Origin of the sequence: Botrimarina mediterranea, assembly GCF_007753265.1 — a bacterium.
Lineage (GTDB): Bacteria > Planctomycetota > Planctomycetia > Pirellulales > Lacipirellulaceae > Botrimarina > Botrimarina mediterranea.
In genome coordinates this window covers 4,767,888-4,998,573 of sequence record NZ_CP036349.1, presented here as the reverse complement: position 1 = coordinate 4,998,573, position 230,686 = coordinate 4,767,888, and the positions used below count along the sequence as shown (strand labels likewise).

Sequence of the window (230,686 nt, the reverse complement as noted above, 5' to 3'; positions counted from 1 at the left end):
TCTGACGGAGGGCATATCCCCACGCAGCGAGGTAGTTATATCGGGCCCCGCCGGAGGTCTTGGGATTGGGCGTGATCACCTCAATGCCGGTCTTCACCAAGTCGTCCCAGTCCTTGATCTCCTTAGGGTTCCCCTTGCGGACAAGGAACACGATCGTCGATGTGTAGGGGGAGCTGCGGTGCGGGAGCCGCGATTGCCAGTTGATCGGCAAGCGTTGGGTCTGCTGAGCGATCTCGTCGATGTCGTAGCCGATTGCGAGCGTCACGATGTCGGCTCTCAAGCCGTCGATCACCGCTCGGGCTTGCTTGCCGGCGCCGCCGTGCGACTGCTCGATCGTGACTTCTTGGCCCGCTTCTTCTCGCCATTTCTTGGCGAAGAGCTTGTTGTATTCCTGGTAAAGCTCGCGGGTCGGGTCGTAGGAAACGTTGAGCAGCGTCACCTTGCCGGCCTTCGCGGGCTCGCCCGATGGCGTTCGTCCCGAAGCATCCGCTTGCGAGGAAGGACCACACCCGGCAATCGGCGCGAGCAGCAGGGCAAGGGCGGCGTATGGAGCAAGGCGGGTCATCGTGTCGCTTCCGTTGGAAGGAAGAAGGGGTTTCCGGCGCCGGGTATGCAGTTACCGCGCCAATCGATCACTCCCCGCGGAATTGCCGGTGTTTTCAACCCCGCCCCGTGATCCCGTCCCGTCACGCCTTAATCGACTAGCAAATAAGACGGCAATGGCTAGCATTAGCAACGGCAGCTGTGATATATGCTCCCCAGGCCCAGCCGGCATGCGTATTCAAGACTTGGTTCTGCAAGCGTGGCGAGAAACCTCTCGGCATAACGAGATCGGACCGTCGCTGCACGCCGTGGCGTCGACCCTCACCACGGTCGCGCCAGTCAGCCGCCTGGATGTTGTGCGATTGGACCGAGAGCACGGCCATGCCGCCCACGTCGCCACCGGCCCCGCAGGATCGCCGACAGGGCTAATCTCTCAGGCGCCCGATAATCTCAAACGCTTGATCGCGTGGGCAGAGAAGAACGGGGTCGGCTGGGCGGCGGGAGACCCGAACGAAATACCACGGCCTCTGTCGCCGCTTGCTGAGACGCTAGGCATGTCCCCCGGGTGGGCTGGCGGACTACTGCACGGCGACTCAATCGGACTGCTGTTGGCAAGCTCTCTCGACGGCAAGCCCTTTGGTCCGCGGCATGCGAGCCTGCTCAGCGCCGTTCAAGAGCCGATTGCGGTTTCGCTCGCAACCGATCATCGCTGGCACGAATTAGTGGCGCTGCGCGAAGCGGCTGAAGCTGACAAGCGGAGTCTCTTGCGTCGATTGGGTCGCACCGACCTCACGGACCTTGTTGTCGGCGAAGCGACGGGTCTCGCTCAGGTTATGCGTCGAGTGGACCTCGTGAGCGGGTCCGACGCCCCGGTTCTACTATTGGGCGAGACGGGCACCGGCAAGGAGGTCATCGCCCGTACGATCCATCAGCGCAGCGACCGCCACTCGGGTCCCTTTATCCGTGTCAATTGCGGCGCCATCCCTCCCGAACTCGTCGACTCGCAACTCTTCGGCCACGAGAAGGGCGCGTTTACCGGCGCTTCGGAGCAACGCAAGGGCTGGTTCGAACGTGCGGACCAAGGCACTTTGTTCCTCGACGAGATCGGCGAGCTTCCACCTGACGCGCAGGTTCGCTTCCTGCGGGTCCTGCAGGATTCGATCATAGAACGCGTCGGTGGCGGTGACCCGTTGCGTGTGGATGTACGCGTAATCGCTGCGACGCACCGCGACCTCGCCGCGATGGCCCAGTCCGGCGGGTTCCGCGAAGACTTGTGGTATCGAATCGCGGTCTTTCCAATCTTGCTGCCGCCGCTACGCGACCGCGTCGGCGACATCCCCGAGCTCGCCCATCACTTTGCCCAGCGAGCGGCGACGCGTTTCGGCCTAACTCCCGTCGCGCCGACCCAATCCGATCTCGAAGTGCTCGCTGGCTACCGCTGGCCAGGCAACATCCGTGAACTCGGCGCGGTGATCGACCGTGCGGCGATTCTTGGCGAGGGACGCACCCTGGAAATCAGCGCCGCCCTAGGCTTTTCACCACTCACTTCGGAAGCCAACGCCAGCAGCACCGCGTCTCTGCAAAGCGGGAAACCCGCCACGCTGGACGACGCCATGCGCCGCCACATCGAAGTCGCGTTGCGAAGCACCCAGGGAAAGATCGAAGGCCATGACGGCGCGGCGGCGATCCTCGACATCAACCCCCATACGCTCCGTGCCCGGATGCGCAAGCTGGGAATTCGCTGGGCCGAATTCCGCCGATAAGCACTAGGGCATAACCAATCGGTGACAGAGCGGACTGCTTGAGGAGTCTTGTTGAGCAAGCGACACTAATACGTGTACTTCAATACGCAAACCTACCGAGAACGTTTTCGACGCAGGAGCATGCTCAACGGCGTCGATTGGATCAACCGACCTGGATGAGGTCCTGTTCGAAAATTAGTCGGTTGGATCGTCACTAGCGGCTTCGCTAGGCGCCAACGTCGCAACGGTCTAAGTCGGGCAAGACCACGTCAGCGAGTTGGCGGAGCCGGCAATCCGCCCCACGTGATGCAACCTCGTGGACGGAGTGATAAGGGTTCAGGTGCCACCGTTGAGTGCGATCGCTAATAGCCAGTTTGCCAGCTGGGCATTAGCATTCGGCAAGAGGACTGATCAGCCTTTGTTACTGCACTCATCGGTTAGCACCTGGAGCTGTGGCCGCACTCCTAATTATATGGTGGACTCGAGATTCAAGCATTGCACGTATGATTCCAACACCAGCCTTTATCCCCCCAATCGGCACCCACGCTGAGCGCAGCGTCAGACTGTGTCGAGCTCCAATCAAGCCGACGGGTCGTTCGCTCGCTCGATCCAGTTTTGCAAACGCGTATCGGCGACGGCGATAGTAGCTTCGCACCGGGTTCTGATTTCCGCAACCGGCGAACTCCACAACGAAATGCTTCGCAGATCTGGTGGGCTCTTGATCAGCCCGTCACGAAGCGAGCCGGTGTTCGACGTATCCGCAGACGGTTAGAAAGTGTCCCCCATTTTTTTCCGTCGACGTAGTGCCGTATAACGCTGGTCATGAGCTTCTTCGACATCGCCGGCATCCTCGTGGCCCTCGCAGCGGCCTTCGCGTTCATCAACCACAAACTGCTCAAGCTACCGACGACGGTGGGCCTGATGCTACTGGCCATGCTGCACGCGGTTGCGTTGCTGCTGATTGATTGGCTTGTACCGGGGGCGGGCGTGCTTACCTTGGCTGAGACGCTCCTCGGATCGATCGACTTCGACCAAACTCTAATGCAGGGCATGCTCGGCTACCTGCTCTTTGCCGGGGCGTTGCACGTCAACCTCAACGACCTCAAGCAACAAACTGCGGTCATCGTCCTGCTCGCGACCGTCGGCGTCCTAGCCACGACTTTCATCGTCGGCGGGCTCACCTACGTCATCACCGGCTGGCTCGGCATCGAGGTTCGCTTCATCTACTGCCTGATCTTTGGATCGATCGTTGCGCCAACCGACCCGATCGCCGTTCTGGGGATCGTTAAGAGCCTCGGCGCACCCAAGTCGCTGGAGACCAAGATCGCGGGCGAGTCGTTATTCAACGATGGCGTGGGCGTGGTGGTTTTTATTGCGCTCTTGGGCATCGCGGGGTTGAGCGGGCATGGTGAGACGCATGAAAGCCGACAGACGAATGATGGATTTGATGGCGTCGTAGAGCAGATCCAAGAAAATTTCGGTAAACGACCCAACGTCGATGGTAATCCACCAATCGTCTTGCTTGACGAACCAGCTAGTGGGGCACAACTCGAACGCGAGCATCCGCACGATTTACAAGAAGGCAGGGAGACGACAGAGACGCAACCAATCGATGTCGCCAAGCTCTTTGCCCTCGAAGCAGGCGGTGGGATTGCGTTGGGATTTGCGTTGGGACTGCTCGCGTTCTTACTGTTGCGTTCAATTGATCACTACGCGACGGAGATTTTGCTATCGCTGGCGGTAGTGACGAGCGGGTATGCGCTGGCGATGAAGCTTCACCTCTCCGGACCGTTGGCGATGGTGGTCGCAGGGCTGATCCTGGGTAACCATGGCCGAACGCTGGCGATGTCCGAGACGACGCGCGAGCACCTGGACACGTTCTGGGAGTTGGTGGACGAATTGCTGAACGCGGTGTTGTTTGTATTGATCGGGCTGGAGGTCTTGGTGCTGTCTTTCACGGAGCAGTATTTGCTGGCCGGGGCTCTGGCGATCCCCGCTGTGCTGCTGGCGAGATTCCTGTCCGTTGGCACGGTGGTTACCGCCTTGAAGGAGGCGACCGGCCGAGAGTTCACGCCGCACGCGATCAAGGTCTTGACCTGGGGCGGCCTGCGCGGCGGGATCAGTGTTGCGCTAGCTCTGTCGCTCAAGGAAGAGATCCACGCTCAGCAATCGGAGTACGACAACGTCGGCGAACTTGTCCTGACCATGACTTACGTCGTCGTCGCTTTTTCGATCCTCGTCGGCGGACTGACCATGGGGCCGATGCTGAGCCGGCTAGGTCTCGCGGGGCAAAGCAAAGCAGAAGCCGATTAGCCACTGGAAACGCACAGATTGCGATTCAATCGCGGGGACGGAGTCAAGTGGTCGCAGCTGTTCGAACCGTGCGATCGCCGTTAACTCAAGTTCCTAGCAGGGCCTCGAGCGACGGGTTCAAGTTTCAGCGGGTGGATCAGCGTCAGCGGCTTCGCTAGGCGCTAACGTCGCAGCGGTCTAATACCTTCAAGACCACATTAGCGGGTTGGCGAAGCCGGAAATCCGCCGCAGCTGACACAACCTCAGCGGTGAGCGTCATCGCTATTGACGTTCAAGACATAGCTGCCACAAGAGCGGACCTTTGTTCGAGAAGTCGTCCCACGAAACCCGCAGTTCTTGCCTACCCGCCTCTAGCTTGAGCGCTGTGCCGTCGAAGCTTCGGAAGTTCATGACGGGTCCCTCTTGCCTGAGGACACGATCCATCGCCGGCCCCAAGGGCTCGCAGTCCGTCGCCTCCGTAAGTGCAATCCGCGTTGCTCCCATACTCGTCTCAAGCACAAGCGATCCCCCGACGGCCGCCGGCGGGACCGCCAAGTAGAACTCGGCATGGTAAACGCCTGGCGTCAGAACCTCGACGTCCCAGACAACGGCGTCATTGTGACCAGACCAGCCAGTGAAGTAGGTGCAATTCGGGAATCGATTGGATCGCACGACCCGTCCAACCCCTTCGGCGTCGCGCGCTGGAAGGTAAGCTCTTGGGTATTCGGGATGCCCGACAGTGAAGGGCTGGGCTTTCCCCAGCCGCTTCGCTGTGAATCTCTCAAGCCAAGCATCTGCGGCGCTCGAGAGATCGGTAGCAATCTCCGGCTCTCTCGCCGCCACATCTTGAGTCTGACCTGGGTCAGTGACGAGGTCGTACAACCTGCCGCGGTCGTCGAGAACGTGCCGACCTCGGCGGGTCGCCACGCGGCCGTTCCAATGCGACAGCAGCGTCCGGTCTTGGCTTGCCGGCGCGGCCTCGCCCACAAGCTCTGTCGAAAGATCGGCTCCATCGAGTTCTTCCGTGGCCGCTAGCGCAACGCCGCATAGACTGGCGAGGGTCGGCGGCAAGTCGAGGACACAGGCTGGCGAGTGGACGATAGTGCCTGGTGACAATCGTTTCGGCCAACGGACTATGAGTGGCGACCGGACCCCGCCCTCATCGGTCGATCCCTTCACGCCGCGCAGCCCGGCGTTCCATCGATGGCCGTTCGGCCCGTTGTCCGAGAAGAACACGACGATCGTGTTGTCGGAGATGCCGCGGGATTCCAGGTGTGCGAGCAACCTGCCGACGTTCCAGTCGAGGTTCTCGCACATCGCGAGCGCTGCCCGCGTGTGATCGACATCCTCGCGATTTGCATCGGTCCCCTGTTGCGTGATCGTCTGCGTGCGGTGGCGGTTCCACCACCGGTCTGGGACCTGCATTGGAGAGTGCGGCGTGTTGAACGCCACGACCGCGAAGAACGGCGCGTCGGACATCGCGTCCATGAAGCCGATCGCGTGATTGGTGAAGTCGTCCGCGCAGTAACCCTGACCCATGACCATCCTGTTGTTGTGGTCGAGCCAGAAATCGTAGTAGTGGCCCCAGTGCCCTGACGTGAAGCCGTAGAACTCATCGAAGCCACGACAGACTGGATGGTAGGGCGGCTGGGTCCCATTGTGCCACTTGCCGAACAACCCAGTGGCGTAACCGGCTGCCCTAAACGCGTCAGCGATCGTTGGGACGCCGGCGTCAAGGCGCTCGCACCCTTGCGACACGCCGGTCACGCCGACACGTAAATGGTGACGCCCCACCAGGAATTCAGCCCGCGTTGGAGCACAGACCGGCTGCACATAAAATCGCTCGAACGACACGCCCTCGTCTGCGAGTCGATCGACGATCGGCGTCTGGAGTTGCTTGTTGCCGTGGGCACTCAGGTCGCCCCAGCCGAGGTCGTCAGCGATCACCACCAGAACGTTCGGTGGGGCGTCGGCAGCGGGCGCAAGTTGAGCGAGCGCTGCGAGCGCTAAGACGGCAGCGGGGATCGGCACTATCAGCGAGTGACCCGCTGCTAACACGGCGACAAGCGAGGGCATAGCGGGCGACGAGGAAGAATCAGGTGAGCCGATCTAAGTGCACTCTGAAAAGCCAAACGAAAGGCTGGGCCGGAGATCGGCAGGGCGCCCGGCGGGTGGCACTGGTAAATGCCGTTCTAAGTGCGCCACGGGCGTTCCGCCAGTGCGACGGACGCTCTCAGCAGGTTTTCTTGGGCGACGCTGGCGACCCGCCCTTCCATAGGTCACGACAGCCGATGCGCGGTGGCGGCGTGTGATGGAGTCGACATCGCCCCCCCCGCACGCCGGAATTGAGCTCCGCATTGTTCCGCCAACGGGGTGGCCTCAGGAGGGCTACAGAATGCCTAAACCTTTTCGAGGCAATGTTTTGCGAGGCGAAGACGGCGATTCTGTCGCCCCCCGCGCGGCGTCGTGTCAAGAACCTTGCGGCAAGTACGCCCCGCCTCACCGCGCAGGGCGCCGCTGCTGGCTTGCCAGCGGTCCGAATCGGGTACGCGGCTTCCACTGCCGGACTAGCCGGACAGCGGCGCCCATAGATTGCAGTTCCAATCTGCCGAAGGTGGACTAACCGTTGAGCTTTCACCTCGTGTCCAAATGCGGGCGGTGGCGAAGACCTCTGAGGAAGAGTAGTCGATTTTCGCGCCAGCAACCGGACTGATCCGTGCATGTCGCGATGGCGGGAAGCGGCGCCTCGCCGGCAGGCGCCAACTTACTTCGAACGTAAATGCTGGACGGCGTTTTCGGGCGACGTAGGACAACGCGATCGTGTTCGCCGCAGAGGTGACACGTGTATGTCACGGGCAACCGATGCGGGTTGAGCAATAGCAGGCTAGCTGTAAGTCAAGAGCGACATGAAACTTACTTGTTGCCCCTCTATGCCTGGACGTGATTGGTGACACGACGTCACGAGGCGCGCGACACAGTCTGGTGTAGTGATCGCGTAGGAGTAAGAAAAAGCGACTCACTTTGCTTTCAAGCCCAACGCCTTCAATCTGGAGCTCAGGGTGGTTGGCTTGACCCCTAGCAGTTGCGCGGCGCCGAGGGGGCCATGCACTTTTCCGCCGGCTGCATTCAACGCTCGCCGCAGATTGGTCCGCTCGAACTCGCGGACTTGTGCGTCGGTAAGCACTTCGGATTCGTCGAGGGCTATTTCTCGGTGGGCTACTTGGACGGGTTCTTCAAAATCGATCCGAAGCGGACCCCCGCGGGACAGGATCACTGCCCGCTCGACGACGTGTTGAAGTTCCCGGACATTGCCGGGCCAGTCGTATCGCTCGAGCTGTCGCGCTACGGCCTTGGTGAGGCGTGGGGCACTGACTCCAAAGCGCTGCCCTGCTTTGTGCAGAAAATGCTCTGCAAGGATCGCGATGTCCTCGCGGCGTTCACGGAGCGGAGGCAGCTCTATCGGGAACACACTGAGGCGATAGTAGAGGTCTTCTCGGAACCGACGTTCACGAGACTCCTCGCGGAGGTCGCGATTCGTCGCAGCGATAACGCGTACATCGACCTTCCGCGTTCGCTCCTCGCCGATTCGTTCGATCTCTCCTTCTTGAAGCACGCGAAGCAGCTTGCTCTGAAGGTCTAGCGGCACCTCGCCGACCTCGTCGAGGAATAGCGTGCCGCCGTGGGCGAGTTCGAAGCGTCCGGTCCGGTCGCGTAGCGCGCCGGTGAACGCGCCTTGGACGTGCCCGAAGAACTCGCTTTCGAAGAGTTCACGCGGGATCGCGGCGCAGTTCACCTTGATGAGCGGCCGATCGGCTCGGTCGCTGCGACGATGCAGCTCGCGGGCGACGAGCTCTTTGCCGACGCCGCTCTCGCCGAGGATGAGAACGCTCGAGTCGGTTGGGGCTACCAGGTCGATCTGATGCGAGACGTTCCGCAACGCGGGGCTAACGCCTAGCATCTCGCCGAAGCCTTGTTCAGCAGCGACCTCTTGTTGGAGGTACTCGTTCTCTTCCTCAAGGCGGTTACGCAGCCGCTGCACTTCTTCCCAAGCGTGCGTGTGGGCGATCGCGACGGCCGCGTGGTCGGCGATCATCCGCAGCCAGTCGAGGCACTCGTCGCCAATGCGTACGCGGCTAAAGACGCCCAGCACTCCGAGCACCAAACCGCGATGGCTCAGCGGCTGGCCGGCGAAGCCGATGATCCCTTCGGAGCGCACCCACTCGGGATCAGCAACCCAGTCTGGCAGCTCGGCCATGTCCGGCGCCTCGATCGCTTCACCGGTCATCGCGATGCGTCCGACTTTCCGCACGCCGATCGGGAATCGTCGGAAGCGTCCGTCGATGCGGGAGAAATCGCTGCTCGGATCGACTAGCGAAGTTCCGTTACTCGCCACAAGATGCAGGCACTGCGACCGGTCGGGGCACTCCTCACGCATCGGGCAGGTCTCACATCCCTGGCCGGGCCGTACGAGCCACAGACGGGCTAGGGCGACCGCCTCCGATCCGGCGATCCGAGTGACTAACAGATCGAGCAGCGCCGAGAGCTCGCGTTGCTGAGCGAGGTCGAGGAGCAACCGTTTGGGGTCGTTGAAGAGCGGAGTGCTTGCGGTGAGGCTAGGCATGCCCCAAGGATACGACATTTCGTCACGCAGCGACGACACTTCGTCGTTCAACGACTTTTCGTAACTGCCCATCATTCGTCGATTATGCGTAAAGCATTCGGCATAAAGGACTTGTGGTCTTGCACGCGGATTGGCATGGGAAGTGTTTAAGGGAGGTTCATTGCTGACCTTCATCATCCCGCCTCAAAACAGCAGGAATCAAAACATGCCCCGCCTCACCCAAGTCGCTCCTGAGCAAGCCAACCCCCTGCAAGCTGAGCTGTTCTCGGCTGTGAAGTCGAAGCTCGGCCGCGTACCGAACCTCTTCACGACTCTCGCGAACTCGCCCGCCGCCCTCCGTGGTTACCTCGATTTCTCTGCCGCCCTCAGCGCCGGCGCCGGTTTGACCGCGCAGCAGCGCGAGATTGTCTCGCTGGTGACTGCCGAAGAGAACGGCTGCGACTATTGCCTCGCCGCCCACTCGACGGTGGGGAAGATCGTCGGCCTGAAGCCAGACGCTATCGAAGCGGCCCGTCGCGGCGACGGGATCGACGACGCGAATCGCGCGGTAGCTCGCTTCGCTAAGTCCGTCATAGAGTCGCGTGGTCGCGTCGCCGACGCCGACCTCGAAGAGTTCCGTAGCGCCGGCTTCGGTAACGACGCGGTGGCGGAGATCGTTGCGAACGTTGCGATCAACGTGTTCACGAACTACTTCAACAACCTCGCCGAGACCGACGTCGACTTCCCGGCCGCCAAGCCGCTCGAAGCTGTCCTCTCGCCCGCCCGTGGCTGAAGTGACGGATCACTTAACCCGAGCCGGCCTGATGGCCGGCTCGGGATTACTTCAGCCTCCTACACGAGCAAATCCATGTCGAACTCACTTCCTCTACGACCTCCGTTCACGAACGAGTCCGCCACCGCCAAAGTGCGCGCCGCCGAGGATGCGTGGAACTCATGCGACCCGGTCCGCGTGTCACTCGCCTACAGCGAGGACTCGACGTGGCGTAACCGCCAGGAATTCGTGCAAGGCCGCGAAGAAATCCAAGTGTTCCTTACCCGGAAGTGGGAGAGGGAGCAGGAGTACCGTTTGATGAAGGACCTGTGGTCGTTTGGGTCGAACCGGATCGCTGTCCGGTTTCAGTACGAATTCCGCGACGCCGCCGGGCAGTGGTGGCGTGCTTACGGCAACGAGTTGTGGGAGTTCGACACGGAGGGTCTGATGCGTCGCCGCGAAGCGAGCATCAACGACTTGGCCATCCCCGACGCCCAGCGGAAGTTCCATTGGCCGCTCGGCGAGCCGCGTCCCGCCGAACCTGCCGTCGTCCTTTGCATTGCTTGACCCCCATGCTGACCAATTCGGTCCCCACTTCGTCCGTCCCTGCTGGGACGGTCATCACCTAGGGAGTCTTTCATGTTCTCGCCACGCTTCCGTACCAGCTGGCTCCTCGCCGCCCTCTTCGTCACAGCCTTCACGCCCACGAATGCTGCCGATCCCACTATTCGCTACCGAACCGTCGAGATCGATGGCCTCGACATCTTCTACCGCGAGGCCGGCCCGAAGGACGCCCCCACGGTGCTGCTGCTGCACGGCTTCCCGACCTCGTCGCACATGTTCCGCGACCTCATCCCACGGCTCGCCGAGAAGTACCACGTCATCGCCCCCGACTACCCGGGCTACGGCTATAGCTCGGCGCCGTTGGTCGACGACTTTGAATACACCTTCGACAACTTGGCGAAGGTCGTCACCAGTTTCATCGATAGGGTTGGGATCGAACAGTACTCGCTCTACCTGATGGACTACGGTGCGCCGGTCGGCTATCGAATCGCGGCCGCGGCGCCGGAGCGTGTGGATGCACTCATCATTCAGAATGGCAACGCGTACGACGAAGGTATCGACAATGAGTTTTGGGCCCCAGTTAAGAAGTACTGGGCCGATCGAAGCGATACGAACGGCGACGCGCTCCGCTCTCTACTGACGATCGACGCCACAAAGTGGCAGTACACCCATGGCATCCGGGACATCGAGACGATCAGCCCCGACACGTGGAGCCACGTGCAACCACTGCTCGACCGTCCGGGCAATCAAGAAATCCAGCTCGCCCTCTTCCATAGCTACGGCAGCAACCCGCCGCTGTACCCGGCATGGCAGGAGTATCTGCGGATGCATCAGCCGCCAACCCTGATCGTCTGGGGCAAGAACGACCCGATCTTCCCCGATGCAGGCGCTTACCCCTACAAGCGTGATCTCAAGGACCTCGAGTTCCACCTCTTCGAAACCGGGCACTTTGCCCTCGAAGAGGATGGCGTCGAGATCGCCCGACTGATGCAAGACTTCCTGGATCGCAAAGTGAATCGTTAGTCGCCATTGCCCGCCGTCCCGAACTCGCGGCGGCGGGCTTTCTTTTAACTACACTTGGTTTCCCTTGCATCACAGTGAGGCGATGAATCACTACCCGTGCGACGTCGCCTTCACACCAACGGTCAAGGCGATCCAAGAGACGAAAGGTTCGCGGCCGGCTTATCACGGGAAGGAAGAGCGTGGCGGCTGGCAGACGACAGTCACGCCCGACGTGCAGCAGTAACTGTCCGAGCTCGACATGTTCTACCTCGGCACCGCCAACGCCGACGGTCAGCCGTACATCCAGTACCGCGGCGGGCCGGCCGGGTTCTTGTAAGTGATCGACGACAAGACGCTCGGCTTCGCCGATTTCGGCGGCAATCGCCCGTACAATACGCTCGGCAACCTCCAGGACAACGCAAAGGCGTTCTTGTTCTTAATGAACTACGAAAAACAACGCCGGGTGAAAGTCTGGGGAATGCCCGATTCGTTGAAGGGGACGACGAACTCAACGCCGAGCTCGCCGAACGAGATTACCCCGCGCGGGTCGAGCGCGCGATGGTTTTCGAAGTCGAAGCTTGGGACGTTAAATGCCCGCAACGACCAACTGGGTAGGACAATGGGTTGCAATTTTCAGCCCCACATCTCCCAAACCCTCTCTGAAGGTCCGATCGCGACAGGCTGATCTAACGGCTCTGCTTCACATTCAGTAGTGAGGTCGGCTGTTTCCCCCTCGTCCGCAGCAACGGCGAACGCTTCGTCACGAATCGGCGCCTTTCGCCCCTTGGCGTGCTCTTGCTTGTGAAGCATTAGCAAGCTGATCGATCGATTGTCATTGGACTCGCGAACCGGCGACGCATAGCGTTGCCGAGGCGTGGTAGCTGGGATCTTACTGGGTTCGGGAAGGGTGAACGAGATAGCGGATTGGCTACCCGCAACCAGCGGCGCCTCAGAGGTAGCGAAAATCGGCGTCATTGGTGCGCTAGAGGGAGCGGTAGTGGGTGGCGGCGACAGGAAGGTGTTGATCGCCACTGTGACGCCCGTAGAAGTCGCCGCGATGAGGTCTAAGTCGAGGTCGCCGTCCAGGTCCCCCACCGCCAGGCCGCTGGCGTTGAGCCGCCAGTCAGCCACGCGTGGTAGGTAAATCGTGGAAGCAACCCCGCTGGCGTATGCGTCTCGCCAGCTTGTGTAGTCCGCCGCGTTGACGAGGCCGTCGCCGGTAATGTCCGCCAGGAGACCGGGCCCGCTGGTCGAACCGTAGTTCGCTCCCCAGAAGTCTCGGTCCGCTAGATCGACGACGCCGTCGTTGTTGGCGTCACCGGCGAGACGGGTCTCGATCCAAGCCGGCTTGTCGCTTGGGGCGGTGGTCGCCAACCCAATCACCAAGTCGAGGTCGCCGTCGCCATCGAGGTCCACAGGGAGGACGTCGTTGGAGTATAAGACGCCGGCGTAGATCATGCGTTCAATGAAGAGGCCCGCCCCGTCGTTCTCGTACCATACTAATTTTGGTGGACTGTAACCGTTTGGCGTTGGAATGAGGTCGAGATCGCCATCGCCGTCGAAGTCGGCGGCTCGAACCTTGCCGCCCGGTAGCATGTAGGGACCGGTGAACGTTGTTGCGACGATCACTTCTTTGGTAAAGCTGGCGGCGCCATCGTTGCGGTACATCACGAGGCTACCCGCGTTCATGGCCGACGCGTAGAGGTCGAGATCGCCGTCGCCATCGAGGTCAGCGGCGCCAAGGCTTCTCACCGGGCCGAGTTGGCTGTCGATGAGACGAGGGCTAAAGCCGCCAACGCCGTCATTTACGTACCAAACAATCTCTCCAGTCGAGGGAAGAACGCCGCTGAAGCTACTGCGGTCCCCCCCAGCCATGATGTCCATCGCCCCGTCGCCGTCGATATCAGCGATAGCTACGGTCATCGAAGCTTCGATACTCGTGGCGATCACGTTGAGCGAAAAAGCATTTGCCCCGTTGTTACGTAGCAGTACAAGCCGACTGGTGCTTGGAGAGGTTTGCGAGATCACAACGATGTCCAAGTCGCCATCGCCATCAATGTCGTCGATGGCGAAGTCCCGCATGGTGAAATCGACAACCGCCAAGACCTGCTTCGAGAACGTCCCGTCGCCAGTATTCCGCAACCAATAAAGGCTTCGGTCGCTTGGCAAGCCAACGCTGGTCATGTCAACGAATCCGTCGCTATCCAGGTCCACGACCTTCGCCAGCGTTGACGGTGCCCCGACGGGATCGACGCCTTGGACCTCGTAATCAACCCAACCGCCTGGCGCCGTAGCGATCGTGACTTGATAGTCCTCGACTTCGCCGTCGGCGGCGTTGCCTGTAACTCCAAGTCCACCCATGGAACTAAGCCGTACTCGGGCGTAAGTGGTCCCGATGGTCGCCCAACTTGGCGTCTCGAACCGCAAAACATTCTCCCCTTCGACAACGGCGTGGCGTGTGAAGACTTGCTCGCGCTCACCCGACCAGGAGCCGTCGCCGTTGAAGTCGATCCAGGCATCGAGATAAGCGCCCTCCGGGGCGTTCTGGACATCCGCGGTCATCGTCGAAGTCCCTGTGCCGACGACGAGTGTGCCGAACACAACGCCATCGTCCCCCGCGTCGCCATCGGCCCCACTTGTTGCGACGCCCTGAGGCTCGGCGGTTCGCGTCTCGCCCAGCCGTGGGCCAACCGCCAGGTGCGCGGCGCCCGCCTGTTCAACCCCTACCGGATAGATCGCTGGAGCGTCGCCGTAGTCACCCACGTCGGCGTCGGCGGTGATCCGCCATACCAGTCGGTCGCCGGGGCGGTCGCCGACCGAGATCGCCAGTGATTCGTGGAGCTCTGCTTCGCCGTCGGCGATCACCGTCAGCGTCAGCTCGACCCATTGTGTCCCCGCGGGGATGGTCACCACCCCGGATCCGCCGATGATGAAATCAGCGCCGTCGATCACATAGTCGACGCCGTAAACCGCCTCGCCCGAAATCGTAAAGGGAACGGCGACGTCCGCGTTGGTCTCGGCTTGTAGCGCCAACCGGATCGTTATCGGCCCGTCACCCTCGTTGAGAAGGTTGGGGCTGCTGGAAGTGGGGACTGCCCGGAGCATCTGGGTGTAGAGCAGCACGCCGACATTCGGGACGACGGCGACGAGGTCGAGGGCTCCATCGCCATTGATGTCGGCGGGGAACACCGAGTAGTAGTACTCCGATGGATTGGAGTCGATCGTTGTCGCTTGAAACTTGTTGGCGCCGTCGTTGTTGAAGAGCGTGAAGCTCTTCGACTCAAAGGACGTTCGGCGGTGCGTGTCGACAATATCGAAGTCGCCGTCGCCGTCGAAGTCCGCTACCGCCATGTCGTTGTTAAAGCCACTCACTGAGCCGACAGCACGGAAAGCAAAGCTTCCCGAACCGTCGTTCTCTAACCAAGCTACGCCGTTCTCGATCTGAATCACAACGTCGATGTCGCCGTCGCGGTCCATATCAATAGGGCTAGAAGCCGAGGTGCGCCCGCCGTCAAGCGTCCGTCTACTGAACTGACCCGTTTCGCCTTGGAAAAGCCCAACTGTCTCACCGAAAGGGAAGTTGAGTCCCGATGCGACAAGGTCAAGCCGACCATCTCGATTCAGGTCGACAGCTTCAATGCTCACGGTGCCAGCAGCGGCTCCGCCAATGAGCGTCGAGGTGTAGGTCGCTGACTCTTCGCCACGTCTCCAAAGCAGTACGCTGCCGGCGTTGTTAATGACGGCGATGTCGAGCCAGCCATCGCCACCAAAGTCTGCGATCGCAATCGGAGAAGTCGGATAGAGAAGGCTGCCGGAGGCGATCACATTTCGCACAAACCCCTCGGCGCCCCGATTCTCAAACCAAGCTAATTGGCCCTGATCCGTCGCGACAACATCGAGGTCGCCGTCGCGGTCGAGGTCGGCGACGCGGATGAAGTCGCCACGCTGGCCGATCAGGTGAGCGGTGGAGAATTGCCCCGCCTGATTCTCGTACCAATACAAATTATCGTTTTTCAAGCCTCGGGAGAGAACCAGGTCGATGTCGCCGTCGCCGTCCATGTCGGCGGGCACGACCGAGGTCGCAGCGGTCACATCAATCGGACGGATGGCCGAAAGTGGCAAGATTTGGGTCGGCTCGCCGAACTCGCCGCTGGTCGGCGTGGGGGGCAGCATCGTGACGGCGTAGTCCTCGACCTCACCATCGGCCGCGATGCCGCCGGGCGCCAAGCCGCCGCTGCTGCTGAGACGGAACCGCGCGTAAGTGACGACGCCGGAAGTGATCACGGTGGGGACGTCAAACGTCAGGACGTTCTCGCCGTTAACGACGTGAACACTCGCGAAAATGTGCTCGTCGGCGCCCCCCCACGAGCCGTCGCCGTTGAAGTCGATCCAGGCGTCGAGCTTCGCGCCGTCCGGTGCGTTTGAAACGGTCACCGTCACCGCGGCGTCAAGCTGGCCAACCCGCATCGCGCCGAAGACGACGCCGTCGTCGCTGACGTTGGCGTCTGCGCCCGGCGAGGGTACTCCGTCGGCCCGGCCGTCGACCAGCTCGCCCAGTCGGAGCGATCCGTCGCCGACGTGGGTATGCGCGGCGCCGCCCTCCGCCGGCCGCGTGGGATACGGTTGTGGTGCATCGCCGAAACTGGCGCCGGCCTGCGTGCTGCGGATCGAATTCGTGTGGGCGCTCAGCGGCCTAGCGTTCTCCCCCGGTCCTCGGAGCAGAGTCACCGTTACCGCTTCGTCGAGCTCATAGAGGCCATCGTCCAGTGCTGACAACAAAATCGTCGCGACAGTTTCTCCAGCGGGGATCTCGACGAAGCCGCGCGCACCATCGAATGAAGCTGCTCCTGCTAGAGTGTAGTCGAACTCATAAGCCGGCTCGCCATTTACCGTAAAGGCGAGTGTGGTGGGGCGGTCAATCGCTTCGGGGATGCGGAACTCGACCGCCCAGTCCGACGAGCCCTCGGTCCAATCACCCGGAATCGACGTCAACGATGCGTTGTAGACCGCCTCGTACCACACCACGCCGGGAGTCGTATAGTCGTGCGTCGCCAACAGGTCGATGTCCCCATCGCGATCGATATCGGTGGCGTGGACATCCGCTACCCGGCCGACGCGCGAGGCGATCACTTGCTCCGTGAAGGAGCCGTCACCCCTATTAAAGAGGCAGATCGCCGTTGAATTAGAAACAAAAGACTCCGCAACAATGTCGACTAAACCGTTTCCGTCGATGTCGCCAACAAATCGCACACGGCCCGACCGGACCGAACTGGGAATTGCTCTGGAAGAGAACGCCTCGGCGCCGTCATTCTCGTACCAAACGATTGAGGCGTCGACGATCGAGAAAGTGATCAAATCGAGGTCGCCATCGCGGTCGTAGTCGGCAACATGCAGCGGCGACGCGGTGGCGCCGACGCCGGTCGCGACCAACCGTGGCGAGAAAGACTGAGCGCCGTCGTTCTCGTACCAAGAGAGCGTGGAATCTCCCGGGTTTCTCGAGATTACGTCGAGGTCACCGTCGCGGTCCAGGTCGACGACTTGGATGTCAGATACTTCATCGGCGTCGGTCGTAATCGTCCTTCTAAAAAATTCCTTGTCGCCGCGGTTCTCGTACCAAGCGATGCGGTCGCTGTCACGCGACGAAACGACGAGGTCGATGTCGCCATCACCGTCCATGTCCACGGGCGACAGATCGCCTGGCGAGGTCGAACTTGGGCGGAGGGAGTACCAAGAAAACGTTCCCGAGCCATCGTTCTCAAGGATAAGGACCCAACCGTCCTCCGGCAACGCGACAATGTCGGTGTCGCCGTCACCGTCGATGTCGGCCGCTTCGACGGATGTGATCTTGGTAGAACTCGTGCTGAAGAGACTGCGGCTGGTGAACGCGTTCGCCCCGTCGTTTTCGAAAAGAGTGATAGCCCCACTGCCGGATGTGGTTGCAACAATGTCAACGTCTCCATCTCCCTCGATGTCCAGAGTAGTGACGCTGATAAAGGCGCCCGTCGTCTCCCTGATGGCATTCGCGGTCCCGAATGCGGTCGAATAGGATTGTGTGGGCTCGATCATCACCGCGTAGTCTTCGACTTCACCGTCGGCAGCGAAGCCAGTCGTGGGCAGCCCGCCAGCCGTGCTGAGGCGGAAACGTGCGTAGGTGACGCCGGAGACGGCCCAGCCCGGCACGTTGAAAGTCAGCAAGTTGACGCCCTCGGTCACACCAACTGCGGTGAAGAGTCGCTCGTTCAGCCCCCCCCACGAGCCATCGGCGTTGAAGTCGATCCAGCCGTCGAGCTTCGCGCCATTCGGTGCGTTCGTGACCGTAATCTCAACCGTCGCGCCGTTCTGCCCTACTCGGAATTCGCCGAAAACGACGCCGTCGTCGTTGAGGTCGGCGTCGGCGGCTGCCGAGGGTAGTCCGTCGGCTTCGTAGCTCGCCGCTCCACCTAGTTGCAGTTCGCCGGGCCCGATATTGCTGTGCCTAGCGCCATTCTCGGCAAGCAGGGTCGGGTAGGGCCCCGGCGCGTCGCCGAAATCGGCGCCAACTTCACTACTTAGAATTTGAGTGACCGCGTTCGATACATCGCTCGGCGCGTAACTGGGCGTCGAAAGAAGGGTGACGACGATCGACTCGTCGACCTCCGCCGAAGCGTCATCGGTCAGCGTGGCGAGCAACGACACGGACGTCTGTCCCGCTGGGAGTAGGACCGTTCCCTCGGCGCCGTCAAAGCTCTCGTACCCAGAGAGCGTAAAATCGCTACCCACACGCGCTGTCCCTTCCACGCGGAACGCGAGCAGAAGCGATTCGGAGTGGGGCGCGTCAACGAAGAAGTCGAAAGAAACAATCTCGCTGGTCTCTTCGGCTGCGGTCGGCGTCGACGCGCCGAGGTGCACGGCGAGTCGGTTCTCAAACCAGACAAGGTCTCGAACACTGCCCGTCAGTAACGTCAGAACATCGAGGTCACCGTCACGGTCCAGATCGACAACTGCGATATCGCTCGTGGCGACGCCGAGAGTTCTCCTCACGTAACCCTGGCCTTGGCGCTCGTATAAAACGAGTGAACCGTCCACATGGGAAGAGACAATATCAATGTCGCCGTCGCCGTCGAAATCTGCGGCGCGATGGTCGCGCAGCGACACAGTTTCGCTGTCAACAATGACTTTCGTAAACGTCCCGGCGCCGCTGTTCTGATACCATTCGAGCCCGTCCGCCTTGTCTTCCTGCGGGAAGACGTCGAGGTCGCCGTCCCCGTCCATGTCGATAGCGATTGGGAATGGGCTGTAACCCGGCTTGTTGGCAATGCTCCGCTGTGTGAATTGTTGAAGACCGTTGTTCTCGAACCAGACGAAGTCCCCAAAGTAAGACCCGACAACGATATCGAGGTCGCCGTCTTGGTCGAGGTCGGCAAGGTTAACCCGAGAATCATTCTGAAGCGTGCTGGGGACAGCCGCCTGGTAGGAAAATATTCCTTGTCCGTCATTTGCGTACCACTTGAGACCTCCCGTTACGAGGTCCAGGTCGCCATCGCCATCGATGTCACCGAGGGCGGCGTCAGAGGCGTAACTCCCGCTCGCGATTCGATGACTCGAGAAGTTCTCGGAACCATCGTTTCTGTACCAGTAAACATCGCCGGTGAGATTGCTGTCGGGGTAACTAACGAGGAGATCTTGATCGCCATCATTGTCTATGTCAGCAGCTCGGATACTAGTCGGGTTGAATCCATCCCTCGTCGCAATCACTCTCCGTTGAAACGCTTGGTCGCCGTCATTGCTGTACCATGCGAGTGTGTCTTCGAAAGGCGAGCTTGAATTGGTCGCGTAGACAATCAGATCGCTATCACCATCGTCGTCTAAATCCGTCGTGATGAACTTCGTAATTCTGAAGGGGTCGGTAGCGATAACCCCGTGGTCTGCAAATGCTGCGGTACGTTCCGTAGGCGGTGCGATGAAGACTACGAAGTCTTCTACCTCCCCATCCGCTGCCAAACCCGTCACGCCCAGCCCCCCCGCCGTGCTCAGCCGGAACCGCGCGTAGGTCTCCCCCGACATCGCCGCGCTCGGCACGTCGAACGTCAACAGGTTGACGCCCTCGGCGACGTCGATGCTGGCAAAGACACGTTCATCAGCGCCGCCCCACGAGCCGTCGCCGTTGAAGTCGATCCAGCCGTCGAGCTTCGCCGCGGCCGGCGCATTGGTGACAGTGACGGTCACCTCGGCGTCGAGCTGACCAACTCGCACCATGCCGAAGTCGATGCCGTCATCGCCGCTGTCGGCGTTGGCGGAGGCTGAGGGTTGGCCCTCCGCTTCGAAGCTGATCGCGGCGCCGAGTTGCAGCCCGCCCGGACTGACTTCCGCGTGCTGAGCCCCGTTGACGGCCATCAGCGTCGGGTAGGGCGCCGGGGCGTCGCCGAAGTCCGCGGCCAGGAGGCGACGGTCCTCCAACAGCTCAAGGAGGGGCTTCCTGCCAAGCCGCGCCGGTCCAAGTGACCAACGGCGGGAGCTTCCCAACTTTCGGGTTCGCCTTACCCTTCGACTTCCACGGGCATCGTTGGGATTCATCGACTACGAATAAGCTGAAACAGGGCGGGAGATCATGGTTCTCCGCGCGCTCTCCCGACTCTCTGGGCAGCAGACGGCGATTGAACCGAGACCCCCAGTTTAGTCGAGAGCGCAAGAACTGTCTCCCTTCGTCCAGCCCCCTCTGCCCGCCGCTCGAACGGAATTGGGTCAAATCCACTAGCCAGGGGATCGCGAGGCTTTCTGCGATTAAAGCCCTTATCCCGCTACCGCATTGGCAGGGATCTCAGCGGTCGCGATAGGAATAGCTTCGCACGCGGGCTAGCCAACAATTAGCTCGCGTCGCGGCGCTCTCGCTCTCTAATCCCGTCGATGCTAATCGGCGAAAGCAAGCAGAAGAACTTCAACTATACTTACCACCTCACGCTGACCTTCCCCCGATCTATGGGCCACGTGCGATGAGAGAACCATTGTGTTTAGACTCTACTCCGCTGGCTCTCCGCAACCGAAGCAGGCCCCGGAGCGGAGGTGGGGCAGCGGGCGGCAAATACTGCCGAGGGGAGGTGCCGCTGCGAGCTGTGTGGCCGATGACGCTCGGGCACTCCGTGGGCGGGATCGCCTACCGTCACTACGCCGATCGGGCGCCGCTGGTGTTTATGGCGATCTCGACGCTGCCGCAGCCCTCGGCGTTCTTCTCGCTGGCCGGTGGATTCGACGGCACTGTCCCTGCTGCCGTAGACCGTTCCTCGACGTCAGCTGACATCAGGCGATCTGACCGTCACGGAAATACAGCAAGTCGACGCATTCGCCCTAGTTGAGGCCGCTTTGAGAGCTGTAGATGGTGACGAAAGAGTAATGCCGACTCCCATGGTGTTTGCCGCCCTAATCCCGAGATTCAAACAGGACTTGCTGGAGGGCGTCTGGATCGGCGGGTTTGACTAAGTGATGGTCGAAGCCAGCTTCTCTTGTCCGTAGACGGTCTTCTTCCTGACCCCATCCGGTGAGGGCGACCAGCAAAATGTCTTTCCCCCATGGAGTTCGCCGGATGTGGCTGGCGGCTTCGTACCCGTTCATTTTCGGCATGCCGATGTCCATCACGATGACTTCGGGAAGGTACTCCGCCGCTACTTCCACCGCTTCCTGGCCATCGTAGGCGGTGCGTATGTCGCAACCGAGCATCTTCACGACGAGCCCCAGCATATCAGCGGCGGCTTTGTTGTCGTCGACAATAAGCACGCGACGCTTCTTCGTAGACGCTTGGTCGCTCGAAAACTCTATCGGGCGCCTCTGCAACTCGTCTGCATTCACGATGGGTAGTCGAACGGTGAAGGTGCTTCCCTTTCCTGCGCCGTCGCTGTGGACTTCGACGGTTCCGTCATGCATCTCAACCAACCGTTTGACCAATGTAAGTCCAATTCCTAGCCCCACGTAACCCTTCTCGAGCGGTCGGTCGAGCTGGGCGAATATCTCGAAGACGTGTTGTTGCATCTCCAATGGGATGCCAATTCCATTGTCCGCCACGACGATCGCCACGGTGTCAGTTTGGTGGCTAGCTGAGAGCCGTATCTCTCCACCCTCGGGGGTGTAATTCACGGCGTTGTTGAGCAGGTTTGAAATCACCTGGGCGAGTCGGTGCGGATCGGCCTCCAAAAGAATCGGCATATCCGGTACAGCGACGGCCAAGTTGTGGCCCGCTTCGTCAATAAAGGGTGTGGAAGCCTCGAGAGCACTTTGCACGATATCGGCAAGAGCGACACGGCACTTACGGAGTTCGAACTTCCCGCTTGTGATGCGTGACACGTCAAGCAGATCATCGACGAGCGCTATCAGCTGCTTCGTCTGCCGCTCCATCATCTCGCGTATGTCTTCAATCTCGGATGCTTGTAGACCACCCATCTTCATCACCTCCAAACCCATCCGGATGGGGGCGAGCGGATTACGCAGTTCGTGGGCTAGCGTCGCCAGAAACTCATCCTTACGGCGATCGGCTTGTTGGAGACTCTCCAAGAGCCGGGCATTCTCAACAGCGACGGCGGCCATCTGGGCAAGTTGCACAAGCACCGCTTCGTCGTCTTCTGTAAACTCGCCCTCCAATTTACCGGAGAGCTGGAGGAGGCCGAGATTCCGTCCATCGCGCCCCACCATCGGCGCGGCGAGCCATCCCCGCATCGGCGGATGCATAGTGTCGCCACTAAACTCTCTCCACGCCGGGTGGGCCTCTAACTCGGCCTGGGTGAGGCGCATCGGCTTGTTCGTCTTGCAGACAATGGTGTAGATGCTAGACCCGTCAGGAGGCTTGTCGTAGTTGCGCCATTGCGCGTACTTCTCCGACATCGAAACCGAGGTAATTGCCTGCGCCCATTCTTGATCGACCGTCATGCTAGCGATCGACTGGTGGGCTTCGATGACATGCCGCACTTCTTCAGTCACGATGTTTAGTACCGACGTCACGTCGTGGGCCACGCCGATCCTACTTGCTACATCCGCTAAGCGTCGGAGTTGCGCCGACCGCTTTACCGCGGCCTCTTCCGACCGCTTCCGTGCCGTCACGTCGAGCACCGTGCCGGCAAATCGTACAGCGTTTCTTACGCCTACTTCTTCCTCAAAGTACCCCTGACCCCGAGCGACGAGCCAACGCACCGTTCCATCTGGCCAGAGGGTGCGGTAGTCGATTTCGTAGCTGCCGTCGCCGTCAGGAGAGAGTGCATCCATGACGACCCGATGCGTCTGTTCCCGGTCATCTGGGTGCAAACGCTCAAGGAAGACGTCGTAGTTGATGTGAGCATCCGGGGGCAGTCCAAACATTGCCTTGCAACGGTCGGACCACTCTAGGGACCCGGACTGAGGATCGAAATCCCAAACGCCGATAGCGGCCGATTCGACCGCCATGCGGAGTCGCTCTTCACGCTCGGCTAGCTGTCGTTGCGTCCGCAATCGCTCACTTAGATCCAGCATCGCACCGACCATACGTACCGGCGCGCCACCGCTGTCTCGAACCACTCGACCGCGATCAAAGACGGTGGCGTAGTCGCCATCGGCGCGACGGAAGCGGTACTCTTCGTTCCAAAACTCCCCTGCGTCGATGACGGCGTGAATGCTCTTCGAGATGCGTTCGCGGTCGTCGTTGTGGATGTTGTCGAGCCACCACGAGGCGGTAGCGCCGATCTGGTCCGGACGATAGCCGAAGCTCGCTTGCACGCCCTCGTTCCAGACGACCACGTTGGTGATGAGGTCCCAGTCCCAGATCGCATCATTCGCGACCTGCCCGATGAGTCGGTAGCGAAGCTCGCTCTCTTGTAGACGCTCCTCTGCTTCCTTCCGCTCCCTAATATCGCGAAATACGAGAACTACCCCTCGCAGGTTTCCGTTCGCCCCGCGGATCGGCGCCGCGCTGTCATCGATGGGGATCTCGCGTCCGTCCTTCGCGATCAAGATTGTGTGGTTCGCCAACCCTACAGTGCGGCCGTGCCGCAAAACCTTATCGGCGGGATTCTCGACCGGCGCCCGAGTGTGCTCGTTAATGATTCGAAACACCTCCGTAAGGGAACGTCCCTTCGCGTCTTCATTTCGCCAACCGGTAAGCGTCTCGGCGACCGCGTTAAGGAAAGTTATCCGCCCCATTGCGTCCGTAGCGATTACCGCGTCGCCGATCGACGCAAGCGTAACTTGGAACAAGTCGTCTGAATGGGGTGATGTCATGCGGCAATTCTAGCTGCGGAACTGCTCAATTGTGAGCCAACGCTCGCGCTATCTATTCCAGAGGCATGGTCTGAAAGCGACCAGTGTTCACCTGGGGCGCCTAGCAGGATTGGCGTCGCAGCGTGTACTAGCGAGAGCATCGGAACACGCGTCTCGCATTCCGGGTCTTTGTCCACGGGTAGTGGATTCGCGCACAGTCCGCGAACTCGTGGAATGTCCGCTACCATGCGCCCGGCGATGAGCGTCGCAGCCGGGACGAGATCCTAACGCCGGAGTTGCTGGGGCTGATCCACAGTCGACCCGACTTACTGGAGGCCGATGACCCTGCGCTCAGTTTTGCACGGGAAGTGGGATTGGCGAGACTTTCGAGATCGGCTCGCGAGAAGCTTCAAGCAATTATTGATGCGGCGGATACCACCGCCTGACAGATGACGCAGAGTGCCTAATCGCCACGGATACCGCCCTCAATCTGAACGCGGGTAACCGCCGTCTCGTTGGAAGGCCATTCACGACTACTTGCTCTCAAGCTCGCTCGCGATCGCCGCGAACTCCTCCAGCGCTGTCTGCAGGTCGTCGGCGATCTCCCGCGCTAGCTCGTCCGGCTCGGGCAGGTCTTCGCTGTCCTCGAGGCTTTTGTCGCGGAGCCAGAAGATGTCGAGGTTCGCCTTGTCGCGGCGGTCGATCTCCTCGAAGTCGTAGGACCGCCAGCGGCCCTCGGGGTTGTCTTCGCTCCAGGTCGCCTCGCGCTTGGCGTAGGGCTCGCCCGGCTGGTAGCAGGCGACGAACTCGTCGAGGTCCGCCCGTTTCAGGGGGTTGGTCTTGAGCGTGAAGTGCTTGTTCGTCCGCAGGTCGTAGACCCACAGCCGGTCCGTCCAGGGCTTCTCGCGGCCCGGCTTGGCGTCGAAGAAGAGGACGTTGGCCTTCACGCCCTGGGCGTAGAAGATGCCCGTCGGCAGCCGCAACAGGGTGTGGACGTCGAACTGCCGCAGCAGGTTACGGCGGATCGTCTCGCCGGCGCCTCCCTCGAAGAGGACGTTGTCGGGGACGACGATCGCGCAGCGGCCCCGGTCGTTGAGCAGCGTGCGGACGTGCTGCACGAAGTTGAGCTGCTTGTTCTTGGTGGTCGTCCAAAAATCCTGCCGCTCGTAGGCCGTCTCTTCCTTCTCGAGGTCGCCGTCTTCGCCGACGATCGAGATCGAGCTCTTCTTGCCGAAGGGCGGATTGGTGAGGACCAGGTCGTAGCGCTCGCCCGGGTGCTTGGCGAGGCTGTCGGCGCCCGAGGCGATCGGGCAGGGGTCGGCGGCGATGCCGTGGAGGTAGAGGTTCATGATGGCGAGCCGCGCCGTCGCGGGGACGAGCTCTGACCCGTGGGCGAAGTCGCGGCTCAGCCGCTTCTTCTCGTCGCTGTCCATCTCCGCGGAGTGCTTGTCGGTGACGTACTGGTACGCCGACAGCAAAAATCCGCCCGTGCCGCACGCCGGGTCGCACACCCGATCGCTGTGGTGCGGCTGCATGACGTCGACGATCGCCCGGATCAGCTCGCGCGGCGTGAAGTACTGCCCGGCGCCCTTGCTGCTCTCGGTGGCGCTCTTGGAGAGGAGGCCCTCGTAGATATCCCCCTTCACGTCGGCCTGCATCGCCATCCACTCGACCGGCTCGATCAGGTCGACGATCAGCTTCTTGAGGGTCGCGGGGTTCTGGATTTCCGGCCGGGCCCGCTTGAAGACCTCGCCGATCATCCCGGTGCGGTTGGCCAGCGTGTTGAGGATATGGCGGTAGTGGGTCTCGAGCTCCTCGCCGTCGCGGGCGAGCAAGCTGGCCCAGTCGAGCTCGGCCTCCACCAGCGCCGGCCGGTTGTAGGGGGGCTGCGACTGCTCGTGGGCCATCTTCAGGAAGAGCAGAAACGTGATCTGCTCGGTGTAGGCCATGTACGACAGACCGTCGTCGCGCAGCACGTGGGCGAAGCTCCACGCCTTGTTGACGATCTGCTGGGTCGGGTTGCCGCTCATCAAACCGCCATGGTCTGGACCGAAGGACGGGACAGGAGGTTGTCTTCCGGATCGAGGCAACGCTGGGCCATCACGAGCTCGGCGTCGATGGCCTCCGGCTTCACGACGGATTCGATGATGACAGGGATTTCGGCGGGAATGCGACTGGCCACTCGCTGGAACGCCAGAGCGGCGGAGGTGCTGATCGGCACATGATGGCAGGTCCAATCGACCTCGCTCAAATGGACCTCAGCAATTCGCGTCCGGTAGCGTGCCAACAGGTCGATCGCGACGCCCATCGTGGGGTCGATCTGACGGGCGTGTCCGATGTCGAAGCACAACCTCGCATTTGGCAACTCTTTGAAGCAGTTCAGCATTTCTCGCGCGGTGCGGAAGTCCCTCTTCCGCGAATCCATGTTCTCCAGCAGAAGAAGCTCATCCAACTCCTTCCAAGGCTGGTAATCGGTGATCGCATCGGGATGGAGGATGATCGGGTATCCCTTCTCCGCTACCAGGCGGAGCCGATCGACAATCTCGCGATCGCTCATCCCGCCGAAATCGCTCGGCGCGTGGAACGAGCGATACTTGAAACGCGCGTTCTCCAGGAGTGGGAGGGCCGCAATCGCTCCCGCTAGCTCATGCGCACGCAGCGCCGAGAGCTCTATCGCGCTGACGCCATCGCGGTCCTGCAGCTCGATGCCGCGGGCGAAATCACCGAACGCCAGAGCGCCCGTCGAGAAACCGAATATCCGTTCCATTAGAAGACTCCGTAATCCATTGCCAGAGCAGTCAACTTGTCGTCCGATCGGAATAGCAAATCCTGCAGGGCGTTACCAAACTTCTTGCCCGCGACACGCAGGTCGGAGAACAACGCGTTCTTCTCCGCTTCATCGAAGCGCAAGGTCTTGAGCTGCTCCCGGGACGACTCGTCCGCAAGCACGCTCAAGAACTGATCGTAGGCGAGCAGGATCTCGCGGAGAGAATCGCTTGCATTGACCAGCTTGGCAGTGCGGCAGACGGAATCGATCGCCGGAAGTTCGATCAATCGCTGGAGGCCCTGTTGCAGCCTTTCCTCAGGCGCCTCGTGGAACTCATCGGCTGGCAGCGCCGACCACGGCCAAGCATCCGGGGAAAGTTGGCAGTCGAGGCCGAGCAACAACCCCTTTACGAAGATGAGCTTGCGCGAGAATCGGAGCTTCGCGTTCCGCAGCGCCCACTTCTCATCGGGAGCTAGCCATTTTTTGGCGTCGTAGTCGACCGCCATCGTCCGCCAGAACCGGACAAAATCGTTCAGGAGAAATCGTGGCGGCTTCAATGATTCTGCCTTGCTCCCTTCCACGCTACGGCCGTAGCGGACATACCGCTGCAACAACTGATGCAGCACACCTTGCCGCACGATATCGCCCTCAACGGCGACGGACTCCAGGAGAAGCAGGAGACGTCGGGTCATATTGGCGTTGGTGTCTTCGAGGCCACCAATCTGGTGGATCAGCTCAAAGCTGCTCGACACGCCTCCGAACAATCCGGACGGACCTGGTTTGGTAAAGTCCGCCGCTTCCAGACTTCTCTTGATCGCCAACGAGGTTTCGTACTGTCCTAAGTCAGAGGGGCCGTTGACCAGGAGCGTCCAGTCCAGGTCGCTGCCATCGGTAAACTCCAGCCTTGCGAGCGAGCCAAAGGCGATGAAGCCCGTCGATTCGCCGAAGGTCTGACTTTCGAGACACGCCGAAAGTTCCGTCAGCTTCTGCTTCGATCGGACCCGCGCGGCGTCGATCGTCGCGAAGCCCTCGCCCAGCCAGTCGCAGGCTTCCTCATAGAAGGACGCGGGCTCTGGCTCATTCCATTCGAGGTCGTTGACCACGGGTCTCTCGCAGGGGCTGCTGGGATCGCTCCCAGGATAGCAGATGCCATGATGCCCGATTAGGCGGGCCCAACCTCGGAAAACAGGTCGGCTGGGGAGGCGGCGATCCCCGAAATCGACAGCGTCAATCGGCTGGGGGAGGCTTTGAAAGATTTGAAATGGGCTTAGGAGATCGGCCAGTAGATCCGCTCGAGCGGGATCAGGGCCGCGCCGGCGGGCGTAAACTTGTCGTAGTACTCGGTCAGCAGCTCGCGGAGCTCGGGCAGCGTGATCAGCGTCAGGGGGATGCTCGAGCGCTCCGCCTCGTAGCGGGCGTCTTTGGAGAAACCGCCGGTGCTGACGTAGAGGCAGCGGTCGCCGGTCTGGCGTCCGCCGATGAACGAGCGCACCTGATCGGCGCTGATCTGCGAGCCGGGCCGATGCTTCACCTCGACGAAGATCCGTGGCTCTTGGAGGCCGAGCCCGTCCGGGGAGGCGATGATATCGACTCCCCGATCGGCGCCTTTTGGGGCGACCCGCGCACGATATCCCATCGCCCGCAGGATCTCGGCGACAAGCTCCTGCATCTGCTCCCAATCGAGTTTGGCGATGCGGTCTTCGAGGAACTCACGAGCCTTGGTGCCGACATCCTGCAAGACTACCGACTCGTCTTCGATGCTCGTGTCGGTGTCGGGCGAAAGGGGCACGTCGGCCGCTTGTACGGAGCCGATCGGACCGGCATTCCGGCGCATCTCCGCGGCGGCCGAATCCTGGATCGTGAAGAGCGTTGCAATCGAGCCGAGGCTATTGCGGGTGCTGGTCGAGAGCGCGTCGCGGTTGACTTGCTGCGACCACGAGACGTCCTTGATCGACCAGCCCGACTCGGCGTCGTAGCGAGACGGCGATCGGATCTCGCCCAAGAAGTAGAGCCGGCGTGTCGGATCGTAGGTGGCGACCGAGTCGCCTACCTTGATCTCCGTCTGAAACCTCCGCACCTGCGACGCCCAGACCGCCGTGGTCCCCTTGCTGGCGGAGGGAAAAGCCTGATGCAGCAACTCCAAAATCTTCGGCTTCTCAAGGTCGGGAGCGACGTCACCAATCCCAAAATGAATGGCGACCATCCCGTCGTCGAGAAAGTCGTCGATCCACTGGGCGCCCTTGCCGGCGCGGACCATCCAGATGACGTCACTGCTCATCGTCTTCCCTTAGCTCAATGGTCTCTCGAAGCCAGTCCACTCGTTGCAAGTCGCCGTCGAGGCAATCCAGAAAGGTCGCAAAGTCGGTTTCTGTTCGGAGATGAAACCGCACCTCGCTGTCTTGGACACGGGTCGCCAACGACTGTGGATCGCTAATGCGCTCACGCCAGAAGTTGAGGTCGCCGGGAAAACGGCCGAATTGCACGGCGGTGGCGCCAATGCGACGAAGCTCGGTGACGAACCGCCGCTTCCCGTGCACACGGAATCTCAACAGCCTGTAACGCAGTCGGTTCTCCCGACCGTCGTCCAGTTGCTTTCGATAGAACGCCTCGGCGATGGGATTCTCCGTCGACGCCAAGGCATCCTCCCAACTCGCCCATTTGCCACCGCTGCGGCGCTCGATCGCTTGGCGGCCTCGCGGCGCGGCTTGTTGCGCCAGCTCCGGGGCGGGGTACACCGTCGAGCAGACCAGATACTCCGCGTTCGAAGCGGCGTCCGTCGCCATGCCGACGCGGCAGCAAGTAATCGGAACGCCGAACTGCTCGTTCAGCCACTCGGTCGCCACCAGCAGCGCGTAATCGTAGCCCTCGGCGATCAACATGATCCGCTGCGATCGGTTGAGCAATGAAACCTCGACGTCGAGAAACTCGGCAAGAGCCTCCTGCTGGTCCTCGTTGAGGCGCTCGAGGACGTCGTCGGCCGACCACTCCGCGAGCATCCCCGCATACGAAATTGCTTGCAGCAAATGCAACTTGTGATTGCCCCGCTTCAGCTCAACGATGACGGTGGCGCCTTCTTGGTCGACACAAAGCAGGTCAACGCGGTCCATCACATTCTTTGACGGCACGATCTCTTTGCCGATGACGAACAGTCGCTCACCGACTTCTCCGAAGAACGCCTCGGGACTGTTGGCGATGAATTCCTGTAAGTCGTAGCGCTCGGTGATCGACGCGCCGGCGAAGGAGGGCGTCGCGAGCGTCGAGAGCGATTGCTGGGCGCGGTCGATGCGGAGCATGGCGAGGAGCTTATTAGAGGACGAGATTCAGTTGCGGGCGCAGCGTGCTCCGCGCGGCCGACGCCAGCTCGTCCGCCCGCTGGCGGCTCGCGAGCAGGGCCACGGTTTGCGGCTTGCGGGCTTCCCAGGCGGGCACCACGCGCTGAGCGTCGCCGGTGGTGAGGCCGTGGACGAGGAGTTGCTTCCGCACGTCGTCGGCCGCGGCGACGTACAGAGGGCGGTCGCCGGCGAGCACCTGATAGACGCCGGGGCCCTTGGGCGCCTTGGCGACGGCTTCTTCCAGCGGCAGCGGCTCGGCGAACTCGGCCACGAGACCGCCGGCGTCGCTGTGCTTCCGCTTCCGCAGTGCGAGGGCGAACCAGCGGTACGGCAGCCGTTTGCCGTCCAACGCCTTGAGCTTCGCGGCAATCTCGTCGAAGCGCTTGGCGAGCTCCGGGTCGCAGAGCAGCGTGTCGAGCGACGGCTCGCGGCCCAGCTCTTTCTTGACCTTCCGCTGCACGATGCGGACCGCCCACTCGGCGACAAACTCGAAGGGGTCGAGGTCCGCCGGGTTGCGGTAACGCCGCGACGTCTTGGGCAGCAGGCCCTTTTGTGTCTTGCGGACAATCAGCAGGTGCTTGTTGATCGCCACGGCGGGCGCGTCGACGCCGAGCGACGCGGCCGCGTCGAGGAAGCGGGCGTTGGCCTCGGGCGAGGCGAGGACGTAGTCGGTCGAGTACCCGTCGTGGGAACGCTGGAACGCGGCGGCGATCTGCTCGGCGTCGATCGCGTGCGCGGCTTCCGGCTCGTCCCCCAACAGCGAGAGCTGCTTGGGGGCGATTGCGGATTGGGGATTGCGGATTGCGGATTCCGTTGGGGGCGTCGATTTCGCGACGGCGGCGACGCGGGTGGCCTCCTTCTTGGTTCCCTTGCGAGCCGGGGCGTCCCCGCCCCCGGTTCCGTTCTTGATGGATGCGCGGGTCGTTTTCCCGTTGCTCGCCGCCGCGGCCGCGCGTTCGGCGCGGATCCGCTCCAGCAGCATGCTGGCGGGTTCGTCGCGGGGGTCTTGCGGGACGAGGCGCCCCGCGAAGGCCCGCTTGAGGATCGCCTGCCGCAGCCGCTTCGCGCGGGCGAGCCCCGTGTCGATCACCTTCTCGGCCGCGTCGATCCGGCTGAGCTGCTCGTCAACGCGACGGACGATCTCGGCTTGTTCGGCGAGCGGCGGTACAGCGACGGCGATTGCATTGACAAGGCTAAGGTTCAAGTTGGGCTGCATTCCGCCTGCAGCCTTGCGCCTTAGTGAAGCGTAGTTCGCTTTGAGGAAGACCTTTGAATAGTCGCGGAGGCCAGTCTGATTGCGCGGGAAACACAAGGCCGCCAACGCTTGGTTGATAGTTGCATCAATTCGAAGCTCGGTAACCATCCCGCGAGTCTTTCCTTCGCCATACAACGCAATCAGCAAAGTGCCGGCGGGATAGAGAGCCAACCTTGTTTCCAAAGTTGCCGCTTCCGTGACGAACTCGGTTTCTTTATCGACGAAGTCGTGATTTACCGCGGTGCTTGTTATCCATGGAATGCTGCCGTTCTCGTAGAACCTGGCGGTACCACGGTTAGGCGTCGTGCCCGTAAACACGTCGCATATGGCTTCAACCGTCGCCCAGCACCACGTCGCCGGCAGTTCCGGCAGATCGTCGGTCGCGGGCCCCTTCGGCTCCTGGTACTTCGCGGCGAGCTTCGTCCGCTCCGCGGGCTCGGCCGCGGCGATCCGCTCGGCGGTCCAGCCGGCCTTCGCTTTGCGGGCGCGCCACTTGTCGAGCTGGGCGGCGAGCTGGCGCTCGCGGCGCTCGACGAGGATCCGCTCGAGCAGTTCGCTGGCGGGCTCGATGTCCTTGTGCTCGGCGCGCCAGTCGGCGGTGAGCCGGCCCTCGACGGCCGACTTCAGCACGCTGGCCCGCAGCCGCCGCAGCTTGGCCCGCGCCCCCTCCAAAGCCGCCACCCCCGCCTCCAGCCGCGAGAACAGCTCTTCGAGCTTCGCGACGATGCGGCGTTGCTCGTTCGTCGGAGGAACTGGAATGGCTACAGACCGGACAAGCCCGTTGCTGATATTCGATTGCGCTCCGCCCTTTCCTTGGGCGACGAGCTCAGCACGCTTAGAGAAGAGGTAGTAATACGCAAACCGCGTGTCGAATCCCGATGGAACCGGGATTGCACATACGGCTTGATTTGTACTTGCGTCGATCCCAAGGATTCCGAGGCGACCAACTGTTGCTCCGTACAGAGCAATACAAAGTGTGCCGGCAGGGACAACTTTCGCGTTGGATGCTGCAAGCCCTAGGTCAGTGATAGATTCTTGGGTGCTCCGAACAACGCTATCCCCGAGTTCACCTGACTTCACCCAGGGGATAGATCCGCCAAAGTAAGAGGCGTTGCTTCTACTGGGTGTGCCGCCCGTTTGCGTTGTCGTGATCTCACCGATAAGAGCTGTGGACCAGCCTCGAGGGACATCATCGAAATCAGACATTTATGATTACAGACCGCTTCAGCGCTATGCGACTATGCCGCGAGGGCCGTGTTGAGTTCGGCGAGTATCTCCGGCAGCTGGGGGCCGAACAATCGGTGGGCGGCGCCCAGCCCCCCCATCGCGTTGAACGGCACGTACTCTAGGTCGTCTGGCGCGATCGTAAGGCTCTCGGCGACGTGGTCGCGGATCGCGTCGAGCCAGCGGCGCTGGTCGGCCGTGAAGACGCGTCCCCCGGCTGCGCACTGGGCGAGCCAGGCGTCGTAACGCTGGTGGATCGTCTGCCGCACCGGCACGAGCGGCGATGCGCGGTCGAGGGCGTGACGCACCAGGGCCACCAGATCGACCACGGCGTCCCCCTCACGGCGGGCGACCCGGTCGGGCTCGACGGCTTCGAAGAGCCGCCAGAGCTGCGGCACGGGCTCGGCGAGCTTCAGGGCGGCCCGCAACTGCTCGCGCAGCTCCTTGACGTGCCGCAGCCGCAGCCCGGCCCGGTAGGGCTTGCTGTAGAGGATCTGCAGCGCCTCGAGCCGGTCGCGGTTCTCCTCGAGGTACTGGCGGAAGTCGGCGAGCTGCCCCTCGGCCTTCGCGCGTGCGGCCGCGTCGAACCCGGCGCCGAGTAGCGCGTCGAGGTTCTGCTCGTCGTAGACGATGTCGGCGACGCGCGACGTGGCGAGGATGGCGTCACGCAGCTCGGTCTTGCGGAACGGCCGCAGGGCCTCGCGGGCGCGGTCCGATTCGGCGGCGGCGATCTGCTCTTCGGTCGCCTCCTCGGCTGAGGCGAGCGCGTGGTCGGTGGCCGCTTGCTGGGCGGCGGCGTCCGCGTCGGCCGCGCTGAGCAGGTCGGCCGCCAGCGAGGCGATCGACTGCCCGCCGGCGGCCTGCTCGATCGTCTGCCGCTGCTCGGGGGTGAGCTTGCGGTCGAGCCGCGTCAGCTTGGCGGCCAGCGCGCTAGCGAGGTCGGCGTCGGCGACGCCCTTGCCGGCCAGGTCAAGCACCTTGTCGAGGCCGACGGTCGGCTTGCGGTCCAGCGGGCACGACTCGGTCTTGTCGCGCTCGCAGACCCCGACGGCGTCGACGATGACGAAGCGGTCCTTGATCACCGCGTCGCTGGTGACCTGCTTGAGCTCGGCCGGATCGACCACGCGGCAGCCGCGCCCCTTCATCTGCTCGAAGTAGGGCCCCGAGCCGACCGAGCGCATGAAGAGCAGGCACTCGAGCGGTTTGACGTCGGTCCCGGTGGCGATCATGTCGACCGTCACCGCGATGCGCGGGAAGTAGGCGGTGCGGAACTCCGCGAGCAGGTCGTCGGGCGAGCGATGGCTCTTGCTGGTAATCTTCTGGCAGAACTCGTTCCCCTTGCCGAACTCCTGGCGGATGACGTCGACGAGCTCCTCGGCGTGGTTGTCGGTCTTGGCGAAGACGAGCGTCTTGGGGACCTCGGTCCGGCCCGGAAAGATTTCGGTGGGGAGCCGGTCGCGGAAGGTTTTGATGACCAGGCGTAGCTGGTCGCCGCTGATGACGTCTTTCCCGACTTGGTTGGCCGTGTAGGTGACGTCGTTCTCGAGCTCCTTGTAACGCTTCTCGCGCGTCAGCCGGCTGCGGTGCGGCACCATGACGCCGGGCTCTTTGGCCAGCTTGGCGCCCTGCTGGGTGATCTGGGTCTCGATGCGGTAGACGTCGTAGCCGACGTTGACGCCGTCGGCGACCGCGCGGGCGTGCGAGTAGTCCTGGACCAGGTTGCGGTGGAAGAAGCCGAGCGTCTGGTCGGTGGGCGTGGCGGTGAGTCCGATCAGGAAGGCGTCGAAGTAGTCGAGCACCTGCCGCCAGAGGTTGTAAATGCTGCGGTGGCACTCATCGATGACGACGAAGTCAAACGTCTCGATCGGGAAGCCCGGCTTGTAGTCGACCGGCATCGGCTCCTTGCGGAGCGTGGCGTCGCCCGACTCGAAGAGCGATCCCTCGTCGGCCTCGTCGTCGAGCTCCTCGCCGCGTAGCGTCGCGTAGAGCCGCTGGATCGTGCTGATCACGACCTTGCTGGCCCCGGCGACTCCGGCCGAGCCGCTCAGCCGCTGCACGGGGTACTCCTCGGTGAACTTGTACTGGTTCTCGGGCGACTGGTAGTTCTGGAACTCGCTCTCGGTCTGCTTGCCGAGGTTGTTGCGGTCCACGAGAAACAGGATCCGCTTCGCGCCGGCGTGGCGGAGCAGGCGGTAGCAGAACGAGCAGGCCGTGAAGGTCTTGCCGCTGCCGGTCGCCATCTGGATCAAGGCGCGGGGGCGGCCCTCGGCGAGCGACTTTTCGAGGTTCTCGATCGCCTCGATCTGCGGCGCCCAGAGCCGCGTCGGCACCAGCGGCGGCAATGACGCCAGCCGCGTGCGGACCTGCCCGGCCGGGCCCAGCCGCAGCAGGCGGAGCAGCTCGTCGGGCCGGTGGAACGTAAAAACCTCGCGGCTGCGGGGCACGGCGTCGAGCGTCGAGGTGAAGCGGGTCTCGACGCCGGTCGACTCGTAGGCGAACGGTAGCGGCGACGCCCACGCCGGGAGCCGCTTGGGCACGCCGGCGAGGTACTTGCCCGACTGCAGCTCGACGCCGATGAGGGCGTGCCCCTCGGGCTTGGCCTCGATGACGCCGGCGATCTTCTCGTCGACGTAGAGCAGGTAGTCCGCGAACCCGCCGGTGAGCGGGAACTCACGCACGGCGATCCCCAGCCCGGCCGACAGGTCGATGGCCTTGGCGTCCTGAATGACCCACCCGGCCGCCACGAGCTGGCGGTCGATATTGCGGCGGGCTTGGGCTTCGGGGTCCACGTAGGGCGGGGCCGAGGTGACCGAGGCTTCGAGAAGGGGAAAGGGGCAGTATAGCTAGGCAACGGAGGGGAAGGGACAGAGGTTTTGGGGCCAGTGGAGAAGGCGCCAGAACAGCTATTCGACTCGGAGATTTCGACCGTAGAGGCCCCTAGTCGCCGGGAGCAGAATGCAGTTGATTTCTGTACAGGAACGGCAAGGTTCCCCTCGATGCGGTCAAAGTGCAGCCTTTGGATGATATTGGAGGACGCTTCTGTGCAACTCGAACGGGGCAATCTGCACCACGTCCGTTGGTACTACCTGCGTACTGGGCGAGTCTTTCGCCGTTTTGACGACGTTCGAAAACGTCTTGCAGCTGGTGATGAGCGAGCCGACGCCGAGCACCTGGCTCTACTGAAGCGGTACTCGCCTTCAACCGAGAAGTGCGACACCGATTTCTACCTTTTTAACTGCCACAGGGCTCGCGATCAGGCAGTGGCGTTCAATCCGAAGGTAGCGCGGGCATTCTCACGTCAGCGGCTTGCGTTCCTGGGATACCTGGAGGGCCGGTACGGACCTGGTCGCTTTGGTGCGGCGGCAGTCCGGCTCCGTGCCTCCTGGGAGCAGCACGCGACGCCCGACGCGGAGGTCATTCGCAATTGCGCCGCCGAGATACGGAGCCTGGTCGATGAGTTCGAGAGCCGTGCTCCTCTGTTGGGAGAGGAAGAGAAGTGGACGGATTCGAATATCGCTCGGCTGGGAGAGCAGAGGCTTCACGACATCAATCGGGAAAAGCAATACAAACGCGAGCGGTTTGTCTCCGTTCTCCAGCGCAAAGTCGGTGAGGCGATCTACTGGGCAATCGGAGCGGGCGCCTTTCAGGGCGACATACCGTACCTCTATGAGCTTGCTGTAGCTTTCGACGAAGAGCGTATCGAGGACGCCTATGCGCAGCTCTTCACCATCACCAACTGTACGTGGAGTCGCTTGCTCCGCCTTGGGTACGGAGGTACTAAGGGTTATCCAGGCAGCGAGTTCGATGTCGTTCTCGGCAACTACGCTAGAGAGACGCGTAGGCTGGTCGAGACCACGAAGAAGATCGCTCACCTATTCGAGGAAGAGGCGGAGTTTTGGGAGAACTCAGCGGGGCTGCAATCGAAGCCTGATCCGGCGCCGTCGGAGAACGGCTCCGGCGGCCATCGCAACCCCGGGTCCGGCACGAGACGGGATCCTCTTGCCAAAGCGAAAGCGATAGCCGGACTGCTAGAGCACCACGGATATTCCGATGACAGCATTAGCAACCTGGAGTCGACGACCCCAACAGTGCTGGCTAGAGAGTGTGACATCAAATCGAACACCACCGTATCCAACCTGATTAAATCGCTCTGGGGAGGGCAGCCTCAGTACGAGGCCGCCTGCGACAATGCGAGTCGCCGCGACAGAGACCGCGAGGCTTTCGTCGCGAAGCTGCGCCAACTAGCCAACGACTATTCGCCGGCCCGCGAGGCTTACGGGCCAGACCTTGACGGGCTCAATTTGTAGAAAAGTGGCGGGCGACTTGCCACGTCCACTCATCCACTTCTCCTAGTGGACGGGCTCAGTTTTTTTCTTCGCCGCATTTCTTGCGGATTGCTCGGGATTTCCTCGGCTTCTAAGCCGTCCACTCAGGTTCCTGGCAAGGGATTTAGTGGACGGCTCGGTATGAGTGAGAGCCTTGGCAATCACGCCTCGGCAAAGCCAATCACCCCGAGGGCCGGACGATGCTGACCCAACCCCGCTCCCGATCGGAGCACCCATCCGATGTGCTCACACTGAGCGAGGCTGCCCATTTGCTCAAAGTCTGTGACAAGACTCTCGCCGGCCTTGCGAAGAGTGGCGATCTGCCCGCCCGCCGCGTCGGCAACCAATGGCGGTTCAGTCGCCTGGCCGTGCTCGCCTTTCTCGAAGGCGGCCCGGCCAATCCTCCCGAAGAGGCGATGCCGACAGCCGCTGATAGCGGCAAGTCACAAACCAGTCCGAGTCGGAGCGCCCGGCCGACTGCAGCGGATTGGCGCCGGCGGTCGGGCTTGTAGGACCTGGTCCGCAACTGGTGAAGCGAACGAGTCCTTCCCTCAACAAGCAACCCCGCGCCGGCGGCAACCGGCGCGGGGCGCTCTCTGAAACTCACTAGCTCGGGCGCGTCTGAACAACGTGACGCCCGGGCGTTCCGCAAGGTACTTCTAATGCTACCCTATAAAGCTCCGTGGCGAAGCGAATCCGCCGCCATCCGCCGAGTTTTTTCTCAGATCGACCGCGCTGCTCGCAAGGCGGAACTTGATGGGGATGGTGAAGACTCATTTGCGCCAAGTTTGAAGACGCTCGGCGAGCAGCTCGTAGCCAATAAGCTTTTCCTCGCTGCAGCACTCGGTCCTATGGATGGGTGGCTCCGCGACGCGGCGATCGAGAGATGCCGCCGCATCGTGGCGACGTCTACACGCCCTCAAGCCGATGCCAACCGAACGGAGGGCGTCGCCAATGTCGCCCGACAGAAACGGCAGGAGAGCCGCCTCGGGCGAGAGCCGGCTGTTCCAGTCACATCCTTTGCGGCCGCGGAACTCGCCGGCCTGACGGAAGCCGTTCGCGGGGGGGCTGTCCGATGACGACTATCGACATTGCCGTCGGCGAGACCGGTCGAGATGGTGAGCACAAGGTGGTGGCCGTAAGTGATGGGCGAGTGCACCTCGACCGCTTCGACCCGGCAATCGCCTGGAAACGGACGAAGTTTGCGGAGGCCGCGGTAGTCGTTCTGGGGCTAGACGCCGACGCCGTATCCGAGATCGAAGCGAGGATCGCCACCGAAGTAGTGAAAGCTGACCTTGCCGCTGTCCAAAAGTCGAAGCCCGATACCGTAGCAGCCGCGCCACCCGACGCTTGGCGGCCGTTTCCGACGGACTCTCTGCCTGCAAGGCTTGCTGAATTCACTCGCACGGCTGCCCGATCGATCGGCTGCGACGAGTCTTTCATCGCGCTACCTGTCCTAGCGGTTTGCGGAGCAGCGATTGGGACCACTCGCCGGGTGCTGCTCAAGCCCGGTTGGGCCGAACCCCTGTGCATCTGGGCCGCCATTGTCGGCGAGAGCGGCTCTCAGAAGACACCGGCTTTTTCTGCGGCTATCCGGCCGCTGAAACGTCGGCAGGCGGAGCTGATGAAGGCTGCCGCGGCAGTTCGAGAAGCGTTCGATGCGGATGTAGCCGAGTACGAGAAAGCTCTTGCCGTCTGGAAGCGGGAACGCGGCGACAGCCCGGCGCCTAGCAAGCCGGTCCCGTTCCCTATCGGCCGCGTACTAGTCGGTGACGCAACAGTCGAGTCGCTCGGCCCAATCCTCAATCAGAATCCCCGTGGCGTTCTTCTAGCCCGCGACGAGCTGGCCGGATGGCTCGACTTCGACCGCTATTCCAAGAACGGCAAAGGGGGCAGCGATGTCTCGCACTGGCTGTCATGGTTCAATGCCCAACCGACGGTGATTGACCGCAGGTCCAATCCGGATCCGCTGTTCGTCCCTGAGGCTGTTGTAGGCATCGTCGGCGGGATCCAGCCGCGAGTGCTCGACCGCGCCATCGGCGGCGACCATCGTGAGAACGGGCTGCTGGCGCGGCTGCTCTTGGCGTATCCCCCCCGGCAACCGAAGAAATGGAGTGAACACGGCCTGCCTCCCGAAGAGGAGGATCGGTACGAGCGGCTGGTGATGCGTCTCTACGATCTTCAGCACGCCGTCGATGACAACGGTGACCCGGAGCCAATGTTGCTGACGCTCGATGCAGAGGCAAAGCGGCTACTGGTGGAATTTGTTAACGCCCACGGGCGCGAAGCAGCCGACCTAACCGGCGATGAGTCGGCAGCCTACGCCAAACTCGAAGCCTACGCGGCACGGCTCGCTGGCGTCTTGCACTTGGTGCGTTGGGCCGACGGCGACGTTCTCAAAGCCAATCGCATCGACGGGGTGACGATGGCGGCGGCAGTCCGGTTGGTCGAGTGGTTCAAGCGTGAGGTGCGTCGCGTCTACCGGGTGCTACGAGAGAGTGACGACGCCCGGGACCAGCGGCGAATAGCGGAATGGATCGCCCTGAAGGGCGGGTCAGCAACTGTCCGCGAAGTTCAACGTGGCTTCAATCGGCTCAAGACCGCCGCGGATGCCGAGGCGGTGCTGCAGGCTCTCGTGGCGGCCGGAGTGGGCGCCTGGGAATCTGTCGGCCCAGGAGAGCGAGGCGGGCGACCAACTAGACGATTCTCGCTTACCGATGCAGTGACAGACGACACAACCCCGTTAGGGACGGCGTGTGACGCGGTTCTGTCACCGGAAGCGAGCGGATGGGATGACGACGGGTGGGAGGCCGCATGACGATGTACCCCTCAGCCACACCAACCTCGATGCAGATGCTTGTCACGCTGCTCGATAGCTGGGGCGTCGCGCTGCGAGTCGTGAACGGCGACTTACAGCTTCGAGACCCAGAAAAGCGACTGACCACGGCAGATCGGGCGATGGTACGGGCGTACGCGGCAGACCTCGTCCGGCTGCTGTCAGACCCCCCCGTGGATGCACACTACCAATCAACCGCCGCTCGCTATCCAACCGAGTGTCGATCATGTGGGGCGGACCTTAAGGGCGACTCGGTCGCGTATCGGACGGACCATCAGGGTGAACTCCTCGAGCGTTGCGTCTCCTGCGGAGAGACATGGTTGTGGGGCGAACCTTCGCCATCCGATGCCCAGGGCGACTTGGTGACGAAACCCCGTGAGTCCCGACTGTAGCTAGGTTCTGTCGCTGTCGACGACAGAACGATATTCGAACAAGGCGAGGACTCAACTCAGTTGAAAAGGGCGAAAGTGGCCTAGGGCAGAGGCGTCAGGCCCCACTCTAGAGCGGCCAAAGCAAGTAGACTCGGTTCGCCTTTTGTGTAAAGTAGTATACATGTCAGCCAAGCGTAAGACGATCGAAGATGTACTGCGCGAGAGACTCGCCGGCGATCCGGCGAGTTACTATGCCATCGCCAAGGCGACCGGGATTACGCACCCGACACTGATGCGATTCGCCAAGGGAAAGGGAGGGCTACGGCTCTCCGTAGCGGCGAAGCTTGCCGAGCACTACCACTTAGAACTGCGTGAGCGTCAGGAGTAGACCCATGGCTTCCGTGATCACCGAATCCACCAAGAGCGGCCGCAAGCGTTACCGCGTCGCCTTCCGCGACGAGCACGGCGTTCGCAAGGCGATTCGGCTGGTCGGCGTCAGCAAGCGTGACGCCGGCGAGATCGCGTCAAAGGTGCAAGCGATTATGTCGGCGCGAATCTCAGGGGCGCCTCTCGCAAATGCCGTCGCCGAATGGGTTGCTGGCATCGGGGATGAGCTGCACTCGAAGTTGGCGGCCGCTGGACTTTGTCAGACGCGACGCAACGCGACGCTCACCGCGTTCATCGATGGCCTCATCGCCGAGTGGGAGGCAAGGGAAGGAAACGCCAAACCCGCGGCACGAACACTGATCAACTGGAAGGCGGCGCGGCGCAAGCTTAGCGACTACTTCGTCGAGGACCCGAAACTCTCGGCACTAACTCCCGAGCAAGCGAAGGGTTGGCGCGTGTGGTTGACCGAGATGCACGCGTCCGCCACCGTGGCGGCTCACGTGAAACGGGCAAAGCAGTTCTTTCGTGAGGCCGTGGAAAGGGGCTATCTGCAAACCTCACCGTTCGAGGGCCTCGTCGCCGGTGACGACAGCAACGCCGAGCGGAAGGCTTACGTGTCGGTCGACGACGTTCAGAAGCTCATTGATGTCGCTCCCGACGCCGAGTGGCGATTGATGATTGCACTGGCTCGCTACGGGGGTTTGCGAACCCCGTCCGAGACTTTGCGATTACGTTGGACGGATATCGACTGGGAGGCCGGTGTAATGAGGGTGACCAGTCCAAAGACAGCGAAGCAAGGCAAAGCGTCGCGCGTCGTGCCGTTGTTCGAAGAATTACTGCCCTACCTGCTGGACGCCCGCGAAGTGCGCCCGGAATCCGAGTTCTGCATCTCCCGCTACCGCGACCGCGAGTCCAACCTGCGGACTCAAATGGCGAGACTCATTGACCGCGCTGGACTCCAGGCGTGGCCGCGACTGTGGCACGCTTTGCGGGCGAGCCGAGCGACCGACTTAGCCGATCGCTTCCCGTCGCATGTCGGCGCCGAATGGCTCGGCCATACCGAGGAGGTCGCTAGGCGGAACTACCGCACGGTGACGGCTGAGCACTTAGCGATGGCGAGGGGGGAGGGCGGCGTCCGCCACCCTGGTCAAGACGCCAACGTAGAGGGCCGAAGGGGTGACGCAGGGGGTGGAGCGCAAGGGGGCGGAAAACGCCAGAATCGAGTAGCAAGTAGCGCTCCACCTCAAACGAAAAACCCCGCGAAACTCAGTGTTTCCCGGGGTTTGGAGAGAGCCGCAGTACCCCGTAGGGGAGTCGAACCCCTGTCTCCGCCGTGAGAGGGCGGTGTCCTGGGCCACTAGACGAACGGGGCAGGACAGCTCGGCTGGTTTCAGCCGAGCCACATAGTATCGGCGTTTTAGGGCGGGCGGGCAAGGACCCCCTTGGGATTGCGGATTATAGATTTCGGACTGCGGATTCTAGTAGGGCGGACTTTAACGCCATCTCCAATCCGGCAATCCGCAATCAGCTCGTAATTCCCTGCGTCAGCGTCATGAACGCCGTCTCGAGGTTGATCTCGTCCTCCTTGAGGAGCGTCAGGGCGTAGCCGGCCTCGAACAGTGCCCGGGCGATGTCGCTGGGGTCTTGGGCCTCAGCCCGCAGGGTCACCGTCAGGGGGGCGCCCGGCTGGCTGGAAGGGGCGACCGATTCGACCTGCGGGAGGCCCGTGAGCAACTCGGCGGCGCCGTCGAGGGTCTTGCCGTCTCGTTCCGCGACGGCGACCTTGAGCACCGTCTGCTGGCGGACCTGCTTCATCACGTCGGCGACGTCGGCGTTCACGATCAGCTCGCCGCGCTCGATGATGCCGATCTTGTTACAGACGTCCGCCAGCTCCGGCAGGATGTGGCTGCTGACCATGATGGTCTTGCCCATGCTGCGGAGCTCCTTCAGCAACGCACGGATCTCGATGCGGGCGCGGGGGTCGAGGCCCGAGGCCGGTTCGTCGAGCAGCAGCACCTGCGGATCGTGCAGCAGCACCCGCGCCAGTCCCAGACGCTGCGTCATGCCGCGGCTGAGGCTCGTCACTAGCGCGTCGCGCTTGTAGCCGAGGTCCACGAGGTCGAGCACGTCGTCGCACACCTTGCGACGCTTCTCGCCGCGGATGCGGTACGCGGCGGCGAAGAACTCGAGGTACTCGATCACTTTCATGTCGTCGTACACGCCGAAGAAGTCGGGCATGTAGCCGATCGCGCGGCGGATGTCTTTCGGCGCGGTGTAGATCGAGTGGCCGGCGACGTACGCCTCGCCCCAGGTCGGCTGCAAGAGCGTCGCCAGGATGCGCATCGTTGTCGTCTTGCCGGCGCCGTTAGGACCGATGAAGCCGAAGACGTCTCCCGCCTGGAGCGAGAGGTTGATCTCACGGATGGCGAAGAGCTCGCCGTACTTCTTCGTGAGGCCTTTGATTTCGATCATGGGTAGACGCGAGTTGTTGAGGCGCTAGGCGCTGGTTGTCAGCCGGACCAACACGAGAAAATCGGAGCCGTGGGCGGTAGCCGTCGGTGCGAACGACCACTCATTCTTCGTCGGGCCCTGTTTTCTCAATGGGTAGAAGGAACCGCACGAACACCCAACTGCGTTGACTTGGAAGGGTCTCTTCGTTCTCGCCGAGTTCAACCAGCGGCCCCTCGGCGCGCACCAACTCGGTGCGTGGGCCGTCATCGATCTGTGCGAGCAGGATCGCCTTGCCCGCAGCGAGGTGATTAGCGAGGTCGAGGTCGTGCAGGTAGCGACTCGCCGCTTCGCCATCGCTGGAGGTAAGTGAGCCAACCGATAGGGCATCTCCCATCGCCGCGATGGTGGTCCAGCGGTTGTTACGTGCGTAGGGATTCGTTTCGGAGGCCTTGCCGAGCAACGTCGTGATCCGCAAGGGTGACACGCCTGGGTCGACCGATTTCGTCTCGCCGTCTCCCATCGCGCCGAGTTTCCAGGCCCAGGTCCCGTACAGCAATCGGCAGTCGGCGAGGTCGATCCCGGTGTCGTTGGTGACGCTCCCCTCGACGAGGCCGCCGCCGTCGGGGGCGAGTTGTGATTCGACGACGCGGCCGGTCTCGCCCGAGTAACGTGAGACGAGCGTTTTGGTGCTCCAGACCTGCACGGGCATGCCGGCGACCGTGGGGCCTTGTAGAGGTCCCGCCACCAACGGCGTCGCGTCGATCTGGTAGTTGGGGGCGACGCCCGACTGGCTGTTGCTGCTGGACGACTGCATGCCGCCGAGCCCCATGCTGGGCTTGCCGAGCCACGCCGTGCCGCTTGCGGTGGGCGTCATTGATTCGCCTGTCAACGTCTTCGGCGCTAGCGACACATCGTAGCGCTTCGCCGTCGGGCTGAAGAGGTGCGTGATCAATCGGCCCCGCGTTGCGCCGTCGGCTGTGTCGATGTCGATGATCTCGACTTGGTTGACGCGGAGCTTGTCCCCCTTGAGCCAGTAGGCGCCGAAGTACGCCGCGGCGCTCGTCGCGGCGACGAGAATCGGGAACGTGACCCACGTCGCCTCGACGCGGCGTAGCACATTCTTGACGAAGAAGTAGTCGCCCGGCCCGATCAAGAGCAGGTACAGAACCACGAGGCCTACGATCGCCAAGAACGGCGTCGTGCGGACGCCCACGAACTCGTCGTCGAGCTTCGCCAGCAGCGTGTTCACAAGGTCCTGTTGCCAAACCCGCCAATCGCCGTACCTGCGCGATTCGTCCGGCGGGTTGAAAGGGAGCCGCAGGAGTTGACGCACCAGCGCGTCGCGACCGTTCCAATTGGCGATCGCCGGCGCGTCGAGGTCGAAGGCGACGAATGTCACCTCGCCGAAGCCGACCGGCGCGCGGATTACCAGCGGCGTCTCGGTCGCGGTGCGGCCGGCGTGTGCGAGGACCTGGCCCCGAGGATTCTCGACGAGGGCCAAGTTGAGTGTCCCGACTCCCTGATTGATCACGCCCATGTCGGGGGCGCCCGACACGTCGGCGAAGCGTTCGATGGCGCTGGTGTCGGCGATACTGCTTGGGCCGGCGTAGTCGCCGGGCAGGAGTTCGGCGAGCGGGCCGCCCTCGGCCAGCATCGTCGCTGAGGCGGCGCCGCAGGAAAGCACCAATCGCCCGCCGCCGCGGACCCATTCAACCAGGGCGCTGAGGCGCGGGTCATTTGCTGTTAGTTGCCCGAGCCAGCCGGCAGAAGCATCCAACGCACGGGCGCCGGTCGTTAGGACAACCGCATCGACGCCGTCGTAGCCGATCGCATCGGGTGGCAAGTCGTCGGGATTGGTGATCAACGTCGCGGCGTTGCCGACGGCGCCGTATCCCTCCGCGTCGGATTCGAACGCCGCCCCGACATCCGCTCCCAGTTGGACGAAGAGTCGGTTGATAGCGGAGTTGGCGAGCGGCAGTTCCTTGCCGGCTTTGATCTTCTCGAAGTCGCCGTTGGTGACCGGGAAGACGCGGCGATCGATTTGCCGGCCGTCGGCGTAGACCCGCACCTCGATCGGAGCGTTCTGCTGGCCGACCCGCACATAGAGCCGTTCCTCCGACTTGACGCCGGGCTGGGTGGAGAAGGGGCGGGCGCTGGGTGTCGTGGTAGCGACGCCGACGCCATCGCTATCGGGCGTGATCGCCAGGACGGTGACTCCGACCGGCGCGTCACCCCCCTCGACGACCACCCGCAGCGGCGCCCAAAAGCCCACCTTGTAGCCGTCGCCGAGGCCCAGGTGGGCGCCGACGATCTTCGGGCTCTCGGCCGCCAACGCCGGAGCAGAAACCAGTCCCCAAAGGGCGAGGCCTAAGGAAAGGTGGCCTATGGCCAGCAGGCGGAACGCCGTAACGGTCAGGGCGCGGGCCAAGAGTCGCGTCATACCGGGGCGGCGAGCGGCGGGTTGCGGGGCGGTTAAGAGCAGGACTCTCTATTGTGGCTGGCCGTGGGCGTTCCGTCGACCACTGGAAAATCTCGGCCCAAAGGCCAAGGATCGGTAGTCCCTGCCGGCTAGACGCCACTCCCCAACTCTTGCTTCACGAACCCACGCAGCATGCCTCTTGCAACCGCTCAGCCGACCGGCCTCTCGGCGGCGTGGATCATCTTTCGGACCTGCGTCGAAGAGCGTCTCGTTTATCGAGGCGACTTTGCCCTGGGGACGCTGATGCGGTTCTTGCCGATCATCACGCAGATCTTCCTCTGGACGGCCGTTTACAAGGCAGCGGGCTCGTCGATCGGCGGCTTCACCCGCAACGACGTCATCGCCTACTACCTGCTGACGATGCTCGGCCGCGCGTTCAGCAGCATGCCGGGCTTGGCGTCGGGCATCGCGATGCAGATCCGGACGGGCGAGATCAAGAAGTTCCTGATCCAACCGATCGACTTGCTGGAGTACCTGCTGCTGGCGCGGCTCGCCCATAAGATCGTCTACTACGCGGTGGCCGCGGCGCCCTTCGCGCTGGTCTTCTGGCTGTGCGGCGACTACTTCCCGGAGAAGTGGCCCGACGCGACGACGTGGGCCGCGTTCCTGTTGTCGCTGGTGATGAGCTTCGCGCTGGGGTTCTACCTCGAAGCGACGCTCGGCATGATCGGCTTCTGGTTCCTCGAAGTCAGCTCGCTGCTGTTCGTCTACATGCTGGCGAACTTCTTCTTCTCCGGCCACATGTTCCCGCTCGACTTCCTCACCGACTCGGTTCCGGGCTGGGTCGCGTCGCTGCTCTGGTTCCAACCGCTGAAGTTCCTGGCCTACTTCCCCGCGGCGGTCTACCTCGGCAAGATCCACGGCCCCGAGCTATGGCAAAACCTGGCGCTGCTCGCCGTCTGGGTCGTGTTCTTCTACGTCGCTGCGCGCGTGGCGCTACACCGCGGCCTGAAACGCTACAGCGGGTTCGGAGGGTAGGGAACCGCCAAGACGCCAAGAGCGCCAAGGATCGCCAGGAAAGAAAGTATGCCAACACAACCCCAAATCACTGCATTGACCAAGCGGCAGTTTTTCTTTCATGGATTGCATCTCTTGCTGTTAGTGATCGCGACCGTTTGGCCCACTTGGGGACCGCCGCAATTCAGATATACCGGAAGTAATCCCGATCGGCCGGTATGGAACTTTGGCTATCCCGTGTCGGCTTTCATCTTTGACGAAGAAGTCTTACCAGCTTGGCATATGGGACCATTGACTAGGACATGGCTGATTGTCATGCCCATCTGGGTGGTTGGCGTCCTCTCGGCAAACATCGTCTGGAATCAGTTGCGTGTTGCGAAATAAATAGCAGTAGCTCAAGACCCAACGATTGAGTCGGTTAAGACCTAGGCATTCTTGGCGCTCTTGGCGTCTTGGCGGTTAAAAAATGAAAGACTCGCTCTGGCTCTACCCGCAGTTGTTCTGGACGTTCGCGCGGAACTCTTTGATCCGCGACATGACGTTCCGCTCCAACTTCCTTATCGAGGCGGTGAGCAGCGTTGTTTGGATGGCGATGAACCTGGGGTTCTACCTGCTGGTGTTCCTCAAGATCGAGGAGAACCAAGCCGCCAGCGGGCAGGCGAACATCGCCGGCTGGGAGAAGCCGGAGTTTCTGGTGTTCATCGCCACGACGATGCTCGTCAACAGCGTCGTGCAGGCGTTCTTCATGCCCAACGCCGAGGAACTGAGCGAACTGGTCCGCACCGGCGGCCTCGACTTCGCATTGCTCAAACCGATCGACACGCAGTTCCTCGTTTCGCTGCGGAAGAGCAGCTGGTCGTCGCTGGGGAACTTCGCCGTTGCTCTGCTGCTGATTGGCTACGCCGTGCCGCAACTCGCTTCGACGCCGACGCTCGTGGCGTGGCTCTTGTACCCGCTCTACATCCTCTGCGGCGTGGCGATCATGTATTCGATCATGATCTCGCTCGCCGCCACCAGCATCTGGCTCGGCCGCAACCAGACGCTCTACGACTTCTGGTTCTACATCACCAACTTCAGCCGCTACCCGATGGAGATCTACCAGGGCAACTGGCTCGGCGACGGCCTCCGCCTGACGTTCACGTACCTGCTGCCGGTGCTGGTAGTGATCAACGTCCCCGCCCGAGTGCTGGCCAAGCCGCTGACAGGCGACTATATGGGTCTAGCGGTCTTCGCCCTGGTGGCGACAGCCCTTGCTTTGGTGGCAAGTCGTTGGGTCTTCAAACGGGCGCTGGAGAGCTATCGCTCGGCGAGTTCATAGGGTCCGCTGTGCGGACCGTAGCTTACGGGCAGCAGTGCAAAGGGCCTAAATTGCCGCACACGTTCGCACGGTCGATCCTATATTTCGCCTAGACCCGGGATTCGAAAGTTGGCTTCCTCATAGGGAGCGAACCATCTGCCTATGGGGAATCTAGGTAGAAGGTTATTCGCCTGTAAGTGCTCGATGTGGTGTCGTTTGCAGAACGTTGAAAATTTCACATTCGGTGAATCGCAATCATCAATCTTGCAATTTGACACACCTAGCACCGAGCACTTTTCTCGATAAAACTTGCCAACCACCGCTAAAAAAATCAGCAACTCATCAGGCTGCACGAATGGTCGATCAGCCCATTCAAGGTCATTGATGGGGGGAACACGAAAGAGATAGGGGATGTTTCCCCAATTCCAAGCCAAGCTTCGCTGCCAATACTGAGAGCACGACTCACATTCGAGTAGCCAGTGCTCTTCCGAGGAGTCGGTGCAGCGATGCTTGAGCAGACTGATCAGTTGCTTTGTATGCTTAGCTCGCGAGCTGATCTCTTTACGCAGCAATTCGAGGTCTGCGAATTCGATGCAATTGCAAGAAGACATACCACGTCTCTTGTGGACAGCTCTCTGATAAGAAACCGACCTAAGACGAAGCCAACTGCCGCAGTTCTTTTGGTAGCGGGAACGACACGCTCTCCTCGCGCACGAGCCGCGGCTCGACCGTCGCGCCAAAGGTTTCTTTGAGGTAATCGAGCATCGCGTCAACAACCGTCTCGGGCGCACTGGCGCCTGCGGTGACCAGGACCGTCTCGGCGCCTTCGAGCCACTCGGGCCGCACGTCTTGGGGGCCGTCGACGAGGTAGGCCGCTACGCCGCGTTCTTTGGAGAGTTCCGCCAGCCGCTGGCTGTTGCTGCTGTTTTGGCTGCCGAGGACGAGGGTCACGTCCGCTTCGGCGGAGAGCTTAGCGACGGCTTCTTGGCGGTTCTGCGTCGCGTAGCAGATGTCGCTCTTGGCGGGGCCGGCGATGAGGGGGAACCGCTCGCGCAGCCGGGCGATAATGCGGCTCGTGTCATCAACGCTGAGCGTCGTCTGCGTCAGGTAGGCCATGTGCTCGGGGTTGGCGACTTCCAGAGCGTCGACGTCCTCGGGTGACTCGACAAGCAGGATCGCCTCGGGCGCTTCGCCCATGGTTCCAATCACCTCGTCGTGCCCCTGGTGGCCGATCAGCACGATCGTGCGGCCCTCCTTTGCGTACTTGATCGCTTCGAGGTGGACCTTCGTCACCAATGGGCAAGTGGCGTCGATTGCCGTCAGCTGACGGGCCTTGGCCTTCGCACGGACCTCGGGGGAGACACCGTGCGCGCTGAAGAGCAGCGTCGAGCCGACGGGGGCGTCTTCGAGCGAATCGAGGAACACCACGCCCTTGGATCGAAAATGCTCGACGACGTGCCGGTTGTGGACGATCTCGTGATAGACGTAGATCGGGGCGCCGAAGGCCTTGAGGGCGAGCTCGAGCGAGTCGATCGCCATGTTGACGCCGGCGCAGAACCCACGGGGGCTGGCGAGCAGAACGCGCATAGAGGTAGATAGTCCGGTAGACCGTTAATACGGTAGGGCTCGGAGTACGAACCGCAAACGACGCGATAGCCTAACGGACTATCTGACTACCAGACTACGGGCCGACTACCAGACTACCGGCTTAGTTTCGCCGAGCCCTTTCTCAGCGAGGTTTTGGCTTCCGCGCCTTGGGTCCCTTCGGGAATCGTTCACGGTGGCCCTTCACGAACTCGCGCAGCGAGTCCAGAGTCTCTTGATGCAGCGTCTCAAACGCCTCGGCCGGGAGGCGGATCGGGTGGAACTGGCCGAAGGTATCGACGGCGAAAACCTCTTCGGCGGGGGCCTTGGTGTTCATGGGAGCCTCTTCCCGTGAGCCCGGGAACGACTGACCGATCGAACGTCGGACCTGCGCCCTGGTGCTTGCAATACGGAGGACAAATCGGGGGGGTTCTCTGGTTCGGGGCAATTGAGCGGATTGCTCAACCCGTCGCGATTCCCCCGCTAAATCTCCAAGCGGGACTTCGCCCGAGATGTGACGGAATTGGCGGGGATTTCCGCAGTAAAGCGGGTGGCGAGCCGGCGACGCGAGTCGTCGGAGTGACGTTGGTACCCGCTTCCCACCGACGACTAACGTCGCCGGCTCGCCTTGTTGCCCCGACGCCACACGCCACCGGCCATCCCGTGTCGCCTCCACGCCTCACGTCGCCCGTTCATCCTGCCCGGTCGGCAAAGTGGGCGTGGGTGTGCTGATCCGCCGCGGAGGCAATTCTTTGCAGCCTGGTTCGGGATTGACCCGATTCCATAGACAGACTCATCGCGGAGCCGCTGGAACGCTCGCCTCACAGCTAGCACTGGCAGCGGCCGCTACATGGAGGGCCCCGAAAGGGGCGGAGTCGTCGAACCCTCGCTGGGCCGGCCCGTAGGATACGGGCCTCTCAAATCCCAGCGAGTGCTGCTTTGGCGAACGGGTCAGACGGAGCTGGCCGGGAGAGAGTCCCGCGGCGTTTTCCAGTGGGTTGCCCCCGATTAGGGTTTGGCTGCCAGCCGGGATCGCTTACCTTCATCCGAATCGACCATCCTTAACGTAGCCGCTAGCGGCATTGCGATTCTGAATCGCCCGCAAGCGAGGAGTCCCTACGATGCAGATCCACGGCACCAACCAGCTTCACGGCGCCCAGGGGCTCAGCGGCCCGCATTTCCGCCGTACCGCCGCCCCGAGCGAGGCGACCTCGACGGGCCAACCGGCGGACCGCGTCGAGATCTCGGCCGAGGCCTCCGAGGCGGCCCGCGTCGCCGAGTTGGTCGAGACTCGGGCAGCCGAGCACGTGAAGGGCCCCGATGGCGTCAGGACGGGCTTGGTGGCCCGCCTACGTAACGAAATCGCCGCCGGCACGTACGAGTCGGCCGACAAGATCGACGCCGCCCTGGACCGACTGCTTGACGAGGTAGGCTGATCCGCTGCGGCCCCTTGCCCTAGTTTCTCAGTTGAGCCACGAAAAGGCACAAAGGGCACAAAATTCAAAGCCCACGAATCTTAGGATTCGTGGGCTTCTTCCTTGTGCCTTCCGCGCCTTTTTGTGGCTCGCTCTTCTTTGCCCCGCCGGACGACTTGGTTGTGACCGGTAGGTCGTGGGCCTAGAATTGAGCAACCGCTAAATTCTCGATGGCAAGGCAATGATCCAGGATTCTCACACCGACTTCTCCCTCGGCGAGGTGCGCGTCTCGATGACGCCGCAGGAGCGGTTTGACGAGTACCTGCAGAGCAAGGGGAAGCGGACCACGTCGCAGCGGCGGGTGCTGGTCGATCATGTCTTCTCCCGCCACGAGCACTTCGACGCCGACGAGCTCATCGACCAGCTCAATCGCAAGGCCCGCGGCGCGGATCGCGTCAGTCGGGCGACGGTCTACCGGGCCCTCGACGAACTCGTCGAGGCCGGTCTCCTGCGGAAAATGTCGCTCGGCAGCCGCAGCGTCTACGAGCACGACTACGGCTACCCCCAGCACGATCACCTGCACTGCACCGAGTGCGACGAGCTGATCGAGTTTCGCAGCGACGAGCTGCTGGCCCTCCGCGAAGCGGTCGCCCGCGGCTATGGCTTCCGCGTCACCGGCCATCGTCTGACGATCAGCGGCGTCTGCCGGGCATGCGCGGAGAAGCGGCATCGAAAGATCTCGCCGCTCGACCTGATCTAGCGGGCGTTAGGTGTCACGCAAAGTCGCCAAGGCGCGAAGAAAAAGACGCCAAGGATGCGGTTCCGTAGCGATTGTTTGGCGAGCCGGCGACGCAAGTCGTCGGAGTGATCCGCAGGAAATCGCTCGCGAATTTAGTTTTCTTCGGTTAGGATGACGGCGTCGTTGGGGGTTTTCGGCCCCACGCTCTTGCCTCTCCTCCCTGATTTCGCGCCGATGTCCCTGACTCGCTCGCTGCTACGGCTCCGCCCCTTCTTGGCCCTAATGCTGCTGGCCCTGATGCCGCTCGCACTGCCGGGCGTTTCGCTGGCGGAGGACGTGATCCTCTTCCCGTACTTCGACGCCAATGGGCAAAACGGCGTCTATCTGTCGTGGAGCAAGGACGGCCGCAACTTCGAGCAGGCCAACGGCGGCAAGCCGATCTTCACGCCGCCGCAGTGGGGCGGTGGGCAGAACCTTACCCGCGACCCCTCGATCGTCTACCACGACGGCCTGTTCCACATGGTGTGGACGTCCAACTGGAGCGGCACGATCTTCGGCCACGCTTCGTCGCCCGACCTGGTGACCTGGTCCACGCCGCAGCAAGTCCAGCCGTTCCCCCAGGGCGGGGAGCAGCCCAACAACGTCTGGGCGCCGGAGATTTTCCGCGACCACGTCGCCGAGGACTACAAGATCGTTTGGTCCTCGACGCTCCCGAGCGAGTTCAACGACGGCGACGGCAGCCAAGACCCGCACAACGGCGACCACCGCATGTACTACATCGAGACGACCGACTTCCAGTCGTTCTCGACGCCCGAGCTGCTCTTCCAAGACGAAGGCTACAGCGTCATCGACGCGCACGTCGTTTGGCAATCGACGGGATCGGGCGCTAGCGATGGTCGCTGGGTGATGTCGCTCAAGAAAGAGCAGGGGACCGAGCAAGGGGGCAAGAACATCCGCCTCGCGTTTAGCGACGCCACGATCGGTCCGAGCAGCTTCGGCCAAACGACCCAGCCCGTCGTCGGTCCCGGCACACCGATCCGCGGCAACGAGGTCGCCGAGGGCTCATCGACAGTCTTCTGGGACAACGAGTGGCTGATGTACTGGGACTCGTACGGCAACGGCCACTACTCGATGGCGTCGTCGCCCGACCTGACGACCTGGACCGACGAGACCGACGACCTCTCGTTCCCGGTCAACCACCCCCGCCACGGCTCGGTGTTCATCGCCGACAAGGACGATATCGGCTGGCGCCTCGCCGCCCGCGCCGACCTCAACGACAACGGCATGCTCGACACGGGCGACTGGACGATCTTCAACGCCAACCACCTGACGAGTCTCGCGCCCTACAACGAGCTCGAGCGTTCCCTCCGCGGCGACCTCGATGGCGACGGCGACAACGATTTCGACGACTTCCGCTTGTTCCAGTCCGACTACGACAAAGCGAACGGCCAAGGCGCCTTCGCCGCCCTGCGCGCCGTACCCGAACCCGGCGCCGCGGCGCTAATGACCCTCGGCATCGCCGGCGGCGCCGCCCGGCAGCGCCGTTGAGTTAGGTCTCGCGCAGAGACGCAGAGAAAGAAATGGAGAGCCCACGACGCGAGTCGTGGGAGGGCCTCACATAAAGGCTCAATGCCGCGAAGGGCATCGCTAGGTCGGAGTGGCGAAGCCCTTTGGGTTCGGCGTACGCATCTCTTTTTCTTCGTACCAAACGATCTGAGAAACGCTGGCGTCCTCCTGGAGAACGTCGTGCATGGCTTCGATGAGGTTGCCGAGTTCACGGCGACAATGCCGACGACGCCATGGCAACCAGCTGAGAGGAGAGGGATTGAAGAACGCTAGCCAATCGCCTTCGTTCTGATCTTGGAGGCGGCCGATCCCCACCCAGTATCGTGCGCTGTTGCGGTTAACGAAAACGACGACTCCCCAATCTTCTTGGCAGAGTTCTTCGTTGATTTGAAGATTCGGAACCTTTCGCAACAGGTCCACGAACCAGATCGCCCCGTCGGTTGAGAGCAGCAGTTCGTTGTCGGGGACCGGGACAAACGGAGCTGGGTAGCGAAAGCAAACGTTGGTTCGCATCTTCGCGCCTTGGCGTCTTTGCGTGAGTCCTCCCACGACTCGCTTCGTAGGCTCTCCGACGAATCGCTGCGATCCGTTCCTCTGCGTCTCCGCGTCTCTGCGCGAGTCTTAAACCCCAGCCCCTTCGTAGGTCCGCGTCTCGCCGGCGCCGCTCGTGACTTGGTCGAGGGCGATTTGGTAGAGGCGTTGGCCTTCGGCCGTGGGGTAGTCGCCCGTGACACAGGCGCGGCAGAGGTCGCTGGCGGGTTTTTGGATCGCGCGGGCGATGGATTCGACCGGCAGGTAACGGAGCGAGTCGGCGCCGAGTTCGGCGGCCATCGCGGCGTAGGCGGACTCGGGGTCTTGGCCTTCGCTGACAAACGGCGGGGCGAAGAGCTCGCCGACCGTGGACATGTCGATGCCGTAGAAGCAGGGCGCGACGATCGGCGGGCAGGCGACGCGGACGTGGATCTCGCGCACGCGGCCCACGTCGCGCAGGCGGCCGATGAGGGCCCGCATCGTCGTCGAGCGGACGATCGAGTCCTCGACTAGGATCACCTTCTTCCCTTCGAGCACTTCGCGGAGCGGCGTGTACTTGCTGGTGACCTTGGCCCAGCGGGCGTCGCCCCCTTCGATGAAGGTGCGGCCTGAGTAGCGGTTGCGCATCAGGCCCTCGACGCTCGGCACGCCGAGCTTGTACGCCATCGCGTCGGCCGCGGCTTTTGAGGTGTCGGGGACCGGGACGACGACCGTGTCGGCGTCGATCGGCAGCGTTTCGATCGAAGCGAGTTCTTCGCCGAGCGCCTTGCGCGCGAGGTAGACGCTGCGGTCATCGAGCGAACTGGCGACGTTCGCGAAGTAAACCCATTCGAAGAAGCAGTGCGCGAGCCGAGGCGAGGGGGCGTACTGCTCGATCTTGAGCTCTTTGTGGCCGTCGGGACCGTCGGCGATCGTGATCGCCTCGCCGGCGCCAAGGGCGTGGATGTTCTCTTGCTCGAAGCCGAGGTTCAGCAGCGCAACGCTCTCGCTCGCCGCGGCGAAGAGGTTGTCCTGCAAGCCCCACGCCACGGGCTTCATCCCCAGCGGGTCGCGCGCGACGAGCATCTCGCCCTCGGCGTTCAGCAGCGCGATGCTGTAAGCCCCGTCGAGCCGCTTACCGACGCCGCGCATTACATCGATCAATGAAGGCTGCGGCGCGCCGGGCGGCAGGTGCTCGCTCGAGCGCTGCCGCGCGAGCTCGTGCATGAGGATCTCGGTGTCGCTTTTCAGCGCGACGTGGTGCTCGTCCTTCGAGAGAATTTCTTCGCGCAGGGCGCCGTAGTTGGCCAGTTGGCCGTTGAAGCCGAAGGCGAACCACTTCCGCTTTTGCAGGTGGCGGTGCTCGAAGGGCTGGGCGAAGTTGATGTCGTCCTTGCCACAGGTCGCGTAGCGGACGTGGCCGATTGCCGCCCGACCGGCGTAGCGCGCCATCAGCGCCTCGGCCTTGCCGCGGTGGCTGAGCCGAAACGCCTCGCTGACGCCGCCGAGTTCTTTGTAGGTCTCGAGCAGCAGGTCACGCCCCGGCGCCCAGGTCGTCATGCCGGTCGACAGTTGCCCGCGGTTCTGGATATCGAGCAGCATCCGCGGCAAGAGGCGCGACACCTCGCCGGGTCCCTGCGGCGGGCACAGCGGGCTTGTGGCGCCCGGCAGGTGGTACAGCGCGGCAATCCCACATTCGTGCCGAGGCCCGTCGTCTTGCAGGCCGTCTTCGTACGGGCCAACTTCGTGCAGGGAAGCGTCGTCTTCAACGGGCATGGGGGCCGCACGGGGCGAGTGAGCGAGTGGCGAGACTACGTATTCTAAGGCGTCCAGGACCCGCGGGGGAGCGGTCTCTTTGCGAACAGATTTTTCGCTGCCTGGCGGCATTCTGGCAGAAACCGTTCGGGACCAAGCAACCGTCGTTAGGCAGCTAACAGTGAGCGGTTGTGGCGATCCGTGAGGCGCGTACAGTGCCCCGTTCCCGCCGTGTGGCTCGGTTGTACGGGCCGCCACTCCACCCTCCGGAGCGAGTTTGTCATGAAGTCCCGCCGCCCGTTTGGTTTTACGCTCGTCGAACTGCTGGTCGTGATCGCGATCATTGGCATTCTGGTCGCGCTGCTGCTGCCCGCGGTGCAAGCGGCACGTGAGGCCGCCCGCAAGACCGACTGCAAGAGCCGCTTGAAGAACCAAACCCTGGCGTTGCAGACGTACCACGACAGCCAGGGTGAGTTCCCGCCCGGCCGCGCCGGCTCGCCGCGTTTCCCAACGGGGACCGAGCAGCACTCGGTCTCATGGGCGTTCTACTTGACGCCCTACGTCGAGGAGCAAGCGTTGTGGGATGCGTGGGACCCAACGCTGCGTGTTGATGACGAGGCGAACGCTCTAGCGATGCGGACCCCGGTGAGCCTCTTCACTTGCCCGTCGCGTCGTGAGCCTGCCGCCGACCGCGACTTCGACAACAACGACCAGCCGGCGATCGTGCAAGAGGCGGGCGCCTCGGGCGACTACGCCGCTAACGCCGGTCTCAGCACCCGCAATGGTATGGAGGGGTACAACCTCCAGAAGTTCAACGCCGAGACCTTTGGCCCGATGTTCACCAACTCGGCGATCGCCGCGCGACGCGTGGTCGATGGTTTGTCGAAGACCTTCGGCATCGGCGAGAAGTTCCTGCCGCCGCCGATCCCCGACGCCGAACCCGGCACCGAAGACCAACGCCGCGGCGACACGGCGTTCTTCGCCGGCGACAACCGCCACGGCGCGGTGCGCCGCAGCACGGCCGGCTTCCCGAAGGACAAGGGCTACTTCGCCAGCGCCGAAGAAAGCCGCGACCTGCGTAACCGCGGCGCCTTCGGCAGCGAGCACGGCGGCATGTCGCACTTCGGCTACCTCGACGGCAGCGTCCACGTGATCCAGCACGACATCGAGCAGGACCTCTTCAACAGCATGGCCGCCGTGGGCGACGGCGGCGTGATCCCGGAGGGGACGTTCGAGGACTGACGCTGGCCTTTCTCCGGATAAAGAATGGGACGCGGACGAACGCGGATGTGAGGGATGGACGCAGATTAATATATAATCTGTTTGAATCCTTCTTCATCCGCGCGAATCCGCGTCCCCTTCTTTTTGCTGGATCTTACCCGCCACCTGCCCGTCGTCAGGCAGCGGCGCTAGGTATCGCCGCATCCCTTCGAGCCGGCGCGGACCGATGCCATCGACGCGGCGTAGGTCTTCGACGGTGCGGAACTCGCCACCGGCGGCGCGGGCTTCGACGATCCGTTTGGCAAGCGTCGGGCCGATGTCGGGCAGCTGCGCCAGCTCAGGCCACTCGGCTTCGTTCACGTTGACGAGGAACCGGTAATCGAGGGGCGCCGCCGAATCGATATCAACCAGCTCGCCCCGCATGCCGCCAGCGCGGACCCACCAGACGATCGCGCCCACGATCGCAATCGCCGTTAGCGACGCGATGACAGCCTGATCGGCGCGGCGGAGGAAGGCGTGGGACACCGCCTTAGGTTAACCACAGAGCCACTGAGGGCACAGAGAAAGGCACGGAGGAGAGCCCTAATGTCCAAGCCCCAATGACCAATGGCGTGTTGCCGTACGGGCTTGTACGGATTCCTAGCCCTTGGCCCACGAGCCCCTGACCCTTCACTGACATTGGTCATTGGGGCTTGGACATTGGTCATTCTTCCGCGTCAGCGCAAGCCGAAGCACTCAATCTCCAGCGGCGCCAGTTCATTAACCACCTCTTCCGGCGTCGCGGGGCGGCGGAGCGGGTCTTTCGCCATCAGGCGGTGGATGAGCGACGCGACGGGCTTGGGCGTGTGGGGCGCGACGCTGCGGATGCACTCGGGGCGCTGGCTTCGGTGCTGATGGATCAGGGCGGCGGGCGTGTCGCCGTCGTGCGGCGGGCGGCCGGCGATGAGCTCGTAGAGCGTGACGCCAAGGCTGTAGAGGTCGCTGCGGATATCAATCGTCATCGCCGAGGTGACGCGTTCGGGCGCCAGGTAACGCAGCGTGCCCACGACCGGGCGTTCTGCCCAGCTCTTCGAGTCACGTGGCGATTGGCAGAAACCCAAATCCAGGAGCGTCGTGTGCCCGTCAGGCCCGACCATCAGGTTCGCCGGTTTCACGTCGCCATGGATCATGCCGACCGTGCGCCAGATGGCGTCGAGCCCCTGGGCCGCTTGGCGGGCGATCCATAGCGCTACCGGCAGCGCCGGCTTCGCGCCTGATGCGAGCAATTCGGCCGCCGTCTTGCCTTCAAGCCGCGGCATCACCGTGTAGTAGGGCGGCGCCGTCAGCCCCGCCGAAAGCACCGCGGCGACGTGCGGGCTGTGGACGCGTTGGCCGACCCACGCCTCGCGGCGCTGCATCTCGATGGCGTTGGGTTCGTTCCACCACTCACGCTTGAGCGACTTTACCGCGTACGAGCCGGGCGAGTTCTCTGCCTCGGCGGGGCGGGCCAGATAAACGCGGGTCATCGACCCCTCGCCGAGGGTCCGCAGCAGTTGCCACGGCCCGAGTCGGCCTAACACCTTCCGCGGCGGCTGTTGCTTAAGCCCCAACCGTGGCGTCGCCACTGCGGCCTGTTCTGCCGTCGTCATAACGTCCACACGACTCGCGAAGAAAAGCGGCCGAGTCCCCCCCGGGATGCAGACCGTAGTGGTAAGGTCGGCAGGTGGGAGGAGGAAAGTTGATTGCGGATTAGGGAATGCGGATTGCGACTTGCTGACTGACGCTAGCAAGAGTCTGTAGCGCAGTGTCTGTGGGAGGCGTCTGGAGACGCCTCCCACAAGATCGCCTTCGCTTGTTAACCCCCCAAGCAGCGATTCCAAACGCTCCGCGCCTGCGCCTCGTCCTCCACGCCAGCGATGATCGCCCTGCCGTCGGCGAAGAGCGTCACCTCGTGGCCGTCGTAGTTGAGCCGCAAGAGGTAGGCGTTGCCCGTCACCGATCCTAGCGGCGCCAGCTTCGCGCGCATCGCAGCGAGGTCCACCGGGGGCGAACCCTCGGGCGGGCTGATCTGCACGGCGCCGCGACCGCAAAGGACAACCGCCCGGCTGCCGCGCCGGCCTTCGAGCCAGTCGAATTCTTGTTCGCCACAACAACGGCACGCCGGATCGCGCGGCACCGCAAGACGGCGCCAGCGGCCCGCCCACAGATCGACAACCGTAAGGCCCGTGGCAAGCGAGTCCTTCAGACCGGCGAGCAGCTTGATTCCTTCCATCGCTTGCAGGGATGCGACGACGCCCACGGCGGGGCCGAGAACGCCCGCCGAGTCGCACGTCTCTGCTTCGCCGGCGGCCGGGGGCTCGGCAATGAGGCACGCCAAGCACGCGGTCTCGCCGGGGACAATCGGCATGACGCGTCCCTCGGCGCCGATGACGCCGCCGTAGACCCACGGCACGCCCTCGCGCACGGAGTAGTCGTTCAGGAGCAGCCGCGTCTCGAAGTTGTCCGTGCCGTCAAGCACGAGGTCACAGCCCGCGGCAAGGTACGGCAGGTTCGCGGCCGTCACATCGGCGACGACCGGTTCGATATCGATGGTCGAGTTAACGACGCGGAGGTGATTCGCCGCCGCGATCGCCTTGGGCAATCCCGAGGCGACATCGTTCTCGTTGTAGAGAACCTGCCGCTGGAGGTTGGAGACTTCGAGAAAATCGCGATCGACGATCGTGAGTTTGCCAACGCCGGCGCGGGCGAGGGTGCCGGCGATCACCGATCCCAGCGCGCCGCAGCCGCAGATAAGGGCGTGACTCGACGCGAGCTTCGCTTGGCCCGCGTCCCCCAAGGGGGCGAAGCGGGTTTGTTTCGCGTAGCGGGTGAAGGGATCGGCGGGCATGGCGTGTTGTGGGTTCACTCCCGGCGCTGGCGCTTAGGGCTCCCGATCTAAGATTGGTTCAGCAACTCGTCGGTGGGAGCCCTAAGCGCCAGCGCCGGGAGTGCGCTACGATGGATCGTCCTCTTCTTCATCTGCTTCTTCCGCCTCCAACGCCGCCATCGCCGCGTCGCGACGCGCCAGCGCTGCCGCGAGCACACGTCCCGTCGCCGACTCGGCGCACTTCGCGACGGTTTCAGGAGTTCCCTGTGCGACGACGCAACCGCCCTCTGCCGCGGCGCCGGGGCCGAGATCGACGATCCAGTCGGCCGCCATCATCATCGGCACATTGTGCTCAATGACCACGAGCGAATGGCCCACGTCCACCAGCGCGTTGAAGCAATCGACGAGCTGCTCGACGTCGGAAAAATGCAAACCCGTTGTCGGCTCGTCGAGGAGGAACAACGTGCGGCCCGCTGTCTTCGTCGCTAGCCTGCCCGCTAGTTTAAGGCGCTGCGCTTCGCCTCCTGATAGCGTGCTCGCCGGCTGGCCGAGTTTGAGATAATCGAGGCCCACGTCCACGAGCGGCCGCAGCCGCTGCTGGACCTTCGTCTCGCCGCGGAAGAAGCGGATCGCCTCGTGGACGGTCATCTCTAGCACTTCGGAGATGTCTCGATCGCGGTAGTGCACTTCGAGCACCTCGTCGCGGAACCGGCGGCCCTCGCACTCGTGGCAACGCATCGTCACGTCGGCGAGGAACTGCATATCGACTTCGACGTAGCCGGCGCCCTGGCACGCCTCGCAGCGGCCGCCATCGACATTGAAGCTGAAGTGGCTCGCCGTGTAGCCGCGGGCCTTGGCGTCGGGCAGTTCGGCGAACAACGCCCGGATCGGGTCCATCGCCTTCACGTAGGTTACCGGATTGGACCGCGGCGATCGGCTGATCGGCGACTGATCGACGAACACCACGTCGTCGAGCTGCTTCCAACCTAAGAGGTCGGTGTAAGGCAGCGGCTGGTCGGCCTCGTGCTTTGCCTCGGTGATGTTGGCGCCGTCGTGTAAACGCGATTCGAGGGCCGGAAACAACGTGCGACGTACGAGGCTGCTCTTGCCGGCGCCGCTGACGCCGGTGACGACGGTCAGCACGCCGAGCGGGAACTCGACGTCGAGGCCAGCGCCCCTCGCGCCAACGAGATTGGATCCCGACGCGCCGAGAAGCGTCAGTTTGCCTTGCTCGGGTGGCCGGCGATTCTCGGCGGTGCGATAGACCATCCGCCGCCCCGAGAGCCAATCGCCCGTGCGGCTCTGCTTCTCGTCAGCGAGTCTATCGGGCGGTCCGTGGAAGACGATCTCGCCCCCTTCGATGCCGGCAAGCGGCCCGAACTCGACGGCATGGTCCGCTGCGCGGATCGCTTCTTCTTCATGCTCGACGACCAGCACCGTGTTGCCGCGGTCCCGCAGCCGTTTCAGCGCGCTGACTAGCGGCGCCACATCAACTGGATGCAGCCCGGTCGAGGGTTCGTCGAGCACGTAGAGCATATCGACGAGGTTGGAACCGAGCGTCGTCGTCATCGCGACACGCTGCGCTTCGCCCGTACTGAGCGTCCGCAGCGTGCGGTCGAGCGTCAGGTAGCCGACGCCGACTTCTTCGAGGTAACGCAACCGTGAAGTGACGTCGATGAGGACAGCGCGAGCGATTTCGGCTTGCGACGCGGTGAGCGCCGTCGTATCCCCATTCCCTTTGGAGAAAGGCCCGTTCTTAGATGAAACGGGGGGAGGGGGTACGCGTTCATCATGAGTGGACTCTGATTGTGACTTCTCCGCGTTGACGCGAGATGGGCTAGATAACGCTCCCTCCGCTGGAGACTTCAGATCCTCCCCTAGCCCCTCCCTAAAAGGGAGGGGGACAAGTTGGTCAAACCACGCCGTTGCTTCGCGCACCTCGAGCCGGCAGATGTCGGCAAAGTTTTTCCCTCCAACCCTCACCGCGAGGGCCTCGGACTTCAGCCGGTCGCCCCCGCACTCGGGACACGGCAGGTACGATCGCCAACGGCTGAGGAACACCCGCAGGTGCATCTTGTACTTGCGGCGTTCGAGCCACTGGATGAAACCGTTGAGCCCGCCGAAGTTACGCTCGGGGACGCCCTCGACAATCATGCGGATGACTTCGGGGGGCAGCGTCGAATAGGGGGCATCAACATCGATGCCATAATCGGGCGCGAGCGTAATCAACTCTTCGAGTTCATGTGCATAAGCCGGTGTCCGCCACGGCGCGACGGCGCCTTGGCGGAGCGAGAGCGATTTGTCAGGGACCACGAGGTCCATGTCCGTCTCGACGACGCTGCCAAAACCCTCGCAGGCGGGGCACGCGCCGAGGGGGCTGTTGAAGTTGAACAGTGGCGGTTCGGGCGGCGCGAATTCGCGGGCGCAGCCGTTGCAGCGGAGACGGGTGTCGAAGGAGAGGCTAGAGGCTAGAGGCTGGAGGCTAGAGGACGTAGGCGAGCCGGCGACGTTAGTCGTCGGAGTGATCACGACACACGCTCCATCCCCGCCAGCAATCGCCGTCTCGATCGATTCCGCCAAACGATCCGCGTCAACGCGTCCGCCAACAAAGCGATCGACGACAACCGTCAGCTTCTCGGGAATTGATTCGCTGTGCGCAAGGTCGGCGAGCGACACCACCTCGTCGCCCACCAGTGCGCGGACGTAGCCCGCTTCGACGAGGTCGGCGACGCGCGCGGCGGGTTGGTCATCGAGCTTTGCCTCGAAGCCGAGCATCGCCTTCTGGCCCTCGGCGAGGCCGCCGAGCGCGTCGACGATCGAATCGACCGTGTCTCGACGAACGACCTGCTTGCAATCCGGGCAGACGATCTCGCCGATGCGGGCGAAGAGGACCCGCAAGTGGTCGGCCACCTCGGTCGCCGTCGCGACCGTCGCTCGGTTCGAGCGCGAGCCGCTGGAGCGAGTCACCGCGATCGCCGGCGGCAGGCCGTCGATCCGTTCGCAGTCGGGCTTGTCGAGCTGTTCGAGGAACTGCCGCGTGTACGCGCTGAAGCTCTCGATGTAGCGGCGCTGACCCTCGGCGTAGAGGGTGTCGATCGCCATCGAGGTCTTGCCGCTCCCCGAGGCGCCGCAGAAGACGATCAGGGCGTTCCGCGGGAGGTCGAGATCGACGTCCTTCAGGTTGTGCGTGCGGGCGCCCTGGACGCGGATCACGGCGTTGTCCACGTCGAGGGGGGCAGCCGCTTCGGCAGTTTCGGGGGCGCCGGATTCTGGAGAGACGGGCATAGCGGGCGTGGCTGTCCTCGGGGGAGTCCCGTACGATACCCCGCAGCCAAGCGGCCCGCCACCGCCGCTGTTTTTTAGCCGCAGATGGACGCGGATAAACGCGGATGCGGTTTGGCGGGGCAGGTTCGAAGCGCTTACAAACATCTGCGTCTATCCGCGTTCATCTGCGGCTTAAAAAGAAGTGGAAGAGATTCAACGCCTCCGGCAGATCATTCGTGAGCACGATCGGCGTTATTACGTCGAGGCGGCGCCGAGCATTTCGGACCGTGAGTACGACGCGTTGCTGGAGCGACTGCGCGCACTGGAAGCAGAGCATCCAGAGCTGCTCACGGCTGACAGCCCGACGCAGCGTGTTGGCGGCGATCCGATCGCTGGCTTCAAAACGGTCGCCCACGCGCGGCGGATGTACTCGATCGATAACTCGTATGATGAGGAAGAGCTGACGCGTTGGGCGCAGCGCTGCTTCGAGGCGCTCGACCCGGAGCTTCAACAGATCAATGAGCGGCTGAAGGAACTCGACGAACGCGACGCCGATCTCAAAGGCAAACGCGACGCGGAGTCGAAGCAGAGCCGTGAGGCGCTAGCGAGCGACCGGACAGCGCTGCAACAACAGCGAGCCGACCGCCTCGCCGCGGCGGCGGCCGAGGGCTATCCGTTGCCGGGCGGCTACGTCGCCGAACCCAAGGTCGACGGCGTGGCGGCGAGCTTGCGCTACGAACGCGGCGTGCTCGTGCAGGGCCTTACGCGTGGCGATGGCTATCGCGGTGACGACATCACGCACAACTTGCGGACACTACGCAGCGTGCCGCTGGTGCTCGAAGGCGACGCGCCCGAAGTTCTTGAAGTGCGTGGCGAGGTCTACATGCCGCGTGAGGAGTTCGACCGCATCAACCGCGAGCTCGCCGCGGAAGACAAGGAGCTGTTCGTCAATCCACGCAACGCCACGGCGGGGACGCTTAAGCAACTCGACCCCAAGAACGTCGAACGCCGTGGCCTGCGGTTCGTGCTGCACGGTTACGGTGAGCTGTCGGAAGACGTAAACATCGCTTCGCACGTCGAACTGGTTGCCGCCGCGCAGAAGCTCGGGTTGATCACGAGCCCGCTGTCGAAGCAATTCGGCACAATCAAAGAGGTCGTCGGCTATGTCGATTGGTTCGAGAAGGAGAAGGACCTCCTACCGTACAACGTCGATGGCGTTGTCGTCACGGTGAATCAATTCGCACTGCAAGAGCGGCTCGGCTACACGAGCAAGTTCCCACGATGGCGCCTCGCTTACAAATACGCCACCGAGCAAGCGGCCACCGAGCTGCTGGAGATCGAGTGGCAGATGGGCAAGACCGGCAAGCTCACACCGCGGGCGAAGATGACGCCGGTCTTCGTCGCCGGCACGACGGTGCAGCACGCGACGCTACACAACGTCGGCGAGCTGCGGCGCAAGGACGTCCGGATTGGCGACACCGTGATCATCGAAAAGGCGGGGGAGATTATCCCGCAAGTGGTGCGTGTGCTCGACCCAGAGCGCGCGGATCGCAACGAGCCGGTTGAGTTGCCGACGAGCTGCCCGATCTGCGGCCACACCTTGGAGATGGAGTACGACCAGCGGCGGCAAAACGACATCGCCCAGTGGGCCAAACGCGTCGAGCGCGAGAAGCAACTCGCCGCAAAAGAGGATCGCGAGCCGGAGACGATCGCCGAGCCGCCGCCGCTATCAGAGCTTGACGAATCGGGCCGCTACTGCCCCAACGCCGAGTGCCCGGGGCAGCTCAAAGAACGCCTCATCCACTTCGCCGGTCGCGGGCAGATGGACATTGAGGGGCTCGGCGAGAAGGTCGTTGAGCAACTCCTCGACGCCGGCCTCGTCCACACCTACGGCGACCTCTTTCGATTGCACACGAAGCGTGACGAGCTGCTGGCGCTCGAACGCATGGGCGCCAAGAAGGTCGATAACCTGCTCGCCGGCATCGAAGCGGCGAAGGACCGCGGCTTGACGCGCGTCCTGGCGGCGTTGGCGATCCGCCACGTCGGTTCGAGCGGTTCACGCATCCTTGCGGAGTACTACGGATCGATCGACGCGCTGACGGCGGCGAGCGTCGCGGAAATCGAGAACTTCAAGATCAACGGCGCCGAGTCGGGCATCGGACCCGAGATCGCCAAATCGCTTCACGACTACCTGCACAGCGAGTCGGGCCAAGCCATCATCGAGGACCTGCGCAACGAAGGCGTCAAACTTAGCGAGGACGCTAAGCCGCAAGCGGCTGGCAGCGGCCCGCTGTTAGGTAAGACTCTCGTGGTAACAGGAACTCTCCAACGCCACAGCCGCAACGAAGCCCACGACCTCATCGCCAAAGCCGGCGGCAAAGCGGCCAGCAGCATCAGCGGCTCGACCGACTACTTGGTCGCCGGCGAGAAAGCGGGCAGTAAACTCGACAAAGCCGCGAAGCTCGGCGTGAAGGTTGTGACGGAAGAAGAGTTCGAGCAACTCCTTGGGTTATAAGGGGAACCACAGATGAACACGGATAAACACCGATGAGAATGTAGGAGGTGTTTATCCGTGTTCATCTGTGGTTCTTTCTCCTTGAGGCGAAGAGATGGCTGCGAAGTTTCGAACCGTTGAATGGGACGTCAGCCTTGTTCGCGATTGCCGCGAGCTGGTCCGGATGGCGTTGCGCGAAGACCTGGGCGACGCGGGGGACATCACGAGTCTCGCGGTGGTCGGCGCCGAACGGCGGGGCGAAGCGGCGATCGTGTCGCGAGAGGCGGGCGTTGCAGCCGGCGTGCGGCTGCCGGCGCTAGTGCTTGAAGAAGCGGGCGCCGACGCGTCGTGGTTTCCCGCGGCCGATGATGGCGACGCGCTGGAGCGCGGAACGGTCGTCGGCAAGCTCGAAGGCAGCGCCCGTGACTTGCTGCGGTGCGAGCGCGTGACGCTCAACTTGATGAGTCGATTGTGCGGCGTCGCGACGCTGACTCGGCGGCACGTCGATGCGGTCGGCGTGTCGGCGGCGAAGGTCTATGACACGCGCAAGACCATGCCGGGCTGGCGGCTGTTGGACAAGTTTGCCGTGCACTGCGGCGGCGGCGTGAACCACCGCACGGGGCTCTACGACGCGGTGATGATCAAGGACAACCACCTCGCACTAGCCGACGAGGCCGGTATGACCCCTGCCGACGCGGTCGGTCGGGCGCGGGATAAGCAGCCGGGGCGGGTGATCGAGGTCGAGGTCGATTCGCTGGAGCAGTTACGCAACGTGCTGCCGGCCGGGCCCGACGTGGTGCTGCTCGACAACATGTCGCTAGACCAACTGCGTGAGGCGGTCGCCATCCGCGCGGCGGAGGCGCCGGGCGTTGTGCTTGAGGCCTCCGGCGGGGTGCGGCTCGACACGATCGGCGCCATCGCTGCAACCGGCGTCGATCGGATCAGCGTCGGGGCGCTAACCCATTCGGCGGTGGGGCTGGACTTAGGGCTGGATTGGCGATGATCTGTCACTCGAATCCGTCAAATCTGCCAGGAATGCGGCTGGCCGCCTAAATAGTCCGCCCTTCACGGAAACGGGCGTGAAAAGTCGTTGACACGGCCTTCCGGACGTCTATTCTGAACTGGCTGGCGTTGTGTTTTGCACAGCGTCTGTGACCCGTTTTCACCCTAAGCTGGGAGTCGTCCTCGTGAGTGTCAATCCGGCGGCGGCGGAGCGATCCGTCGTGCGGCCTCTGGCATTCTGTGGATGGCGAACAGCCCTTCTTGCCCGTCTCTAACGGGCTCTTGGGTCGAAGCCTTCCAGTTATCTCGTGCGACATCGATCGCGCGGATTCAGCTAGCCAGACCGGCCCCGCGACCGTTCGACTCGGCCGCGATAACCCGCTCGCGATGCGCGCTGTGGCAAGCCCGAAGGGGGTTGCGATGCGCTCGACGCGAAGCGGCTGAGACCTCTCGCCTCCGTGGCGCCAGCGTCTCCTCCCGCCGGACTCTTCTGCAGCCAGGCCTTCTGCCGGCAACCCACCCGCGGCTTTGGGGAATGCCCCTTGTCCGTTCTCCGGTGAACCGCCCGCGCTACGCAGAACGACGCTCACCAACGCCCCTCCGAGAAGATTTCGCTCCGTTGAAACCCACCCGCCCGACGCTGGCTGAGCCGGCACGGGCCAACTTGAGGCGCCCACCGATGAAACCCTTCCTACTATTACCCGGCCTGCTCGCCCTCGTGGCGATCACCGCGCCGGCTGCTGCCCAGACGACGATCAACTTCAGCAGCCTGGAGACGGTCCTCGCTAACCCGATGGGTATGAACGACAAGATGACTGCGCTGTGGACCGGCTGGGCCACACAGGTCTACGAGTACAACATGCCGTTTATCGAGTTGAAGAACGACTCCAATGCCCCGTTTGCGGTAGAGACGTTCCGCATGTCGATCGGTGATGAGAACTACGGTTTCTCGAACGTCTTTTTCCGGAAGGAAGAGACTAACTCCTATCCGTTCACGGCCAACGGCGAGTACGCGCTGACGGGCTTTTCAACGCCGGACATCGAGTTCGCCACAGGGATCGAAGACGGCGGTGACACGCTGCTCGTGGACTTCAGCGCCCGCGGCGGCCTGCAACCGGGCGAGGTGGTGCGATTCCAGGTCGATATCGATCGCGACACCGATGTCGGTGGCATGAAGTTGTTCGCTGATTACCCCTCGGTCTTCTTTACGCCCAACGGCGGCGCCGACACGACCGGCAACTCGGTGATCAAGATGAGCTACGTGGGAACCAGTCAGACTACCTCGACGACGCTCCCGAATTATTCGATGTCGGACGCGACGACTGGGTTTCTAACGACGCCGCGTCCCTATTCGGTGATGCAGCCGATCGACGTCTTTCCGGACGTGCCGGTGGGCTTCCCCGAGATCCCCGAACCGACCGCCGGCATGCTGGCGGCGTTGGCGACCGCGACGGTTGTCGCTCGCCGCAAGGCCTAGCCCGTCCGATTCGCTTTCAGTTGTCGTGCCGTGGCTTGGGCGCCTCTAGCACGACGACCCCCTGGGGCTGCCGTTCAAAGGACGGAGCGATTGCCCCGAGCGACCTTCGAAGCCCTCTCCCATTCGCTTGGGGAGAGGGCTTCTTTCGTTTCCGGAGGGGGATCAGCAACGAGGGAGACTTCTATACACCTTCAGAGGGGCTGAGGAGTCGTCTTCCGGCAAGGCAGCCCGGCGTGGTCATGGACATGCGTTTACAGCCACGGAGAGGGCCAGTAGACGCCCCTTGGCGCCCTCCTCGGGGTTTTGTCGGCTGGGGCGTTAGACGCCGTAGGCGGCCTGCTAGGGGCCTTCCTGGCGATGCCACCCATGAGGGGGGGGGCGGCGCGGTTGGTCTCGCCGACCCAACCCACTCAAGGCCCACAGCCGTAGAACGTCTGAGCGTTAGCCCTCGGAGTTGCCCCTAGAGCGAGCCTCACTCCGGGGCCTCGCGTCACGGATCGGGCGAAACCGCGGGGTGGACGCGTCCTCTCGACTCGTTACGCATGACGCTTGCTTGCTCCACCCGTGGCGGGTCCGGTTGGGCCGATTGTTCCAGCACGAGCGATTGCGCCGGTAAATCTCGAAATGCACGCAAGACGCGTTGCGCCGATTCCGATTCTTGGGAAGGAGTTGGCGATCCTGCGGGCTCGGGCCCTAGTGGGGACGTTGTGTAACGTCCCTCAATGCGGCCGCCCTGGCTTGATGAAGGCCAGCGGCGCCGCCAGCCGAGACGTCGCCAAACGACAAAACACCCGGGGGGGATAACCGATGACGATTCTCATGCGCGGAGCGTGCGCGCTCCTGCTAGCCGCCGGCTTCGTGGGCGGAGTTTCGGCACAGTCGATCGACAAGGGCGCCGTAGCCGCCAAGTTCGATAGCGACATGGCGTTGGCCAACGCGGTGCAGCAGGCCAGCTGCGATTGCGGCCCGATCGGCGACGAATGCGGGACGTGCGACCTGGGCTATTGCGGCAGTGGCGTTGGCGGCGGTGGTCAGGTCTTCGTGGGGGCCGAGTGGCTCAGTGTGCGGGGCACGTTTTCCGAAGCAACCGCCTATCGGGAGTACAGCCTGGCGAACGACCTGGAGACGTTTCACCAGTTCGACATGGACTACGGCAGCTCTTACCGCGTGTTTGGTGGCTATCGCCTCTGCAATTGCGGTGGCGAGGTTCGCTTCACCTACACCAACTTCAATAGCGACGGCGGATTCACGTCGCCCCCAAACCCGAATGACAATACCGATACGATCTACTACGCGCCGTATGAGCTCGCCCTCGGCGACGGCGACGTAGTGTACGGACGGGCCAAGGTGAACGTCGACAACTACGACATTGGCTTCTCCAAGACGATTCCGCTGGGATGCCCGCTGCAAAGCGGCTGCGGCGACTGCGGCGACTGCTGCGACCCTTGTTGCCAGCCGTGTGCGGCGTGGGACATTACCTGGAGCGGCGGCGTCCGTTTCGCCAGTGTCGATAGCTCGCTCGCTTACGGCACGACCCGCGCTTCGACCAGCAACGTTCCCAACCGGTTCGCGGAGAGCACCGTCAACTTCGACGGCGCCGGCCTCCGCTTCGGCCTGACGGGTCGTCGCTACTTCGGCCGCACCGGCGTGCTCAGCGCCTACCTCCGTGGCGACATCTCGCTGCTGTTAGGCGATGTCGAGCATGGCGTGTCGGGCACGACTTTCACCGACACGTCGATCACGACCACCGAGGTCATTCCGGTAACGGAGATCGAGGCGGGCCTCACGGGCTATGTCACACAGAACCTGTCGGTGTCTGCCGGATACTTGCTGTCGGCTTGGCACGACCTGGGGCATCGTACGGAGTACAACTACTCGGTGAGCCCGAGCCAGGTTTACTCGATGGATGACGCGAACATGATGATGTTCGACGGCTTCTTCATCCGGGCGACGGCCGCGTTCTGACATGACGACCGTCCCGCAAAGGGACGGGGGCGACACAGGCGGTACCTGCCATTCATCCCAAACGAAAGGCCCGCGTCGGGAGCATCCCGACGCGGGCCGCGTTTGTTTCATTGGGCGACTGGCGGAGGCCTATTCGGCTCTCGCTGTCAGCTTCGGCGCCGGGCGTTCTGCGCCTGGCGGCGGGTCGCAGGATCAACCGCGGGGCGCGGTGCGCTCACGCTTGTTGCGGCGCTGGGCGCGGATCTTGGCGCGGCGCTTGGTCGCGCTGGGCTTCTCGTAGAACTCGCGGATCCGCATTTCCTTCTTGATGCCGCTCCGCTCCACCAACTTGCGGAACCGCCGCACGGCTTCTTGAGCCGTCTCTTTGTCGCGAAGGGTCAGCTTAACCACGTTTGTCGCTCGCTCCGGTGACGCTTGGCGGAAGGGCTTCTGGCCGCCCGCCGGGGGATGGGGTTCTACGGCCGAGCCGTGGCGGCTTCGGCAGACCCGGAAGAATAACGCCTTCTCGTCCGGGACGCCACCCGGTTTCTGGAGCTTTTGCCGGTGGGGTGGTCTCTGCCGAAGGTCGCTGCTGGCCTTACTGGCGGCGGAATAGCCCGCCTATTCCCCCCGTTTCCAGCGGCCGGCACGACCGGCTTCCTCGGGGGGAAGACTCATCCCCCTGGGCCCCACAGGGGCTGCGGGCCTGGCCGTCCGGCGGTCGATTCTCTTCCCTGCGACGCCGCCGGAGAGCCGTCGCGAAGCTTTCCGCGCCGGCTTCTGATGTCGCAGCCTCCCAGCCCCGCGAATGGCCCCACGCCCGCCGAACGGCTGGCGGCCATCGATGAGCGTCAGCAGCGGTTGCTGTCGGAACTCGACTCGCTGAATCAGCGCGTCGAGGCGGCGATTACGCTGTTCAGCGGGGCTCCGCAGGCTTCCGCCTGCGGCTGAGTCCATCGGCCGTGGTCAGTGCGAATCGAGCCAGCCCGATTTGCTGATCGCCCGCAGCAATCGCAGTCCTAGCAGGCCGCTGAACACGAAGGCGATCGCTCCCGGGGCCGAGACGCCGTAGATCGGCCACACCTCGGTGCGCACCATCAGGGCGCCAGCGAGGATCAGCGAGCTGGTCAGCAGGCCGAGCACGAGGCGGTTCACCGAGGGCTCGAGGCCACGGTGCTCGAGGTGCACCTCGAAGCGACCCGACTGGAACTGGGTTAGCAGGTCGCGAACGCGGCGGGGCATCTCTTCGGCGAGCTGCTCGACCTCGCCGTACAGCCGCCGGATTTTCTTCGCCTGTCGCATCGGGTTGAGCCGGCGGAGGATCATCCGCCGTTGCATCGGCCCGAGCAGCTCGACGAGCGAGAAATGCGGTGAGAGTCGCTTGGCGGTCCCTTCGAGCATCACCAACAGCTTCAGCAGCATCGCCAGCTGCGGCGTCAGCGAGACGCCGTGCCGCCGCACCAAGCGGAAGAGCTCGGTCAGCGCGCCGGCGAGGTCGAAGCGATCGACGTCCATCTGGCCGTAGTGATCGACGAAGTCGGCGATGTCGGCGGAGAAGGCGTCCTCGTCGAGCGTCGTGGGGCAGACGCCGATCCGCAGCAGCACGGCGGTCAGCTCGGGCGGGTCGTCGGCGACGATCGCGATGAGCATGTCCTCGAGGTCTTCGCGAAGGGCGTCGCTGATCCGTCCGACCATGCCGAAGTCGAGCAGCCCGATCACGCCACCGGGCAGGATCAGCAGGTTCCCCGGGTGGGGGTCGGCGTGGTAGAGGCCGTGATCGAAGATCATTTCGAGGAAGACCTCGGCGCCGTGGCGGGCCACCTCGCTGAGGTCGGTGTTGGCTAGCGACGCGAAGTTGGGGTCCGAAAGCTTCGCGCCGTCGAGCCACTGCAACGTGAGCACCTGCCCCGAAGACAGCTCGGCGTGCGGCTGCGGGATGAGGACGCGCGGGTCGCCGGCGAACGCCTCACGGAACTGCTCGATGCGGCGCAGCTCGTCGCGGAAGTCGAGCTCACGCCGCACCGTGCGGCTGAACTCAATGGCCGTCGCGCGCGGGCGGTAGGGCGCGAACTCGGGCAGCTTCTCGGCGAGGTCCGCCAGACCGATGAGGATGTCGGTGTCGACACGCAGCAAGTGCTCGACGCCGGCGCGGCGCACCTTGACGGCGACCTCGCGTCCGTCGAAGAGCCGCGCGCGGTGGACCTGGCCGATCGACGCCGACGCGATGGGGACGTCGTCGAACGTCGCGAAGCACTCCTCGACCGGCTTGCCGAGCGCCATGGCGATCGAGCGGCGCACCACCTCGGGCGGGTCGGCGGGGGCGGCGGTCTGGAGCTTGGCGAGTTCGTCCGCTAGTTCGACGCCGACCATGTCGGGCCGAGTGGCGAGCACTTGGCCGAACTTGATGAACGCGGGGCCGAGCTCTTCGAGCGCGCGGCGGACGCGTTCTTCGCGACGCACCGTCGGCTTGCCGGCGCCGCCCCTGCCGCGCAGCCGCTTGGTGAACGGCAGGTCGAACCGGCTAAACCAGTCGGCGAGCCCGTGCTTGCTGAGGATCGCGAAGATATCGCGCCACCGGTTGGCGTTGCGGTAGATCTGCGGGATCGACGTGAGCTTCATTACGCCTGAGGGTGGTGCGTTGGCCAGATTTGCCGCGAAAATGGCCACCGAATCGATTAAAATACTCATGTTAACTCTAGGTCCCCCCGGGGCGGCGCGTAATTGCGCAATTCGCGTCCCGCCGTTGACGCTTCCCTCAGGTTCATTCGATGCGGTTTTGTCGGACACTCACGCTGCTGCTTGTCGCCGTCTTGCCGGCGCTGGATGAAACGGCGTGGGCCGACTGGCCGCACTGGCGGGGGCCGAAGACCAACGGCGTCGCCGACGTGAAAGGCCTGCCGACGACGTGGTCGCCCGACGAGCACGTCCGCTGGCGGACGCCGCTGCCGGGGCCGGCGGGTTCGACGCCGATCCTCGTCGGCGACATGCTGTACCTGACGACGCCCGACGGCACGGAGTTGCTGCTCATGGCGCTGGACGCCAAGACCGGCGACGAGCTATGGCGCCGCACCGTGACGACGGGCGAAGCTTCGTTCCGCGGCGACGAGGGGAACCTCGCCTCGCCGTCGCCCGCGACCGACGGCAAGCTCGTCGTCACCGCGATGGGAGATGGCGTGCTTGCCTGCTACACGACGGAGGGCGAGCCCGTCTGGCGTCTGTCGCTGAGCGAACGCCTGACGCCGCTCGACATCCAGTTCGGCTACGCCTCGTCGCCGATCGTGCATGAGGGCAAGGTCCTCGTGCAGTGGCTCCACGGCGACGGCGACGCCGAGACCGAGGAGGCCCGCGTAGCGGCGTTCGACTTGGCGACGGGCGAGACGCTGTGGTCCGTCAAGCGATTGACCGGCGCGAAGCTCGAGTGCGAGCACTCGTACGCGTCGCCGATCCTCGCCGGCGCAGGGAACGACGCCGTGTTCGTCACCCACGGCGGCGACGCGACCGTCGCTTACGACCCGCAAACCGGGGCCGAGCGTTGGCGGCAGATGGGCTTCAACCCGCCGGGCACGTACCACGCTACGCTACGCTTCGTCGCGTCGCCCGCTTGGGGCGAGGGCCCCGACGGAGGAGAAGGAATCGTGGTGATTCCAACCGCCAAGCAGAGCGCCGTCGCGGCGGTGAAGCTCGGCGGCGAAGGGGACCTCACCGGGACCGAGAACGAGGCGTGGCGGCTCGACAAAGGGACGCCCGACGTCCCCTCGCCGATCGTCGCCGATGGCTTGGTCTATCTGTGCGGCGAGAACGGCAACCTCACCTGCTTCGACGCGGCGACCGGCAAGCGGATCTACCGCGAGCGCACGGTCAGCGACCGTTACCGCGCGTCGCCGCTGCTGGCCGATGGCAAGCTCTACCTTACCAGCCGTCGCGGCATCGTGACGGTTGCTCGCGCCGGCCGCGACTTCGAGCAACTCGCCCAAAACGAACTGGGCGAAGAGATGTCCGCGTCCCCCGTGCCGGGCGACGGCGTGCTCTACCTACGGACGTTCGAGGCGCTGTACGCGATCGGCGAGTGAGCAGCATCACGCCGCCGGCAATGTCACGGTAAACACCGCGCCGCCTTCGGCCCGATTCGCCACCGCGACGTCGCCGCCGAACGATTGCGTCAGGTGCTTGACGATCGACAGGCCCAGGCCCGTGCCGCCGCGGTCGCGCGAGCGGGCTTCGTCGACGCGGTAGAAGCGCTCGAAGACGCGGGCCTGCTTCTCTTCGGGGATGCCGCCGCCCGTGTCGGCGACCTCGATGCGGACCATCGGCGACCCGTTGACCGTCATCGGCGCCCAGCTCACCGTCACCGCGCCGCCATCGGGCGAGTACTTCACCGCGTTGTCAACGAGGTTGCTGAGGATCACCCGGAAGCCGTTGCGGTCGGCGCGGACGAGGACCTTGTCGATCCCCAGCGGCGGCACGGCTCGCAGGTCGATCTGTTTCATCTCGGCGCGGTCCTTGAAGTCGTGCAGGCACGACTCGACCGCCTTCTCGAGGTTGACTTTGGCGATGTCGAACGGCTGCTGCGCCGACTCGATGCGGGCGAGCGTCAGCATGTCCTGGATCAGCGCCTCGAGCCGCTCGGACTGCACGCCGATCCCTTCGATGAAACGCATGCGGTTCTCTTTGTCGTCCACGGCGCCGAGGAGCAGCGTCTCGGCGTTGGCCTTGATCGTGCTCAGCGGCGTCTTGAGCTCGTGCGAAACGTTCGCGACAAAGTCGCGACGCAGGTTCTCGAGCCGGCGCAGGTCGGTCGTGTCGTGGAGCACGATGACGGCGCCGGCGGGCTCGCCGATGAGCGGCGTCACTTGCACGGAGAGGACGCGGTCGTCCCACTCGACTTCGAGACGCTGCGGCGCGCGCGACGCGATCGCCGACTTCACCGCCAGGTGGAGAGGATGGCTGCGGACCACTTCCAAAAGGGGCCGGTTCACGACCTGGTGCGGATCAAAGTCGAACAGTCGGCCGGCGGCGTCGTTGGCGAACAGGACACGCTGGCGGTCATCGACCGCGACGACCCCCTCGATCATGCCGCCGAGCACCGTCGCCTGGCGGCGGTCGCTCTCCTGGAGCTGCGAGAGCCGCTGGCCGAGCTCTTCGCTCATCTTGTTGAACGAACCGGCCAACGCGCCAAGCTCGTCACGGTTGGTGACGAACGCCCGTTGCCGATAGGCCCCCGACGCCATTGCGATCGCCGCTTTGTGGAGCGCTTGCACCGGCGAAACGAGGTGCGCGATGACGGCGTAACCGGCGCCGAGCGTCACCAAGACGATGAACGGAAAAAAGAACGCGTAACGCGTCGCGAGACGGGCCAGCACTTCGCCGAGGCGATCGTCCGGGCGTTCGACGATCAATTCGCCGATCGGCTTCGTCACGGGGCCGAGATTGACGCGCTCTTGGATGCGGTCGCTCCGCCCGGTGGAAGTCTTGCCGATCGCCAGCTGCTTCTCGTCGGAGAGGCGAACCCGAATGGCTGCGCCGACTTTGGCGGCCTGTGACCGTACGGCCTCTTCGGTTTCGGGTGACGGATTCTCCGCCCACGCTGTTGCGGCGGGGGTGAGAAACGCGGCCATCGTGGCGACCTCGCGCTCGACGAGTTGCCGAGCGCCCTCACGCTGCCAGCCCCAGGTGGCCGCCACTAGCGCAGCGCCCGTCAGCAGGTTCACCAGGGTGAACCCGAGGAAGAGTTTCCAGAACAGGCGGCTCCGCAGCATGGGGCCATCATGCCGATGCGGCGCGGGCTGTCGAGCGGGGGCCGCAAGAAATTAACGCTGGTGAGGGAGCTCTCGCTGAGGCGTTGGGGGGAGGCGCTGCCGCCGCGGGCGGAAACCAGCGGCGGCGCAACGAACGATTCGCCAACTTCTCTCTCCTCTCCGCAACTCACAACCGCCGGACGACGCCCGTCACCACGCCCTGCACTTGGGCGTTGCGGCAGTAGATGGGCTTCATGCTGCTGTTGGCGGGTTGCAGGCGGATGCGATTGGCCTCGGGGTACCAGTACTTGAGCGTGGCTTCCCCTTCGTCGGTGATCGCCACGACGATGTCGCCCTTGTTGGCCGTCCGGGCCTTGCGGCAGATGACGAGGTCGCCGTCGGCGATCTGGGCCTCAATCATCGAGTCGCCCTTCACTCGCAGGGCGAAGTGGCTCTTCTTAGCAGGGAACCAGTCCTCGAACTGGAACCGCTCGGCGACCTCGATGGCTTCGGTCAGATTGCCGGCCGCGATCGAGCCCACCAGCGGGACGCCGGTTTGCGTCTGGGCCTCGGGCGAGAGCTGGATTGCACGGGAGCGGTTCGCCTCACGGGTGATGAGGCCCTTCTTCTCAAGCGCCTTGAGGTGACACATCACGCCGTTGGGCGAAGCAATGTCGAAGGACTCGCCGATTTCGCGGACCGTCGGGCCGTAACCACGACTCTCGATCTTGTCGCGGATGAAGTCGAGCACCTCCCGTTGGCGAGCGGTGAGCGAGTTGAGCGAGACAACGGGAGAGTCGGACACGGGGACCTCAGGCTTTTTCGGGAACCGCCAAGTCGCCAAGGGCGCAACGGATCGCCAAGTTTTGACAGGAATTACCGGATCAATCGGGCGCCATACGGCGTAGATTCCTGGTGATCCGGTCCGAATGATCTTCCTGGCGTTATCTTGGCGTCCTTAACGTCGGGTGGCTCAATTGGGCGGTTCAATTGGGAGCGGTTAGCTATAATTCGGCGTCGGCGCTGCGTTTGACTTTGCTGCGTTTGACTTTGGCTGTCTTTGTCGGAAGCAAGCCGGCGCTGCCTTCATCTATTCTGCTAAACACCTGTTTACTGTCAAGTGCGGATGTACAGTAATCTCCTAGCCCGTGGTCGTGTCGCCGGCGCGCGGGGTGGGCTTTTGGCGGTAATTCTGCCTTGGATGCTTGCGTTTGGGGGCGTCATCGGCGCCGCCGAGCCGGTTGCCACCAAGCCCCCCCTGGCCAAGACCGTCGCCAGCAAAGCCGCGGCGGAACCGCTGTCGGCCCCGCTCGCCATCCCCACGGAGCTCGCCGAGTCGCTCCGCCCCGGGCCGCCCAAGACCGTCAAACAGCTCCGGATGTTGCAGGACCAAGTCCGCCGGGTGGTCGCCCTCGGCCGGCCGGTGACGGTGGCGATCGAGATGAACGATTCGGTCGGTTCGGGCGTCATCATCTCCGCCGACGGGCTGGTGCTCACCGCGGGACACGTCAGCATCGAACCCAACCGTGAGGTGTCGGTCCGCTTCCCCGACGGCCACCGTGTGAAAGGCCGCTCGCTAGGCGTGAACCACGAACTCGATTGCGGGATGGTGCGGATCAGCGTCCCGCCGCCGTCGCCCGACGATGACTCTTCCGACTCGGCGGTGACCGGCTCGCTCCCCGCTTGGCCCTTCCTGCCGATCGCCACCGAAGCCCCCAAACCGGGCGACTGGGTCGTCGTCCTCGGGCAGCCCAATGGCTTCGTCGAAGGCCGCAACCCGCCGGTCCGCCTGGGACGCGTGCTGTCGATCGACGACCAGATGATTAACACCGACGCCACCCTGGTGGGCGGCGACTCGGGGGGACCGCTGTTCAATCTCCGCGGCGAGGTGGTCGGGATCCACAGCAAGATCGGCGAGCAGATCACCAGTAACTACCACGTCCCCGTCACCGCTTTCCGCCGCGAGTGGCAACGACTCAACGACGGCCGGATGACGGGCGTCCCCGATGGCGAAGACCCCGACGATTGGCGACCCTTCGCCGGACTCACGTTGCGTGAAGTGAACGGCGCACTGGTGGTGACCCAGGTCTTCCCCCGCCGCTCCGCCGCCGAAGCGGGGTTGTTGTCCGGAGACATTCTGCTCGAGATCGATGGCAAGCAACCGGAGAGCCTGGCGGAAGTCGATCGCACGATCCGCAACAGCGAGCCGTATACTCGGGTGCCGGTCGTGATCGATCGGCAAGGGACCAAGATCGAGCTGACGCTATGGCTCGGCCGGGCGACGACCGACTTCCCCGGCGCCCGACTCGACAATGAGGACCGCCGATGACGAACGGACGATTCGATCACCGCTGGCTAACGCTGGTGCTTCTGGCCATCGGCGCGACGCTCCAGGCCCCGGCGCTCCACGCCCAGACTCCCTTGGCCGAGGCGCCCGCGACCGAGCCCCCAACGGCGGAAGCGGCGCCCGCGGAGGCGCCAGAGCAAGACGTCGTTAGCGAGTCGATCCAGTCGCTGTTCAACAGCCTCTGGGTGCCGCAGTCGCGTTACACCAATGGGCCCCACCTGCGCGCCGTGTTCCGCCCGGTGGTCGCCGAGGTCCGCGAAGCGACCGTCGAGGTGCGGGTCGGCAAGCGGCGGATCGCTTACGGCGGGATCGTCGGACCCGACGGCTGGGTCGTCACCAAGGCGAGCCTCATCCAGGGCGAGGTCCAATGCCGTCTGCGTGACGGTCGCGAGTTCGACGCGGCGATCGTTGGCGTCGATATCGCTACCGATCTGGCGATGCTCAAGCTTGACGCCAAGAACCTGCCCACGCTCAACCTCGGGAGTCAGCCGACCGTCGAGAAGACCCAGACGGTCGCGATCAGGCCCGCGACCCCAGCGTCGGTTGCGGCTCAGCCGGCGTCTTCGACGGAAAACAGCGGCGACCTCCAGGCGGGCGACTGGCTGGCGACAGTGGGGCTGAGCCGCGACCCGATCGCGGTGGGCGTTGTCAGCGTCCTCCCGCGTGAGATCGACAAGAGTCCCGGCTTCCTTGGCGTGCAGATCGATCTCAACTATGTCCCGACGGAAGACGGCGTCATCGGCGTGCGGATCGAGACCGTTACCGATGGTGGCGGGGCGCAGCAGGCGGGAATCCAACCGGGCGACTTCATCACCGCCGTGGGTCGGACGCCAACGACCTCGCCGCAAGGCCTCAAGGAAGCGATCGGCGATCGCAACCCGGGCGACCGCGTCGAACTCACCGTTCAGCGCGGCGACGAGAGGCTCGAGATCGTCGCGACCCTCCACGGTTGGGCGCCCAACCCCGCCGAGCAACGGGCCCACTACCAGAATCATCTCGGCGGCGATCTCAGCGAACGCCGCTTCGGTTTCCCAACCGCACTGCAGCACGACACGGTGCTCTCGCCAAATGAATGCGGTGGCCCGGTGGTGGACCTCGACGGGCGCGTGGTCGCCTTCAACATCGCCCGTGCGGGGCGCACGGAGAGCTACGCTCTGCCCGTGTCGTTGGTGCGGTCGCGGCTCTTGGACCTGATGTCGGGCCGTCTGGCGCCCGTCGGTCTGTAACCGCCAAGACGCGCCAAACGCGTCAGGGATCGCCACGGCGGTTCTTTTTTGACAGGATTACCAGGATCGAGAACTTTCAGGGTTCATCCCGTCGATCCTGTTCATCCCGTCAAGAGCGTTTGCGTCTTCGGGTTACCAAGCAGTCGAGAGAATTCATGATCCACGTCATCGCCACGCTCAAAGTCGATCCCGCCCGGCGTGAGGATTTCCTCGCCGCGTTCGCCGAGCTGACGCCGCTGGTGCTCGCCGAGGACGGCTGCCTCGAGTACGGCGCCGCGATCGATACGCCGACGTCGATCCCCGTGCAGGCGCCGGCGGGAGACGACGCGGTCGTTGTCGTGGAAAAGTGGGAAAGCGTCGCCGCCCTGGAGGCCCACCTCGCCGCCCCGCACATGGACGCGTTCCGTCAGCAGACCGCGGACATGACGCGCGGCGTGACGCTGCTGGCGCTGGAGCCCGCCTGAGGGCGAAGTCCCAATGACCAAGCCCCAGTGACCGATGAAGTGCTGCCGCACGGACGTCGGCTTCTTGTCTGATCTCTGACGACAGATAGGTTGCCCCCTGGCAAGCGGATTGGTCGTTGGGGGTTGGTCATTGGGGCTTGGCCGGCGATAACGGTGCGTCGACTCTAACGCCTGCTCCCCCGCTTATGATCGACCTCGCCCGCCAACAGCTCGCTCACGACGCCGACCCACTGGTTGTAAAGGTTGGTACGCGCTGCCTGACGCTACCGGACGGGACGCTCGACGAGTGCCAAGTCGAGTCGATCGCCGAGCAGCTGGTGAGGATCGGGGCCGGCACCACGCGGCGCGTGGTGCTCGTGAGTAGCGGGGCCGTGGGCGCCGGGATCGGGCTGCTCAAGCTCCCCGAGCGGCCCACCGACCTGCCGAGCCTGCAGGCCGCCGCCGCCGTCGGGCAGTGCCACCTGATGGAGTCTTACAACCGGGCGTTCCAGGAGCACGGCCTGCTGGCGGCCCAGGTGCTGCTGACGGCGGACGACATCAACGACCGCCGGCGTTATCTCAATTTCCGCAACGCGATCCGGGCCTTGTTCGAGTACGGCGCCATCCCGATTGTCAACGAGAACGACACGGTCCGCACCGCCGAGCTGTCGCGCACCGTGGGCGATAACGACCAGCTCGCCGCGATGGTTACGAACGCCCTCCGGGCGCCCCTCCTCGTTATCCTGACCGACGTGGACGGCCTCTACGACGGCGACCCGGCGGACGAGAGCTCGCAAGTCATTGGCATGGTCGAGGCGATCGACGAGTCGACGACGGGCTTTGCCGTGGTGGGGACGCACAAATCGGGACCGGTCCTCTCGAAGGGGGGGATGCTGAGCAAGCTCCAGGCCGCGTCGATCGCCACCCATGCGGGGGAGAGCGTCATTCTGGCCAACGGCCGGAGCCCCAACATCCTGGTGGACCTGATGGCTGGCGAACCGCTAGGGACACTGATCCCTGGGCAGGGCGGGCGGCTGGCGGAGCGGAAGCGCTGGATCGGCTCGGCCGCCATGCCCATCGGCGCCCTGACGCTCGACGCCGGCGCCGTCGAGGCCGTCGCCGAGCGGGGCAAAAGCCTCCTGCCGATCGGCATCAAGGCGATCACGGGCATCTTCGACAAGGGCGATCTCGTCTCGCTGATCGACGAGGCGGGCGTCGAAATCGCCCGTGGGCTGACCAACTACGATTCGTCCGATCTGGGCAAGATCATGGGCCAGCCGAGCGAAGCCATCGCTGATATCCTCGGGCGCGCCCCCTACTCGGTGGCCGTCCACCGCAATGATTTGGCGCTAGTGAGGGACGCAGAGGGGAGCTAGACTAGGGAATTCGTACGGATTGGGAAGATAGGGTCGAGAGTCGTCGCCCTGCTAGCGATGATGGCTATGGAATCCCGATCCTAGAGGCATGACTCCGCCGACGTCCCTCCCGCTGATGTCCTTCCCCACCGCTCCTGTCGTCGCGCCATTAGTAGGGAGCGACTGCGCCCACCCGATCGGCGGGGCTGGCTCCACGAACGAAGCCTGCCCCATTACCGAGGGGTGCTTGGTCGAGTTCAGTCGCGACCTCATGGGGGGGCTCTTCCAGCTGCACCGCGAGCACGGCCCGATCGCCGCCCTCCGCGACAGCCAGGCGGGGCAGATGATCGTCTGCCTCTTCGCCCCAGAATACAACCAGCAGGTCCTCAGCCGGGCCGACCGGTTCCACGCCCGGTTCTTCGGCATCCGCGGGCCCAAGCGCTCGAGCCAACGCCGCGTCACCTGTGGCCTGCTCGCCATGAACGGCGAACAGCACAAGCGCAACCGGCGGATGGTCAAAGAGCCGTTCGGCCCGAAGGCGATCGCCGCCTACCGCCCGACGATTGACGCGATCGCCCGCGAAGAGTCGGCGCTGTGGCGTGACGGGGTCGAGTTCGACTTCAATCAGGCGATGATCCGCTACAACCTGCGGGTCACGAGCCGGCTGCTGTTCGGCCTCGACGAGCCGACGCTCGCTTACGAACTCGGTGAGCAGATCGCCCAATGGGTGACGCTCAACCACGAGATCGGCATCGGCGCCCTGGTCTCGACGCCCGAGTTCCACGCCGGCTATGAGGGGCTGCTCGACTTCGCCAAGGGGCTCGAGGTCAACGTGATGCGGCTCATCCGCCGCCGCAAGGACAACCCCGACCCAACCGCCAACGACGTGCTGTCGATCCTCGTCCGCTCGCACGACGGCGACGGGGGGCTCAGCGATGAAGAGCTCGTCGGCCAATGCTGCGTGCTGTTCGCCGCCGCCCATATGACGACGGCTCACTCGTTCAGCTGGACGACGTTCCTGCTCGCGCAGCACCCCGAGGTGATGCAGGCTCTGTGGGAACAGATCCACGCCGGGACGGTCGAAGAGCCCGACGCCTCGGGCGGCCTACCGCTGCTGGAGCGCGTCATCAAAGAAGCGATGCGGGTGCTGCCTGCGTCGGCCTACTCGGTGCGGATGAACGTCGAGCGCGAACAGCTCGGCCCGCTCGACCTGCCGCCCGGAACGCCGATCGTCTTCACGCCGCTGATCACGCACCGGCTCGAGTCGTCGTTCCCCGACCCGACGCGCTTCGCCCCCGACCGTTGGCTCTCGATCAACCCGTCGCCCTACGCGTATCACCCGTTCGGCGGTGGTCCGCGGCGTTGCATCGGCGGCCCGCTGGCGATGGAAGTGCTCCGTACGTCATTGCCGATCTTCCTCCGCGACTGGCGCCTTTCGGTCGTCCCCGGCGCGACGGTGTCCGCCGAGGTGAAGTCGACGATGCTCAACCCCAAGCACGGCGTGCCGATGATCGCCGAGCGTCACACGGCGACCCCGCCCCACGACGGCGGCTTTAAAGCGAGCCCCGTGACGGGGAACGTCACGGAGCTCGTCGATCTGTCGGCGGCGAACTCTGCGCCGCGGAAGCCGCGTTGAGAGCGGTGTGGGTGGCGTCCTCGTTCGTGGCGCCCCACCAATTCGCTCATCGCGCGTTGAAGTCATCTCTCACCTGCGCATACAGCGCACAGTCCTGCGGCTCGTCGCTAATCTGCGGCATGACCAACTGCCGGCGCAAGACGCCTTCGCGCCGCAGGCCGCACTTCTCCATGACGCGTTGCGAGCCGACGTTATCGACGTGGGCGAGCGCTTGCAGGCGCCACGTCCGTTCGTCACGCCACACCTCCGCGGCAACCGCTCGCAACGCCTCGGGCATCACGCCGCGTCCCCACAGTGAACGCTGGAGCACGTAGCCGAGCCCGACGAGCTGGCCCGATCCGAAGACCGTGATCATGCCGCAGGGGAGCGAATCGCCTTCGAAGCCGATTACCCACTGTCGATCGTGGTTGTCGATGGGTGGATTCGTGATCTGGTTCAAGAACGCGCGAGTCTCTTCGACCGACTGGTGCGTCCGCCAAGAGAGATACCGGGTGACCACCGAGTCGCTGGCGTAGCGCTCGAAGATGGCGCCGGCGTCCTCGACGCACGGAGGTCGCAAGACAAGGCGTTCGGTTGTAAGCGTTGTGGCGAACATGCCGGCATCCGGTTCGGGTGAGTCGGCCTCAGGGACCCGTTGCGGCGTCGGGCGGTTCGCTTTTTTGTGGCGGGCGGCGGCCCTGATTAGCGTGGAGTCATCGGCCCGTGGGTGGGCCGCTCCTCCTAATCAGCCGCTCAGCCATGCGTCGTCTCGTCCCCGCGTTGCTCTTCCCGCTAGTGGGCTTCGCCACGCTCGCTCCCATTGCCTCGGCGCAGATCAACGTCAACCAGTGCTACGAGTGCGGCGACGCCCTGTCGGGTGGAAGGGCTGTTCAGGTTGCGGCGATGGAAGAGAGGCTCTACCGCCGGCTCGACCACCCCGCGCGGATGCGCGCTCTGCGGATGGAGATCAAGTACGCCGAGGCGCGCATCGATTCGCTCCGCCTTCTGCAACGCGAATACAACCGCGTCAACCGCTTCGGCACGGGCAACGCCCTGACCCTGTCGGCCGCCCAGGTGCGCCTCGAACTAATGCGCGAGAACATGGTCCTCCGCGACCTGCGCGAGCAGCTCATTCTCGAACAACGCTACAACCGAGAGACGCGACGCGCCTACGCGGTCCAAGCCGCCGAGGCGACTCAACGCATCACGGCCCACGTGGCGCTCGAGAGCGAAAAGGGTGAGCCGACGATCACAATCATCAATCACTAACGACGGGGAACCGCCAAGACGCCAAGGGCGCCAAAGATCGCCAAGAAAAAATTAGACAGGATCAACAGGATTTACACGATGAGTTGAAAAAACCAATATCCTGTCGATCCTGCAAATCCTGTCTTAATAAACTTCCTGGCGATCCCTGTCGCTCTTGGCGTCTTGGCGGTTAGCTGATCCCTTCTAATTCAAGTTCCCGGATCCGCCGTTCCCACTCGACGCGGTCTTCGAGCGCCGAGTCGGGATTGGGGAGTAGCGATCGCCTCGTGCAGTTCACTAGGGCTTGCAGCGTTTGGTACTCGCGCGTCGGGCCGATGGCGGGCGGGAGTTGGTCGTGGACGGCGGTCATCACCTCGGCCCAGGTCTTGGGCTGCGTCGCCTTAAGGTACGAGCGGAGCGACGCGAACGACGCGGCCGAGTACTCTGGCGGCAGCAGCTCGTCGTTCATCCGCTGCACGAGGTCAAGACGCGTCAGGCCCTCCTTCTCGAGTTGGGCTTCGTCGAGCTTGATCGCATCGACCACCCAGTTGATGAACGCGACGCGGTCGTCGCCCGTTGGGTCGAGCACCGGGATGATCAGGTCGCCGACGCGTCCTGGGCGGCGGATGTCGGGCGACAGCAGGTGGATCCGCGCCGTCATCAGTAGCCACAGCACCTCGCCGCGGAGCTTGGGGTCGCTCATCATCTGCTGGATCTTGCCGGTGAGGCGGCGCTCGGTCTCGTGGGCATTGGCGTCGACGCGGCCGAATTGTGTGTCGGCTTCGTCGACAAAGATCACGACCTTGCCGAGCGCTTCGAGCACCGCGCGGAGCCGTTCGAAGATGACGTCGGTCTGTCCGAACCACTGGCTGCGGATGTTCTTCAGCACCAGAACGGGCAGGTCGAGCTCCGCCGCGACCGCCTCGAAGATGAACGTCTTGCCGCCGCCGATCGCGCCGGCCACCGCCGCGCCCGGCAGCGCCGTGTCGGCCGCCGCCTTGAAGCGTGGCATCAACTCTTCGGTGAGGAACTTCTTGAGCTGCGTGAAGCCGATGACGTCGGTCATCCGGTGCGAGGGCTTCTTGAACTCGACGACATCGTCGCCGAGCCGCGTCTGGATGAACTCTTCGACCTTGCCAAACACCGCCGCGGGCGTGAGCGGATCGCCCGAGTATGCGGCGCCGGCGAGCATCTGTCGCAGCGCATGCAGGGAGAGCCCCGCGGTGCATTCGCCGAGGGCTTCTTGCGTGGACCAGAGCCGCGGCTTCCGTTCGGCGGTCTTTATGAACTCGTCGATGAAGCGTACGCGTTCGCCAAGCGTCGGCGCCGGCGCCTCGACCGACAGCACCTGCGGCATCCGCGCAACGCGGCTGTGCACCATGCTCCGCGACTCGGCCAACAACACGACCGAGTCGTCGCCGGCGACAAAGTCCGGGTCGCTGAACCAGTCCTCGACGATACTAATGCGGCGGAGCTGCGCGTCGTTCAGGCGCGAAAGGTCGCCGGTCTCGGGCAGCAGCATGTCGGCCGCCTCGACAATGATCAGCAGGTGCTCGCGCAGCGCCGTGCGGGAGCAGATCGTCAGTTGCCGCAAAAGCTCTAACGCCGCGGTCGGCGAGCCGATCGCGCTGGTGAGGTGGCGATCGAACTCCTGCTGGTGGAACTCAAGCTGCGAGCTCTTCTTGCGCAGGTCCTCCAGGCCGAGCAACGCCGGATCGACGCCCGACTTCCACTCCACCCAGGCGCCGCGCAGTCGGTCGCGGTCGGCGTCGGCGATGCGGATGGGACCGTTGAGCTCGTAGACCAGCGGTAAGAGCCCGTTGGTCTTGGTCTTCTTGAGCAAGAATGGCACGAGCGGCGTGTGCCGCTCGCCATCCCAGAAGAGGTCGTGGATCGCGCCCCCCAACAGCACGCTCCGCGATTGCCCGGAGTTCAGGAGTCGCGCCAGCCGGGTGAAGAACTCGGGGGTATCGGACATGTTTCGTTAGGGGCCGAGGAGGCAGACGACAGCTGACAACCGCGATGGTCGCCGCACGGGCGATGCATGAAAAGCCCCGGAGGGGCGACAGTATCGGATTCTGCCAACCCGCTCTCGCTCCTCCGTGGGCGAGCAAGGCTCCGGCGCCGATCTCCAGGGGCCTGCGCCCCTGCTAAACGCTGCCGCCCCTCGGGGACTCCGATGAAATGGAGGTCGCCTCACAACTCAAATCCCGATACAGCATCCCGTGAAACGCGTGCACCGCGCGTTCGAGTTGGGACGAGTAGCGGCCGGTTCGGAACGACATCGAGCCCAGGCCGCGCTGGGTGGATTCGCAAATCTCGATGTCCTCGTTCTGGATGACGTGGCTTGCGCCGATCGCTTTGCGGAGGCGGCGTTTGGCGGCCCACTCTTGAAGGTCGTCGCCGTCGGGGACATCGGCGTCGACATAAAAGTCGAATACCACTTCGCAGCGATCGACCGCCGTGGGGTAGACGATGTTGGTGTCCATCATCCGGCCGTAGCGGTTGATGAAGAGATTCGGGTACAGCCAAGCGTAGACAACCTTCTCGCCGAGCCGTTCGTCGGCGCCGCTCGACTCGCAGACCTGAATCGCCGAGCGCTCGAACAGTTCCGTGCGGTAGCCGTCGAACGCCAGCCCCTCGGCCAGCCCCTCGTGCGCGTAGGCGACGTGATAGCCGCCGTCGAGCGAGTTATCGACGAACACCTTCCAGTTGCAATTCATCTCATAGGTGCGGCGCTCGACCCACCGCATGTGCTCGAAGCCGAGTTCATCGAGCGGCCCAATCAGCGGGGCCGCGTCGATGGCCAGGTCGCGCGGGTTGTTTTCGCCGCCGGCGTGGCCGTCGAGGTCGAGCAGCACCAGGGGCCCCCACGTCGCGACGCTGATCGGCGGCAGGCCGAACTCCTTGGGGTCGAACCCTTCCATGCGGCCCATCCGTGGCGCCGTACGCAGTGAGCCATCGAGCCGGTAGGTCCAGCCGTGGTAGGGGCAGACCAGCTCGCGGGCCTTGCCACACTCCTGGGCGACGACGGCGGCGTGGTGGCGGCAGACGTTGTGGAACGCCCGCAACTTGCCCGACTCGTCCCGCAAGACGACGAAAGGGTTGCCAACGACATCGCCGGTGAAGTAACGGCCGGGCTCGGCGACCTGGTCCGCTCGGCCGACGGCGACCCAAGCCTTCTCGAAGACGTTGCGCCGTTCCAGCTCAAGAACGCGCGGGTCGGTGTACCACACGGCCGGCGGCGTCGTGGCGGCCTCGACGGGGATCGACGGATCGAACTGGAGGTCCATGTCTGGGATGGTAACCGCGAAGACGTTGGAAACGCAAAGGAACTCCAAGACTCGAACGATTGGGGCGAAAGGCTTATGCTCCAGCTTGTGGTATGACCAATGACCATGCCCCTATGACCAATGAGGTTTGTGTACGAGCTATTGGTCATTGGGGCTTGGACATTGGGTTTTTTCTCGGGCGACTCTATGGCAAATCTGGAAATCGACCACGTCCACCACGCCTACGGCCCCAAGAAGGTGCTGAATGACGTGAACCTCCGCGTCGAGGCGGGGCAGCTCGTGGCGCTGGTGGGGCCGAGCGGGTGCGGCAAGTCCACCTTGCTCCACGCGATTCTCGGCACGCATCCGCCCACCGGCGGCGTCGTCCGGGTGGCGGGCGAGCCGATGCTGCGGCCGTCACGCGACGTGGGGATCGTCTACCAGCACTACAGCCTCTACGACTTCTTGACGGCGCGCAAGAACGTGGCGTTCGGGCTGATGCTCAACGAGACCTCGGCGCCGTATCGCTTCTTCAACTACCCCGGTTGGCTGCGTCAACGCGCCGAGCACCTCGAACGGGCGGACGAGCTGCTCGACAAGGTCGGCCTGACCGCCGCGCGCGACCTCTACCCGAGCCAGATGTCGGGCGGCATGCGGCAACGGGTGGCGATCGCTCAGGCGCTGATCATGAAGCCGCGGGTGCTGCTGCTCGACGAGCCGTTCGGCGCGCTCGACGAGGCGACGCGCGAAGAACTGCAACTGATGCTGCTGCAACTCTACGAAGAGAACTTAGCAGCGATCGCGGCGAACGAGCCGCCGCCCTACACGATCATCATCGTTACGCACGAATTGAACGAGGCGCTGTACGTCTCCGACCGCGTGGTGGGCCTCTCGCAGTACCACACCGACGGCGCCAACGGCGCAACGATCGTCTACGACCGCCCCGCGCCGCGTTTCAAGCCCGGCGAGCCGAAGGACCTGGCGAAGTTCGTGCAGCAGAAGAACGAGATGGTCGAGGCCGTGTTCAGCGAGTCGTTCGCCAAGGACCACCGCAGGTACGTGACGTTTTGGGAGGAGTACGAGAAGAAGGCGGCAACGGCCGTCGGCGCTTGACGTAGCGCTGCTCGAACGAATGACGGCGAGCCGGCGACGTTAGTCGTCGGTGGAACCCTGGTACCCGCTTCGCACCGACGACTAACGTCGCCGGCTCGCCCTCTCTGTCGTGGTTCGCGATCACTCCACCAGCGCCGCCGCTTCGCGGGCGATCTGTAGCTCTTCATTCGTCGCCACGATCAAGAGGGCTACGGGGCTGTCGGCGGTTTGAATCGCACGGTCTTCGCTAGTCGATGCGTCGTTCGCTTCGGCGTCGAGCTTCGCGCCGAACAACGTCAGCCGCTGGGCAACCAGCGCCCGGATCGGCGCGCTGCGTTCGCCGACGCCGGCGGTGAAGACCACCGCGTCGAGGCCGCCGAGGGCGACGGCGTAGGCGCCGACGTACTTGGCGATGCGGTAGACGTAGGCTTCGACGGCGAGCTGGGCGTCGGTGTCCCCTTCATCAGCGCGGCGGAGAACTTCGCGAAGGTCGGACTCGTCACAGTAGCCGCGGAGGCCGCTTTCGCGATTGAGGAGGCGGTCGACCTCGGCGGCGGTCATGCCGAGTTCGCGCTGGAGGAAGAGCGGCACGCCCGGGTCGATGTCGCCCGCACGGGTCGCCATCACGAGGCCCTCCATTGGCGTCATGCCCATCGACGTGTCGATCGACTTACCGCCGAGGACCGCCGTGGCGCTCGCGCCGGCGCCGAGGTGGAGGATGACGAGCCGCAGTTCTTCGAGCGGTCTGCCGAGAAGTTCTGCGGCGCGCTGTGACGCCCAGGCGTGCGACGAGCCGTGGAAGCCGTAGCGCCGCACGCCGTGTTCGGTCGCCAAGTGCTTTGGGATCGCGTAGTGGCTGGCGTAGAGCGGCAGCGTGGCGTGGAACGCCGTGTCGAATACGGCGACATGCGTCGCCCGGGGGAACCACTCGCGCGCGACTCGGATGCCGAGCACGTTGGCGGGGTTGTGCAGCGGCGCGAGCGGGTTGAGCCGGTCGAGTTCAGCGACGACCTCGTCGTCGATCACTATCGGCGCGACGAAACGCTCGCCGCCGTGAACGACGCGGTGCGCGACGATCTCGGGCTCGACGCCGAGCTCGTCGCACACTTGCCGTAGCCCTGCGGCGTGATCGGCGACCGAGCCCTCCGCGCCGATGCCTTCGATGGCGCCACGGCCCAGCTCGATACCACCCGGTTCATGATCATTGGGCATCTCAAAAAGCCGGTGCTTGATCGATGAGCTGCCGCAGTTCAGGACGAGGACTTTCACGAGGGGCGGTCTCCCTCGGGCTGGGCCTGGATGGCGGTGATCGCGACCGTGTTGACGATGTCGTCGATCGTGCAGCCGCGGCTGAGGTCGTTCACCGGCTTGCGGAGTCCTTGCAGTATTGGCCCAACCGCAACGGCGCCGGCGGTGCGCTGGACGGCTTTGTAGGTGTTATTGCCCGAGTCGAGGTCGGGGAAGACGAACACCGTCGCGTGGCCGGCGACCTGGCTGCCGGGCATCTTTGACTTGGCGACCGAGGCATCGACGGCGGCGTCGTACTGGATCGGACCTTCGATCGACAGCTCCGGCGCCCTTTGACGAGCAAGTCGTGTCGCTTCGCGGACCTTGTCGACCGCCGAGCCGCTCCCTGATTCGCCCGTCGAGTACGAGAGCATCGCCACGCGCGGCGTGACGCCGAACTGCTTGGCTGTCTTTGCCGAGCTGATCGCGATGTCGGCGAGCTGCTCGGGCGTCGGGTCGGGATTCACGGCGCAGTCGCCGTAAACCAGCACCCGGTCTTCGAGGCACATCAGGAAGACGCTCGACACGATCGAGCAGTCGTCGCGCGTACGGATCGCTTGCAGGGCGGGGCGGATCGTCTGAGCGGTGGTGTGCGTCGCGCCGGAGACCATGCCGTGGGCGTCGCCGACCTGGACCATCATCGTGCCGAAGTAGTTGGGGTCGCCCAAGAGGTCGTACGCCATCTCGACCGTGACGCCCTTGTGCGCGCGGAGATTCGATAGCTCTTCGGCGAGGCGACGGCGGTCGGGCGACGCAATCGGGTTGATGAGTCGCGCCTTGGCGAGGTCGAGCCCCAGCGCCGCGGCGCGAGCGGTGATCGCATCGGGCTCGCCGAGAATCACCAGCGACGCCACGTGCCGCCGCAAGAGCACGGCCGCGGCACGGAGGATGCGATCGTCTTCCCCCTCGGGGAGGACGATCGTTCGCGGGATGCGTTTGGCACGCTCGATGAGGTCGTACTCGAACATCAGCGGCGTCACCCGCTCGGTGCGGGTGACGGCGATCCGCTCGGCGAGGGCGTCGGAATCGACCTCGCGCTCGAAGACGCCCAGCGCCGTGGCGATCTTCGTGAGGTTCTCCGGGGCGAGCACCGCGCGGACCGACTCGACCGCGGTGGCGGCGCGGTAGGTGTCGCAATCGACCATCATCGCCGGCGGGACCCAACGACGCATGCCTTCGATGAGCCGTCGCACTGAGGGCTCGGGCTCGAGCCCGCCGGTGAGCAGGACGCCCGCCGCCTTCGGGACGCCGTCAGAGACCAGTGACGCGACGACACCCACCAGGATGTCGGAACGGTCGCCGGGCGTAATCACCAGCGCGCCCTCGGCGGTGCGATCAAGGAAGTGCGGCAGCGTCATCGCCGCGACGCGGCAGGTGGTGACGTCGCGCTGATGAACGTCGTCCGGCTTGTAGAGCCAGCGGGCGCCGATGGCGTCGGCGACCTGGGCGAGCGTGGGGCGGGCGAGCGAGGGCTCTTCTTCGATGACATAAATCGGCCCGTCGCTGGGCGATCGCTCTTGAAATGCTTCGCGGAGGGCGCGGGCTTCGTCGGGCGGCACGCGGTTGACGAACGTCGCGGCAACGACGTCGCCCTGTTCGTGATAGCCGGCCGTCGCCGCGCGGACATCGCGGACCGTTTCAGCGGCCGACCGACCGGCGCCGGTCCCCACCATCACCAGCGGCGCGCCGAGGTGTTTTGAGAGCTCCGAGTTGAAATCGTGCTGGAACGCCGCCTGGGCGCCGATGTAGTCGGGGCCTTCGCAGAGGACGAAGTCGGACTCGGCCGCGATCGCCCGGTAGCGAGCCAGCACCTCCTTGATCAGCGTCGCCTCCTGACCGTCGGCGACCAGTTGCTCGGCCCGGTCTTGGCGCACGCCGACCATCCGATCGACGGGCGTGGTCAGCCGGTAACGCTCACGCACCAGCCGTAGGTGGGGGTCGGCTTCCGGATCGCCGTCCACCAGGGGGCGGAAGTAGGCGAGCCGTTCGACCCGCCGCGACAGCAGCTCCATGAGCCCCAACACCACGAGCGACTTGCCGCTGCGGGGCTCCCAGGCGACGACGTAGGCGGCGTTGGACATCGGGGCGAACTAAGGGTGAGGCGTGCTGGTCTGTAGCTTTGATGGTCGCTCCTAACGTCCCTTCGGCCTAGCCCACTCGTCGCGCTCGCTGTGGGAAGCCTTCTCCAGACGCCGATTACGGTCGCTTGGTCGCAACGGTATGGTGCGCGTTATCGGGGTCTGGAGACCCCTCCCACCGAACAGCATGAACCATGATCCCCACGATTGAACTCGCCGCGGTCGCCGCCTCGGCCCTGTACGGCATCCTCCGCGGGCTACGCGACGGCTTTGATATCGTCGGCCTCTTGTGCGTCGGGGCGGCAACGGCGTTTGGCGGCGGCACTCTAAGGGACCTGTTCCTCGACCGGACGCCGCTGTTCTGGGTTGAGCACGAGTATCTGCTGTGGGTAGTGTTCGGACTGGCGGCGGTGAGCGCCGTGACGCCGCGGATGGTGGCGCGGATCGAGCCGTACCTCATCTGGCCCGACGCGTTGGGGCTCGGGCTCTTCAGTGTTGCGGGGGCGGCAGTGGCGGTGAACGAGGGGATGTCGCCGCTGATCGCCGCGGTGATGGGGGTCATCACCGGGACGTTCGGCAGCGTCATCTGCGACGTGATCTGCAACGAGACGCCGAACATCTTCCGCACCTCGCCGCTTTGCGCGACGTGCGCGCTGCTGGGGGCGATCGTCTATCTAACGGGGGAGTCGCTGGCGATTCCGGCGACGATCTCACAACCCCTAGCGATCACGGCGGCCGCGACGCTGCGGCTGCTGGCGGTGTGGCGGAAGTGGATCGTGCCAGTGCGGCTGCTGGAGTCGGTGGAGCCAGCCTGATCGGTGCGTGAGCACACGCGCCACGGAACCGCCGGAGAAGGCCCCCGGCTGATGGGGGGAGCGCCAGCGTATCAGCCGGCACGCCTTAGCGTCCGGCTCTTCGCACCGCGGTGGCATCGCGTTTGCGTGCGTAGAAGCGAAAGCGTTTTAGCCAAGCGCGCTTATCGCCTCACACACCAAGGAGCACCAGCCATGGACTCACAGGACCAACATTGGGGACTTTGTAAGGACTGCAAGTGGTGGCAGATCGAGCCCGGCGCGTCGATTGCTGATCGCACAATGGGGCTCTGCATCGAAGAGCAGCTGCAAGACGTTAAGCTGCGCATCTCCGGTAACGGCGGATGCACGCTGTTCATGCCGGGCAAGCCCGCGCGCGCTGAGGGCTCAAGCACGAAGCCCCCACAAGCGGCGCCGACCCGCTAATTACTCGACAGGCGCCGGCTCTCGCTTGCGTCCGTAGTTATCGAGCCAGATGGGGCGGTCGTCTTGCTCGACGCGGCCGTCGAAATCGCCATCGCCCGCCGCGCCGACGGGCACTTCCTTGCCAAGATTGTCGCGCCAGACGGTCGAGTCGGCGGCGTCAACACGACCGTCATTGTTGAAATCTCCGGGGAGGAGATCGTCGATGGCGGAGGGGTGGCCGGGCTTGGCGCGCTGCGCAAGCGCCTCGTCGAGACGTTGGCTGAGCCATTGCTTCACCGCTTCGACCTGCGTTTCGCTCATGCCGAAGAGTTTGACCTTTGCCGCCTGACTCGGATGGAGCAGGTTGAAGAGTTCTTCGCCGTCGTGATCGTGGTCGTAAAGTTCCTCGCCGCCGTCATCGTAGCGGACGAGTCGGAAGCGGTGCGAGCGAACACTGAGAGCCCGTTCGCCAACGGTCGTCAGCGCAACGACGCCGGGCAAATGTTCCTTGATGGGTAAGAGTGACATGAGGTTGTCGCCGGTAGGACGTGGCGACTCGACCCCTGCGAGCACCGCGACCGTTGGCGCCACGCTGCCGATGCCGACCGGTGTCGTGACTCGCTGCTCGGCGGTAGTTATCTGGGGCGCGTAGATCATGAGGTTGGCATTCGTAGCGGCCTCCCAGGGTGAGAACGCCCAGACGCCTTTCTGACCGAGGGGCGTCCCACGCTTTGAGACCACGACGAGCGTCCAGTCGTTGGATTTGACTTCATCGCTGTTCAACTCTTCCACAGCGTCAACCACTTTGCCGATCGCGTAGTCAGCGGCGGAAACCGTGGCGAGGTACGCCTGGATGACGGCGAGCCGGTCGTCGTCGGAGAGTGACGCCGAGGCGTGGCCTTTCTTCCAATGTCCTTCGGGGAGGTCTTTCAGGTCCCCGGGATCGAAGGGAGGAACTTTGATCTGATCGAGGGGGAATCGATCGAAGAAGACGCCCGGCGCGACGAACCCGCGATACGGCACAGCGGGGCCTAATAGTTCGACGTAGACGAACTGCTGCGGCGTGTCGGCGCCCTTGGTTCGTACTTGTTCGGCGGCCCAAGCGGCGGCGAGTTGGTCGTCGAGAGATTCGGTGAGCCCTTCCCACGCCTCGATCGACTGATCATCTTTGCGGCGTTTATCGATCGGAACAAGTCGTCCCCATGTTGGTATCGGCCAGCCTAAATTCAATTCGACGTTCTTCGGCCCGCCGTCAATGCGGTGAGGCTTTACCGCCTTCTGCTCGTACGTCCGCACCTCGTCCCAGCCTTCTTCCGCGTCCTTTGGCAGACCCGTCCCTGCCGTCGTGTAGCCCGCGGCCTTGAGCAGTAGCGCAACCGAATCGCCGTCGCGTCCCAGCGACAACACTTCCGGCGGCTCAAGCGTGTCCACCGCCTGTGCGTTGGTAAACGTCGCGCCGAGCATCGCCAGGCGGTCAAGGTTCGGCGTCAGCCGCGCACGGTACTCGGGGTCCGGCAGGATCGCGTTGGCGCCGCCGAGCGGCGTGGCGAGGTCTCCCAGGCCATCGACGACCACAATCACGATGTTCGGCTTGTCGGCGGCACAGGCGGGGACGGGCGCGAGAGCGCCGGCGATGGCGAGGAATGCGACGAGGAGTGCGGCTCGGAACGGCATACCAACTCTTGGGGCACGGGGACGCGGTACCCCTCCATTCTAGCCCGTGTCGCAAAGCAAAGCCTCTTGTCGCAAAGCAAGGCGTTCTCGCCGGAAACCGGGCCCTGCGGCGCCTACCTCCCGTCGCTAGCGGCAAGTAAAAAAGGGAGACTATGAGGCCGCGGCTCGCTTCGCGGCGACGCCTGGCCCGCCCATACTCTTTTCCTCAACCAGCTTACGAGGGCTCTCGCCCGTGGCAGATAAGTTTGCGATCGGCGTCGATTACGGCACCAACAGCGTCCGCGCGCTCGTGGTTAACACCGCGACCGGAGACGAGATCGGCACGGCCGTCTACGACTACCCATCGGGCGACGCCGGCATCCTGCTCGACCCGCGCGACCCGAACGTCGCACGCCAGAACCCGGCCGACTACATCGATGGCTTTATCGACTCGGTAAAGAAGGCGGTCGAGCAGGCGAAGGCAACGGCCGGCTTCTCGCCGGAGGCGGTGGTCGGGATCGGCGTCGATACGACCGGCTCGACGCCGATCCCGGTGGACGCCGATGGCGTCGCCCTCGCCTGTAAGGACGAGTTCAAGGGCAACCCCGCCGCGCACGCTTGGCTGTGGAAAGACCACACCTCGTACGCCGAGGCCGAAGAGATCTCGCGCAAGGCCCGCGAGCGCGGCGAGCCCTACCTCGCCAAGTGCGGCGGCGTGTACTCGTCTGAGTGGTACTGGTCGAAGATCACGCACTGCATGCGGACCGCGCCGGAAGTCGCAGCCGCGGCGGCGAGCTGGGTCGAGCTGGCCGACTTTGTGCCCGCCTATGTCACCGGCAATCCGGCGCCGGACAAGCTCGCACGTTGCATCTGCGCGGCGGGCCACAAGGCGCTGTACCACGAGTCGTGGGACGGCCTGCCGAGCGCCGAGTTTCTGGAGGCGGTCGAGCCGGGGCTGAGCCGGTTCCGCTACACGACCAAGGCCGTGCCGTCGGACCACAAGGCGGGCGACCTGACGGCCGACATCGCCGCGAAGGTCGGCTTGCCGGCGGGCGTGCCCGTGGCGGTCGGGGCGTTCGACGCGCACCACGGCGCGGTCGGCGCCGGCGCCGGCGACGGGACGCTTGTGAAGATTATGGGCACCAGCACGTGCGACTGTCTGCCGTCGCCGCTGGAGAACGCGCTCCCCGACATACCGGGTCTGTGCGGCATCGTCCCCGAGTCGATCCTGCCGGGTTACTATGGCCTCGAAGCGGGCCAGTCGGCGGTCGGCGACATCTTCAATTGGTTCGTGAAGCGGCTCACGCCCGCCTCCTACGGCGAGGGGGGCGACGCCCACGTGCGCCTCACCGAAGAGGCCGCCAAGCTCCGCCCGGGAGCGACGGGCCTCGTGGCGCTCGATTGGAACAACGGCAACCGGACCATCCTGGTCGATCCGCTGCTGACCGGCCTGCTGATCGGACAGACGCTGCACACCACGGCGGCGGAAGTTTATCGGGCGCTAGTCGAGGCGACGGCCTTCGGGGCGCTGACGATCATCAAGCGCGTCGAGGAGTACGGCGTCTCGGTGAAGGAAGTCGTCAACTGCGGCGGCATCGCCGAGAAGAACGCCTTCGTGATGCAGGTCTACGCCGACGTCTGCAATCGCCCGATGAAGGTGAGCCGTTCGGCCCAGACCTGTGCCTTGGGGGCGGCGATCTTCGGCGCAGTCGTCGGCGGCGCTCACGCCTCGGCGGTCGACGCCCAGAAGGCGATGACCGGCGTCAAGGAGAAGGTCTACACGCCGATCCCCGAGAACGCCGCCGTCTACGCCGAGCTGTACGAGGTCTACCGCACCCTGCACGACGCCTTCGGGACTAAGGAATGGACCGGCTCGCTGCACCACGTGATGAAGGACCTCATCGCCATCCGCGAGCGCGCCCGGAAGCGCTAGTCGCTTGCAAGGAAGGAGATAGGGGGAGGTTGGTGAGAGGGAGGATGTTCCACCGGCGGGTGGACCGGCGCCGATCCGCACGTACCAATCCTGCAAAAGCGACCTGCCGACCTGGGGCTAGGTTTGCCCCCCGTTTGGCGTCGCTAATCGCCTGCGATCCCCCTGAACACCAGCATCCCCACCATCCCCTTCCCTCGAGAAGGCGTTTTTCGGGGGGAAACGTGGCGGAGGGGCGGCGGCTACTCGCAAATAGCGTCATTTTTATTTAGATTGTTGGTCTGGCAGGCCATTATTGGGTGGGCCTCGATCGGCCTTCAAGAATGCCTTTTCCCCTCTCTCGTCGCGTCGCCTCGTAACCCCTCCATGCTGGAAACCCTCAAAGAGCAGGTCTGCCAGGCGAACCTCGACCTCGTGTCGGCGGGGTTGGTGACGCTCACTTGGGGGAACGTTAGCGGGCTGTCGGACGATCGCCGGCACGTCGTCATCAAGCCCAGCGGCGTGGCGTACGACGCCATGCGGCCCGAGCACATGGTGGTCGTGGACCTCAAGAGCGGCGAGCGCGTCGAAGGGGACCTCAAACCCTCCTCCGATACGGCGACGCACCTGTTGCTGTACCGGGCGTGGCCCGGCGTCGGCGGCATCACGCACACGCACAGCCCCAAGGCGACCGCCTTCGCCCAAGCGCGGCGCGAGCTGCCTTGCTACGGCACGACACACGCCGATCACTTTTCGGGAACGGTTCCCGTCGCGCGAGCGCTGACGCAAGAAGAGATCGAGACCGCTTACGAAGCGAACACCGGTCACGTCATCCTTGAACGGTTCGAAGGCCTCGATCCGATCGCGATCCCCGCGGTGCTCGTGGCGAGCCACGCGCCGTTCGCCTGGGGCAAGTCGGCCGCCGAGTCGGTGAAGAACGCGATCGCGCTGGAGGCCTGCGCCGCGATGGCGATCGACAGCCTCACGCTCTCGCCCTCGCTCGGCCCCGTCGAAGACTACCTCCTCCAAAAGCACTACAACCGCAAGCACGGCCCCGGCGCTTATTACGGGCAAGGGAAACCGCATTGATCACAAAATTGTAGGAGGCGTCTCCGACGCCGATTTCGCGCTCCGTGCCGTTTGGGATTGGATACCGTAATCGGCGTCGGAGACGCCTCCTACAGATAAATGCCGATCGCATTCCCTAGCCTCTAGCCTCTAGCATCGATCCTCTCCTTCATGGCTCTTCCCAATCTCAACCAGTACGAAGTCTGGTTCCTCACCGGCAGCCAGCACCTTTACGGCCCGGCCGCTCTGGAGCAGGTCGCCAAGGACGCGCAAGCCGTCGCCGCTTCGCTCGACGCGTCGGGTGACGTGCCGGTGAAGATCGTCTTCAAGCCGGTGCTGAAGGGGCCCGAAGAGATCAAGGCCACGCTCGCCGCCGCCAGCGCCGACGACCGCTGCATCGGCGTGATCACGTGGATGCACACGTTCTCGCCCGCGAAGATGTGGATCGCCGGGCTGCGGGCGCTGACCAAACCGTTGCTGCATCTGCACACGCAGTTCGGTCGTGAGATCCCGTGGTCGTCGATCGACATGGACTTCATGAACCTGCACCAGTCGGCCCACGGCGGCCGCGAGTTCGGGTTCATCTGCACACGCCTTCGAATCGAACGCAAGGTCGTCGTCGGTCACTGGACCGATAAGGATGTCGTGCGGCAAGTCGGCGTTTGGTCGCGCGCCGCGGCGGGCCGGCACGAACTAGCGAATGGCAAGATCGCGCGCTTCGGCGACAACATGCGCGAGGTCGCCGTCACCGAAGGGGACAAGGTCGCCGCTCAAGAGGTGCTAGGCGTCTCGGTGAACGGTTACGCGGTCGGCGATCTGGCGGCGCGGATCAACTCGATCAGCGACGCCGATGTCGATTCGCTGTGCCGTGAGTACGACGACGCTTACCACATGGCCGAGGTGCTGCGCCACGGCGGCGCACGGCGTGAGTCGCTGCGTGACGCGGCACGGATCGAGTTGGGCCTGCGCTCGATGCTCGAAGAGGGGGGCTTCGGCGGTTACACCGACACGTTCGAGAATCTGGTTGGCATCAAGCAACTGCCGGGCATCGCGTCGCAGCGGCTGATGGCGGCGGGCTATGGCTTCGGCGGCGAGGGGGACTGGAAGGCGGCCGCCCTGACGCGGGCGTCGAAGGTCATGGCCCACGGCCTGCCCGGCGGCACGACGTTCATGGAGGACTACACCTACCACATGCCTGAGTCGGGCGAAGACCTCGTGCTCGGCTCACATATGCTCGAGATCTGCCCGTCGATCGCCGGCGACCGGCCGAGCTGCGAAGTCCATCCGCTAGGCATCGGCGGCAAGGAAGACCCGGTGCGGCTGGTGTTCGACGCCCCCGCGGGCCCGGCGGTGAACGCCACGATCGTCGATCTCGGCGACCGTTTCCGACTCGTGGTCAACGAAGTCGAAACGATCGAGCCGCCGCACGAGCTGCCAAAACTCCCGGTGGCCCGCGCCGTCTGGAAGCCCGCCCCCGACCTCAAGAAAGCCGCCGCCGCGTGGATCTACGCCGGCGGCTCGCACCACCCAACGTACAGCCAAGCGCTGACGACGGAGCATTACGAGGATCTGGCGTCGATGCTTGGTGTGGAGCTGGTGGTGATCGATGCGGAGACTCGCTTGCGGGAGTTGCGCGAGTCGCTGCGGCGGTCGAATCGCTGAACGAGCGAGCTCGTTCGCTTTTGTACCGCGCCCGTCAGGTAAAGCTCTGAGCAAGTGAATCAATCGATATGGGCCACTTTCTTGTGCTCGTCATCGACGATGCTCCCGACGATGCGATGCACCCGTTTGCTGAATATGCGGCTGAGACGGATGACGAGCGCACGAACGAAGTGAAGTTCGATTACTACGGAATCGCAATCGAACGACACCTCCTGAGGCTTCTGCAACCGAAGCGGCCTGCGTTCCTAGCCAAGTTATTCGGCGCAAAGTGCCGAGAATTCGTATCGCAGGCTCGCAATTGCGAAATTGATATCGATCAAAGCAACTTAGGAGACGTTGCGGCGGTTCTCGAAGATGGCAAGTGGCACAGTTGTCCGTGGGTAAATGATGATTCCCCGGAGATGAAGCGCTGGGAGGAAGAAGTTGTGCGAAGACTCAGGTCCGCGCCGGACAACGTTCTTGTGACCATCATGAATTGTCATCTGTAGGGTCAATTCAATAGGTCAGTCTCTGCCTGACGCACACGCCGGATCGTGTTGGTGGGGCGTCAGTCACAGCCTGACCTACCGAGCTATAAGCGGCATCGTGTTTGGGATTGATTGTATGGCCAGCATTTTCGGGTACGTCCTGACGGGTGACGCAAGCGATCGCGATTACACGGTCATCGACTTCACTCCCCCTCGGTTCGTCAGCGGTGACATCGATCGAGAGGTTAATTTCATGGAGTTCGTGCGAACGAACTTTGCGAAACTCGTCGAGGGAGTGCCCGCAGAAGGCGAACTCTACCTAGTTGCTGGCGGGCACGCACACAACATCGGGCTCGTCCCTTTGCTTGTTCTGTGGTTGCCGCACGACAAACGGGCGAGCCTGCCTGACTGGTTTGAGATGATCGACTCGATCGACCTACGGTGTGCAGCCCTGAGTCCTGACGAGGTGCGAACGATCCTCAATACGACTTACGCCCCGACTTGGAAGCAACTACTGCATGTCGGCAAATACCCGTATCCTTACACTCGCTAAGTTCAGCCTGACGCATACAGTGGACCGAGTTGGTGGGGCGTCAGGCACAGCCTGACCTACGGGGAGAGAGGTCCGCCGGCAGCATCCAGGTGCACGTGCCAAAGGCGAGAGTCGAGGATGTACAAGGGCGCGTAGAAGTACGCCAACTCGTACTTGATGGTCCCATTAGCTCGGACAAAATTCCGCGGCGCCCAGCGGTAACTCTTTGGCCCACTGGCTCCATCGACGCCGGGCACGTAGGCGCCTTGAAGGGTCAGGTGGAGGTACGATCCGACGTAGAGGAACAGACCGAGCACTGCTGCAATAAGCCATCGAGTTGACCGACCCATTTTTGGCATGGCTGATTTCAGTAGGTCAGGCTGTGCCTGACGCTCAAGCCGAATCGTGATGGTGGGGCGTCAGGCACAGCCTGACCTACGAGCTTCTTATCTAACGCCGGGCGTAGTTCATCGCCCCGATGCAGGCCAGCAGCAGCGTGGCGACCGCCGTAGGTTCGGGAACTGTTTGGGACGCCGCGCCGGCCGCGGTCGCGCCGTAGTTGCTCGCCCAGACGTTGTAGCCGGCTTGGCCGCTGTTGATCGAAGCGCCGTCCCGCCACACCGTGTAGTCGGCCGCGTTGACGGCGCCGTCGTTGTTGTAATCGCCGAGGAGAGGGTCGGGTTCTTGCACGGCGTAGTAGACGTCGGAGTCGCCCGTCGAGAACAACACGTGGAGGTTGGCGCCGTCGAAAGCGGCCTCGATCTGATCCGGTCCGCTGAACTGCGGCTCGGCGTGCGTGTGCAGGATCGTCGATTCCCACTGACCGTCGTCGAGCAGGTAGTGGACCAGATCGACCGGACCCGTAAACGGCGACTCGTAGTCGAAGAGGTTGGGGCGTCCGTGGTCGTCGAGGACCAGGGACGCCCGGGTCGCCCCCGAGCTCTTCGCCTTGGGGATCCGATCGCCCTGCCAGGCTCCGCCAGAAGCGTTGTTCGCGTAGTGAAGGCCCCCGGTCAAAGTGAACCCGGTGAACACGTCGTACGCCATGTGAGCGACGCCTTCTTCATCGACCGCCAGATCGACGATCCGGGCGTCGAGCGTTGGGAAGGGAGTCGAGGTGACCCAGCCCGAGGATGTCGGGTCGGAGTAACGCAAGACGCCGGCGTCGTTCCTCCAAGCGAAGTGGGCTTGGTCTGACGAGTCGAGGAACGAATCGAAGCCCGGGTTGCCGAATCGGAAGCGGGCGTCGGTCGCGACGACCCGAGCTTCCCACGACTCACCCGTCCAGCGATTGTGAATCAGCTGCTGCGTGCTGGTGTTGTTGTAGGCGATGTGGGGTCGGTTCTCGCTATCGAACCCTAAGAACTCCAACTCGCCGATACGATGCCCCACGATCTCGGTCGTCAGCGCTAGACCGTTGCCAAGGAGGACCTGCAAGGTGGGGAAGAAGTCGGGGCTCGGCGTGTCGAGGAAGAAGACGTTGTCGTTGTGATCCAACGCGATGTCGTCCGCAAACGGAAGGACGCTGCGTTCTTCCCAGGCGTCGCCAACAAGGGTCGAATAGCGGAAACCGCTGTTGGAGACCGCGATGTGCGGCGCCCCGGTCGAATCGGTCCGGATCCGCGCGGCGACGCCTTCGCCAACAGGCTGCACGCTCCAAGCGCCCAAGCTCGGCGTCGCTTCAAGAAGCAACACCAATGCCGCGCCCAGGGCGTAGCGACCAAGCAAGGGAACGGCAGCGGCGAGAGGAGCTTTCATGTTTCGTTCCCAGTCAGTTTGAAATCAGTCCGAGCGAACACCGTCCGAGCGAACGCAGTCGGATTAAAACCAATCGAGTCGAAAGCAGTCGAAGAGAACGCAAGCGAACTTGAGAAGTCAGCGGGATCGTTGAACGGGCACTCTACTCGACCGCGGCCGGCCCCAACAGTGTTTTCGAGGGGTCTTCTCGAACGCTGCAACGACTCGCCCACGGCGGTCGGGGCCGCGCCATACGACGCCCGAGCAGGACGGCTGGACGCGGGGCCGCTAACACCGTCGCAGGCGGCCATAAAGGGCCCTAGAAGCCCCTCGCTGAACGCCGGTGGGACTTTCCAAGGGGCGGCGCCGAAACGCGGTTAAGGGGCCGATTTGGGGCTCTGGTGAGGCCTGGATTTCTCGGGGGTTTTGCCGACGTTTCGCTTGCTTTTGGCCACCCACTTCCCATGCTCTAGCCGCCCCGCGCGGCGTCGGATTCACAGCCCCGGAGGGGCGGCAGCGCGTAGCCCGGGGCGCGAGCCCCTGGTGAGAAGCGACGCGTAAGTCGAGAAGCGCCGGAGGGGCGGCAGCAACTCCCTTCGCCGGGCTGCTGCCGCCCCTCCGGGGCCTTTTATAAACGGCTGCCGTTTGTTGTGAAACCGTTGTGCATGAATACCAGATCCGTAGGTCAGGCTGTGCCTGACGCACACGCCGGATCGAGTTGGTGGGGCGTCAGGCATAGCCTGACCTACGAACTGTGGAGCTCAGGCGAGGGGTCGCCTTTCTCGGCATTAGAGCGGCGCTTTGCTTGCTTTTGGCCACGCAAAGGAGTCGCTATGTCGTCGACTCGGGCGGGGGCGTGCTTGGCGGCGAACACGGGAATGTGTCCTCAACAACCGATTGAAGAGCTAGAACATCTTGCCTCCATAGTCGACTTTAGGCTACAACCCGCGCGATCTAGTCCCAGGGTTGTTTTGCGTGCCATCGATCCGCCAGCGAAAGAGCACCTTTATTATGTCGAGCGAGTGCCTAGTCGTTCCAGGACGAACAGCCCTGCCTCCACGGTGCGTACGCACCAATATCGAGGTTTCTGACAAGGACTATAGAACGCAGGCTTTACCGTACACGCCGGGATGGATGCTCCCGGCGATGTTGGTCCTCAGCCCGGCGTTGGTTTGTCTCTTCGTCCCCATGATGCACGGGGATATTTGTAAAATGAGGTATGGTTTGTCGCCCGCGATGCGACGTAAATACCTGCTCCGAAAAGTCGTGACCGGATTCGTCATTGCAGCAGCATTTCTAGCCCCGGTGCCTCTTGTCGTAGTGACGGGATCAGTTGAAGGCGTTTTCGCGGCTCTCGTATTGTTTATTGTTTGCTTCTACGGAGGTTTCGCTGCGATGAATTGCTGGACCTCTCCCCTTCGTGTGGCAAAGGTCAAAGGCGATCACCTTTGGATTAAGGGGTGTTCGGACAGCTTTGTTAAGAGTTTGAGTTGCTGACAATTTCGCGGCTCGAATTCACAATGAAGTGAAGTTCACAGCGTCGCACTCTCATCAAGCAAATCCACCGACAGCGTCGGCTTCAGCCGATGCACGAGGTTCCAGCGTAGCGCGTCGCGGTAGTCGGAGCTGGGGAGTGTGTTGTCGGCGATGACGCTGAAGTAGGTTTCTCCGCGCGATGACTTGAGGTGCGTGGCGAGGCGTTCGCCGAGGTCGTCCGCGGCGCCGATGTAGCCGCTCAGGCCCTCGGTGATCTTCTTGTCGGTCGTGATGAGGTAGACGCCGCCAACGCTGGTGAGCGTCTTTGCGGCGCGGGCGGTGAGCTTCTTGGGCCGCTCGGCGAGCACGCTGCCGAGCGGCTTCTCGACGACGTAGTCGTACTGGGCGGCCTCGGCCTTGTGCGTCTTGGCCGACTTGCGGAGCCGGAGGGCCTCCCAGCGGTAGTCGCTCACGTCGCAACCGGGCGCCGCTTGCCTAGCGGCTTTGTCGAAGAGGTCGAGCTTGCGGGGGTCGCAGAGCATATCATCGAGCGATGCGCCCGGGTGTTTCGCGCGGACCTTGGCCCAGGCGATCTCGGCGGCGTGCGCCGCTTGAGGTTTGAGGCTTGAGGCGTGAGGGTTCGTGGTGTGGGCCGTGTCCTTCGTTCCCTTGCCGAGCGCGCCGGACTTGCGGAGTTTTAGGAGCTCGCGGTTCCACTCGTAGGCGGAGCCCATGAGGCCCGCTTCGGCACAGGCGGTGTGGAAGGTGGTTTGTAGCTCGGGACGACACAAGAGCCAGTCGAGCGAGGCGCCGGCGCTGGCGGTGTGGAAGGCTTTGACGAGGGCCAGACGCGTCAGTTCGCGCAGCGAAGCTCTTGGCGAGCCGTGAGCGTCAGCGACCGGAGTTGAAGTGGATACACGCTCTGTGATTGGAGAACCGTTCGCGGGTTCCTCCGGGCGCTGACGCTTACGGCTCGCCTCGCTCGCGGCTTCGGCCATCGGATGGCCTTTGAGCTTGCGCCCTGCGGCAGTGGTGGGCGCGCTGCGGACTGGGTCGGCGGGGCCGTGCAACTCGTCGCCTTTGGTGACGCCTTCGATGCGTTCGGTCGCGTATTTGACGTAGTCGCTCGAGAGCTCGAAGCCGAGCCAGTGGCGGCCGAGCTTCTTGGCGACGGCGAGCGTCGTGCCGCTGCCGCCGAACGGGTCGAGCACGACGTCGCCCTCGTTCGAGCTGACGCGGACGATACGCCCCAGCAGCTGCTCGGGCATCTGGCAGCCGTGAAAGCCCTGGCGTTCCTTGAACGTCCCCGCGACGCGGCTCAGGTACCAGGTGTCGTCTTGCGGATGGAACGCGGCGTCGTCTTCGCGAAGGTCCTGGGGACGCAGAATCCAAGTGTCGTCAGGTAGACGCCCCGTTGGGTTTGCGCGGCGGTCACCGTAAACCAACGCCCTTGCCGAAGGGATGCGGATCGACGGGTCGGCGGCGTTGAACGTGTGCAGCTCTTCGTCTTTGACGAAGTGGAAGAGGTGGGCGTGCGAGCGGTTGAACTTGCGGCGGCAATTCTGGCCGAAGGTGTAGTACCAGATGACCCAGTTGCGGGCGGTGAAGCCGATCTTCTGCGCGGCGACCTTCAGCTCGGCGGCGTACTCGTCGCCGATCGCCAGCCAGAAGGCGCCGGTCGGTTTGACGACGCGGTGCAGCTCGGTGATCCACTCCTCGCACCAGTTGAGGTAGACCTCGTCGGCATGGTTGTCTTGGTACTCGTCGTACTTGAAGCCGATGTTGTACGGCGGGTCGGCGAAGGCGAGGTCGACCGACTCGTCGGCGACCTGGCGGAGGAGCTGGACGCAGTCGCCCTGGTGGATGGTGTCCAAGCGGAGGGACGAGGGGCGGGGGGCCAGGGACGAGGGACTAGGCTGGGTGGCGGTGCTCATAGACGCTAGCGTATAGGTTAAGCCACCCTTGGAAAAGGCGATGGATTCCTTCGTAGGCCGCACCAATGTCACGTTTAGGGAATTGGAGCCTGTACGGGTTACCGATATGGCATACCAAGCTTCGGAAGGACCTAAAGAGCCAGCCGCTCCGCGGGCGTTCACGCCATTGAAAAGAGATCTCGACCTTATCCGATCGATGTTGTTGGAGATCGAAGCCGGCACCCTGCTTAGCCAGCAGAAGCAATACGACGAAGAGATTTGGAACTACCACATTTGGCTTCTCAACCAAGCCAAGCTTGTCGAAGGCATCTCGGCACAGTGGTGTGTTGCAGGCAACGCATACGTCTGGACTACCAGTCGACCGATGCTGACGTGGGAGGGATGTGAGTTTCTTTCTGCAGCAAGGAACGAAGGATACTGGCGGTCACGGCTCAACGAGATAAGGACCAAGGCTGGCCAAGCATTAGTTGAGCTGCCATTCGAAGTCGTAAAGTCGATTCTAATTGACGGCTTAGTCGGCGCAACCAAGAGCTGACTTGCACGGCATTTGAAAGCACACTCTTTTCAAGTAGAGCAGCATATGGCAGCTAACGCTTTCTCGGCTGATGTGCGACTGACGTTACGCCTTAGCGATCAAGACGTTTCGATTGCGCAAGTAGGCCCCGATTTTTTCCACGTTGCTCACGACTACGGAGTCATTCCCCCCCAAGAGGGTATCCTGATTCTGCAGGTCGATGACTACAGAAGCGAAACTCCTATCAGAATGCTCAACGCGATAGACGGCGACTACTGCGAAGTGAAGTACGAGAGGATTGGAGAGGACATCGAGAGTATTGCTCGAAGTTCTTTCTAAAGCTCCGCCGCCAAGAGATCGTCCACCGTCTGCGCCCGACGGATCAGCCTTGGCTGGCCGTTCTCGATGAGCACCTCGGCGCACAGCGGCTTGCTGTTGTAGTTGCTCGCCATCGTGTAGCCGTAGGCGCCGGCTCCGCCGATGACGAGGTAGTCGCCGATCGTGGGCTGAGGCAGCGGACGCGCCTCGACGATGCCGCCGTCTTTTTGCGTGAAGACGTCGCCGGACTCGCAGAGGGGGCCGGCGATGACGAAGTCGGCAGTCGGCGGTGGGCAGTCGGCAGTAGTTGCTGACGAGCCACCTTCTTTGTCCTGCCCGCTCCCCGCCGGGCACATCGACACAGGATGGTACGCGCCGTACATCGCCGGTCGCGCGAGGTTGTTGAAGCCGGCGTCGACGAGGACGTAGTTGAGCGTGCCTTGCTTCTTGACGGCGCGGACTTCGGTGAGAAGGGCGCCCGACTCGGCGACGAGGTAGCGGCCGGGTTCGATCTCGAGGTTCACCGCGTGGCCGAACGCACTGGCTAGTCTTTCGCGGACGGCGTTCCAGGTGTTGTAGTAGCCAGCGACATCGATCGGCGGTTCGTCGCCGCGGTAGGGGGTGCTGAGGCCGCCGCCGGCGGAGATGGTGAGCACGCTGGAGCCGACCTCCAGCGCGATGCGCTCGAGCGCTTCGCCGACCTTGTGGAGGTGCGACATGTCGGTCCCCGAGCCGATGTGCATGTGCACGCCAGTGACGCGTAGGCCCCAGCGCTCGGCGCGGGCGACGCAGTCGGCCACCTCGGTGTGCCAGACGCCGTGCTTCGAGCCCTCGCCGCCCGTGTTGGTCTTCTGGCTATGGCCGTGACCGAAGCCCGGGTTGATGCGTAGCGTCACGCCGTGGCGCCGGCCGAGCGCTTGGCAACGCTCGCCGTACTGGTCGATCATGTCGGGCGAGCCGCAGTTGACCGGCAGGTCGTGCTCGATGACGGTATCGATCGCGGCGCGGTCGAACACGTCGGCCGTGTAGACGATCGCGGGGTGATGGCCGGCGGCGATCGCCGCGTCGTCGTGGTCCTTCTCGGACGGCGCGTAACCGGCCGCGAGCGCGCGGGCGATCTCACCGGCGCTCACCGCGTCAACGAGGACGCCCTCGTCGCGCATCAGGCGGAGGATCGAGAGGTTCGAGCAAGCCTTCTGCGCGAAGCGGGTCACGTCGAACGGCGCGAGGTCACGCGCCCGTTGGCGGATCATCGCAGCGTCGTAGACGTAGAGCGGCGTGCCGAACTCGGCGGCGAGCTGCGGGATGGGGACGCCGGCGAAGTGGGTGAGGATCGGGGACACGCTGGGCGGGGTCGTGTTGGTGGACGCGGTTGTGGAGGCATCTACGGTAGACGCGCGGGGTGGGGAGTGTGAGCCCCGGGTTACGCAGCTGGTTCTCGTTTGTAGCGAGCCGGCGACGTTAGTCGTCGGTGTCATTCGTTTGTATTCGGCGCTGGTACCCGCTTCCCACCGACGACTAACGTCGCCGGCTCGCCTCATATCGCCGGCTCGCCGTCTTTCGTGATGGCGTCATGAAAAAAGGGCCCGCCACTTGGGCGGGCCCCTTTCGTGGGACCATGGTCAGCGGCTTTGGGTTCAGAACCCGCCGGGAGCGCCGCCCTGTTGCTGCATCGCGGCGGCGGTGGCGGCGGCTTGGCCGATCGCCTTGAGGACGCCCTCCTCGAGCAGGTAGCGGACCCGCAGGCCGCCGTCGATCGGCTCGCTCGTGACGATCAAGCGATCGGCGCCGGCCGGGACGTCTTCCATGCCGCTGAGGATCATGCCGATCATCGGAGCGGCGTTCGGCGGGGCGACCTTCTCGGCGGCGGTGAGGATTTGACCGACCGAGACGATCAGCTCGCCGGGGGGCGAGATCGGCTGGCCGGCCTTGGCGGCGGACTCGTCGATCGCCTTCTTGAGCGACTCCTCGCCGCGGGGGCCCATCGCGAAGTAAACGCGCTCGCCGCCGACGCCCATGATCAGCCGCACCGATTCACCGAGCGCTTCGCGGGCCTGGCCGGCTTCTTCGGGGACGGGGACCGTCATGCCGTGGAGCGTGACGCCGGCGTGGGTCGCGTAGGCCCATTCGACGCCGGGGAACTTGGGCTCCTTGGCGGCGGCTTCGGCGAGCTTCTTGAATGCGGCCTCGACCTTCGTGGGGTCGGGGACGTAACCGGCGGCGATGGCGTCGAAGCCCTCACCGGCCAAGTCGAGCGAACCGCCGACCTCGACGCGGCCGTTGCGGATCATGTCGGCGTAGACATCGACGAGGTCGCTGGTGGCGCCCTTGATGGCCTCCTGCACGTCCGGGTCGTCGGGGATCTTGCCCTCTTCAATCTGCTCTTGGAGAGCCTTGTCGATCTGCGAGCGGACCATCTCGATGGCCGCTTCGTTCTGGGCCTTCTGCTTCTCGAGCAGCTCCGCCGGCGTGACGCCCGAGGTGAGGAAGCTGGCGGCCGCTTGCGGACGGTGGAAGCCCGTGACGCCGCTGGTGGCGTTCTCGTAGGTCGTCATCGCCAGGGCGAGGTCCGTCCCTTCGAGGGCCGTTAGCTCGGCGTCGATGAAGGTGTGCTTCTTCTCGGCGTCGATCGACCAGCCGATCGTCACGACATTGAGGCCGTCGATCAGGTCGCTGATCTGGGCGATCTGCGTCTCGGCGAGGGCACGGCGGGCTTGGAACTCTTCCTCGGTCTCGTTCTCTTGCTGGACGAGGCCCTCTTCCATCCCCTGGCGGAGTTGCTCCAGCGCGATCTGCCGGTACATCGCGGGGAGGTTCTGCGAATAGAGCGTGACGCCGAGGTCGTACTTCTCGACGAGCTTTTGCAGGTCCTTTGCGGGATCGGCGGGCGCCTGAGCGAGGGCTTCGGGTGTGTTCGAAACGAAGGTCCACTCGCCGACTTGCTGGAAGTAGATCGTCTGCTCGGGGAGTTCCAGCTCGTAGACGCCGTCGCCGTTGTCGATGGGCTCAAGGGCGAAGTTCTCGGCCAGCTCAAGGACTGGGGTCAGGTCGGCGATTGGCAGGCAGCCGATCGGGGCGAAGCCGGCGCCGTCGGTTTGGACGACGACGCCGATCGGGCGGTTCTTGTCGAGTCCTTCGAGGCCGCGGCCGCCGGTGAAGAAGGCGATCATGCCCTCGACCCAGTCGCCGGCGTTCGGGTTGCCACCGAGGCCGCCAAGGAAGGTGATTTCCTTGATCAGTTGGTTGTAGTTGGTCAGCGCGGCGACGGCGATCGTCTTGGTCTCGACGGCGGCCGGGGCCTGGGCGGCGGGCGCTTCAGGCGCGGCGACGGCCTGCGCGAAGGCGGCGGGGCCGATCGCCAGCGGCGTCAGCGAGACGAGCGTCGCCAACGCTACCAGGCGACGACTTGTACGGGAGCGCGGGGCGGGAGCAATCACGCTGCGGGTCCTAACGGGCGGTGGAGTGATTAGTGGTCGGCGAAAACGGACGCCACTTGGGGGGATTCGCACAGCTTGCGGGTTTCTTGCCGGGCTGGCAAGGTCGTGAACGACGTCGCGTAGGAATCGACCGGAGTTGAAACGACAGAACCGCGGCCTGCGGAGGGAGGTCCAGCGGGCGCCGCCGAAGATCGGCTTGGCCCGTCTGACGCTCCCGAGAGGTCGCGGTTCCGAAAGAATAAGTCATTGCGGCGGTCCGATACCGCCAATGGCCAGCATTCGCCGCCCTTTTACCGTTCGCGATAGCCCTTTTAGCGTTCGCGGTAGGTAATGCGGCCCTTGGTCAGGTCGTAGGGAGAAAGCTCGACGCGCACCCGGTCACCCGGGACGATCCGGATGTAGTGCTTACGCATCCGGCCGCCGATGTAGGCGTTGACGATGTGGCCGCCTTCGATCTCGACGTTGAAACGCGTGTTCGCCAGGGCCTGGGTCACCACGCCTTCGACTTCGAGGGCTTCTTCTTTTTCTTTCTGCTTCGCCATGCGGTCCGGTAACCGGGAAAGGGGGGCCGTCTAGGGAGACGGCCCGACACGAGTAAGGTGTAGGGGTAATGTGCGGGAGAACTCTATGACGGCGGCCCTGCTTGGGCGCGTTACAAGCGCTCGGGGGGCCGGCCAGACCGTAAGAGTCTACACAATTCTAGGCCGCTTGCACTAGCTCAGGCCGCATAAACCGCGGGCGAAATCGGCATAACCGGCCCCGGGCCCGGCCCGGTGGGGTTGTGACGACGTAGCAAGCTAGAGGGGCGCCGGTTCCTGGCACATCGACCGGGCGGAATCCAGAGGATTGCTGTAACCTTGACGGACTGTGTCCCAGGTCTCGCCATCATCCGCCGCACCCGACGACGACGCGATCCGCCGCGCTAAGGCCGAGATCGAGTCGATCGTCCGCCAAATCTCCGAGCTGTCCCGCCAGGACGTCTCGCCGGATGTCTATTACGAAGAATTTCTGAACAAGGTCGTCTCGGCCCTCCAAGCGCCCGGCGGGGCGATCTGGACGGTCTCCGAAACCGGCCAGATGCAGCTCGGGTACCAGATCAACCTCCGCCAGACCGGATTGGCGGAGAACCCGATCGCCCAAGAGCAGCACGGCCGGCTGCTGCACCGAGTGCTGTCGGCCCCGGTGGGGCCCGGTTTCAAAGAGGGCTTGGTGGCGCCGCCGCGGTCGGGTTTTAGCGCCGAGGGCGAGGTGATCGATTCGGCCAGCGCCGAGCACCTCCCCGCCAACGCCACCGACTTCCTGCTCGTGCTCGCTCCGGTCCACAACGACCAGGGCGCGCAGGGCATCGTCGAGGTCTTCCAGCGCCCCGGCGCCCGGCCCGCGGTGCAGCAGGGGTACCTGAACTTCCTGCTCCAGGTCTGCCAGCTCGCCGGCGATTACCTCCGGGGCCGGCGTCTCGCGCATCTCGCCGACAAGCAGGGTCTGTGGGACCAGCTCGAGTCGTTCACACGGCTGGCGCACGACCGGCTCGACGTGAAGCAGAGCGCGTTCACGATCGCCAACGAGGGCCGCCGGCTGATTGGCGCCGACCGAGTGACGGTCGCCGTCGGCCACGGCGGGCGGCTCAAGATCCAAGCGATCAGTGGGCAGGACGTCTTCGACACCCGGTCGAACGTCTCGACGCTGCTCACCAAAGTCGCCCGCGCTGCGGCGAAGACGCGCGAGGACGTTTGGTACACGGGCGACACCTCGAAGCTCGCGCCGCAGGTCGAGAAGGCGATCGACGCTTACGTCGATGAGTCGCAGACCAAGGCGATGGCGATCCTGCCGCTGGTGGACCGCCGGGGCGTCGATCCCGAGGCGACCGAAGAAGACCTCCGCAAGGGCGGCCGCCGTGAGGGCGAGGTCATCGGCGCGCTCATCGTCGAGCAGATGGTCGACAACCGCATCGCCGACGGCTTCACGCAGCGCGTCGACGTGGTGCGGACACACAGCGAGACGGCGCTGGGCAACGCCCTGGAGCACGAGGGGCTCTTCCTGATGCCCGTCTGGAAGGCGCTGGGCAAATCGACGTGGATGTTCCGCCGCCACACGTTGCCCAAAACGGTGCTGGTGACCGGCCTGATCGTCGGCGCCATCGCCGCGGCCCTGCTGGTGCAGAAGGACTTCTTGATCGAGGGGGACGGCAAGCTGCGGCCGCAAGACGTGGCGAACGTCTTCACCGAGATCGAAGGGACCGTCGATGAGCTCCACGTGACCGACGACTCACTGGTCGAGAAAGGCGAAGTCCTGGTCGAGCTGAAGAACATCGACCTCGGCAAAGACTTGGAGCGGACGCGCGGTGAGCTAAACGCCGCCAACCGTGAATACCTTGAGATCGACCGCCAGCTCACCAGCCAGCGGAGCGAGAACTTGACGCCCGAAGAGCGGTCGCAGAAGCAGGCCCGCCGGGCGACGCTCTATGAACAGCTGATCGCCTCGAAGGCCGAGCTGGCGCTGCTCGAGAAGAAGCAGCAGCTGCTATCAGTCCTCAGCCCGATGACCGGCCAAGTGATCACGTCGCGGGTCGAGGAGCGATTGGAGAACCGTCCGGTCAACCGCGGCCAAGTCTTGATGGAAATCGCCGACCCGAAGGGAAACTGGATCGTCGAGGTCGAGATGCCCGACAAGCGGCTCGGCCACATCACCAAGGCGATCAACGACTCGCCGGACAAGTCGGTGGACGTCGATTTCTTGCTAGCAACGACGACCGACAAGACGTTCACCGGCAAGTTGACGGAGAAGAACATCGCCGCCTCGGCGGAGGTCCGTGGCGACGAAGGGAATACCGTGCTGCTGACGGTCGAATTCGATCAGAGCGAGTTCCGCGAGGCGATCCTCGACCCCAAGGTGGGCGCCGAGGTGAAGGCCCGCGTCCACTGCGGCCGTGCGAGCATCGCTTACGCGTACCTGCATGACTTGGTGGACTTCATCCGGATGAAGGTCCTGTTCCGGCTGTGATCCTTTTGTGCGGAATAGTGGCCAAAAAAACAGGCGCCCCGCTGAAAAACCCTTATAATGGAAGCGTTTCCGCCATGAAGACGCGATCCCTCGCCACCCGCCGCCTGCTGCTCGTCACAACGCCCGCTGCGTTGGCGGTGCTCGTCGCGTTCGCTACGCAGGTGACTGCGCAGTACCCGCTGCCGCCCGACCCGCAGGTCGGGGGTGGGGGCGCCCGCGCCGCGGCTGGCGATCGGACGCACGCGATCGATGGCTTTATTGGCCTCGTGACCAAGCGTGACCTTGCCGCTACGGAGGCGGGTATCCTGACGCACGTCGGCGTTAAAATTGGGTCGAGGTTTCAGGGCGAGGACATCATCGCCGAGATCGACACCCGCGAGGCCGAGCAGGCGTACAAGCGCGCCCAGGCGGAGTACCAGCACACGCTGGCGCGGGCGAACGACGAGATCGAGAAGCGTTACGCCGAGGCTCAAGAGAAGGTCGAGCGGGCGGACCTCGAAGAGATCTACGAGGCCAACAAGGGGCTCCCCGGCACCGTGCCCGAGGCCGAGGTCCGCAAGGAGGAGCTCGAGTGGAAGCGCGCCCAGCTGGGCGGCGAGAAGGCGCTCAAGGATCAGCAGCTCGCGATGATGGAAGTGAACGTCAAGCGCGCCGAGATGCAGCTGGCGGAGATCGCGATCGAGAAGCGCCGCGTTCGTGCGCCGTTCGGGGGCGAGGTGCTCAAGCTCCATCGCGAAGAGGGGGAGTGGGTGCAGCCCGGCGACACGATCGCCGAGGTCGCTCGGCTCGACCTGTTACAGGTAGACGGCTTCGTTTACTTCGACGAATTCGACCAGCGCGACATCGAGAACTGCCGCGTGACGGTGAGTGTCCCCGTGGCGCCTGGCCGTACGGAGGAGGCCACCGGCTACATCGTCTACGTCGATCCGCTAGCCGAGTACGACGGCGAACGGTCCCGCTACCGCGTCCGCGCCGAAATCGCCAACCGCCTCGAAGGGGGCCGCTGGGCGATCAGCCCGAACCTCCCCGCCACGATGGAGATTCATCTGGGGACGAAGGGGGAGGGGCCGGCGGTGGGCGGACGGGCGACGAGGGCGCGGGCCGCCCGCTAACGCTAAAGGGGAAAGTTGAAAGGGGGATGCGGAAAGTCTTGCCCGCAAACCTGCTCTCGTTCCTTGTATCCCCTTTCCACTTTCGTTTTTCCCCTTTCACATGGCCACTCTCGCCGACAGCCTGGTTTCTTCCAGCAGCCGGCGGCTGCCGATCCGGGTGCGGCCTGACCTCGAGGCGAAGAAGCAGCGTTATCAGGGGCGCGTCTACTGGGTCGTGAAGGACCCGGTAGCGCTGCAGTACTTCCGGTTCGAGGAAGAGGAGTTTGCGATCCTCTCGATGCTCGACGGCGAGTCGAGCCTCGACGAGATCGCCGAGGAGTTCGAGCGCCGGTTCCCGCCGCAGTCGATCCAGACCGAGGAGTTGCAACAATTCGTCGGCACGCTGCACCGCAGCGGGCTGGTGATCACCGACTCGCCGGGGCAGGGGGATCAGCTCAAGAAGCGACGTGACGAGCGCCGCTGGAAAGAGGTTCAACAGAAGTTCACCAACATCCTCTCGGTCCGCTTCAAGGGGATTGATCCCGACTGGATCCTCAATCTGCTCTACAGCTTCCCGCCCGTGCGGTGGTTCTTCAGCAGGACGGCGCTGGTGCTGTGCATCGTGCTGTGCCTGTCGGCCTTGTCGTTGATCTTGGTGCAGTTCGATTTGTTCCAGTCGAAGCTGCCGGACTTCAACACGTTCTTCGCGGCCGAGAACTGGCTGCTGCTGGCGATCGTGCTCGGCAGCACGAAGATCCTCCACGAGTTCGGCCACGGGCTGTCTTGCAAGCACTTCGGCGGCGAGTGCCACGAGATGGGCGTCATGCTGCTGGTGCTGACGCCGTGCCTGTACTGCAACGTCAGTGACTCGTGGATGCTGCCCAACAAGTGGCATCGCGCGGCGATCGGCGCGGCGGGGATGTACGTGGAGGTCGTGCTGGCCTCGATCTGCACGTTCATCTGGTGGTTCACCGAGCCCGGGCTGCTGCACTACGTGTGTCTGAACATCATGTTCGTGAGCTCGGTGAGCACGATCCTGTTCAACGCTAACCCGCTGCTCCGTTACGACGGCTACTACATCCTCAGCGACCTGATGGAGGTCCCCAACCTCCGCCAGAAGGCGAGCACCATCCTCAACCGGACGATGGCCAAGTACTGCCTAGGGATGGAGCAGCAAGAAGACCCTTTCCTGCCGAAGAAGAACCAGTGGTTGTTCGCGACCTACACCGTCGCCGCGGCGCTGTATCGTTGGGTGGTGGTGTTGTCGATCCTCTACTTCCTCAATCAGGTCTTCGAGCCTTACGGGCTCAAGCCGCTCGGCCAGGCGATCGCGCTGATGGCGGTGTGGGGGTTGGTCGGGCAGCCGTTCGTGAAGCTCTACAAGTACTTCAAGGTGCCGGGGAGGCTGAACAAAGTGAAACGCGTCCCGCTGTTGGTGACCCTGGCGATTATCGCGGCCGCCATCGCGGCGGTGTTCACCGTGCCGCTGCCCGCGTATGTCTACTGCCCGGCGGTGATCCACCCGCGCGGGGCGGCGAGCGTTTACGCCGGCGTCCCCGCGATGCTCGAAGAGGTCTTCGTCAAACCGGGCCAGCGTGTCGAGGCGGGCCAGGAGCTCGCGCGGCTCAAGAGCATCGACCTGGAGATCGGCATCGCCCGCCTCCAAGGCGAGGTCGATGGCTACAAGGCGGAAATCCGTTCGCTCGAGAACATCGCGTTCAACGACGCGACCGCGTCGGGCCGGCTGGGGCTGGCGCGCGAGAGCCTCGCCAGCGCCGAACGGCAACTCAAGAAGCAGCTCGAGGACGCCGAGCGGTTGACGCTGCGGGCGCCGATCGCGGGCGTCGTCATGGAGCCCGACTACAAGTCGAACCGCACCCAGGACCCGAAGGACCTGGGGAGCTGGGAGGGATCGCCACTGGCGGAGAAGAATCTCGGCGCGACGCTCGAGGCGACCGAGCGCTTCTGCCGGATCGGCGACCCGCGGTCGCTCGAGGCCCGCATCTTGATCGGTCAGGACGACATCGAGCTCGTGGCCGAGGGCCAGCCGGTGCGGCTGATGCTCAACCAGACGACGGACCTGATCTATCCGAGCGAGATTACGTCGATCTCGCGCGAGGAATTGCCGGAGACCCCGCCGCGGCTATCGAGCCTCACCGGCGGCGCGGTGGCCACCGAGATGGACAAGTCGGGCCAAGCGAAACCGCTAACGCCGATGTTCGAGGCGACCGTCCCGCTGGGCGACTACGCGAGTCTCCCCGAAGAGTACAAGCAGCAACACGACCTCTTGCGAGTTGGCCTCGTGGGCGAGGCGAAGATCACGATCGAGCCACGGACGCTGTGGCAGCGGTTCTATCGGTACCTGACGAAGACGGTGAACTTCGATTTGTGAGATCAGTCGACATTGTCGGAGAAATGACGAAGCACGAATGACGAATGACGAACCTGCCGGAGGGCCGTGCTGCTTCCGACAGGTTCGTCATTCGTCATTCGGATTTCGTCATTCACGTTACAGCCACCCGGCTTCGCGATACCAAGCATGGGTTTGCTCGTAACGCTCACCCAACGAAGCCGCCGGCTTCCAGCCTAGCGTTGTCATGATCTTCGTCGGGTCACAGACCCAGCCGCTCGCCGAGGCTTCTCTCAGCTTGTCCATGCCGAAGAGAGGGGCTTTGCCTTTGATGCGGCCAATGACATCGCCGGCGATCGCGACCGGTAAGAACGGGTACTTACGGCGGCGGATCACCACGATCTTTTTGCCGAGGGCCGCGGCGGCCAGGCGGCCCATGTCGGCGTAGGACGACTCGGTGGGGTCGGCGGCGAAGTAGAGGCCGCGGGGGTCGTTGGGCTCGGCGGGGTTATCGGGATCGGTAGGGGTGGCGACGCGCTCGCCGTGCTCGGCGACGGCGATCATCGCTGCGACGAGGTCGTCGACGTAGATCAGCGACAGGGGCAGGCCCTTCATCTGCGGCACGAAGTGGATCGGGAACTTTCGTAGCGTCTTAAAGAGCAAGAGGCCGTCGCGGTCGCCGGGGCCGAAGACCACCGGCGGGCGGAGGATCGACAGCGGAACGCGATCGGCGAGCCGGCGGCAGGCGTGTTCGCCGGCGAGTTTGCTCTGGCCGTAGAAGGAGACGGGGGACGGCGGCGTGGCTTCGTTGTGCGGTTGGCCGGGGAGCGAGGGCCCCGTTGCCGCCAGCGAGCTGACCGACAGCACCGTCGGCGGCGTCGATTGGACGGCAGCGGCCCGGCAGAGCCGCTCGGCGCCGTCGGCGTTGACCTCCAGGAAGTCTTCGAGCCGTGTGGCGTGGACGAGGCCGGCGAGGTGATAGACGGCGTCAACGCCCTCCAGGGCCGCGGAGAGGCTCTCCTCGTCGCCGAGTGAGCCGACCCGGCATTCAACGCCCAGCCGTTCGAGACGCGACGTGTCGCTGGTTGGCCGGACGAGGCAAGCCACGCGGTTGCCCCGCTCGACAAGCCGCTGGGCGAGACGGGCGCCGATGAAGCCGGTGGCGCCGGTGACGAGGACAGAACGCATGGGAAAGGGGAATGCGGAAAGTGGAAAGGGGAAGGACGCAGGGTCGGGACCATCGGTTGCGTTGAACCAAACGGCGTGAGAGTTTATCGCTTCTCGCCATTAGAGACACGATGGCCATCGGGTCCTTCCCCTTTCCACTTTCCGCATTCCCCTTTTCGCAATGCCCCGTCCGCTCCGCGTCGAGCCCGTCACCAACCGCTACCAGCGTCGCGACTGGCTCGAAATGCCTTGGAAGGTGAATGTCGGCGACCCGTGCTGGGTTCCGCCGCTGCGGGACACGCAGAAGAAGCTGGCGGGGTTCGGGCGTCACCCGATCTGGGACAATATCCGGGGGCAGGCCTATCTCGCCATGCGCGGGCCTGAGCCCGTGGGCCGCATCCTGGCGATCGACAACCCGACCCACAACGAGTTCCACGAAGAGAACACGGGGTTCTTCGGCTTCTTCGAGTGCCGGGACGACCCCGAGGCGGCCGCCGGGCTGCTCAAGGCAGCCGAGGACTGGCTACGCGAGCGCGGCAGGGCCAGCGCTCGGGGGCCGTTCAATCCGGCGATCAACTACGAGTTCGGCGTGCTGATCGAGGGCTTCGACACGCCGCCGTACTTCTTGCTGACGCACAACCCGCCGTACTACCAGCGGCTCATCGAAGCGGCGGGCTACGGCAAGGCCCACGACATGTACGCCTACCGTGGCGACGTCTCGATGCTCGACGCGGTGTCAAAGGACAAGAAGTTGATCACGGTCGATCAGATGGTCCGCGAACGCTTCGGCGTCAAAGTACGGCCGATGGACCCCAAGAACTTTGGCCGCGAGGTGGAGACGTTTCTCACGATCTACAACCAGGCGATGGTCGAGACCTGGGGCCACTGCCCGATGACCCGCGACGAGGTCGTTCACTTCGCCAAGGACCTGCGGCAACTGCTGGTGCCGGAACTGGCGCGGATCGCCGAAGTCGACGGCAGGCCGGTGGGGTGCGTCTTTGGTTTGCTCGATTACAACCCACGCATCAAGGAGATTGACGGCCGGCTGTTCCCGTTCGGTTGGGTCAAGCTGCTGGCGAATCGGAAGGGGCTGAAGCGGATCCGCCTGGTGAGCACCAACGTGTTGCCCGAGTACCAGAGCTGGGGCGTCGGCGTCTGCCTGACGGTGAGCATGCTCGAACCGGCGCTCGCGCACGGCGTGACCGACTGCGAGTTCAGCTGGATCTTGGAGAGCAACGACCTGTCGCGCAAGACGGTGGAGAAGGGGGGGGCGTTGCGCTACAAGACGTGGCGGGTGTTTGAGAAGGAGCTGTGACGGAAAGGGGAAAGGGGAATGCCGAAAAGGGAAAAGCTTGAAAGCTTAGGCCGCTTCGAGTTCCGAGCTCTTCCGCTTTCCCCTTTCCACTTTCCCCTTTGGTGTTTGCGACTCGCTCGCCCTTCGCCACAGGTCCGCCAGCGCGTGCAGCAGCCCGGGGCTGTTGGTTTGGCGGTACGGGGAGTCGGCCGGCAAGCCCGCCATCAGGCGTTGGTGCGCTGCGCGTAGCGAGTGGTACGGCAGCGACGGGAAGAGGTGATGCAGGGCGTGGAACTGGAGGCCCACCGGCGCCCAGAGCGTTGTCGTGAAGGGACGTCGTGGGTAGTTGACCGAGTCGAGCAGTTGCTCGGTGAAGGACATCGGTCGGTCGTCTTCGGCGCGGCGGTCGTAGTAGTAGCGGTGGGCGCCGAGCGTGCGCACCGCGTTGATGAAGATCACCGAGACGGCGACGATGTAAACGTTGAGCAGCAGCCAGGGTTCGACGAGCGCGCGGACGCCGCCGATGTCCATCCAGCTGCAAACGTTCAGCACCGTGCTGATGACGAGAAAGCCGAACGTCGCCGCCTCTTGGAGACGGATCGCGCTGAGTTGGCGGTCGGAAGGGAGCGGCCGGACGTAAGCGGGGTCGATGATCATCGACGAGGCGTGCTGGTGGACCCAGTCGCGGACGGGCCGCCCGAGCCATGTCAGCGGCGTCAGCACGCCGAAGCGGAAGATCGCCAGCAGGGGAATGAAGAAGCTCTGCCCCAGGTACGCCAGCAGATGCCAGACAGGCCGCGTGCCGAAGGGCAGGTACTCGCCGTCGTGGCTGGTGCCGTAGCTGCGGCGGCGGTGATGCTCGAGATGGATCGCGTAGGTGAACGAGGGCATCAAGAAGGGGATGCCGATCAACAGGTTCCAGACGAAGCGGAACGTGCGGAACTCCTTCTCGGGCTGGTGGGCGATCTCGTGGGTGAACAGAGCGCACCGATACCCGAGGATCACCGCCGCTACGTACCCCGCGAACCGTGCGGGCCATGGCAGGTGAACGTCCACCATGCAATGGATGCCGACCAGCAAGCCGGCCCAGCTCAGCAAGAGGTCGGTCCAGTAGAGCCAGAGCTTGGGCCGTAGGTCCTCGTCACGCAGCAGGTCCCGCGCCTGTCGCATCGAAAAAGCCGGCTCTGCGGCCGAAGGGTCGATTTCTGCTGACACGCCGCGAACTCCCTCACCACCAGTATCCAGAAACCATGCAACCGAGGCCGATCCTTGCTTGGTACGGCAAAACCGGGGTTGTGTTCAAGTAGGCAAGCTGTCGCCCCCCTCGGCAGGGCTGCGTTTCGAGCCTGGACCCCCCCGCACGGCAGCCGCCCGTCAATTACACTCGGAAGGCCCTTCCCGTTTAATGGGGCCTCGATCCCCGCCCTCTGCCCCGCGACTGCCCGACTTCCGTGTCCGATGTGTTGATTACCGGCGTTGGCGTCGTCTCACCGATCGGGATCGGTGTGGACGCGGTCGGCGATTCGCTTAACTCGAAGCGATCGGGCATCCGCTCCATCGACGAGCTGGCCCAGGTGGGCTGGATTGCCCCGTTCGGGGGGCAGGTCGCCGACTTTGACGGCAAACGCTACGTCCAGCCCCGCAAAAGCCTCAAGGTGATGGCCCGGGAGATCCAGCTGGCGTTCGCGGCGGGCGAGCTCGCCTGGACCGACGCAGGGCTCGACTCGATCGAGGTCGATCCCGAACGGGTCGGCGTCGTCGGCGCCGCGGGGCTGCTCTACTGCGGCCTGGACGAGCTCGCCGCGCCGCTGGCCGAGAGCCTCAACGAGAAGGGCGAGGTCGATCTACGGCTGTGGGGCTCGCAAGGGATGCGGCAGCTCTTTCCGCTGTGGATGCTCAAGTACCTGCCGAACATGGCGGCGTGTCACGTCGGCATCCGCAAACAGGCGTTCGGGCCGACCAACACGATCTCGCTGGGCGACGTGTCGAGCCTGTTGGCGATCGGCGAGGCGGCCGCAGCGATCGAACGCGGCGCGGCCGACGTGATGATCGCCGGCGGCGCCAGCACGAAGCTCGACCTCACGGACCTCGTCTTCCACGGCGGCGCCGGGCTGAGCCGTCACGCGGGCGACCCCGCCGAAGCCTGCCGGCCGTTTGATAAAGACCGAGGTGGGTACGTCGCCGCGGAGGGCGCAGCGTTCTTCCTCCTCGAAAGCCGCGATCACGCCGAGCGTCGCGGCTTCGCCCAACGCGGCGGCAAGGCGTGGGGCAGCGTCGCAGCGGTCTCGACGCGTTGCGAGCCATCGATCGACTCACGCCAACCGACAGGTAAGGCGATCGTTGGCGCCGTACAAGACGCGCTCGAGAAAGCCAGCGTCGCGCCGAGCGACTTGGCGATGGTCAAAGCCCATGGCTCGGCCCGCATCGAAACCGACGCGATGGAAGCCGCCGCCCTGGCGGAGACGATCGGCGACGCCCCGGTAACGGCGCCGACAAGTTATCTGGGGTCTTCGGGCGCCGCGGGCGGATCGCTGGAGTTGGCGCTCGCGCTGGTCGGCTGGCGCCAAGGCGTCGTCCCCGCGACGCTCAACTACGAGACGCCCGACCCGGCGTGCCCGGTGAACGCCTCGGCCGAGCACCGCCCCGCGGACGGCGAGGCGATGCTGGCGCTCAATTATGCGCTGACGGGGCAGGCGATCGCCGCGGTGATCGAACGGGCATAGCGCTAGGGCGAGTCGATGTTTGACACTTCCGCCGCAGCAGGGCTGCACTCGCTACAGCTTGTGGTCACGGCAACGTACCGCGAGGCCCGCTGACAGAAGTAATGCGAGGGCATTCGGTTCGGGGATCGGCCTGATGGACGCTACCGTGAGGCCGATGTCATTGCCGTCGCCCGCCGCGTAGTTTACAGAAAACCCGTATCGGTAATCGCCAAACGCTGTTGTCAAATCGGTATGGCTGGCGAAGAGACCGCCAACGGGCTTTGATCCGCGCTGGTTGACGATGAGAAAGGAATCGCCGACTTCCGCCGGATAGTTAAGCAAGACTTCGAGCGTAGCGCCATCGCCGAGCGATACATCTTCGGTGACAACAAGTTGGTCGTAGTCGGTCCCTGCGACCCCACCGTCGCCAAAGAGTTCAATTTCCAGCGAGCCTGCTCTTAGGTCGTAGTCGCCGAGGATTCTTGTAACGCCAGCAGAATTGCCTGGGGCGAGCGCACCGCCATTCTGGATCAATCTGCCGCTGTTGTATGTGTAGAAGGAACCGACACCTTCAAGGCGGCCGCCACTGAAGTTGAAGGTCGCTTTGCCTGTGCTCGTCAGCTCAATGTCCCCACCGCGGAGTCGCAGCGTCCCGCCCTCCTCCAAGTTGACGCCGCCAATACCGTACTGGGTTCCCATGGAGAGGATTCCCCTGAGGCCGTTGCTCCCGATCTCGACGACGCCACCAGCCGATACGGTCAGGGTTCCCTTGCTGCTGGATCCGACATTAAGTCGAACCTGGTTGTACCACGTCGAACCAACGCCACTGACGATCGCCACGGAGTTTGAAGAGACGCTTCCTCCGACAGAAGAACTTGAGCTGTTGACAACGGCGCCATCTTGGATGCTGAGATCCCCTGATCCAAGGTAGCCAACAAAAAAAGAGCCCCTGCTATTCCAGGCCGAACCATGCCCGGAGACCATCGCCATGCCGGTTACGTGAGGGCGGAAGCCGAGATAGACATCATTCGAGCGAATCGTGCTTCCGTCATCGATTGTCAGACTTCCGTCGGCCGTATTGCCCACATAAGCGTTCTGCGACGAAGTCCAAGCCATGGGATTGCTTGGCAGAACTTGACCGGTGGCGATGATTGCAGAATCGGCGACATCTCTAAACAAAAAGAGAATCAAACCTGTCAGGAGAATGTAACGGCGATGTCCAAACCGCATTGGGTCTTGCCTGCAAGTGGAGATTCCAGGTCGGCTGCAAGGGTTCGGCCATTGTAGTCTAGCTGACGAGCCGGGGGCTGAGTGCGAAGCCACGAAGAGGTGAAAACCTGAGCCGAACGCGCTGGTGTCGGGCATCGCAACGGAAAATTTAGCCGCCGCCAAAAGAGAAAGGGCCGCCCGTTCCTGGGAACGGGCGGCCCTCTCCACAAAGGGGGGGACCTTCGTATTCGATTAGCGTCCGATTCGATGCATCGGACTCGTCGCGATCACCAGGGAGCGCGGACGTGGTAGACGCCGAACTGCGTCGTGTCTTGCGGCCAGATCGGCTGGGGCTGGAACGGGCCGCCGTGAGGGCCGGGGCCCGGCCAGTTGCGGCCGAACTGGTGATCGAGGCGTCCGACGCGGCTGCTACCGACGCCCCAGCGATACTGCGTTTGCAAGTTCGCGGTTGGCGGGACGACGAGCGCCACGGGCTGGCCGTACTGCTGGTGCGCGTAGTTGGCGTGCCAGTTGTAGTTGGTGGCGCGGTACAGGGGCCACATCACGGGGCCGCCAGCTTCGGCGATGCCTGCCGCGATTCCAACAACCGCCAGGGCGGCGACAACGATCCGAGAACGCATGGCGAGTCTCGCTTCTAGCGGGGGAAATAAACGGACAGCGATTGCTGAGACGCGGGCCTGCGACGCAAGTCGTCGGAGGGGTGTTCCGAGCGACCTAACTGCCCAGCCATCAGTAGGCGTAGGACGGGATCGCATCCAGGTGGTCGAAGAAGTTCGCGCCCCGCATCCGGCCCCACAGCGTGTCGTCCCAGAGGCCGAAGGCGGCGGCTTGCAGCTTGTTGCCGCCGGCGTGGTAGCGGACCTTGGTGCGGGTCCACCCGTTGCCGGGGTTGTGGGTCCAGTACGAGCGGTGGTGCTGGTACATGTACTCGTGCGGCATGAACGGCTGGTACGTCACGTAGGTGTGACCCATCGCCGGCGGCACGGGCTGCGGGGCGACGTACATCTGCGCGGCCGTGCCGCTGGGCTGCGGGCCGACGTAGGAGTTGTAGAACAGGTCGTTAGGCCGCTGTTGGCTCACGACGCGGCGGCCGTTCCACCCGTTGTTGGCGTTGGCCGATTGAGCGACGAGGCCCAGCGTGCAGATCGCCAGGGCGGCGATGGTGAAGTAGCGCGACATCGGAAGCCTCCTTGCTCCGTGACTGGGCCCTGGAGGCCCCCCTTTGTGACGCGTAGCAGCCAAGCTCCGCCCGACTGCCTTTCATAATCGTCTAGCCCCAACGATCGGCGTGGCGTGGACGGAGCGGGGAGAGTTTTCGGCGAAGCCCGCAAAGCCGGTACGACCGGACTTTGTGGAAGGTGGGGGCGGCAAGGTTTGCCTAACCGGAAGAGAAGTGGAGCTAGCAGAGCGTAGGCGAGCCGGGTGACGTTAGTCCTCGGAGGGAAGCAGGTACCGGCGTTACTCCGGGAGCTAACGCTTCCCGGCTCGCATCTCACGGTTCGATGATTCGGCAGTGCTGCAAGAAGTACGCCTTTGCTCTAGCGGCGTACCGGTTCGCAGGCACAGCCTTCTCAATGTCGCTCCAGTGGGGGCCGACGCCGACGGCTCGAAGGAGGCGGGCGTATTCGCGATATTCACGGGGCACGGCGCCGCGGCGGAGCATGAAGACGATACGACTCCTGATCCGATCGATCTGTTCCCGAGTCAGATTGGGGAAGCGTCGCAACGACCTCGCTGTCGAAGATTTGATTAAAGAGCCGAATGGAAATCCCTGGTCTTGTTCGATGAACTCAATCCCCAGCTGAGCGCAGGCTAAGTCGCCAGTCTCGATGCCGATTATCACTTCGTGCATTACAGGGTAGACCCATCGCCGATCACCCTCGCTGTGCTGAGCAGGTTGGATGACGAGTGGCTTGGCTATCCCAAACCGCTTCGCGTAGACATGGTAGCGACGGACGATCTCAGCGGCAGACCAAGCGCCCTCGCCGTTATAGTCGATTGTGGTTTCCATCCGACTAATCCAAGGTGTCGCGTCAGAGCCTGTAGGGCGACGACAATACTAGGGTCCTTCGCGGTTCGCCGGTAAGGCGATTCTCGGCCCCCCTTCGCCTCAGCCCCGTTTCGGGCAGAATCTTAGGCTTCCCCTCGAGCCGACCGCCCCGACACGATCCGCTAGCTACCCCCGATGGCCAACCCCAAGACCTCCCGCCGCAGTGACGCCGCCAAGATGGCGGCGTCCCAGAAAGAGATCTCCGTCAGCGAGTTCTTCTCGAAGAACCGCCACCTGCTGGGTTTCGACAACCCGCGGAAGGCCTTGCTGACCACGGTCAAGGAGGCCGTCGATAACTCGCTCGACGCCTGCGAAGAGGCGGGCATCCTGCCGGAGATCTGGGTCCACATCGAGCCCACGTCGGCCGGCAAGTACAAGGTCGGCGTCCAGGACAACGGCCCCGGCATCCTCAAAAAGCAGATCCCGCTGATCTTCGGCAAGCTGCTCTACGGCTCGAAGTTCCACCGATTAAGACAAAGCCGCGGGCAGCAGGGCATCGGCATCTCCGCCGCCGGCATGTACGGCGTGCAGACCACCGGTAAGCCGGTAAAGATCGTCTCGAAGATCTCCAAAGGCAAACCGGCCCATTACTACGAAATCCAGATCGACACCAAGAAGAACGAGCCCCGCATCCTCAACGGTAAAGGCGAAGGCGAAGACATCCCCACCGGCGACAAGGGGATCGCTTACATCGAGAAGCACGGCATCGAATGGGTGCCGCAGGACCATGGCACGCGGGTAACGATCGAGCTTGAGGCGAAGTACGTCCGCGGCCGCGGCAGCGTTGACGAGTACCTCGAGCAGACGGCAATCGCCAACCCGCACATCACGCTCCACTACATCGACCCGGAGAGCTACCAGTACGACTACCTGCGCTCCGCCGAGGTCTTGCCGCCCGAAGCGAAGGAGATCAAGCCGCACCCGTACGGCGTCGAGATCGGCCGGCTCGCGACGATGGTCGAGGAGGCCGAGTCGTCCACGGCGAGCGACTTCTTCAAGACGAAGTTCAGCCGCGTGACCCCGGCCATCGCCAAGAAGATCTGCGAGACGGCGAAGGTGAGCACGCGCACCAGCGTGAAGAAGCTCGACCGCCCGGCGATCGAGAAGCTCTACGAGGCGATCCAAGCGACGAAGATCTCACCGCCGGCGACCGACTGCATCTGTCCGATCGGCGAGGACCTGATCCTGCGTGGCTTGCACCACGTGGTGCCGGCCGAGTTCTACGCCGCCGCGACACGGCCGCCGGCGGTGTACCGCGGCAACCCGTTCGTGGTGGAAGTCGGCCTCGCCTACGGCGGCGCCGCGCCGACGCAGAACGTGACGATGGACCTGCTGATCGAATTGCTTGAAGAGACCGATACGCGGACGGTGCGGCAGTTCCTGATCAACACGTTCAACGGCCTCGGCGCCGAGGCCGCCGACCGGATCGTTAAAGAGTCGGGCCTGAAGACACGGCAGACGCCGAACAAGCTGAAACCGAAGGAGCGCGAGAAGCTGTTCGAGGCGATGAAGAACGTTAACGTCGCCGAAGGCCAGCAGATGGACGTGCTGCGGTTCGCCAACCGCGTGCCGCTACAGTTCCAGCAGGCGGCGTGCGCCGTGACGCAGACGGTGCTGCAAACCAACTGGCGCGGCTACGGCCTCAGCCAAAGCCGCGGCTCGTTGCCGAAGGGCCCCGTGCGTCTGATGGTCCACATCGCCAGCGTGTGGGTGCCGTTCACCAGCGAGAGCAAGGAAGCGATCGCCGCGTACCCGGAGATTCAGAAAGAGATTCGCTTAGGCCTGCAATCGGTCGGACGCAAGCTCGGCATGTTCCTCCGCCGCCGGCAGAAGACAAGGCAGCAGACCGACCGCCGCGAAGTCTTCATGCGTTACCTCAAAGAGGTCGCCGGCGCCGTGAGCACAATCAACGCCGCCGAGGAGAAAGAGCTGTACGAGCAACTTGTCACGGTCGCGCAAAAGCACACAGCCGACGCCGACGTAAAGATGGACGACCGCGGCCGCAAGATTGTCGACGATCCGACCCAGCTTGACCTCGGCGAGAACGTGCTGATCGTCGATCCAGCGCACCATCAAGCGGCGATCAACCGCGTTGTGACGGCGCCGGAAGCCGTCGAGCCTTCGGCTTTAGGGAATTGAACCACAAAGGGTACGAAGGACACGACGGCCGTGATGGGCGGGTCTTAGCTTGGCGTAGTGGCATCCTTGGCGACTCGGCCGTAGTCCAAGAAGAGACCGACTATCATGACCAACAAGAAGGCCACATCGATTCGAGCACCGTTGTGCTTCACCACACGGTTAGTGAAGAGCCGTCGCAGCTTGCCGACGGATGGAAGCGGCCGGCGCGCAGCTGTTGACCTGATGTGGCGTCGCCCTGTGAGTTGCACCGCGACTTGCGCAACGACATGGAAGGCCTCGGCGAATTGTTCTCGAACCACCTGCCGAGCTGCTGTCGCTTGATGCAGAGTTGTTTGACGAAGAAGTCTTGAAGCTGTGAATTGAATAGGTGACAGGCGTTGAAGATGTTAGCTTCTGAAGATCGGTCAGTGCCAGATGCGGCTCTGGACTGTAACGAATCTCTTCAACGCCTTACTCACACTCGATCCGCCAATCGCTTCGTGGGTTAGGAGTCGAGGCCACGCAACGGAAGGGGGATCGGATGAGACGCCTGTTGCACGAAATTCGGCATAACCCTCTGTTGTGGCTGCTGGTGTTTGTGCCGTTGGTCTTTGCCGCGGCGCAGGTCTGGCCCGAAGCGCACACACTGCTCTTTGTGTTGTCGGTGCTGGCCATCGTGCCGCTGGCGGCCCTGCTGAGCCACGCCACCGAATCGGTCGCCGCCAAAACGGGCGATTCGGTTGGCGGCCTCCTCAACGCAACGCTCGGCAACCTCACCGAGCTGGTGATCGCGATCACGGCGTTACGCGCGGGGCAGATCATGCTGGTGAAGGCGTCGGTCGCCGGCGCGATCGTCACCAATACGCTGTTCATGCTCGGCGCGTCGTTCCTGCTCGGCGGCCTGAAGCACCACGTGCAGGAGTACAACAGGACGAGCGCCCGTGTCCAGGCGGGCATGCTCTTCCTGGCGACGATCGCGCTGCTGGTCCCTTCGGCGGTCTCGGGCGCCGATTCCGCGGCGGCGTTCAATCAACAGCTGAGCGTCGGCCTGGGCGTTCTGTTGATCACGGCTTACGCGCTGGGCATGCTGTTCTCGCTGAAGACGCACCGCGAGTTGTTTGCGAGCGTGGAGCATGCCGAGTCGGGCCACGAGGCGCCGTGGCCGTTGGGGTTGGCCTTGGCTACCCTCGCCGGCGTTACGGTGCTGGTGGCGCTGGTGAGCGAGGTCTTTGTCGAGTCGGTGCAGCAGGCGGCGGAGACGTTCGGGATGACTCCGGCCTTCGTGGGGTTCATCGTCGTGTCGCTGGTCGGCGCCGCGGCCGAGATGGCGACGGCGTTCGCGGCCGCACGCAAGGATCGGCTCGACATGAGCGTGGGCATCGCCCTGGGGAGCGCGTCGCAAATCGCGTTGTTTGTCGCGCCCGTCCTGATGCTGCTCAGTTACGTGGTCGGGCCGGCGCCGATGGACTTGCAGTTCTGGCCGGGGGCGGTGGTGATGATCCTCATCGCGACGCTGACCGCGACGCTGGTCACGAACTCCGGAAGGTCGGCGTGGTTCGTGGGGGTGCTGGTGCTGATGGTTTATCTGATCTTCGCGATGACTCTGTACTTGTTGCCGCCCCGTGTTTAGCTGACTTGGTCCCAGATTGCTTGAGATGACCCGTAAGCTTGAACAGCGTAGCCGTGAGGTTGTCAGATTGTCCGATGTTTACCCTTTGTTCGCATCCTTCTGACACCTCTAAGTCTCTTTTCGGCGGCGCTGCCTCGTAACTGCAGGAGCAGGGGAGGGGGTCGAGGGAGTTGAGACGTTTGCGTTCCGGGGCGATCTCGGCAGTCTGCCAGAGGAGCGGCTTCTGAGACGCTCACCGAAGGCGCCGTAAAGCGACTCGTTACCGTTTGGGCGAGCGGCCGCTACGGTGAAAGGGCGCCGTCCTCGCCTTCCGTCCAGGAGGTGTTCCTTATCTCTCTACACAGGCAGGACGATGTCCGGGGTTGTTTGTCGATCTGACGTGGCGGTTCAGCTACAATCCACGCCGGCTCTTCATGGCCCGGGGATGGTTGACGGCAAGCGTTGACCTTCAACCCTAACGCCAAGTGGTAAATTGCTTATCGCAGCAGGTCCCGCGATCCTCCGTTCGCTGGGGCCAACCTGTTAGTAAGCCGATTCACGTTGGGCCGAGACGGTAGCCTCTCTTCATTAAGAACGTCCGCATTCCCAAGGTTGTTTACGATGTCGCTTCCTAAAACGACGGCCTGTTTCGCTGGGATGCTGTTGGTCTGCTGCTGGATTCCCCCCGCTTTCGGTGAGGGTTTTGAGAGCTTGATGGCAAAGGTTCCCAGCGACGTAAATCTCGTCGTGATGGTAAACGCTGAGAAAATCTTCGCTAGCGAGGCCGGCGTCGCCGGCGGCTGGCGACAAGAGTACCAATCCCGATTCGCGGCCGCGCCGCTCCGAATGCCGCCTGACGCTAGGCAGTATGTCTTGGCGGCCTCAATTGACCTGGCGACTCTCACGCCAAGTCGCGAAACCGCGGTCACACGGATAAACACCGACCTCAGCATCCCGATGGTCCAACGCCTAGTTGGGGGATCGCTCGACGAGATCGCGGGTCGGGAGGTCGTTTCAACGCCGCGCGACGGTCACATTATCAAGCTGGGCCCAAGTGAGTTCGCGATTGTTCGACCGAGCGACCGCCAATCGACGGGGCGTTGGTTGAGCGCCGTCATCGATCGTGACAAACCCGCATTGTCCCCCTACCTAGCTAAGGCCGCTCAGTACCCCGACCGGGTCGGTACGGAACTGATTATGGCGCTCGACTTGACGGGCGCGGTGGGTCAAGCCGCGGCGCGCGACGCGCTCAACGGCTCGAAAGTCCTCGCTGACGAAGGCGTCGATCTCGATCAAGCGGCCGCCGTCCTGGCGAGCGTCCGTGGACTGACTCTCGGCGCACGGGTTACCGATCACGTGTCCGGATCGTTGAAAGTGGACTTTGAACAATCGGTCTCTCCCCTCGAGCCCGTCGCCAAGCCCCTGATGCTAGAGGTGCTCGCCGAGGCGGGTCTCGCCATCGACGAGTTCAACGACTGGAAGCCGCAAACCGACGAGCACTCGATCCGCCTCTCGGGCGAGCTGACAGGCAGCGGGCTGCGGAGGATTTTTAGCCTCTTTGAGCTCGACGGCACGGTCCTCGATCAAGCGGCCGACGACAACGGGGGCGGAGTGAATCCCTCCGAGGATCGCTACGCGGCAACCGCAGACGCAACGCTCGCCTACTTTCGAGGGATCGAGGAACACCTCAAGGACCTGAGTCGCGAGCACGGCGCGTCGTCCTACTACACAATCGGACGTTGGTTCGATAAGTACGCCAAACGAATCGATCGCATGCCCATCCTGAACGTCGATCCCGAACTCGTCGAGTTTGGCTCGCAAGTAGTCGGCCAGCTTCGTGACTGTGTGGACGCGATCAAAGGGAGCGGGATCCGCAGCGAGGCCCGCGGCGCCTCGGTCGAACCGGTGTACGACTACTACCCCGTCTTTGTTGGCAGCAACTATGCGGTCCGGGACGATATGCGAGAGGTCGAGTCGCAACGACGTGCGATTCGCGCGAACGAGCAAGCGCAGAGCTCGACGACGGTGCGGGGCGTCGTCCGTCAAATGCAAGACGGCATGTCCGGCATGCGGCGGCACATGACGCAGAAGTACCAAGTCGAGTTTTAATATAGCTTAGCTAACGTAAGCTTTACAGCCGCCTCTGCGAGCCCGTGCGGCGCTCGCGGGGCGAAGCGGTTGATCTCGATGAGGCTTGAACCGCTATGCTCCTCTTCGTGATCGCCCTGTTGCTCACCACGATCACCGTGCTGATTCACAGCGTGGGGATGTACGTGTCATTGACGTTCTGCCAGCGGTTTTGGAAAGCCCGGTCTCGGCATCGATGGATTCGAACCGAGGTTCTGATGGTCTCGCTCGTCGGCGGGCTGCTGGTGACGCACCTGCTGGAGATGGGTGTCTGGGCGACGCTCTACTGGTCGTGGGGCATGCTCCCCGATTTCGAGACGGCCGCTTATTACTCGTCCACCAGCTACACGACCGTTGGCTACGGCGATGTGGTGCTCCCCACGAAGTGGCGCATGCTCGGCCCGGTGGAAGCAAGCGTCGGCGTTCTGATGTTGGGGTGGTCGACCGCCATCATCGTGGCGATCGTTCAGAAGGTCTCTCGTGAAGGGCCGAAGGATTGATCGAGGAGACATCGTTGGGCACGCTGACCTCGTCGACGAGGGCTCTCGCTCTGCCGTCGCCGTTCACGGACCCTTCTGGGTCGCGACTGGTGCTGAGTGGAACTACCCTCGCCCCGCGTCGCCTTGGTGGATTTACCCCAAAAACCCCCCGCCGGGAGAACCACCTCCCAGCCGCCACGACAGACGCTCCCTGGCATGCGTTCTGAGGGCCGTAGGGGCTACGTGGAGTGGCGATTGGGTGTTCGCCCGTCCATGTGTAGGGTGAGGGTGACGAGGCCCGGATGGGGCCTCTACGGGGCTCTGGCGCGGTGGGCGGATATTCGGGTTTTCCGGCGGCTTTTTGGGCGGGGTTTGGCCACCGAGGCGGCTGAGTAGGGTGGGACGGTTCTGGGTCCCGGCTAAACGACGTTTCGAATGAAGCGGGCGGGCTCCAACTCTAGCGCCGCAACGGGCCCTTCGTAGGGATATGAATTGGTTCCTTCGTCGTGCCATCGGTGTCGCGTGCTTGTTTGATCGCTTGCGCCAGCCCGCTTAAACTTCCTCCGTTGTTATTTATCGACTCGGAACCGTCTTCTCAGAGGTTGGCAAGTGGCCGTTGCTCAATTACGCCGCTCGATGGTCTGCTGCGAGATCTGGCTTGTAGTGCTGACGGTGCTCGCCCTGTTTCCAGCGCCTTGCCGAAGCGAGTTGGGCAAGCATCAGGTCGTGATGATCTCCGGACAACAGGCGCCGGGCGTCGCTGATGGCGTGACCTTTAGAAGCGTAAGCCAACAGGAGATTCTTGCGCCGCTGCTCAATAACCAAGGCGACTTGTTCTTCCTGACCTGGCTAGAGGGACCGGGCGTCGATACCACCAACGACTGGGCGAACTACTTCTACGACGGCGATTCTCTACGGCTGGTCGCTAGGGAGGGGGAGACCGCCGCCGGGCAACCGCGCGGGGTACGGTACGAATCGCTCTACTTCGGTCATCGCAATCTCAGTGAGCAAGGCGCCGTGGCCTTCGGCGCGGACTTGACGGGCGGAGACGTCACCGGCGCCAGCGACTTTGCTCTTTTCGAGTCGCAGGCAGGAACGACAACGACCGCGGCGCGGCTCGGCAGCCCGATTACGTTCCCCAACGTCGGCGAACGCACGTTGACGGGACCAATCTCCAATGTCACGTACGACAGCAACGGGTTCCTCCACTACAGTTCGCGCGTCAACGACGTGTCAGGGAATGAGTCAACTCAAGCTTTCTTCCGTGTCCGTAGCGGACGATCGACGCCGTTGTTTGGCCAAACATCCGCCTACCCCGATCCCTTACAGTTCGTCACGCAAGTCTCCCTGGAAGAGAACGGCGGAAGCAGCGCGGCGGTGACTCGTCTGCTGCCGCTGGGCAATCGGCGCGTCGATTCGCAGATTATCGACTTCCGTGGCGGCTCGGCGACTCCGATCGTCAACGAGGGAGACCTCCCTCCCGGCTATCCGGAGTTTACGGAGTTTGGGAATCCCAATATCACCACGCCGTTCATGAACGTCGCTCGGAATGCGGAAGGGAAGACCGTCTTCACCTCGTGGCTCTACAACGGCATCTTCGCCGGAAACGGGTTGCGTCGTTCGGTGTGGGCTTACGACCCGAGCCTGGACGAGCCGTTGCGTGAAGTCATCGCGGCGACACAAACGCTTGCGGCGCGCCCCGATTTCCGGGTGTCGGACATCTATAGCGACGGGAGCGTTCAGCCGCTGCAGATCAATGACCTCGGCGACGTGGCGTTCTACGCCAACCTCTCCAGCATCGCCGCCCCTGGCGAAAACCACATGGCGTTGATGGTCGAACGCGATGGCGTGCTGGATTGGATCTATAGGGACGGGGAACAAGTCCCGGGCCTGCCCGCGGGAACAACGTTTTACCGGAACCCGACCTTCACCAGCGAGTCGGGCATTCAGATGAACCGAGTCGGGCAGATCGCCTTCAGCGCCAGCTATCGAAATCCCGACGGCAGTTTTGGTGGTGGGGTTTTTCTAGCCGAGCGTGAGGGCGGCGTGATTCCGCTTGTGTTGAGAGGTGACCAAGTCGAAGTCGAGCCTAACGACGTCCGAGAAATCCAAGGCATGGCCTTCGCCTCCGACGCCTCGCCCGGCGGGGGGCTCGCTAGCGGATTCAATGACAACGGCGACCTGGCGGTGCTCGTCCGGTTTACCGACGACACAACAGCGATTCTGCTCGTCGATGCGATTCCCGAGCCCACCACCATGAGTCTGCTCGGATTTGCTTTGATGGCACCAATTCCCCGGCGCCGAGTTGGAGTCTATAGGTACTAACTGGGCTTGGCAGGTGAGGGCTGCCCTACACGTTCGGGAAACTTTTCGCGTGGACGCATTTGAGCACGTTGTCGCTGGGATCCATGATCGACAAGGATATTGGACTGCGATCAGTCATAAAGTCCCGTTAACAGCCAAGGACAAGGCGGAGATTGGCCGAATTTCTTCTCCACGCTGGGAGATTGATGTCATCGCGTACAAGCCCACGGAGAATGTGGTCAAAGCGATCGAGTGCAAGAGCTACCTGGATAGCCCCGGCGTCGCGCGTCGTGGCTTCGAAGGAGGTAAGAACCTCAAGTTGTTCAATGAGCCGGTGCTGCGTCACGTTGTCTTGTCACGGCTCCTTCAATCACTCAAAGAGTCGGGCGCCATTCTTCCCAATGCCTCCGTCCAGCTTTGTCTCGCAGCGGGTCGGATGGTCACGAAGCATCGGCCGTGGGTCGAAGAGCATTTTGCGAAGAGCGGATGGGAGCTAATTACGCCCGAAGACATCCGGCAGCGAATCGTAGCAATGGCAGACGGGGGCTACGAAAACTCCATTGAGGCGGTCACAGCGAAAATGCTGTTGCGAAATCAGAAAGTCCTTTAGTTTGGTTTCCTAGCTTGAACCGTCACGCGTCAATGGTAAGCGTTTGCTCGATCGGTGGGCTACTTTGGTTGTGCACCTTTGCAAGACCACGGATGACACGAATCGCATGGAGGAGGTAGCACCACCTCTTCTATCCGAGGTATCGGTGTCATCCGTGGTTACATCGTCTAGTGGCGCGCCGGGGGCTGCCGCCCTCGGCTGAGGATCGAAGGTTAGTGGTTACGGCGTTGCGACGGGTTCGCCGACTTTGGGCCAGCCTTCTTCGCCCCACGTTAAGGGACGCACTTGCAGGATGCGGTGGGCGTCGAGGTTCTGCATGTCGTACGTGTGGTGCACCATCCACTGTTTGCCGTCGGGCCATTCTTCGCTGGGGGGGCTGGTGAGGACGCCGTTGTGGCCGGGGCCGCGCCAGCGCTCGCTGCTTTCGAGGATGATCGTGCCGCCCCCTTCGAGCATCGGCTTGCCCTCGGCGTCGACGTACGGGCCTAGCGCATCCTTGCTGCGGCCGACGGCGACGCGGTAGGTGCTGTCGGCGCCGTCGCAGCAGGAGTCCCACGATACGAACAGGTAGTAGTAACCGTCGTTGAAGAGCACGTACGGCGCCTCGATGACGCGGTTCGGCGCGTCGGGCCGCGCGGCGACCGCTTGGATCTCGGCGCCCTCTTTGAACTTGCCCGTGGCGGGATCGACCTCGGCCGCCTTGAGGCCGGTCCAGTACGAGCCCCAGTAGAGGAGCCAGCGGCCGTCTTCATCGACGAGCAGCGCGGGGTCGATCGCGTTGAAGTTGGTCGTCTCGGGGCTCGACGCGACCACCAGGCCGCGGTCGTCCCACTTGTAGTCGGGGCTCTCGGGGTCGAGCGACTTGTTCACGGCCAAGCCGATGACCGACTTCTGGCTGCCGAAGGTCGAGACGCTGTAGTAGAGGTAGTAGAGTCCGTCGTGGTAGCTGAGGTCGGGCGCCCAGATGCCGTCGGTCCCCGGGATCGCGCGGCGCGCCCAACGCGGAACAGCGCGATCAAAGACGCGGCCGTAGGGTTCCCACGACTTGAGGTCGGTGCTGCGGAGCAGCTTCACGCCGCGGCCGGTAGCGGCGACGTAGTAGGTGGTGTTGCCGTCGTCATCGGTGACCGCGACCCCCGTCGGGTCGGCGGCGCCGTTGAGTAGGCCCTGACGCGGATCGGCTTCCGCGGCGTGGGTCGTCGCGGCGAAGCAGGCAAGAATGGTGATTGAAACGAGCGGGGGACGTCGCAAGGAGTGAGTCATTGGTTGTAGGGCGGGTGTCGTTCGCCGAAATGAGAGTGGGTTGGAAGTGCTACGACAGTTTACCACGGAAAGGAGGCTCCGTGGCGAGTCGAGGCAGGGCCCGAAAATGACGCCAACAAAGAAGAAGGTTTGAACCACGAAGGGCACAAAGGGCACGAAGAAGGAGTGAGCCCGGTGGGAAATCTATAGGGTACCAACCCTATCGGTCGATCCACCTCACGTCCTTTTCTTAGTGTCCTTCGTGCCTTTCAGTTCATTCCTTCCTTCGCGCCGATTCGCGTCCTTCGCGGATAAGAAGACAACTCAGTTCAGACACGGCCAGGATCGTTTAGATGACAAGACCCGGTGCCGCGTTCGATCTGGAGCGTCGTATGCTCGATGCCAAAGCGGTCGTGTAGCGCGTCGGCGGTGCGGTGGAGGAACTCGTCTTCGTCCGTGAGTGTGGGCCGTACGAGGTGCGCGGTGAGCGCAGTTTCGCTCGTGCTCATCGCCCAAATGTGGAGGTCATGCACCGCGGCGACGCCGTCGAGGCTGGCGAGATAGTCGTGCACCTCGGTGGGGTCGATGCCTTCGGGCACGCCCTGGATCGCCAGGTTGACCGACGCCAGCAGAAGACTCCATGTGCTGAAGAAGATCACGGCGGCGATCACCAGGCTCGTAGCGGGATCGATCCATGTCCAACCGGTGGCGTAGATTCCCAAGCCGGCGAGCACCACGCCGACAGAGACGCCCGCATCGGCGGCCATGTGGAGGAAGGCGCCGCGGACGTTGAGATCATGTTGCCGGCCTGACCAGAAGAGCAGGGCGGTAGCCGTGTTGATGACGACGCCGATCGAGGCGACGACAACCACCGGTAGCCCGACGATCTCGGCGGGTTCGGCGAGTCGGTGAACCGCTTCCCAGGCGATAGCCCCAATGGCCGCCAGCAGCAGCAAGGCGTTGCCGAGCGCCGCGAGCACGCTCGCCCCGCGCCACCCGTAAGTGCGTCGCGGCGAGGGGGCGACGGACGCCAGCGTGTGCCCGCCCCAAGCGAGCAGCAAACCGACCACGTCGCTCAAGTTGTGGCCGGCGTCGGACAGCAGGGCCAGGGAGCCGATAGCGAACCCGTAGCCAGCCTCAACAGCGACGTAGATCAGGTTGAGCGCGACGCCGAGGGCGAACGCCTTGCCGTATTCCGCGGGGGCGGGGTGGTGATGCGAGTGGGACATGACGCCCGATTTTGCCGTCTGCAATCGGTCGCTGGCAGTGGTCGTTCCGTCATGCGGCCGACAAACGCCGCGTTTTCCGCGACCGACGATCGGCTAGCCGGGGGTGGGGCGGTCGCCGTAGAATCTGGGATTCGCGGAACTGCCGCGATCTCGACTCTAGTCTCGACCCCTGGCGCCCCCTTGGCCGACACGACCGAACCGACGCCCGTTCACCTGCCCAATCCAAAGCTCGCCGCGTTGCTGGCGTGGCTTTTCCCGGGGCTGGGGCATCTTTATCAGGGACGCCGCCGCAAGGGCGTCCTGTTCATGGCGTCGATCGTGAGCCTGTTCCTGGCGGGGATGGTCATCGGCAAGGGCCAGGTGGTCTACGCCTCGACGCTGCCGCTCGCGCCGGTCCCGCCGTTCCTCTACGACGGTTGGCCGTTCATTTGCCAGTCGGGCATCGGCGTCGTGGCGATCCCCGGCTGGATCGAGCGCTCGCGGTACATGGCGAACGAGGGCCCGCTCTTCATCTCGGCGTTCTACCCGCCGCCGTCGAGCGAACGCGACGCCCGAGAGCGACGCGTCGATCTGACTTCGACCGACGAGTCGGGCGAAGAGGTGCGACACCCCAACGGACCGGCAAAGCGACGCTACGACCTCGGCTTCCGCTTCGAGGTCGGGATGGTCTACACCGTCATCGCCGGTCTCTTGAACTTGCTGGTGGTGTACGACGCGCACTCGGGGCCGATGCTCGCCGAGGAAGAGAAAGAAGACGAAGAGAAGAAAGACGCCGAGAAGTCAGCGCCCGACGGGTCAGCCGCCTAGCACCGCGCGTCGCGCCGACGCCGTCCAATCGTTGAGAAGACTCTGATGGAAATGCTGCCACTGCTCGCCGAGGTCAATCGGCTGTTGTACGCCCCGCCGTTGTTGGTGGCGGTGAGCCTCGTCTACGCCGCGACGCGTCACGAGGATATGCCGTCGATACTGCGTCACGCGGTGCGATTCGGCGTCGGCACGGTGGGTTTCATGGTCGTTGTCGCCGTGGCGATCGAAGCGCTGGCGTTCTTTCAGTAGCGGTTAGCGCTTTGCAGTTAACGTCCATCACGCTCGCGATAGCGTACTTTATTTTGCCGTAGCGTCTCGCGCAGAGACGCGGAGATGCCGAGGGTAGGCAGCGAAGACTCACGCCAAGCAGCCAAGGCGCAAAGACAAATTCGTTGAGAAATGAGCAATGAGCTCAGCCGCGAACGATCGCAGAGCAACGCGTTCTTTGCGGCCTAGCGCCTTGCGTGGGTCTTGAAGGCATCTAACTCCGCGCTTCTGCGTCTCTGCGCGAGACTTCCCCACGTTGCTCCGTGGATCAGAGCGAGGCTAGAAACGCTACGGCCAAGTGAAGCACGCTTTAACAGCTAACAGCCAACCGTTAACCGCAAAAAAATCCCCTCCGTCAGCGGTTCGATGCCTTCGGGACACCGAGCCGCCTCAGGAGGGGCAAGGAAACGCTTCGCGACTACCTCAGAGAAGGTCACCAAGGTAGCGGGGCGATGCGGTTATTGGTTGTCGGCATCGACATCCACATCGGCACGCGGCGTATCGACATCGACACGCTTGCGGCCGGTGGCCGGGTCTTCGGTGACCTCGACGTCGCCGATCGGCGTATCGACGTCGCTGATCGTGCGGTCCGGGGTCACGGCGTCGGAGATGTCTTCGCCGGCCTCTTCCATGCTCTCTCCGAGGGTGTCGTTGTCGGCGTCGTAATCCTGACGCTCTTCCAACTCGACCTCGTCCTCGACGGCCGGGTCATTAATGACCGGCTTTTGGCTTTCATAGGTCGTCGCGTCTTGGCAGCCGGTGAAGGCGGCGAGGCCGGCGAAGGCAGAAGCGGCGGCAAAGTGACGGAGGGTAGAACGCATGATGGTTAGCTCCAGGTAAGTGAAACGGTGTGTGAAAGTTGGTGGCGTTGCAGGCGATGGGCTCTGGAAAACCCAGGAACTGCTTCGCCACCGGTGGGGCAAGCCCCGTGCCAATGCGTGCCCGGGTGCCGGGTTGGCCTAATTGACCAGTTTCATTGCGATAACCGGGCGGAGACGCTGGGCGCCGGCCACGAGGGGTGAGTCGTTGGCGAGCACGGTGGTTGCGGCTCGATCAGCCGGTGGAAAGCGATCCTCTTCCGGTCCCTTCTCGAAATGTCGAGATGTTAAACGGGGAAAGACTGGTTGCTTGAAAATTGGCGTACATGGCGGCGACGCGATCGATACGAACGCCGCGCATCCATGCGAAGACCAACGTGTATCCGTCAACGACTTCATTTAAAGCGAGAACCGGTAGCAAGCGTGCGCTGGCACGCCTTTCGCTTCTCCGTTGCTCAACCTGATGAAGGAAGTCGCGACGCCGAGCTCGGCTCGTCGGCGACTTCCTAGGCGCCGTGGCGTACGCGGCGTGGCGTCGCCGCCACTGGCGCGATCGCACAAACCACACTGTAGGAGAGAACCATGAAGTACTCGATTCTTAGCGCCGCGTTGGCGCTCGGCATTGCCCCGGCGATGCTCGTGGCCCAACAACCCGCGAACCAACCCGGCGTCTCGCAGCCGTATGAAACGAACAAGGCTGTCGCCGATGACCGGACAGTCGATCGCAACGAAATCGATCGTGCGGACGAAGTCACCCCCACGGGCTTGATCCGCGCTAGCCAGATGATGAACGCCGCGGTTTACAACAACGCGGAAGAGCAGGTGGGTACGATCTCGGACGTCGTGCTCGACCAGCGGACCGGGCAGGCCCGCTACGTCGCCCTCTCGACGGGCGGCTTCCTTGGCCTCGGCGACGCGCTGCACGCCATCCCCTTCAAGTCGGTGAAGACGCAGGTGCATGATGGCGACGAGGTCTTCGTCCTCAACATCGACGCCGAGCGTCTCGAGAACGCCAAGGGCTTCGACCAGGACAACTGGCCGAACATGGGCGACCGTAATTGGCAGCAGACCAACGACCGCCAGTACGGTGACTATGATCGTCAGTACGGTGACAGCGACCGCGTCGCGCCGCAGCAGTGATCTGCTAGCGGATAGCAACTAGGCGTTGCGGAACCCCGTACCTTCTTCGGAAGGGGCGGGGTTCTTTTATGGTTCTTTTATTTAGTCCTGAGGGCTTGGGTGATCAGGCAGACGATCGAACCAGAGCCGCTTGCACCTCGGTCTCGAGCAAGTTCCAGTCGATCGGTTTTGGAATATAAGCGTTGCAGCCCGCTTCGAGGCAGCGCTCCCGGTCGCCAAGCATGGCGCTCGCCGTGAGAGCGATGATCGGGATGTCCTCCCCCGCGGCGCGGAGACGCTGGGCCGCTTCGTAGCCCGACATGACGGGCATGTTCATGTCCAACAGCAGCACGTCGTAGGGGTCGCCCGCCTCGTGCGCTGCGCTAAGCTGCTGGAGAGCCGACTTGCCGTCGTCGACGAAGTCGATCCGCGTGGCGTGCGGCGTGAGAATCTTGCGGAGCAGGAACTGGATGCTGGCCGTGTCCTCGGCGACGAGGATCGCTCCTTTGCGCTCGATCTTGACCGCAACGCTCGACTGCTTCGCCCGGCGGTCGGCCATGTTACGCAGGCGCTGCATCGGCGGCTCGATGTAGGGCAGGTGCAGACAGAAGGTCGATCCCTTCCCGACTTCACTTTCGAGGGTCAGTCTCCCCCCCAGCAGGGACGCAAGCCGCGACGCGATCGCCAGCCCCAGGCCAGCGCCGCTGTTGACGCTGTGTGATGCGGCGCCGGGGAGTGTTCCCTCGTGGGCCTGGTGGAAGGCGTCGAAGACGGCGTCCTGCTCGTCGTCGGCGATGCCGATGCCGGTGTCCTCGACGCAAAACAGCATCTCACGTTGGCCGTCAGTCGTTTCGGAGGAGACCGAGAACCGAACGGAGCCCTCTTTTGTGAACTTGATGGCGTTGGAGACGAGATTCGAGACGATCTGCCGCACCCGCGCCGGGTCCGTTTGCAAATGACGCGGTAGAGGGTCTTGGAGATCGAGCGAGAACGCGAGCCCTTTGGCCAGCGCCAACGGCTGCATCAGCGAGCGGATGTCTTCGGCGAGGGTGATGACGTCGCAGACACCCTGCTTGCGGACGGTGAGCCGGCCGGCCTCGATCTTCGAAAGGTCGAGAACGTCGTTGAGCAAGTGGAGCAGGAGTTGTCCCTGGCGGTGGATCAGGCTTGCGGTCGCGGAAGTCGATGCGTCCGGCGCCTCGCGAACGAGCGACTCGGCGCAGCCGAGGATCGCGGTCAACGGCGTGCGGATCTCGTGGCTGGTGTTCGCAAGGAACTGGCTCTTGGCGTTGCTGGCGGCCTCGGCTTCGAGTCGGGCTTTGGCGAGGTCCTGTTCGATGAGCTTCTGTACGGTGACGTCGTAGTTGACGCCCACCAGCCGCCGATGCCGTCCTGGCTCTTGGACAAGCCGACCGCGTCCGGCGATCCACTTGCGCTCGCCGTCGGGCGTCGTGATCCGGAAGACGTGATCGTAGGTCGCGCCGTACTCAATTGTCAGCTTCAGGACGCGTTGCAGCTCGTCGCGGTCGTGCTCGTCCACGAGCTTGTAGAAGTCGGTGATTTGGACGATGGTTTCGCCCTCTTCTACGCCGGGGTGGCCCGTCATGCCGACGAGGGCGGCCTCGGTGGCGTCGAGACGCACCTCGCCGGTGTCGAGGTTCCATTCCCAAGCTCCCATCGATCCCGCGGCGAGCGCCATTGAGAGCCGCTCTTTTACTTCCTCCAGACGCAGCGTCTGCCGATCGACTTCTTGCTGAAGTTCTTCGGGACTGCGAAAGAGCAACAGGTGCGGCAGGTAGTACGCCAGCGTGATGGCGGTCAGACACGACGAAACCGCGGTCACGACCTTCACCACGGCTGAGAGCCGGTAGATGGGATGCCAGAAGATGATCGCCTCGATCAAATGGACCGAGCCGCAGGCGAGGATGAAGATGGCAAAGAGCACGAGAAGCCGCGGCGCCGGCAGATGGCGGGCGCGGCGCAGAGCGATCAGCAGCAGGATGGGGATCGCCACATACGCCGTTGCCGTGGCGATGTCGGCGACAATGTGGGTCCAGCCGAGCCAAGGCTCCTGGCTCCATGCCGACCCGCAATTCCACCGCGCTGGAAACCCCTCGGTATCGAGGAGGAAACCTGTCATAAGGGAGAGAGTCACCAGGGGTGGAGTTTTCGGGCGCCCGCGCCCTTCGAGAGCGGCAATTCTCCAGAGCGAACCGCGTGCCGACAAGCGGCCCGACAGCAGACGGCACAGTACTTGCTCAACGTGTTTAGCCCGCCTGAATTGCGCTCTGCGAACGCGCGGCGCCGGGGGCGCCAAGTCCTTCCTCGGAGTGCATTATCGCGCAACCCACCTCAAATGGCCGAAGTCTCTCCGCAACCCTCTGTGGAGACGGCTTCGCTGAATCCATCCCACCGACGAATCGAGCGCTCCTGTGCTGGCGCTAAGGCCGAGAAGCCCGCGATCGCTGTGCGGGTATGGCCGTCGATCAACCAGTTGGATCGATTGCCAGCCAGCGGGGTGGCCGCTCGGGCTTCAAAGAAGAGTTGAGCCGAACGGTTCGTGGCGCCGACAGTCGCAGAGGTTGTGCAGGTGGAAGCGGCGGGAAACGGCAGAAATCGACCCATGGATCGATGCAACGGAAAGATAACCTCCAAGGATTGACATAACGACAGTTTGAGGCGGACCGGGTCCGCTAACTCGAGCGTTGAAGGCGGCGGTGGGATGAGCAACCGAAGGGCAGACGAGCATGCCAACGGCGCCGGAGGTTTGTTGTCGGCCGTCCTGGCGTCGTGCCGCGATGCGATCATCGCCTGCTCTTCAGACGGCGTCGTCGAGGAGTGGAACCGGGGGGCGGAAGAGGTCTTCGGCATCAGCCGCGACTCGGCTCTCGGCGAGTCGATCACTCGATTTATCCCAGCCGATCGCCGCGATGAGATCGACCGGCTCGTCAACGAGTCGATGGCGGGTCGAGCCGTGGCTCACTACGAGACCCAGCGGCTGCGATCTGGCGGGGAGAGCTTCCCGGCCGCTGTCTGCGGTTTTCCGCTGCGGGACGCGGCGGGGCAGGTCACCGGCTTTGCGACGATCGAGCGCGACCTCACGGACCGTGTCCGCGGCGCCCAGGCTCTTCGTGAGGCACTGGCGGCTGCGGAATCGGCGAGCCAGACCAAGAGTCGCTTCCTGGCGAACGTCAGCCATGAGCTCCGGACGCCGATGAACGCGATCATGGGGATGACCTCCCTAGCGTTGGAAGAGCAGATGCAGCCCGAGCTGCGCGACTGTCTGGAGACCATCCGTGACTCGGCCGACACGATGGTCAACCTCATCAACGACGTTCTCGATCTGTCGCGCTTCGAGTGCGATGAGTTCGAGCTCGAGGAAGTCGAATTCGAGTTCCGCGATACCATCGAGACGGCGAGCAAGGTGCTCGGCGCCGCGGCTCATGCGAAAGGGATCGAGCTGGTTTGCCGGATCGCGCCGGACACTCCCGAGCTAGTGATCGGCGACCCTGCCCGGATGCGGCAGGTGCTCACCAACCTGATCGGCAACGCGGTGAAGTTCACCTCGCAAGGCCATGTCCTGGTCGAGGTGAGCCCGCTGGTGACGGAGAGCACTCGCTGTCGGATGCGCCTCAGCGTCTCTGACACGGGGATCGGCATCAATGAGAAGGACCAGGTGCGTATCTTTGCTCCGTTCACGCAGGTGGATGGGTCTTCCATCCGCAACTACGGCGGGTCGGGGTTGGGGTTGGCGATCACCAGGCATCTGGTCGATTGCTTCGGCAGCAAGCTGCAAGTGGAGAGCGAGTTCGGCCGCGGCAGCCATTTTTGGTTCGACATCACGCTCCCGATCCCCGAAAAGAAGCAGGCGAAATCAGAACACGTTGCCGATCAGCTGAGCGGGCTGTCTGCCCTTGTCGTGGACGATAACACCGCTAGTCGGTCGGCCTTAGCGGAACAACTCGGCGCGTGGGGGATGAATGCCGACACGGTAGATTCGGGCGACGAGGCGCTGCGGAAGCTCCGCCGATCCGCGGACGCCGGCAATCCTTACGACCTCGCCATCATCGACGCCCAGATGCCAGGGATGGACGGCTTCTCGGTCGTCTCCCACATCGAGGGCGAGCGGACGATCAAGACCAAACCGATCTTGATGTCTTCGACAATCGACCGCCTGGAGTTCAGCCGCCGCTGCGCGGAGGCCGGCGCGACGGCGTTTGTATCCAAACCCATCAGCCAATCGCAGCTCTTCAACGCCGTCACGCAGGCGACGGGCGCCGCGGCGCTGGAGGGAGAATCTCGGCTGGGGCTGTACGATCGCCCCCACGCGGCGCCACGGCGCGTGCTGCTGGTGGAGGACACGCCCGCCAACCGCAAGGTGGTCCAGCGGGTGCTCCAGCGACGCGGGCATGAGGTGATCGTCGCCGTGAACGGCAGCGAAGCGATCGAGGCCTTCAAGAGTGGCGTCTACGACCTCGTCCTGATGGACGTGCAGATGCCGATCATGGATGGGTTGCAAGCCACCGAGGCTATCCGCGATCTCGAACGAGAAGAGTCGCGTCAGCCAACGCGCATCCTGGCGATGACGGCTCACAACTTGCGTGGCGACCGTGAGCGTTGTCGTCGGGCGGGCATGAATGGATACTTGGCGAAGCCCTTGGACCTCGCCGAGCTGCTTGATCTTGTCGAAAGCGAGGAGGATTCCCCGCGCATGGAACCGAACCCCACTCAACCGCTCAATGCGAGGACGCAAGGCGAAATGTCCGCATTAGATAATCCAAGTCCCACTCCCGCCGCCGACCTGCCAACCGCCCTCGCGCGGCTGCGAGACGACAAGGGCCTGCTGTGCGACATGATTGGCTTCTTCCTCGAGGACTCGCCGCGGCTGCGCGAGACGCTGCGGGAGAGCCACCAAGCGGGGGACTACGCCACGCTCCACCGCACAGCGCACAGCCTCAAAGGCCTGGCTGCGAACTTCGACGCTCATGCGGCAATCGAAGCGGCGCGTGATCTCGAAGACGCCGCCAAGAACGAAGAAGCCGACGCGATCCCGGCCCTCCTGGATCGGGTGGATAACACCTGCGACGAGCTGGTCCCGTTCTTAGAGAACTACCGGAAACAGTCCAAGTAAGGCATAAGGCGGGGGGATCAAGAAGAACCGGGGGCTAAGGCCCCGCGGCTGATTTCAACTTATCAGCCGCGGGGCCTTAGCCCCCCGGTTACTCAAGGCCACTAGAGCACGCCACCAGAGCACGCTTGACCAACCCGTAGCGTCTGAGCCGTGGGCGGCAGCCCCCGGAGTGGAGGACGAGTTGTGCCGCCCACCGAGGGCTCGCGCCCTCGGCTCAGATATCCGCTGATGGGCGCCCGTTGCGGCTCGGCGTCGCATGCCCTTGCCTCGGGCCCGGCGTCAGCTTTCGACGTGGACGTCCGGGCCGATCACGATGCCGTTGGTGCGGATCTTGTTCCTTAGGCTGCCCCGGGTGATGCCGAGGATGCGTGAGGCTTCCGACTGGTTGCCGCCCGTATGGGTCAGCACTCGGGTGAGCAACTCCTTCTCCATGAAGGCCAGCGACGCCGCGTAGAGGTCGCCGCGCGAATCGCTCAAACCCTTGGCGATAAACCCGGAGAAGGCGTTGCCGTCGGGGGCGCGGTGCGAGCCGTTCTCACGCCACGTCGCTTCGGGTTCGCCGCCGTTGCCATTACCGTTGCCGTTCGTCGGGGACGGGGTGGGCGCGGCTGCTTTGATCGCCGACGATTGCAGGATCTCAGCGGGGAGAGCCGACGCCATCAGCACCGGGCCCGAGCAGTGCAGCATCGCCTGCTTGACGACGCTCTGCATCTCCCGGACGTTACCCGGCCAGTCGTACGCCAACAGCTTCTGCATCGCGTCCGGCGCGACGCCGTGCACGTCGCGGCCGAGCTCGCGGTTGAGCTGCGCCAGGAAGTGCTGGAGCATCATGACGCGGTCGTCGCCGCGGTCGCGGAGCGGCGGCAGCGTGATCGTGTAGCCGTTGAGGCGGTAGAAGAGGTCGTTGCGGAACTCGCCCGCCTCGCACATCACCTCGAGGTCGCGGTTGGTGGCGGAGATGATGCGGACGTTGGCCTTGATCGTCGTGTTGCCGCCGACGCGCTCGAAGGTCTGCTGCTGGAGCAGGCGGAGCACCTTGCTCTGCACGGTGGGGGACATGTCGCCCACCTCGTCGAGGAAGATGGTGCCGCCGTCGCACTGCTCGAACTTGCCGATGCGGCGGTCGTGGGCGCCGGTGAACGCGCCCTTCTCGTGGCCGAACAGCTCGCTCTCCAGCAGGGTCTCCGACAGCGCGGCGCAGTTCACCGCGAGGAATGGGGCCTTGTTGCGGGCGCCGTGCTGGAAGATGGCGCGGGCGACAAGCTCTTTGCCCGTGCCGCTCTCGCCACGCACCAGCACGGGGACGTCCTGCGGCGCGACGCGGCCGATCGACTTGAAGACCTCCTGCATCGCCGGGCAACGGCCGACGAAGGCGTCGCCGCCGCGGTCCTCGGGCTTGGTGAGGTTGTCCATGCCGACCGGCACGTTGGCCAAGCGGCGCGACTCGATCGCGTTGGAGACGTGCCGCTCGAGCGTCGCGACGTCGATCGGCTTGGTCAGGTAGTCGAAGGCGCCGAGCTTCATCGCCTCGATCGCGGTGTCGCTGCTGCCGGCCGCGGTGGCGATGATCACCGGCAGGTGCGGGTCGCGGGCGCGGATGAGCTTGAAGGCGTCGAGCCCCGACATGTCGGGGAGCATGACGTCGAGCAGCACCGCGTCGGGGGGCGACGCCTCGATCGCTTCGACCCCTTCACCGGCGGTCAGCGCCGAACTGACTTCGACGCCGATACCCTCCAGGGCGATGCGTACGAGGTGGTGGACCGAACGGTCGTCGTCGATTGAGAGTAGGCGTGGCATGATCGTTCACTTCGCGTTGCAGCCGCTCCTGTGGGAGTCAGCGCAACTCTCCAAGAGGTTATGCTTAGGGTAGCAGAGCGTCGGCCGTTGTCACCGCAGAACGTACGGGTAACGGTTCGCTCGCTGTTAGTCGTCGTAGGCCACCAAGCTGGTATCGCCTGCGGTACCGGCGAGGGCACTGTAGAGCTGCAACAGGCTCACGGTTCCGAACATCAGGCCACCCAAAAAGACCGCCATGGTGAGGCTGATCCCCAGGGGATGGCCGAGCCAGGTCGAAACGGCGCCGGCGACGCACAGGGCGCTGATGGCCAGCTGCAAGACGCTCGCCGCCATCCCGGCGATCCTTCCGCCGACTTGACGTGAGGGCCTGTCCAGGCGTCCGACTACCGGCGGGACGGGGGCGAATGGCTCGTGGGTGAGGGGCAGCCCTGCCGCACTTTGGTAGTAGCGGGAGATCCGGTTTGAGGGCGAGGTGGGTCGCATCTTCTTGGCCTCCACTGAGGGCTGATGGGTCGTTGGTCCCCGATGATGCAGCCCGCATGCCAATGACCTAACCCGCGGCTTTACGAGCCTTGCCCCGCCTGGAGTTGGTCGATTGCAGTCCAGTGTGGTTTCAGTGGAGTCAGTTGCTGGCGTGGGTTTTGTCCTCTGAAGGGGTGAAGTGGGCGCCTAACCACCGGCGCCACAGTTGCTGCCCTAGATTGGTGGCCCAAGATCCATGGCTACCAAGATCCGTGGCTATGGGGCGAAGTGCATCGCAGCCGGTCTCACGTCGGGGCGCCCCTCTCTCGGGGCTGGCCGACAAGCGACCCAACCGTTTCCAGCCGAAGGAGTGAATCGATGGCAACCTACGCCTCCGCCGACCGGCGGGCTTACCCCAGTGAACTCGCCGACAGCAACACGCACTCACTGCTGGTGGGCTACGCCCTCTGGCTTTTCGGCTTCTTGGGCGCCCATCGCTTCTACTACGGAAAGCCGATCACCGGGACGATCTGGTTCTTCACGCTGGGGCTGCTGTTCATCGGTTGGATCATCGACTTCTTCTTGATGCCCAGCTTACAGCGCGACGCCGAGATCGAATCGACGCCCGGCCCGATCAACCACACGATCGCCTGGCTGCTGCTGACGTTCCTGGGCGTCTTCGGCGCCCACCGCCTCTATATGGGCAAGTGGATCACCGGCATTGTCTACTTCTTCACGGCCGGCCTCGTGGGCGTGGGCGTGCTCTACGACTTCTGGACCCTCAACGGCCAGGTCAGCGAGCGGAATACCGAGCTGGAGACCTATTGAGGCTGACCACCGGGCTCCGTCACGACGATCGTGGGGGGCCTCCACGGGAACGGCATCCCCTATAGAGGGGGTGTCGCTGTGAGGCTCTAGGAGGCCGTTTTACGGCCTCGGACGCGGGGGGCCTTGTAAACCCTTAAGGCGGCACAGATGGCCCCGTACGGGCCCTCCTTGCGTGTGTAAACGCATGTCCAGTTAATCGCCTGGCACCGGGGTCGGTAAGCGTCGGCTCGATACCCTTCGGTGTGCTTTCGGTCTTGGAGGCAAGAACCGGACGCTAAGGCGTGCCGGCTGATCTTGTTGGCGTCGATCTCTCAGCCGCGGGGCCTTAGCCCCCGGTTTGTGGCGCCTCAGCAGCCGCTCGCTTGGCAGCGGCGACGTGACGGTCTAGCAAACGGGCGTTACGGCGATTCGCCTTGTAGAAGATGTCGAACAGCGTACCGATGCCGGGGATGATCCCGATAATTGAATCGAGGCCGAGATTCATCAGCATGCGGAATAGCAGCCAACGACTCGCCCCTAGACGCCACGCGGCAATGACCGGTGACAAACCGACAATAAAGGTCGCCACGTCGCCGGGGCCGTAGAGCAGCCCCACGATGGCGTCCCAACCGAAGCGGATGTTCGTGCCCGGAATGCGGAAGGCGTCGTCGAGCAGCGTCGCCAGTTTACGGGCGTCCTCGACCGCGGCGTCGCGGCTGCGAGCGGCTCGGCGGCCGAACAAAGTGCGTTTGGCGGCTTCCATGGCGGACGTGGGGTCGGAGGTTAAAACGGCCAGAAGGCGATCGCGGCCCAGACGGTGGCGGCAGTCATGCCGAAGGCGAAGAGCGTCAACAGGCCATCGCGTGCGGAGAGTCCGACGCCAAAGAAAAGGATGGCTACCGAAGGAAGAAACACTCCAAACGGGACGAGAGCCAGCGGATAGAACAGCAGCGACAGGGCGATACAGATTACGGCGATCACCCGATCGGCCGGCGGTTCGACAAGCATGGTGAGTCGGGCCTGGATCGGGCGTTCAGCCCATTTCAGCCATGGCCGAAGCTTCTTGCGGGTCTTCGTCAGCCGTTCTCGATCGAACTCGAAGTCGCGGATCCGCTGAGGGAGCCAGGGATGACGGCGACCCGCTACGAGTTGACCAGCGAGCAGAATGATCATGCTCCCGGTGATGACCGACATTCCCGGGACGGCGCCGATCGGCGATGCGGCGATCAGGGCGGGGACGACGAGCAGCGGCCCGAAGCTCCGTGATTCGACGGTGTCGAGCAAGTCGCCGAGTGAGACCTTATCGCCGTTGGTCCCCTCGACCATCTCATCGAGCAGTTCGGACAGCTTGGTAGGCGATTCGCTAGCCATCGCAGCTTCCATGGCGGGTTACTCCAATCTTACGGTTGGCTAACGGCAATTGCGAAGCCGTCAAAAAAGCCTCCCTATCGTTGAGCAACGATAGGGAGGCTAGAAGACGCAGGTTCGCCGAGCTCGCTCAGGGGCTGGCGTCGGTGCTATGGCCGGAAGCGCTGTCACGAATTTCATCACTAGCGTCTTCGACCGACTCCGAGATTCCTTCGATGTCACGTTCGATCTTCTCCGTCTCGACGTTGACTGAACTACGCCCGGGCTCGGTGGAGAACGACACCCAGCCAACCAAGGCCAGGATCAGCACGAGCGCGACAATCGCGATGATTGCTCGCATGATTCAACCTCCTCCGCAGCGTTGGATGTAGTTCCCGTTTGCCCGTTAGACCGAGCCGCGGAAGCGGGGAATGATCAGGCTGACGAGGAACAGAATCAGGAAGGCAAAGAACAGGATCTTGGCGATGCCCGTCGCGGCGCCGGCGATACCGCCGAAACCAAGAACAGCGGCAATCAACGCAATAACCAGGAAAGTAAGGGCCCAGCTCAACATTCTCTCATCTCCTTGCACCACAAGGTCGCCGAGCCACTGGCCCGGGTCCGGAAGCGTCCGGCGTCGTTGGGTCAACGCGACCCATTGAAACCTGTAGGTGCATGCGGCATGCCAAACGCCGTTGAGGGCGAAACACCGTGCTACAAAGATAAGAAGAAGAGGCGCTTGACGATTAAGCTCATCAACGCGGGCTGGGTGCATGGTCGCCTGAAGACCGCTGTGGTTGCTTGGCGTCCAGCTCCGCCCGGTTCGGCCCCGGCGCCGCAGGCAGCGCGCGGCATTGGCGTTCGATCAGCTGTTCTGCACGGCGATGGCGTTCAACTGACGGATCGCTGTCTCGACGTCAGGCAATCTGAGTCGGCCCCGATCAACGGCGGTTTGCGACAGCTCCCGGCGAGTTTCTCGGACAAGCGGTTTACCCGGGCGTCCGGTGCAAAGACCGGTGCGCCGCCGTTCTGGCACAACCATTGCATTCGGTTGGTGTCACTGACGCTCGGCGTCATCCCCACTGCGGTCGCCATTCACGTCAGCGCCGCTTCCTTCCTCCAGGGCCAACGTCCAAACGGGGCCAACGTCCAAAAACGGGAGAGTGCGATGTCCCTTAAAACGAGCGGCGTCAGCGACGCCTCGACGCTTCAATCACGGATCCGAGAATCGTGGGACCCGGTGCAACGGGCCGAACGCCGCATCGAAGCCGACCGCCGACTGCGACAGCTCGCGCGGCTGATGTGCGGCTCGCCCGTCGCCGCCCGAGCCATGTGAGCCGCGCTTCAATAGCGCGCGACTCTCAACTCACGACTAAAAACTACTCAAGGAGATACCCATGGCTGCAAAAGCCGGCATCGAACTGACCGACCCCATCAAGATTCTGCTCGCTATCTTCATCCCTCCGCTGGGAGTGGCGCTTGAGGTGGGGCTGGGTAAGCACTTCTGGATCAACTTGATCCTGACCTTGCTCGGCTATATCCCCGGCGTCATCCATGCGGCGTGGGTCATCTTCAGCCGCTGACGCTTTACCAAGCGGAATCCGCAGAATTGCATTGCATCCCCGAGTCGAGGAAGGTTATATGGTGGCGATGATCGGTCTTTCCACACAGCCGATGGGCGCGACCCTGGTGGAGGGGGGAGCGATTTTTCGTCTCTGGGCGCCCCATGCTGAACGAGTCGCCGTTGTCGGTGACTTCAATGATTGGGACGACGAGGCTTCGCCGCTGAACGCCGGATCGAACGGGACTTGGGAAGGGAGCGTCGAAGGCGCCGCCGCGGGGCACGCCTACAAGTTCGTCATCTGGAACGGCAAGAAGCGGCTCGAACGCACCGATCCGTACGCCCGGCAGGTGACGAACTCGGTCGGCGAGTCGTTGCTCTACGATCCGGCCTTCGACTGGCAAGGCGATAGCTTCAAGATCGCCTCGCGCAATCGGTTGGTGATCTACGAGCTGCACGTGGGCACGTTCCACCGGCCGGAAGAAAACCAGGTCGGCTCGTTCGCCGATGTGATCGACAAGCTCGAGTACCTCCAGTGGCTCGGCGTGAACGCGATCGAGGTCATGCCCACGGCGGAGTTCGCCGGCGACTTCTCCTGGGGATACAACCCGGCCCACCCTTTCGCCGTTGAGAGCGCCTATGGCGGCCCCAACGGGCTGAAGGAATTGGTGCGCGAAGCCCACAAGCACGGCATCGCGGTGCTGATGGACGTGGTCTACAACCACTTCGGGCCCAGCGACCTCGACCTCTGGCAGTTCGACGGTTGGTCGGATCACGATAAGGGCGGGATCTACTTCTACAACGATCACCGCAGCAGCACGCCGTGGGGCGACACACGCCCGGACTACGGCAGGGGCGAAGTGCGTCAGTACCTCTTCGACAACGCCATGATGTGGCTCGAAGAGTACCACATGGACGGGCTTCGTTATGACATGACGCTCTACATGCGGTCGATCGACGGCGATGAGTCGCGCACGATCCCCGAGGGGTGGTCGCTCGCCCAATGGATCAACCGTGAGATCCGCGCGCGGTATCCCGAGAAGATCACGATCGCCGAGGACCTCCGCAACAACGACGCGATCACCAAGCCCGAGAAATGGGGGGGCGCCAACTTCCACTGCCAGTGGGACGCGGAGTTCGTTCACCCCGTCCGCGCCGCGCTGACCGAGGTGAAGGACGAGCACCGCTCGATGACGGCGGTCCGCGAAGCGCTCACTTACCGCTACAACCACGACGCCTTCGAGCGCGTCGTCTACACCGAATCGCACGACGAGGTCGCCAACGGCAAAGCCCGGATCCCGTCGGAGGTGAACCCGGACGATCCCGAGTGCTGGGCGGCGCGCAAGCGCGCGACGCTCGGCGTTTGCCTGATGATGACGGCGCCGGGCGTGCCGATGCTCTTCCAGGGGCAAGAGTTCCTCCGCGACGGCTGGTTCCAGGACACGCGCCCCATCGATTGGGAGAAGGCGGACGAGCACAACGGCGTCGTCACGATGGTCCGGGACCTGATCCGCCTGCGGCTCGATCGCGACGGATTCACCCGGGGGCTCACCGGTCAGCGCATCGAGGTCCACCACCTCAACCACAGCGACAAGGTGGTCGCCTTCCGCCGGTGGGGCGAGGGGGGCGCCGGCGACGACACGCTGTGCATCGCCAACTTCTCGAGCCGCAAGCTAGAGAACTACCGTGTCGGCGTGGTGCGATCGGGCGTCTGGAAGATCCGCTTCAACAGCGACGCCTCGTTCTACGACGACCCCGGCAAGGACGAGCCGCCGTGTGTCGATGTCGGCGACCTCAAGGTCGAAGACCTTCCCTACGACGGCGTCAATCACTCGGCGACACTGACACTCCCCCCGTACTCGATGCTGATCTTCTCGCAGGACGAGTGAGCGAGCGTCTGGCCGTTCCGATTAACGTCACCACTGAGCCCTCGTGGCTCAGTGGTTTTTTAATCGCCGACCGAAGCCGCATTGAAGTGCTCGAGGGCGCGTTTGGCGATTGCTAGTTGGTCGGTGAGCCGGCGGATCTCTTGACGGTCGGCCTCGCGCCGGCTGTCGTCGCGCAGGCGAACAAGGCACCCCTTGTTTCCCCAGACGGAAAGACTTCTTACCGCTACCGACACGGGGAAGGTTGAGCCGCTGCTGTCCGTGGCGAGCGTTTCGAGCCTTCCTGGCATCTCCAACGACAGCGAGTCGTGACCCATCCCCTTCGCGCGGCGTCGCAGGGCGGAGAACGCTAGAGACGGGACGTACAACGCGATCCCGCGGCCGATCATCTCCGACCGGTCGCGGCCGAATATCTGTTCCGCCACGAGATTGCAGTCGCGCACTTTGCCGCGAGAATCGACAAAGAAAACGGAGTCCGAGGCCGTGGCTAGAACGGCGTCAAGAAGCTCCGACGCGCGGGCCTGATAGCGCCAGTCCCGCGGACGCACAAGTCGCGTAAGCTTCGCAGCGAGACTCGCTAACAGGGGCCCGAAAGTTCGCTGCATAGGAGGGATACTTTTCATTCGAGTAACAGCACGTCTTGGGCGGGGGGGAACAGTTCGGAAGGCGCGAGCATCGTGTTGGTGACGGTCACCACCCGCGCCGTGCCGCTGACGAAACGCAGGTCGTGCGAACCCCCGCCGCCAACGAGCAGCAGGTGGGCCCACTTGCCGTAGATGGTTCCCGAGACGCGGCTGCCCCCTACGATTTGCTGGAGATCGACGACGATCGGTCGGCGGTCGCGACGTTGCTGGTAGAGCAACATCCCGTGGAAGGGACTCGAAGGGTCATTGAGGCCCGTGAGATCGGCGCCCGGCAAGAGCGGAAGCAGCAGCACGCTCGGGAGAACCGATCCAATGGTATTGGGCGGCGGCTCGGTGCTGACTTGACCCGCGTCGGGGAGGCCCGATGTGGCGTTGTAGTCTGCCGATGCGGTGACATAGAATAGGACGCCCTCGGCTTGCACCGGTCCGATTACCGTGAGGGCCGTCCCTGTGATAGGGCTTCCGCCACGAACGATGTACACGCCGGGCTGGAAGTGAACGCCACCGAGTGGCGCGAGCACCGTTATCGAGCTGTAGACGCCTGGCTGAATGGTGGCTTCGGTTAGCAACTCTGTCAGTGGATCAAGGAGCGGATCGAGCAGCGACCGTAACAATGCCGGCAGTAAGTTTCGCACCGTGCCGAGAACTTCGGACGCGACGTCGATCGGCAACGTCACCCGTACGAGATGACCGGGGTTGTGGACGGTTGCGGAAACGTTAGCCGCGTCGCTAGAGACCGAGGGCGTAGGCAGGCCTTCCAGCGGGTCTTCTACGGGTAGTCGGTTCGCCTGCAACGGCGTGCCGTCGCCGCCGCCGAAGGGGCCATAGTGGTGTAGCTCGTCGACGCCACCAGCGACGCGGACATCGCGGGCAACGACACTGGTAGTTGGCACGATCGGCATGCAGGAGACGCCGTAGGGCGGTCCTGCGCAATCGCCGACGATTTCGTTGTTCTCGTCCACACCGCCCCATTGGTTGTTGACGATGACGGAGCCATCGACGACTAGCGTGCCGACCCCTTCGACCTCGAGTCCGGCGATGATCGCGGGCGCATTGAGTCCCGGGAGTCCGGCGAGCGCGTCGTCCAAGAGCGACCCAATCTCGATTGGCATCACGCTGGTGAGCTGCGAATTGAGCAGCGAGGAAGCTAAAGGCCCAACTATCGGAACCGAGAAGAGAAACGGTGTGAGCCCAGATTGCCCGACGGCTTCCGTGCTGAGGGCGGCGAGATCGATCCCGGCAAGCGTTTGGGCGACGGAGTTGATCTGGAGCGGCGCCGGGTCGGGGTCGAGGACGATGATCGCCGCGCCAGCGGTCACGTCCTGCACGCCCGCAACGGCGCGGGCCTGAACCGGGTAGTCCACCAGCCCGTCGAGGATGCCCATCAGCCGCGAACGGTAGTTCGTCTGGGCAATCACTTCGACGTGATTGGGACGGCCGGCGAAAGCGCCCTCGGTGGGCGGGATGTTGACCGTCACGGTGGCGTCCGGCAGGTCGTTGTCGATCTGCAAGACCTCGGTCGCGACGCCCGTCGCCGCCGCAACGCCATTCCCCCGCAGCAGCTCGAACGCCGCGGCGGTCGCGGCGGCGTCGGCGCCGTGTTGCATGTCGCGGCGTTTGCTCATCAGCAGCCCGCCATCGATCACCAGACCGGCGACGCTAAGCATCATCGGCAACAAGATCGCGAGCATCACCAACAGCTTGCCGGTGTGGCGCAGCTTTCTACGACGGGCTGAATAGAGTTGCGGCATGGTATTGCCCCGTGGCGTCAGTTGACGATCCGCATGATGGCTTCCGCACGCAGCTCGAGCGGACCCCATGCGAACAGCACCGGAATCAATGGTTGGTGGAGGTAGGACAACCGAACCCGGACGCGGTCGCGGGGCGAGTTGTCGTTGTCGGCCCAGGACACGGCGACGGTCACATCTTCCAGGCGCATGGTGGGCAGAACGTTCTGCGCTGTGCGGACGATGTCGCTATCACTCGAGGCGGCGGCTTGAAACTGACCGGGTCCCCAGGCGTCTGGCGAATCGAGCGCCATCGATCCGTGGAGGACAACCTCTCGCGCGACGGTGCGGGCCGCTTCGGACAGGGCGTTGAACCGCACCGCCGCTAGACCGAGGTCCAGCATCGCGAAGAGCAAGAAGAAAGTGATCGGCAGCACGAAGGCGCTTTCAAGGGCAACGACGCCTCGATAGCGTCGCATCCTTCGGCTTCTCGACGGTTGATAAAGAGCGGTTTGCATGCTTGAGGGTCAGCGGAACTGCCGGTAGGAGACGCGTTTGCGGAGTTCGACGTCCGAGGGGAGGCCGGGCCAAGCGACGATTGTGCGGAAGGTGTAGCTCACATCGACTGTGATAAGATGCTGGTCGTTGGAGATCTCGGCTAGCTCAAGGGCATACGTCATGTCCCCCGAGTTGAAGTTCGGAAGCGTTTCCATCTCAGCAAGCGTGGCGTTTCGCACACGCTGCTCCCATAGCGGCCGGGTAAAATCGGAGAACCGTTGCGTAGCGCCCGTCTCGGCGCCGACACGAGCGGCGTTCGACACAGTTTCGTAGAAGTGCGAAACGCGTCCGAAATCGGCGCAGGCGAGCGCCATAAGCAGCAGCACGGGGCACACGAGAGCGAACTCCGTGGCGACGACGCCGGATCGCTGGCGTCGAAAGGCGGGTTGTGATCCGGAACTCGTCATTTGCTCGCCGTGAAGGACGCTTGGATCTGAATGACAGCGGGGCCAACGGCAACGATCAGGATCGCAGGGAAGATCAGCAGCATCGTCGGCAGCAGGATCTTTACCGCCGCTTTCTGGGCGTTTTCCTCGGCGGCTTGCTCGCGCTGCGAGCGGAGCATGTCGGAGTGGCTGCGGAGCGCCTCGGTGACGTTGGTGCCGAAGCGCTGCGCCTCGCGGATAAAGGTGCTCAGAGAGCGGACGCCCTCGTATCCCGAGCGGGCGGCGAAGCGCTTGAGGGCTTGGTCCACCGTGGCGCCGAGCTCCACGTCGCGCTGCACAACAGCCAGCTCGGCGGCGAGCGCGGAATGCGCGAGTTGCAGCTCGTCGCTGACGCGGCGGATGGTCTCTTGCAGGCTCAGGCCTCCCTCCAAGCAGACCGTCATCAGGTCGAGGAAGTCGGGCAACGAACGGCGGAACTGGAGGTGGCGCTTCTTGATCGCGCGGTCGAGCCAAAGCCGCGGCGCCAGCGCGCCGGTAAGTCCCCCGATGCAGGCGAACAGCATCGCGTAGTCCCACCGCAGCAACCCAGCAAGCGTCAGGGTTAAGCAGATCAACATCGGCGCACTGAGCGTCAGCAAACTAATCGAGAAGTACCGCGCCACTGCTTGCGGCTGGTAGACGCCGGCATAAGCCAGTCGCTGAGTTAAGTGCGAGCGGTCGCCACCACGAAAGAGAGAAACTGTCGGTAGCGTGAACCAACCAGACGTCGGCGCCGTCTTGTTGGACCCACCCGCTAAGCGGCGCTTCGGAGAATCTTTGGCGTTGTCGAACTGGTCGAGCCTGCCACGGACGCTGACCCAGTAAGGGTCAAAGTACGCGAACAGCGCGTAGATGATCGCCGAGACGACCGCGAAGGCGACGAACGGCAGATAGGGGGCGAGGCTAGTCACGTTGCTGCCTGGTTAGTAGTCGAAGTTCACGATCTGCCGGATCCACAAGGCGCCGGCGACCTGCGCTATCGCCGTCGCGCAGAGCAGCCAGGGGCGCTCGAGCAGGCAACTGGCGTAGTCGGGCGCCATCGACACGATGCCAAGGAAGGCGGCGATCGGCAGGACGATCAGCACCATCGCTTGCATCCGGCCCTCACCGGTGAGAGCACGGACTCGGTCGCCAAGCTTGAGCCTCTTGCGGATCATCAGCGCGAGGTTGTCGAGCAGTTCGATGAGGTCGCCGCCCGACCGAGCTTGCACAAGCAGAGCCACGACGAAGATCTGCAGCTCCATGACGCCCGACCGCGCCGCGAGTCGGCGGAGCGCTGATTCGCGGCTCATGCCGAGGTTCTGCTGCTCATAGCAGAGGGCGAACTCCGTCGCGATCGGCTTCTCGAAGTCGTCGGCGATGATCTGCAGTGCGGCGGGGACGGTCTGGCCGGCCTTGATCGCGCGGCTGATCATCTCGAACGCCTCGGGCAGTTGGCGGCAAAGCTCGCGTTGCCGGTGGTGGCGCCGCGCCAACAACGCGGCCATTGGCAGCGACGCTCCGATGGGGGTCAGCAACAATGCGAGCCACGGAGATCGAATGAAGCCGAGCGTTGCGAGCACGCCGGCCCCCGCCACGCTCCAGGCGAGCAGCACGCCCGGTCCGAACTGCAGCCCCGACTGGTCGATGAGTCCCTGCAGCCAGTCCTTCCAAGACCGACGACGCAGCAGCTCAGCGGTTTGAAGCTGCTTGAGGTCTTTGAATAGCGAGACCGAACGGTCCCCATCGCCGGCGTCACCGGCGAGCTCGGCTAGTCGCTCACGGATCGCGTTGCGGTAGCGGAAGAGCCAGTCGTAAACGAGCGAAGCGACGACGAGCGTCAGCAGCGTCGCCGTGACGAAGGTCGCCAGTGCGATCCAGTTGGCTTGCATCACAGGCCCCCGAGGTAGTCGAGTCGATCGACGGCGTGGGCCTTGCGATCGAAGAGTTCGCGCGGGACCTTGATGCCCAAGGCCTTGAAGCGATCCATGCAGTTGGGCTGGATGCCGCAGGCCTCGAAGGCGCCCTGGGGGCTGCCATTGGCGTCGATGCCGGTCTGGCGATAGACGAACAGGTCGTGCATGTTGATCGTCTCGCCGTGCATGCCGGTGACTTCGGAGACCTGGATGACCTTGCGCTCTCCCGAAGGCAGGCGTGCGACCTGAACCACCAGATGGATAGCCGATGCGATCTGTCGGTGGATGAACCACATGGGCAACTCGGGCGCCGCCATGCCGATGAGCATCTCGAGCCTGGTGAGCGAGTCACGGGCGTCGTTGGCGTGGATGGTGGACATGCCGCCGTCGTGGCCGGTGTTCATCGCCTGGAGCATGTCGAACGCCTCGGCGCCGCGGCACTCGCCGACGATGATCCGATCGGGCCGCATCCGCAGAGCGTTCCTCAACAGATCGCGTGACGTAATCTCGCCTTTGCCCTCCAGGTTCGGCGGCCGCGTCTCCATCCGCGCGACGTGCGGTTGTTGCAGTCGCAGCTCGGCGGCGTCTTCGATCGTCGCGATCCGCTCAGCGCTGGGGATGAAGCCGGAGAGGGTGTTCAAGAGCGTGGACTTGCCGCTGCCCGTACCGCCGGAGATGACGATGTTCATCCGCGCACGCACACACGCGGCTAGGAAATGCAGCATCGGCGGCGTCGCGGCGCCGCGGGCGACAAGGTCATCAACCGTAAACGGCTTCGCCGAGAAACGCCGGATCGAAACCAAGGCGCCGTCCAGCGCCAACGGCCTAAACACCGCGTTGAGGCGGCTGCCGTCGGGCAAGCGGGCGTCCACCATCGGGCTCGACTCGTCGATCCGCCGTCCGACGCGGCTGGCGATGCGTTGGACGATCTCGATGAGGTGTTCGAGGCTGCGGAACTTGACGGGGGTCAGCTCCAGCTGACCGCGGCGCTCGACATACACGCACCTCGGGCCGTTGATGAGGATGTCGGAGATCGTTGGGTCGTGCATTAGCGGTTCGAGTGGACCGAGGCCCAGGGCCTCGTCCACCAACTCGTCGATCAGCCTGTTGCGTTCCGATTGGCTGAGGAGGTCCGAGTGCGCGGCGCACAGCTGGGCCGCGCCGCGCCGCAGCTCTTCGCGGAGCACCTCCGGCTCAACCGTCCGTAGCACCGAGTAGTCGACGCCGCTGATCAGCTGCTCGTGCAACCGTTCCTTCAGTTGCTGGAGGTGGCGGTCGCGGGTCGAATCGTCGCGGCCTGCGCTTACGCAGTTGATGCCCAACATAGTGCGAGGGGGGTCGGTTGATGGCGTCCAGTTAACGGCAGAAAGGGATTGCGCTGGCGGCGAGCGTCGCCGCGGCTTTGAAAGTCGTCAGAGGCTTGGCCTCGCCGGCGCTTCGCGGGCCGCTCAGCAGTGATTCGGCAAACTGCCGCAGCGCGACGGCCGCCTTGCTGCCGGGCTGTTCGAGCACCAACGGATTGCCGAGGTTCACCGAGCGCAGCAACGCAACGGGGTCGTCCGGGATCGATCTCAGCTCGGCGATCTGCAAGACCTTCTTCACGGCCGAGGCGGGGATCTCGCCGGCGAGCCCCGCCCCGAGCACCACCATGTGGACCCGCTCACGAGCCACCTGGTGTTCGACGAGCATCTCCACCTGGCGGTCCGCGCGATGCAGCGAAGGGATGTCCAGCCGCGCGGCGAGCACGATATCGTCACTGAGGCTCAAGGCCCGCATCTGCTCGGCGTGGAGAGCGTCCTCGGCATTGATGACCACGGCGGGCCACATCTGTTGCGACAACGCGATGACTTCTTCGCAGGTCTGGGGGCGGATCGCCGTGAGGTCACTGAGCGAAGTCGGGCCCGCCAGCAACTGGATGCCGCTATCGTGGGCGGTGACGACTTGGCGCAGCATCGGTTCGTCGATGGCGTCACGTTGCGTGAGCAGGTCGATCACCGTGTGACGGGGCGTCTGCTTCAGCAGGAGCGCAAGGTCGCCGCCGCGAAAGTGGAAGTCGAGCAACCCGCAAGACGTTGCGCGCGAAGCGAACGCGGCGGCTAGATTCACCGCCACCACATTGGCGTCAGGGGAGGATTGGCAGGGCAGGACCGTAACGGTGTACCCCTTATCCGCGCGGCCACGCCGGGTGAGGTGGACCCGTGAGAAGAGTCGTGAGAGCTCCTCCTCGAGCTGGTCGTTGATGGTCAGGAAGTCGTTGGCGCCGACACGCACGGCGCCGAGCACCGTGGCGTGATCCGCAGCGCCTGAAACAACGACGAGCAAGGCGTTGTCGTCGATCACCGTACGGACAGCACGCATCGATTCGAGGTGTGCTGGGGTGATGCGATTGACGACAAAGAAGACGAGCTCCTTCGCAACAGCGAGCTGATCCAACTCACTCGGCAACGCCTCGAGACGGACCCTACTGCCCGCCGGGCAAAGATGGCCCTGCCGGCGGAGCGCTTCCTCGATACGCGAGGTGACGGCGTCGTTCTCGGCGATAATCCAGGCGTTCATCTCTAATAGTCGGAACGGGTCCGACTCGGTGGGACGTGGCCACATCTAGCCGGGCAACAAAAAAAGCCCCCGATGCGCCGATGCTCGGCGCGTCGGGGGCTTTCTTGGCCCAGTGGATCGCAAGGTGGCGATCGAGCGTGATCGGTCATGGACCACGCCAGTCGCGAAAGGCTAGCTTCAAGGACCGGAAGGTCAAACTTCCGATCGTGTTATCCGCGGTTGGGGCGTGCGGAAAAAGCAGCGCCAAGTGGTCCACCACATGCCAGGATGACGGCTATCCACTCCCACCTAGCACGAAAGTCCTATGTGGTTTGCCGCCGGCACAAGCCTTCTACTGCGCGATGAGAGGGACAGAGGTATCTTTGGCTGTGATTCCCTTGTGTCCTGCACGCCCTCTTGTGTTCTGCACGCCCTCGTGGAGACGCCCCAACATGTCGCAATCCTGCCGAGTAGCGATCGCGGATCAACAGCCGCAAGTGCTGAGCTTCCTCCGCCATACGGTAGAGGGACTTGGGCACGACGTCGCGGCGGAGGCGACATTTGGCGCAGCGCTCGTCGAACAATGCCGCGACACATTGCCGGACCTGATCATCGCCAGCCTCGACCTGCCCGGCGAGAACGGGATCGAAGTCGTGCGTGTCATTCAAGAATTGAAACCGATACCACTCATCGCCATGTCGGCGACTTGCACGACGGCGACGATTGACCGGGCGGCCGAATGCGGCGCCTACGCGTACCTCGTCATGCCGATCGAGGCTTCGAGCCTGCAAGCGGCGATCACGTTGACGATGCGACGCTTCAGCGAACTGCAAGCCAGCCGCCACGACGCCGACCTCGCACGGCAAGCCGTTCAAGACCGCAAGGCGATCGAGCGAGCTAAGGGCCTCATCATGCAGCGGCTGGGGATCGACGAGCCCACCGCGTTCCGCCACCTTCAGACCCAAGCGCGGCGCACCAGAAAGACCCTGGCCGCCCTCGCCGACAGCCTGCTCGTCTCCGAGCAAGCGCTTTCGATGTAGCCAACGACGGCAGCAGGATGCCGTTCGAAGAAGAGTACGCCCGGAGGGACTCGAACCCCCAACCCCTGGTTCCGAAGACCAGTGCTCTATCCGATTGAGCTACGGACGCGTGGCAGCGACGCCCCTTTTCTGGGGCTGCCTCCATCTTAGCACTTGCTGGCGATGGCTGGCAGTCCGTTTGGGAGCGGTTGATTCTAGCGGGTTGGCTTGGGATTGCTGTCGGGGGCGAGCGAGGACGCCGTACGGATTGCCTTGTCGAACGCTGCGGCGTCGAGCTTGCGATGGGCGCCGCTTGATAGGGTGGTAGTGTCGGTCAGTGCGGGGCCGTTGAGAAGGATCGGGCCTTGCTCGGCGATCCCGGGGCCGAGATGAAGCTGTCGGCAGCCGGTCGCCTCAAGAATCGAGGCGATGTTGGCGGCTCGAACGCCGCCGCCGGGGAGGATCTCGAGGTGGTCGGCGGTTTGCTTGGCCATCTGGCGGATGGTGGCGGCGCCTTCGAGGGCCGTGGTCGCGCCGCCGCTCGTGAGGACTCGTGTCACACTAAGATCGGCTAGCTTCGTAGCCGCCGCAACGGGATTTGGCGTGAAGTCGATTGCGCGGTTGAAGACGGTTTGTAATCCTTCCGCGGCATCGACAACTAGCTTCGTGCGAGGTGCATCGACTTCGCCGTTGGGAGTGAGCAGGCCGAAGACGACGCCCGCGGCGCCGGCGCGCTTGGCGGCGGCGATGTCGGCGAGCATCGTGACGAACTCGTCGTCGCTGGGCGTGAAGTCGCCGACACGGGGACGGATCATCACCATGACGGGAACCGAAACGGCGGCGGACACACGCTGGATGAGACCGATCGAAGGGGTCAGGCCGCCGACTTCAAGCGCGGCGCAGAGCTCGATGCGGTGAGCGCCCGCTTCGACGGCGGCGGCCGCGTCAGCAGCGGACGAGACACAGGCCTCGATCAGGATGCTTTGGCGAGGCATGGCGTCTCTGGTTCTCGCATGGTGCTCAGTCGCGGCGGCGGAATTGCAGGTGAAGCGTTTGGCCGGGCTCGGTACGCACCGCCGCGTAGCCATCCTGTTGAGGGAGGGCTTCGCTTGTGTCGCTGTTGACGACCGACTCACCCTCGTGAAGCAAGAGCCGAAACTCGCCGCCACGGCGTGAACGTATCGTCAGGGTTAGCGGTTTGCCATCCCGCCAGCGGAGGTCGAGCTCGAAGCCGCCCCGGGCGCAGAGGCCGGTGAACTCGCCATCGTTCCACGCTGCGGGCAGTGCGGGGAGCAGTCGGACGTGGCCGAGGTGTGATTGGACGAGCATCTCGCAGACGGCGGCTGCGTAGCCGAAGTTGCCGTCGATCTGGAACGGCGGGTGCGAGTCGAGGAGGTTGCCCATGATACCGCCGGCATGGCGGTCGAGTTCGGCGCCGGCGTCGAGGTTGGCTTTGAGTTTGGCGCCATCGACGAAGAGGCGGTTCACGAGTTGGTACGCGCGATCGCCTTCGTGCAATCGCGCCCAGATAGCCGCCTTCCACGCCATACTCCAACCGGTCGAGCCGTCGGGCCGGGCGTTGAGCGAGACCCGCGCGGCCTCGGCGAGCTCGGGCGTCGTGGTCGGCGAGATCTGGCGTCCCGGGTGCACCGCGATCATGTGCGACACGTGGCGGTGGTCGTCGTTGGGATCGTCGCGATCGACCATCCATTCTTGCAGCTGACCCCAACGTCCGATCTGCGGACCAAGCAATCGGTCGCGCTTCTGGATGAGCTGATCGCGGAACGCTTCGTGAACACCGAGCGCCTCGGTCGTTTCGATGGTGTTGGTGAAGAGGTCCCATACGAGTTGCTGGTCGAACGAGACGCCGTCTTCGTGAGGGCCGTGTTCGGGCGAGAAGCCGAGCGGCGAGACGAGTTCGCCGGTGGGCAGCTCCTTGAGGTCCGCCAGCCAGAACTCGCAGAGGTCGCGCTGGACCGGGTAGACGCGGTCGCGGAGGTAGTCCTTGTCGAGCGTGAACGCATAATGGTCCCAGAGGTTCTGCGCGAGCCAAGCGGCGTCCCCCTTCGACCATTGCCAGGTCGAGCCGCCGAAGAGGCCGTTCTCAGCGCGGAGCGCCCAGCCGGGCTTGCCGAGCTCGACGAAGGTGGCGTCGCGGCGCGGCTCGCGGATCGAGTCGAGCCAATCGGCGAGCGGCAGAAAGCACTCGGAGAGGTTCGCGGCGTCGACGAACCAGTAATTCATCTCGGTGTTGACGTCGGAGTGGTAGTCGCAACGCCAGACGGGTTTGTTGCTCTCGTTCCAAATGCCTTGCAGGTTGGCGGGCAGCGCTCCGGGTCGTGAGCTGCTGATCATCAGGTAACGCGCGAAGTGGAAGAGCAGTTCCTCGAGGTCGTGGTCGGGCGCGTCGGACGAGTAGGCTTCGAGTCGTTTGTCGGTCGTGAGCGCCTTCGATGACTCCGAGGTGTCGCCAAGATCGAGCGACACACGACTGAAGAGCGATTGGTAATCGCGGCGGTGCTCCTCGAGCAGGTTGTCGAAAGTGCGCTCTGCGGCGGCGTCGATCTGGCGGGCGACGCGCTCGTGCGGGTGGGCCCCCGTCCAACCCAGCGAGCGATCGGCGACATAGTTGGTGCCAGCGGCGAGCAGGATGGTGAGGCTGTCGCAGTTCTTGAAAGTGATCGCCCCCTCACCGTCGGCCGCGATCTCACCCCCCTCATGCGAGATGAGAGCTTGGGCCTCGTACTGGAGGGCGACTCGGTACTGCGGCTGGTCGGGCGATCGACGTTCTTCTTCGCCGTAAACGAATCCGCGGAGGTCGCCGCTGGCGGTGATGCGATTGCCGTTAGCGACGATCTTCGCGCCGTGGGTGTCGGTGAGTTGAAGGCGGCCGGAATACGCGCCGGGCTTGCTGGCAGTGAATCGGAAGACGAGCACCTGCGCTGGGTTGCTTGCGAAGTGCTGGCGGGCGTAGCGGACGCCGTCGGCTTCGTAGTCTTGCGAGTAGACCGCATCGCGGAGGTCGAGGCGGCGCGAATAGTTTGTGTGATCGCGGTGGTCGAACTCAATGAAGAGGTCGCCGAAAGCCTGGTAGGCGCCGGTGTCGGACTCGTCACCGATCCAGAGCGAGTCCTCGTTGAACTGCAAACGCTCGCGCGGGACGCCACCGAACACCATGCACCCGAGGCGGCCGTTGCCGAGCGGCAGGGCTTCGCTCTGCCAGTCTTTGGCGGGGCGGTCGTAGCGTAGGACGTAGTCGGTGGGATGGGCGTGCGTTGTCGCGGCGAAGAGGATCGTCGCCGAGGCAACGCAGAGCGGGAGCAGTCGCATATTCGTTACGGGTAGAGTTGCTGCTGTTTTGTGGGAGGGGTCTCCAGACCACGATTCCGCGCACCATGCCGAGTGTGGCCAAGAGACCGTAATCGGCGTCTGGAGACGCCTCCCACAGCTGCGGGAAGTCGGTGGTCGTTACGTTGCCTCAACGACTAGTCGCCAGTGTTGCGTCTCACCCGTCGTGAGCACGGCGGCTTGGCTGTCACGGGTGGCGTCGGCGAGGCTGTCGTAAGCCACGTTAGTTGGTTCGAAGCCCGCGTTGTAGTAGGGCGGGCAGTCGGCGCCCGACCAGCCGCCGTAGTTCAGCCAGAGGGCGAAGTTCGGCGCCACGCCTTCCAGCGACAGCGTGAGCCGGTCGACGTTATCGCTTTGCAAGCTCATCGTTGGCGTTCTTAAGGCAAAGAGCTTGAGCGCATACCCGGCGTCGGCGTCCGGGACGACGCGTAGATCGAAGTTTTCGCCGGTTCTGAGCGGGAGAAGCGGCCACTCAAACTCCGTGCCCGGCGGCGCCGCGTCGATACCCAGCGCTACCCCGAGTTTCATACGCGTCCCGGTCGGGAGCGACCAAGCGTCGCTTGGGCGGATCGCGATGAGCGGGTGGGCGGCCCAGATAAAGGGGGCGGGCAAAGAGGCCCGGTTTTCGGCCGTGTAGTCGCAGAGGAGTCTCCCGGCGTCCGCAGCGAGTGTTAGGCGTCGGGTGAAGGTGACGCCGAACTCGGTGAGCTCGCAACTTAGCGATAGTGAAACCGAGCTGTCTTCATTCACTGATTCGTCGACAACGGACCAGGGTCGGCGCCAGAGCTCGCCGTGGTCGCTGGTCGTTGAATCGCCCCAAGCCGTGCCAGCCAGCTCGCAGGGCGAGACGGTAGGAAAGACTTCATCCCAACCGCCGAAGTCGTGGGCGCTGAAATCCCTGGCGTCGGTCGCGGGCGTACGGAGCGAGAGGTGCGGGTTACGCCACAACCATTCACGTCCCGAGTGCCGTGAGCTGAGCGACACGATCTTGCCACCGAGCGCCGGGACGACGACGACGCGGAGCGTGTCGTTCGCGAGTTCGTAGGCGTCCCACGACTCGCAGCGGATGCGTTGGAGCGACGCGCTCACGGCGCTGCGCTCCAGGTAAGGGCGTCGTCTTCACTCGGTTCGCCCTGGGCCATCTGGCGTTCGATCTCTTCGAGCGTCAGGTCCTTCGTCTCGGGCAAGCGGCGCCAGACGAAGAGGGCGCCCGCCGCGCAGATGGCGGCGTAAAGCCAGAACGTGCCGTCGGGGCCGAGGCCGCGGTTGAGGTAGGGGAACGTGAACGTCAGCACCGTGCAGGCGATCCAGAGCGCCATCACCGCGACCGATACGGCGGCGCCGCGGATGCGGGTGGGGAAGATTTCGGAGATGACGACCCACGTTACCGGCGCCAGGGTCATCGCGTAGCAAGCGATCGCGGCGAGGATCAGCAGCACCATGTGCATGCCGCGGCTGTCGAAGTGGTAGGCGGCGCCGAGCGCCGTGTAGATGATCGCGAGCCCGATCGAGCCGCTGAGCATTAGCGGGCGGCGGCCGAGGCGATCGACCGTGGCGACCGCCAGCAGCGTGAAGACGAGGTTCACGACGCCCGTCAGCACGATGGTCGCCATGACGTCGTTGACGCCGTAGCCCGCCGCCGAGAAGACCTCTTGGGCGTAGTTGAAGATGACGTTGATGCCGCACCACTGCTGGAGGACGGCGAGGCCGACGCCGAGCGTCAGCACGCGCAAGCGATCGGGCCGGAGGAGCTCGGCGTAAGTTGCTTGCGAGTCGTCTTCGGCGAGCGCGCGGCGGATGTCGGCGATCTCCCTGCGGGCCATCTCTTCGCCCCCGAGGCGTCGCAGGGCGCCGGCGGCCTCTTCTTCGCGTCCCGCCTTTACGAGCCAACGCGGGCTCTCGGGCATGAAGAACATCAGCACGAAAAATGCGGCGGCGGGCAGGGTCTCCGCCGCGAACATCCAGCGCCACGCCGATTGGCCGTACCAGGATGCACGCAGCGTGTCGCCCGCCAGTTCTTCGGGCACGCCGAACGCGATGCCCCAGTTCACGAGTTGGGCGGCGAGGATGCCGATGACGACGGTGAGTTGGTTGATCGAGACGAACCGCCCGCGGTGCGAAGCGGGACTCACCTCGGCGATGTACATTGGCGACAGATTCGACGCCAAGCCGATGCCCACGCCGCCGATGAAGCGGGCAAGGTTGAAGGACAGCAAGCTGTAGGCGAGCGCCGTCCAAACTGCGCTGATGGTGAAGAGGAAGGCGGCTACGATCAGCAGCGGCTTGCGGCCGTAGCGGTCGGTCAGCGCGCCGGAGACCGCGGCGCCGAAGAGGCAACCGACGAGCGCGGTGCTCATCGCGAGGCCTTGCTGGAAAGCGTCGTCGGCGATGCCGAAGTAGACCTCGTAGAACGGTTTGGCGCCGCCGATGACGACCCAGTCGTAGCCGAACAACAGGCCGCCCATCGCCGCCACCAGGCAGATGGCCCACAGGAATCGCATCTGTGAAGCGGACGGGGACATCCAGGGTCTCGTGTTGAGAAAGAAGAGTGGCGGGTCGTTAGGAGGCGACGCTGGGATGGGGATTGGCCGTTGCGGTTTTGACGGGGGCGCCTTTGATATGAGCCATGGCGCCGAGGTGGCTGCGGTCGAGCCGGAGTATACGGTCCTGGGCTTCACCTGCTGAGCGGTCGTCGTTCAGGCCCGCCCAGCCGAGGGCCATCATGAACCGGCAGTGCAGCTCGTTCTTCGCGGCGAGATCGGCGTCGAAGACCAAGAAGTCGGGGAGCGAGACGGCGAAGAAGTCGATCGTCGGCTCGTCGTCGAGGTGCTCTTCGCCGAAGGCGACGAGTTTTTCGAAACGGCTCGTGGCTTCGTTTTCCCGGCCCAGGGCCCGCAGCGCGAGGCCTTGGTAGTAGATCATCTCGGGGGGCTGGTCGTTGTAGAACTGGGCGGAGGTGGGTTCGGCTAAGCCGCAAGCGGCGAGGTTGAACCAGTGGGTTGCTTCGTCTTCGCGGCCGAGGTTGCGGGAGGCGACGCCGAGCCAGTAGTGGACGTTGTTCTCTTGGGCGCCGGCGAGCTTGCCTTCGCCGAGGGAATCGGGGCGCTCGAGAGCTCGTTGGAGGAGATCGATCGCCTTCTTTGCGTCGCTGTCGTTGATCGCTTGGATGGCGAGCTCTGTGAGGGCGAGCACGTACTGCGTGGTGACCTTACCTTCACCGCCTTCCCACGGGTGGAACTTTCGGCCGAGGACGACGCTAAGGGCTTCGTCGTGACGGCCGAGCAGGTTGAGCAGCGTTGCGAGTTCGATGGTGAGGTCGTCGCGCTTGGCGACGGCTTCGCCATGCGATTGCAGCCGGGCGAGGCGCGACTCGGGCGTGTGGTTGAGTCGCTTGGCGAGCTGGTCGAGCTCGTAGAGGACGCGGGCGTCGTCGGTGTTGAGCCGGTAGGCTTCTTCGAGCATCCGCCACGCGCCGGCGGCGTCGTGACGTTTGTTGAAGTAGGCGAGGCCGAGGTTGCGACGCGGCTGCGCGAACTCTGGCGACAGGTCGCGGGCCTCTTCCCAGGCGCGGATCGCTTCGTCGTAGCGGCGCTTGCCGTAGAGGACGTTGCCGAGGTCGCACCACGCCTGGGCGTCATTCGGCAGTCGCTCCACGTGGTTCTGCAAGACACGCAGATCGGAGCGGCGATTCGGGAAGAAGCTCCCCCGCGGCGCCGTGGCGCCAGTCATGCCGTGGTACATCGCGGCTTCGGCGTCGCCCTCGGTTGCGGCGATGTCGGCGAGGTAGTAGTGGACCAACGACGAGTCGGGTTGGTTGTCCGTCCGCTGCAGGAGCCGTTGCAGCACAGCGGTTGTCCGCTGGAGGGCGCCGGCGCTCAGGTAGTCGTTCGCTAGTTCGAGGTGGTTGTGCGATGAAAGACCGACGCGGAGGTCGAAGGCTTCCCAGTCGCCGGTTGCTAGCGCCTTCTCGAAGAGGACGCCGAAATTGAACGGGTCGCGTGCCAGTTCGACGCCGGCGAGTTCGAGCATCGCCTCACGCCGGTCCGCTGACTTGAGCACGAAGCAAAGCAGGTGCGTTGCCTGGTGGTGGTTGGCGTTGCGCTCTAAGCAGCGACGCAAGACGGACTCGGCTTCTGGCCAGTCGCGTTTGCCGGCGGCGATGCGGCCGAGCTCGAAGTAAGCAGCGTCCTGGCACTCCGTGCGCCACGTGGACTTCCAGAAGGCGTCCTCGGCTTCGTCCGCGCGGCCTTGGGCGGCGAGCGCCAGGCCGAGGTTGTAGTGGCACTCGCCGTCGAGCGGATTCGGGTTGTGCTTCGTCGCCCGTCGGATGGCGGCGTGGAAGCACTCTTCGGCGGCGGCGTACTCGGCGCGGCGGAAGTGCGTGCGGCCGAGGGCCAGGTTGCAACGCTGGTCCTCGGGGTCGCGGCGGAGCGCTTCGCGGAAGTAATCCTCGGGCCGTCGCGTCGCGTGGCGATACTGCTCGAGATGCATGCCGGCGAGGTAGAGGGCCTCGTTCGAGGTGATCTCGCTCGGCTTGCCGATCGGTTTGGCGGGTTCGGGCGGGGTGTTATCGACGTTGGTGGGCCGATAACCGACGAGCTTGCGGCCCGCGGCGTCGAACACGGTGACGGTAAGTCTGCTGGGGTCAGTTCCTTCGGGAAGCGATGCGGTGAAGTCACGCCAGACGCTCGGGTCGGCGTCGAAGGTTTCTTCGAGCAGTGTCTGCGACCGCGCGATAAGCGCGACCTTAGCGCCTTGCTGGGGCGAGGTGACGTAGACTCGCATCGTCGCGCGGTCGCCTTCGACTTCAAGGCCCACGGCGGCGTCGGTGGTGGCGTTTTTGATGACGCCGACTCCCTTGTACGGCATGAAGAACTGCGTGAACGCCTTCTCTTCACCGGGGCTGAGCCAGGTGAAGTCGGGCTGGTTGTCGGTATAGACGCCGCACATCAGCTCGATGTACGGACCGTCCTCGTCGGTGAGCTGGCGGTCCCACGCGGCGCCGAACTCGCCGCAGCCCCATGTCCACTGCTTCTTGCCTGGCGAGACGTGGTGGCTGGCGACGTGCAGCAGGCCCGCTTGCCGGCCATGATCGTACGAGCCGACGAAGTTGTAATCCGAGTGGTGCGCCATGTAGGACGTGGGCACTGGGATGTTGGCGTAACGGCTGATGTCGGCGCCGGGGGCGTAGTCGATCTTGTAGTACGTCCCCGTGGCGATTGGGAACGAACTCGTGTCGCGCTTGCCGTGGTCCATCACCGCGGTGACGTCGGGAGGGAAGATCGATTGGTGGTTGGCGTCGACATGGACGGCGGGGTTTGCCCACCAGAGGAACGTCTCGGGGAGCGGCGTGCGGTTGGAGACGCGGCCGAGGATCTCGATGTACGCCTTGCCCGGATAGAGACGCAGGCCGTGGGCGCCGCGCGTGCCGACCATGCGATCGATTTCGTGGCACCAGACGGTCCACGAACCGTCGGCGCCCTCTTCGAAGTCGTAGTCGACGGTGTGGAAGGTGCTCGGCCGGTGGTGTTGCGGCCAGTTGAACTCGATGCCGCCGCTGACCCAGGGCCCGGCGAGGCCCACCAGCGCGGGCTTGATGACGCGGTTGTAGTAGACGAAGTGGTAGTCGTTCGTCTTGTCGAGCGCCATCTGAATCCGCCCGCCAAGCTCGGGCAGCACCATCACCTTGAGGTACTCGTTCTCGATGAAGACGGCGTCGTACGCACGCTCCGTTGGCTCGTTGGAGACGCTCTCGACCACGGGGAAGGGGTACACGGCGCCGCTGCTCCCCTGATAGACGCGCTTCTCCAGGAAGAACGGGTTGGGGTCGGGCGCGCCGGCCTCGTAGGTCGGGATCACGACCTGTTCACGCCACGCCAGAGCCTTTGCAGAAAAATCTCGATCAGCCATCGCTAACTTTAAGAGCCATCGGCTCGCCCCGAGAGATGCGGCGGGAGCGGCCTGGAAGGGGAACACTGGGAGTGACGAGTTTCAATAAGAGTGGCAGCCCCTTCATTGAAACCGACAAACGCTGTGGGTTCATTCAGCGGCTGCCTCAAAGGCTTGTGTGATTTCGTCATCCCCTGATGGCGGCTGGTGGGGGACGGTACGATCCCCGGTGTTGCGGTTCTTTGTCACGCAACCCTCGTCATACGGCGGTTATGCTCGGAAACGCTTCACACATTTCTTCAGGAGGGCCTCGCTCGGGGCTCGGACGGCTGTGAGTGACCGCAAAAGCGTTCTGTTGTTGATCGAAAGCTCGCGCGCCTACGGCCGTGGATGTTTGCTTGGCGTCGCCGCGTATGTGCGCTCGCACGGGCCGTGGAGCGTGGTGAACGTTGAACGCGGGTTGACGGAGAACCTGCCGAAGCTGCTGCGCTCATGGCGCGGCGACGGCGTAATCGCCCGGATCGAGAACGCCAAGATCGCCAAAGCGGTGCACGAGCTGGGCGTGCCGACCGTGGACTTACGCGGCTCGCACCGGCCGCCGGGCGGGGCGATGCTCGACACCGACCATCGCATCGTCAGCCGCATGGCGGCCGAGTACTTCCTTGATATCGGGTTCCGCCACTTCGCTTGCATCGGCTATCCGGGCGTTGATTTCTCCGAGCAACGGATCACGACCTACATCGAGTACCTCAACAGCCGGGGCTTCGATGTGGACGTTTACTCGTCTCCGAATCCTCCGCCGCACGGTTCGGACGTGCTGGGCTGGGAATCACGGGGCGAGATGGACCGCTCGGCGATCGCCGACTGGCTGCGCTCGCTGCCGCGGCCGTTGGCGGTGTTTGCCTGCAACGACGTGCGTGGCCGCCAGATCATCGACGCCTGCGCTCAGACGGGGCTCAATGTTCCGGAGGAGGTGGCGGTCATCGGCGTCGATAACGACGAGGTGATCTGCGAGCTGTCGAACCCGCCGCTCAGCAGCGTCCAGCCCGACACGTTACGCATCGGTTATGAGGGCGCTGCGCTGCTGGACGCGATGCTTGCCGGCGAAGAGCCACCGATAGGGACCATCTTTGTCCCGCCGAAGGGCATTTCGCACCGACTATCGTCCGAGGCGACGGCCGTTGATGATCGTGAGATGGCGACCGCCATGCAGCTGATCCGCGACCACGCTTGCGAAGGGCTCACGGTGCAGCAAGTGGTGTCGCGGATCCAGGTGAGCCGTTCGACGCTCGAGCGGCGTTTCCACGCGGCGTTCTCACGCACGCCGGCCGCGGAGATCGAGCGGGTGCGGATGTCGCGAGCGAAACTGCTACTGATGGAGACCAAGTACAAGCTTTCAAAAATCGCTTCGCTGACGGGTTATGGGTCGGCCTCGCAGTTCGCGACGGCGTACAAGCGGCACACGGGTTTGACCCCCGGCCAGTTCCGCAAACAGACGCAGTTGGCCCAATAAGCCGCGGAGGGCGGCGATCGCCGCCAACTATTCCTTTACAGTTTGCGGCAAGTTGATTGCGGTTTTTCGTCACGGGGTTTTAGCGATTTTGTCGCGCCGTTAGAAAACCGCTGGATTTGTGGCGTGGGTGTTTTTTCGCGGCGGGATCACGCGGCGGCCGAAGAGCCGCGGGGCCCTGTTTTCGCCGACGGATGGGGTTCGTCGAGAACTACAATCGAGAACGTCGCCGCTCGTAACGGGCCGGCGCCGGTTGCTTCTCGATCGAGTCTCGTCGCCGCTACGAAAGTGCTCTTCGCTGAACCGCTTTCTGTTGGGAGGTCGAGGATCGGCAGCGCCGTGTCGAGCGACACGCGGTCGCCATGCGAGAGGCCCGGTCAGCGCTTTGCGACGATCGGCCATGACGTGGTTTCCTACTCAACACGACTCCTTCGACATCCGTATCTTCTCACTACTCAGGCGAGTCGCCCCACTATGTGTTGCCCCCGCTTCGTCTCGATGCTCTGTCGCCGCACAAGTCTCCGCGTCGTGGCCGCCGCCGCGGTCGCTGCGCCCGGCGCGGCGCTGGCGCTGAACAACGCCTACAACCTCGCGCCCTACGGCACGGCCACCGCGACGGGTTCGGACTTCGGCGGCGAGATCGCCTACGGCATTGACGGCAACCGCAATGGCGACTTCAACGCGGGGTCGGTCTTCTATGGCAACGCCAACGCCGAGAACCCGCCGCTGTTCTATGCAGTGGACCTGGGCGTCGAGGCCTACGTCGATCGCATTCAAATCATTCCGCGCACGGACGCGACTCAAGGCGTCTTCGGCAACTTCCGACTCACGATCGCCGAGGACGACGGCGCCGGCAATCCGGGCGCCGTGGTCTTCTCGCAGGACTATAACGCCACGAACTTCGAATCCGGGACCTGGGCGACCACGGCTCCCGACGGGGCGCGCGGACGGCACGTCCGTATGGAGCGGCTCGACAACAACTATTGGCTGACGTTCGCCGAGTTCGAGGTGTTCGGGTCATCCGAGCCGCTGAAGTTCTCGGAGAGCGACAACATCGCCCGCGGCAAACCCGTGACGGTGTCTTCGGCGCCGGGCTTCGGCGCCATGCTGACTAGCGCTAACGACGGAAACATCAACGGCAACTTCGGCGGTCCGGGCAACCGTCCCGTTTATCACTCGGCCCTGCCGGGCGTCGGAGAGTCTTGGCAAGTCGATTTGGGCGCCGAGACCCAGCTGGATCACCTCCAATTGTTCACGCGCGGTGAGTTCTCTCGCAACGACGAAACGGGCGAAGTCTGGTCGACGACCACGGAGTACCGGGTGTCGGTGCTCGACGCCGGGCTTTCGGAGGTCGGCGCCTTTGTCGTAACTCCGAACGCCCTCTACAGCGAAGACCCCGACTACGACCTGCTGATCAACACGATGGGGCTGACGGGTCGGTACGTCCGCGTCGAGACGACCAAGGACGAGTACCTCGCTTTCTCAGAGCTGCGTGCTTTCGCCGGCTCGGGCGATCCGCTGCTCGTTGGCGACTACAACCAGGACGGGGTCATCAGCAGCCGGGATTACAACGTCTGGCGTAACGAGTACGGCTCGCTAACGAGCCTCGCCGCCGACGGCAATGGCGACGGCGCCATCGACGCGGCCGACTACACCGTGTGGCGCGACGCCCTGGCCGCCTTCACGGCCGGCTCGCCTTCAATGGGGGTGACGATTCCCGAGCCAACCACGCTCGCGCTCGTCGCTGCTGTGGGCCTCGTGGCGGTGCGTCGTCGGGGCTGAGGCATCCATCAGGAACAGGCCCCACCTGGGGCATTGGCGATAAGGACAGGTGATCGATGTCAGACAAGATGATGATGAATCGTTGTGAAGGCCACGACGCACGGCGTGACGGCTTTACCCTCGTGGAGCTGCTGGTGGTGATCGCCATCATCGGCATCCTGGTCGCGCTGCTGCTCCCCGCGGTGCAGGCGGCGCGAGAAGCGGCGCGGCGGGCGCAGTGCACCAACAACATGAAGCAGGTCGCTCTGGCCGTGCTCAACCACGAGAGTCAGAAGGGCCGATTGCCGCGCGGCACCTACAACTATCTCGACAGCACCGGCGCCGGAACGGCTCCTCCCTACGGCCAGCACGACGGCAACAGCTCGCCCAACCCCAGCCAGGACAAGTACGACCGCCGCTGTTGGTTCCACGACTTGCTGCCGTTTGTCGAAGAGCAAGTGCTGTCGGACGCGTTCGAAGACTACATCAACAAGCCGCTTGCATGGGGGCCGTACCCGACGGCGCTCGATTTCCCGCAGTCCTCGACGGTGGCGCCGTCGTTCATGTGTGTGTCGGACCCGATCTCGCCGAAGCTGCAGACTTTCCATCCGGGCCTGTTAACCGAGTTGACGCAGGGGTTCTCGGGCAACTACGTCGGCTGCGCCGGCAGCTACTACCAGAACATGCTGCGGGAGACCGATCCCGATTTTGAGAAGTACGGCAACAATCGCTTTCTGTCGGGCGCCTATTCGGACGGGGTGCTCCTGGGAGGCCGCGACGTGAAGCTCTCTACCGTCACCGATGGCACGTCGAAGACGGCGATGATCTCGGAAGTCCGGCTCGTCGCCGACACACTGGGGAACGACGGGCGAGGTCGCTACTACAACCCGGCTCACGGCGGCGTGTTGTTCACGACGCTCGAGCCGCCAAACTCGCAACGTGGTGACGAGGTCTCGTGGGTCAGCGAACTGAACGACAACACCATGGCGCCGATCGCGCAGGTCGGCGCCGGTGACGCCTACATGATGACGGCCCGCAGCTACCACGCCGGCGGCGCCAACGTCGCGCGGGTGGATGGGTCGGTCGCGTTCGTAAGTGAAAGCATTGAGCGTGATGTTTACCAAGCGATGGGGAGCCGTGATGGCGGCGAGGTTGCCAACTGACATGAACGCGTTTCAGAACAACCGGTCGGTTGGCGGCCCCGGCCTGCGAGCAGCCGGTTCGCTGGTGTGGCTCGCCGGCTGCATGGCCCTAGCGGGGTGCGGGCCGGCGGGGCCGCCAACCTACCCGATCGCCGGCGTCGTGACCTACGACGGGCAGCCGCTGCCAACCGGGACACTGACGCTGATCCCCGACGATCCCAAGGCGCGGACGACCGTTGCGAAAATCACCGACGGCGCCTACGCAACCGAGATCACCGAGGGCGAGTGGACGGTCAATCTCATGGCGGTTCGGGAAACGGGGCCGGTCGATCCCAAGCTCAAAGAGGCGCCGCGCGAGCAGTACCTCCCCGCCAAGTACAACCGCCAATCGACGATGAAGGTGACTTCGCCGGTGGAAGGTGGGAAGAAGGATTTCGATCTGACGCCGTAGAGGTTGCTTCTGCAACGGAAGAAACCACAGAGCCATTGAGAGAACGGAGGACGCACCGAGGAGACGTCTCAGTGTCTTTCTCTGTGCCCTCCGTGGCTCTGTGGTTAAGCAGGTCGTAGCGACTGACTCGAAGCTTCGAGACCGTCGCGATAGATGCTTTTCTACGTCGGCGGTTTGTCCGTCCGGGCACTCTTTTCTTTCATCTTGGAGTTGCGACTAATGAAGACGATGACACCACGGCTCGCCACCCGTGCTGGGGCGACGCTCTTAGTTTTGGCGGGAATTGCCAGTCCCACGAATCTTCTCGCCGCGCCGACAACGACGAATCTCGCCGTCGGCGGAACAGCTACAGCCACCGGCGCTGATTACGGCGCCGCGATTGAGGACGCGATTGACGGCGATCGCAACGGCGACTTCGGCGCCGGGTCGGTGTTCTACGGCAACGCGATCGCTGAGAACCCGCCGCTGTTCTACCAGGTCGATCTCGGCGCGAGCGCCTACATCGAGCGGGTGCAGCTGCTCCGGCGCACCGACGCGCAGCAGGGCGTTTTCGGCAACATGCGGCTCACGATCTACGAAGACGACGGCGCCGGCGCCCCGGGCGCGGTGGCGTTCACGCAAGACTACTTGACGAATGGCTTCACGATCGGCAGCTGGGGCACGACCGACCCCGGCGCCAGCGCCCCCGGCGGCGCCTTCGGACGCCATGTGCGGCTGGAGCGGCTCGACAACAACTACTGGCTGACGTTCGCCGAGTTTGAGGTGATCGGGTCGGGGACGCCGCTGCTCTACACCGAGGCCGACAACCTTGTCGTTGGTAAGCCGGTGACGACGTTATCCGGCCCCGGCTATGGCGCGCAGCTGACGTCGGCCAACGACGGCGGAATCAACGGCGATTTCAACTTCGGCGACCGCAGCGTCTATCACTCCATTAACTTCGGCGTGGGCGAGTTTTGGCAAGTGGACCTTGGCGAGACGACGCCGCTCGAGTTTGCCGAGCTGTTCGTCCGCAGCGACGAGCAGACCACGAGCCAGTTTAAGGTCGCGGTGCTTGACGAGTCGCTGGCCGAGGTGGGTTCGGTCATCGTTGATAACAACGGGCCGATGGGCGCGACGCCCGATTACGACCTGACGGTGGACCTGAGCGGCCTGACGGGTCGGTACCTGCGGGTCGAGACGACGCGCGACGAGTACCTGGCTTTCACCGAGTTGCGGGCGTTCGCGCCGGCGGTGCCGGAGCCGACAGCTGTGTTGTTGATCGGCGCGGGGTTGTTGAGTGTGGCGGTGCGCCGCCCGTTCGCTTGACCAGCGCGCTTTGTGGAAAGAAGTGGCTATTTCGATTCGGGGTTTCATTTGTCGTCTGGTAAAATGCTGCTTCGAACAGGCGTGAAGGCGTTGTTAGAAGGGGCATACGGGAGGAGTCGGGCGTGATGGGGATTCGTGGTTGGGCTTGGAATCGATGTTGGCTCTTGCTGCCGTTGGTCGTTTGGACCGCGGTCGAGGGCGTGTCGTGGGGCGCTGAGAGCGTCGACGTTTCGTCGCTCGATTTGTCGAAGATGACGAGCGGGTGGGGACAGGCTCAAGCGAGCAAGAGCCTTGCCGGCGAGCCGCTCCGTTTGCGCGGCCGTGAGTTCGCCAGTGGCGTGGCGACGCACGCGCCGAGCAAGATGCGGATCAACCTTGCCGGGCAGGGCGACCGCTTCACGTCGGTCGTCGGCGTGGATGACAGCGCCGACGGCAACGGTGGGGTCCGCTTTCAGGTGGTCGCCGACGGGGAAGTCGTTTGGGAGAGCGGGCGTCTCTCCGGCACGGCGGAACCAGAGGCGCTGGACGTCGATGTGCGTGGCGTCAAGGTGCTTGAGTTGCGTGTCGCTGACGGCGGCGACGGCGCCGGCTACGACCACGCCGATTGGGCCAACGCCAAGGTCAGTGTGGCAGGGTCGACGGATTCCATCGAGGCGATCGAGCCTTACGAGGTCATCCGCATTGGCGGCGACGCGTTCCCATTGGCGTTTATCGTCGGCGACGACGGCAGGCTCTATCAGGCCGCGCTGGGCGAAGCGGTCGAGAACGCCACTCCGCCACGCACCGCCGAAGCGTACCCGCAGGGCGGCTACGGCTACGTCTTCGAGCCGGCGTTGCAAGTCGTCCACGCGGATGGCGATCGCTCGACCTCGCTCGCCTACGTCGCCCATCGCACGGAGTCGATCGACGCCGCGACGGACCTTGTGGAGATTGACCTCCGCGACACCGTCTTCCCGCTCGATGTCACGCTGTCGTTCCGAGTCCACAGGGCTTCGGGAGCCGGGGATGCGGGAGTCGTCGAGCAATGGGTGACCATCACCAATGGTGAGGACGGGCCGATCACGCTCGAGCGGATGGCGTCGGCGTCGCTGGTGTTGCCGGCTGAGCAGACGACCTTGATGCACTTCCACGGCGACTGGAACGACGAGATGAACCCCGTCGTCGAGAAGCTGACGCCGGGGATGAAGGTGGTAGATTCGAAGCTCGGCGTGCGGGCGCACCAGTTGGTGTCGCCTTCGTTCATCGTTGGGCTCGACGGCGAACCCGCCGAGAACACCGGCCGCGTGCTGGGCGGGACGCTTGCTTGGTCGGGGAGCTTTCAGGCCGCGTTCGACCACACCGGCAAGCAGGTCCGCGCGTTGTGCGGCGTGAACCCGTATGCGTCCGAGTACCAGATCGCCGCGGGCGAATCGTTCGTGACGCCGACAATGATTTGGGCGTGGAGCGACCAGGGTCTCGGCAAGATGAGCCGATCGCTGCACCGCTGGGCCCGCGAGCACGGCCTCCGGGAAGGCGACACGCCGCGCGACACGCTGCTGAACAACTGGGAGGCGACGGGCTTTGACTTCGACGCCGAGCGGATCACGAATCTCTTCGGCCCGGCGAAGGAGATGGGCATCGAGCTGTTCCTGCTCGACGACGGTTGGTTCGGCAAAATGCATCCGCGGCTGTCGGACAACGCCGGCTTGGGTGATTGGGAACCCAACCGCGAGCGATTCCCAAAGGGCATGGCGCCCGTCGCCGAGGCCGCGATCGATCGGGGGCTGCGGTTCGGCATCTGGATCGAGCCCGAGATGGTCAACCCGCGCAGCGAGCTCTACGAGCGGCATCCCGAATGGGTGATCCGCCAGCCGCGGCGCGAGCCCGAACTGCAACGCAACCAGATGATCCTCGACCTGACGCGGCCCGAAGTGTTCGACTTCGAGTGGGGCGTGATCGAGAGGACGCTCGGCGTCGAGGGCGTCACCTGTGCGAAGTGGGACGCCAACCGCTACGTCACGCAGCCCGGCTCGTCGTACCTGCCGGCGGAACGACAGATGCACCTGTGGATCGACTACACGCGGCAGCTCTACAAGCTGATGGCGCAGACCGCCGAGGCGTTTCCCAAGACGGAGTTGATGCTCTGCTCGGGCGGCGGCGGACGCGTCGATTACGGCGCGCTGCGGTACTTCCACGAGTTCTGGCCGAGCGACAACACCGACGCGGTGCGCCGCGTCACGATGCAGTGGGACTACTCGTACTTCTTCCCATCGATCGCGATGAGCAGCCACGTCTCGCGGATGGGCGAGCGGCCGCTGCACTTCGCCACCGCTGTGGCGATGAGCGCCAAGTACGGCATGGACATCGACGTGGCCGAACTCACCGATGAAGAGATGACGATCTGTCGGCAAGCGATCGCGGCGTACAAATCGATCCGCGAGGTCGTGCAGCTCGGCGACCTGTACCGCGTCGAAAGCCCGCACGATTCGTCGCGCTGCGTGATCGACTTTGTCGCGGAAGACGGCAAGCGAGCGGCGGCGTTTGTGTTCCAACTGAAGAAGGACGAGCCCCGGCCGGTAAAGCTGATGGGTCTCGACCCCAAGACCGCTTACAGCGTCCATGAAGTTCACCCGGCGCCGGGCCGCCCGGTCCTTGCCGACGACGGCGCTACGAAGACGGGCGCCGAGTTGATGGAGGTTGGCTTCGCGACCGCGACGGCGGACGCGGTACAGGCGACGATGGTCGAGCTGATCGCGATCGAGTAAGCAACCTTCTGTTGCATGTTGCCCATGACTGTCTCCGTAGCCGATGACTTTCACCGGTAGAAGGTTCTTTGATGCTGGATTGGGCAAGACTTACGCGTGGTGTTGTCTGCTTGGCTTGTTGCTTCGTTGCCGTCTCCTGCGCCGCGGCGGAGAGGGTGCTAGAGGTAGCGTCGCCTGACGGCCGCGTCGCCTTGGCGGTGTCGCTCGACGACGACGGCGCCCCGAGCTACACGGTTTCCTACGACGGCAAATCGGTAGTCCGTCGATCGCAACTCGGCGTCGTTTGCGCGGACGGTGACTATAGCCGTGGGCTGCGACGGGTTGAGTGCAGCGACGTCATCGTTGATCGGCAGCGGTACGAGTTGTTGACCGGCCCCACTTCGCGCATCGACCACTTGCTGCACCGCAAGACGGTTCGTTTTGCCAACGCCGATGGCAACGAGGTGCTTATCGACGGCGTGGCGAGCGATGAGGGCGCCGCGTTTCGATATCGTTTCGAGAAGCCAACCGGCGAGCGGCGCGAGGTGTTGCGCGAGAGAACGTCCTTCCGCTTCACGACGCGAGCGAAGGGATGGCTGACGCCTTACCACGTGGCTGGCGAGCACACGCCAAACGACGAGGACTACTTCTTCCGCGTCGCGGTGGGCGATCCGCCGATCGAATCGCGGGCCAAGCCGGCGGGTTGGGCGATGCCGGCGCTCATCGAGCCTTCAACAAGCGGCCCCGCCGTCCTGTTGTGCGAGTCGGGTGACGTCGGCGACTTCTGTGGCAGCCACTTGGTGAACGGCGCCGAACCGGGCAGCTACGAGATCGCCTTTGCCGCCGCCGACGAGACGCATCAAGCGCCGAAGTCCGTGCCATTCAGCGCGACCCCGGCGTCGACAACGCCTTGGGCGTTGCCGTGGCGGGTGATCCTTGTCGGCGAGCCGCGTGACTTCGTCACCGCGACGCTCGTCACAGATGTCGCGTCGCCTTCAAGAATCAGCGATACGAGTTGGATCAAGCCGGGCCGGGCTTCGTGGGGTTGGTTGTCGCAGCACGAAGGGCCCTATCGGCGGGAGTTCTTCGACAAGTTCACCGACCTCGCCGCGGAGTATGGCTGGGAGTATACGACGTTCGATGGCGGTTGGTGGGATGTCGATCTCAAGGAGACCTCGCAGTACGCACGGCGGCAGGGCGTGAGGCCGCTGATCTGGATGTACTCGGGCGACTGTTACGACGCCCAACACCGGCGCGAGAAGCTGGACCATTACAAGGCGTGCGGCGCCGCCGGCGTGAAGATCGATTTCTGGGCGACCCAGCTGCAGCAAGGGATGCAAGCGATCCGCGACACGCTACAGGACGCCGCCGAACGAGAGTTGGTGGTGGTGCTGCACGGCTGCCCGACGCCGCGCGGCTGGCATCGCACCTGGCCGAACCTGCTGTCGTGCGAGGCGGTGCTCGGCATGGAGAGTTACATCTACGACAACCGATACCCCGAGAAGGTCGCCGAACTGAACTGCGTGCTCCCGTTCACCCGGAACGTCGCCGGCCCGATGGACGTGACGCCGCTGCGACTCGCGCCGCTCGTCGACACCCAGCGGACAACGACCGTGGCCCATGAGCTGGCGACGCCGATCGTGTTCACGTCGGGCGTGATCCACTACGCCGACGGGCCGGAGGCGTACAACGCGTTGCCGGCCGCCGCACAAACGGTGCTCCGCGAGGCGCCGGCGCGGTGGGATGAGTCGCGATGTCTTGTCGGCGAGCCGGGCAAGCGCGTCGTCGTCGCCAGGCGGTCGGGCGACGATTGGTTCATCGCCGGCTTGAACGGGCAGGACCAGCATTCCGAGGTTGAACTCGATCTATCGCCGTACGCCGATGCCCGAACGTTAGTGGCGATCACCGATGACGTTGAGGGCCGCGACCTCGAGATCGTCGAGGCGCCAACCGTCCCGGCGAAGTGGCTTCACGAGGTCCCGGGCCGGGGTGGTTTTGTGCTGCTGCTAGATTGGCGTGACGATCAATCTACCGCTGCGGCGGAAGTCGATCCGATGGGTAGCGGGGCGACAAAGAGATAACTACCCGAACCGACCGCAAACGCCGCCGTGCCGTCAGCGGATGGCAGCGACTCGACGCCAGTGGCTCGGTCCGCTGGCAGGTCCGACTCGGTGACTCGGGTTGCATCGGCCGTTGGGATCGTCACTCGGGCTTCAACTCCTGGCGGAACGTCGACCTCAAGCCGCAGCGACTCGCCCTCGATAAGCCAGTCGCAACGGACCGGCCCGCGCGGCGATCGGTAAGTCGTCTTTGCCCATCGGATCGGTCCGACGACGCTCGGCGCGATCTCGACGCGGTCGCCGGCGACCGCATCGGACGGCACGGCGATCCCTCCGACGCGCTCGATCATCCACTGGCTGACCGAGCCGAACATCGGGTGATTGTGGCTGAACGTGTTGTCGGAGAACGCCCAGTGCTCCCAGAGCGTCGTGGCGCCGGAGTCGAGCATGTGACCCCAGCCGGGAAACTCACGTTGCGTCGCGGCGAGGTAGGCGAGGTCGCTGCGGCCGTGGCGAGTCAGCGTTTCGAGCAGCCACGACGCCCCGAAGATGCCTGTCGTTAGCCGCACCTCTCGCGCGGACAGGTCGCGCTCGAGCCAAGCGAGAGCCCCGTCAGCGTCGCCAGCTCCCAAGAGTCGCACCGCGGCGCAAGAGGCGGTTTGGGTCCAGTCGCTCTCGTTGTTGAGTTCATCGGTATAGAACTCGGCCCGCCAAGCGTCGCGGATGTGCTGCTCAAGCTCCGCGTAACGGGCGGCGTCGTCATCACGGCCGATGGCTTTCGCCAGCCGTTGCATGAGGACGGTGGCCTCGTGGTAGTGAGCGGTCGCCATCAGCGCGACGGGCGTGGGCGTTATCGCCTCGTGGTCGCCGATCTCGACTCTCACCAAGTGATCCGGAGCCAATCGACCGACGAGCGCGAGCCACTTCGCGGCGACGGCGTACTGCTCTTCGATCAGCCGCTCGGCGCCGTAGTAGCGATGGAGCCGATCGAGCAGCAGCGGATGGGCTAGGGCCCAGCCAATGGGACCGCCGCGTTCACCAAGGCCGGCGTCGGCAATGCCAACGAACGGCGCCGTCTCGGTCAACGCCCCGTCGGGCCGCCTGGCGTCGGCGAGGTCTTCGACAGCTTTGGTGTAGAAGGTCGCCATGTCGTAGTTCAGGCACATCGCGTCAGCCGTCACCGCGATGTCGCCGCCGTAGCCGAACTTCTCTCGATGGGGACAATCCGACTGGACGCCAACAAGATTGCTCTCGAACGTGTTGCGACAGACCTGCTGGAGCTGGTTGAGCCGCTCGTCGGAGCACGCGAACTCGATCGCCGACGCCACGTCGGATCGCAGCGCAAGGCCGGTCAGCCGTGAGTCGTCGGCAAGGCCGGTCGCTTCGACATAGCGAAAGCCGTGGAAGGTGAACCGCGGCGCCCAAGACCACGCGCCGTCCTTCGCCGGCGTGTAGGAGTCGAGCTGTACCGCGACATCCGGCGCGCCGGGGCCGCCGACGCCCGGCTGCTTGATCTGGCCGACAACGGACGTCAGTGGATTCACGCGGCCGTCGTCGTCGAGGAGCTCGCCGTGCAGCAGCCGCACTTGCTCTTCACCGGAGCTTGGCGAATCGACTTCAACCACGCCGGTGAAGTTACGGCCGAAGTCATACACCCGCGTCCCATCGGGTAGTGTCTTGAGCAGCACGCCTGGCAGTCGATCGACGACACGGATCGGCGGCGCCGACTGAGGTACGAGTTTGCCTTTCGGTTGATCTCTTGCAGCGATGGCGTGGCGCCAATTGGCATCGCCATACTCTGGCGTCGTCCAACCAGAGAGCTCGCGGCGGGCGTCGTACTCTTCGCCGAGATAGACACTGTTGCGAACGACCGGGCCGGGGTGCGTCCGCCACTCGGGACCGGTTGCGATCACGGTGCGCGACCCATCGGTATGCGTGACTTCGAGCTGAGCGATCAGGCACGGCGGACCGACAGCCAGACTTTCGCGGAGATTGATCCGTCCCCACATCCGCAAGGGCAGGGGATCGCGCCATCCAGCGCCGACCTCAATTCCGATAGCGTTCTCGCCTTGGGCTAGCAGTTGAGTGACTTCGTGCGTTGCGTAGAGCACCCGCTTGTCGTAGTCGGTCCAAGCCGGCGCGTGATGCTCGTCGCCAATGCGCCGACCGTTAAGGCGAGCCTCGTAGTAACCCAATCCCGCGACGTACAGGCGTGCGTGACGAACGGGCTTCTCAACCTTGAACGCTTTGCGAAACAGCGGCGCCGGCGATTCCTCGTAATACTCGGCGTCGTGTTGTGGTCGCGGGCGCCCGTCGTCAATCCACTGCGCTTCCCAGTCGGTGGGAGCCAGCGAGGTTTCCCATTTGGCGACAGCGCTCCACTGCGAAGGCTTATCTGTCTCGTCCCACACTCGGACACGCCAGTAGTGAGGTGTTCTCGGCTCCAATCTCTTGGGGACTACCACGTGTTGCGCGGGCGAGTCCTCACGCCCACTCGCCCAAACATCGGGCGTCGCGAGGCGGTCAGGGGAAGTGGCGACCTGAACTTCAAACGCCGTTTGCTCCGATCGTCGCTCGGACGATTCCAGCGACCAAGAGAGCACGACCGGAGAAGGAGCGACGCCGAGGGGGTCGGCGCGTCGGTCGCACTGCAGGTCGACGGCCTCCATCGCCGGGGCCAACTGGCAAGCAAGGCAGACGATAGTGATGCAGAGCGGCGTCGTCGCGGCAGAGCGGCAAAGGCTAGTCATAGCGGTGACTTATTGAGAAGTAGCTTCGGCAATGAGCCGTCCATTGGACCGTGGCTAACGCCGAGAAAAAACCGCAAGCGCGCCCATATGCGCAGCAATCCGTCGCTTCGCACCTAGCGCTACTTCGCCTTACCCGACTGGAAGCGACCCTCGATGCAGTCGAGCAGTCGCTCCAGGTGCGGCTCGGCGACGCGGTAGTAAACACGGCGGCCTTCACGTTCGCTGGTGAAGAAGCCGCATCGCTGCATTAGCCGCAGGTGCTCCGACGCGACGTTCTCAAGCACGCCGCAGTCTTCGGCAAGCTCGCCGACCGTGTAGCGGTCGTGCAGCAAAAGCTGCGACATGCGGATGCGGACCGGGTGCGCCAGAGCCCGCAGGCAATCGGCCGCCGTGCTTAGCGCCTCCATGTCCAACGGTTTCAGCGGACGGCTTGCGGCGTGCTCGCCAACGGTCGGAGTCGCTTTAGAGGTTTTGCTCTTAGCCACAGTAGGAATACCAGCTTAAGTTGCGGGCACGCTTGCAAGTCTTGCCGTAGGAACGCCGATAGAGGGTGCCGTTGCAGGACATCGTGGACCGGCTCCTAGGATAGCGCCCTCTTGAGACTATCCGAACCGGGCGACGACAACCACCGGCCCCGCGGAACCGATTCATCCGCCGTCCGCTTTGGACAGAGGGTCGTAAATTAATGGGCCAAGAAGGAGGGGGACCGTCTGAGCTCGACGTCAGCGGAAACCGAGTCAGAACTCCGGCGCGAATGTACCAATAAAGACTTGCCATGTGACGATGGGCGGATCGATATCTACCACGACCGTCCTGAAAGCACGACAGACCCCACCGGCACGTCCCAGTTCAGAGAACTGCGCGTAGCTCTGGTCCCGTAATTACGTGTCTCGCATTAAGGCGTCATGCTGACGCGAGACAGGAGCGCTTCGGTCAGCTCCGACAACACCTCATTCCAATCGGTGCGTGCGTAGACGAGCAGGCCGTCGGGGCCGATGAGGTAGTAGACGAGAACAGAGCTGACGGCGAGTTGGGGCACCATGTCCGAGTCCTCGCCGAGGTAGTTCTGCGCCCAGTTCCAGTGGCGACGCTGGGCGAGCGCCTTCCCGGCTTGCTTGTCGCGGTCGACGTTCAGGCCGACGAAGACGGCTTTGTCAGTGGCGAAGCGCTGAGCAGCGGCCTCGACCTCGGGCATCATTGCTAAGCACGGTTCGCACCAACTGGCCCAGACGTGCATCAGCACGTAGCGTCCGCTCATGTCGCCGACGAGGCGCTCGCGGCCCTCGACGTCGGTAAAGCTGTACGCCCGCATGTCGGTCCGCGGACGGGAGCCGGCGCGGCAGGGGACTTCTATGTTGCCGAGGTCCGTAGCGCCTGAGGAGTCGATGGTGATGGGGACAACCTTCCGGCTGTTCGTACAAGCGGACGACGAGGTCGTACTCGCCCGGCGCGAAGCCGGTCACGCGGAGGTCGCCGTCGGGCGAGAGTTTGACGAAGTGATGCGCGCGGGCCGCGAGGAGCGTACCCCAGTTCGGGTCGAGCAGCCACGCCGGTTGGAAGGGGCCCGTGGCGTAGAACCCGGGCGTTTTGCCGCTTGGGGGGTCGGTCGGTGAGAGGCCGCGGTTGCGACTGATCAGGTAGTTGAGCGACCAGCGTCGATCGAGTGGGGCGTCGTCGCGGCTGGTGGGGACGACCTTGCCCGTGATGACGGCGCCGCTCCCGCCGAGGATGACGTCGCGCCGCTCGCCAGGAGCGAGCTCGACGGGCAGGCTTTCGCTCGATGTGAGCGGCGAGTCTTCCCTCGGGCCCAAGCGGGCTAGGACTCGACTTCACTGTTCTTGGACATGGGGACCCAGGTGGACGTACCCTCAACGACGATCGCGCCGGCGACGGACTTGCCTTCCGCATCGACGACGCGGCCGGGCGGGCTCGAGCGCGATGTTCAGGGTGACGCGTCCGTCCTGAGGGCCGTAGGACGATTCGCTGACGACCGTGCGATAGCCCTCCGCTTCGAACCGCACCCGGTATCTGCTTTCTGGGTCGCCGCTGCCCTTGAGCGGGAGCTCGTACTGTCCGTCGGCGCCTTGCCCCGTGTCCTCGTAGCGCGTGCTGTAGAAGTTGGGGCCGAAGACGATGACCGGCATCGCTTGGAACTCGGCGATTGGCTCGCCGGTCGCTCGGTCGGTCGCGACGCCCTCGACCACCAGCGGTCCGTTCAGGGTGACGACGTGGGGCTCGCTTTTCGGGACGAGCCGTACGTCTTGTCGGGCGAAGCCCTTTGCGCCGACGTGGTACCGCACCGGTTGACGCCCCGCTCATCCGCACGCCGCGGCACGCCGTACTCGGGCACGCTCGAGCCGCCTTGGGGCAGCGTAGCCCCTGATCGCCGCGACTTAGTGCGCGGCGCGTCGTTCTCGCGGGACAACAACTCGAAGGAACGCCGAGCCGGCAATGCTTCGTCAGAAGCCTCTCCGATTGCCAGCCGACTCGATGGCGCCATGGTTGCTCTCGCATTCCAGTCTGCCGAGGATTTCTGCAATTGGAGCAATTCAACCATGCCAGCCACGACGGACGCCGCGCAACCGACCACTAGCCCTAGCCGAAGCGATACACGCTGGCGTCCCGGCTTGCCCATGTTGCTTAGCCTCGTAGTCCCGGGGCTGGGGCAGTTCTACGACGGGCGGCGTTTCGCGGGCGCGGTCTGGTTGCTCTCTACCCTGGTTGGTTACATCCCGTTCATTCTGCCCGGGGCGATTCTCCATCTCCTCGCCATCGGTACGGCAGGGTTTCGAAAGACGAGCAGCGGCGACTAGGTGTGGCTCGGCTCTCAACTAAGGGCTGGTTTCGGCGCCGTACCGGGGAGCATTCGGGCGATGTGACCGGGCGAAACGGGGCCACACTTCGACGCACTGCACGCCGAAACGCGGCTCAACCCCAAGGCTCAGCCGCGCCGGCGCCCGGTTCTTCAGGCCCTATCGAACTCGGCGATGGCGCGACGCACCGCCGACGATAACGCCGATTAGGACCAGTAGGCCTGTCGTCGGCTCGGGGACGGCGAACCGTCCCTCGACGCGGAGGGCGTAGCGTTCGTCGTCGATCCTCGGATTCCACGGGTTCGGTTCGCTCTGCCCCGCCGTGAGGCCGACATCGCCCGTGTCGTTGAACCGCCAAGCCCCGTCAAAGCCGCCCTCGCCGTCCATCAGCACCCAGTACGTGGTGTTCGCCGACAGCTCAAGGGAGCCGTCGTCTGGCAGTGTGACGAGCTGGTCGCCGGTGGCGCCGAGGTTTGTTGATAGCGTCCGCAGCACGGCCCCCGGCGAGCCACCGGCATCGGCGGCGATCAACACGTCGATCGGGCCCGTCCCCGTATTAGGCGAGCCGTTGACGCCGATCCCTAGCGACAAGCTCGTCAAGAAGGCGTCGGCCGGCCCCACCGTGAAGGTCGAACCTTGATTGACGTCGCCGATGGCGCCGACATCCGGCCCTTGCACGATGCGGCCGGTGCTGGAGAACGAGTCGCCCGGCCCAAGATTGCTAAAGATCACCGCCGCTTCGCCACGACCGCAGGCGACGCCCGCCGCTAGGGCCACGCCCAAGGCCATAGCCAATCGCAAGTTCAATAAGGTTCGATCGATACGCATCGGGCTGCCTCAATGGCTTCTGAGAGATTCCGTAACCGGGCGATCCGTGACCGCCTCTACTGGGGAATCAACAGAACAACCGTTGGCCCGACACCGACATTGGGTTTCTTTCGTCGAGGCTTCGCCCCGTTCTGTTCGCTCGGCCCGTCTGGCCCGCGGACAACAACAACCCGGGGGGGCGGTCGTGTCTCTTCCGACGCCCCCACTCCCCTCGGTGGGTCACGGCATCGAACGCCTCGGCCGCACCCGATTCCCGAGGCGTCTCTCTCGACGCGCAGCCAAACGACAGGCGACGCGGTCCCTGCTCTTGCGGCGTCACGAACTTCGCGCCGAGCTTGGTGGTTCCGTACGATTCCTTCCGCCAACAGACTTTGGCGAAGCACTGCGTGCGGGGCGAACCCGCGACGGCAAAGTCCCCCAGCAGGTAAGGGCGCAATGGTGCGGTGAATCGTCGCGTCGATCGCGTAACGTAGTTGCCTCAGCTTAGCGGTCGCGGGAAGATGCGGGCCCTCCACGTTGCCCCCTTGAACGCCCCAATCAAGACCATGGCCGACGACAGCCGCAGCGACGCCGAACAAGTCCTGGGGCTGTTCAAGTTCTCGCACGTGCGGGCAATGCTGACGGTGGCGGCCTGCCTGGTCGTGGCGACGCTGGCGGCGTTTGTGCCCCACTACGACGGTCTCACCGAGGCGGGTCACCGGGCGCTATTTGTGATGGTCTTCGCAGCTGGGATGTGGGTGACCGAGGCGATCCCGGCCTTCGCGACGAGCCTAGTAGCGATCGGCTTGTTGATCGCGCTGCTGGGGCGGCCCGACGGGGTATACGCGACGGGACCCAATGATTGGGAGCAGTTCATCGCCCCATGGGGGAGCTCGCTGATCTGGCTGTTCTTCGGCGGGTTCTGCCTAGCGGCGTCGGCGGAGAAGACGGGGCTCGACCGTTGGCTCGCCGCCCGGGCGCTGGGGCTCTTCGGCCAGCGCCCAGCGATGCTGCTAATGGGGGTAATGTTGGTGACGGCGACGCTGTCGATGTTTGTGTCGAACACGGCCACCGCGACCTTGGTACTGGCGATGCTCGCGCCACTGTTCGCGACCCGCCCCGAGAGGGACCGCCTAGTGAAGGCGCTCACGTTGGGCGTGGCCTACGCGGCGAACCTGGGCGGTATGGGGACGGTAATCGGGACCCCACCCAACGCGATAGCGGTGGGGCTGCTCGTCGGGCGCTCGGAGGTGAACTTCACGCAGTGGATGCTTCTAGCGACTCCCTCGGCGGCGGTGCTGCTGGCGATCATGTGGGGGTTCCTTGTGGCGTCGCAGCTCGGCAGCGGCGCGTTCCGGCGGGGTGAGGACCTGCTCTTCCACGCCGGCAGCGCGGCGGACCGAGCGCCGAAGCTCCAGCAGATCGTTGTCGTCGGAACGTTCGCCGTCACCGTCGCCCTGTGGATGACGACGCCACTGCACGGCCTGCCGACAACGTTGGTGTCGTTCGTGCCAATCACGGTCCTGACAGCAACGGGGATCCTCACCGCCGCAGACATCCGGACCCTACCGTGGGACATATTGCTCTTAATCACTGGGGGCCTGTCGCTGGGCGTAGCGATCGAGAACACGGGGCTCGCGGGCTGGGCTGTAGGCCGGCTGCCCGTTGGTGGGTGGACGGCGGTGACGCTAGTGCTGGTGTTCAGCTATTTGACAATCGTCATGTCGAACCTGATGAGCAACACGGCGACGGCCAACCTGTTGCTGCCGATCTCGATCGCGGTCCTCACGGCGATGGAGGAGACCGGCGGCGACGCAAGGATGGCGGTGCCGATTGCGTTGGCGGCCTCTGCGGCGATGTGCCTGCCGATCAGCACCCCCCCGAACGCGATCGTCTACGGCATGGGGCGGCTGCGGGTGACCGACCTATTGGTCGGGGGCCTGCTGGTCGGCCTCATTGCTCCACCGGTCTTGGTCGCGTGGGCGTGGGTGGCGTTGCCCTGGCTGTAGATCGCATTTGCCAGAATTGAAGGCATAGAAGCGTCAGGATCGACTGAGCGCAAAAATCGGTGGCTGTCTCCCGTCAACGGCTCTCCCAGCGCGCGAGATGCTTGGGACGCCAGCCGCCCTTCCGCCCTGGAACGAGGCCCGTCTGAATTTGAGAATCCCACGCGGCGTGGTCCGTTGGCACTGAGGTTCTTCAATGAAGCGGACAAAGTTGCGACCAAGCAGAGCATCGAGAACTCGCGGCAGGCGGGCGTGAGTCATGCGAAGGGTTAGAACACTTCCCGGGGCTGCCGGACGTTAGGGAGTACCGAGCAGACTTACTAGCGTTGGCGTCAGCCGTGCCTATCGATGGAAGTGGCGCCGGTAGGGGTTCGGGCAATGCGAAGCAGATGCTTCACCCCACGCGGCAGCCCGCTTCGCGGAATATCGTCCGGGTGGCCTCGGCTTGATCGTGTGTAGCGGCGGGGGTCGCTTCTAAGGCGTAAGGGAGTTTGAGATCGCGCCACTTGCGCCGGCCCATCTGATGGAACGGCAGCACCTCCAGCCGCTCGACGTTCGTGAGACGGGCGGCAAAGTCGGCTAGGCGACGGATGTCGTCTTCATCGTCAGTCAGACCCGGGACGAGCACGAAACGCACCCACGCCGGCCTGCCGAGGTCTGCTAAGCGCCGCGCGAACTCTAGGACCGTGCGGTTGCTGACGCCGGTGACGTTGCGATGATGCTCTTCGCCGAATGCCTTGAGGTCGAGCAGCACCAAATCGATGTCAGCGAGTTCGTCGTTATCCAGTCTCGCGCCGAGGTAGCCGTTCGTATCTAGGGCGGTGTGGAGGCCCAACCGCCGCGCGCCGCGGAGCAGGTTCATGGCGAAGGGCGCCTGCACGAGGGGCTCGCCGCCGGAGACGGTGAAGCCGCCGCCCGCCGCCCGGAGGAACGTGCCGTACCGCTCGACGTCGGCAAGTACGTTCTTGACGCTGTGCCGCTGATTGTCGCGTTGTATCTGCCACGAGTCGGGGTTGTGGCAGTACTGGCAACGCATGATGCAGCCCATCAGCCACACCACATAGCGCAGCCCAGGCCCATCGACCGCCGAAGCGTTGTCGTGGCTAAAAACATAACCCTCGCTGCCGCGAGCGCGGACCGATGGTTCGCCCACGTTGCGGCAGGCGCTAGGCGGCATGTCGGTAGACGAGCTCAAAGCTTCTCGTGGAAGGTGCGGCTAACGATGTCTTGCTGCTGCTCGGGCGTAAGCTTCACGAAATTGACCGCATAGCCGCTCACCCGCACGGTCAGCTGCGGATACCTTTCGGGATGCTCCATCGCGTCGAGCAAAGTCTCACGGTCGAGCACATTGACGTTCATATGGAAGCCGCCGCAGCCGAAGTATCCGTCGAGACAAGCGGCGAGATTAGCGACGCGGTCCTCCTCGCAGGAGCCCAGCGCCGAGGGGATCACAGTGTGGGTCAGGGAGATGCCGTCGCGAGCCGCTTCGTACGGCAGCTTGGCGACCGACAGCGCGCTGGCGACATAGCCCTCGACGTCGCGGCCGTGCATCGGGTTGGCGCCGGGGGCGAAGGGTTCACCGGCCTTGCGGCCGTCAGGAGTGCTGCCGGTGTTCTTGCCGTAGACAACATTGCTGGTGATGGTCAGCACCGACTGGGTGTGCTCCGCGTTGCGGTAGGTGGGGTGCTTGCGGAGCTTTTCCATGAAGGCACGGACCAGCCAGGCGGCATAGCCATCCACCTCATCATCGTTGTTGCCGAAGGCGGGGAACTCGCCCTCGACGCGGTAGTCGGTGGTCAGGCCGGTCTCGTCGCCGTAACGCCACACCCGCGCGTTCTTGATCGCGCTGAGCGAGTCGGCCACCACCGACAGACCGGCGATGCCGAACGCCATCGTCCGCCTTGGGGCGTAGTCGTGCAGCGCCATTTCGACACGCTCGTACGCGTACTTGTCGTGCATGTAGTGGATGCAGTTCATCGCGTTGACGTAAACGCGGGCCAACCACTCCATCGCTACATCGAACCGCTGCATCACCTCGTTGTAGTCGAGGACCTCTCCCCGGCAAGGATCGAAGGGGGGCATGACTTGCTCACCGGTTATCTCGTCGCGACCGCCATTGATGGCGTACAGCAGGCACTTCGCGAGGTTTACCCGGGCGCCGAAGAACTGCATCGACTTGCCCATCTCCATGCCGGAAACACAGCAGGCGATGGCGCTGTCGTCCCCGGTGACCGCACGCAGTTGGTCGTCCGACTCGTACTGGACGCTCGAGGTGTCGATACTGACCTTCGCGCAGAACTGTTTAAACCCCTCCGGCAGCGCCTTGCTCCAGAGTACCGTCATGTTCGGTTCTGGCCCCGGGCCGAGGTTGTAGAGCGTGTTGAGGAGGCGAAAGCTGTTCTTGGTCACCAGCGGTCGGCCATCGGCGCCGACGCCTCCAATCGCCTCGGTGACCCAAGTGGGATCGCCGCTAAAGAGACCGTCATACTCTGGGGTCCGCAAGAACCGGACGATCCTCAGCTTGATGACGAAGTCGTCGATGATCTCTTGGGCCTCTTCCTCCGTGAGCGTCCCTTCGGCAAGGTCGCGTTGAAAGTAGACGTCGAGGAACGTGCTGGTGCGGCCTAGGCTCATCGCCGCGCCGTTCTGCTCCTTCACCGCCGCGAGGTAGGCGAAGTAGAGCCACTGCACAGCTTCGCGGGCGTTGCGCGCCGGACGCGAAACGTCGAACCCGTAGTCGGCCGCCATCTGCTTCAGCTCGTGGAGCGCCCTGACTTGTTCGGAGAGCTCCTCGCGGTCGCGGATCACTGCCTCGGTCGAGTGCTTTTCGTCAAGTGAGGCCTTCTCTGCGTTCTTGGCCTCGATCAACCGATCGACGCCGTACAACGGGACACGGCGGTAATCGCCGATAATCCGGCCGCGACCATATGCGTCGGGCAGCCCCGTAACGAGGTGGGTGCTCCGCGCCTTCCGGATGTCGGGCGTATAAACATCGAACACGCCGTCGTTGTGGGTCTTGCGATACTTGGTGAAGACCTCCGCGACCGCTCGTTCAGGCTCGTAGCCGTAGGCCTTCAGCGAGCTGACGACCATCCGCCAACCGCCGTTCGGGAAGATGGCTCGCTTCAGTGGCGCGTCGGTTTGAAGGCCGACGATGATCTCGGAGTCCTTGTCGATGTACCCCGGCCCGTGGGCGGTAATCGACGAAGGAGTTTGGCTGACCCCCAGCACGCCACGCTGGCGTTCAACGACGAAGAGCTCCAATAGCTTGCTCCACAAGTGGCGGGTGCGATCGGTGGGGCCGGCGAGAAACGAGGCGTCGCCGTCGTAAGGCTGGTAGTTCTGCTGGATGAAGTCGCGGACATTGACCTCTTGCGACCACCCTCCCGGGACGAATCCCCGGTAAGGGTCGAGAGATTGCGGCCGGCTCACGGGGAGAGGGGGGGTGAGTACAGCCGAAGTGGCGTGCATGGCGGTCTCCTTTGCTGGTCGTTCCCAGGCGGCCCGTCCAAAGAGCCGCGCGGAACGTGAACCGGGATCTCCTAGCCGGATCAGCCAAGAATCACTCTCGATTGATCAGCCTTAATTGTACTCGTGGGTACCATACCCCTGTCGAGTCCGTTGGCTTGTCGGTCCCCGCCGTGGTGAACCGGAGCCGCACAATCGGCGCGACGCCGAGTGAATGATTACCGTCGGGGTCGTAAGGTCTTAGCGCGGAAGGTCTTGCCGTGATTGCAAGTCAAGAGCAGCCAGCCATTGCGACGGCGGGAAGCATGGTGGCGGGTGGCGAGTAGTCGTTAACGAGCGCTGCGAAAAGTTGTCGCAGCATGGGGATTTCACCGGATTGAACACCCTACACAACGCGCGCTGCATCGCCTTGGACCAACTTTGATGGTCCGCTAGCCCAGGAGGGAGTTTCTTGCAGATCAGTTGGCGGTTGCTCAACTGACATCGTCCCCGCCGAGCATTCCAGTACAGGGCAGGCGAGAGCAAGCCCCGCGACTTCAGAAGAGAATCGGCAAGACCGCCGGCTAGTAACTCAAGAAGTATCAACGCTTTCCTTGACAGCTGCGACGCACTTGGCGGTATCTCCAGTCGCAAAGCAACCGCCCGATAGCCTACGATACGTCAACTTCGTAACGGAGGCTCGCGCTGAGTCGATGGCATTACTCTAGGAGGGCGCTTTCGCCCCGTGTCTCAGCCTCACTCAAAACCATCGGCGTTCGCCGTCCTCGGATTCGCAGGCTTAGCGTCGATCCTGTGGCGGTACTTCCGCGAGAAGGCGGTGGAACAACTCCGGAGTGTTTGGGCGATAGCCCAGTACTTTCGGACACCGGCGGGGTCGAGAAACGGCGGCCCAGGCACGGCGAGCTCTTGCATCACAGCGACCGCGGCTGCCAGTACACGAGCGACGGCTACCAGAAGACGTTGAGAACGCTCGGGATCGAGGTCTCGATGAGCCCCACGGGGAACTGCTACGACAACGCGGTCGCCGAGCGATTCTTCTGGAGCCTCAAGCACGAGTGGACCTATTGGAGGGCCTACGCCACGATGGACGAGGCCCGGCCGAGCGTCTTCCGCTACATCGAAACGTTCTACAACTCCAGGCGGCGTCACCAAACGCTCGGCTACAAGTCTCCCGATCAATTCGAAGCCGACCACCCCCCGGCTCTAGCGGCGCATAAAATGCGAAGTCCCGCCGGTGTCCCAAAGTACTGAGCTATCGCAGACCATGAAATCGAGATCGGCTCGAATCTTCTTGACGTTCTCTTCACGTAGGCTAGGGACAATCATCGTCAAGTCACCTTATTAAGACAACGAACGGGAAGCATACGATCCGAATCACATCCCGCACACCCGAGCGTAGTGCGGGCCTCGTGGGAATGGCAATCGTTCGTCGTCCTGGGACATCAATCTGGACATAAGTTACGACGTAGCTTCAGCAGCCCTGCAGCGAGGGCCGTCGCTTGATGCGTTCGCCGACTAAATATCGGCTACACGCGACAACATGCCGCACGCACTTCGAGTACCCGAGGTAATAGACTCACTGTGCCGATCGCCCCTTTCGCGGCTATTGATGTCTTCAAGAGGAAAGCAATCCCAGGTGCCTTGATGGATGACTTGCTGCAGCGTCGCCGATCAAGACTTGGCGACCGCCACGCTGCCGCCTCCGCTGCAAATGCCAGACGCCAGTCGCTCGATCAACTTGCCCGCCGCAGCTTCTAGGTCGATCAATTCTTCCGTAACAATCGTTAGGTCGGGGGTGGCGGGGGTCTCATATTCTGCCGTCACTCCGGGGAAGCCGTAGATCTCACCATTATCGGCGGCCAGATAACGTCCCGTTGTGTCTCGGAGACGGCACGCCGCCACCGAAGCATCGAGGTGGACATGGACGACACGGTGTCGGCCTACTATTTCGCAGAACTGTTGCCGCATGGATTCTTCGGGGGCGCAGAACGCGGCGATGCAAAACTGCCCTGAATCGTTGATAAGCTTTGCGATTTCCGCCCCGCGGCGGAGGTTCTCGGACCGCTCTTCCTTGGAGAAGCCGAGGCCCTTGCTGATCCCGTGCCGCAGCGACTCACCATCGAGCAGCACGCCAACGGCGCCCCGGCTGAACAATCTCTTCTCCAAGTGCTTCGCGATCGTCGTCTTGCCCGACGCGGGCAGGCCCGTCAGAAGGACGGTGAACGGTTCGTGCCCGTACCGCTGTAAACGATGACTGTCGTCGATGGGACTTTGGACTCGCCGTGCCGGCAAGAACCGCGGCTCGCTTCCCGCAAGATCCCCTGACAGACCGTAGTCGAGGAACATGCCCGCCGCGAGCGTCTCGTGAGTGATCCGATCTACGAGGATGAAGGCGCCGGTCTTGCGGTTCTTTTCGTAGGCGTCGTACGCGATTGGCTGGTGGAAACTGAGCGAGCAACGGCCGATGGCGTTGAGCCGCAGCGTGTCGGATTGCTTGCGATGGAGTGTATTGACATCCACTTCGTAACGGATCGACTCAACCTCGCAGACCGCTCGTCCCGCTGCGTTCTTGAACCAGAGCGGGCGCCCTTGATTCAAGGGGGTCTCCGACATCCATACGAGCATCGCTTCTCCCGTACGGCCGACGTGAGGCTGATTGCCCGGACGGCAGAGGTAGTCCCCTCGGGTGACATCGATCTCGTCCTCAAGCGTTAGCGTTACCGATCGAGGCGCCGCTGCTTCATCGAGTGTCCCGTCCATTGTGACGATGCTGCGGACCCGCGAACGCTTGCCGGAAGGCAGCACGACGATCTCTTCACCCACGCGGACAGAGCCCGATGCAATCGTCCCGCTAAACCCCCGAAAGACGTTGTCGGGGCGGTTGACCCACTGCACCGGGAAGCGGAAGTCTCGCAAGTTCTGGTCGGAGCCGACATAAATGGTTTCAAGCTGGTGCAGCAACGACCCGTCCTCGTACCAGTGCATCCTCGCGCTGGGCTCGGCGACGTTGTCTCCGTGGCGGGCCGACAGTGGAACGAAACGCACATCGGTGATATCGAGCTTCGACGCAAATCGCTTAAAATCACCACGAATGGCGTCGAAGGTGGCTTCATCATAGGCAACCAAGTCCATCTTGTTGACGGCCAAGATGACGTGCTTGATCCCCAGCAGCGAGACAATGAACGCGTGTCGCTTAGTCTGCGTCAAAACCCCTTTGGTGGCGTCCACAAGCAGGATGGCGAGGTCGGCGGTCGATGCCCCCGTGGCCATGTTCCGGGTGAATTGTTCGTGGCCGGGTGTGTCCGCGATGATGAACTTTCGCTTCTCGGTAGCGAAGTACCGATACGCCACATCGATCGTGATCCCCTGCTGCCGCTCGTCTTCGAGACCATCGAGCAGCAAAGCCGTATCGATCTCACCGCCGTTGGTGCCGTGCTTCTCCGACTCCATCTGCAGCGCCGCAATCTGATCGCTGTAGACCGCCCCCACGTCGAGCATCAGGCGGCCGATCAGAGTGCTCTTGCCGTCGTCAACGCTCCCGCAGGTGATGAACCGGAGGAGGTCTTTCTCGACCGGACGGACGGCGGTGGTGCTCAACGCGGGCGCAATCGTGCCGGATGTCATGGGAGTTATCGCGTTACTAGAGCGTGGAATATCGACGCCGACGCGTCGGTCTGGTGAAGGAGACTTGACGCATCAAGACCGCCGTTAGAAATAGCCTTCCCGCTTCTTCCGCTCCATGGCGCAAGCCTCGTCGCGGTCGATCGCGCGCCCCTGCCGTTCCGAGTAGCGAGTCTCGATGAGTTCTTGAACGACCTCTCCAATAGTCGACGCTGTGGATTCAACCGCGCCGGTGACCGGGTAGCACCCGAGCGTTCGGAAGCGGACGGTCCTCAGCTCCGGTTGCTCGCCGGCCTCCAGCCGCATCCGCTCGTCATCGACGACAATCAGATCGTCGCCACGCATGACGACGGGGCGGGGTTTCGCCAGGTAAAGATCGGGAAGTGGCGCCTGCTCTCGCTCGATGTACTGCCAAACGTCTAGCTCGGTCCAATTGGAGAGCGGAAACACCCGCAGGCACTCGCCCGGGCGTCGCCAAGTGTTGTAGATATTCCACAGTTCCGGTCGTTGGTTGCGGGGCTCCCAGCGGTGATTGCGATCCCGAAAAGAGAAGACGCGTTCCTTGGCTCGCGAGCGTTCTTCGTCGCGGCGACCGCCGCCGATAGCCGCGTCGAAGCCGTGCTCTGTCAACGCCTCTTTCAAGGGCTGCGTGCGCATCACTTCGGTGTAAGCGTTGCTGCCAAAGTCGAAGGGATTCACCCCGGCCCGTCGTCCTTCCTCATTGATTTTGACGATGACCCGTAGGCCGAGCTGTTGTCGCGCGAAGCGTTCACGGAAATCCGTCATCTCGCGGAACTCCCACGTCGAGTCGATATGCAGCAGCGGCATAGGCGGCTTCCCCGGATAGAACGCCTTCCGCATCAAATGCAAGATGACCGAGGAGTCTTTGCCGATGGAGTACAGCAGAACGGGATTCTCAAATGCGGCTGCGACTTCACGCAGGATATGAATCGCTTCGGACTCCAGGGCGTCGAGGTGTGACGTTGCACGGGGGCGAACGCTAGAGGTCACGATTCCGGCCGTTAGGGCCCCGAGCTCTCTTGCCATGGCCAACTCTCCGGTATTGGAAGAACGAGGACGACTAACGGACCAACACCCGGAATGAACTAGTCAAGGGATCGTAAGCGGCGAAGACACCGCTTTCATCGCGGTAGTAGAGGGCGTGCATCCTCAGCACGCCCCCATCCACGGCTAAGTCGATCTCAGGGACAGCGAGGAGCGAGTGGATCTGCCTTGCAAAGTGGTTCTCAACCTGCGCTTTCAATCGCTGCGCTCTCTGCACTTGAGTGAACAGCTCCTCCGTAGTCTCACGCGGCGCCGATTGGCCAGTCACAAACGGATCGCTCACCGGGACGCCGGCTGCGGAGTTTCCGACGAGCGCCAAATTTGCGATTCTCCGCTCTTTTATGAGCCATAGAATAGCGTCCTTCAGGAGGTCACCGTCTGCCTCCCAAAGAGCTTGAGGTATCGGCAAGATTACCGCTGATTCTCTCTGAAGCGCCCCCGCTAGCCTGCGGAGCATGACGGGATCGTCATCGGCGAACACAACCCAGGAGATAGGAACGTTCGTCTGCAAACAGACTTCTTGAAGTCTTTGTAGATGCAGATTGCTCTCGCTCGCGTCACTGAAGGCGATCATGGTCAGATTCCCTTTCGAGTCCCAAGATTCGTTAACTAACGTGTTGGTACGGGGTGATGTGGCGAAACACAGGCCTACCTTCCTCCCAGTCTCGTGGCACGTTCGCCTAATCGATGGTGATGGGAGCACGCGATCTGACTTCTGCGACCGCAGCTTTTCGGTGGCCATAGGGCTTTACCGGGCGCCAGTCTTTACGGGTAGTCAGCTGATAGAACTTCCCGTCCTCCATAGCCACGAGTTGAACCCACCCGTTCACCACCAGGCTCTCGACATTGCCGTGTCGCTCTAGGATCGCGGTAATCGAGGTGCGCGGCGCTGCGACCACCGAGAGCAGTCGTAGAGGCTCGTGTCGATAGGCCTTGCCATCGTGGACCGACTCCCAGGGAACGCCTGTTGTCAGGTCTCCCCCGTTGCCGGAGAAGACGCCGAAGCGGCCCACGACGTTATGGATCGTCTTGCTGCCGCTGCCGAAATGGTGGGGATCCACCGTGGAAGCGTAGTACTGGAGGTTGATCCAGCTCCCCACCACCATCGGCGCCGTCAGGATGCCCTCCAGCACCTTCCCATCGGGGTCCTTATTATGATCGTAGTTATGCAGGAAGGCGCGGCCTTCGAGCGAGATCGAAGTAGTCAGGCTGCGCGGCCCCACGATGAAGGCGGCATTGCCGGTAAGCCCCCATTCAGGCCGCACCTCTGACCAGTCCTGCGCCCGCCGGAATGGCTCGCTCGCCCTCGCAGTTGAGAGTAGCGGCAGCCTATCTAACCGGGTTGCATTGGCGGCGGTGTTCGCCGCAGCACGGAGTTCTTCCACATCCTGCCGATGGGACGGTGGCACGAGGTCGAGGTCAAAGAAGCGAATCTCATCGGTTGTCGTGCTGTGTAGCCCCGCGAGGAAATGGACCTCTGTGGAGAGCTCGAACCCTTTCGCGATTAGTTGTTTGCGGACCGCAGGGTTATTGAGCAGCTGCGCGGCCAAGCGTGCGTTCGGTTCGCCGGAATGGCCGCCGCACGCTCCACAATCGAGCCCCGCTGCGAGCGGATTGTTCTCCGTTTTGCTCCCATGCCCACAGAAGACGACGAGTCTAGCGAAGCCCGTCCGCAGCCCCATGCCCGTGAGAATCGACGCCGCCAAGTCGGCTTGTCGATCCTTCGTCAGGCCCTGCGATTCGAGACTTGCTAGATCAGGGGCGAGCCGGTCACGCTGCGCGCAGGCGACACCGTCGTACTGCGGCTCGATCGAGCCGGCACTGCGCCCAACGACTCGCCGCAGCAGTTTGGCGCCGAACAATAAGCCAGTGGCTTCGACGCATGCGAAGGCGCTGACGGACGCGGTTTGGAATCGCTTCCATGCCTTACGCGCAACTCGTGCGAAGTTCCGCCGGCTCCAGGCTGCCTTCTGCTGATCAGTGGGCACCGAACGCAGATGTTCCGCAACCGTGAATTGGGGTCGCACGAGAACGGGCAGCTGATTGGATTTTACCGATTCGCCGAGGCGTTGGAAGGCGAATGGCAGACCAAAAAAGCCGGCGAAGCCGATTGTCTCGATTTGATCGCCAGCCATCTCGAGGTGACGACGTATCCGCTCCGAGCGCACATCGATGCAGAACGCTACCTGAGCGAGTTTCCGGGCTCCACGCACCTTGGTCCCTGCGACGTCGTCAGCGGAGTCCGCACCATCTTCGACAGAGGGAGTCGCTGACACCTTGCTCAGGAGACCGTTGCGATAGGCGATTTCCGAGGCGCGCAGTAAGGCATACCGAACGAGCGCCTCAGCGCCAGGCGCTCCGGTGGCGACTGCCCCGCCCCGCGTCGACAATGGAAGCATGCCGGAGATGTCCATCGAAAAGTTAAATCGCTTCGCTACAGCGATATCGTAGGCGAGGCGCATCGCGACCAGACCGAAGAGATCGTCTCCCTCCGCGTCGCCAACCCGAGCCTCGGTCCCCTCCCGCCAAGCCGATTGATACTGAGTCCACGCGCTCCAGCCGGGAAGCTCGTACGCTAGGCAGAGCAGGTACTCTCGCCAGAGCGCTTGGGGCACACCAGAGACCTCTAGCAATTCAACCACGGCCGTCGTAGTATCGGCGGGAAGACCGCTGACGAGCGCCCTTACGCCGGATAGCCCCAGCACCTCCAGGCGTCGGTCGTGGCGCATCGCGGAACGCCACGCGGCATACAACGACTGCTCTTTCCACGGACTCAACCAAGACGCTTGTCCACCGTCATAGTGGGCCGCGCAATGCTTACCGATCTCTTCATGGATTCGGAGGGTCCACGAAGCGTCAGCGTAAAGGTCGTAGGCAGCGGAAATCGATCGGATACGAGAGGCTCGCCTCGATGTCTCCTCGCCTGACGCCGCGGCTTCTTCGGAAGGCAACGCTTTTAGCAGCTGTTCTAGCATCCCGCCCGTTATCAGCTCGGCGCCTTCGACGTCCGCATCGACGAGTTCGTCGATCGCCAACTCAATCTCGGCGCGGCCGAAATAGCCATCGACGAACCGCTGTCGATAGTAGGTGAGCGGCATCAACAGCTCACAATCGGAAACTCCCCGCAACCACTCACGAGCCGTCAAGAAGTCGGTTCCCGTCAATCCCATGTAGGGATTGACGGCGACGTAGTCGGCGAGTGGCCATACCGGCGCGATTGTTTCCGCCAAGCCGCGCAACGCCTCTGCCGCCACCTGATGAGGATCGGAGGGACGCTCGGCCTTCACCTCGCGTCCGTAAGGCTCAGCCGCAATGGTCGTGCACATGTTTGGTCCCGGGCTAAGTGAAGGAATGCTGCCGTAGGAGGCGGTCATCGTCGTCATCTCTTCGACAAGCGCGGTCCAGCGACACGTAGGATCGCCGCATCGACGTAGAAGCCGTTGATTGCATGAACGTAGAGGGCGTCGCGCCGGCGATGCGCCGCCGGAAGTCGCAGTAAGACTTGCAGCGCAGCGAGCCCAAAGAAGGCGATGACAACGACACCCCCGGCGATCGAGGGCCTCCCATCCGACGGAAAGTGAGCCACATTGGCGCCGACCAGAGAGTCGATCGCGAGGTAGCCGCTGATGTAGAGAACGGTTAGGCCTGCGGCGGCCAAGGCCGCCGTACGGCGGATCGTTTGTCGGGGGATTTTCAACGATTCCCAGATACCCATCGTCAGCGCCAAGCAGAAGATAGCGGCCAGCGCGTAACCGCCAGGCTTGGAGGAAACGTCGAAGCCCATCAACCATGCGATAAGGCAAGAGCCGACAATCGACGCCGCAGCAATCAGCGGCAACTGGGTTAGACGTAAACGACGGGCGGAGTTCAGTTCAGCGACGACTCGGCTGGCGCGTTCGTCCTTAAGGACATTGCCGCTATTGAGGAAGGCGTACGCCTTGTAGAGTGAGTGGGAGACAAGGTGAAGCATGGCGGCTGAAAAGGCGCCGAGTCCACACTGGAGCATCATGAAGCCCATCTGTGCGACCGTCGAATACGCGAGGGCCTTCTTTACGCTCGACTGCGTCAGCATGACGACCCCCCCATAAGCCGCTGTCGCTGTCCCCACCACCGTCAATAGGTCGAGAGCTGACGATTGGTGAACCAAGAGCGGGCTCAGCCGGATAATCAAATAGCCGCCGGCGTTCACCACCCCGGCGTGCATCAAAGCTGAGACCGGGGTCGGAGTCTCCAACGTCTCGGGTAGCCAACTATGCAGCGGGAACTGCGCCGACTTGGTGATCCCACCCAGAACGACCAGCCAACTAACCCAAGCTAGCGTGCTATCGCGCTCGGCAGAGAGAACTTGGCCGGGCGCGACGGCCGCGAAGATAGCGGAAAGATCGAACGTTGCGAATTCGCGGAACGCTAGAAGGAGTGCTACGACGAGGAAAATGTCGCCCGCACGGCTGATGGCGAACTTCTTCCAGGCGGCCCGCCGCGCACCGCTACGCCCTGGGTAGTGCAGCAGCAGCTGGTGGAGCGAGAGGCTGGTGGCGACCCAGGCCAACACCAACATGAGCAAGTTGCCCGACAGCACCAGCAATGAGACGCTGCCAATCGTCGCCGCGACCCAGCGGAAGTAGTCGCCCTGCCGCGGGTCGCCATCGAGGTAACGGATTGAGTACTGGCATACGATGAGCCCAATGAAACTGACCAGCAGGAAAACTAGGCCCGAGACGCCATCCAGGAAGACGCCGCAAGCGAGCGGTCCCACCGGTGGCCACCGCAGCTCCGCAATCGGATCGACCACGCCCGACAGGCGGCCAAGCATCGCGATCAACGCCAATCCCGACTGCCAACCGGCAAGCAATGTGACGGCGCTCCGGATCGCTACCGGCCGTCGATTACATGCTGCGGATGGCGCCGCTCCGAAGAGAAACAGCATAAACGCCGAGGAAATCAGCGAAACCAACACGATGGTCGTCATGGGATTGCCGGCCGAGTGGTAGGATAACGCGAGTACTGCAGAAGAATAATGCCGGAAATATACTTCGTCAATTGAGCTTCTGGTGTTTAGCCCACTTTTCGATAAGATGGTTTGAGGCGGCCCTACTGACTCCGGGGGGCTCTCTCCTACCAGCGACCGGAGGTCGAAGCCGCCCCCCCTAGAGCTGAAGCAACTTGATGCCGAAGAAGAGAGCGATGGGCCGCGCTGCTGAGGAAAAAGGCGAGCCCCAAAAAACATCGAGCCCGAGCGCATCCCGCTCACCGGAAGCAGTCCCGGCGAAGAAGTCCGGCTCAGAAGCTCGGCGCCGCTGGACGTTCTTGACGAACCACTCGCATGTCCTGATCTTGCTCAATGCGGAGCCCGACCTCGCATTGCGGGAGATTGCCGCTCGGGTCGGAATCACCGAACGTGCGATCCAGCAGATCCTTTCCGACCTCGAAGAGGAGGGATTCATCGAGCGTGAGAAAGTGGGCCGTCGCAACCACTACCGTGTGAAGAGCGGTCATCCGTTGCGACATCCGATCGAGTCTCACTGCAGCACCGCGGATCTTCTCGCTCTGATCCTCGATCACCCCGACGCCAAGAAGAACGCTTGGCTCTAGCCGCTAGGATCGAGTTGAGCGCAGTACCGAAGGTTTCCCCGGACTACCCATAACTGGAAACTGGTTCAAGGTGGCAGTGACGCGGCCTCGCAACGTCCATTCTTGAGTCTCGCGTTGGGCGCCCCCGTCTCCTAGTCGTTAGGAAACCAGGAAGTTTGAAGGTGACAGAGCAGGATCTGGATAGCTGCGCAGAGGTAATCCGTTTGGGAGGGATAGTGGCGTTCCCTACCGAGACGGTCTATGGGCTCGGGGCGAATGCGCTTAATGCTGACGCCGTTGCCAAGATTTTCGAACTGAAAGGGCGGCCCCGATTCGATCCGCTGATCGTGCATATTGCGGACCCCGCCCAACTCAGCTCATTGGTCATGCACGTCCCTCCGCCCGCCCGGGACCTAATTGAGCGATTCTGGCCAGGACCTCTATCGCTTGTGTTCAAGAAAGCTGACTGCGTCCCCGACATCGTTACCGCGGGGTTAGCGAGTGTCGCCATCCGGTGTCCCGCTCATCCTCTAGCGCGTCGCCTGATTGAACGGGCGGGCTCGCCAATTGCTGCCCCGAGCGCCAATCTCTTCTGCACGGTCAGCCCCACCACCGCACAACACGTCATGGACCAGTTTGGCGATCGACTGCCACACGTTATCGATGGCGGCCCCTGTGCGGTGGGCATCGAATCGTCCGTGGTGTCGTTTCTCGATGAGCAACCAGTACTGCTGAGGCCGGGCGGCGTAACGGCCGAAGAGATCGAAGAAGTCGTTGGTCCTCTCAAACTCGCATCCGCCGGTGGCAGTAGGCCTGCCAGCCCCGGTCAGCTCGCGCGGCATTACTCGCCGGCAACACCCCTAGAACTTACCTTTGACCCTCCGCGTCCTCACTCGAAGGTGGGCTTATTGACGCTGGGGCCGGCGCCCAAACCGAACGAATTTGTCGCGATCGAAGTGCTGTCGGAACGAGAATGCCTTCGTGAAGCCGCGTACAACCTGTTTGCCGCCATTCGTCGGCTCGACGCCCTGGGGCTCGACTACATAATCGCACGACCGTTCCCTGAAGAGGGGCTCGGTCACGCCGTGATGGACCGCTTACGCCGCGCCGCAGCAAAGTAGTGCTATGCGAGGATCAGGGAGGGCTGGCTGCGCAGTGGGCCCACGGCGCAGCGCGTTGGCCCATGACACTAGACATCGATGAGCCTTCGTGCGGTCAGGATGACCAGATACCACTCCTCGATGTAACGCAGCGTCGCCTTGATCGCCGGCGCTACGCCGGTGCACTTGCCGTTCTTGCGGTAATAGCGGGTCGCGAACCGCCAGTAACGCGCCGACAACTCGACGATCGTGATCGGCGAGGCCTCGGTCGCTGCGAAGGCGCGCCCACCGGCGAGCCATTCGGCCAGCAGCCGATCGTAGAGAACGCGGCTTGCCTTGGAGCCATAGCGGCCGAGGTAGTGATCGACGCCGCTGAGCGTGACAACGGCGTTGCCGCTGGCGGCGTGCTTGCGGTAATTGGGCAGCTTCTGCGTGAGCCTTGGCATGAAAGGCATCTCCCATCGTTGGAGGCGCGCAAAACGGTATGTACCGTTTTGGCTCTCCGGGAAATGCCGCGCTGCCGACCGTCGGCAGGTGTCAGAAACTCTTGACTCGGCAGGGTTTAAAAGAAGTCGGGCTGAGATGATTCGAACCTCCGACCTCTGCGTCCCGAAGTGGACCCTCGTCCGATCGCGATTGCTGCAAGCCGTTGGAGCTTCGCTACTTGCGTCAACTTAGTCACTGCAAAAGTTGCACGCAAGGACGCGATTTGCAGACGAATCGGTCCGTTCTACTGCAATGTCTCTGCAAGTAGTAGCGTGCGAAGCAAGGAACGACTTGCAACCGCCGCCCTCTCTGTCACGCGGTGCTTGACGAGAACCAATATTGGGTATTATTGTCCGGGAATGAATTCCCCGTACCCAGAGAGGGTTCCGATGGCAAAACGAAAACCAGCGTCCGAGGAACGAACCGTCAAACGCCAGATTCCGGCGTCGAAGTCCCTCGCCGATGAGCTAGCTAAGCACGCCCGTGCGATGGAATGGACACAGGGCAAGCTCGCTGCGGTCTTGTTGGAATTCGCGACGGAATCCCCGAAGAAGGTCGAGCAGCTCATCGCGACGCGTCTGGACGCAATCCAGAAAGCCAAGTCGCCGCCGGGCTTCCTGCGAGCCAGCAATTTCAGTGAGACGCGGCTGCAGCTGCTGTTGATGCCGAGCGTCGTCGAAAAGCTCAAAGTCTACGGCGACGCGTTCAATCACACGCATGTGCGGATGGCGGCGCTGCTGCTCGATTGCAGCCTATCGAACGAGAAGTGGTTCATGCAGGTCTTGGAAACCAAGCTCGGCAAGAACCTGATGGGGCTCGTTTACGGATGGAAACCGAAGCCGTACAGGTCCGCCGAAGCCTCCCCCGGTAAACGCCAGCGACGCGGCGGCCGCTAACGCTCCCGCGAGCCCCCTTCGTCGCTGTCGCCGTCACCGTCTTCGCTGCCAGTTGAGACGGTGATGGTGACAGTGACGAAGGGGGCGGACCCCCCCCTTTGTTGCCGAGCCCGAGCTGAACCCCTCCCCAAACCGCACCAGAGGCCCCTTCCGGGCCCTCTCCGCTCGAAGCCTTACGTTCGTAGGTCCCCTTGTATGCATGCGGCAGAATCAAAGCTGGAGCCTGCTGGCAAGCCGCGGGGCCGATCCGAGGCAGCCGACGGCTTGCCAGCCGGCGCCAGCCGCCCCATGGCTAATAGGGGTGTTAACCTCTCAACGTGGGGGCTTGGGCGGGGTGGGTTCGACACGATCGAAGTGACGTTCCGGGGCGGACTTACGTCAAGAGTTCATCGCAAAATCAACTGCACCCACCACGACGCCCGAAAAGTGGCGTTCTGAACCATGAGCAACGAGCACGAAAACAGCGATGGCATGCTGACGATTCAGCAAGTCGCCGAACGCCTGAACGTCTCCGCCCGGCTGGTCTACAAGCTGGCCTCGACGGGGGCTCTCAAGGCGTACCGCATCGGTGGCGCCATCCGCATCACGACGGCCCAGCTCACCGAGTACCTGGGGCAATGCGAGCTACCCAAGGCCGAGCGTCACAAGCGACAGCTCAAGCACCTCGACCTTTGACGCGTTCCGCCGCGTTCTTGAGGTAGTCGAGGTTGGCCGCCAGGTGCTGGTACTGCCTAGCGACCATCGTGCCATCGACGTGGCCCATCAGGTGGCCGAGCGTCACCGGATCAACACCGTTCATCAAGCCCTGCGTCGCAAACGAATGCCGGAACGTATACGCACACAGCTCGGGCATCGCCAGCTTGTCCCGCAGCCGGCTCAACCGACACTGCATGGCGTCCTTCGTCCACGCGTTGCCAAGGCGGTTGCGGAAGATGGGGCCGGTCGGGTGCTTCTCAGCGAGCCGCCGGCAGATCTCCACAGCCGTCGCGTTGAGGAACAACACGCGACGGCGTCGCTTCCCCTTAGACTGCTGGAGCGGATAGACAGCAAGGCTGTTCCCGAGGTCGCAATAGCCGGCTTCGAGTTGACGCGCTTCGAGCGGCCGGCAGCCGGTCTCCCAAAGGAAGGTCAGCAAGTCCACGAAACGGGCGTCACCGACGTGGTCCGTCACCAGCTTCCACTGCTCGGGCGTGAGCACGAACTCACGCCGCTGCTTAGCCGGCTTCTCTTCGATGTCCCGCAGCGGGTGCTCGTCGAGCATCCTTCGCTTGACGGCCCAGCTAAACGCTCGCTGCAAGATGCTGATTGCGTCGTGCTGCGACGTGTCGCCCCAAGTCTTGTGGCAGGCCATCCACGCCGTGACGTGGAAGGGTCGAACCTCGGCGATCTTGAGCTGCGAACCGACCGTCTTCGCGAACGCGGAGAGGTAGAAGCGGGTCGACTCGTAAGTCGCCGCGGCTCGGTGCTGCTGGACCCATTCGAGGTAGTCGTCGAGCAGCTCGTGCACGGTCGTGACGTGCGAGTCCAGCCCGCTAGGGCTGCCGACGATCTGCCGATACTTGGCGAAGGCTTCGCCTTCGTCCTTGCCCAGAGCGATCTGCTTGCCGCCGAGCTGGACGTACCAGCTCTGGGTGAACTTACGGAAGAAAGGCTGGGGTTGCTTCACGGCGAACCTCCCGGATAGCTCAGGCCGCTCGGCACTGAGTGGGGACATCTGGACCACTGCGAAGCGGGCCAACAGGTTCGCGAGACGCCTCTCTGCTGCAACAGGGGGGCGTCTTTTTCTGCAAGTGCTCTGCAAGAGAAGTAGAGCGGATCGTCGTAAGTCTAGTCGGGCTGAGAGGATTCGAACCTCCGACCTCTGCGTCCCGAACGCAGCGCTCTAGCCAAGCTGAGCTACAGCCCGTAGCCCCACAGCTTACCAACCTCGCCCAAATCGGCCAAGGTGGGATAGGAAGTGGATTTCCCCAAGTTTATGGGGGCATTTCGAAGGGACGACATGCAAAACAGACGCAGAATTGCCGGCTAGCTGGGCCAAAAAGTCTTGGGGAGGGCGTCGTGTGGCTGACGGCGGCGGCTTGGTGGACTACCTTTAAAAGGCTACGAAGCACGGGCCTGGAAACGGCTTCGGAGCACCGGGCCAATCCAACCGATACGACCAGCCTTGCACGCGTACCTCACCGTTCTCAGCGGGCCCCGCATGGGGACGCGATTTCCCCTGGCGCCACGGGGCGACACCCTGCTGGGTCGCGGCGGCGCGTGCCAAGTCGCGCTTCCCGACCCGATCTGTTCACGGGTCCACGCGAGGATCGTCGCTGAGGAAGAACGCTGGGTCGTTGCGGACAACAAGAGCCGCAACGGCACCTACGTCAACGGTCAGAAGGTGGGGAAGGCGACCCTCGGCGACGGGCATGTCATCCGCATTGGCACAACGGAGCTGGAGTTCCACGAGTCCGAGGAACCAGCCACCGCCGAGGACGCGACCTTCGACGGGATGGCGCCGGCGCCCACGCAAACGATCGTCGATGAGCGGCACGTCACGAGCGGCGGCGTTGACGAGGCGTCGCTTGACGGACTGCCCAACACTGAGCAAGTCAAAGAGTTGATGCTGCTTTATCAACTCTGTATCAAGCTCCTGGGATCGAGCAGCCCGGACGAGCTCGTGCAGACGGCGCTCGACCTTCTGAAAGCGAGGACGGGTGCCTCCGTCGTTGGCTTCCTCTGGCCTAGCGACGAGGGCGAACTGCGCGCCAAGCACTCGCTCCCTTCTGACGCATCGTCGCGGCTGGCGCTCAGCCCGTCACTGACGGAGCTGGTGATCCGAGCTGGCAACGCGGTGTGGGTCGCCAACCAAGAGGCGCCGAGCGTGGACTCCTCCGGGACTATCAAGATCGGCGCGTTCGCCGATGCGATCTGCGCGCCACTGTTGCCAAAGCTTGGGCTGGAAAAACGCGATAATGTGCGGCCGCTCGGCGCGCTGCACGCCTACTTAGAGGACGGGCGGTTCCGACAGTCTGACTTCGACTTCATCATTTCGGTGGCGAATCTCTTAGCGGTGTCGCTCGCGAGAGCGATGGAGTGGCGATCGTTGCGGCAAAACTTCGATCGCCTTGTCGCCGCGGCGCCCGGGTACGACGGCCTGATTGGCGAGAGCGAGCCGATGCTCGAGCTGAAGGCGAAGATCGCCCGAGTCGCGACGGCGCGAGGCTCGGTGCTGATCCGCGGCGAGAGCGGCGCCGGCAAAGAGTTGGTCGCACGGGCGATCCACCGGGCCAGCGCGAGGGTTGATCGACCGATGGTGTCGGTCAACTGCGCAGCGATCCCTCACGATCTGATGGAGAGCCAGCTCTTCGGCCACAAGGCGGGCTCGTTCACCGGCGCCGACCGCGACCACAGCGGCTTTTTTCAACAGGCCGACATGGGGACGCTGTTCCTCGATGAGGTCGGCGAGATGACCCCCGCGGGGCAGGCGAAGCTACTCCGCGTTCTCGAGGGGCATCCGTTCCTGCCGGTGGGCGCTACACAACCGGTGACGGTAGACGTGCGGGTGCTCGCGGCGACGAACCAGGACTTGCAGAACTACGTCCGCGACGGAAAGTTCCGCGAGGACCTCTACTACCGGCTCAGCGTGTTCGAGTTGCGCCTGCCGCCGTTGCGTGAGCGCGGCGAGGACATCTCGCTTCTTGTGGACTTCTTTTTTGACCACTTCAAGAGCGAGCATGGCCGACCGGGAATTCAGCTGAGCCCCTCGGCGCGGGAGCGATTGCTCGGCTACCACTGGCCCGGCAATGTGCGGCAGCTCCGCAATGTGATCGATAGCGCGGTGGTGATGGCGATTGGGCAGCAGATCGAGCCGGAGGACCTGGCTCTGCGTGACGCCGGGACTTCCGCGAAATCGGCTGGGCAGATCGAGAGCCTGCGGATCGACGAGTGGGAAAAGAAGCTCATCCTCGAAGCGCTCGCACGCACCAAGGGGGTGATTCCCGAGGCGGCAAAGCTTCTGGGCATCGGCCGCGCAACGCTCTATCGCAAAGTCGATCAGTACGGGATCGATCGTTAGCGTGAACGGCGGCGCGTCATGGCAGCGACCGCGAAAACGACCATGGCTACGGTAGAGGGCTCGGGAACACTACCGCCAAGCGTCGTCGATTTCGCCCCGTAGCGCTCCGTCCAGTAGGTCCAGTCGGCAGTCGTCAGCTTGCCATCACCGTCGCCGTCGGCGGATAAATCGCCGCTCGCCAAGGCGTCTCGATAAATCGTGTAGTCGGCGGCGTTGACGACGCCGTCGGCGTTGTAGTCGCCCGCGAAGGTTTCGTTTGTCTGAAAAGTGCGTCCGAAGTTCTTTGCCCATTGCGAGAAGTCGGTGGGCACTGTTGACGCATCGCTCGATCGCGACGCGGCGTCGAGATTGTCGCGCCACACCGTGTAGTCGGCGGCGTTGACGGCGCCGTCGCCGTTAAGGTCGCCGGCGTAGTCGGCCGGCGCCAGTTCGAGCTGACACTGGTTGAAGCCATTAATCTGGCAGACCGCCAGCAAATCGGTCTGCGTGATCTCACGGCGTTGGCCCCACATCCGACGATCGGCGAGCAGTGATTCCGACAACTCGATGTGCGAGCTATGAACGGGGATCGACGAGCCCTCGAAGGGAGCGAGCGTGACGTCGATATCGCCGTCGAGAGTTTCGATGAGGTACGTCTCCCAACTCGTCAGACCGAGGGCGTGTCCGATCTCGTGTAGCGCCGTGGTGTAGAGGTCGATCGTGCTCTTCGATTCCGGCGTGAGTCCGACGAACTGGCGCGAGTATTCGATCGGGCCACTGCCGAGATCGGTGAACTTACGGTGTTCGAATGTGAACTCTTCATTCATCGACGGGGTCGGATCGAGAAACATCTTGAGCGAGTTATTCGCACTGCTATTGAAGGCGATGCTTCCTGCAATCGTGCGTGACGGCCGGCCGCCGGAGCCACCCGGGATGTGCACCGCCGCGTTGCTCCACAGGCTCGTGTCGGCCCAGCCGAAGGTGAGTGTGAACTTGTGGTCATCGAGAATCAGCCGTTCCCATTCGTCGGCCGCGGCGCGCACGAGCGACTCGAGGTCGCCTCCGCCGAGGGCCGAACTCGGCGGACCGGTGACCGCCCCCACCGTCGGAATCGAACTGCCCGTTGAGAGGAATCTCGTATCGATAGTCAGGGCGTGGGCGACGCCGGTTGCCAAGAGGACAACCAGGGCGGCCCCGCTGAGGGATAGCTTATTCACAACGCTCTTTCTCGTTCCTTCCGTGCGCCACGCGGCGATTATGAAAAGGTTCGTCCTTCTCACTCGCGACCATTGCAGTCGGGGAGAAAACGATGCCGCGGCTTGTAGGGGGTGGTCACAGCACGGCGCACTGCTGGGGACCACTTGGGACAACAAGGTCCGAGGATGGCGGAAGATGGGGCGTGGGGCAACTGAGAAGGGCGCAGATTCGCCATTCTTTTACGCCGACGCCGCCGGGGCCTGCCGAACCGAGCCCCTCACGGTGTGCCATCAGCCCCCTAACCGGGCTATGATGCTACAGTGAGTACTCTCGTAACCCCGCCGCACGAATGGAGTTGGGATCGCCCCACCCTAGAAGCAGACCAAATGCGGCGCCTGAATGCGCTGTTAGTAGCCGCGGTCCCGGCGAGCGGGCTCTATCGAAGAAAACTGGGGACGGCGCCGCCGCAGCTCAAGCGGATTGCCGAACTTGGTTCGCTGCCGACCACTAACAAGGACGAACTCGTCGCCGCCGCTGCAGGGGGGGAGTGGCTCACCAGGCCGCCGCAGGAATACGTCCGCTTCCACCAGACCAGCGGCACCCGCGGCGCGCCGGTGGCCGTTCCGGACACCGCCGATGACTGGCGGTGGTGGATGCAGGCCTGGCGGCATACGCTCGACGCGGCTCAGATCGCGCCGGGCGATCGCGCCATGCTGGCGTTCTCATTCGGGCCGTTCGTCGGCTTCTGGAGCGCGTTCGACGCGCTGGTAAATCGCGGCGTACAGGCGATCCCCGGTGGCGGGATGACCTCGGCATCGCGGCTCGACCTGATCGAACGCGCCGGCGCCAACCGCCTGTTCTGCACGCCCAGCTACGCGTTGCACCTGGCCGATGAGGGCGCCAAGCGCGGCGTCGATGTGGCGGCGCTGCCGATCGAGACCGTCGTCGTCGCCGGCGAACCGGGCGGCAGCCTGCCGGCGACGCGCGAGCGGATCGCCACGGCGTGGGCGGCGCGGGTTGTCGATCACGCTGGGGCCACGGAGGTCGGCCCGTGGGGCTTCGGCGACGACCTGTGGAACGACCCACCGGGGCTGCGCGTGATCGAGTCGGAGTTCATTGCCGAGTTTATCTCGGTCGAGACCGGCCAGCCCGCGTCGTCGGGCGAACTCGCCGAGATGGTGCTGACCAACCTCGGCCGCATCGGCGCGCCGGTGATCCGCTACCGGACAGGCGACCTGGTGCGTCCCGAATGGCCGCCCGATGGCCCATGCCGATTCGTGCGTTTGCCGGGCGGCGTTGTGGGTCGGGCGGACGACATGCTCGTGGTGCGTGGCGTGAACGTCTTCCCCTCCTCGATCGAAGAGGTGTTGCGCCGCTTGCCGCAGGTCGATGAGTGGCGTCTCGTCGCCGAGCGCCGCGGCTCGATGGACGAGCTCGTCGTCGAGGTCGAAGACCGCAGCGGAGACTTACCTAGCGTGTCGGACGAGATCCAGCTCCGCCTGGGTTTACGCGTCGAAGTGCGCGGTGTCGAATGCGGCAGCCTGCCGCGCAGTGAGCACAAGTCGCGGCGGCTGGTAGACAACCGTTGAGACATCGTTAGGGCAGGCCCCGCCTGCCGAAATCAGAGATCAACGAAAGGCGGCAGGCGAGGCCTGCCCTACGGCTCAGGCATCTCAATGGACGCAACCCCCACCGCCATCCAGCGCCTCGCCGACGATCGCGTGCGGATCGACTGGTCCGACGGCGCGAGACGTGAGTACACGGCCCGCGCGCTGCGCGAGGCTTGTCCTTGCGCGACGTGCCGCGAGAAACGCTCGGCGCCGCCCCCACCGCCGACGCAGCTGACGGTCCTCTCCACTGCCGAGGCCCGGCCGCTGACGATCGCCGCCATGCGCCCCGTCGGCGCTTACGCGTACAACATCGCGTTCAGCGACGGCCACGACTCGGGACTGTTCACCCTTGAACGCCTCCGCGACCTAGGCGAAGCCGTTTAACCACCAAGAAAGCAAATGAACCACAAAGGAACTAAGGAACAAAGGTTCGACATTGAATCCATCCTTTGTTCCATCGTTCCTTTGTGGTTCAGTTATTCTTGAGAAGGGGTGGCGTCAGCCTCGCCTTCCTCTGTCGCTTCGATCGGATCGCCTTCATCCGCAGCAGGCTCTTCCGCAGCCTCGTTCTCTGTGGCGTCGTCCTCTGTGGCGTCGTCTTCCGTGGCTTCTTCCTCGGTGGTCGGCGTCGCGGGGTCGGACTGGATGCCGGGGAGGTTCGGCAGGCCCGGGATGCCCGCCGGGGCCGCGGCTTCGCTCTCCTCGCCGTCGGACTCCTCGCCATCGGCGGGTTCCTTGGCCTTGATCAGCTCTTCGCGGCCGATCGCCACCTTCTTGTAGACCTCGTCCGAGATCACGTAGTACCAGTCGCCGAAGCGATCATTCAGTTCCGCGACGCGGGCCTTGGCGGCCTCGACCTTAGCGTTGTACTCGTCCTGCTTTCGCTGGTTGGCCTTGCTGATCTCGTCACGCCTTGCAGCTCCCTCGTCCGTCTCTTCGCTTCGCTCTTCCTCGGCTTCGCCTTCGGCGTCTTCACCGTCGGCCGGATCGGCGGCTTCCTCTTCGATCGCTTCGTCTTCGGTCGCCTCCTCCTCGGCCGGAACCTCTTCGAGTTCCGGCGCCGGAATCATCGACTCGTTGTAGCGCGCCATGACGAAGAGGTAGCGGCTGACGCCCGAGGCCTTCGACTCCTCCTCTTCGCCTCCGGCGGGCGCTTCCTCGCCGGCGCCCTCGTCCTCGGAGAGTTGGAGCTTGCCGAAGCGCAGCACGTATTCGACGCCGTCCTTCTGCGTGAGGATCACCTCGCCCTCGGACGACAGCACCTCGGTGCCGCCCGATTCCGAGCCCACCGGCGCGAATCCACGCCGCATCAGGCTCTGGATGCTGGCCTGGTCGTCGAAGAGGTCGGCGCCCGCCTTGAGGTCGCCCGACAGGCCTGCCGGCTTGCGCTCGACATCGACGATCTTCAGGTCACCGACGGCATTCTTGAGGTCGGACAGGGTGGCGTCGTTCAGCTCTTGATTCTCGCCTAACTCGAATGTCTTGTACTCCTCGGCGTCGCGGTCATACGACTTGAGATCGAACGGCGTCCACTTCGACTCGGCGTCGTCGTAGGCGACCGTCAGGTCCGCGCGGGGGTCGAGCGCCAGGGCCGGACGTCCGCCTTGCATCACAAGCTCGGCGGAGTAGTCCTTGACCTCGACGCGGGCGATGTCCCAGGTATTGACCTTCAGCAGGTCGTCCTCGATCCAGTCCTCGAACTTGGTCGAGAACTTCGACGGGTCAACGGCGGCCGTGTAGACAACGTCCTGCGAAGGCTTGCGGACGAACCGCTGATCGTCCGCGCCCTTCACGGCCTTGCCGATCACAAGGTCCACCAGCTTCTTGCCGTCCTCCGATTCGAGCGTCACGCGCGTGCCAACGCCGGTCTGGCTGACGTCCATGCCGGGGGAGGGCTCGACGACGCCGTACTCGGCGTGGTCGCTGGCGTCCTGGCTGGCGATCGAGAGAATTTCGAGCCCGACGACGCCCGCGGTCGCCTCGGCCATCTGCCGCTCGGCGTCGGCCGGGTAGCCGCCCTTGCTGGGGATGCTCCAGACGCCGTTCTCTTCGGCGACCTCGAACTCGCGCAGCGTGGCCGTGTCCTCATCGAAGCGGACGATCCGCATCGACTTCGCCTCTTCCGTCTCAAACGGCGTGAACAGCGGCTCGCCGATCAGGTCGTCGACTCGGTACGTGACGTCCGTCGGGCGCGACCAACTAGCGGCCAGCACCGACGCGACAGCGGCGAGGATGAACAGGAGCGTTTGCGTGCTTTCCTTCATGCTCTTTGTAGGGGCTGTTTATTTAAAGGAAAGGAGATAGTGGGATGTTGGTGATAGGGGGGATCGCAGCGGACGTTCTAAGCTCTTCCGTTCGTCAACGTCTTGCCTCGCAGAGTGTGCTTCTCTAGGCCATCCGGGAGATGAACGAGCAGCCGCTCCGCGGCTGGCGAGTTATCTCCAACCGCACTAGTCGAGACTCACTGCGTCATTGACAGGCGAATCACGGAACGGCCTGCCGGCCGCTTGCGATCCCCCCTTTCACCAACATCCCCCCTATCTCCTTCAACTAATTCGATTTCGTTACTTCTTCTGCATCGCAGCGGCGGCTTCGGCGCGGCGTTCGGCGACGGACTTGCCGCCGAAGCGGAGGCGGGTCTTCGACACGCCCTCACGCTCGCTCTCGCGGCGGTGGAAGTAGACCAGCATCGCCAACAGGATGGGCAGGATCGGCGGCACTAGCACGGCGGACAGCTTGTAGAAGTCCTGCACGCCGCGGACTTGGGCGGCCAAGTCGCGTTCGCTCTGGCGGATCTGCCGATCACGCTCGGCTTGGAGCTTCGCGACACGGACCTCCGTGCTGCGGCCGTAAAGGACCTGAGCCTGTTCGACGCGTTGTCGCTTCTCTAGCGCCGAGAGGTCGGTGTTGGTCTGGATCTCGGCGATCTTCTTGGAGAACTCTTCCTGGACGCCCTGGATCTGCGCCTTGGCGTCCTCGATAAACTTCTCTCGGTTCTCAGCGGCCAAGTCGCGGTGCTTCTTGGTCGCTTCTTCGATCTTCTCGAGGATCCGATGGTTACGGGTCCGTTTGCGGACTTCGAGAAACCGATCGTCCCCCGCGAGCGAGTCGAGCGTGTTGAGCACGAAGGCGACGTTCTGGAAGTTCCACTGCACGATGGCGTCTTCCTCTTCGCCCATCTCGCGGATCGCGAAGAAGACGTCGCTGAGGGCGTCGATGTCGGAGACCACGACGGCGTTGATCGTTACCTCCTCCTTCTTCTCGGCGGCGTCGGCCTGATCCTCTTCGTCGTCGTCGGACTTCTTGTCGAGCTCATCGAGCGATAGCTGCTCGCGGTCGTCGGCAACGCCGCTCACTCGGGCCGCCATGATGTACGGCGAACCCGTCGGCCTGAATGGTAACGCCATGTTCCCCTGCGCCCTCCGCAGTTCGCTCTGCGGGACGTAGCCGGTGAGGTTGCCGGTCGTGGCGAGGGGCGTGAACTCGAGCTTCGAGCCGTCCGACTGTTCCACCGCGCCGGGGTAGAAGAACAGAAGCTGCCGTAACCCCGAAACGATCGCGTCGTCGGGGTTGAAAGGCTGCTCGGCGCCGGGCTCGCCTTCATCGACGAACACCCAAGCCGGGGTAATCGCGTCGGGGCCCGAGCCGGCGCGCGGGTAGGGGTTAAACTCTTGATAGATGACCTCGTCGCCGGCGACTTCGACGCCGAGCGTCTTCCACAACTGGTTGATGTCACCCTTGGGGGCGCCGGGCTGGCCGCCGCCAAACATGCCCATCATTCCGCCGCCTTGGGGCGGGTTGGGTTCGGCGGTGCCGACGACGTCACGCCACAATTGCGGGGCGGGGTCCTCGAAGATCGCGACCGGCTGACCACTACGGACCGCGTCAACGAAGTTGTCGAGTTCCGCAGGCCCCAGCGACGACGGCTGAACGGCTAGCAGCACGTCGAATCGCTCGGTGATCGGATTGGCCGGATCGACCTCGACCACGTCGTACTGCTTCTCGAGCTCCTCAACGATGCGGGCCTTAGGGATCGGGCCCTGCATCGTGAAACCGCCGTACAGGTTCGCGGCCGTTTTCAGCACGCCCAGCCGTTGTCGCTTCTCTTGAGCCACCGTGGTGATCGAACGAATCACCTCGTACTCGGCGGGGACGCCTTTGTCGATGAACGGGATTACGACCTTGTCGAGCCCGCAGGTGAACGCGGCGCCGAGGAAGATTTCCTGCGTCGTGCGCGAGCCGCGGTCCTTCGTGGCGACGCTACGGGCCTCGATGCCGAACCGCTTCTCGGCGAGCGTCGCCTCTTCGCTGAAGTTCTCGATCTCGTGCTTGGTGACGCGGATCTTGCCGCCCGACAGGCTCGACAGCTCGCTGAGCGTGCTGATGAGGTCACGCTTCTGGGCGGCGTACTCGGCCGGCACCTGCGGGCTGACGTAAGCGTCGATCTGGATCGGCGGCACGTCGTCGTCGGCCGACAGGTCCTTCACGAGTTGCCGGGTTTTCACCGAGAGTGAATTAAGGTTCTCGGTCGTCATGTCGAGCCGCCTGTCGTTGTTCGACAGGAACACGTTCAGCGCCCCGACGACCACCAGCAGGCTCAAGGTCCGCAGCAGGTAGTGGCCCCCCTTCGACTCGCCGTCCTCACGCCCCGCCCAGTGGCGTTTGCTGATCAGCACCATGCAAACGTAGAGCATCACCGCGGTGATGCTGACGAAGTACATAACGCTCGACAGGCTCACCACGCCGCGCTCGAAATCGGCGAACTGCTCCGACGCGCTCCATTGGCGGATGGTCTGGGCGAGCGCCGGGCTTTTGACGATCAGGTCCGCCGCGCCGAACAACGCCAGCGGGGCGTTGAAGATCGCGCCGAGGATGAAGCCGACGGTCAGGTTGCTGGTCAGAAACGACGCCACCATGCCGACCGACAGCATCGCGACGCCAACGAACCAGTAACCCAGGTACGATCCCAGGAACAAGCCGCCGTCCGGGTTGCCGAGGCCCCAGCGGAACACCAGGAAGACGCTGAACATCGAAAAGAGCAGGGCGACCGTGAAGATCGCGACCCCCGCCTTGAACTTGCCCATCACGACATCGAAGTCGGTCGCCGGCATCGTCAGCAGCAGCTCGTCCGTCCCCTGGCGCCGCTCTTCGGCCCAGATGCTCATCGTGATGGCCGGGATGAACGCCAGCAGGATGAACGGCATCCACTTCGACAACTGGTCGAGGTTCGCCAGGTTGTTGCTAAAGAATTCCGGCGGCCAGAAAGCCGCGAGCGACGTCAGCATCACGAAGACGCAGATGAAGACGTAGCCGGTCGGGTTGGAAAAGTAGCTGACGAAGTCGCGACGAAAGATCGCGTGCAGGACGGTCCAGTTCATAGGGGATCGTTCTTGCCGGTGACGATGAAAGGAAGGGGGATCGTGGGGAGGGGGGGAGATGCTGGAGCGGGTCTTAAAGGTCGAACTCAACCACTCGTTGACAAATGTCCATTGTAAAGAATCCAGTGGCTATTTCCGAGGCATTTTTGTCTGTGGCGGAAGGGGTTGAGGAGTTAGGCACTAAGGGGTTGAGGGAAGAACGTAAGTACGCTTGCGCGTCCCCTTAGCCCCTAGTCCCTCAGCCCCTAGCCCCTCCATCAAGCACTCTCCACCACGCCGGTGAGTTCGTGGAACCTCGCGTCGAGCGCCGCGGGGTCGCTGCCCAGGCCCGACGGCGCGCCGTCGAACACCACACGCCCCTCGTTGATGAAGACGACGCGGTTGCACATCGCCTCGACCTCTTGAAGGATGTGCGTCGAGAGCAGCACCGTCTTGGTCTCGCCGAGCGTGCGGATCAGCTTGCGGACCTCGCGGATCTGGTTCGGGTCGAGCCCGGCGGTCGGCTCGTCGAGGATCAGCACGTCCGGCTCGTGCAGCAGCACCTGGGCCATGCCGACCCGCTGGCGGTAACCCTTCGACAGCTTGCCGATCGGCTTGCCGATGACCGCTTCGAGCCGGCACTGATCGATGACGGCCTCCATGCGGTTCTTGAGCCGCCGCGAGTCCATCCCCCGCGCCTGGCCGAAGAACTTCAGCAGCATCCGCGGGGTCATGTCCGGGTACAGCGGCCCGTTCTCGGGCAGGTAACCCAGCCGCCGCGAGGCGTCGATCCGATCGGTTGAGGTGTTGAAGCCGGCGATCTTGGCCGTGCCCGAAGACGGGGAGAGGTACCCCGTCAACAGCTTCATCGTCGTGCTCTTTCCGGCGCCGTTGGGGCCCAGGAACGCGGCGACCTCGCCCTTGCGGATGGCGAACGTGACGTCGCGGGTGGCGGCGAAATCGCCGTAGAATTTCGATAGCCCTTCGGCTTCGATCATCGCCGTGGAGGGCGTTGCCGTGGACGGCATCGGCGCGGCCGATGGTCCGGCGCCGGCGTTTAGTGGCGTGCTCATGCGGTTGTGGTGCTCGACCGTAGTGCTCGCGTAGGAAACTTAGGGATAAGTCGCAAAGGCTAAACCGCCCTGCGGGGGCCTGTCCATCCCGTAGCGGGGTGGGACAGGCGTGCCGGAGGGCCAAAACCACTCCGACAGTGAGCCGCTCAACGCAGCCCCCTGCCGCTCGCTACGCACCCGCCTAGCAGGTGGTTCAACCGCGACCCCCAGCTCATGACGACGGCGGCGCCAACGGCGCGTCCAGGGGCGCCGTGAGCCCCGTCTCGGGCCCCTCTGGTGTGCGGCGGACGGTCACCCGGCGCCGCCAATGGTCGTCGTCCGCCACGGGGAAGTCATTCCGCAGGTGAACGCCCCGCGACTCGGTCCGCTCCGCCGCGGAGCGGATGATCAGCTCGGCGACTTGCAGCATGTTCTGCAACTCCCAACCGTCGGGCGCCGTCAGCTGCCGTGTGAGCACGTAGTGCCGCCACGCCAGGATGCTCTCGGCGGCCTCGCCGAGTCCCGCGGCGTCGCGCCAGACGCCGGCGCGGACCCACATCAGGCTCTTCAGCGAGTTGCGGATATCGGCCAAGTCGAGCGTCTCGGCCGACTTGGGGACGGGCGGATTCTCCAGCGGGATCGCGCGAAACGTGTCGGGCTCCGCCAACGCCGCTTCCGACGCCGCCGCCCCGGCGCGATGGCCGTAGACGAGGCCCTCGAGCAGGCTGTTCGACGCCAACCGATTCGCCCCGTGCAGGCCGCTCGAACTCGACTCGCCCGCCGCGAACAAGCGGGGCAGGGTGGTGGCGCCGCGCTCATCGACCCGCACGCCGCCGATCATGTAATGCGCGCCGGGACGCACGGGGATCGGGTCGGTCGCGATGTCGATGCCGAACTCAAGACACGTCTGGGCGATGCCAGGGAATCGCTTGCGGACGTGGTCGGCGTCGAGGTGCCGCAGGTCGAGATAGACGCATGGCCGCCGCGTCTTCTCCATCTGCTGGACGATCGCCCGGCTCACGATGTCGCGCGGCGCGAGTTCGGCTCGGGGATCGAACTCCGGCATAAAGCGCTTGCCGTCCGCGTCGATCAGCCACGCCCCTTCGCCGCGCATCGCCTCGGTGATCAGGCTGCGGCTCGAACCGGCGATATAAAGCACCGTCGGGTGGAACTGCATGAACTCCATGTCGGCCAGCTCGGCGCCCGCCCGATAAGCAATGGCATGCCCGTCGCCCGTCGCCACCGCCGGGTTCGTCGTCTCACGAAACAACTGCCCCGCGCCGCCCGTGGCGAGGATCGTCTGCTTCGCCCACACGAACGTCTTGCCGTGCGAGGGCCCCCACACCAGCGCGCCGCGGCACTCGGGCTCGCCCGACGACTCGCAGGGGGTCGTCAGCAGGTCGATCGTGAACGTCTTCTCCCAAACCTGCGCGCGGAGCGTCTCGCGGGCGTGGACCCACATGGCGCGCATGATCTCGCGGCCGGTGGCGTCCCCCAGGGCGTGGGCGATGCGGTTGTGGCTGTGCCCCCCTTCGCGGCCGAGGAGCAGCTCGCCGTCGTCGGCGAGGTCGAACTGCGCGCCCCAGGCCATCAGTTCGCGGATATGGCCCGGGGCCTCGCGCACCACGAGGTCCACCACAGCGGGGTCGCACAGATTGGCGCCGGCGACCAGGGTGTCGCGGACGTGGTTGTCGAAGTTGTCCTCCGGGTCGAGGACCCCCGCGATCCCCCCCTGCGCATAGGTGCTGTTCGATTCGCGGCGGTGGTCCTTGGTGACGATCAGCACCGACAGCCGCGGGTCGCACGCCATGGCCGCCCGCAGGCCGGCGATCCCCCCGCCGATGATCAAGACATCGACAAAATGGTGGGGGATCCGCTTCGGATGGAACGGCGCCAAGTAGCGGGGATTGGCGGGTTCGGTGGGGTTAGGGGCCAAAGACGTGTCCAGAAGAGGTCTAATCGTCAAAACCGGCGTGGCCAAGCCAGCCAGGCCGCTAGCGTAACTTGTAGCAGAAAATTAACACGTGCCGAAACGGGTGCCGTTGCCGTAAAGACGGACTACGATGGAGGCTCGCGTATGCCGTGCCGGAAATGGCTTGCGCAGGATGGGAACGGACAATCGAAGGCGGCGGAATATGGCTCGCGGAAGGACCAACGGATTATCGCGTCGCGTAATGCTCATCGCAGCGGTGCAACTGCTCGTCGGAGCCAGCGCCACTTCCACGCATGCGCTGAACCTCTTCCAAGTCGGCAACAGCTTCACCTTCGATTCGCTGGCGATCACCGACGTGGGGTTCTGGACAGGACCGGTTACGCCCGTTGGCACCGTCCGCATGCTTGAGACAGCGCTCGGTGAGTCGGTGAATCTCGGTTACCACGTCCGCGGCAACACGACCCTGGAGTCGATGTGGACCGATCCAACGTCTACAGGAACGTTCCGCACTAGTTACGGCTACCACCCGACGGCCCTACCCAACAACGATTGGGACTACCTCACGCTCCAGACGTTCCCCTCCCTTTCGAATCCAACCCTCTCGAATGAAGTTGCGAGAATGCAAGACTTCATCGCCTCCGCAGACCAAGGCGGCGGAGGGCAGACGAAGATCATCGTCTACGGTCCGTGGGCCGGTAAGGCAGAGTCCGCCTGGTCACAATGGAACACGCCGGTAGCCGACGATCCCGACACGCTCGCCAACTACTCGGCCTCTTATCACAACCTCCTCTACGACAAGGTCGCCGCCCTCAATCCAGGGAGAGTGCAACTCGCCAGCGCCGGCAAAGTGATCCGTGAAATCCGCGATCGCATCCTCGCTGGTGACGCGCCATTCAATAGCTCGGATGAACTCTATCGCGATGACATCCACATGAGCATGGCCGGGCGATTCGCCGCGTCTACAACGATACAGACGGTGATTCTGCGACACTCCACGGTCGGGCAACCTGTACCGCGCGACGTACCGAACTGGGACGCCGACGCCGACATCACCGACGAGCAAGCCGCATGGATCCAGCTCGTCGCCTGGGAGGTGCTGCTCGCCGACGAGCGGTCGGGCGTCCTCGCGCCGGCTGCGGGAGACTTCGATGGTAACGGCGTCATCGACGAGGGCGACTACGACGTCTGGGCGACGCACTACGGTTCAACGACCCGGCTCCTCGCCGACGGCAACGACAACGGCGTCGTTGACGCGGCCGACTACACGATCTGGCGCGACGCGTTCGCCGCAGCGGCCACATCGATTGCCGTGCCCGAGCCCGCCGCCGCGTTGCTCACCGCGATGCTTGGCGTTTCACTCGTCGCTCGCCGGCGCGTCGTCCGCGGCGTTGATGCTGCGTAGGTACCACTCGACCGAGTCCCGCAACCGGGCCGGCGTCTTCCCGCGGGCGTTCTCCCGCAAGTCGCGGAAGGAGTCCTCGGTCACCTTGCTCTTTGCGGTCGGCCCCTGGGGGCTTAGCCCAAGGCTTCGCAGCGCCCTATCGAGTTCCGCCTCGCCGTCGGCGCCGCGCTCGGCGGCCTTCTGTTTGCGTGATTGCCAGCGATCAACGAACTCGCGCAGGTCTTCTTCGGTCCAGCCGAGCTTGTCGAGCAGTTTGCGATCGACCTCTTTCTTGCGGAGCTGGTCCTCGAGACGCTGGAGCACTAGCTCTGTCTGCTCGCGCGCGTAGTCGAGGTTCGCGGCGTCGCCCCCCGACTCGGCGCCCTCGCCGGCCGCGTCGGACGTCGCGCCGCGATCGCCCAGCTCCATCGGCCCGCCCCGGCCGGCGGGGTTGCTGCTATCGCGCGCGCCTTCGCCTCGTTTGTCATCAAGCGAGTTTTGCTGATCGGAGTTTTGCTCAGCGTCGCCCGATTCTGAGGATTCGCCGCCGGGCTGTTGCCCCGACTCTCCTTCGCGACCCTCGGGGGATTGGCCTGACGGTTCGCCTGATTGCTCATCACCCGGTTGCTTGCCGCCTTGCTGTTGGTCGCCAGCGCCACTCTGCTCGCCATCGCCGTTCTGCGATTCGCGCGACTGGCTCCCCTCGCCGCGCTCGTCGCCCGACTCGCCGCCGGTGGGGGAGTCGCTCGCTTGTTCGCCCCCTTCGCGGCCCGACGTGTCGCCGGCGCCCTTATCGGCCGATTGCCCGGCGCCACGGTCGGCGGCTTGGCTCTGGCCAGCGCCGTCGGCGCCTTCGCGTGGGCCGGCGTCGCGATCGGTCGATTCACCCGGCGGGTTGTCGCCGCCCGACTCACTGGACTTTGAACTCGATTGCTCGCCGCGACGGTCCTGCTCACCGGCGCCGGGTCCGTTGTTACGATCGGGCTGCTCGCCGCCAGCGCTATCGCGAGGCTGCTGCTCGCCTTCGGCGCCGCCGCTGCCTTCGTTCCCGCGCTCGCCTTGGCGGCCGTTGGACTCGCCCAGGGTGTCTTGGTCGTCGCTGGACGGGTTGGCGTCTTGCTGTCCGCCTTCATCTTCGGAGTTGGAAGCGTCGCGCTGATCGCCAGACGTGCCTTTTTGATCGCTGGCTTGGCCTTGCTCATCCCCGGCCTGGCCTAGCTGCCCCTCCGATGGGTCTGGCTGCGACTGCTCGCCACGCGGCTGCCCGTCCTGGGCTTGGCCATCGTCCTGCGCTTGTTCAGCGTTGCTCGGCTGAGCGTCTTGAGCCGCTTGGCCGTCCTCGTTCCCGCCCTGGTTCTTCTGATCGGAGGGCGCGGGCTCGCCGTCCTGCTGTCCGCCCTGTTGGTTCTTGAGCCAGTCGAGCATCTTGTCGAACGCTGAGCCGTCGTCGCTCCCGTCGCGCGCGACGGGCTGCTCGGCGGCGCCTTCGCCTTGCGAGGACTCACTCGCCGATGGTGGCTGCGCCGGATCGCCGCTGGGCTGCTGGCCCGCCGGCTGCTGGTCGCCGTTCTGTCCGCTTTGGTCGCCGCTCTGATTGCCGCTTGGCCGCTGCTGGTTGTCGCCCGCCTCGCCCGCTTGCGAACCGCCAGCGGGCGTGTCCTCGCCTTCGTTGGGCTGCGACGTACTGCTCCCCTCGTTGCCGTCGCCCGATTGCTCCGACGAGTTCGCGCCACTCTCGTTGCCGGGACCCGTCAGGCCGCCCGGTGGGGGCTGCCCGTTCTCACCCTGCTGGTTCTCTTCCTCGCCGGCTTGTGACTTAGCCTGACCATCTTGTTGGCCATTCTCCCCGGCTTCGCCCGGCTGTTGCTGCTCGCCCTGTTGGTCTTGATTGGGCTGGGCTTGGTTCGGTTGACGCGGGCCGCCGTCTTGTTGCTGCGCGCCGTTCTGCCCCTCAGCGTTCGGATCGCCTGGCGGCTGGTCCTGTTGCGGATCGCCCCCGGCGCCGGGCTGTTGCTGCTCGTTGCGGCGGTCGCCTTGCTGGGGATTCTCCGTGGCGATGACATGCAACTGGTGGCGCCGACTCTGCGACACGTTCGGTTGCGGCGTGCGGTTGTCGGTCGCCTCGACCCAGTAGTCCATCACATCGCCCGGCCGTAGGCCGATCGCTTGCGGGACGATCTCGGTCTCGGCTTTGAAGCCGCCCTTGCCATCGCCACGCAACAAATCCCGTTCGAAAACTTGCTTGCCAGCGGCCTCACCCACCAGCCGCACCCGCTTGAGGGCGTAATCCGGATCGCGCGCTTCGATGGCGATGCGCACACGCTGGTTGAGCGCGACATCGATCGACTCTGCCTCGGGTTCACGGATCGACGCCTCTGGCGCCAAGTCCCGCAGCACTTCAACCTGGTACTGCGGCGGGTTGTTGTTCGCTTGACCGTCGGTCGAAGTGAAACGCAGGACGTAGTTGTTCGTCGACGTGGCGCCGTCGCCCTCGTGCCGCAGCGCGAGCGTTCCCTTCGCCGTCTTACCCTCGGCCGTCATGCGCACGTCGGGCCTACCGTCGGCGCCGAGGTCGATCTGTGCGGATTCGATCGGCAGGTTCGCTTCGACCGACATCGTGACGCGAGTCCCTTCGATCGCCCGCAGGTCGCCGACGCCCTCGACCTCACGCGGCTGGTAGCCCGTGTAAGGCGGGTACTCGTAGCGGACCATCACCGGCGCGATGGTCGGCGCTGTGAGCACCTCGACTTGGTAGTTCGCCGAATGCGCGTCACCCGCTTCGATGCGATAAGTGAGACCGCCTTGAAGACCTAATGCCGATGTCGCGCCGCTCCCACCGGGCAGCGACGCGCTGAACTGCATCCCGCCGCTCGAAGCCGTCATCGGCATGCGGCGCCCGACGGCCTGTCGGTCGTCGCTGGTGTAAACCAATTCGACAAGCTCATCGGCGTCGAGGCCGCTGACCTTCGCCGAAACCTCGAGCCGCTCGCCCTGGGCGAGCGTGACGGCGCCGGGCTCGACGGCGGTGATGCGGACGCGGCTCGGCGCGGCGATCTGCGACCACGGCGCCAGCACACGGCCCGCCGAAGCGAAAAAGTCTTTCGGCGAGGCGACGACATACACGCCGACCATCGCCACCAGCGCGAGCAGCCACTTCGCCGCGCGCACCAACGGCGTGTGATCGATCGGCGCGTCGCCCGCGCGGGCGAGCCGTTCGGCGGCCTGGCGTTCGAGCGCCTGCTTGATCGCCGGCGCGTCGGTCGCGCCGCGGAGTTGCAGCAGGTTGAGCAGACTGTTCTTGAGTTCGGGCGTTTCGCGCTCGAGCTCGCGCGCCGCGTAGAGCGGATTGACGCTCCGCCAAAGGTTCGGCCCCAGCCGCGTGGCGACATACAGCCCGGCGCCCGCGAGGCCGACGCCCCACAGCGCGTAGCGTTCCCAGCGGTCGAGCCCGCCGGCGACGATCCAGTGGTCCGCCACGGCCGCCACTAGCAGCACCACCAGCGCCCAAGCGATCAGCGCCACAATGCCGGTCGCCACGTCCGCCGATTTGACCGCGGTCCGAGTCTTCGCGATCCGCGAGTCCACGAACTGGTCGTAGCCCGACGGGTTGGCGGTCCCTTTCAGACTGGCAGGACTGGTCGGCGGGGTCGCGGCGTTCGCCATGCGGAGGATTATCGGCAGTTGCGGAGGGAAGAACCCTTACAGTATACGCCCCCCTCAGCCGTGGGCGGCAGCCAGCGGCGCCAAACGAGCAGCGAAACCGCTACGATCGGCCCATCAAAGTGAGCGTAGGCGAGCCGGGAGCGTCACAGGATTATGCAAGGGCTAGCAGTTCAAAGTCGGGTGTATTGAAGAAGCGTTAGCGCGATGTGTCCCCCTCCTTCTTCAGAGGGAGGGGCTAGGGGAGGGTGCTGAAGCGGGTACCAGGGTTCCAACCCCCTCCCCTAGCCCCTCCCCCGAAAGCGGAGGAGGGGGACACAACGCGCTAACGCTTCTTGGACGAAACCACTGAGCCAACAACCAACTGCTAGCCATTGCATAATCCTGGTCAGCGACCGGAGTGAAGTGGGTACCCGCCTCAACTCCGGTCGCTGACGCTCCCGGCTCGCCATCCATCGGCATAGTTTATCTAACGCATAACAGCCCCGTGCGATCCAGCGACTTCTACGACCTTGTGAGCGGCCGCCGCCGTGGACTCGGCGCTGCGGCGCTGCGCGGGTTGCTCTCGCTAGCAGAGGGGCCGTACCGCGTCGGCGTCTGGTGGCGGAACCGGCGGTACGATGCGAAGCCCGAGTTGACGCAGCGGGTCGGCGTGCCGGTGGTGAGCGTCGGCAATCTAACGCTGGGTGGGTCGGGCAAGACGCCGATGGTGAAATGGGTCTCCCGCCAGCTCCGCGCCGAGGGGGTCCGCGTCGGGCTCGTGAGTCGCGGCTACGGATCGACGGACGGCGGGCCGAACGACGAGGCCCTCGAACTCGAGCAATCGCTCCCCGACGTGCCGCACGTGCAGAACCGCGACCGCGTCGCCGCCGCGCAGTTGGCGATCGAAGAGCTGGCGTCGCAGGTGATCGTCATGGACGACGGCTTCCAGCACCGGCGGCTCGGGCGCAACCTCGACATCGTGCTGCTCGACGCCACCGAGCCCTTTGGATTCGGCCACGTCTTCCCCCGCGGCGCGCTGCGTGAGCCGGTCAGTTCACTGAAACGCGCGGACGTGATTTGCTTGACCCGTAGCGACCTCGTCTCGGCGAGCGATCGCGAAGCGATCCGCGCCCGCGCCGTGAAGATGGCGCCCGACGCACTGTGGTGCGAGTCGGTGACGCGGCCGACGGGCCTGATCGGTGTGGGCGACGCGGTCGAAACCGAGCCCGTCGAACGGCTCCGCGGCGCCCGCGTCGCGGCTTTCTGCGGCATCGGCAATCCGCTGGCGTTCCGCAAGTTGCTTGTTAATCTCGGCGCCGAGGTCGCAGCGTTCACCGAGTTCGCCGACCACCACGCTTATACGCGGTCCGACATCGAGCGGATCGAACACGAAACGTCGGCGTCAAACGCCGAATGGATCGTCTGCACGCACAAGGACCTCGTGAAGGTCGGCGTGGCAACGATAGGCGATCTACCGCTGCGAGCGCTGGCGATCGACGCCGAGGTCACCGTCGGAGCCGAAGAGCTGAAACAACTACTCGCAAGAGTCGCGAGCGAAGCGCCTGCCGACGAGTGGTAGCTGATAAACTAATTCTGATTAAACCACGGAGCCACAGAGGGCACGGAGGAAAGCACAGAGAAGAACCTCTGTGCCTCTGTGGTTAATCAAGAGCGGAACGCTAATCAAACTGCACGCTGCCGCCGTTGGGAACCGTGACTTCGATCGCGTTGTCGATCACCTCGTCTTCGACCACGCCGAGGGTGACGTGCTGGGCGAGTTGCTTCGTGTAGTACGTCGAGCACTGCCCCGCCAAGTGGATCACGCCGCGATCGACGGCGACCGCCAGATTGCGCACGCGGCTGCCGAGCCGTGAGAGGATCCGTTCGCGGATCAGTCTCTCCAGATCGACCGCCGACGCGCGGCGGGGGAGTGTAAGTCTTCGGGCAGCGGTAACTCGACGCAAGGACATGGCGCAACGCAACGGCAGGGCGTGGGGCGGACGGCGGCGGCGTGCGCGCCGTACACTCGGACAGCTAGCCTTCGGGCGGGCCTTCGGACTTCCATCCCGAAGGAGAAGCGGCCTCATCAGATGAAGCCGCCGGCAGCGGAGCGGGGCAGGGTGGGGGGGCGTCGTGTGGTGTCGAGATCGATTGCCTGCGCCCGTAAAATAGCGCGGACCGGCGCAGCTTGTCAAACGATTCCGCTGCGATCTTGTGACGCAGCGCAGGGATCGCTCGTCACATAAGTGTTTCAACTCACGACGCCGTGCCGCCGCAAAGCGTCGATCACTTCACGGGACAGTTCGTCCACCGAGGTCTGCCCCCCCGCGAGCGTTAGCTCGGGCGCGAGAGGCGGCTCGTAGGGATCGCTGATGCCGGTGAAGTGCTTGATCTCGCCGGCCCGAGCCTTCTTATAGAGCCCCTTGGGGTCGCGTTGCTCACACACCTCAAGCGGCGTATCGACAAAGACCTCAAAGAAGTCCCCCTTATCGGCGGCGCCGCCGCCGAGCGTCCGCCGGGCCATGTCGCGTTCGGATCGATAGGGGCTCACAAACGCCGTCAGCACGACGACTCCCGCGTCCACCATCAGCTTCGCCACCTCGCTGACTCGGCGCATGTTCTCGACGCGGTCCTCAGGAGCGAAGCCGAGGCCGAAGCGCTTGCCGAACTCCTCTCCGTACTGGTCTGCAAGCGCTTGCGGCGTCGCCGCGATGCCGTGGCGGAAGTTGTCGCCGTCGAGCACGTACGTCCGCACGCCCGCGGCGTGGAGCTTGGCGTCCACCGCGTTGGCGATGGTGCTCTTGCCCGACCCGGACAGCCCCGTGAACCAGACAACGGCGCCGCGATGCCCCGAGAGCTTCTCACGGTCAGCCCGGGTGACGGCTTGCTCGTGCCAGACAACGATCGGTTCGGACATGGGGGAGTGGGCAGCAGGCAGTGGGCAGGAGGGCGAGCCGGCGACGTTAGTCGTCGGTGTGAACCCGGAGTGTAGCGCAATCTACCCCACCAACCCCGCGAGTTCACACAGCCCCGCGTGCTGGACGGGCTGCGGACAGCTCCAGACGAGGAAGAACAGCGCCTCGCGGCAGAGCCGGCCGGCGGGGGCGTCGGCCAAGTAGCCGGCGCCCTTGGTGGCCGTGAGGGCCGCTTGAGAGGCCCGCAGCACGAGGCTGTTGGACCGTTGGCGCAGCGATTCGCTGCTGCACCGGGGCTCGCCCGAGGCGGCGGCGTGGAGGTCGGCGAGGACCTCGGCGTGGTCGGCGGTGAGGGCCTCCAGCGGCCCCTCAAGGTCGGGCCGCTTGGCGGCTTCTGCTCGCAACAGGGCCAAGCTGGCGGCGGCGGAGCCAAGGGCGAGCGTCGAGGTCTGCGGCCCGCCGGTCGCGGCGCCGACGCCGTGCTTCAGCACTTCGGGGATCGGCCCGGCGATGACGTACTCGTCCGGGATAACGGCGCCGTCGAACCGCACCGGGCCCGTGCGGCTGGCGGTGAGGGCGACCATCGCAAACGCCGGCGGTGTGCTGACGCCTTGGAGATTCGCCGGCGCTGCTAGCAGCACTTCGTCGGCCGTCGGCTCGCCCGCTTCGTCGAGCACCGTGGCGCCGACGACGACGTGCTCCGCCGCCTCCGCGCCGGTCACCCACGGCGCCATGCCTTCGAGCCGCCAACCGTCCGCGACGCGCGTCGCGGCGAGCAGCGGCTTCTTCAGGTGGCGGCCGCTCGTGGTGAGGTGCGAGATCCCGACCGTGGCGAACGACTTGCCCGACACGAGGTCCGGCAGCAGCCGCTCTTTGAGCGCGTCGTTATCACCCACCGCGATCCGCCGGCAGGCGCCGGTGCGTTGGGTGATGATGAACGTCGTGGTGAGGCACGCCTCGCTGAGCGCGAGGTAGCCGCGTGTGACGTCGGGATCGCTCCACTTCTGCCCGCCCAAGTGGTTCTCGAGGAACCACTCGAACACACCCGCCTCGCCGCAGAGCCGCATCGACTCGGCGGGCCAGGCCTGTGAGCGATCGACTTCGGCGGCGCGCGAACGCAACTCGTCGCAGAGCTCGGTGAGCGCGTCGTCGTCGGGTGAAGTGATGCGGGGCATGGGGTTTAGCGTAGCACCCGTGTCGGCACGACGCGACTCGCGCCGTCGATTGTGTTCACGCTCGAAAAGACTTGAGCCGCGCCCGTTAGGAAGCGGAGCCGCGTCGATGGCGACTCCGCTTCCTGACGGGCGCGGCTCAAGATGAGTCGGTCGATTAGCTCTTACCGCATCCCCATCTCGCTCGACATGCCGCCCGCGGCGGGCAGGTAGCAGTGCGTCACGTAGTCCTGCACCATGCGGTGGGCGCTGAAGCGGGCGGCGAGGGTCGCGATCGAGTTGACCATCCGCGTGATCCACTCGTGCGGCAGACCGTCGGCGTCACGCTCGTAGAAGCAGGGGATCACCTCGTCGCTGAGCACCCGGAACAGGTTCTCGGCGTCGCGCGTGTCGGTGATGTCGGTGTTGACGTGCTGCTGGCCTAGGCCGATGGAGAAGCCGTTCTTGCCGTTGTAGGCCTCGGCCCACCAGCCGTCCAAGATCGAGCAGTTGAGGCCGCCGTTGAGCACGACCTTCATACCGCTGGTGCCGGAGGCTTCGAGCGGGCGACGCGGGTTGTTAAGCCACACGTCGACGCCTTGCACCATGTGACGGGCGACGTTCAGGTCGTAGTCTTCGATGAAGACGACACGTCCCGAGAACCGCGAGTCCTTGCGCAGGTTGGCGATCCGCTGGATGAACTTCTTGCCGGGCTCGTCGGCGGGGTGCGCCTTGCCGGCGAAGATGAACTGCACCGGGCGGTTCGTGTCGTTGATCAGCTCGGCGATCGCGTCGAGCTGACGCAGGAACAAGTCGGCACGCTTATAAGTCGCGAAGCGACGCGCAAAGCCGATCGTCAAAGCCGCCGGGTCGAGCGCCAGCCGCGCCGCGTCGACCGAGGCTTCGTCCTCGCTGCGACGACGTGCCTGACGGCTGAGCCGACGGCGGACGAAGTCGAGGCACCGGCTCTTCAGCGCGTGGTGCGTCTCCCACAGCTCGCCCGGATCGACTTGGTAGATGCGCTGCCAAGTCTCGGGGTCGAACATCCGCCGTTGCCAATCGACGCCGAGGTAGCGGTCGTACATCTGCCGCATCGGCAGCGCGAGCCAGGTCGGGACGTGGACGCCGTTGGTGATGTGGCCGATGGGCACCTCTTCCTCGACACGCCAGGGCCAAAGGTTGGCCCACATGCGGCGCGAGACGACGCCGTGCAACGAGCTCACTGCGTTGGCGCGGCGTGAGAGCTTCAGACCGATGACGGTCATGCAGAACGACTCTTCGCCGTTCTGCGGCTCGACGCGTCCCAGACCCATCAGCTGCTCGTGCGAGATGCCGAGCTTATCGCGGGTCGGGCCGAGGTGCTCCTCGATGAGGCCGGCGTCGAAGCGGTCGTGGCCCGCCGGGACC

173 protein-coding genes, 3 tRNA genes and 1 pseudogene (2 of these 177 only partly in view) are annotated in these 230,686 nt (G+C 63.9%); 81 read left to right on the top strand and 96 right to left on the bottom strand.

From position 1 onward, the window contains the following. Positions 1-565, bottom strand: partial view of a sulfate ABC transporter substrate-binding protein gene (locus Spa11_RS19195; protein ID WP_145115492.1) — the 5' portion only. It extends 494 nt beyond the left edge of the window; 565 of the gene's 1,059 nt are visible here — the first part of the coding sequence; it begins with the start codon at positions 563-565; its stop codon lies beyond the left edge, outside the window. Positions 566-773: 208 nt separating this feature from the next. Between Spa11_RS19195 and Spa11_RS19190 the strand changes: the two genes are divergently transcribed. Beyond that, a complete protein-coding gene (locus tag Spa11_RS19190; protein ID WP_145115488.1) occupies positions 774-2,306 on the top strand; it encodes a sigma-54 interaction domain-containing protein in 1,533 nt (510 codons plus the stop codon). An 801-nt stretch (positions 2,307-3,107) separates the two neighbouring features. Then, positions 3,108-4,598 carry a cation:proton antiporter gene (locus Spa11_RS19185; protein ID WP_145115483.1) on the top strand — a complete coding sequence of 497 codons (1,491 nt, stop codon included), beginning with the start codon at positions 3,108-3,110 and terminating at the stop codon, positions 4,596-4,598. Positions 4,599-4,859: 261 nt separating this feature from the next. Here the strand turns inward: Spa11_RS19185 and Spa11_RS19180 are convergent, their stop codons facing one another. Next, positions 4,860-6,653, bottom strand: a complete 1,794-nt coding sequence (locus Spa11_RS19180; protein ID WP_145115478.1) for an arylsulfatase — start codon at positions 6,651-6,653, stop codon at positions 4,860-4,862. A 940-nt stretch (positions 6,654-7,593) separates the two neighbouring features. Next, entirely contained in the window at positions 7,594-9,198 is a 1,605-nt protein-coding gene (locus tag Spa11_RS19175; protein WP_145117070.1) for a sigma-54-dependent Fis family transcriptional regulator, read from the bottom strand. Between the two features lie 205 nt (positions 9,199-9,403). Here Spa11_RS19175 and Spa11_RS19170 point away from each other — a divergent pair, with 205 nt between their 5' ends. The 5 genes from Spa11_RS19170 (at position 9,404) to Spa11_RS23095 (ending at position 12,200) form a co-directional block, all read left to right on the top strand. Continuing rightward, positions 9,404-9,970, top strand: coding sequence for a carboxymuconolactone decarboxylase family protein (locus Spa11_RS19170; protein WP_145115474.1), 567 nt, complete (start codon positions 9,404-9,406; stop codon positions 9,968-9,970). Positions 9,971-10,045: 75 nt separating this feature from the next. Continuing rightward, on the top strand, positions 10,046-10,516 hold the full coding sequence (locus tag Spa11_RS19165) for a nuclear transport factor 2 family protein (RefSeq protein WP_145115469.1): 471 nt from the start codon (positions 10,046-10,048) through the stop codon (positions 10,514-10,516). A 72-nt stretch (positions 10,517-10,588) separates the two neighbouring features. After that, positions 10,589-11,536 carry an alpha/beta fold hydrolase gene (locus tag Spa11_RS19160; protein ID WP_145115464.1) on the top strand — a complete coding sequence of 316 codons (948 nt, stop codon included), beginning with the start codon at positions 10,589-10,591 and terminating at the stop codon, positions 11,534-11,536. 82 nt (positions 11,537-11,618) lie between these two features. Continuing rightward, on the top strand, positions 11,619-11,759 hold the full coding sequence (locus Spa11_RS23100; protein ID WP_197529522.1) for a hypothetical protein: 141 nt from the start codon (positions 11,619-11,621) through the stop codon (positions 11,757-11,759). Between the two features lie 93 nt (positions 11,760-11,852). Beyond that, entirely contained in the window at positions 11,853-12,200 is a 348-nt protein-coding gene (locus Spa11_RS23095; RefSeq protein ID WP_197529521.1) for a hypothetical protein, read from the top strand. Here the strand turns inward: Spa11_RS23095 and Spa11_RS19150 are convergent. From Spa11_RS19150 to Spa11_RS19110, 11 genes and pseudogenes are all read right to left on the bottom strand, one after another. Continuing rightward, a complete protein-coding gene (locus Spa11_RS19150; RefSeq protein WP_197529520.1) occupies positions 12,149-19,951 on the bottom strand; it encodes an FG-GAP-like repeat-containing protein in 7,803 nt (2,600 codons plus the stop codon). The genes Spa11_RS23095 and Spa11_RS19150 overlap by 52 nt on opposite strands. Before the next feature lie 703 nt (positions 19,952-20,654). Beyond that, positions 20,655-20,789 carry a hypothetical protein gene (locus Spa11_RS23475; protein ID WP_261342271.1) on the bottom strand — a complete coding sequence of 45 codons (135 nt, stop codon included), beginning with the start codon at positions 20,787-20,789 and terminating at the stop codon, positions 20,655-20,657. A 119-nt stretch (positions 20,790-20,908) separates the two neighbouring features. Next, positions 20,909-23,725 carry a PAS domain S-box protein gene (locus Spa11_RS19145; RefSeq protein ID WP_145115457.1) on the bottom strand — a complete coding sequence of 939 codons (2,817 nt, stop codon included), beginning with the start codon at positions 23,723-23,725 and terminating at the stop codon, positions 20,909-20,911. 512 nt (positions 23,726-24,237) lie between these two features. Next, complete coding sequence (locus tag Spa11_RS19140; RefSeq protein WP_145115454.1) at positions 24,238-25,734, bottom strand: class I SAM-dependent DNA methyltransferase; 1,497 nt, start codon at positions 25,732-25,734, stop codon at positions 24,238-24,240. Continuing rightward, positions 25,734-26,471, bottom strand: coding sequence for a hypothetical protein (locus Spa11_RS19135; protein WP_145115451.1), 738 nt, complete (start codon positions 26,469-26,471; stop codon positions 25,734-25,736). Before Spa11_RS19135 ends, Spa11_RS19140 begins: the two co-directional genes overlap by 1 nt. Next, the gene (locus Spa11_RS19130; protein ID WP_145115447.1) at positions 26,471-27,574 is read right to left on the bottom strand and encodes a nucleotidyltransferase domain-containing protein; all 1,104 of its coding nucleotides are present in this window, start codon (positions 27,572-27,574) and stop codon (positions 26,471-26,473) included. The genes Spa11_RS19135 and Spa11_RS19130 overlap by 1 nt, the downstream gene beginning before the upstream one ends. A 164-nt stretch (positions 27,575-27,738) precedes the next feature. After that, positions 27,739-28,749 (bottom strand): restriction endonuclease, encoded by a 1,011-nt coding sequence (locus tag Spa11_RS19125; RefSeq protein ID WP_145115444.1) that lies wholly within the window; start codon positions 28,747-28,749, stop codon positions 27,739-27,741. Then, positions 28,739-29,764 carry a hypothetical protein gene (locus tag Spa11_RS19120; protein ID WP_145115439.1) on the bottom strand — a complete coding sequence of 342 codons (1,026 nt, stop codon included), beginning with the start codon at positions 29,762-29,764 and terminating at the stop codon, positions 28,739-28,741. The genes Spa11_RS19125 and Spa11_RS19120 overlap by 11 nt, the downstream gene beginning before the upstream one ends. A gap of 13 nt (positions 29,765-29,777) precedes the next feature. Then, the gene (locus Spa11_RS19115; RefSeq protein WP_231933041.1) at positions 29,778-31,739 is read right to left on the bottom strand and encodes a restriction endonuclease subunit S; all 1,962 of its coding nucleotides are present in this window, start codon (positions 31,737-31,739) and stop codon (positions 29,778-29,780) included. A gap of 15 nt (positions 31,740-31,754) precedes the next feature. Continuing rightward, a pseudogene (locus Spa11_RS23650) lies at positions 31,755-32,264 on the bottom strand (restriction endonuclease subunit S); the annotation flags it as partial. Positions 32,265-32,296: 32 nt separating this feature from the next. Further along, positions 32,297-35,071: a type I restriction endonuclease subunit R gene (locus Spa11_RS19110; protein ID WP_145115430.1), complete on the bottom strand. Its 2,775-nt coding sequence runs from the start codon at positions 35,069-35,071 to the stop codon at positions 32,297-32,299. A 252-nt stretch (positions 35,072-35,323) separates the two neighbouring features. Between Spa11_RS19110 and Spa11_RS19105 the strand changes: the two genes are divergently transcribed. From Spa11_RS19105 to Spa11_RS23645, 6 genes are all read left to right on the top strand, one after another. Continuing rightward, complete coding sequence (locus Spa11_RS19105) at positions 35,324-36,589, top strand: hypothetical protein (RefSeq protein ID WP_145115426.1); 1,266 nt, start codon at positions 35,324-35,326, stop codon at positions 36,587-36,589. A gap of 218 nt (positions 36,590-36,807) precedes the next feature. Continuing rightward, positions 36,808-37,119, top strand: coding sequence for a helix-turn-helix domain-containing protein (locus Spa11_RS19100; RefSeq protein WP_145115422.1), 312 nt, complete (start codon positions 36,808-36,810; stop codon positions 37,117-37,119). A gap of 563 nt (positions 37,120-37,682) precedes the next feature. Further along, positions 37,683-39,425 (top strand): YfjI family protein, encoded by a 1,743-nt coding sequence (locus tag Spa11_RS19095; protein WP_197529519.1) that lies wholly within the window; start codon positions 37,683-37,685, stop codon positions 39,423-39,425. Between the two features lie 2 nt (positions 39,426-39,427). Next, a complete protein-coding gene (locus Spa11_RS19090; protein ID WP_145115413.1) occupies positions 39,428-39,835 on the top strand; it encodes a hypothetical protein in 408 nt (135 codons plus the stop codon). Between the two features lie 160 nt (positions 39,836-39,995). After that, entirely contained in the window at positions 39,996-40,202 is a 207-nt protein-coding gene (locus tag Spa11_RS19085) for a helix-turn-helix domain-containing protein (protein WP_145115408.1), read from the top strand. Between the two features lie 4 nt (positions 40,203-40,206). Further along, the gene (locus tag Spa11_RS23645; protein WP_145117069.1) at positions 40,207-41,538 is read left to right on the top strand and encodes a tyrosine-type recombinase/integrase; all 1,332 of its coding nucleotides are present in this window, start codon (positions 40,207-40,209) and stop codon (positions 41,536-41,538) included. Here Spa11_RS23645 and Spa11_RS19075 read toward each other — a convergent pair. The 3 genes from Spa11_RS19075 to Spa11_RS19065 form a co-directional block, all read right to left on the bottom strand. Next, positions 41,501-41,573, bottom strand: a tRNA-Glu gene (locus Spa11_RS19075). The two genes, Spa11_RS23645 and Spa11_RS19075, sit on opposite strands and share 38 nt — an antisense overlap. A gap of 152 nt (positions 41,574-41,725) precedes the next feature. Beyond that, entirely contained in the window at positions 41,726-42,673 is a 948-nt protein-coding gene (locus tag Spa11_RS19070; protein ID WP_145115405.1) for an ABC transporter ATP-binding protein, read from the bottom strand. Between the two features lie 100 nt (positions 42,674-42,773). Further along, the gene (locus tag Spa11_RS19065) at positions 42,774-45,092 is read right to left on the bottom strand and encodes a hypothetical protein (protein ID WP_145115401.1); all 2,319 of its coding nucleotides are present in this window, start codon (positions 45,090-45,092) and stop codon (positions 42,774-42,776) included. A 171-nt stretch (positions 45,093-45,263) separates the two neighbouring features. On the opposite strand from Spa11_RS19065, the gene Spa11_RS19060 reads away from it, so the two are divergent. The 3 genes from Spa11_RS19060 (at position 45,264) to Spa11_RS19050 (ending at position 47,406) form a co-directional block, all read left to right on the top strand. After that, the gene (locus Spa11_RS19060) at positions 45,264-46,109 is read left to right on the top strand and encodes an ABC transporter permease (protein WP_145115396.1); all 846 of its coding nucleotides are present in this window, start codon (positions 45,264-45,266) and stop codon (positions 46,107-46,109) included. A gap of 48 nt (positions 46,110-46,157) precedes the next feature. Then, a complete protein-coding gene (locus Spa11_RS19055) occupies positions 46,158-46,472 on the top strand; it encodes a hypothetical protein (protein WP_145115392.1) in 315 nt (104 codons plus the stop codon). An 82-nt stretch (positions 46,473-46,554) separates the two neighbouring features. Beyond that, positions 46,555-47,406: an ABC transporter permease gene (locus Spa11_RS19050; protein WP_145115388.1), complete on the top strand. Its 852-nt coding sequence runs from the start codon at positions 46,555-46,557 to the stop codon at positions 47,404-47,406. Between the two features lie 630 nt (positions 47,407-48,036). Here the strand turns inward: Spa11_RS19050 and ispH are convergent. Together ispH and Spa11_RS19040 are read right to left on the bottom strand one after the other, a co-directional pair. Then, positions 48,037-48,972, bottom strand: a complete 936-nt coding sequence (ispH, locus tag Spa11_RS19045; RefSeq protein ID WP_145115384.1) for a 4-hydroxy-3-methylbut-2-enyl diphosphate reductase — start codon at positions 48,970-48,972, stop codon at positions 48,037-48,039. Between the two features lie 142 nt (positions 48,973-49,114). After that, a complete protein-coding gene (locus tag Spa11_RS19040) occupies positions 49,115-49,306 on the bottom strand; it encodes a hypothetical protein (RefSeq protein ID WP_145115380.1) in 192 nt (63 codons plus the stop codon). Between the two features lie 784 nt (positions 49,307-50,090). On the opposite strand from Spa11_RS19040, the gene Spa11_RS19035 reads away from it, so the two are divergent. The 3 genes from Spa11_RS19035 to Spa11_RS19025 all read left to right on the top strand — a co-directional run bounded on the left by Spa11_RS19035 (position 50,091) and on the right by Spa11_RS19025 (position 52,671). Next, a complete protein-coding gene (locus Spa11_RS19035) occupies positions 50,091-50,405 on the top strand; it encodes a flagellar biosynthesis anti-sigma factor FlgM (RefSeq protein WP_145115376.1) in 315 nt (104 codons plus the stop codon). Between the two features lie 220 nt (positions 50,406-50,625). Further along, positions 50,626-51,144 (top strand): Fur family transcriptional regulator, encoded by a 519-nt coding sequence (locus Spa11_RS19030; protein WP_145115371.1) that lies wholly within the window; start codon positions 50,626-50,628, stop codon positions 51,142-51,144. 213 nt (positions 51,145-51,357) lie between these two features. Beyond that, positions 51,358-52,671, top strand: a complete 1,314-nt coding sequence (locus Spa11_RS19025) for a family 43 glycosylhydrolase (RefSeq protein WP_197529518.1) — start codon at positions 51,358-51,360, stop codon at positions 52,669-52,671. Positions 52,672-52,770: 99 nt separating this feature from the next. On the opposite strand, the gene Spa11_RS19020 is transcribed toward Spa11_RS19025, so the two are convergent. After that, positions 52,771-53,202 (bottom strand): hypothetical protein, encoded by a 432-nt coding sequence (locus tag Spa11_RS19020; RefSeq protein WP_145115366.1) that lies wholly within the window; start codon positions 53,200-53,202, stop codon positions 52,771-52,773. Positions 53,203-53,310: 108 nt separating this feature from the next. Then, entirely contained in the window at positions 53,311-54,975 is a 1,665-nt protein-coding gene (locus tag Spa11_RS19015) for an amidophosphoribosyltransferase (RefSeq protein WP_145115363.1), read from the bottom strand. Positions 54,976-55,236: 261 nt separating this feature from the next. Between Spa11_RS19015 and Spa11_RS19010 the strand changes: the two genes are divergently transcribed. After that, positions 55,237-56,196 (top strand): DUF1559 domain-containing protein, encoded by a 960-nt coding sequence (locus tag Spa11_RS19010; RefSeq protein ID WP_145115360.1) that lies wholly within the window; start codon positions 55,237-55,239, stop codon positions 56,194-56,196. A gap of 93 nt (positions 56,197-56,289) precedes the next feature. Here Spa11_RS19010 and Spa11_RS19005 read toward each other — a convergent pair whose 3' ends face one another. The 4 genes from Spa11_RS19005 to uvrA form a co-directional block, all read right to left on the bottom strand. Continuing rightward, positions 56,290-56,700: a ComEA family DNA-binding protein gene (locus tag Spa11_RS19005; RefSeq protein WP_197529517.1), complete on the bottom strand. Its 411-nt coding sequence runs from the start codon at positions 56,698-56,700 to the stop codon at positions 56,290-56,292. A gap of 191 nt (positions 56,701-56,891) precedes the next feature. Then, the gene (locus Spa11_RS19000; RefSeq protein ID WP_145115357.1) at positions 56,892-57,803 is read right to left on the bottom strand and encodes a serine/threonine-protein kinase; all 912 of its coding nucleotides are present in this window, start codon (positions 57,801-57,803) and stop codon (positions 56,892-56,894) included. Between the two features lie 206 nt (positions 57,804-58,009). Further along, positions 58,010-59,041: a ThiF family adenylyltransferase gene (locus Spa11_RS18995; protein ID WP_145115352.1), complete on the bottom strand. Its 1,032-nt coding sequence runs from the start codon at positions 59,039-59,041 to the stop codon at positions 58,010-58,012. 105 nt (positions 59,042-59,146) lie between these two features. Further along, a complete protein-coding gene (uvrA, locus tag Spa11_RS18990) occupies positions 59,147-62,305 on the bottom strand; it encodes an excinuclease ABC subunit UvrA (protein ID WP_145115348.1) in 3,159 nt (1,052 codons plus the stop codon). 181 nt (positions 62,306-62,486) lie between these two features. Here uvrA and ligA point away from each other — a divergent pair, with 181 nt between their 5' ends. The 4 genes from ligA (at position 62,487) to Spa11_RS18970 (ending at position 69,222) form a co-directional block, all read left to right on the top strand. After that, positions 62,487-64,799 carry an NAD-dependent DNA ligase LigA gene (ligA, locus tag Spa11_RS18985; protein ID WP_145115344.1) on the top strand — a complete coding sequence of 771 codons (2,313 nt, stop codon included), beginning with the start codon at positions 62,487-62,489 and terminating at the stop codon, positions 64,797-64,799. A 94-nt stretch (positions 64,800-64,893) separates the two neighbouring features. Next, complete coding sequence (nadC, locus tag Spa11_RS18980) at positions 64,894-65,781, top strand: carboxylating nicotinate-nucleotide diphosphorylase (protein WP_145115339.1); 888 nt, start codon at positions 64,894-64,896, stop codon at positions 65,779-65,781. 678 nt (positions 65,782-66,459) lie between these two features. Beyond that, on the top strand, positions 66,460-67,257 hold the full coding sequence (locus Spa11_RS18975) for a hypothetical protein (RefSeq protein ID WP_145115335.1): 798 nt from the start codon (positions 66,460-66,462) through the stop codon (positions 67,255-67,257). Between the two features lie 807 nt (positions 67,258-68,064). Continuing rightward, positions 68,065-69,222, top strand: coding sequence for an Lpg1974 family pore-forming outer membrane protein (locus Spa11_RS18970; RefSeq protein WP_145115332.1), 1,158 nt, complete (start codon positions 68,065-68,067; stop codon positions 69,220-69,222). 192 nt (positions 69,223-69,414) lie between these two features. On the opposite strand, the gene rpsU is transcribed toward Spa11_RS18970, so the two are convergent. Further along, positions 69,415-69,612 carry a 30S ribosomal protein S21 gene (gene rpsU / locus Spa11_RS18965; RefSeq protein WP_145115328.1) on the bottom strand — a complete coding sequence of 66 codons (198 nt, stop codon included), beginning with the start codon at positions 69,610-69,612 and terminating at the stop codon, positions 69,415-69,417. 372 nt (positions 69,613-69,984) lie between these two features. On the opposite strand from rpsU, the gene Spa11_RS23090 reads away from it, so the two are divergent. Continuing rightward, positions 69,985-70,152, top strand: coding sequence for a hypothetical protein (locus Spa11_RS23090; protein ID WP_197529516.1), 168 nt, complete (start codon positions 69,985-69,987; stop codon positions 70,150-70,152). A 15-nt stretch (positions 70,153-70,167) separates the two neighbouring features. Here the strand turns inward: Spa11_RS23090 and Spa11_RS18960 are convergent, their stop codons facing one another. Then, entirely contained in the window at positions 70,168-71,820 is a 1,653-nt protein-coding gene (locus Spa11_RS18960) for an ABC1 kinase family protein (RefSeq protein ID WP_145115324.1), read from the bottom strand. Between the two features lie 149 nt (positions 71,821-71,969). On the opposite strand from Spa11_RS18960, the gene Spa11_RS18955 reads away from it, so the two are divergent. Continuing rightward, entirely contained in the window at positions 71,970-73,271 is a 1,302-nt protein-coding gene (locus tag Spa11_RS18955) for an outer membrane protein assembly factor BamB family protein (protein WP_145115320.1), read from the top strand. Positions 73,272-73,277: 6 nt separating this feature from the next. On the opposite strand, the gene Spa11_RS18950 is transcribed toward Spa11_RS18955, so the two are convergent. Further along, positions 73,278-74,957, bottom strand: a complete 1,680-nt coding sequence (locus Spa11_RS18950) for a sensor histidine kinase (protein WP_145115317.1) — start codon at positions 74,955-74,957, stop codon at positions 73,278-73,280. 166 nt (positions 74,958-75,123) lie between these two features. After that, positions 75,124-75,741 carry a transcriptional repressor LexA gene (gene lexA, locus Spa11_RS18945; RefSeq protein WP_145115312.1) on the bottom strand — a complete coding sequence of 206 codons (618 nt, stop codon included), beginning with the start codon at positions 75,739-75,741 and terminating at the stop codon, positions 75,124-75,126. A gap of 321 nt (positions 75,742-76,062) precedes the next feature. Here lexA and Spa11_RS18940 point away from each other — a divergent pair, with 321 nt between their 5' ends. The 5 genes from Spa11_RS18940 to Spa11_RS18920 all read left to right on the top strand — a co-directional run bounded on the left by Spa11_RS18940 (position 76,063) and on the right by Spa11_RS18920 (position 81,943). After that, positions 76,063-77,265 (top strand): S1C family serine protease, encoded by a 1,203-nt coding sequence (locus Spa11_RS18940; RefSeq protein ID WP_145115308.1) that lies wholly within the window; start codon positions 76,063-76,065, stop codon positions 77,263-77,265. After that, positions 77,262-78,509 (top strand): S1C family serine protease, encoded by a 1,248-nt coding sequence (locus tag Spa11_RS18935; protein WP_145115304.1) that lies wholly within the window; start codon positions 77,262-77,264, stop codon positions 78,507-78,509. The genes Spa11_RS18940 and Spa11_RS18935 overlap by 4 nt, the downstream gene beginning before the upstream one ends. A 155-nt stretch (positions 78,510-78,664) precedes the next feature. Continuing rightward, the gene (locus Spa11_RS18930; RefSeq protein WP_145115301.1) at positions 78,665-78,973 is read left to right on the top strand and encodes a putative quinol monooxygenase; all 309 of its coding nucleotides are present in this window, start codon (positions 78,665-78,667) and stop codon (positions 78,971-78,973) included. A 185-nt stretch (positions 78,974-79,158) separates the two neighbouring features. Then, on the top strand, positions 79,159-80,328 hold the full coding sequence (gene proB / locus Spa11_RS18925; protein ID WP_145115297.1) for a glutamate 5-kinase: 1,170 nt from the start codon (positions 79,159-79,161) through the stop codon (positions 80,326-80,328). A gap of 115 nt (positions 80,329-80,443) precedes the next feature. Continuing rightward, complete coding sequence (locus tag Spa11_RS18920) at positions 80,444-81,943, top strand: cytochrome P450 (RefSeq protein WP_145115293.1); 1,500 nt, start codon at positions 80,444-80,446, stop codon at positions 81,941-81,943. 46 nt (positions 81,944-81,989) lie between these two features. On the opposite strand, the gene Spa11_RS18915 is transcribed toward Spa11_RS18920, so the two are convergent. Then, positions 81,990-82,538 carry a GNAT family N-acetyltransferase gene (locus Spa11_RS18915; protein ID WP_145115289.1) on the bottom strand — a complete coding sequence of 183 codons (549 nt, stop codon included), beginning with the start codon at positions 82,536-82,538 and terminating at the stop codon, positions 81,990-81,992. Positions 82,539-82,681: 143 nt separating this feature from the next. Between Spa11_RS18915 and Spa11_RS18910 the strand changes: the two genes are divergently transcribed. Further along, positions 82,682-83,191, top strand: coding sequence for a hypothetical protein (locus Spa11_RS18910; RefSeq protein ID WP_145115285.1), 510 nt, complete (start codon positions 82,682-82,684; stop codon positions 83,189-83,191). Between the two features lie 169 nt (positions 83,192-83,360). Here the strand turns inward: Spa11_RS18910 and Spa11_RS18905 are convergent, their stop codons facing one another. Next, positions 83,361-85,148 (bottom strand): AAA family ATPase, encoded by a 1,788-nt coding sequence (locus tag Spa11_RS18905; protein ID WP_145115281.1) that lies wholly within the window; start codon positions 85,146-85,148, stop codon positions 83,361-83,363. A gap of 172 nt (positions 85,149-85,320) precedes the next feature. Continuing rightward, complete coding sequence (locus Spa11_RS18900) at positions 85,321-86,463, bottom strand: aromatic ring-hydroxylating oxygenase subunit alpha (RefSeq protein ID WP_145115276.1); 1,143 nt, start codon at positions 86,461-86,463, stop codon at positions 85,321-85,323. 186 nt (positions 86,464-86,649) lie between these two features. On the opposite strand from Spa11_RS18900, the gene Spa11_RS18895 reads away from it, so the two are divergent. After that, the gene (locus Spa11_RS18895; RefSeq protein ID WP_197529515.1) at positions 86,650-87,555 is read left to right on the top strand and encodes an ABC transporter ATP-binding protein; all 906 of its coding nucleotides are present in this window, start codon (positions 86,650-86,652) and stop codon (positions 87,553-87,555) included. A 120-nt stretch (positions 87,556-87,675) separates the two neighbouring features. Here Spa11_RS18895 and Spa11_RS18890 read toward each other — a convergent pair whose 3' ends face one another. Together Spa11_RS18890 and pta are read right to left on the bottom strand one after the other, a co-directional pair. Then, on the bottom strand, positions 87,676-88,803 hold the full coding sequence (locus Spa11_RS18890; protein WP_145115268.1) for an acetate/propionate family kinase: 1,128 nt from the start codon (positions 88,801-88,803) through the stop codon (positions 87,676-87,678). Then, the gene (pta, locus tag Spa11_RS18885) at positions 88,800-90,902 is read right to left on the bottom strand and encodes a phosphate acetyltransferase (protein ID WP_145115264.1); all 2,103 of its coding nucleotides are present in this window, start codon (positions 90,900-90,902) and stop codon (positions 88,800-88,802) included. The genes Spa11_RS18890 and pta overlap by 4 nt, the downstream gene beginning before the upstream one ends. 191 nt (positions 90,903-91,093) lie before the next feature. Between pta and Spa11_RS18880 the strand changes: the two genes are divergently transcribed. Both Spa11_RS18880 and Spa11_RS18875 read left to right on the top strand, forming a co-directional pair. Beyond that, positions 91,094-91,714: a trimeric intracellular cation channel family protein gene (locus Spa11_RS18880; RefSeq protein ID WP_145115260.1), complete on the top strand. Its 621-nt coding sequence runs from the start codon at positions 91,094-91,096 to the stop codon at positions 91,712-91,714. Between the two features lie 192 nt (positions 91,715-91,906). Further along, a complete protein-coding gene (locus Spa11_RS18875; protein WP_145115257.1) occupies positions 91,907-92,137 on the top strand; it encodes a hypothetical protein in 231 nt (76 codons plus the stop codon). Here the strand turns inward: Spa11_RS18875 and Spa11_RS18870 are convergent, their stop codons facing one another. Beyond that, positions 92,138-93,790, bottom strand: a complete 1,653-nt coding sequence (locus Spa11_RS18870) for a sulfatase-like hydrolase/transferase (protein WP_145115253.1) — start codon at positions 93,788-93,790, stop codon at positions 92,138-92,140. 232 nt (positions 93,791-94,022) lie between these two features. On the opposite strand from Spa11_RS18870, the gene Spa11_RS18865 reads away from it, so the two are divergent. The 5 genes from Spa11_RS18865 to Spa11_RS18845 all read left to right on the top strand — a co-directional run bounded on the left by Spa11_RS18865 (position 94,023) and on the right by Spa11_RS18845 (position 99,428). After that, the gene (locus Spa11_RS18865) at positions 94,023-95,702 is read left to right on the top strand and encodes a ribulokinase (protein ID WP_145115248.1); all 1,680 of its coding nucleotides are present in this window, start codon (positions 94,023-94,025) and stop codon (positions 95,700-95,702) included. Between the two features lie 363 nt (positions 95,703-96,065). Next, entirely contained in the window at positions 96,066-96,767 is a 702-nt protein-coding gene (araD, locus tag Spa11_RS18860; protein ID WP_145115244.1) for an L-ribulose-5-phosphate 4-epimerase AraD, read from the top strand. 150 nt (positions 96,768-96,917) lie between these two features. Next, the gene (araA, locus tag Spa11_RS18855) at positions 96,918-98,408 is read left to right on the top strand and encodes an L-arabinose isomerase (protein WP_145115240.1); all 1,491 of its coding nucleotides are present in this window, start codon (positions 96,918-96,920) and stop codon (positions 98,406-98,408) included. A gap of 83 nt (positions 98,409-98,491) precedes the next feature. Further along, positions 98,492-98,896 (top strand): hypothetical protein, encoded by a 405-nt coding sequence (locus tag Spa11_RS18850; RefSeq protein WP_145115236.1) that lies wholly within the window; start codon positions 98,492-98,494, stop codon positions 98,894-98,896. Between the two features lie 115 nt (positions 98,897-99,011). Beyond that, a complete protein-coding gene (locus Spa11_RS18845) occupies positions 99,012-99,428 on the top strand; it encodes a hypothetical protein (RefSeq protein ID WP_145115232.1) in 417 nt (138 codons plus the stop codon). A 429-nt stretch (positions 99,429-99,857) separates the two neighbouring features. On the opposite strand, the gene Spa11_RS18840 is transcribed toward Spa11_RS18845, so the two are convergent. Then, positions 99,858-101,165, bottom strand: a complete 1,308-nt coding sequence (locus tag Spa11_RS18840; protein WP_145115227.1) for a hypothetical protein — start codon at positions 101,163-101,165, stop codon at positions 99,858-99,860. Between the two features lie 1,511 nt (positions 101,166-102,676). Further along, positions 102,677-104,554 (bottom strand): DNA-methyltransferase, encoded by a 1,878-nt coding sequence (locus Spa11_RS18835; RefSeq protein WP_145115224.1) that lies wholly within the window; start codon positions 104,552-104,554, stop codon positions 102,677-102,679. A gap of 40 nt (positions 104,555-104,594) precedes the next feature. Between Spa11_RS18835 and Spa11_RS18830 the strand changes: the two genes are divergently transcribed. Beyond that, the gene (locus Spa11_RS18830) at positions 104,595-105,089 is read left to right on the top strand and encodes a DUF2513 domain-containing protein (RefSeq protein ID WP_145115222.1); all 495 of its coding nucleotides are present in this window, start codon (positions 104,595-104,597) and stop codon (positions 105,087-105,089) included. A 314-nt stretch (positions 105,090-105,403) separates the two neighbouring features. On the opposite strand, the gene lysA is transcribed toward Spa11_RS18830, so the two are convergent. The 3 genes from lysA to infA all read right to left on the bottom strand — a co-directional run bounded on the left by lysA (position 105,404) and on the right by infA (position 109,365). Continuing rightward, entirely contained in the window at positions 105,404-106,729 is a 1,326-nt protein-coding gene (lysA, locus tag Spa11_RS18825; protein WP_231933040.1) for a diaminopimelate decarboxylase, read from the bottom strand. A 294-nt stretch (positions 106,730-107,023) separates the two neighbouring features. After that, entirely contained in the window at positions 107,024-108,823 is a 1,800-nt protein-coding gene (locus Spa11_RS18820; protein ID WP_145115216.1) for a DUF885 domain-containing protein, read from the bottom strand. A 311-nt stretch (positions 108,824-109,134) separates the two neighbouring features. After that, positions 109,135-109,365: a translation initiation factor IF-1 gene (infA, locus tag Spa11_RS18815; RefSeq protein ID WP_145115214.1), complete on the bottom strand. Its 231-nt coding sequence runs from the start codon at positions 109,363-109,365 to the stop codon at positions 109,135-109,137. A gap of 325 nt (positions 109,366-109,690) precedes the next feature. On the opposite strand from infA, the gene Spa11_RS18810 reads away from it, so the two are divergent. From Spa11_RS18810 to Spa11_RS18800, 3 genes are all read left to right on the top strand, one after another. After that, positions 109,691-111,823, top strand: a complete 2,133-nt coding sequence (locus Spa11_RS18810) for an efflux RND transporter periplasmic adaptor subunit (RefSeq protein WP_145115211.1) — start codon at positions 109,691-109,693, stop codon at positions 111,821-111,823. 74 nt (positions 111,824-111,897) lie between these two features. After that, positions 111,898-112,935, top strand: a complete 1,038-nt coding sequence (locus Spa11_RS18805; RefSeq protein WP_145115208.1) for an efflux RND transporter periplasmic adaptor subunit — start codon at positions 111,898-111,900, stop codon at positions 112,933-112,935. A gap of 100 nt (positions 112,936-113,035) precedes the next feature. Then, positions 113,036-115,306 carry a biotin/lipoyl-binding protein gene (locus Spa11_RS18800; RefSeq protein WP_145115205.1) on the top strand — a complete coding sequence of 757 codons (2,271 nt, stop codon included), beginning with the start codon at positions 113,036-113,038 and terminating at the stop codon, positions 115,304-115,306. Between the two features lie 117 nt (positions 115,307-115,423). Here Spa11_RS18800 and Spa11_RS18795 read toward each other — a convergent pair whose 3' ends face one another. Beyond that, complete coding sequence (locus Spa11_RS18795; RefSeq protein WP_145115203.1) at positions 115,424-116,452, bottom strand: NAD-dependent epimerase/dehydratase family protein; 1,029 nt, start codon at positions 116,450-116,452, stop codon at positions 115,424-115,426. Between the two features lie 160 nt (positions 116,453-116,612). Between Spa11_RS18795 and Spa11_RS18790 the strand changes: the two genes are divergently transcribed. Continuing rightward, on the top strand, positions 116,613-117,746 hold the full coding sequence (locus tag Spa11_RS18790; RefSeq protein ID WP_145115200.1) for an N-acetyltransferase: 1,134 nt from the start codon (positions 116,613-116,615) through the stop codon (positions 117,744-117,746). Between the two features lie 45 nt (positions 117,747-117,791). On the opposite strand, the gene Spa11_RS18785 is transcribed toward Spa11_RS18790, so the two are convergent. Further along, complete coding sequence (locus Spa11_RS18785) at positions 117,792-118,940, bottom strand: fatty acid desaturase family protein (protein ID WP_145115197.1); 1,149 nt, start codon at positions 118,938-118,940, stop codon at positions 117,792-117,794. A 236-nt stretch (positions 118,941-119,176) separates the two neighbouring features. On the opposite strand from Spa11_RS18785, the gene Spa11_RS18780 reads away from it, so the two are divergent. Next, a complete protein-coding gene (locus Spa11_RS18780; RefSeq protein ID WP_145115194.1) occupies positions 119,177-120,448 on the top strand; it encodes a beta-ketoacyl-[acyl-carrier-protein] synthase family protein in 1,272 nt (423 codons plus the stop codon). A gap of 51 nt (positions 120,449-120,499) precedes the next feature. On the opposite strand, the gene Spa11_RS18775 is transcribed toward Spa11_RS18780, so the two are convergent. The 4 genes from Spa11_RS18775 to Spa11_RS18760 all read right to left on the bottom strand — a co-directional run bounded on the left by Spa11_RS18775 (position 120,500) and on the right by Spa11_RS18760 (position 123,668). Then, positions 120,500-121,657, bottom strand: a complete 1,158-nt coding sequence (locus tag Spa11_RS18775; protein WP_197529514.1) for a hypothetical protein — start codon at positions 121,655-121,657, stop codon at positions 120,500-120,502. A gap of 266 nt (positions 121,658-121,923) precedes the next feature. Then, the gene (locus Spa11_RS18770; RefSeq protein ID WP_145115188.1) at positions 121,924-122,277 is read right to left on the bottom strand and encodes a hypothetical protein; all 354 of its coding nucleotides are present in this window, start codon (positions 122,275-122,277) and stop codon (positions 121,924-121,926) included. 109 nt (positions 122,278-122,386) lie between these two features. Beyond that, positions 122,387-122,836, bottom strand: coding sequence for a hypothetical protein (locus Spa11_RS18765; RefSeq protein WP_145115185.1), 450 nt, complete (start codon positions 122,834-122,836; stop codon positions 122,387-122,389). Positions 122,837-123,149: 313 nt separating this feature from the next. Then, entirely contained in the window at positions 123,150-123,668 is a 519-nt protein-coding gene (locus Spa11_RS18760; RefSeq protein ID WP_197529513.1) for a hypothetical protein, read from the bottom strand. Between the two features lie 174 nt (positions 123,669-123,842). Here Spa11_RS18760 and Spa11_RS18755 point away from each other — a divergent pair, with 174 nt between their 5' ends. The 7 genes from Spa11_RS18755 (at position 123,843) to Spa11_RS18720 (ending at position 132,954) form a co-directional block, all read left to right on the top strand. Continuing rightward, on the top strand, positions 123,843-125,846 hold the full coding sequence (locus Spa11_RS18755) for a DNA topoisomerase VI subunit B (RefSeq protein WP_145115182.1): 2,004 nt from the start codon (positions 123,843-123,845) through the stop codon (positions 125,844-125,846). After that, positions 125,843-126,064, top strand: coding sequence for a hypothetical protein (locus tag Spa11_RS18750; protein ID WP_145115179.1), 222 nt, complete (start codon positions 125,843-125,845; stop codon positions 126,062-126,064). The genes Spa11_RS18755 and Spa11_RS18750 overlap by 4 nt, the downstream gene beginning before the upstream one ends. Positions 126,065-126,366: 302 nt before the next feature. Beyond that, positions 126,367-127,455, top strand: a complete 1,089-nt coding sequence (gene cax, locus Spa11_RS18740) for a calcium/proton exchanger (RefSeq protein ID WP_145115176.1) — start codon at positions 126,367-126,369, stop codon at positions 127,453-127,455. Positions 127,456-128,055: 600 nt separating this feature from the next. Continuing rightward, complete coding sequence (locus Spa11_RS18735; protein ID WP_145115173.1) at positions 128,056-129,543, top strand: hypothetical protein; 1,488 nt, start codon at positions 128,056-128,058, stop codon at positions 129,541-129,543. A 95-nt stretch (positions 129,544-129,638) separates the two neighbouring features. Next, on the top strand, positions 129,639-130,061 hold the full coding sequence (locus Spa11_RS18730; RefSeq protein WP_145115170.1) for a potassium channel family protein: 423 nt from the start codon (positions 129,639-129,641) through the stop codon (positions 130,059-130,061). 588 nt (positions 130,062-130,649) lie between these two features. Continuing rightward, positions 130,650-132,365 carry a DUF7453 family protein gene (locus Spa11_RS18725; RefSeq protein WP_145115166.1) on the top strand — a complete coding sequence of 572 codons (1,716 nt, stop codon included), beginning with the start codon at positions 130,650-130,652 and terminating at the stop codon, positions 132,363-132,365. 49 nt (positions 132,366-132,414) lie between these two features. Then, positions 132,415-132,954, top strand: a complete 540-nt coding sequence (locus Spa11_RS18720; RefSeq protein ID WP_145115163.1) for a hypothetical protein — start codon at positions 132,415-132,417, stop codon at positions 132,952-132,954. 219 nt (positions 132,955-133,173) lie between these two features. Here the strand turns inward: Spa11_RS18720 and Spa11_RS18715 are convergent, their stop codons facing one another. Further along, a complete protein-coding gene (locus Spa11_RS18715) occupies positions 133,174-134,205 on the bottom strand; it encodes an arabinan endo-1,5-alpha-L-arabinosidase (protein ID WP_197529512.1) in 1,032 nt (343 codons plus the stop codon). A gap of 320 nt (positions 134,206-134,525) precedes the next feature. Next, positions 134,526-135,425 carry a cation diffusion facilitator family transporter gene (locus tag Spa11_RS18710; protein ID WP_145115156.1) on the bottom strand — a complete coding sequence of 300 codons (900 nt, stop codon included), beginning with the start codon at positions 135,423-135,425 and terminating at the stop codon, positions 134,526-134,528. A 180-nt stretch (positions 135,426-135,605) separates the two neighbouring features. On the opposite strand from Spa11_RS18710, the gene Spa11_RS18705 reads away from it, so the two are divergent. Continuing rightward, positions 135,606-136,232 carry a DUF6677 family protein gene (locus Spa11_RS18705; protein WP_145115153.1) on the top strand — a complete coding sequence of 209 codons (627 nt, stop codon included), beginning with the start codon at positions 135,606-135,608 and terminating at the stop codon, positions 136,230-136,232. Positions 136,233-136,277: 45 nt separating this feature from the next. Beyond that, positions 136,278-136,481, top strand: coding sequence for a hypothetical protein (locus Spa11_RS18700; RefSeq protein ID WP_145115150.1), 204 nt, complete (start codon positions 136,278-136,280; stop codon positions 136,479-136,481). 476 nt (positions 136,482-136,957) lie between these two features. Here the strand turns inward: Spa11_RS18700 and Spa11_RS18695 are convergent, their stop codons facing one another. Continuing rightward, positions 136,958-137,320, bottom strand: coding sequence for a hypothetical protein (locus Spa11_RS18695; RefSeq protein ID WP_145115147.1), 363 nt, complete (start codon positions 137,318-137,320; stop codon positions 136,958-136,960). A gap of 579 nt (positions 137,321-137,899) precedes the next feature. Here Spa11_RS18695 and Spa11_RS18690 point away from each other — a divergent pair. Next, complete coding sequence (locus Spa11_RS18690) at positions 137,900-138,457, top strand: PRC-barrel domain-containing protein (protein ID WP_145115144.1); 558 nt, start codon at positions 137,900-137,902, stop codon at positions 138,455-138,457. A 103-nt stretch (positions 138,458-138,560) separates the two neighbouring features. Here Spa11_RS18690 and Spa11_RS18685 read toward each other — a convergent pair whose 3' ends face one another. After that, complete coding sequence (locus Spa11_RS18685; protein ID WP_145115140.1) at positions 138,561-140,576, bottom strand: hybrid sensor histidine kinase/response regulator; 2,016 nt, start codon at positions 140,574-140,576, stop codon at positions 138,561-138,563. Between the two features lie 582 nt (positions 140,577-141,158). Between Spa11_RS18685 and Spa11_RS18680 the strand changes: the two genes are divergently transcribed. Then, positions 141,159-143,567 carry a response regulator gene (locus tag Spa11_RS18680; RefSeq protein ID WP_145115137.1) on the top strand — a complete coding sequence of 803 codons (2,409 nt, stop codon included), beginning with the start codon at positions 141,159-141,161 and terminating at the stop codon, positions 143,565-143,567. Positions 143,568-143,846: 279 nt separating this feature from the next. Here the strand turns inward: Spa11_RS18680 and Spa11_RS18675 are convergent, their stop codons facing one another. After that, complete coding sequence (locus tag Spa11_RS18675; RefSeq protein ID WP_145115134.1) at positions 143,847-145,364, bottom strand: sigma-54-dependent transcriptional regulator; 1,518 nt, start codon at positions 145,362-145,364, stop codon at positions 143,847-143,849. Positions 145,365-145,490: 126 nt separating this feature from the next. After that, entirely contained in the window at positions 145,491-145,697 is a 207-nt protein-coding gene (locus Spa11_RS18670; RefSeq protein WP_145115131.1) for a hypothetical protein, read from the bottom strand. 507 nt (positions 145,698-146,204) lie between these two features. Here Spa11_RS18670 and Spa11_RS18665 point away from each other — a divergent pair. Beyond that, positions 146,205-146,654, top strand: coding sequence for an NINE protein (locus Spa11_RS18665; protein WP_145115128.1), 450 nt, complete (start codon positions 146,205-146,207; stop codon positions 146,652-146,654). A 325-nt stretch (positions 146,655-146,979) separates the two neighbouring features. Here the strand turns inward: Spa11_RS18665 and Spa11_RS18660 are convergent, their stop codons facing one another. From Spa11_RS18660 to Spa11_RS18645, 4 genes are all read right to left on the bottom strand, one after another. Then, a complete protein-coding gene (locus Spa11_RS18660) occupies positions 146,980-147,396 on the bottom strand; it encodes a DUF4112 domain-containing protein (protein ID WP_145115125.1) in 417 nt (138 codons plus the stop codon). A gap of 20 nt (positions 147,397-147,416) precedes the next feature. Continuing rightward, positions 147,417-148,016: an exopolysaccharide biosynthesis protein gene (locus Spa11_RS18655; protein WP_145115122.1), complete on the bottom strand. Its 600-nt coding sequence runs from the start codon at positions 148,014-148,016 to the stop codon at positions 147,417-147,419. Positions 148,017-148,131: 115 nt separating this feature from the next. Further along, positions 148,132-148,341, bottom strand: coding sequence for a hypothetical protein (locus tag Spa11_RS18650; RefSeq protein WP_145115118.1), 210 nt, complete (start codon positions 148,339-148,341; stop codon positions 148,132-148,134). Positions 148,342-148,386: 45 nt separating this feature from the next. Further along, positions 148,387-148,554 (bottom strand): DUF1328 domain-containing protein, encoded by a 168-nt coding sequence (locus Spa11_RS18645; RefSeq protein WP_145115114.1) that lies wholly within the window; start codon positions 148,552-148,554, stop codon positions 148,387-148,389. Between the two features lie 165 nt (positions 148,555-148,719). Here Spa11_RS18645 and Spa11_RS18640 point away from each other — a divergent pair, with 165 nt between their 5' ends. The 3 genes from Spa11_RS18640 (at position 148,720) to Spa11_RS18630 (ending at position 151,430) form a co-directional block, all read left to right on the top strand. Next, the gene (locus Spa11_RS18640; RefSeq protein WP_145115110.1) at positions 148,720-149,316 is read left to right on the top strand and encodes a hypothetical protein; all 597 of its coding nucleotides are present in this window, start codon (positions 148,720-148,722) and stop codon (positions 149,314-149,316) included. Positions 149,317-149,377: 61 nt separating this feature from the next. Then, positions 149,378-149,563 carry a YqaE/Pmp3 family membrane protein gene (locus tag Spa11_RS18635; RefSeq protein ID WP_145115107.1) on the top strand — a complete coding sequence of 62 codons (186 nt, stop codon included), beginning with the start codon at positions 149,378-149,380 and terminating at the stop codon, positions 149,561-149,563. Positions 149,564-149,630: 67 nt separating this feature from the next. Continuing rightward, positions 149,631-151,430: an alpha-amylase family glycosyl hydrolase gene (locus Spa11_RS18630; RefSeq protein WP_231933038.1), complete on the top strand. Its 1,800-nt coding sequence runs from the start codon at positions 149,631-149,633 to the stop codon at positions 151,428-151,430. A 59-nt stretch (positions 151,431-151,489) separates the two neighbouring features. On the opposite strand, the gene Spa11_RS18625 is transcribed toward Spa11_RS18630, so the two are convergent. From Spa11_RS18625 to Spa11_RS18590, 8 genes are all read right to left on the bottom strand, one after another. Next, positions 151,490-152,032 carry a PAS domain S-box protein gene (locus tag Spa11_RS18625; protein WP_197529511.1) on the bottom strand — a complete coding sequence of 181 codons (543 nt, stop codon included), beginning with the start codon at positions 152,030-152,032 and terminating at the stop codon, positions 151,490-151,492. Between the two features lie 14 nt (positions 152,033-152,046). Further along, positions 152,047-153,822 (bottom strand): pilus assembly protein TadG-related protein, encoded by a 1,776-nt coding sequence (locus Spa11_RS18620; RefSeq protein WP_197529510.1) that lies wholly within the window; start codon positions 153,820-153,822, stop codon positions 152,047-152,049. 17 nt (positions 153,823-153,839) lie between these two features. Then, positions 153,840-154,277 carry a TadE/TadG family type IV pilus assembly protein gene (locus tag Spa11_RS18615; protein ID WP_197529509.1) on the bottom strand — a complete coding sequence of 146 codons (438 nt, stop codon included), beginning with the start codon at positions 154,275-154,277 and terminating at the stop codon, positions 153,840-153,842. A 48-nt stretch (positions 154,278-154,325) separates the two neighbouring features. Next, positions 154,326-154,763 (bottom strand): TadE/TadG family type IV pilus assembly protein, encoded by a 438-nt coding sequence (locus Spa11_RS18610; protein WP_145115095.1) that lies wholly within the window; start codon positions 154,761-154,763, stop codon positions 154,326-154,328. Then, positions 154,760-155,692 (bottom strand): type II secretion system F family protein, encoded by a 933-nt coding sequence (locus Spa11_RS18605; protein ID WP_145115092.1) that lies wholly within the window; start codon positions 155,690-155,692, stop codon positions 154,760-154,762. The genes Spa11_RS18610 and Spa11_RS18605 overlap by 4 nt, the downstream gene beginning before the upstream one ends. A 12-nt stretch (positions 155,693-155,704) precedes the next feature. Beyond that, positions 155,705-156,196, bottom strand: coding sequence for a type II secretion system F family protein (locus tag Spa11_RS23640; protein WP_391503330.1), 492 nt, complete (start codon positions 156,194-156,196; stop codon positions 155,705-155,707). A gap of 455 nt (positions 156,197-156,651) precedes the next feature. Beyond that, positions 156,652-158,001, bottom strand: a complete 1,350-nt coding sequence (locus Spa11_RS18595; RefSeq protein WP_145115086.1) for a CpaF family protein — start codon at positions 157,999-158,001, stop codon at positions 156,652-156,654. A 31-nt stretch (positions 158,002-158,032) separates the two neighbouring features. Continuing rightward, positions 158,033-159,232, bottom strand: a complete 1,200-nt coding sequence (locus Spa11_RS18590) for an AAA family ATPase (protein WP_145115083.1) — start codon at positions 159,230-159,232, stop codon at positions 158,033-158,035. A 431-nt stretch (positions 159,233-159,663) separates the two neighbouring features. Here Spa11_RS18590 and Spa11_RS23085 point away from each other — a divergent pair, with 431 nt between their 5' ends. After that, positions 159,664-160,251 carry an ANTAR domain-containing response regulator gene (locus tag Spa11_RS23085; RefSeq protein WP_197529508.1) on the top strand — a complete coding sequence of 196 codons (588 nt, stop codon included), beginning with the start codon at positions 159,664-159,666 and terminating at the stop codon, positions 160,249-160,251. 35 nt (positions 160,252-160,286) lie between these two features. On the opposite strand, the gene Spa11_RS18580 is transcribed toward Spa11_RS23085, so the two are convergent. From Spa11_RS18580 to Spa11_RS18555, 6 genes are all read right to left on the bottom strand, one after another. After that, positions 160,287-160,360: transfer RNA gene (locus Spa11_RS18580), tRNA-Arg, on the bottom strand. 85 nt (positions 160,361-160,445) lie between these two features. Next, positions 160,446-161,225 (bottom strand): copper homeostasis protein CutC, encoded by a 780-nt coding sequence (locus Spa11_RS18575; RefSeq protein WP_197529507.1) that lies wholly within the window; start codon positions 161,223-161,225, stop codon positions 160,446-160,448. 25 nt (positions 161,226-161,250) lie between these two features. After that, complete coding sequence (locus Spa11_RS18570; RefSeq protein WP_145115074.1) at positions 161,251-163,560, bottom strand: glycoside hydrolase family 95 protein; 2,310 nt, start codon at positions 163,558-163,560, stop codon at positions 161,251-161,253. Between the two features lie 138 nt (positions 163,561-163,698). Beyond that, positions 163,699-164,667, bottom strand: a complete 969-nt coding sequence (locus tag Spa11_RS18565; protein ID WP_197529506.1) for a DUF5107 domain-containing protein — start codon at positions 164,665-164,667, stop codon at positions 163,699-163,701. Next, positions 164,664-166,100, bottom strand: coding sequence for a sugar porter family MFS transporter (locus Spa11_RS18560; protein ID WP_197529505.1), 1,437 nt, complete (start codon positions 166,098-166,100; stop codon positions 164,664-164,666). The genes Spa11_RS18565 and Spa11_RS18560 overlap by 4 nt, the downstream gene beginning before the upstream one ends. 37 nt (positions 166,101-166,137) lie before the next feature. Beyond that, complete coding sequence (locus Spa11_RS18555) at positions 166,138-169,488, bottom strand: DUF5107 domain-containing protein (protein ID WP_145115068.1); 3,351 nt, start codon at positions 169,486-169,488, stop codon at positions 166,138-166,140. Between the two features lie 310 nt (positions 169,489-169,798). Between Spa11_RS18555 and Spa11_RS18550 the strand changes: the two genes are divergently transcribed. The 7 genes from Spa11_RS18550 (at position 169,799) to Spa11_RS18520 (ending at position 180,440) form a co-directional block, all read left to right on the top strand. Next, positions 169,799-170,980: an AraC family transcriptional regulator gene (locus Spa11_RS18550; protein ID WP_145115065.1), complete on the top strand. Its 1,182-nt coding sequence runs from the start codon at positions 169,799-169,801 to the stop codon at positions 170,978-170,980. Positions 170,981-171,475: 495 nt separating this feature from the next. Then, complete coding sequence (locus tag Spa11_RS18545) at positions 171,476-172,759, top strand: dockerin type I domain-containing protein (RefSeq protein ID WP_145115062.1); 1,284 nt, start codon at positions 171,476-171,478, stop codon at positions 172,757-172,759. Positions 172,760-172,815: 56 nt separating this feature from the next. Beyond that, positions 172,816-173,901 (top strand): DUF1559 family PulG-like putative transporter, encoded by a 1,086-nt coding sequence (locus Spa11_RS18540; protein WP_145115059.1) that lies wholly within the window; start codon positions 172,816-172,818, stop codon positions 173,899-173,901. A 1-nt stretch (position 173,902) separates the two neighbouring features. Next, entirely contained in the window at positions 173,903-174,331 is a 429-nt protein-coding gene (locus tag Spa11_RS18535) for a hypothetical protein (RefSeq protein ID WP_145115055.1), read from the top strand. A gap of 219 nt (positions 174,332-174,550) precedes the next feature. After that, positions 174,551-175,636: a PEP-CTERM sorting domain-containing protein gene (locus Spa11_RS18530; protein ID WP_145115052.1), complete on the top strand. Its 1,086-nt coding sequence runs from the start codon at positions 174,551-174,553 to the stop codon at positions 175,634-175,636. Positions 175,637-175,761: 125 nt separating this feature from the next. Next, positions 175,762-178,380, top strand: coding sequence for an alpha-galactosidase (locus Spa11_RS18525; protein WP_145117063.1), 2,619 nt, complete (start codon positions 175,762-175,764; stop codon positions 178,378-178,380). Between the two features lie 71 nt (positions 178,381-178,451). Beyond that, positions 178,452-180,440, top strand: coding sequence for a glycoside hydrolase family 97 protein (locus Spa11_RS18520; RefSeq protein ID WP_145115050.1), 1,989 nt, complete (start codon positions 178,452-178,454; stop codon positions 180,438-180,440). Here the strand turns inward: Spa11_RS18520 and Spa11_RS18515 are convergent. The 4 genes from Spa11_RS18515 to Spa11_RS18500 form a co-directional block, all read right to left on the bottom strand. After that, complete coding sequence (locus Spa11_RS18515; RefSeq protein ID WP_145115047.1) at positions 180,383-183,169, bottom strand: family 78 glycoside hydrolase catalytic domain; 2,787 nt, start codon at positions 183,167-183,169, stop codon at positions 180,383-180,385. The genes Spa11_RS18520 and Spa11_RS18515 overlap by 58 nt on opposite strands. A 119-nt stretch (positions 183,170-183,288) precedes the next feature. Continuing rightward, on the bottom strand, positions 183,289-183,591 hold the full coding sequence (locus tag Spa11_RS18510) for an ArsR/SmtB family transcription factor (protein ID WP_391503329.1): 303 nt from the start codon (positions 183,589-183,591) through the stop codon (positions 183,289-183,291). A gap of 473 nt (positions 183,592-184,064) precedes the next feature. Beyond that, the gene (locus Spa11_RS18505) at positions 184,065-184,481 is read right to left on the bottom strand and encodes a TlpA family protein disulfide reductase (RefSeq protein ID WP_145115044.1); all 417 of its coding nucleotides are present in this window, start codon (positions 184,479-184,481) and stop codon (positions 184,065-184,067) included. A gap of 556 nt (positions 184,482-185,037) precedes the next feature. Beyond that, complete coding sequence (locus tag Spa11_RS18500) at positions 185,038-185,469, bottom strand: carboxypeptidase-like regulatory domain-containing protein (protein WP_145115041.1); 432 nt, start codon at positions 185,467-185,469, stop codon at positions 185,038-185,040. A 333-nt stretch (positions 185,470-185,802) separates the two neighbouring features. Between Spa11_RS18500 and Spa11_RS18495 the strand changes: the two genes are divergently transcribed. Beyond that, on the top strand, positions 185,803-185,982 hold the full coding sequence (locus tag Spa11_RS18495) for a hypothetical protein (RefSeq protein ID WP_145115038.1): 180 nt from the start codon (positions 185,803-185,805) through the stop codon (positions 185,980-185,982). Positions 185,983-186,141: 159 nt separating this feature from the next. On the opposite strand, the gene Spa11_RS18490 is transcribed toward Spa11_RS18495, so the two are convergent. Continuing rightward, a complete protein-coding gene (locus Spa11_RS18490) occupies positions 186,142-186,810 on the bottom strand; it encodes a choice-of-anchor R domain-containing protein (protein ID WP_145115035.1) in 669 nt (222 codons plus the stop codon). Between the two features lie 545 nt (positions 186,811-187,355). Between Spa11_RS18490 and Spa11_RS18485 the strand changes: the two genes are divergently transcribed. Continuing rightward, a complete protein-coding gene (locus Spa11_RS18485) occupies positions 187,356-188,798 on the top strand; it encodes an SLC13 family permease (protein WP_231933036.1) in 1,443 nt (480 codons plus the stop codon). A gap of 391 nt (positions 188,799-189,189) precedes the next feature. Here Spa11_RS18485 and pflA read toward each other — a convergent pair whose 3' ends face one another. Together pflA and pflB are read right to left on the bottom strand one after the other, a co-directional pair. Then, positions 189,190-189,990, bottom strand: coding sequence for a pyruvate formate-lyase-activating protein (pflA, locus tag Spa11_RS18480; protein ID WP_197529502.1), 801 nt, complete (start codon positions 189,988-189,990; stop codon positions 189,190-189,192). Continuing rightward, entirely contained in the window at positions 189,987-192,266 is a 2,280-nt protein-coding gene (gene pflB / locus Spa11_RS18475; protein WP_145115029.1) for a formate C-acetyltransferase, read from the bottom strand. The genes pflA and pflB overlap by 4 nt, the downstream gene beginning before the upstream one ends. 834 nt (positions 192,267-193,100) lie before the next feature. Here pflB and Spa11_RS23080 point away from each other — a divergent pair. Continuing rightward, positions 193,101-193,514, top strand: a complete 414-nt coding sequence (locus tag Spa11_RS23080) for an integrase core domain-containing protein (protein ID WP_231933034.1) — start codon at positions 193,101-193,103, stop codon at positions 193,512-193,514. A gap of 420 nt (positions 193,515-193,934) precedes the next feature. On the opposite strand, the gene cysN is transcribed toward Spa11_RS23080, so the two are convergent. From cysN to Spa11_RS18445, 5 genes are all read right to left on the bottom strand, one after another. Further along, on the bottom strand, positions 193,935-195,887 hold the full coding sequence (gene cysN / locus Spa11_RS18465; RefSeq protein ID WP_145115023.1) for a sulfate adenylyltransferase subunit CysN: 1,953 nt from the start codon (positions 195,885-195,887) through the stop codon (positions 193,935-193,937). An 84-nt stretch (positions 195,888-195,971) separates the two neighbouring features. Continuing rightward, positions 195,972-196,895 (bottom strand): sulfate adenylyltransferase subunit CysD, encoded by a 924-nt coding sequence (gene cysD, locus Spa11_RS18460; RefSeq protein WP_231933032.1) that lies wholly within the window; start codon positions 196,893-196,895, stop codon positions 195,972-195,974. A 70-nt stretch (positions 196,896-196,965) separates the two neighbouring features. Then, the gene (locus tag Spa11_RS18455) at positions 196,966-197,523 is read right to left on the bottom strand and encodes a hypothetical protein (protein ID WP_145115017.1); all 558 of its coding nucleotides are present in this window, start codon (positions 197,521-197,523) and stop codon (positions 196,966-196,968) included. Positions 197,524-197,629: 106 nt separating this feature from the next. Then, positions 197,630-200,275 carry a DUF2309 domain-containing protein gene (locus tag Spa11_RS18450; protein ID WP_197529500.1) on the bottom strand — a complete coding sequence of 882 codons (2,646 nt, stop codon included), beginning with the start codon at positions 200,273-200,275 and terminating at the stop codon, positions 197,630-197,632. A 53-nt stretch (positions 200,276-200,328) separates the two neighbouring features. Beyond that, positions 200,329-201,918, bottom strand: coding sequence for a proton-conducting transporter transmembrane domain-containing protein (locus Spa11_RS18445; protein WP_197529499.1), 1,590 nt, complete (start codon positions 201,916-201,918; stop codon positions 200,329-200,331). A 197-nt stretch (positions 201,919-202,115) separates the two neighbouring features. On the opposite strand from Spa11_RS18445, the gene Spa11_RS18440 reads away from it, so the two are divergent. Further along, the gene (locus tag Spa11_RS18440; protein ID WP_197529498.1) at positions 202,116-202,541 is read left to right on the top strand and encodes a helix-turn-helix transcriptional regulator; all 426 of its coding nucleotides are present in this window, start codon (positions 202,116-202,118) and stop codon (positions 202,539-202,541) included. A 161-nt stretch (positions 202,542-202,702) separates the two neighbouring features. Then, positions 202,703-203,641: an L-threonylcarbamoyladenylate synthase gene (locus Spa11_RS18435; protein WP_261342299.1), complete on the top strand. Its 939-nt coding sequence runs from the start codon at positions 202,703-202,705 to the stop codon at positions 203,639-203,641. A 68-nt stretch (positions 203,642-203,709) separates the two neighbouring features. On the opposite strand, the gene Spa11_RS18430 is transcribed toward Spa11_RS18435, so the two are convergent. Continuing rightward, entirely contained in the window at positions 203,710-204,066 is a 357-nt protein-coding gene (locus Spa11_RS18430; RefSeq protein ID WP_145115002.1) for a hypothetical protein, read from the bottom strand. Positions 204,067-204,495: 429 nt separating this feature from the next. Here Spa11_RS18430 and Spa11_RS18425 point away from each other — a divergent pair, with 429 nt between their 5' ends. Then, complete coding sequence (locus Spa11_RS18425) at positions 204,496-205,002, top strand: hypothetical protein (protein WP_145114999.1); 507 nt, start codon at positions 204,496-204,498, stop codon at positions 205,000-205,002. Positions 205,003-205,443: 441 nt separating this feature from the next. Continuing rightward, entirely contained in the window at positions 205,444-205,677 is a 234-nt protein-coding gene (locus Spa11_RS18420) for a helix-turn-helix domain-containing protein (RefSeq protein WP_145114997.1), read from the top strand. Here Spa11_RS18420 and Spa11_RS18415 read toward each other — a convergent pair. Continuing rightward, positions 205,658-206,668, bottom strand: a complete 1,011-nt coding sequence (locus Spa11_RS18415) for a tyrosine-type recombinase/integrase (protein ID WP_197529497.1) — start codon at positions 206,666-206,668, stop codon at positions 205,658-205,660. The genes Spa11_RS18420 and Spa11_RS18415 overlap by 20 nt on opposite strands. A 165-nt stretch (positions 206,669-206,833) precedes the next feature. Next, a tRNA-Pro gene (locus Spa11_RS18410) sits at positions 206,834-206,908 on the bottom strand. A gap of 258 nt (positions 206,909-207,166) precedes the next feature. On the opposite strand from Spa11_RS18410, the gene Spa11_RS18405 reads away from it, so the two are divergent. Then, positions 207,167-209,062 carry a sigma 54-interacting transcriptional regulator gene (locus Spa11_RS18405; protein ID WP_145114991.1) on the top strand — a complete coding sequence of 632 codons (1,896 nt, stop codon included), beginning with the start codon at positions 207,167-207,169 and terminating at the stop codon, positions 209,060-209,062. Here the strand turns inward: Spa11_RS18405 and Spa11_RS18400 are convergent. Further along, the gene (locus tag Spa11_RS18400) at positions 209,059-210,258 is read right to left on the bottom strand and encodes a dockerin type I repeat-containing protein (RefSeq protein WP_145114988.1); all 1,200 of its coding nucleotides are present in this window, start codon (positions 210,256-210,258) and stop codon (positions 209,059-209,061) included. The two genes, Spa11_RS18405 and Spa11_RS18400, sit on opposite strands and share 4 nt — an antisense overlap. Positions 210,259-210,624: 366 nt before the next feature. On the opposite strand from Spa11_RS18400, the gene Spa11_RS18395 reads away from it, so the two are divergent. Next, a complete protein-coding gene (locus Spa11_RS18395) occupies positions 210,625-211,827 on the top strand; it encodes a phenylacetate--CoA ligase family protein (RefSeq protein ID WP_145114985.1) in 1,203 nt (400 codons plus the stop codon). An 87-nt stretch (positions 211,828-211,914) separates the two neighbouring features. After that, the gene (locus tag Spa11_RS18390; RefSeq protein WP_145114982.1) at positions 211,915-212,232 is read left to right on the top strand and encodes a DUF971 domain-containing protein; all 318 of its coding nucleotides are present in this window, start codon (positions 211,915-211,917) and stop codon (positions 212,230-212,232) included. Between the two features lie 92 nt (positions 212,233-212,324). Here Spa11_RS18390 and Spa11_RS18385 read toward each other — a convergent pair whose 3' ends face one another. From Spa11_RS18385 to nadB, 4 genes are all read right to left on the bottom strand, one after another. Then, entirely contained in the window at positions 212,325-214,112 is a 1,788-nt protein-coding gene (locus Spa11_RS18385; RefSeq protein ID WP_145114979.1) for a DUF4340 domain-containing protein, read from the bottom strand. A gap of 300 nt (positions 214,113-214,412) precedes the next feature. Next, positions 214,413-217,226: a Gldg family protein gene (locus Spa11_RS18380; protein ID WP_145114974.1), complete on the bottom strand. Its 2,814-nt coding sequence runs from the start codon at positions 217,224-217,226 to the stop codon at positions 214,413-214,415. A 257-nt stretch (positions 217,227-217,483) separates the two neighbouring features. After that, positions 217,484-218,233, bottom strand: coding sequence for an ABC transporter ATP-binding protein (locus tag Spa11_RS18375; protein ID WP_391503327.1), 750 nt, complete (start codon positions 218,231-218,233; stop codon positions 217,484-217,486). A 256-nt stretch (positions 218,234-218,489) separates the two neighbouring features. Continuing rightward, positions 218,490-220,193 carry an L-aspartate oxidase gene (nadB, locus tag Spa11_RS18370; RefSeq protein ID WP_145114970.1) on the bottom strand — a complete coding sequence of 568 codons (1,704 nt, stop codon included), beginning with the start codon at positions 220,191-220,193 and terminating at the stop codon, positions 218,490-218,492. Positions 220,194-220,431: 238 nt separating this feature from the next. Here nadB and Spa11_RS18365 point away from each other — a divergent pair, with 238 nt between their 5' ends. Continuing rightward, positions 220,432-221,592 carry a hypothetical protein gene (locus Spa11_RS18365; protein WP_145114967.1) on the top strand — a complete coding sequence of 387 codons (1,161 nt, stop codon included), beginning with the start codon at positions 220,432-220,434 and terminating at the stop codon, positions 221,590-221,592. Here the strand turns inward: Spa11_RS18365 and Spa11_RS18360 are convergent. Then, positions 221,545-225,234, bottom strand: a complete 3,690-nt coding sequence (locus Spa11_RS18360; RefSeq protein ID WP_145114964.1) for a hypothetical protein — start codon at positions 225,232-225,234, stop codon at positions 221,545-221,547. The genes Spa11_RS18365 and Spa11_RS18360 overlap by 48 nt on opposite strands. Positions 225,235-225,718: 484 nt before the next feature. On the opposite strand from Spa11_RS18360, the gene lpxK reads away from it, so the two are divergent. Further along, complete coding sequence (gene lpxK / locus Spa11_RS18355) at positions 225,719-226,792, top strand: tetraacyldisaccharide 4'-kinase (RefSeq protein ID WP_145114961.1); 1,074 nt, start codon at positions 225,719-225,721, stop codon at positions 226,790-226,792. Between the two features lie 100 nt (positions 226,793-226,892). On the opposite strand, the gene Spa11_RS18350 is transcribed toward lpxK, so the two are convergent. The 5 genes from Spa11_RS18350 to glgP form a co-directional block, all read right to left on the bottom strand. Further along, positions 226,893-227,183 (bottom strand): BON domain-containing protein, encoded by a 291-nt coding sequence (locus Spa11_RS18350; protein ID WP_145114958.1) that lies wholly within the window; start codon positions 227,181-227,183, stop codon positions 226,893-226,895. A 281-nt stretch (positions 227,184-227,464) separates the two neighbouring features. Continuing rightward, on the bottom strand, positions 227,465-228,130 hold the full coding sequence (gene cysC / locus Spa11_RS18345) for an adenylyl-sulfate kinase (RefSeq protein ID WP_145114955.1): 666 nt from the start codon (positions 228,128-228,130) through the stop codon (positions 227,465-227,467). Between the two features lie 81 nt (positions 228,131-228,211). Beyond that, positions 228,212-229,303 carry an acyl-CoA dehydrogenase family protein gene (locus Spa11_RS18340; protein WP_145114952.1) on the bottom strand — a complete coding sequence of 364 codons (1,092 nt, stop codon included), beginning with the start codon at positions 229,301-229,303 and terminating at the stop codon, positions 228,212-228,214. Between the two features lie 5 nt (positions 229,304-229,308). Next, positions 229,309-229,443: a hypothetical protein gene (locus tag Spa11_RS23470; RefSeq protein WP_261342270.1), complete on the bottom strand. Its 135-nt coding sequence runs from the start codon at positions 229,441-229,443 to the stop codon at positions 229,309-229,311. 21 nt (positions 229,444-229,464) lie between these two features. Then, positions 229,465-230,686, bottom strand: the 3' portion of a protein-coding gene (gene glgP / locus Spa11_RS18335) for an alpha-glucan family phosphorylase (protein ID WP_145114949.1). It continues 980 nt past the right edge of the window; the window shows 1,222 of its 2,202 coding nt (coding positions 981-2,202); its start codon lies beyond the right edge, outside the window; its stop codon occupies positions 229,465-229,467.

What these genes read in the sequence shown, in the direction of transcription:
- Spa11_RS19190 (WP_145115488.1), top strand. Translation starts at nt 774, where the DNA reads ATGCGTATTCAAGACTTGGTTCTGCAAGCGTGGCGAGAAACCTCTCGG.
- Spa11_RS19185 (WP_145115483.1), top strand. Translation starts at nt 3,108, where the DNA reads ATGAGCTTCTTCGACATCGCCGGCATCCTCGTGGCCCTCGCAGCGGCC.
- Spa11_RS19180 (WP_145115478.1), bottom strand. Translation starts at nt 6,653, where the DNA reads ATGCCCTCGCTTGTCGCCGTGTTAGCAGCGGGTCACTCGCTGATAGTG.
- Spa11_RS19175 (WP_145117070.1), bottom strand. Translation starts at nt 9,198, where the DNA reads ATGCCTAGCCTCACCGCAAGCACTCCGCTCTTCAACGACCCCAAACGG.
- Spa11_RS19170 (WP_145115474.1), top strand. Translation starts at nt 9,404, where the DNA reads ATGCCCCGCCTCACCCAAGTCGCTCCTGAGCAAGCCAACCCCCTGCAA.
- Spa11_RS19165 (WP_145115469.1), top strand. Translation starts at nt 10,046, where the DNA reads ATGTCGAACTCACTTCCTCTACGACCTCCGTTCACGAACGAGTCCGCC.
- Spa11_RS19160 (WP_145115464.1), top strand. Translation starts at nt 10,589, where the DNA reads ATGTTCTCGCCACGCTTCCGTACCAGCTGGCTCCTCGCCGCCCTCTTC.
- Spa11_RS23100 (WP_197529522.1), top strand. Translation starts at nt 11,619, where the DNA reads ATGAATCACTACCCGTGCGACGTCGCCTTCACACCAACGGTCAAGGCG.
- Spa11_RS23475 (WP_261342271.1), bottom strand. Translation starts at nt 20,789, where the DNA reads ATGTCAGCTGACGTCGAGGAACGGTCTACGGCAGCAGGGACAGTGCCG.
- Spa11_RS19145 (WP_145115457.1), bottom strand. Translation starts at nt 23,725, where the DNA reads ATGACATCACCCCATTCAGACGACTTGTTCCAAGTTACGCTTGCGTCG.
- Spa11_RS19140 (WP_145115454.1), bottom strand. Translation starts at nt 25,734, where the DNA reads ATGAGCGGCAACCCGACCCAGCAGATCGTCAACAAGGCGTGGAGCTTC.
- Spa11_RS19135 (WP_145115451.1), bottom strand. Translation starts at nt 26,471, where the DNA reads ATGGAACGGATATTCGGTTTCTCGACGGGCGCTCTGGCGTTCGGTGAT.
- Spa11_RS19125 (WP_145115444.1), bottom strand. Translation starts at nt 28,749, where the DNA reads ATGAGCAGTGACGTCATCTGGATGGTCCGCGCCGGCAAGGGCGCCCAG.
- Spa11_RS19120 (WP_145115439.1), bottom strand. Translation starts at nt 29,764, where the DNA reads ATGCTCCGCATCGACCGCGCCCAGCAATCGCTCTCGACGCTCGCGACG.
- Spa11_RS19100 (WP_145115422.1), top strand. Translation starts at nt 36,808, where the DNA reads ATGCTGACCCAACCCCGCTCCCGATCGGAGCACCCATCCGATGTGCTC.
- Spa11_RS19095 (WP_197529519.1), top strand. Translation starts at nt 37,683, where the DNA reads ATGACGACTATCGACATTGCCGTCGGCGAGACCGGTCGAGATGGTGAG.
- Spa11_RS19090 (WP_145115413.1), top strand. Translation starts at nt 39,428, where the DNA reads ATGTACCCCTCAGCCACACCAACCTCGATGCAGATGCTTGTCACGCTG.
- Spa11_RS19085 (WP_145115408.1), top strand. Translation starts at nt 39,996, where the DNA reads ATGTCAGCCAAGCGTAAGACGATCGAAGATGTACTGCGCGAGAGACTC.
- Spa11_RS23645 (WP_145117069.1), top strand. Translation starts at nt 40,207, where the DNA reads ATGGCTTCCGTGATCACCGAATCCACCAAGAGCGGCCGCAAGCGTTAC.
- Spa11_RS19070 (WP_145115405.1), bottom strand. Translation starts at nt 42,673, where the DNA reads ATGATCGAAATCAAAGGCCTCACGAAGAAGTACGGCGAGCTCTTCGCC.
- Spa11_RS19065 (WP_145115401.1), bottom strand. Translation starts at nt 45,092, where the DNA reads ATGACGCGACTCTTGGCCCGCGCCCTGACCGTTACGGCGTTCCGCCTG.
- Spa11_RS19060 (WP_145115396.1), top strand. Translation starts at nt 45,264, where the DNA reads ATGCCTCTTGCAACCGCTCAGCCGACCGGCCTCTCGGCGGCGTGGATC.
- Spa11_RS19055 (WP_145115392.1), top strand. Translation starts at nt 46,158, where the DNA reads ATGCCAACACAACCCCAAATCACTGCATTGACCAAGCGGCAGTTTTTC.
- Spa11_RS19050 (WP_145115388.1), top strand. Translation starts at nt 46,555, where the DNA reads ATGAAAGACTCGCTCTGGCTCTACCCGCAGTTGTTCTGGACGTTCGCG.
- ispH (WP_145115384.1), bottom strand. Translation starts at nt 48,972, where the DNA reads ATGCGCGTTCTGCTCGCCAGCCCCCGTGGGTTCTGCGCCGGCGTCAAC.
- Spa11_RS19040 (WP_145115380.1), bottom strand. Translation starts at nt 49,306, where the DNA reads ATGAACACCAAGGCCCCCGCCGAAGAGGTTTTCGCCGTCGATACCTTC.
- Spa11_RS19035 (WP_145115376.1), top strand. Translation starts at nt 50,091, where the DNA reads ATGCAGATCCACGGCACCAACCAGCTTCACGGCGCCCAGGGGCTCAGC.
- Spa11_RS19030 (WP_145115371.1), top strand. Translation starts at nt 50,626, where the DNA reads ATGATCCAGGATTCTCACACCGACTTCTCCCTCGGCGAGGTGCGCGTC.
- Spa11_RS19025 (WP_197529518.1), top strand. Translation starts at nt 51,358, where the DNA reads ATGTCCCTGACTCGCTCGCTGCTACGGCTCCGCCCCTTCTTGGCCCTA.
- Spa11_RS19020 (WP_145115366.1), bottom strand. Translation starts at nt 53,202, where the DNA reads ATGCGAACCAACGTTTGCTTTCGCTACCCAGCTCCGTTTGTCCCGGTC.
- Spa11_RS19015 (WP_145115363.1), bottom strand. Translation starts at nt 54,975, where the DNA reads ATGCCCGTTGAAGACGACGCTTCCCTGCACGAAGTTGGCCCGTACGAA.
- Spa11_RS19010 (WP_145115360.1), top strand. Translation starts at nt 55,237, where the DNA reads ATGAAGTCCCGCCGCCCGTTTGGTTTTACGCTCGTCGAACTGCTGGTC.
- Spa11_RS19000 (WP_145115357.1), bottom strand. Translation starts at nt 57,803, where the DNA reads ATGACGACGGCAGAACAGGCCGCAGTGGCGACGCCACGGTTGGGGCTT.
- Spa11_RS18995 (WP_145115352.1), bottom strand. Translation starts at nt 59,041, where the DNA reads ATGCCCGCCGATCCCTTCACCCGCTACGCGAAACAAACCCGCTTCGCC.
- uvrA (WP_145115348.1), bottom strand. Translation starts at nt 62,305, where the DNA reads ATGCCCGTCTCTCCAGAATCCGGCGCCCCCGAAACTGCCGAAGCGGCT.
- nadC (WP_145115339.1), top strand. Translation starts at nt 64,894, where the DNA reads ATGGCTGCGAAGTTTCGAACCGTTGAATGGGACGTCAGCCTTGTTCGC.
- Spa11_RS18975 (WP_145115335.1), top strand. Translation starts at nt 66,460, where the DNA reads ATGAAACCCTTCCTACTATTACCCGGCCTGCTCGCCCTCGTGGCGATC.
- Spa11_RS18970 (WP_145115332.1), top strand. Translation starts at nt 68,065, where the DNA reads ATGACGATTCTCATGCGCGGAGCGTGCGCGCTCCTGCTAGCCGCCGGC.
- Spa11_RS23090 (WP_197529516.1), top strand. Translation starts at nt 69,985, where the DNA reads ATGTCGCAGCCTCCCAGCCCCGCGAATGGCCCCACGCCCGCCGAACGG.
- Spa11_RS18960 (WP_145115324.1), bottom strand. Translation starts at nt 71,820, where the DNA reads ATGAAGCTCACGTCGATCCCGCAGATCTACCGCAACGCCAACCGGTGG.
- Spa11_RS18955 (WP_145115320.1), top strand. Translation starts at nt 71,970, where the DNA reads ATGCGGTTTTGTCGGACACTCACGCTGCTGCTTGTCGCCGTCTTGCCG.
- Spa11_RS18950 (WP_145115317.1), bottom strand. Translation starts at nt 74,957, where the DNA reads ATGCTGCGGAGCCGCCTGTTCTGGAAACTCTTCCTCGGGTTCACCCTG.
- Spa11_RS18940 (WP_145115308.1), top strand. Translation starts at nt 76,063, where the DNA reads ATGTACAGTAATCTCCTAGCCCGTGGTCGTGTCGCCGGCGCGCGGGGT.
- Spa11_RS18935 (WP_145115304.1), top strand. Translation starts at nt 77,262, where the DNA reads ATGACGAACGGACGATTCGATCACCGCTGGCTAACGCTGGTGCTTCTG.
- Spa11_RS18930 (WP_145115301.1), top strand. Translation starts at nt 78,665, where the DNA reads ATGATCCACGTCATCGCCACGCTCAAAGTCGATCCCGCCCGGCGTGAG.
- proB (WP_145115297.1), top strand. Translation starts at nt 79,159, where the DNA reads ATGATCGACCTCGCCCGCCAACAGCTCGCTCACGACGCCGACCCACTG.
- Spa11_RS18920 (WP_145115293.1), top strand. Translation starts at nt 80,444, where the DNA reads ATGTCCTTCCCCACCGCTCCTGTCGTCGCGCCATTAGTAGGGAGCGAC.
- Spa11_RS18915 (WP_145115289.1), bottom strand. Translation starts at nt 82,538, where the DNA reads ATGTTCGCCACAACGCTTACAACCGAACGCCTTGTCTTGCGACCTCCG.
- Spa11_RS18910 (WP_145115285.1), top strand. Translation starts at nt 82,682, where the DNA reads ATGCGTCGTCTCGTCCCCGCGTTGCTCTTCCCGCTAGTGGGCTTCGCC.
- Spa11_RS18905 (WP_145115281.1), bottom strand. Translation starts at nt 85,148, where the DNA reads ATGTCCGATACCCCCGAGTTCTTCACCCGGCTGGCGCGACTCCTGAAC.
- Spa11_RS18900 (WP_145115276.1), bottom strand. Translation starts at nt 86,463, where the DNA reads ATGGACCTCCAGTTCGATCCGTCGATCCCCGTCGAGGCCGCCACGACG.
- Spa11_RS18895 (WP_197529515.1), top strand. Translation starts at nt 86,650, where the DNA reads ATGGCAAATCTGGAAATCGACCACGTCCACCACGCCTACGGCCCCAAG.
- pta (WP_145115264.1), bottom strand. Translation starts at nt 90,902, where the DNA reads ATGTCCAACGCCGCCTACGTCGTCGCCTGGGAGCCCCGCAGCGGCAAG.
- Spa11_RS18880 (WP_145115260.1), top strand. Translation starts at nt 91,094, where the DNA reads ATGATCCCCACGATTGAACTCGCCGCGGTCGCCGCCTCGGCCCTGTAC.
- Spa11_RS18875 (WP_145115257.1), top strand. Translation starts at nt 91,907, where the DNA reads ATGGACTCACAGGACCAACATTGGGGACTTTGTAAGGACTGCAAGTGG.
- Spa11_RS18870 (WP_145115253.1), bottom strand. Translation starts at nt 93,790, where the DNA reads ATGCCGTTCCGAGCCGCACTCCTCGTCGCATTCCTCGCCATCGCCGGC.
- araD (WP_145115244.1), top strand. Translation starts at nt 96,066, where the DNA reads ATGCTGGAAACCCTCAAAGAGCAGGTCTGCCAGGCGAACCTCGACCTC.
- araA (WP_145115240.1), top strand. Translation starts at nt 96,918, where the DNA reads ATGGCTCTTCCCAATCTCAACCAGTACGAAGTCTGGTTCCTCACCGGC.
- Spa11_RS18845 (WP_145115232.1), top strand. Translation starts at nt 99,012, where the DNA reads ATGGCCAGCATTTTCGGGTACGTCCTGACGGGTGACGCAAGCGATCGC.
- Spa11_RS18840 (WP_145115227.1), bottom strand. Translation starts at nt 101,165, where the DNA reads ATGAAAGCTCCTCTCGCCGCTGCCGTTCCCTTGCTTGGTCGCTACGCC.
- Spa11_RS18835 (WP_145115224.1), bottom strand. Translation starts at nt 104,554, where the DNA reads ATGAGCACCGCCACCCAGCCTAGTCCCTCGTCCCTGGCCCCCCGCCCC.
- Spa11_RS18830 (WP_145115222.1), top strand. Translation starts at nt 104,595, where the DNA reads ATGGATTCCTTCGTAGGCCGCACCAATGTCACGTTTAGGGAATTGGAG.
- infA (WP_145115214.1), bottom strand. Translation starts at nt 109,365, where the DNA reads ATGGCGAAGCAGAAAGAAAAAGAAGAAGCCCTCGAAGTCGAAGGCGTG.
- Spa11_RS18805 (WP_145115208.1), top strand. Translation starts at nt 111,898, where the DNA reads ATGAAGACGCGATCCCTCGCCACCCGCCGCCTGCTGCTCGTCACAACG.
- Spa11_RS18800 (WP_145115205.1), top strand. Translation starts at nt 113,036, where the DNA reads ATGGCCACTCTCGCCGACAGCCTGGTTTCTTCCAGCAGCCGGCGGCTG.
- Spa11_RS18795 (WP_145115203.1), bottom strand. Translation starts at nt 116,452, where the DNA reads ATGCGTTCTGTCCTCGTCACCGGCGCCACCGGCTTCATCGGCGCCCGT.
- Spa11_RS18790 (WP_145115200.1), top strand. Translation starts at nt 116,613, where the DNA reads ATGCCCCGTCCGCTCCGCGTCGAGCCCGTCACCAACCGCTACCAGCGT.
- Spa11_RS18775 (WP_197529514.1), bottom strand. Translation starts at nt 121,657, where the DNA reads ATGCGGTTTGGACATCGCCGTTACATTCTCCTGACAGGTTTGATTCTC.
- Spa11_RS18770 (WP_145115188.1), bottom strand. Translation starts at nt 122,277, where the DNA reads ATGCGTTCTCGGATCGTTGTCGCCGCCCTGGCGGTTGTTGGAATCGCG.
- Spa11_RS18765 (WP_145115185.1), bottom strand. Translation starts at nt 122,836, where the DNA reads ATGTCGCGCTACTTCACCATCGCCGCCCTGGCGATCTGCACGCTGGGC.
- Spa11_RS18760 (WP_197529513.1), bottom strand. Translation starts at nt 123,668, where the DNA reads ATGGAAACCACAATCGACTATAACGGCGAGGGCGCTTGGTCTGCCGCT.
- Spa11_RS18755 (WP_145115182.1), top strand. Translation starts at nt 123,843, where the DNA reads ATGGCCAACCCCAAGACCTCCCGCCGCAGTGACGCCGCCAAGATGGCG.
- cax (WP_145115176.1), top strand. Translation starts at nt 126,367, where the DNA reads ATGAGACGCCTGTTGCACGAAATTCGGCATAACCCTCTGTTGTGGCTG.
- Spa11_RS18735 (WP_145115173.1), top strand. Translation starts at nt 128,056, where the DNA reads ATGTCGCTTCCTAAAACGACGGCCTGTTTCGCTGGGATGCTGTTGGTC.
- Spa11_RS18730 (WP_145115170.1), top strand. Translation starts at nt 129,639, where the DNA reads ATGCTCCTCTTCGTGATCGCCCTGTTGCTCACCACGATCACCGTGCTG.
- Spa11_RS18710 (WP_145115156.1), bottom strand. Translation starts at nt 135,425, where the DNA reads ATGTCCCACTCGCATCACCACCCCGCCCCCGCGGAATACGGCAAGGCG.
- Spa11_RS18700 (WP_145115150.1), top strand. Translation starts at nt 136,278, where the DNA reads ATGGAAATGCTGCCACTGCTCGCCGAGGTCAATCGGCTGTTGTACGCC.
- Spa11_RS18695 (WP_145115147.1), bottom strand. Translation starts at nt 137,320, where the DNA reads ATGCGTTCTACCCTCCGTCACTTTGCCGCCGCTTCTGCCTTCGCCGGC.
- Spa11_RS18690 (WP_145115144.1), top strand. Translation starts at nt 137,900, where the DNA reads ATGAAGTACTCGATTCTTAGCGCCGCGTTGGCGCTCGGCATTGCCCCG.
- Spa11_RS18685 (WP_145115140.1), bottom strand. Translation starts at nt 140,576, where the DNA reads ATGACAGGTTTCCTCCTCGATACCGAGGGGTTTCCAGCGCGGTGGAAT.
- Spa11_RS18680 (WP_145115137.1), top strand. Translation starts at nt 141,159, where the DNA reads ATGAGCAACCGAAGGGCAGACGAGCATGCCAACGGCGCCGGAGGTTTG.
- Spa11_RS18675 (WP_145115134.1), bottom strand. Translation starts at nt 145,364, where the DNA reads ATGCCACGCCTACTCTCAATCGACGACGACCGTTCGGTCCACCACCTC.
- Spa11_RS18670 (WP_145115131.1), bottom strand. Translation starts at nt 145,697, where the DNA reads ATGGCGGCGAGCGTCTTGCAGCTGGCCATCAGCGCCCTGTGCGTCGCC.
- Spa11_RS18665 (WP_145115128.1), top strand. Translation starts at nt 146,205, where the DNA reads ATGGCAACCTACGCCTCCGCCGACCGGCGGGCTTACCCCAGTGAACTC.
- Spa11_RS18660 (WP_145115125.1), bottom strand. Translation starts at nt 147,396, where the DNA reads ATGGAAGCCGCCAAACGCACTTTGTTCGGCCGCCGAGCCGCTCGCAGC.
- Spa11_RS18655 (WP_145115122.1), bottom strand. Translation starts at nt 148,016, where the DNA reads ATGGAAGCTGCGATGGCTAGCGAATCGCCTACCAAGCTGTCCGAACTG.
- Spa11_RS18650 (WP_145115118.1), bottom strand. Translation starts at nt 148,341, where the DNA reads ATGCGAGCAATCATCGCGATTGTCGCGCTCGTGCTGATCCTGGCCTTG.
- Spa11_RS18645 (WP_145115114.1), bottom strand. Translation starts at nt 148,554, where the DNA reads ATGTTGAGCTGGGCCCTTACTTTCCTGGTTATTGCGTTGATTGCCGCT.
- Spa11_RS18635 (WP_145115107.1), top strand. Translation starts at nt 149,378, where the DNA reads ATGGCTGCAAAAGCCGGCATCGAACTGACCGACCCCATCAAGATTCTG.
- Spa11_RS18630 (WP_231933038.1), top strand. Translation starts at nt 149,631, where the DNA reads ATGATCGGTCTTTCCACACAGCCGATGGGCGCGACCCTGGTGGAGGGG.
- Spa11_RS18625 (WP_197529511.1), bottom strand. Translation starts at nt 152,032, where the DNA reads ATGCAGCGAACTTTCGGGCCCCTGTTAGCGAGTCTCGCTGCGAAGCTT.
- Spa11_RS18620 (WP_197529510.1), bottom strand. Translation starts at nt 153,822, where the DNA reads ATGCCGCAACTCTATTCAGCCCGTCGTAGAAAGCTGCGCCACACCGGC.
- Spa11_RS18615 (WP_197529509.1), bottom strand. Translation starts at nt 154,277, where the DNA reads ATGCGACGCTATCGAGGCGTCGTTGCCCTTGAAAGCGCCTTCGTGCTG.
- Spa11_RS18610 (WP_145115095.1), bottom strand. Translation starts at nt 154,763, where the DNA reads ATGACGAGTTCCGGATCACAACCCGCCTTTCGACGCCAGCGATCCGGC.
- Spa11_RS23640 (WP_391503330.1), bottom strand. Translation starts at nt 156,196, where the DNA reads ATGATCAGCCGCGCGATCAAGGCCGGCCAGACCGTCCCCGCCGCACTG.
- Spa11_RS18595 (WP_145115086.1), bottom strand. Translation starts at nt 158,001, where the DNA reads ATGTTGGGCATCAACTGCGTAAGCGCAGGCCGCGACGATTCGACCCGC.
- Spa11_RS18590 (WP_145115083.1), bottom strand. Translation starts at nt 159,232, where the DNA reads ATGAACGCCTGGATTATCGCCGAGAACGACGCCGTCACCTCGCGTATC.
- Spa11_RS23085 (WP_197529508.1), top strand. Translation starts at nt 159,664, where the DNA reads ATGTCGCAATCCTGCCGAGTAGCGATCGCGGATCAACAGCCGCAAGTG.
- Spa11_RS18575 (WP_197529507.1), bottom strand. Translation starts at nt 161,225, where the DNA reads ATGCCTCGCCAAAGCATCCTGATCGAGGCCTGTGTCTCGTCCGCTGCT.
- Spa11_RS18570 (WP_145115074.1), bottom strand. Translation starts at nt 163,560, where the DNA reads ATGCGACTGCTCCCGCTCTGCGTTGCCTCGGCGACGATCCTCTTCGCC.
- Spa11_RS18560 (WP_197529505.1), bottom strand. Translation starts at nt 166,100, where the DNA reads ATGTCCCCGTCCGCTTCACAGATGCGATTCCTGTGGGCCATCTGCCTG.
- Spa11_RS18555 (WP_145115068.1), bottom strand. Translation starts at nt 169,488, where the DNA reads ATGGCTGATCGAGATTTTTCTGCAAAGGCTCTGGCGTGGCGTGAACAG.
- Spa11_RS18545 (WP_145115062.1), top strand. Translation starts at nt 171,476, where the DNA reads ATGCTCTGTCGCCGCACAAGTCTCCGCGTCGTGGCCGCCGCCGCGGTC.
- Spa11_RS18540 (WP_145115059.1), top strand. Translation starts at nt 172,816, where the DNA reads ATGTCAGACAAGATGATGATGAATCGTTGTGAAGGCCACGACGCACGG.
- Spa11_RS18535 (WP_145115055.1), top strand. Translation starts at nt 173,903, where the DNA reads ATGAACGCGTTTCAGAACAACCGGTCGGTTGGCGGCCCCGGCCTGCGA.
- Spa11_RS18530 (WP_145115052.1), top strand. Translation starts at nt 174,551, where the DNA reads ATGAAGACGATGACACCACGGCTCGCCACCCGTGCTGGGGCGACGCTC.
- Spa11_RS18525 (WP_145117063.1), top strand. Translation starts at nt 175,762, where the DNA reads ATGGGGATTCGTGGTTGGGCTTGGAATCGATGTTGGCTCTTGCTGCCG.
- Spa11_RS18520 (WP_145115050.1), top strand. Translation starts at nt 178,452, where the DNA reads ATGCTGGATTGGGCAAGACTTACGCGTGGTGTTGTCTGCTTGGCTTGT.
- Spa11_RS18515 (WP_145115047.1), bottom strand. Translation starts at nt 183,169, where the DNA reads ATGACTAGCCTTTGCCGCTCTGCCGCGACGACGCCGCTCTGCATCACT.
- Spa11_RS18505 (WP_145115044.1), bottom strand. Translation starts at nt 184,481, where the DNA reads ATGCGGGCGTACAGCTTTACCGACGTCGAGGGCCGCGAGCGCCTCGTC.
- Spa11_RS18495 (WP_145115038.1), top strand. Translation starts at nt 185,803, where the DNA reads ATGTTGCTTAGCCTCGTAGTCCCGGGGCTGGGGCAGTTCTACGACGGG.
- Spa11_RS18490 (WP_145115035.1), bottom strand. Translation starts at nt 186,810, where the DNA reads ATGCGTATCGATCGAACCTTATTGAACTTGCGATTGGCTATGGCCTTG.
- Spa11_RS18485 (WP_231933036.1), top strand. Translation starts at nt 187,356, where the DNA reads ATGGCCGACGACAGCCGCAGCGACGCCGAACAAGTCCTGGGGCTGTTC.
- pflB (WP_145115029.1), bottom strand. Translation starts at nt 192,266, where the DNA reads ATGCACGCCACTTCGGCTGTACTCACCCCCCCTCTCCCCGTGAGCCGG.
- cysN (WP_145115023.1), bottom strand. Translation starts at nt 195,887, where the DNA reads ATGACATCCGGCACGATTGCGCCCGCGTTGAGCACCACCGCCGTCCGT.
- Spa11_RS18455 (WP_145115017.1), bottom strand. Translation starts at nt 197,523, where the DNA reads ATGATCGCCTTCAGTGACGCGAGCGAGAGCAATCTGCATCTACAAAGA.
- Spa11_RS18450 (WP_197529500.1), bottom strand. Translation starts at nt 200,275, where the DNA reads ATGTGCACGACCATTGCGGCTGAGCCTTACGGACGCGAGGTGAAGGCC.
- Spa11_RS18445 (WP_197529499.1), bottom strand. Translation starts at nt 201,918, where the DNA reads ATGACGACCATCGTGTTGGTTTCGCTGATTTCCTCGGCGTTTATGCTG.
- Spa11_RS18440 (WP_197529498.1), top strand. Translation starts at nt 202,116, where the DNA reads ATGCCGAAGAAGAGAGCGATGGGCCGCGCTGCTGAGGAAAAAGGCGAG.
- Spa11_RS18430 (WP_145115002.1), bottom strand. Translation starts at nt 204,066, where the DNA reads ATGCCAAGGCTCACGCAGAAGCTGCCCAATTACCGCAAGCACGCCGCC.
- Spa11_RS18425 (WP_145114999.1), top strand. Translation starts at nt 204,496, where the DNA reads ATGGCAAAACGAAAACCAGCGTCCGAGGAACGAACCGTCAAACGCCAG.
- Spa11_RS18420 (WP_145114997.1), top strand. Translation starts at nt 205,444, where the DNA reads ATGAGCAACGAGCACGAAAACAGCGATGGCATGCTGACGATTCAGCAA.
- Spa11_RS18395 (WP_145114985.1), top strand. Translation starts at nt 210,625, where the DNA reads ATGCGGCGCCTGAATGCGCTGTTAGTAGCCGCGGTCCCGGCGAGCGGG.
- Spa11_RS18390 (WP_145114982.1), top strand. Translation starts at nt 211,915, where the DNA reads ATGGACGCAACCCCCACCGCCATCCAGCGCCTCGCCGACGATCGCGTG.
- Spa11_RS18385 (WP_145114979.1), bottom strand. Translation starts at nt 214,112, where the DNA reads ATGAAGGAAAGCACGCAAACGCTCCTGTTCATCCTCGCCGCTGTCGCG.
- Spa11_RS18380 (WP_145114974.1), bottom strand. Translation starts at nt 217,226, where the DNA reads ATGAACTGGACCGTCCTGCACGCGATCTTTCGTCGCGACTTCGTCAGC.
- Spa11_RS18375 (WP_391503327.1), bottom strand. Translation starts at nt 218,233, where the DNA reads ATGCCGTCCACGGCAACGCCCTCCACGGCGATGATCGAAGCCGAAGGG.
- Spa11_RS18365 (WP_145114967.1), top strand. Translation starts at nt 220,432, where the DNA reads ATGCTCATCGCAGCGGTGCAACTGCTCGTCGGAGCCAGCGCCACTTCC.
- Spa11_RS18360 (WP_145114964.1), bottom strand. Translation starts at nt 225,234, where the DNA reads ATGGCGAACGCCGCGACCCCGCCGACCAGTCCTGCCAGTCTGAAAGGG.
- Spa11_RS18350 (WP_145114958.1), bottom strand. Translation starts at nt 227,183, where the DNA reads ATGTCCTTGCGTCGAGTTACCGCTGCCCGAAGACTTACACTCCCCCGC.
- cysC (WP_145114955.1), bottom strand. Translation starts at nt 228,130, where the DNA reads ATGTCCGAACCGATCGTTGTCTGGCACGAGCAAGCCGTCACCCGGGCT.
- Spa11_RS18340 (WP_145114952.1), bottom strand. Translation starts at nt 229,303, where the DNA reads ATGCCCCGCATCACTTCACCCGACGACGACGCGCTCACCGAGCTCTGC.